This is a genomic window from Bradyrhizobium sp. USDA 4353 (assembly GCF_054063215.1).
The window spans coordinates 6,103,377-6,328,714 of the sequence record NZ_JBSSGB010000001.1; the positions used below are offsets into that span (position 1 = coordinate 6,103,377).

General features: G+C 66.2%; 209 protein-coding genes, 1 tRNA gene and 7 pseudogenes (1 of these 217 only partly in view). 98 read left to right on the forward strand and 119 right to left on the reverse strand.

Annotation, left to right across the window (positions count from 1 at the left end):
• Window positions 1–252 carry the final stretch of a DNA-processing protein DprA gene (dprA, locus tag ACVILH_RS27740; protein ID WP_456717091.1) on the forward strand. It extends 867 nt beyond the left edge of the window, so 252 of the gene's 1,119 nt are visible here — the last part of the coding sequence; the start codon falls outside the window, past its left edge; its stop codon occupies window positions 250–252.
• A gap of 3 nt (window positions 253–255) precedes the next feature.
• On the opposite strand, the gene ACVILH_RS27745 is transcribed toward dprA, so the two are convergent.
• Window positions 256–654, reverse strand: a complete 399-nt coding sequence (locus ACVILH_RS27745; protein ID WP_456715720.1) for a winged helix-turn-helix transcriptional regulator — start codon at window positions 652–654, stop codon at window positions 256–258.
• A 97-nt stretch (window positions 655–751) separates the two neighbouring features.
• On the opposite strand from ACVILH_RS27745, the gene ACVILH_RS27750 reads away from it, so the two are divergent.
• Window positions 752–1,360, forward strand: a complete 609-nt coding sequence (locus ACVILH_RS27750; RefSeq protein WP_456715721.1) for an FMN-dependent NADH-azoreductase — start codon at window positions 752–754, stop codon at window positions 1,358–1,360.
• Between the two features lie 264 nt (window positions 1,361–1,624).
• Here the strand turns inward: ACVILH_RS27750 and ACVILH_RS27755 are convergent, their stop codons facing one another.
• Window positions 1,625–1,789: a hypothetical protein gene (locus tag ACVILH_RS27755; RefSeq protein ID WP_006611232.1), complete on the reverse strand. Its 165-nt coding sequence runs from the start codon at window positions 1,787–1,789 to the stop codon at window positions 1,625–1,627.
• A gap of 269 nt (window positions 1,790–2,058) precedes the next feature.
• Between ACVILH_RS27755 and topA the strand changes: the two genes are divergently transcribed.
• From topA to ACVILH_RS27790, 7 genes are all read left to right on the forward strand, one after another.
• Window positions 2,059–4,818, forward strand: a complete 2,760-nt coding sequence (topA, locus tag ACVILH_RS27760) for a type I DNA topoisomerase (RefSeq protein ID WP_456715722.1) — start codon at window positions 2,059–2,061, stop codon at window positions 4,816–4,818.
• Window positions 4,819–4,822: 4 nt separating this feature from the next.
• The gene (gene rnr, locus ACVILH_RS27765; RefSeq protein ID WP_456715723.1) at window positions 4,823–7,213 is read left to right on the forward strand and encodes a ribonuclease R; all 2,391 of its coding nucleotides are present in this window, start codon (window positions 4,823–4,825) and stop codon (window positions 7,211–7,213) included.
• Window positions 7,210–7,665: a DUF983 domain-containing protein gene (locus ACVILH_RS27770; RefSeq protein ID WP_456715724.1), complete on the forward strand. Its 456-nt coding sequence runs from the start codon at window positions 7,210–7,212 to the stop codon at window positions 7,663–7,665. The genes rnr and ACVILH_RS27770 overlap by 4 nt, the downstream gene beginning before the upstream one ends.
• A gap of 40 nt (window positions 7,666–7,705) precedes the next feature.
• Window positions 7,706–8,464: an NUDIX hydrolase gene (locus tag ACVILH_RS27775; protein ID WP_456715725.1), complete on the forward strand. Its 759-nt coding sequence runs from the start codon at window positions 7,706–7,708 to the stop codon at window positions 8,462–8,464.
• Between the two features lie 408 nt (window positions 8,465–8,872).
• Window positions 8,873–10,198: an LLM class flavin-dependent oxidoreductase gene (locus ACVILH_RS27780; RefSeq protein ID WP_456715726.1), complete on the forward strand. Its 1,326-nt coding sequence runs from the start codon at window positions 8,873–8,875 to the stop codon at window positions 10,196–10,198.
• Between the two features lie 118 nt (window positions 10,199–10,316).
• Window positions 10,317–10,484, forward strand: coding sequence for a 50S ribosomal protein L33 (gene rpmG, locus ACVILH_RS27785; protein WP_006611239.1), 168 nt, complete (start codon window positions 10,317–10,319; stop codon window positions 10,482–10,484).
• Between the two features lie 220 nt (window positions 10,485–10,704).
• Window positions 10,705–12,057: a protoglobin domain-containing protein gene (locus ACVILH_RS27790; protein ID WP_456715727.1), complete on the forward strand. Its 1,353-nt coding sequence runs from the start codon at window positions 10,705–10,707 to the stop codon at window positions 12,055–12,057.
• Window positions 12,058–12,074: 17 nt separating this feature from the next.
• Here the strand turns inward: ACVILH_RS27790 and ACVILH_RS27795 are convergent, their stop codons facing one another.
• Complete coding sequence (locus ACVILH_RS27795; protein WP_456715728.1) at window positions 12,075–12,305, reverse strand: hypothetical protein; 231 nt, start codon at window positions 12,303–12,305, stop codon at window positions 12,075–12,077.
• Between the two features lie 184 nt (window positions 12,306–12,489).
• Here ACVILH_RS27795 and ACVILH_RS27800 point away from each other — a divergent pair, with 184 nt between their 5' ends.
• The gene (locus ACVILH_RS27800; RefSeq protein ID WP_456715729.1) at window positions 12,490–13,479 is read left to right on the forward strand and encodes a sensor histidine kinase; all 990 of its coding nucleotides are present in this window, start codon (window positions 12,490–12,492) and stop codon (window positions 13,477–13,479) included.
• Window positions 13,480–13,485: 6 nt separating this feature from the next.
• Window positions 13,486–13,893, forward strand: coding sequence for a hypothetical protein (locus ACVILH_RS27805; protein WP_456715730.1), 408 nt, complete (start codon window positions 13,486–13,488; stop codon window positions 13,891–13,893).
• Between the two features lie 255 nt (window positions 13,894–14,148).
• Here the strand turns inward: ACVILH_RS27805 and ACVILH_RS27810 are convergent, their stop codons facing one another.
• The 5 genes from ACVILH_RS27810 to ACVILH_RS27830 form a co-directional block, all read right to left on the reverse strand.
• Window positions 14,149–14,550 (reverse strand): DUF1127 domain-containing protein, encoded by a 402-nt coding sequence (locus ACVILH_RS27810; protein ID WP_456715731.1) that lies wholly within the window; start codon window positions 14,548–14,550, stop codon window positions 14,149–14,151.
• A 462-nt stretch (window positions 14,551–15,012) separates the two neighbouring features.
• Window positions 15,013–15,420: a DUF1127 domain-containing protein gene (locus tag ACVILH_RS27815; RefSeq protein ID WP_456715732.1), complete on the reverse strand. Its 408-nt coding sequence runs from the start codon at window positions 15,418–15,420 to the stop codon at window positions 15,013–15,015.
• 386 nt (window positions 15,421–15,806) lie between these two features.
• Entirely contained in the window at window positions 15,807–16,415 is a 609-nt protein-coding gene (locus tag ACVILH_RS27820) for an ATP-binding protein (RefSeq protein WP_456715733.1), read from the reverse strand.
• A gap of 866 nt (window positions 16,416–17,281) precedes the next feature.
• Window positions 17,282–18,703, reverse strand: a complete 1,422-nt coding sequence (locus ACVILH_RS27825) for a PleD family two-component system response regulator (RefSeq protein ID WP_456715734.1) — start codon at window positions 18,701–18,703, stop codon at window positions 17,282–17,284.
• Window positions 18,704–18,715: 12 nt separating this feature from the next.
• Window positions 18,716–19,081, reverse strand: coding sequence for a response regulator (locus ACVILH_RS27830; RefSeq protein ID WP_006611250.1), 366 nt, complete (start codon window positions 19,079–19,081; stop codon window positions 18,716–18,718).
• A gap of 218 nt (window positions 19,082–19,299) precedes the next feature.
• Here ACVILH_RS27830 and ACVILH_RS27835 point away from each other — a divergent pair, with 218 nt between their 5' ends.
• The gene (locus ACVILH_RS27835) at window positions 19,300–19,599 is read left to right on the forward strand and encodes a DUF3572 domain-containing protein (RefSeq protein WP_456715735.1); all 300 of its coding nucleotides are present in this window, start codon (window positions 19,300–19,302) and stop codon (window positions 19,597–19,599) included.
• A gap of 2 nt (window positions 19,600–19,601) precedes the next feature.
• A complete protein-coding gene (locus ACVILH_RS27840; protein WP_456717092.1) occupies window positions 19,602–20,903 on the forward strand; it encodes a DNA polymerase IV in 1,302 nt (433 codons plus the stop codon).
• Window positions 20,904–20,911: 8 nt separating this feature from the next.
• On the opposite strand, the gene ACVILH_RS27845 is transcribed toward ACVILH_RS27840, so the two are convergent.
• Window positions 20,912–21,769, reverse strand: a complete 858-nt coding sequence (locus ACVILH_RS27845) for a cell envelope integrity EipB family protein (protein WP_456715736.1) — start codon at window positions 21,767–21,769, stop codon at window positions 20,912–20,914.
• A gap of 205 nt (window positions 21,770–21,974) precedes the next feature.
• Between ACVILH_RS27845 and ACVILH_RS27850 the strand changes: the two genes are divergently transcribed.
• From ACVILH_RS27850 to ACVILH_RS27865, 4 genes and pseudogenes are all read left to right on the forward strand, one after another.
• Window positions 21,975–22,442: a RidA family protein gene (locus ACVILH_RS27850; protein WP_456715737.1), complete on the forward strand. Its 468-nt coding sequence runs from the start codon at window positions 21,975–21,977 to the stop codon at window positions 22,440–22,442.
• Between the two features lie 75 nt (window positions 22,443–22,517).
• Window positions 22,518–23,272: pseudogene (locus ACVILH_RS27855) on the forward strand (glycerophosphodiester phosphodiesterase).
• 101 nt (window positions 23,273–23,373) lie between these two features.
• Entirely contained in the window at window positions 23,374–24,582 is a 1,209-nt protein-coding gene (locus ACVILH_RS27860; protein WP_456715738.1) for a GNAT family N-acetyltransferase, read from the forward strand.
• Between the two features lie 60 nt (window positions 24,583–24,642).
• Entirely contained in the window at window positions 24,643–25,068 is a 426-nt protein-coding gene (locus ACVILH_RS27865) for an HIT family protein (RefSeq protein WP_456715739.1), read from the forward strand.
• 7 nt (window positions 25,069–25,075) lie between these two features.
• Here ACVILH_RS27865 and nadC read toward each other — a convergent pair whose 3' ends face one another.
• From nadC to ACVILH_RS27910, 9 genes are all read right to left on the reverse strand, one after another.
• Complete coding sequence (gene nadC / locus ACVILH_RS27870) at window positions 25,076–25,924, reverse strand: carboxylating nicotinate-nucleotide diphosphorylase (protein ID WP_456715740.1); 849 nt, start codon at window positions 25,922–25,924, stop codon at window positions 25,076–25,078.
• Window positions 25,921–27,474: an L-aspartate oxidase gene (locus ACVILH_RS27875; protein ID WP_456715741.1), complete on the reverse strand. Its 1,554-nt coding sequence runs from the start codon at window positions 27,472–27,474 to the stop codon at window positions 25,921–25,923. The genes nadC and ACVILH_RS27875 overlap by 4 nt, the downstream gene beginning before the upstream one ends.
• On the reverse strand, window positions 27,471–28,457 hold the full coding sequence (nadA, locus tag ACVILH_RS27880) for a quinolinate synthase NadA (RefSeq protein ID WP_456715742.1): 987 nt from the start codon (window positions 28,455–28,457) through the stop codon (window positions 27,471–27,473). The genes ACVILH_RS27875 and nadA overlap by 4 nt, the downstream gene beginning before the upstream one ends.
• Before the next feature lie 68 nt (window positions 28,458–28,525).
• On the reverse strand, window positions 28,526–29,473 hold the full coding sequence (locus ACVILH_RS27885; protein ID WP_456715743.1) for an NUDIX hydrolase: 948 nt from the start codon (window positions 29,471–29,473) through the stop codon (window positions 28,526–28,528).
• 77 nt (window positions 29,474–29,550) lie between these two features.
• A complete protein-coding gene (locus ACVILH_RS27890; RefSeq protein ID WP_456715744.1) occupies window positions 29,551–29,985 on the reverse strand; it encodes a hypothetical protein in 435 nt (144 codons plus the stop codon).
• Complete coding sequence (tsaA, locus tag ACVILH_RS27895) at window positions 29,986–30,462, reverse strand: tRNA (N6-threonylcarbamoyladenosine(37)-N6)-methyltransferase TrmO (RefSeq protein ID WP_456715745.1); 477 nt, start codon at window positions 30,460–30,462, stop codon at window positions 29,986–29,988.
• 67 nt (window positions 30,463–30,529) lie between these two features.
• Window positions 30,530–30,874 (reverse strand): AzlD domain-containing protein, encoded by a 345-nt coding sequence (locus ACVILH_RS27900; protein ID WP_456715746.1) that lies wholly within the window; start codon window positions 30,872–30,874, stop codon window positions 30,530–30,532.
• Window positions 30,871–31,617: an AzlC family ABC transporter permease gene (locus ACVILH_RS27905; RefSeq protein ID WP_456715747.1), complete on the reverse strand. Its 747-nt coding sequence runs from the start codon at window positions 31,615–31,617 to the stop codon at window positions 30,871–30,873. The genes ACVILH_RS27900 and ACVILH_RS27905 overlap by 4 nt, the downstream gene beginning before the upstream one ends.
• A 102-nt stretch (window positions 31,618–31,719) precedes the next feature.
• Window positions 31,720–32,688 carry a transglycosylase SLT domain-containing protein gene (locus ACVILH_RS27910; RefSeq protein WP_456715748.1) on the reverse strand — a complete coding sequence of 323 codons (969 nt, stop codon included), beginning with the start codon at window positions 32,686–32,688 and terminating at the stop codon, window positions 31,720–31,722.
• 147 nt (window positions 32,689–32,835) lie between these two features.
• Here ACVILH_RS27910 and ACVILH_RS27915 point away from each other — a divergent pair, with 147 nt between their 5' ends.
• Complete coding sequence (locus ACVILH_RS27915) at window positions 32,836–33,771, forward strand: glycine reductase (RefSeq protein ID WP_456715749.1); 936 nt, start codon at window positions 32,836–32,838, stop codon at window positions 33,769–33,771.
• Between the two features lie 61 nt (window positions 33,772–33,832).
• On the opposite strand, the gene ACVILH_RS27920 is transcribed toward ACVILH_RS27915, so the two are convergent.
• Window positions 33,833–34,474 carry a hypothetical protein gene (locus ACVILH_RS27920; protein ID WP_456715750.1) on the reverse strand — a complete coding sequence of 214 codons (642 nt, stop codon included), beginning with the start codon at window positions 34,472–34,474 and terminating at the stop codon, window positions 33,833–33,835.
• On the reverse strand, window positions 34,471–35,484 hold the full coding sequence (locus ACVILH_RS27925; RefSeq protein ID WP_456715751.1) for a carbon-nitrogen hydrolase family protein: 1,014 nt from the start codon (window positions 35,482–35,484) through the stop codon (window positions 34,471–34,473). The genes ACVILH_RS27920 and ACVILH_RS27925 overlap by 4 nt, the downstream gene beginning before the upstream one ends.
• Before the next feature lie 196 nt (window positions 35,485–35,680).
• Between ACVILH_RS27925 and ACVILH_RS27930 the strand changes: the two genes are divergently transcribed.
• The 7 genes from ACVILH_RS27930 to ACVILH_RS27960 all read left to right on the forward strand — a co-directional run bounded on the left by ACVILH_RS27930 (window position 35,681) and on the right by ACVILH_RS27960 (window position 40,251).
• Window positions 35,681–36,637 carry an AraC-like ligand-binding domain-containing protein gene (locus ACVILH_RS27930; protein ID WP_456715752.1) on the forward strand — a complete coding sequence of 319 codons (957 nt, stop codon included), beginning with the start codon at window positions 35,681–35,683 and terminating at the stop codon, window positions 36,635–36,637.
• Between the two features lie 47 nt (window positions 36,638–36,684).
• The gene (locus tag ACVILH_RS27935) at window positions 36,685–36,846 is read left to right on the forward strand and encodes a hypothetical protein (protein WP_456715753.1); all 162 of its coding nucleotides are present in this window, start codon (window positions 36,685–36,687) and stop codon (window positions 36,844–36,846) included.
• Between the two features lie 22 nt (window positions 36,847–36,868).
• Window positions 36,869–37,207: a c-type cytochrome gene (locus ACVILH_RS27940; RefSeq protein WP_456715754.1), complete on the forward strand. Its 339-nt coding sequence runs from the start codon at window positions 36,869–36,871 to the stop codon at window positions 37,205–37,207.
• Window positions 37,208–37,306: 99 nt separating this feature from the next.
• A complete protein-coding gene (locus ACVILH_RS27945; RefSeq protein ID WP_456715755.1) occupies window positions 37,307–38,731 on the forward strand; it encodes an MFS transporter in 1,425 nt (474 codons plus the stop codon).
• A 23-nt stretch (window positions 38,732–38,754) separates the two neighbouring features.
• Window positions 38,755–39,501 (forward strand): sulfite exporter TauE/SafE family protein, encoded by a 747-nt coding sequence (locus ACVILH_RS27950; RefSeq protein WP_456715756.1) that lies wholly within the window; start codon window positions 38,755–38,757, stop codon window positions 39,499–39,501.
• Window positions 39,502–39,637: 136 nt separating this feature from the next.
• Window positions 39,638–39,934 carry a type II toxin-antitoxin system RelE/ParE family toxin gene (locus ACVILH_RS27955; protein WP_316217842.1) on the forward strand — a complete coding sequence of 99 codons (297 nt, stop codon included), beginning with the start codon at window positions 39,638–39,640 and terminating at the stop codon, window positions 39,932–39,934.
• A gap of 8 nt (window positions 39,935–39,942) precedes the next feature.
• Window positions 39,943–40,251, forward strand: a complete 309-nt coding sequence (locus ACVILH_RS27960; protein ID WP_456715757.1) for a HigA family addiction module antitoxin — start codon at window positions 39,943–39,945, stop codon at window positions 40,249–40,251.
• Between the two features lie 185 nt (window positions 40,252–40,436).
• Here ACVILH_RS27960 and clpA read toward each other — a convergent pair whose 3' ends face one another.
• Both clpA and clpS read right to left on the reverse strand, forming a co-directional pair.
• The gene (clpA, locus tag ACVILH_RS27965) at window positions 40,437–42,827 is read right to left on the reverse strand and encodes an ATP-dependent Clp protease ATP-binding subunit ClpA (protein WP_456715758.1); all 2,391 of its coding nucleotides are present in this window, start codon (window positions 42,825–42,827) and stop codon (window positions 40,437–40,439) included.
• A 331-nt stretch (window positions 42,828–43,158) separates the two neighbouring features.
• Complete coding sequence (clpS, locus tag ACVILH_RS27970; RefSeq protein WP_008960690.1) at window positions 43,159–43,491, reverse strand: ATP-dependent Clp protease adapter ClpS; 333 nt, start codon at window positions 43,489–43,491, stop codon at window positions 43,159–43,161.
• 456 nt (window positions 43,492–43,947) lie between these two features.
• Between clpS and ACVILH_RS27975 the strand changes: the two genes are divergently transcribed.
• Window positions 43,948–45,720 carry a pilus assembly protein TadG-related protein gene (locus tag ACVILH_RS27975; protein ID WP_456715759.1) on the forward strand — a complete coding sequence of 591 codons (1,773 nt, stop codon included), beginning with the start codon at window positions 43,948–43,950 and terminating at the stop codon, window positions 45,718–45,720.
• A gap of 89 nt (window positions 45,721–45,809) precedes the next feature.
• Here the strand turns inward: ACVILH_RS27975 and ACVILH_RS27980 are convergent, their stop codons facing one another.
• A complete protein-coding gene (locus tag ACVILH_RS27980; protein ID WP_456715760.1) occupies window positions 45,810–46,151 on the reverse strand; it encodes a phasin family protein in 342 nt (113 codons plus the stop codon).
• Between the two features lie 440 nt (window positions 46,152–46,591).
• On the opposite strand from ACVILH_RS27980, the gene ACVILH_RS27985 reads away from it, so the two are divergent.
• Entirely contained in the window at window positions 46,592–48,343 is a 1,752-nt protein-coding gene (locus tag ACVILH_RS27985) for a serine hydrolase (protein WP_456715761.1), read from the forward strand.
• A 231-nt stretch (window positions 48,344–48,574) separates the two neighbouring features.
• On the opposite strand, the gene ACVILH_RS27990 is transcribed toward ACVILH_RS27985, so the two are convergent.
• From ACVILH_RS27990 to ACVILH_RS28005, 4 genes are all read right to left on the reverse strand, one after another.
• Window positions 48,575–49,306, reverse strand: coding sequence for a DnaJ domain-containing protein (locus ACVILH_RS27990; protein WP_456715762.1), 732 nt, complete (start codon window positions 49,304–49,306; stop codon window positions 48,575–48,577).
• An 87-nt stretch (window positions 49,307–49,393) separates the two neighbouring features.
• Window positions 49,394–50,152: a VWA domain-containing protein gene (locus ACVILH_RS27995; RefSeq protein ID WP_456715763.1), complete on the reverse strand. Its 759-nt coding sequence runs from the start codon at window positions 50,150–50,152 to the stop codon at window positions 49,394–49,396.
• Window positions 50,153–50,275: 123 nt separating this feature from the next.
• Window positions 50,276–51,163 carry an alpha/beta fold hydrolase gene (locus tag ACVILH_RS28000; RefSeq protein WP_456715764.1) on the reverse strand — a complete coding sequence of 296 codons (888 nt, stop codon included), beginning with the start codon at window positions 51,161–51,163 and terminating at the stop codon, window positions 50,276–50,278.
• 459 nt (window positions 51,164–51,622) lie between these two features.
• Complete coding sequence (locus tag ACVILH_RS28005) at window positions 51,623–52,546, reverse strand: division plane positioning ATPase MipZ (RefSeq protein WP_456715765.1); 924 nt, start codon at window positions 52,544–52,546, stop codon at window positions 51,623–51,625.
• Window positions 52,547–52,808: 262 nt separating this feature from the next.
• Here ACVILH_RS28005 and panC point away from each other — a divergent pair, with 262 nt between their 5' ends.
• Window positions 52,809–53,660 carry a pantoate--beta-alanine ligase gene (panC, locus tag ACVILH_RS28010; RefSeq protein WP_456715766.1) on the forward strand — a complete coding sequence of 284 codons (852 nt, stop codon included), beginning with the start codon at window positions 52,809–52,811 and terminating at the stop codon, window positions 53,658–53,660.
• Between the two features lie 327 nt (window positions 53,661–53,987).
• Here the strand turns inward: panC and ACVILH_RS28015 are convergent, their stop codons facing one another.
• The 8 genes from ACVILH_RS28015 to mgtE form a co-directional block, all read right to left on the reverse strand.
• Window positions 53,988–54,428: a DUF1489 family protein gene (locus ACVILH_RS28015; protein ID WP_456715767.1), complete on the reverse strand. Its 441-nt coding sequence runs from the start codon at window positions 54,426–54,428 to the stop codon at window positions 53,988–53,990.
• Between the two features lie 23 nt (window positions 54,429–54,451).
• Window positions 54,452–55,387 carry a hypothetical protein gene (locus ACVILH_RS28020; RefSeq protein WP_456717093.1) on the reverse strand — a complete coding sequence of 312 codons (936 nt, stop codon included), beginning with the start codon at window positions 55,385–55,387 and terminating at the stop codon, window positions 54,452–54,454.
• Between the two features lie 382 nt (window positions 55,388–55,769).
• Window positions 55,770–55,961 (reverse strand): hypothetical protein, encoded by a 192-nt coding sequence (locus tag ACVILH_RS28025; RefSeq protein WP_006609003.1) that lies wholly within the window; start codon window positions 55,959–55,961, stop codon window positions 55,770–55,772.
• A gap of 192 nt (window positions 55,962–56,153) precedes the next feature.
• Window positions 56,154–56,813, reverse strand: a complete 660-nt coding sequence (locus ACVILH_RS28030; protein ID WP_456715768.1) for a glutathione S-transferase family protein — start codon at window positions 56,811–56,813, stop codon at window positions 56,154–56,156.
• Window positions 56,814–56,936: 123 nt separating this feature from the next.
• Window positions 56,937–57,827: a hypothetical protein gene (locus ACVILH_RS28035; protein WP_456715769.1), complete on the reverse strand. Its 891-nt coding sequence runs from the start codon at window positions 57,825–57,827 to the stop codon at window positions 56,937–56,939.
• Between the two features lie 144 nt (window positions 57,828–57,971).
• Window positions 57,972–58,790, reverse strand: coding sequence for an aldo/keto reductase (locus tag ACVILH_RS28040; protein ID WP_456715770.1), 819 nt, complete (start codon window positions 58,788–58,790; stop codon window positions 57,972–57,974).
• A 75-nt stretch (window positions 58,791–58,865) separates the two neighbouring features.
• Window positions 58,866–59,159 (reverse strand): helix-turn-helix domain-containing protein, encoded by a 294-nt coding sequence (locus ACVILH_RS28045; RefSeq protein WP_456715771.1) that lies wholly within the window; start codon window positions 59,157–59,159, stop codon window positions 58,866–58,868.
• An 81-nt stretch (window positions 59,160–59,240) separates the two neighbouring features.
• The gene (gene mgtE / locus ACVILH_RS28050) at window positions 59,241–60,659 is read right to left on the reverse strand and encodes a magnesium transporter (protein ID WP_456715772.1); all 1,419 of its coding nucleotides are present in this window, start codon (window positions 60,657–60,659) and stop codon (window positions 59,241–59,243) included.
• A 109-nt stretch (window positions 60,660–60,768) separates the two neighbouring features.
• Between mgtE and ACVILH_RS28055 the strand changes: the two genes are divergently transcribed.
• Window positions 60,769–61,623 carry a polysaccharide deacetylase family protein gene (locus tag ACVILH_RS28055; protein ID WP_456715773.1) on the forward strand — a complete coding sequence of 285 codons (855 nt, stop codon included), beginning with the start codon at window positions 60,769–60,771 and terminating at the stop codon, window positions 61,621–61,623.
• A gap of 234 nt (window positions 61,624–61,857) precedes the next feature.
• A complete protein-coding gene (locus tag ACVILH_RS28060; RefSeq protein ID WP_456715774.1) occupies window positions 61,858–63,042 on the forward strand; it encodes a polysaccharide deacetylase family protein in 1,185 nt (394 codons plus the stop codon).
• 62 nt (window positions 63,043–63,104) lie between these two features.
• Here the strand turns inward: ACVILH_RS28060 and ACVILH_RS28065 are convergent, their stop codons facing one another.
• From ACVILH_RS28065 to ACVILH_RS28080, 4 genes are all read right to left on the reverse strand, one after another.
• Window positions 63,105–63,479 (reverse strand): hypothetical protein, encoded by a 375-nt coding sequence (locus tag ACVILH_RS28065; protein ID WP_456715775.1) that lies wholly within the window; start codon window positions 63,477–63,479, stop codon window positions 63,105–63,107.
• Window positions 63,480–63,702: 223 nt separating this feature from the next.
• Window positions 63,703–64,941: an NAD(P)/FAD-dependent oxidoreductase gene (locus ACVILH_RS28070; RefSeq protein ID WP_456715776.1), complete on the reverse strand. Its 1,239-nt coding sequence runs from the start codon at window positions 64,939–64,941 to the stop codon at window positions 63,703–63,705.
• 15 nt (window positions 64,942–64,956) lie between these two features.
• Entirely contained in the window at window positions 64,957–65,307 is a 351-nt protein-coding gene (locus ACVILH_RS28075) for a RidA family protein (protein ID WP_456715777.1), read from the reverse strand.
• A 38-nt stretch (window positions 65,308–65,345) separates the two neighbouring features.
• Window positions 65,346–66,842, reverse strand: coding sequence for an amidase (locus ACVILH_RS28080; RefSeq protein ID WP_456715778.1), 1,497 nt, complete (start codon window positions 66,840–66,842; stop codon window positions 65,346–65,348).
• A gap of 209 nt (window positions 66,843–67,051) precedes the next feature.
• On the opposite strand from ACVILH_RS28080, the gene ACVILH_RS28085 reads away from it, so the two are divergent.
• The 3 genes from ACVILH_RS28085 (at window position 67,052) to ACVILH_RS28095 (ending at window position 68,734) form a co-directional block, all read left to right on the forward strand.
• Entirely contained in the window at window positions 67,052–67,720 is a 669-nt protein-coding gene (locus tag ACVILH_RS28085) for a helix-turn-helix domain-containing protein (protein WP_456715779.1), read from the forward strand.
• Between the two features lie 80 nt (window positions 67,721–67,800).
• The gene (locus tag ACVILH_RS28090; protein WP_456715780.1) at window positions 67,801–68,160 is read left to right on the forward strand and encodes a hypothetical protein; all 360 of its coding nucleotides are present in this window, start codon (window positions 67,801–67,803) and stop codon (window positions 68,158–68,160) included.
• A 1-nt stretch (window position 68,161) separates the two neighbouring features.
• Window positions 68,162–68,734, forward strand: a complete 573-nt coding sequence (locus tag ACVILH_RS28095; RefSeq protein ID WP_456715781.1) for a type II toxin-antitoxin system VapC family toxin — start codon at window positions 68,162–68,164, stop codon at window positions 68,732–68,734.
• A gap of 84 nt (window positions 68,735–68,818) precedes the next feature.
• Here ACVILH_RS28095 and ACVILH_RS28100 read toward each other — a convergent pair whose 3' ends face one another.
• Together ACVILH_RS28100 and ACVILH_RS28105 are read right to left on the reverse strand one after the other, a co-directional pair.
• Complete coding sequence (locus ACVILH_RS28100) at window positions 68,819–69,097, reverse strand: hypothetical protein (protein ID WP_456715782.1); 279 nt, start codon at window positions 69,095–69,097, stop codon at window positions 68,819–68,821.
• Window positions 69,091–69,780, reverse strand: coding sequence for an NAD-dependent epimerase/dehydratase family protein (locus ACVILH_RS28105; RefSeq protein ID WP_456715783.1), 690 nt, complete (start codon window positions 69,778–69,780; stop codon window positions 69,091–69,093). Before ACVILH_RS28105 ends, ACVILH_RS28100 begins: the two co-directional genes overlap by 7 nt.
• Window positions 69,781–69,868: 88 nt before the next feature.
• Between ACVILH_RS28105 and ACVILH_RS28110 the strand changes: the two genes are divergently transcribed.
• Window positions 69,869–70,774 (forward strand): LysR family transcriptional regulator, encoded by a 906-nt coding sequence (locus ACVILH_RS28110; protein WP_456715784.1) that lies wholly within the window; start codon window positions 69,869–69,871, stop codon window positions 70,772–70,774.
• Between the two features lie 12 nt (window positions 70,775–70,786).
• Here the strand turns inward: ACVILH_RS28110 and ACVILH_RS28115 are convergent, their stop codons facing one another.
• Both ACVILH_RS28115 and ACVILH_RS28120 read right to left on the reverse strand, forming a co-directional pair.
• Complete coding sequence (locus ACVILH_RS28115) at window positions 70,787–71,383, reverse strand: hypothetical protein (protein ID WP_456715785.1); 597 nt, start codon at window positions 71,381–71,383, stop codon at window positions 70,787–70,789.
• 79 nt (window positions 71,384–71,462) lie between these two features.
• Complete coding sequence (locus tag ACVILH_RS28120) at window positions 71,463–71,807, reverse strand: Lin0512 family protein (RefSeq protein WP_456715786.1); 345 nt, start codon at window positions 71,805–71,807, stop codon at window positions 71,463–71,465.
• 237 nt (window positions 71,808–72,044) lie between these two features.
• Here ACVILH_RS28120 and ACVILH_RS28125 point away from each other — a divergent pair, with 237 nt between their 5' ends.
• Both ACVILH_RS28125 and eutC read left to right on the forward strand, forming a co-directional pair.
• A complete protein-coding gene (locus ACVILH_RS28125) occupies window positions 72,045–73,433 on the forward strand; it encodes an ethanolamine ammonia-lyase subunit EutB (protein WP_456715787.1) in 1,389 nt (462 codons plus the stop codon).
• Window positions 73,430–74,206 (forward strand): ethanolamine ammonia-lyase subunit EutC, encoded by a 777-nt coding sequence (gene eutC / locus ACVILH_RS28130; RefSeq protein ID WP_456715788.1) that lies wholly within the window; start codon window positions 73,430–73,432, stop codon window positions 74,204–74,206. Before ACVILH_RS28125 ends, eutC begins: the two co-directional genes overlap by 4 nt.
• Before the next feature lie 4 nt (window positions 74,207–74,210).
• On the opposite strand, the gene ACVILH_RS28135 is transcribed toward eutC, so the two are convergent.
• The 8 genes and pseudogenes from ACVILH_RS28135 to ACVILH_RS28170 form a co-directional block, all read right to left on the reverse strand.
• Window positions 74,211–74,930 (reverse strand): ABC transporter ATP-binding protein, encoded by a 720-nt coding sequence (locus tag ACVILH_RS28135; RefSeq protein WP_456715789.1) that lies wholly within the window; start codon window positions 74,928–74,930, stop codon window positions 74,211–74,213.
• On the reverse strand, window positions 74,923–75,678 hold the full coding sequence (locus ACVILH_RS28140) for an ABC transporter ATP-binding protein (RefSeq protein WP_456715790.1): 756 nt from the start codon (window positions 75,676–75,678) through the stop codon (window positions 74,923–74,925). Before ACVILH_RS28140 ends, ACVILH_RS28135 begins: the two co-directional genes overlap by 8 nt.
• Entirely contained in the window at window positions 75,675–76,676 is a 1,002-nt protein-coding gene (locus ACVILH_RS28145) for a branched-chain amino acid ABC transporter permease (RefSeq protein WP_456715791.1), read from the reverse strand. Before ACVILH_RS28145 ends, ACVILH_RS28140 begins: the two co-directional genes overlap by 4 nt.
• Window positions 76,676–77,548: a branched-chain amino acid ABC transporter permease gene (locus tag ACVILH_RS28150; protein ID WP_456715792.1), complete on the reverse strand. Its 873-nt coding sequence runs from the start codon at window positions 77,546–77,548 to the stop codon at window positions 76,676–76,678. The genes ACVILH_RS28145 and ACVILH_RS28150 overlap by 1 nt, the downstream gene beginning before the upstream one ends.
• A gap of 10 nt (window positions 77,549–77,558) precedes the next feature.
• Window positions 77,559–78,825: pseudogene (locus ACVILH_RS28155) on the reverse strand (ABC transporter substrate-binding protein).
• Window positions 78,826–78,849: 24 nt separating this feature from the next.
• Entirely contained in the window at window positions 78,850–81,225 is a 2,376-nt protein-coding gene (locus tag ACVILH_RS28160) for a xanthine dehydrogenase family protein molybdopterin-binding subunit (protein ID WP_456715793.1), read from the reverse strand.
• Window positions 81,222–81,755 (reverse strand): (2Fe-2S)-binding protein, encoded by a 534-nt coding sequence (locus ACVILH_RS28165; protein WP_456715794.1) that lies wholly within the window; start codon window positions 81,753–81,755, stop codon window positions 81,222–81,224. Before ACVILH_RS28165 ends, ACVILH_RS28160 begins: the two co-directional genes overlap by 4 nt.
• Window positions 81,752–82,612, reverse strand: coding sequence for an FAD binding domain-containing protein (locus ACVILH_RS28170; RefSeq protein WP_456715795.1), 861 nt, complete (start codon window positions 82,610–82,612; stop codon window positions 81,752–81,754). The genes ACVILH_RS28165 and ACVILH_RS28170 overlap by 4 nt, the downstream gene beginning before the upstream one ends.
• Before the next feature lie 261 nt (window positions 82,613–82,873).
• Here ACVILH_RS28170 and ACVILH_RS28175 point away from each other — a divergent pair, with 261 nt between their 5' ends.
• Complete coding sequence (locus tag ACVILH_RS28175) at window positions 82,874–83,518, forward strand: TetR/AcrR family transcriptional regulator (RefSeq protein ID WP_456717094.1); 645 nt, start codon at window positions 82,874–82,876, stop codon at window positions 83,516–83,518.
• Between the two features lie 788 nt (window positions 83,519–84,306).
• Here ACVILH_RS28175 and ccoG read toward each other — a convergent pair.
• The 14 genes from ccoG to ACVILH_RS28245 form a co-directional block, all read right to left on the reverse strand.
• Window positions 84,307–85,752, reverse strand: a complete 1,446-nt coding sequence (gene ccoG, locus ACVILH_RS28180) for a cytochrome c oxidase accessory protein CcoG (protein ID WP_456715796.1) — start codon at window positions 85,750–85,752, stop codon at window positions 84,307–84,309.
• 436 nt (window positions 85,753–86,188) lie between these two features.
• A complete protein-coding gene (gene dhaK, locus ACVILH_RS28185) occupies window positions 86,189–87,178 on the reverse strand; it encodes a dihydroxyacetone kinase subunit DhaK (RefSeq protein WP_456715797.1) in 990 nt (329 codons plus the stop codon).
• A complete protein-coding gene (locus ACVILH_RS28190) occupies window positions 87,175–87,627 on the reverse strand; it encodes a hypothetical protein (protein ID WP_456715798.1) in 453 nt (150 codons plus the stop codon). The genes dhaK and ACVILH_RS28190 overlap by 4 nt, the downstream gene beginning before the upstream one ends.
• The gene (ptsP, locus tag ACVILH_RS28195) at window positions 87,624–89,225 is read right to left on the reverse strand and encodes a phosphoenolpyruvate--protein phosphotransferase (RefSeq protein WP_456715799.1); all 1,602 of its coding nucleotides are present in this window, start codon (window positions 89,223–89,225) and stop codon (window positions 87,624–87,626) included. The genes ACVILH_RS28190 and ptsP overlap by 4 nt, the downstream gene beginning before the upstream one ends.
• A complete protein-coding gene (locus tag ACVILH_RS28200) occupies window positions 89,226–89,528 on the reverse strand; it encodes an HPr family phosphocarrier protein (RefSeq protein ID WP_456717095.1) in 303 nt (100 codons plus the stop codon).
• A 12-nt stretch (window positions 89,529–89,540) separates the two neighbouring features.
• Window positions 89,541–89,939 (reverse strand): dihydroxyacetone kinase phosphoryl donor subunit DhaM, encoded by a 399-nt coding sequence (dhaM, locus tag ACVILH_RS28205; RefSeq protein ID WP_456715800.1) that lies wholly within the window; start codon window positions 89,937–89,939, stop codon window positions 89,541–89,543.
• A 2-nt stretch (window positions 89,940–89,941) separates the two neighbouring features.
• The gene (gene dhaL / locus ACVILH_RS28210) at window positions 89,942–90,547 is read right to left on the reverse strand and encodes a dihydroxyacetone kinase subunit DhaL (RefSeq protein ID WP_456715801.1); all 606 of its coding nucleotides are present in this window, start codon (window positions 90,545–90,547) and stop codon (window positions 89,942–89,944) included.
• 2 nt (window positions 90,548–90,549) lie between these two features.
• Window positions 90,550–91,560: an ABC transporter ATP-binding protein gene (locus ACVILH_RS28215; RefSeq protein ID WP_456715802.1), complete on the reverse strand. Its 1,011-nt coding sequence runs from the start codon at window positions 91,558–91,560 to the stop codon at window positions 90,550–90,552.
• Window positions 91,553–92,662: an ABC transporter ATP-binding protein gene (locus ACVILH_RS28220; RefSeq protein WP_456715803.1), complete on the reverse strand. Its 1,110-nt coding sequence runs from the start codon at window positions 92,660–92,662 to the stop codon at window positions 91,553–91,555. The genes ACVILH_RS28215 and ACVILH_RS28220 overlap by 8 nt, the downstream gene beginning before the upstream one ends.
• 4 nt (window positions 92,663–92,666) lie before the next feature.
• Window positions 92,667–92,885 carry a hypothetical protein gene (locus tag ACVILH_RS28225; protein ID WP_456715804.1) on the reverse strand — a complete coding sequence of 73 codons (219 nt, stop codon included), beginning with the start codon at window positions 92,883–92,885 and terminating at the stop codon, window positions 92,667–92,669.
• Window positions 92,882–93,835, reverse strand: a complete 954-nt coding sequence (locus ACVILH_RS28230) for a carbohydrate ABC transporter permease (RefSeq protein ID WP_456715805.1) — start codon at window positions 93,833–93,835, stop codon at window positions 92,882–92,884. Before ACVILH_RS28230 ends, ACVILH_RS28225 begins: the two co-directional genes overlap by 4 nt.
• Window positions 93,832–94,794 (reverse strand): carbohydrate ABC transporter permease, encoded by a 963-nt coding sequence (locus ACVILH_RS28235; protein ID WP_456715806.1) that lies wholly within the window; start codon window positions 94,792–94,794, stop codon window positions 93,832–93,834. Before ACVILH_RS28235 ends, ACVILH_RS28230 begins: the two co-directional genes overlap by 4 nt.
• A gap of 227 nt (window positions 94,795–95,021) precedes the next feature.
• A complete protein-coding gene (locus tag ACVILH_RS28240) occupies window positions 95,022–96,353 on the reverse strand; it encodes an ABC transporter substrate-binding protein (protein ID WP_456715807.1) in 1,332 nt (443 codons plus the stop codon).
• Window positions 96,354–96,680: 327 nt separating this feature from the next.
• The gene (locus ACVILH_RS28245) at window positions 96,681–97,334 is read right to left on the reverse strand and encodes a 4'-phosphopantetheinyl transferase family protein (RefSeq protein WP_456715808.1); all 654 of its coding nucleotides are present in this window, start codon (window positions 97,332–97,334) and stop codon (window positions 96,681–96,683) included.
• Window positions 97,335–97,708: 374 nt separating this feature from the next.
• Between ACVILH_RS28245 and ACVILH_RS28250 the strand changes: the two genes are divergently transcribed.
• Genes ACVILH_RS28250 through ACVILH_RS28315 form a run of 14 tightly spaced genes read left to right on the forward strand, consistent with a single transcriptional unit; the run spans window position 97,709 to window position 130,297 of the window.
• Window positions 97,709–98,926, forward strand: coding sequence for an MFS transporter (locus ACVILH_RS28250; RefSeq protein ID WP_456715809.1), 1,218 nt, complete (start codon window positions 97,709–97,711; stop codon window positions 98,924–98,926).
• Entirely contained in the window at window positions 98,923–103,311 is a 4,389-nt protein-coding gene (locus ACVILH_RS28255; RefSeq protein WP_456715810.1) for a type I polyketide synthase, read from the forward strand. Before ACVILH_RS28250 ends, ACVILH_RS28255 begins: the two co-directional genes overlap by 4 nt.
• A complete protein-coding gene (locus tag ACVILH_RS28260) occupies window positions 103,308–106,613 on the forward strand; it encodes an amino acid adenylation domain-containing protein (RefSeq protein ID WP_456715811.1) in 3,306 nt (1,101 codons plus the stop codon). The genes ACVILH_RS28255 and ACVILH_RS28260 overlap by 4 nt, the downstream gene beginning before the upstream one ends.
• Window positions 106,610–111,124: an SDR family oxidoreductase gene (locus tag ACVILH_RS28265; RefSeq protein WP_456715812.1), complete on the forward strand. Its 4,515-nt coding sequence runs from the start codon at window positions 106,610–106,612 to the stop codon at window positions 111,122–111,124. Before ACVILH_RS28260 ends, ACVILH_RS28265 begins: the two co-directional genes overlap by 4 nt.
• Complete coding sequence (locus tag ACVILH_RS28270; RefSeq protein WP_456715813.1) at window positions 111,121–115,119, forward strand: non-ribosomal peptide synthetase; 3,999 nt, start codon at window positions 111,121–111,123, stop codon at window positions 115,117–115,119. The genes ACVILH_RS28265 and ACVILH_RS28270 overlap by 4 nt, the downstream gene beginning before the upstream one ends.
• Complete coding sequence (locus tag ACVILH_RS28275; RefSeq protein ID WP_456715814.1) at window positions 115,116–116,213, forward strand: patatin-like phospholipase family protein; 1,098 nt, start codon at window positions 115,116–115,118, stop codon at window positions 116,211–116,213. The genes ACVILH_RS28270 and ACVILH_RS28275 overlap by 4 nt, the downstream gene beginning before the upstream one ends.
• Entirely contained in the window at window positions 116,210–117,040 is an 831-nt protein-coding gene (locus tag ACVILH_RS28280; protein ID WP_456715815.1) for a thioesterase II family protein, read from the forward strand. Before ACVILH_RS28275 ends, ACVILH_RS28280 begins: the two co-directional genes overlap by 4 nt.
• Complete coding sequence (locus tag ACVILH_RS28285) at window positions 117,037–118,263, forward strand: ArsA family ATPase (protein ID WP_456715816.1); 1,227 nt, start codon at window positions 117,037–117,039, stop codon at window positions 118,261–118,263. Before ACVILH_RS28280 ends, ACVILH_RS28285 begins: the two co-directional genes overlap by 4 nt.
• A complete protein-coding gene (locus ACVILH_RS28290; RefSeq protein ID WP_456715817.1) occupies window positions 118,260–118,709 on the forward strand; it encodes a hypothetical protein in 450 nt (149 codons plus the stop codon). Before ACVILH_RS28285 ends, ACVILH_RS28290 begins: the two co-directional genes overlap by 4 nt.
• A gap of 13 nt (window positions 118,710–118,722) precedes the next feature.
• Window positions 118,723–119,007 carry a hypothetical protein gene (locus tag ACVILH_RS28295; RefSeq protein WP_456715818.1) on the forward strand — a complete coding sequence of 95 codons (285 nt, stop codon included), beginning with the start codon at window positions 118,723–118,725 and terminating at the stop codon, window positions 119,005–119,007.
• A gap of 15 nt (window positions 119,008–119,022) precedes the next feature.
• Window positions 119,023–120,849, forward strand: coding sequence for an amino acid adenylation domain-containing protein (locus tag ACVILH_RS28300; protein WP_456715819.1), 1,827 nt, complete (start codon window positions 119,023–119,025; stop codon window positions 120,847–120,849).
• Window positions 120,850–120,899: 50 nt separating this feature from the next.
• On the forward strand, window positions 120,900–128,528 hold the full coding sequence (locus ACVILH_RS28305) for an amino acid adenylation domain-containing protein (RefSeq protein ID WP_456717096.1): 7,629 nt from the start codon (window positions 120,900–120,902) through the stop codon (window positions 128,526–128,528).
• A complete protein-coding gene (locus tag ACVILH_RS28310; RefSeq protein WP_456715820.1) occupies window positions 128,525–129,400 on the forward strand; it encodes a class I SAM-dependent methyltransferase in 876 nt (291 codons plus the stop codon). Before ACVILH_RS28305 ends, ACVILH_RS28310 begins: the two co-directional genes overlap by 4 nt.
• A gap of 12 nt (window positions 129,401–129,412) precedes the next feature.
• Window positions 129,413–130,297 (forward strand): class I SAM-dependent methyltransferase, encoded by an 885-nt coding sequence (locus tag ACVILH_RS28315; protein ID WP_456715821.1) that lies wholly within the window; start codon window positions 129,413–129,415, stop codon window positions 130,295–130,297.
• Here the strand turns inward: ACVILH_RS28315 and ACVILH_RS28320 are convergent.
• The 4 genes from ACVILH_RS28320 to ACVILH_RS28335 form a co-directional block, all read right to left on the reverse strand.
• Window positions 130,288–131,193, reverse strand: coding sequence for a methionyl-tRNA formyltransferase (locus tag ACVILH_RS28320; RefSeq protein ID WP_456715822.1), 906 nt, complete (start codon window positions 131,191–131,193; stop codon window positions 130,288–130,290). The two genes, ACVILH_RS28315 and ACVILH_RS28320, sit on opposite strands and share 10 nt — an antisense overlap.
• Before the next feature lie 1,045 nt (window positions 131,194–132,238).
• Window positions 132,239–135,382: a multidrug efflux RND transporter permease subunit gene (locus tag ACVILH_RS28325; RefSeq protein ID WP_456715823.1), complete on the reverse strand. Its 3,144-nt coding sequence runs from the start codon at window positions 135,380–135,382 to the stop codon at window positions 132,239–132,241.
• Between the two features lie 30 nt (window positions 135,383–135,412).
• Window positions 135,413–136,588, reverse strand: a complete 1,176-nt coding sequence (locus ACVILH_RS28330; protein ID WP_456715824.1) for an efflux RND transporter periplasmic adaptor subunit — start codon at window positions 136,586–136,588, stop codon at window positions 135,413–135,415.
• 599 nt (window positions 136,589–137,187) lie between these two features.
• Complete coding sequence (locus tag ACVILH_RS28335; protein ID WP_456715825.1) at window positions 137,188–137,742, reverse strand: hypothetical protein; 555 nt, start codon at window positions 137,740–137,742, stop codon at window positions 137,188–137,190.
• A gap of 325 nt (window positions 137,743–138,067) precedes the next feature.
• On the opposite strand from ACVILH_RS28335, the gene ACVILH_RS28340 reads away from it, so the two are divergent.
• Together ACVILH_RS28340 and ACVILH_RS28345 are read left to right on the forward strand one after the other, a co-directional pair.
• Window positions 138,068–139,024: a dienelactone hydrolase family protein gene (locus ACVILH_RS28340; RefSeq protein ID WP_456715826.1), complete on the forward strand. Its 957-nt coding sequence runs from the start codon at window positions 138,068–138,070 to the stop codon at window positions 139,022–139,024.
• Window positions 139,025–139,124: 100 nt separating this feature from the next.
• The gene (locus ACVILH_RS28345) at window positions 139,125–139,610 is read left to right on the forward strand and encodes a hypothetical protein (protein ID WP_456715827.1); all 486 of its coding nucleotides are present in this window, start codon (window positions 139,125–139,127) and stop codon (window positions 139,608–139,610) included.
• A gap of 166 nt (window positions 139,611–139,776) precedes the next feature.
• Here the strand turns inward: ACVILH_RS28345 and blaOXA are convergent, their stop codons facing one another.
• The 4 genes from blaOXA to ACVILH_RS28365 all read right to left on the reverse strand — a co-directional run bounded on the left by blaOXA (window position 139,777) and on the right by ACVILH_RS28365 (window position 143,436).
• Window positions 139,777–140,595 (reverse strand): OXA-1091 family oxacillin-hydrolyzing class D beta-lactamase, encoded by an 819-nt coding sequence (blaOXA, locus tag ACVILH_RS28350; RefSeq protein WP_456715828.1) that lies wholly within the window; start codon window positions 140,593–140,595, stop codon window positions 139,777–139,779.
• Between the two features lie 80 nt (window positions 140,596–140,675).
• Complete coding sequence (locus tag ACVILH_RS28355; protein WP_434858723.1) at window positions 140,676–140,960, reverse strand: EscU/YscU/HrcU family type III secretion system export apparatus switch protein; 285 nt, start codon at window positions 140,958–140,960, stop codon at window positions 140,676–140,678.
• Window positions 140,957–142,591, reverse strand: a complete 1,635-nt coding sequence (fliK, locus tag ACVILH_RS28360; protein ID WP_456715829.1) for a flagellar hook-length control protein FliK — start codon at window positions 142,589–142,591, stop codon at window positions 140,957–140,959. Before fliK ends, ACVILH_RS28355 begins: the two co-directional genes overlap by 4 nt.
• 62 nt (window positions 142,592–142,653) lie before the next feature.
• On the reverse strand, window positions 142,654–143,436 hold the full coding sequence (locus ACVILH_RS28365; RefSeq protein ID WP_456715830.1) for an ATP12 family chaperone protein: 783 nt from the start codon (window positions 143,434–143,436) through the stop codon (window positions 142,654–142,656).
• A 90-nt stretch (window positions 143,437–143,526) separates the two neighbouring features.
• Between ACVILH_RS28365 and ACVILH_RS28370 the strand changes: the two genes are divergently transcribed.
• Complete coding sequence (locus tag ACVILH_RS28370) at window positions 143,527–143,967, forward strand: hypothetical protein (RefSeq protein WP_456715831.1); 441 nt, start codon at window positions 143,527–143,529, stop codon at window positions 143,965–143,967.
• A gap of 57 nt (window positions 143,968–144,024) precedes the next feature.
• Window positions 144,025–144,198 carry an RNA polymerase sigma factor region1.1 domain-containing protein gene (locus ACVILH_RS28375; RefSeq protein ID WP_456715832.1) on the forward strand — a complete coding sequence of 58 codons (174 nt, stop codon included), beginning with the start codon at window positions 144,025–144,027 and terminating at the stop codon, window positions 144,196–144,198.
• Window positions 144,199–144,208: 10 nt separating this feature from the next.
• Here ACVILH_RS28375 and ACVILH_RS28380 read toward each other — a convergent pair whose 3' ends face one another.
• Entirely contained in the window at window positions 144,209–145,606 is a 1,398-nt protein-coding gene (locus tag ACVILH_RS28380) for an RluA family pseudouridine synthase (RefSeq protein ID WP_456715833.1), read from the reverse strand.
• A 105-nt stretch (window positions 145,607–145,711) separates the two neighbouring features.
• Between ACVILH_RS28380 and ACVILH_RS28385 the strand changes: the two genes are divergently transcribed.
• Window positions 145,712–146,662: an alpha/beta hydrolase gene (locus tag ACVILH_RS28385; RefSeq protein ID WP_456715834.1), complete on the forward strand. Its 951-nt coding sequence runs from the start codon at window positions 145,712–145,714 to the stop codon at window positions 146,660–146,662.
• Between the two features lie 254 nt (window positions 146,663–146,916).
• Here the strand turns inward: ACVILH_RS28385 and ACVILH_RS28390 are convergent, their stop codons facing one another.
• From ACVILH_RS28390 to ACVILH_RS28400, 3 genes are read right to left on the reverse strand one after another with little or no spacing between them, the layout of a single operon-like run.
• Window positions 146,917–148,254, reverse strand: coding sequence for a replication-associated recombination protein A (locus tag ACVILH_RS28390; RefSeq protein WP_456715835.1), 1,338 nt, complete (start codon window positions 148,252–148,254; stop codon window positions 146,917–146,919).
• The gene (locus ACVILH_RS28395; protein ID WP_456715836.1) at window positions 148,251–149,645 is read right to left on the reverse strand and encodes a DegQ family serine endoprotease; all 1,395 of its coding nucleotides are present in this window, start codon (window positions 149,643–149,645) and stop codon (window positions 148,251–148,253) included. Before ACVILH_RS28395 ends, ACVILH_RS28390 begins: the two co-directional genes overlap by 4 nt.
• A gap of 60 nt (window positions 149,646–149,705) precedes the next feature.
• Window positions 149,706–150,083 (reverse strand): winged helix-turn-helix transcriptional regulator, encoded by a 378-nt coding sequence (locus ACVILH_RS28400; RefSeq protein WP_456715837.1) that lies wholly within the window; start codon window positions 150,081–150,083, stop codon window positions 149,706–149,708.
• 117 nt (window positions 150,084–150,200) lie between these two features.
• Here ACVILH_RS28400 and ACVILH_RS28405 point away from each other — a divergent pair, with 117 nt between their 5' ends.
• The 5 genes from ACVILH_RS28405 to ACVILH_RS28425 all read left to right on the forward strand — a co-directional run bounded on the left by ACVILH_RS28405 (window position 150,201) and on the right by ACVILH_RS28425 (window position 153,796).
• Entirely contained in the window at window positions 150,201–151,217 is a 1,017-nt protein-coding gene (locus tag ACVILH_RS28405) for a zinc-binding alcohol dehydrogenase family protein (RefSeq protein WP_456715838.1), read from the forward strand.
• Between the two features lie 595 nt (window positions 151,218–151,812).
• Window positions 151,813–152,136, forward strand: coding sequence for a hypothetical protein (locus tag ACVILH_RS28410; RefSeq protein WP_456715839.1), 324 nt, complete (start codon window positions 151,813–151,815; stop codon window positions 152,134–152,136).
• Window positions 152,137–152,206: 70 nt separating this feature from the next.
• Window positions 152,207–152,596, forward strand: a complete 390-nt coding sequence (locus tag ACVILH_RS28415; protein WP_456715840.1) for a GFA family protein — start codon at window positions 152,207–152,209, stop codon at window positions 152,594–152,596.
• 55 nt (window positions 152,597–152,651) lie between these two features.
• On the forward strand, window positions 152,652–153,332 hold the full coding sequence (locus ACVILH_RS28420; RefSeq protein ID WP_456715841.1) for a site-2 protease family protein: 681 nt from the start codon (window positions 152,652–152,654) through the stop codon (window positions 153,330–153,332).
• Between the two features lie 59 nt (window positions 153,333–153,391).
• The gene (locus ACVILH_RS28425) at window positions 153,392–153,796 is read left to right on the forward strand and encodes a hypothetical protein (RefSeq protein WP_456717097.1); all 405 of its coding nucleotides are present in this window, start codon (window positions 153,392–153,394) and stop codon (window positions 153,794–153,796) included.
• Between the two features lie 21 nt (window positions 153,797–153,817).
• Here ACVILH_RS28425 and ACVILH_RS28430 read toward each other — a convergent pair whose 3' ends face one another.
• The 7 genes from ACVILH_RS28430 to ACVILH_RS28460 all read right to left on the reverse strand — a co-directional run bounded on the left by ACVILH_RS28430 (window position 153,818) and on the right by ACVILH_RS28460 (window position 160,469).
• The gene (locus ACVILH_RS28430) at window positions 153,818–154,606 is read right to left on the reverse strand and encodes a TonB family protein (protein ID WP_456715842.1); all 789 of its coding nucleotides are present in this window, start codon (window positions 154,604–154,606) and stop codon (window positions 153,818–153,820) included.
• Between the two features lie 15 nt (window positions 154,607–154,621).
• On the reverse strand, window positions 154,622–155,101 hold the full coding sequence (gene exbD / locus ACVILH_RS28435; RefSeq protein ID WP_456715843.1) for a TonB system transport protein ExbD: 480 nt from the start codon (window positions 155,099–155,101) through the stop codon (window positions 154,622–154,624).
• A 6-nt stretch (window positions 155,102–155,107) separates the two neighbouring features.
• Window positions 155,108–156,049: a tonB-system energizer ExbB gene (gene exbB / locus ACVILH_RS28440; protein WP_456715844.1), complete on the reverse strand. Its 942-nt coding sequence runs from the start codon at window positions 156,047–156,049 to the stop codon at window positions 155,108–155,110.
• 19 nt (window positions 156,050–156,068) lie between these two features.
• Window positions 156,069–156,758 carry a Fe2+-dependent dioxygenase gene (locus tag ACVILH_RS28445; RefSeq protein ID WP_456715845.1) on the reverse strand — a complete coding sequence of 230 codons (690 nt, stop codon included), beginning with the start codon at window positions 156,756–156,758 and terminating at the stop codon, window positions 156,069–156,071.
• 2 nt (window positions 156,759–156,760) lie between these two features.
• Window positions 156,761–159,187, reverse strand: a complete 2,427-nt coding sequence (locus ACVILH_RS28450; protein WP_456715846.1) for a TonB-dependent receptor — start codon at window positions 159,185–159,187, stop codon at window positions 156,761–156,763.
• Between the two features lie 241 nt (window positions 159,188–159,428).
• Window positions 159,429–159,689 (reverse strand): hypothetical protein, encoded by a 261-nt coding sequence (locus ACVILH_RS28455; protein WP_456715847.1) that lies wholly within the window; start codon window positions 159,687–159,689, stop codon window positions 159,429–159,431.
• 300 nt (window positions 159,690–159,989) lie between these two features.
• Window positions 159,990–160,469: a MarR family winged helix-turn-helix transcriptional regulator gene (locus ACVILH_RS28460; protein ID WP_456715848.1), complete on the reverse strand. Its 480-nt coding sequence runs from the start codon at window positions 160,467–160,469 to the stop codon at window positions 159,990–159,992.
• A gap of 169 nt (window positions 160,470–160,638) precedes the next feature.
• Here ACVILH_RS28460 and ACVILH_RS28465 point away from each other — a divergent pair, with 169 nt between their 5' ends.
• From ACVILH_RS28465 to ACVILH_RS28490, 6 genes are all read left to right on the forward strand, one after another.
• On the forward strand, window positions 160,639–161,808 hold the full coding sequence (locus ACVILH_RS28465) for an efflux RND transporter periplasmic adaptor subunit (protein ID WP_456715849.1): 1,170 nt from the start codon (window positions 160,639–160,641) through the stop codon (window positions 161,806–161,808).
• A complete protein-coding gene (locus ACVILH_RS28470) occupies window positions 161,805–164,951 on the forward strand; it encodes an efflux RND transporter permease subunit (protein WP_456715850.1) in 3,147 nt (1,048 codons plus the stop codon). Before ACVILH_RS28465 ends, ACVILH_RS28470 begins: the two co-directional genes overlap by 4 nt.
• Before the next feature lie 182 nt (window positions 164,952–165,133).
• Window positions 165,134–165,207: transfer RNA gene (locus ACVILH_RS28475), tRNA-Gln, on the forward strand.
• A 173-nt stretch (window positions 165,208–165,380) separates the two neighbouring features.
• Window positions 165,381–167,624, forward strand: a complete 2,244-nt coding sequence (locus ACVILH_RS28480; protein ID WP_456715851.1) for an O-linked N-acetylglucosamine transferase, SPINDLY family protein — start codon at window positions 165,381–165,383, stop codon at window positions 167,622–167,624.
• A 76-nt stretch (window positions 167,625–167,700) separates the two neighbouring features.
• The gene (locus ACVILH_RS28485; protein ID WP_456715852.1) at window positions 167,701–167,856 is read left to right on the forward strand and encodes a hypothetical protein; all 156 of its coding nucleotides are present in this window, start codon (window positions 167,701–167,703) and stop codon (window positions 167,854–167,856) included.
• A gap of 133 nt (window positions 167,857–167,989) precedes the next feature.
• Window positions 167,990–168,439 carry an NUDIX hydrolase gene (locus ACVILH_RS28490; RefSeq protein WP_456715853.1) on the forward strand — a complete coding sequence of 150 codons (450 nt, stop codon included), beginning with the start codon at window positions 167,990–167,992 and terminating at the stop codon, window positions 168,437–168,439.
• Between the two features lie 15 nt (window positions 168,440–168,454).
• Here the strand turns inward: ACVILH_RS28490 and hpaD are convergent, their stop codons facing one another.
• Together hpaD and ACVILH_RS28500 are read right to left on the reverse strand one after the other, a co-directional pair.
• Window positions 168,455–169,372, reverse strand: a complete 918-nt coding sequence (hpaD, locus tag ACVILH_RS28495) for a 3,4-dihydroxyphenylacetate 2,3-dioxygenase (RefSeq protein ID WP_456715854.1) — start codon at window positions 169,370–169,372, stop codon at window positions 168,455–168,457.
• Window positions 169,373–169,543: 171 nt separating this feature from the next.
• A complete protein-coding gene (locus ACVILH_RS28500) occupies window positions 169,544–170,065 on the reverse strand; it encodes an Hsp20/alpha crystallin family protein (protein WP_456715855.1) in 522 nt (173 codons plus the stop codon).
• A gap of 447 nt (window positions 170,066–170,512) precedes the next feature.
• Between ACVILH_RS28500 and ACVILH_RS28505 the strand changes: the two genes are divergently transcribed.
• From ACVILH_RS28505 to ACVILH_RS28530, 6 genes and pseudogenes are all read left to right on the forward strand, one after another.
• Complete coding sequence (locus ACVILH_RS28505) at window positions 170,513–172,267, forward strand: ATP-binding protein (RefSeq protein WP_456715856.1); 1,755 nt, start codon at window positions 170,513–170,515, stop codon at window positions 172,265–172,267.
• A gap of 127 nt (window positions 172,268–172,394) precedes the next feature.
• A pseudogene (locus ACVILH_RS28510) lies at window positions 172,395–172,891 on the forward strand (MarR family winged helix-turn-helix transcriptional regulator).
• Window positions 172,888–174,924 carry an FUSC family protein gene (locus ACVILH_RS28515; RefSeq protein WP_456715857.1) on the forward strand — a complete coding sequence of 679 codons (2,037 nt, stop codon included), beginning with the start codon at window positions 172,888–172,890 and terminating at the stop codon, window positions 174,922–174,924. Before ACVILH_RS28510 ends, ACVILH_RS28515 begins: the two are co-directional and overlap by 4 nt.
• A complete protein-coding gene (locus ACVILH_RS28520) occupies window positions 174,921–175,130 on the forward strand; it encodes a DUF1656 domain-containing protein (protein WP_456715858.1) in 210 nt (69 codons plus the stop codon). The genes ACVILH_RS28515 and ACVILH_RS28520 overlap by 4 nt, the downstream gene beginning before the upstream one ends.
• The gene (locus tag ACVILH_RS28525) at window positions 175,127–175,993 is read left to right on the forward strand and encodes an efflux RND transporter periplasmic adaptor subunit (protein ID WP_456715859.1); all 867 of its coding nucleotides are present in this window, start codon (window positions 175,127–175,129) and stop codon (window positions 175,991–175,993) included. Before ACVILH_RS28520 ends, ACVILH_RS28525 begins: the two co-directional genes overlap by 4 nt.
• 71 nt (window positions 175,994–176,064) lie before the next feature.
• On the forward strand, window positions 176,065–176,661 hold the full coding sequence (locus tag ACVILH_RS28530) for a peroxidase-related enzyme (RefSeq protein ID WP_456715860.1): 597 nt from the start codon (window positions 176,065–176,067) through the stop codon (window positions 176,659–176,661).
• Window positions 176,662–176,678: 17 nt separating this feature from the next.
• Here the strand turns inward: ACVILH_RS28530 and ACVILH_RS28535 are convergent, their stop codons facing one another.
• On the reverse strand, window positions 176,679–177,302 hold the full coding sequence (locus ACVILH_RS28535; RefSeq protein WP_456715861.1) for a ParB-like protein: 624 nt from the start codon (window positions 177,300–177,302) through the stop codon (window positions 176,679–176,681).
• Window positions 177,303–177,501: 199 nt separating this feature from the next.
• Between ACVILH_RS28535 and ACVILH_RS28540 the strand changes: the two genes are divergently transcribed.
• From ACVILH_RS28540 to ACVILH_RS28570, 7 genes and pseudogenes are all read left to right on the forward strand, one after another.
• Window positions 177,502–177,864 (forward strand): hypothetical protein, encoded by a 363-nt coding sequence (locus ACVILH_RS28540; RefSeq protein WP_456715862.1) that lies wholly within the window; start codon window positions 177,502–177,504, stop codon window positions 177,862–177,864.
• Between the two features lie 207 nt (window positions 177,865–178,071).
• Window positions 178,072–178,353, forward strand: coding sequence for an acyl carrier protein (locus ACVILH_RS28545; protein ID WP_006609130.1), 282 nt, complete (start codon window positions 178,072–178,074; stop codon window positions 178,351–178,353).
• A gap of 9 nt (window positions 178,354–178,362) precedes the next feature.
• On the forward strand, window positions 178,363–178,833 hold the full coding sequence (locus tag ACVILH_RS28550; RefSeq protein WP_009028705.1) for a 3-hydroxyacyl-ACP dehydratase FabZ family protein: 471 nt from the start codon (window positions 178,363–178,365) through the stop codon (window positions 178,831–178,833).
• Window positions 178,830–180,036 (forward strand): annotated as a pseudogene (locus ACVILH_RS28555) (beta-ketoacyl-ACP synthase). The gene ACVILH_RS28550 and the pseudogene ACVILH_RS28555 overlap by 4 nt, the downstream one beginning before the upstream one ends.
• Window positions 180,037–180,072: 36 nt before the next feature.
• Window positions 180,073–181,347, forward strand: a complete 1,275-nt coding sequence (locus tag ACVILH_RS28560; RefSeq protein ID WP_434857619.1) for a beta-ketoacyl-ACP synthase — start codon at window positions 180,073–180,075, stop codon at window positions 181,345–181,347.
• A 16-nt stretch (window positions 181,348–181,363) separates the two neighbouring features.
• Window positions 181,364–182,296: a lipid A biosynthesis lauroyl acyltransferase gene (locus ACVILH_RS28565; protein ID WP_456715863.1), complete on the forward strand. Its 933-nt coding sequence runs from the start codon at window positions 181,364–181,366 to the stop codon at window positions 182,294–182,296.
• Window positions 182,297–182,457: 161 nt separating this feature from the next.
• Complete coding sequence (locus ACVILH_RS28570) at window positions 182,458–182,835, forward strand: VOC family protein (protein ID WP_456715864.1); 378 nt, start codon at window positions 182,458–182,460, stop codon at window positions 182,833–182,835.
• Between the two features lie 80 nt (window positions 182,836–182,915).
• Here ACVILH_RS28570 and ACVILH_RS28575 read toward each other — a convergent pair whose 3' ends face one another.
• The 15 genes from ACVILH_RS28575 to ACVILH_RS28645 form a co-directional block, all read right to left on the reverse strand.
• A complete protein-coding gene (locus tag ACVILH_RS28575) occupies window positions 182,916–183,272 on the reverse strand; it encodes a DUF5615 family PIN-like protein (RefSeq protein WP_456715865.1) in 357 nt (118 codons plus the stop codon).
• A 2-nt stretch (window positions 183,273–183,274) separates the two neighbouring features.
• Window positions 183,275–183,505, reverse strand: coding sequence for a DUF433 domain-containing protein (locus ACVILH_RS28580; protein ID WP_006609137.1), 231 nt, complete (start codon window positions 183,503–183,505; stop codon window positions 183,275–183,277).
• 60 nt (window positions 183,506–183,565) lie between these two features.
• On the reverse strand, window positions 183,566–184,666 hold the full coding sequence (locus ACVILH_RS28585) for a polyamine ABC transporter substrate-binding protein (protein ID WP_456715866.1): 1,101 nt from the start codon (window positions 184,664–184,666) through the stop codon (window positions 183,566–183,568).
• 12 nt (window positions 184,667–184,678) lie between these two features.
• A complete protein-coding gene (locus ACVILH_RS28590) occupies window positions 184,679–185,842 on the reverse strand; it encodes an aminotransferase (RefSeq protein ID WP_456715867.1) in 1,164 nt (387 codons plus the stop codon).
• Between the two features lie 9 nt (window positions 185,843–185,851).
• Window positions 185,852–186,181: a rhodanese-like domain-containing protein gene (locus ACVILH_RS28595; protein WP_456715868.1), complete on the reverse strand. Its 330-nt coding sequence runs from the start codon at window positions 186,179–186,181 to the stop codon at window positions 185,852–185,854.
• Window positions 186,182–186,302: 121 nt separating this feature from the next.
• Complete coding sequence (locus ACVILH_RS28600; RefSeq protein WP_456715869.1) at window positions 186,303–188,225, reverse strand: potassium transporter Kup; 1,923 nt, start codon at window positions 188,223–188,225, stop codon at window positions 186,303–186,305.
• 155 nt (window positions 188,226–188,380) lie between these two features.
• Window positions 188,381–190,279 (reverse strand): potassium transporter Kup, encoded by a 1,899-nt coding sequence (locus ACVILH_RS28605; protein ID WP_456715870.1) that lies wholly within the window; start codon window positions 190,277–190,279, stop codon window positions 188,381–188,383.
• A gap of 286 nt (window positions 190,280–190,565) precedes the next feature.
• Window positions 190,566–191,396: a flagellar motor protein MotB gene (locus ACVILH_RS28610; RefSeq protein WP_456715871.1), complete on the reverse strand. Its 831-nt coding sequence runs from the start codon at window positions 191,394–191,396 to the stop codon at window positions 190,566–190,568.
• A gap of 37 nt (window positions 191,397–191,433) precedes the next feature.
• Window positions 191,434–192,207, reverse strand: coding sequence for a motility protein A (locus tag ACVILH_RS28615; RefSeq protein ID WP_009028798.1), 774 nt, complete (start codon window positions 192,205–192,207; stop codon window positions 191,434–191,436).
• A 180-nt stretch (window positions 192,208–192,387) separates the two neighbouring features.
• The gene (locus ACVILH_RS28620; RefSeq protein WP_456715872.1) at window positions 192,388–192,750 is read right to left on the reverse strand and encodes an Hpt domain-containing protein; all 363 of its coding nucleotides are present in this window, start codon (window positions 192,748–192,750) and stop codon (window positions 192,388–192,390) included.
• On the reverse strand, window positions 192,747–194,942 hold the full coding sequence (locus ACVILH_RS28625) for an ATP-binding protein (protein ID WP_456715873.1): 2,196 nt from the start codon (window positions 194,940–194,942) through the stop codon (window positions 192,747–192,749). The genes ACVILH_RS28620 and ACVILH_RS28625 overlap by 4 nt, the downstream gene beginning before the upstream one ends.
• 287 nt (window positions 194,943–195,229) lie before the next feature.
• Window positions 195,230–195,940: an RraA family protein gene (locus ACVILH_RS28630; RefSeq protein WP_456715874.1), complete on the reverse strand. Its 711-nt coding sequence runs from the start codon at window positions 195,938–195,940 to the stop codon at window positions 195,230–195,232.
• A 108-nt stretch (window positions 195,941–196,048) separates the two neighbouring features.
• Window positions 196,049–196,933: a CDP-alcohol phosphatidyltransferase family protein gene (locus tag ACVILH_RS28635; RefSeq protein WP_456715875.1), complete on the reverse strand. Its 885-nt coding sequence runs from the start codon at window positions 196,931–196,933 to the stop codon at window positions 196,049–196,051.
• 87 nt (window positions 196,934–197,020) lie between these two features.
• Window positions 197,021–197,737: a phosphatidylserine decarboxylase gene (locus ACVILH_RS28640; protein ID WP_283806885.1), complete on the reverse strand. Its 717-nt coding sequence runs from the start codon at window positions 197,735–197,737 to the stop codon at window positions 197,021–197,023.
• Window positions 197,738–197,839: 102 nt separating this feature from the next.
• A complete protein-coding gene (locus ACVILH_RS28645) occupies window positions 197,840–199,783 on the reverse strand; it encodes an ABCB family ABC transporter ATP-binding protein/permease (RefSeq protein ID WP_456715876.1) in 1,944 nt (647 codons plus the stop codon).
• Between the two features lie 226 nt (window positions 199,784–200,009).
• On the opposite strand from ACVILH_RS28645, the gene ACVILH_RS28650 reads away from it, so the two are divergent.
• Entirely contained in the window at window positions 200,010–200,612 is a 603-nt protein-coding gene (locus ACVILH_RS28650; protein ID WP_456715877.1) for an LOG family protein, read from the forward strand.
• Window positions 200,613–200,615: 3 nt separating this feature from the next.
• Here ACVILH_RS28650 and ACVILH_RS28655 read toward each other — a convergent pair whose 3' ends face one another.
• The 6 genes and pseudogenes from ACVILH_RS28655 to ACVILH_RS28680 form a co-directional block, all read right to left on the reverse strand.
• Complete coding sequence (locus ACVILH_RS28655; RefSeq protein ID WP_456715878.1) at window positions 200,616–200,993, reverse strand: VOC family protein; 378 nt, start codon at window positions 200,991–200,993, stop codon at window positions 200,616–200,618.
• A 107-nt stretch (window positions 200,994–201,100) separates the two neighbouring features.
• The gene (cimA, locus tag ACVILH_RS28660; RefSeq protein ID WP_456715879.1) at window positions 201,101–202,699 is read right to left on the reverse strand and encodes a citramalate synthase; all 1,599 of its coding nucleotides are present in this window, start codon (window positions 202,697–202,699) and stop codon (window positions 201,101–201,103) included.
• Window positions 202,696–203,196, reverse strand: a complete 501-nt coding sequence (locus ACVILH_RS28665) for a GNAT family N-acetyltransferase (RefSeq protein WP_456715880.1) — start codon at window positions 203,194–203,196, stop codon at window positions 202,696–202,698. Before ACVILH_RS28665 ends, cimA begins: the two co-directional genes overlap by 4 nt.
• 114 nt (window positions 203,197–203,310) lie before the next feature.
• Window positions 203,311–203,481 (reverse strand): annotated as a pseudogene (locus tag ACVILH_RS28670) (CysS/YqeB C-terminal domain-containing protein); the annotation flags it as partial.
• 279 nt (window positions 203,482–203,760) lie between these two features.
• A pseudogene (gene cysS, locus ACVILH_RS28675) lies at window positions 203,761–204,915 on the reverse strand (cysteine--tRNA ligase); the annotation flags it as partial.
• 18 nt (window positions 204,916–204,933) lie between these two features.
• Window positions 204,934–205,251 carry a hypothetical protein gene (locus ACVILH_RS28680; RefSeq protein WP_456715881.1) on the reverse strand — a complete coding sequence of 106 codons (318 nt, stop codon included), beginning with the start codon at window positions 205,249–205,251 and terminating at the stop codon, window positions 204,934–204,936.
• A gap of 53 nt (window positions 205,252–205,304) precedes the next feature.
• Between ACVILH_RS28680 and ACVILH_RS28685 the strand changes: the two genes are divergently transcribed.
• On the forward strand, window positions 205,305–205,613 hold the full coding sequence (locus ACVILH_RS28685; protein ID WP_456715882.1) for a hypothetical protein: 309 nt from the start codon (window positions 205,305–205,307) through the stop codon (window positions 205,611–205,613).
• Window positions 205,614–205,766: 153 nt separating this feature from the next.
• Window positions 205,767–206,930 (forward strand): DUF2865 domain-containing protein, encoded by a 1,164-nt coding sequence (locus ACVILH_RS28690; protein WP_456715883.1) that lies wholly within the window; start codon window positions 205,767–205,769, stop codon window positions 206,928–206,930.
• 23 nt (window positions 206,931–206,953) lie between these two features.
• Here the strand turns inward: ACVILH_RS28690 and ACVILH_RS28695 are convergent, their stop codons facing one another.
• The 5 genes from ACVILH_RS28695 to ACVILH_RS28715 all read right to left on the reverse strand — a co-directional run bounded on the left by ACVILH_RS28695 (window position 206,954) and on the right by ACVILH_RS28715 (window position 211,572).
• Complete coding sequence (locus ACVILH_RS28695) at window positions 206,954–208,333, reverse strand: nitrilase-related carbon-nitrogen hydrolase (protein ID WP_456715884.1); 1,380 nt, start codon at window positions 208,331–208,333, stop codon at window positions 206,954–206,956.
• A gap of 12 nt (window positions 208,334–208,345) precedes the next feature.
• Window positions 208,346–208,699: a diacylglycerol kinase gene (locus ACVILH_RS28700; RefSeq protein ID WP_006609160.1), complete on the reverse strand. Its 354-nt coding sequence runs from the start codon at window positions 208,697–208,699 to the stop codon at window positions 208,346–208,348.
• On the reverse strand, window positions 208,699–210,087 hold the full coding sequence (locus ACVILH_RS28705) for a class II 3-deoxy-7-phosphoheptulonate synthase (protein WP_456715885.1): 1,389 nt from the start codon (window positions 210,085–210,087) through the stop codon (window positions 208,699–208,701). Before ACVILH_RS28705 ends, ACVILH_RS28700 begins: the two co-directional genes overlap by 1 nt.
• A 492-nt stretch (window positions 210,088–210,579) precedes the next feature.
• Entirely contained in the window at window positions 210,580–211,308 is a 729-nt protein-coding gene (locus ACVILH_RS28710; protein ID WP_456715886.1) for a sulfite exporter TauE/SafE family protein, read from the reverse strand.
• Window positions 211,309–211,347: 39 nt separating this feature from the next.
• Window positions 211,348–211,572 carry a hypothetical protein gene (locus ACVILH_RS28715; RefSeq protein WP_456715887.1) on the reverse strand — a complete coding sequence of 75 codons (225 nt, stop codon included), beginning with the start codon at window positions 211,570–211,572 and terminating at the stop codon, window positions 211,348–211,350.
• 217 nt (window positions 211,573–211,789) lie between these two features.
• Between ACVILH_RS28715 and ACVILH_RS28720 the strand changes: the two genes are divergently transcribed.
• From ACVILH_RS28720 to ACVILH_RS28760, 9 genes are all read left to right on the forward strand, one after another.
• The gene (locus tag ACVILH_RS28720) at window positions 211,790–212,980 is read left to right on the forward strand and encodes a jacalin-like lectin (RefSeq protein WP_456715888.1); all 1,191 of its coding nucleotides are present in this window, start codon (window positions 211,790–211,792) and stop codon (window positions 212,978–212,980) included.
• A gap of 138 nt (window positions 212,981–213,118) precedes the next feature.
• A complete protein-coding gene (locus tag ACVILH_RS28725; RefSeq protein WP_456717098.1) occupies window positions 213,119–213,502 on the forward strand; it encodes an RICIN domain-containing protein in 384 nt (127 codons plus the stop codon).
• Between the two features lie 182 nt (window positions 213,503–213,684).
• A complete protein-coding gene (locus ACVILH_RS28730) occupies window positions 213,685–214,008 on the forward strand; it encodes an ArsR/SmtB family transcription factor (RefSeq protein ID WP_456715889.1) in 324 nt (107 codons plus the stop codon).
• Entirely contained in the window at window positions 214,005–214,415 is a 411-nt protein-coding gene (locus ACVILH_RS28735) for an SRPBCC family protein (RefSeq protein WP_456715890.1), read from the forward strand. Before ACVILH_RS28730 ends, ACVILH_RS28735 begins: the two co-directional genes overlap by 4 nt.
• A gap of 40 nt (window positions 214,416–214,455) precedes the next feature.
• Window positions 214,456–214,671, forward strand: coding sequence for a hypothetical protein (locus ACVILH_RS28740; RefSeq protein ID WP_456715891.1), 216 nt, complete (start codon window positions 214,456–214,458; stop codon window positions 214,669–214,671).
• A 212-nt stretch (window positions 214,672–214,883) separates the two neighbouring features.
• Window positions 214,884–215,066, forward strand: a complete 183-nt coding sequence (locus ACVILH_RS28745) for a hypothetical protein (protein WP_456715892.1) — start codon at window positions 214,884–214,886, stop codon at window positions 215,064–215,066.
• Window positions 215,067–215,261: 195 nt separating this feature from the next.
• On the forward strand, window positions 215,262–215,765 hold the full coding sequence (locus ACVILH_RS28750) for a thermonuclease family protein (protein WP_456715893.1): 504 nt from the start codon (window positions 215,262–215,264) through the stop codon (window positions 215,763–215,765).
• Window positions 215,766–215,835: 70 nt separating this feature from the next.
• Entirely contained in the window at window positions 215,836–216,933 is a 1,098-nt protein-coding gene (locus ACVILH_RS28755) for a D-alanine--D-alanine ligase family protein (protein ID WP_456715894.1), read from the forward strand.
• Between the two features lie 144 nt (window positions 216,934–217,077).
• Window positions 217,078–217,293, forward strand: coding sequence for a hypothetical protein (locus ACVILH_RS28760; protein ID WP_456715895.1), 216 nt, complete (start codon window positions 217,078–217,080; stop codon window positions 217,291–217,293).
• 44 nt (window positions 217,294–217,337) lie between these two features.
• On the opposite strand, the gene ACVILH_RS28765 is transcribed toward ACVILH_RS28760, so the two are convergent.
• Window positions 217,338–217,859: a helix-turn-helix domain-containing protein gene (locus ACVILH_RS28765; protein ID WP_456715896.1), complete on the reverse strand. Its 522-nt coding sequence runs from the start codon at window positions 217,857–217,859 to the stop codon at window positions 217,338–217,340.
• Here ACVILH_RS28765 and ACVILH_RS28770 point away from each other — a divergent pair.
• Window positions 217,849–218,097, forward strand: a complete 249-nt coding sequence (locus ACVILH_RS28770; protein WP_456715897.1) for a hypothetical protein — start codon at window positions 217,849–217,851, stop codon at window positions 218,095–218,097. The two genes, ACVILH_RS28765 and ACVILH_RS28770, sit on opposite strands and share 11 nt — an antisense overlap.
• 66 nt (window positions 218,098–218,163) lie before the next feature.
• On the opposite strand, the gene ACVILH_RS28775 is transcribed toward ACVILH_RS28770, so the two are convergent.
• The 5 genes from ACVILH_RS28775 to ACVILH_RS28795 form a co-directional block, all read right to left on the reverse strand.
• Window positions 218,164–218,436, reverse strand: coding sequence for a hypothetical protein (locus ACVILH_RS28775; protein ID WP_456715898.1), 273 nt, complete (start codon window positions 218,434–218,436; stop codon window positions 218,164–218,166).
• A gap of 38 nt (window positions 218,437–218,474) precedes the next feature.
• Window positions 218,475–218,891, reverse strand: a complete 417-nt coding sequence (locus ACVILH_RS28780) for a thiol-disulfide oxidoreductase DCC family protein (protein ID WP_456717099.1) — start codon at window positions 218,889–218,891, stop codon at window positions 218,475–218,477.
• Between the two features lie 139 nt (window positions 218,892–219,030).
• Window positions 219,031–219,444, reverse strand: coding sequence for a GFA family protein (locus tag ACVILH_RS28785; RefSeq protein WP_456715899.1), 414 nt, complete (start codon window positions 219,442–219,444; stop codon window positions 219,031–219,033).
• Window positions 219,445–219,462: 18 nt separating this feature from the next.
• Window positions 219,463–219,942, reverse strand: coding sequence for an SRPBCC family protein (locus ACVILH_RS28790; RefSeq protein ID WP_456715900.1), 480 nt, complete (start codon window positions 219,940–219,942; stop codon window positions 219,463–219,465).
• Window positions 219,939–220,268, reverse strand: a complete 330-nt coding sequence (locus ACVILH_RS28795) for an ArsR/SmtB family transcription factor (protein ID WP_456715901.1) — start codon at window positions 220,266–220,268, stop codon at window positions 219,939–219,941. The genes ACVILH_RS28790 and ACVILH_RS28795 overlap by 4 nt, the downstream gene beginning before the upstream one ends.
• Window positions 220,269–221,146: 878 nt before the next feature.
• Here ACVILH_RS28795 and murI point away from each other — a divergent pair.
• From murI to rpsD, 5 genes and pseudogenes are all read left to right on the forward strand, one after another.
• The gene (gene murI / locus ACVILH_RS28800) at window positions 221,147–221,944 is read left to right on the forward strand and encodes a glutamate racemase (protein WP_456715902.1); all 798 of its coding nucleotides are present in this window, start codon (window positions 221,147–221,149) and stop codon (window positions 221,942–221,944) included.
• Window positions 221,945–221,956: 12 nt separating this feature from the next.
• Window positions 221,957–222,730: an HpcH/HpaI aldolase family protein gene (locus ACVILH_RS28805; protein WP_456715903.1), complete on the forward strand. Its 774-nt coding sequence runs from the start codon at window positions 221,957–221,959 to the stop codon at window positions 222,728–222,730.
• 60 nt (window positions 222,731–222,790) lie between these two features.
• Window positions 222,791–223,178, forward strand: a pseudogene (locus tag ACVILH_RS28810) (cupin domain-containing protein).
• Between the two features lie 386 nt (window positions 223,179–223,564).
• Window positions 223,565–224,377, forward strand: a complete 813-nt coding sequence (locus ACVILH_RS28815) for an acyltransferase (protein ID WP_456715904.1) — start codon at window positions 223,565–223,567, stop codon at window positions 224,375–224,377.
• 217 nt (window positions 224,378–224,594) lie between these two features.
• On the forward strand, window positions 224,595–225,212 hold the full coding sequence (gene rpsD, locus ACVILH_RS28820) for a 30S ribosomal protein S4 (protein ID WP_456715905.1): 618 nt from the start codon (window positions 224,595–224,597) through the stop codon (window positions 225,210–225,212).
• Window positions 225,213–225,338: the final 126 nt, after the last annotated feature.

Genomic DNA, 225,338 nt, shown 5'->3' on the forward strand with positions numbered 1-225,338 from the left:
GCCGTCGGCCCCATCCTGCAACGGCCGCTGCCCTTGTCGCTGCGCGAGCCCGATGAGGAGCTGTTCGCGCCCGATCCCGAGAGCCACGACCGCGCGCAGATCACGGCCCTGCTGGGCCCGACGCCGGTGTCGATCGACGACCTGATCCGGCTCAGCGGCCTGTCGCCCGCCGTGCTGCGCATGGTTCTGCTGGAGCTCGAGCTGGCCGGCCGGCTGGAACGTCACGGCGGCGGGATGGTGTCGCTCACCTGACGCTCAGCCGCCATCCTTGCGTGCGTCGAAGCGTGAGCGCGCCTGCTCGATCTGGTCCTGGTGCTCGATGGCCCAGTGCCCGAGCGCCTGCACCGGCTGCGACAAGCCGCGGCCGAGATCGGTCAGCTCATAGTCGACCCGCGGCGGGATGGTCGGAAACACCGTCCGCGTCACCAGCCCGTCGCGCTCGAGCCCGCGGAGCGTCAAGGTCAGCATGCGCTGGGAGATGCCGCCGACGAGGCGCTTCAGCTCGTTGAAGCGCTTCGGTCCGTCCTGCAGCATCATGATGACGAACACGCTCCATTTGTCGCCGACACGCGCCAGAATCGATGCGACGCCGCGGCAGTCATTGTGCTGCGGCTCCGGCGGAAGGTCAGGATCATCGCTGTCAGCAGGTGTCACGGATGTACCCGGGTTTCAAAAATGTGCGTTCTTGTGGGGTTACAGCACAGTCACTCATAGTGCGCCAGTTACAAACGAATACCGAGGTGACTGACCTATGACACAACTGCTCCATATCGACTCCAGCGTGCTCGGCCCCAACTCCGTCAGCCGTCAGGTGTCAGCCGCGATCGTCAATCGCTTGCGCGAGATCACGCCCAGTCTCGAAGTCACCTACCGGGATCTCGCAGCCACGCCGCTGTCGCATCTGTCCGGAGCGCACGTGGCGATTGCTCATGGCGTTCTTCCCTCCGACCCTGCCGTGCAGGCGGACGTTGCCGCCGGGCAAGCGGTGCTCGAAGAGTTTCTCAGCGCCGATATCATCGTGATCGGCGCACCGATGTACAACTTCTCTGTTCCGAGCCAGCTGAAGGCCTGGATCGATCGCATTCTGGTCCCGGGCAAGACATTTCGATATGGCGCCAATGGCCCCGAGGGCCTCGTCGGCGGTAAGCGCGTGATCGTCGCACTGTCACGCGGCGGCTTTTACGGCTCTGCACCAGCGGCGGCGCTCGAGCATCTCGAAACCTATCTGCGCGGTGTGCTCGGCTTCATCGGCGTGACGGCGCCCGAATTCGTTGCGGCCGACGGCATCATGGTCGGACCCGAGCAACGCGAGCAGGCGCTGGCAAATGCGCTGAAGACGGCAAGCGCTCTCGCGGCCTGAGATGCTTCGGCGACTGCAGCAAGAGCAGGCAGTCGCCGTTCGCACCGGTGGGGACGCGGCGAGGTGTCGCCGTCGCAGCGATCCTGGCTCCACGATCTTCGCGTCGCCAACGCGGCATGCGGATCGTACCTGGCGCGACCATGTTGAGGCGGATGCCGCCCGGTGACAGCTCGGACGCCAACGCGCCCGCCATCTGCTCTACTCAAGGGACTGGACGCCGCTGCCCCCCGAGGAGACGACCTTGGCGCCGCGTCGAGCCGCAATTCAGGACAGCTTGCGCCGGCTGCGCAGCCGCAGGTGCTCCTCGGCCTCGAGATTGGCCATGCGCAGGAGATAGTCGAGCATGTCGAGATTATGCCGCTGCGCGAGCTGCGACAGGCTCGCCGTGACCTCGGCAATCAGCGCCGCCGCGGCATCGGGATCCTCCATCGACTCTTCTATATCGGGGCCGCGTCTGTCCGCTTCCTTGACCAATCGACCTATCCCATGACGGGTATTTAAGGAAAAACATTGGAAAAAGAGCACGGTTCCAATGGCGCTCCCTACAACCTGATAGGTACTTCCCCAGTGGGACGCAATCGACTTTCAGCGCCCCCCGATTTGACAGGAACCCCCTCACCACCCATGTTCGGATCAACGGGCCGAGCGCGAATCCCGCGAAACCGGCTTCAGTCCCTCCACTAAGCTATTGGAAATACATGAATATCGTCATCGTGGAGTCGCCTGCCAAGGCCAAGACGATCAATAAGTATCTGGGCTCCTCCTATGAGGTTCTGGCCTCGTTCGGCCATGTCCGCGACCTCCCGGCGAAGAACGGCTCCGTCGATCCGGAAGAAAATTTCCGGATGATCTGGGAGGTGGACCCCAAGGCCGCCAGCCGACTCAACGACATCGCCAAGTCGCTCAAGGGCGCCGACCGCCTGATTCTCGCCACCGACCCTGATCGCGAGGGCGAGGCCATCTCCTGGCACGTGCTGGAGGTGATGAAGGAGAAGCGTGCGCTGAAGGATCAGAAGATCGAGCGCGTCGTGTTCAACGCCATCACCAAGCAGGCCGTCTCGGAGGCAATGAAAAATCCGCGCCAGATCGACGGCGCGCTGGTCGACGCCTATATGGCGCGCCGCGCCCTCGATTACCTCGTCGGCTTCACGCTCTCTCCCGTGCTGTGGCGCAAGCTGCCCGGCGCCCGCTCGGCCGGCCGCGTCCAGTCTGTGGCGCTGCGCCTCGTCTGCGACCGCGAGCTCGAGATCGAGAAGTTCGTGCCCCGTGAATACTGGTCGCTGATCGCCACCTTGGCGACGCCGCGCGGCGACACCTTCGAGGCGCGCCTCGTCGGCGCCGACGGCAAGAAGATCCAGCGGCTCGACATCGGCACTGGCGCCGAAGCCGAGGATTTCAAGAACGCGCTGAACGCGGCGAGCTATACGGTCGCGACCGTCGACGCCAAGCCGGCGCGGCGCAATCCGCAGGCCCCCTTCACCACCTCGACCCTGCAGCAGGAAGCCAGCCGCAAGCTCGGCTTCGCGCCGGCGCACACGATGCGCATCGCGCAGCGGCTCTATGAAGGCATCGACATCGGCGGCGAGACCACCGGACTCATTACTTATATGCGAACCGACGGCGTGCAGATCGCGCCCGAGGCGATCACCCAGGCGCGCAAGGTGATCGGCGAGATCTACGGCAACAAATACGTGCCGGACAGCCCGCGGCAGTACCAGACCAAGGCCAAGAACGCCCAGGAAGCGCACGAGGCGATCCGCCCGACCGACCTGTCGCGCAAGCCGGCCGAGCTGCGCAAGCGGCTCGATGACGATCAGGCCAAGCTCTACGAGCTGATCTGGACCCGCACCATCGCGAGCCAGATGGAATCCGCCGAGCTTGAGCGGACCACGGTGGACATCGTCGCCAAAGCGGGCGGCCGCACCCTGGAGCTGCGCGCCACCGGCCAGGTCATCAAGTTCGACGGCTTCCTCGCGCTCTACCAGGAAGGCCGCGACGACGAGGAGGACGAGGACAGCCGCCGCCTGCCGCAGATGAGCCAGGGCGAGGCGCTGAAGCGCCAGAACCTCGCGGTCACCCAGCACTTCACCGAGCCGCCGCCGCGCTTCTCGGAGGCGTCGCTGGTCAAGCGCATGGAGGAGCTCGGCATCGGCCGGCCCTCGACCTACGCCTCGATCCTCGATGTGCTCAAGGCGCGCGGCTATGTGAAGCTGGAGAAGAAGCGGCTGCACGGTGAGGACAAGGGCCGCGTCGTCATCGCCTTCCTGGAGAACTTCTTCCGCCGCTATGTCGAGTATGATTTCACGGCCGACCTGGAAGAGCAGCTCGACCGCATCTCCAACAACGAGATCGCCTGGCAACAGGTGCTGAAGGACTTCTGGACCGGCTTCATCGGCGCCGTCGACGACATCAAGGACCTGCGCGTGGCGCAGGTGCTCGACGCCCTCGACGAGATGCTGGGGCCGCACATCTATCCGCCGCGCGAGGATGGCGGCGACGTCCGGCAGTGCCCGACCTGCGGCACCGGCCGGCTCAATCTGAAGGCCGGCAAGTTCGGCGCCTTCGTCGGCTGCTCCAACTATCCGGAGTGCCGCTACACCCGCCCGCTCGCCGCCGACAGCGAGGCCGCGGCCGACCGCATGCTCGGCCAGGATCCGGACTCCGGCCTCGAGGTCGCCGTCAAGGCCGGCCGGTTCGGGCCGTACATCCAGCTCGGCGAGCAGAAGGACTATGCCGAAGGCGAGAAGCCGAAGCGCGCCGGCATCCCGAAGGGCACGCAGCCCTCCGACGTCGATCTCGATCTGGCGCTGAAGCTGTTGTCGCTGCCGCGCGAGATCGGCAAGCATCCGGAGACGGGTCTGCCGATCACTGCTGGGCTTGGCCGCTTCGGGCCGTTCGTCAAGCACGACAAGACCTATGCGAGCCTGGAAGCCGGCGACGAGGTGTTCGACATCGGCCTCAACCGCGCCGTCACCCTGATCGCCGAGAAGGTCGCCAAGGGCCCGAGCAAGCGCTTCGGCGCCGATCCCGGCAAGGCGCTGGGCGATCATCCCTCGCTGGGCCCGGTCGCCGTGAAGGCCGGCCGCTACGGCGCCTATGTCACCGCGGGCGGCGTCAACGCCACCATTCCCGGCGACAAGGAAAAGGACACGATCACGCTTGCCGAGGCGATCGCGCTGATCGACGAGCGCGCGGCCAAGGGAGGCAGTAAGGGCGGCGGCAAGGCCAAGGCTCCCAAGAAGGCTGCGAAGCCCAAGGCCGCGGCCAAGCCGAAGGCCGGCGGCGACGACGACACGCCCAAGCCGGCGAAGAAGGCCGTGGCGAAGAAGGCCGCGGCCAAGCCGAAATCAGAGTCCACCAGCAAGGCGCGTGCGCCGGTTGCGAAGGCCGCCAAGACATCGGCGAAGCCTGCGACCAAGGCCACGCCCAAGAAGAGCGCCGGCAAGGCCCGCGGATGAGAAAATGATCAAAAAGAGCGACATCGGCTTCCCTCCGCGGGAGGCCATCGTCGCCTTCATCCGCGCCAATCCGGGCAAGGTTGGCACCAAGGACATCGCCCGCGAGTTCGGCCTGAAGAACGCCGACCGCGCAGCACTCAAGGAGCTGCTGCGCGAGCTCATCGCTGACGGCACCGTCAAGAAGAGCGGCCGCAAGACAATCGTCGAGCCCGCGACGTTGCCGGCGACGCTCGTCGCCGACATCACCGGCCGCGACAGCGACGGCGAGCTGATCGCAAAGCCGGCCGAATGGGATGAGGCCGAGCAGTCCGAGCCGCCGCGCATCCGCATCTACGCCTCTCGCTTGGCCAAGCCAGGCGCCACCGCCGGCGTCGGCGATCGCGCCCTGCTCCGCGTCGAGCCGATCAACGATACCGACGGGATCGCCTATCGAGGCCGCGTATTGAAGGTGCTCGACCAGGCGCGCAACCGCGTGCTCGGCATCTTCAAGAGCAACCCAAATGGCAATGGCGGGCGCCTGATCCCGGTCGACAAGAAGCAGGCCGGACGCGAGCTGTCGATTGCGCCTGAAGATACCAAGGATGCCAAGGACGGCGATCTCATCAGCGTCGACCTGCTGCGCGGCCGCGGCTATGGCCTTCCCGCAGGCCGGGTGAAGGAACGCTACGGCTCGGTCGCGACCGAGAAGGCTATCAGCCTGATCGCGATCCATGCCCACGAGATCCCGATGGATTTCTCGTCCGCTGCTGTCGCGGAAGCCGAAGCCGCGCAGCCGGCCACCTTGAAGGGCCGCGAGGACTGGCGCGAGCTGCCGCTGGTCACGATCGATCCGCCCGACGCCAAGGACCACGACGACGCCGTCCATGCCGAGCCGGATCCCGATCCGAACAATGTCGGCGGCTTCATCCTCCACGTCGCGATCGCCGACGTCGCGTACTACGTGCGTCCGGGCTCGGCGCTCGATCGCGACGCGCTGATCCGCGGCAATTCGGTGTACTTCCCCGACCGCGTCGTGCCGATGCTGCCGGAGCGCATCTCCAACAATCTGTGCTCGCTGGTGCCGGGCGAGCCGCGCGGCGCGCTCGCCGTGCGCATGGTGATGGGCGCCGACGGCCGCAAGCGCTCGCACTCGTTCCACCGCGTACTGATGCGCTCGGCCGCAAAGCTGTCCTACGCGCAGGCGCAGGCCGCCATGGACGGCAAGCCGGATGACATCACCGGTCCCCTGCTCGAGCCGATCCTCAAGCCGCTCTACGCGGCCTATGAGGTCGCCAAGCGCGGCCGCGACGCGCGCGATCCGCTCGATCTCGATCTTCCCGAGCGCAAGATCCTGCTGAAGAAGGACGGCACCGTCGACCGCGTCGTCGTGCCGGAACGTCTCGACGCGCACAGGCTGATCGAGGAGTTCATGATCCTCGCCAACGTCGCCGCGGCCGAGGCGCTGGAGAAGAAGGCGCTGCCGCTGATCTACCGCGTGCATGACGAGCCGACGGTGGAGAAGGTGCATGCGCTGCAGGAGTTCCTGAAGACGCTCGACGTGCCCTTCGCCAAGTCGGGCGCGCTGCGGCCATCGCTGTTCAACCGCGTGCTGACCTTGGTCGCCGGCCAGGATTACGAGAAGCTCGTCAATGAGGTGGTGCTGCGCTCGCAGGCGCAGGCCGAGTACTCCTCAGAGAACTACGGGCATTTCGGCCTCAATTTGCGCCGCTACGCGCACTTCACCTCACCGATCCGCCGCTATGCCGACCTCGTCGTGCATCGCGGGCTGTTGCGTGCGCTCGGACTCGGCGACGGCGCCCTGCCCGACAGCGAGACGCCGGATCATCTCGCCGAAGTCGCAGCGCAGATCTCGGTGACCGAGCGGCGGGCGATGAAGGCCGAGCGCGAGACCGCCGACCGGCTGATCGCGCATCACCTCGCCGACCGCGTCGGCGCGACCTTCCAAGGCCGCATCTCCGGCGTCACCCGCGCCGGCCTCTTCATCAAGCTCGACGACACCGGCGCCGACGGCCTGGTTCCGATCCGAACCCTTGGCACGGAATATTTCGATTACGACGAGACGCGCCACGCGCTGATCGGCCAGCGCAGTGGTGCCATGCACCGGCTCGGTGACGTCGTCGACGTGCGTCTGGTAGAAGCTCAGCCCGTGGCCGGCGCGCTGCGCTTCGAGCTGCTGACGCAGGCCGACGTGCTGGTGTCGCGGCATCTGCGCGGCGCGGGGCCGAGGCGCAAGACTACCGTCGGAACCAACGCCAAGGCGACGGCCAAGGCAGCGAAGCGGGGCAAGTCCGAAGCGCGCACGAAGCATAAAGAGAAGAGCCGTAAGAAAAGCCAGAAGGCAGGGGCAAAACGCAAGCCCGGCACATCGAAGAAAGGCCAATCATGGACGCCATGAGCTCAACGCCCCGCGCATTGCCACAGGCTTTGCCCCAGACTTGGACGCGCGACACCGGCCTCGCCGAGAAGCGCGACGTCTGGACCGCAATGAAGCGCGGCCTGCGCGGCCGCTGCCCGCGCTGCGGCGAGGGCAAGCTGTTCCGCGCCTTCCTGAAGGTTGCAGACAATTGCGATCGCTGCGGCCAGGATTTTTCCGGCCACCGCGCTGACGACCTGCCGGCCTATCTCGTCATCGTCATCGTCGGCCACATCGTCGTGCCGCTGGCGCTGTCGGTGGAAACCAACTACGCGCCGCCGATCGCGCTGCAGCTCGCGGTGTATCTGCCGGTGACGCTGATCTCGTCGCTGGCCTTGATCCAGCCGGTCAAGGGCGCCGTCGTCGGCCTGCAATGGGCGCTGCGCATGCACGGCTTCGACGACGCCCCGGCCGAGGGCATTCCACCGGTGTGAGCAGACGACCGTTCAACGAACAAGAACAAGCGGGGAGGACATGAGCGAGACGGCACAGGCGACAGCAGCGCCGGCGGGCAAGCCCGCCGAGAAGGAAGCGGACCACCATCCCTACACCAAGCCCAGGGATGCCGCGACCTTGATCCTGGTCGATCGCAGCTATCAGGTGCCGAAGGTGCTGGTCGGCAAGCGCCACGACAAGGTCGTGTTCATGCCCGGCAAGTTCGTCTTCCCCGGCGGCCGCGTCGACAAGACCGATCACCGCATTCCAGTCGCCGCTCCCATGCCGGCCGAGCTCGAAGCCAATCTGTTCAAGGGCAAGCCGCAAACGACGCCGTCGCGCGCCAAGTCGCTCGCGGTCGCCGCGATCCGCGAGGCCTGCGAGGAAACGGGTCTCTGCCTAGGACGCAAGGTCGACGGCCCCACGCCGAAGCTCGACGGCCCCTGGGCTCCGTTCACTGAAGCCGGCCTGCTGCCAGATCCCTCCAGCCTGTTTCTGATCGCCCGCGCCATCACACCGCCCGGCCGCATCAAGCGCTTCGACACCCGCTTCTTCACCGCCGACGCCTCCGCCATCACCCACCGAGTCGAGGGCGTGATCCACGCTGACGCCGAGTTGGTGGAGCTGGTCTGGGTCGAGCTCGGCTCGAAGCCGCTGGCCGATCTGCACCCGATGACCAAGAACGTCCTCCACGAGCTCGACAAGCGCCTCGCTACCGGCCCGCTGCGCCACGACGCGCCCGTGCCGTTCTTCCACTTCTACGGCGGCAAGATGCAGAAGGACGTTCTGGGCGCGTAGCACCGACGCGGCGGCGCCATTCGCTCCACCCCGAATGATCGCCGACACCTTCCTCAGCTCGACCGCAGTGGCAATGAGATGGGCGGTCTCGCAACACCCACAGCCGTCGTCCCGGACAAGCTACGGCGCGCGTAGCGCGACGTAGCGCCGATCCGGGACCCATACTCTGCGGCGGATGTGATGCGCGAAAATGCCAACCACTAGCCTGCCCCGAACTCCTCCCTGGGGGTATGGGTCCCGGCGTTCGCCGGGACGACACCGTTGTTGCGGTCGGCTGCTCGGCCCTCAATGAAATGAGCGTGCTGCGCGCGCCCTTCAAAACGAAATCGTGTTCTGCGGCGGGTTGCTGACACGCGCCCACGAAGTTCCTATCTCCTCAAAGACAGCAACCATCCGCGGACGCCCCTCATGGCCCCTCGTCAACTCAAGCTCGGCGCGTTCATGCGCCCGGTCTCGATCCACACCGGCGCGTGGCGCTATCCGGGCGCTTGGCCGGACGCGAATTTCAATTTCGGCCATCTCAAGCAGCTGATCCGCAAGCTCGAGGCCGGAAAGTTCGACGCCTTCTTCATGGCCGATCATCTCGCCGTGCTGAACATGCCGATCAATGCGCTCAAGCGCAGCCACACGGTGACCTCGTTCGAGCCGTTCACGCTGCTGTCGGCGCTATCGGCCGTCACCGAGAACATCGGCCTGATCGCGACGGGATCGACGACCTTCGACGAGCCCTATCACGTCGCCCGCCGCTTCGCCTCGCTCGACCATCTCTCCGGCGGCCGCGCCGGCTGGAATATCGTGACAACGTCGAACCCCGACGCAGCTCTGAATTTCGGCCTCGACGATCACATGGAGCATGCCGAGCGCTACAAGCGCGCCCGCGAGTTCTATGACGTCGTCACCGGTCTCTGGGATTCCTTCGCCGACGATGCGTTCGTGCGCGATGTCGAGAGCGGGCTGTTCTTCGATCCCGACAAGATGCATGTGCTCGACCACAAGGGCAAATACCTGAAAGTGCGCGGCCCGCTGAACATCGCACGCCCGGTGCAGGGCTGGCCGGTGATCGTGCAGGCGGGCGCGTCGGAGGACGGCAAGCAGCTCGCGGCGGAGACGGCGGAAGCCGTGTTCACCGGCGGCGGCAGTCTTGCCGATGGCCAAAAACTCTATGCCGACATCAAGGGCCGGATGGAGAAGGTCGGCCGCAACCCCGAGCATCTGAAGATCCTGCCCGGCGCTTTCGTGGTGGTCGGCGACAGCGACGCGGAGGCCAAGGAGAAGCGCGCCCTCCTCGACAGCAAGGTGCATTACGACAGCGCCATCGCCTCGCTCTCCGTCATCCTCGGCACCGACGCCTCCGGCTTCGATCCGGACGGTCCCCTTCCCGAAATCCCCGAGACCAACGCCTCCAAGAGCGGCCGCCAGCGCCTGGTCGACGTCGCCGCCCGCGACGGGCTCACGGTGCGGCAGCTGGCGCAGCGGGTCGGTGGCTATGGTGGGCTCGCCTTCGTCGGCACGGCCAAAACCATCGCCGACCAGATGCAGGACTGGCTGGAAAGCCGCGCCTCGGACGGCTTCAACATCATGTTCCCGTTCCTGCCGGCCGGCCTCGACGATTTCGTCGACAAGGTGATTCCCGAGCTGCAGCGCCGCGGGATCTTCCGGACGGAGTACGAGGGCCCCACTTTGCGGGACAATCTCGGCCTGCCCCGGCCGAAAAACCGGTTCTTCGAGACCTAGGATCCCAGAATCTAGCCCGGCAACCTTGACTTTGGGGGCTGGCTGGGTAGGTTGCCGGCCAACGGCGCCCCCTCTTTGGCCGGCGTCCACCCCCGATTCCATTGCAGAGGTTCAAGACATGGCCAAAGCGGTCACCATCAAGGTCAAGCTCGTGTCGTCGGCCGACACCGGCTTCTATTACGTTGCCAAGAAGAATTCGCGCACCATGACCGACAAGATGGTCAAGAAGAAGTACGACCCGGTCGCGCGCAAGCACGTCGAATTCCGCGAAGCCAAGATCAAGTAAGAGCGCGGGACGATACGACTTCGACGGGGCCGTTTCGGCCCCGTTTTTTATTGTGCGCGCCTGTCCCCGCCTCAGCGCGACGGTAATATTCGACAGTCGGATGGAAATTCACGTTCCGCCGTAAGGAACCATCAACCAAACCCATGCAAATTCGGGCTGGAGAAGCGCCTGCGCGTCGGCGGGCGGCCTCCTCTGTTCACCCAGCTTACCGGGCCCCGCGATGACCGACTCCCAGACCCTGCAGTCACGTCTTGACTTCATCGGCATCGACCACGCGACCCGGGAGCATCTCCGCGAGCTGCGGCCGCTGATCGGCAAGGTGCTGCCCGGCCTGCTCGACCAGTTCTACGCCCATGTCGGCAAGGTGCCGTCGCTCGCCAAGATGTTCTCGAGCCAGGCGGCCATGCGGCACGCCCACAAGGCCCAGCTCGACCATTGGATGTCGCTGGCCACAGCCAAGTTCGACGACGACTACGTGAAATCGGTCACGCGGATCGGCCAGGCCCACAACCGGATGGGGCTGGAGCCGCGCTGGTACATCGCCGGCTATTCGCTGATCGTGACCGGCCTGCAGAAGGCGATCGAGACCGAGCTGCCGGACGGCTGGTTCGCAGGCCAGGCGGCGCGCGAGAAGAAGGCCGCCTTGCAGGCCGCGATCACCAAGGCTGCGATGATCGACATGGACCTCGCGATCTCGGTCTATCTCGACGCCGCCAAGACCGAGCAGCACACCGCCATGCAGCGCATGGCCGACGAGTTCGAAGCCACCGTCGGCCAGATCATCAACAAGGTGCATGCCGACGCGCGGACGCTGGAGGTCTCGGCCAACACGCTGAGCAAGACCGCCGAGCAGACCCAGCAGCTCTCGACCAGCGCCGCCTCGGCCTCCGGCCAGGTCTCCGCCAACGTGCAGTCGGTGGCCTCGGCCGCCCAGCAGATGACCTCCTCCGTCCACGAGATCGGCCGCCGCGTCACGGAGTCGACGACCATCGCCAAGGAAGCCGTGCGCCAGATCGAGCAGACTGACGTGGGCATTAGCGAGCTCTCCCGCACCGCCGAGCGCATCGGCGACGTCCTCAAGCTGATCACCTCGATCGCCGCCCAGACCAACCTGCTGGCGCTGAACGCCACCATCGAGGCGGCCCGCGCCGGCGACGCCGGGCGCGGCTTCGCGGTGGTCGCCTCCGAGGTCAAGGCGCTGGCCTCGCAGACCGCCAAGGCGACCGAGGAGATCGGCCAGCAGATCGAGGGCATCCAGAACGCGACGCAGTCGTCGGTGGCCTCGATCAAGCAGATCGGCGGCACCATCCAGCAGATCTCGGAGATCGCGGCGGGCATCGCCTCCGCCGTCGAGCAGCAGGGCGCCGCGACGGGCCAGATCTCGCGCAACGTCCAGGAGGTCGCCAGCGGCACCGCGCGCGTCGCCGGCAACATCGGCGACGTCAGCAGCGGCGCGAGCGCCACCGGCACCGCCTCCTCGCAAGTGCTGGCGTCAGCGCATTCGCTGTCGCGCGAGAGCCATCATCTCAAGGACGAGTTGGACAAGTTCCTGCGCAAGGTCCGCACCGCGTAAACCACGCGGCGGGCCGACTACATGCCGTGGCTCTGGAACACCGCCGAGCAACGCTTGCTGAGCTTCTGCCGGTTCTGTGTCAGGCAGTTCTGCACGCCGAAATCGTCGCCGAGCTGAGCGCGGCAGAAGCGCTTGGCGTCTCCGGCGCAGGCCTTCTGCTCCTGCGGCGTGCCCATATGGCCCTGGGCCAGCGCGAGCGACGGCAGAACGGACAGCGACACGGCAACCGCGAACATCAGCTTTGTCATTGGGGCTCCTCCTTGGGGCCCAGACAAACGTCCACAGCGCCGGGCGGTTCCGGGCCGCCCCCCGGCCTCCGAAACCGATATTGCGGCCGTTCTGGAGTTGTAACAAAGTACCTGACCTGACGGCCGGACCAACCAGCCGGTCGATGCGCTCGACCGTAATCGGCGTCTTGATGAGACGAGATCAATGAACCTCGAAGACCTCTATCGGCTTCTCCGCAGCAGCCATGTTCAGGCGCAGGGGATCGTGGATACGCTCGATGAGCCGCTGCTGGTTCTCGACGAGAGAGGCGTCGTCCTCGAGGCCAACCGCGCCTTTTTCGCCACCTTCCTGGTCGAGCGGGACGATACGATCGGGACGTCGCTGTCCAATCTCGGCAATGGCCAGTGGAACATCCCTGAGCTCAAGCGTCTCATCGCCGACATCATTCCGAAATCCGCTGCGGTGATCGACTACGAGGTGACGCACGACTTTCCGGTCATCGGCCGTCGCACCTTCCTGCTGACGGCCCGGCGCCTGATCAAGCCGGACAACAACAGCACGCATCTGTTGCTGGTGTTCTCCGACGTGACGCAGAGTAAGGCCAAAGAGCGCGAAACCTCCCTGCTGTTCTCCGAGCTGCGTCATCGCCTCATCAATCTGCTCGGTGTCGTCCAGGCCATCGCCAACCAGACCGAGACGAAGGGCCGGACGGCGGAGGACTACAAGAGCGCCTTCCTGGCGCGCTTCCAGGCGCTGGCCAAGGCTCAGGCGCTGATGGCCGGCGGAAGCGGATCGATCGACCTCGCCACGCTCCTGTCTCACATCCTGTCGTCCTTGAAAGCCGGACAGCTGCTGTTGTCGGGAGGGCCCGCGGTGACCGTCCCGGAAAAGCAGGTCGTCCCGCTGGCGATGATCGTCAGCGAGCTCGCCACCAATGCGTTGAAATACGGAGCGCTCGGCCAGGACGGCGGCACGGTCGACCTGAGCTGGCAGATCACCTCCGCTGCGCCGGACCGGCATGCGCTTCACGTCGTCTGGCGGGAAGCCTGCCCGTCCCCGGTCTCGCCGCCGGGCCGGACCGGCACGGGCACGCTGATCATCGAGGAGATCACGAAATTCAGCCTGCAAGGACAAGCGGAACTTAACTTCGACAGTGGCGCTTTACGAGCCGAGCTCGTTTTCCCACTGGCCTGAGCTGCGATGAACGGGAACGGCGATCAAGCCTTCGTTGCCATGGCTCGAGCCCGGCTCGTGCTGGTGGTCGAGGACGAATATTTCATCGCCATGGACCTCCAAGCGATTCTGACAGGCGCCGGCTACGATGTGTTGGGCCCCGCGAGCACGGCGACAGACGCGCTGAAACTGCTGGACGATGCCAGCCCGGCCGCCGCGGTTCTCGATGTTCATTTGGGAGATCATCGCGTGACCCCCGTCGCTCAGGCGCTGGCCGTCAGGCGCATCCCCTTCGTGCTGGCAAGCGCCTACTCCGCTCAGGACCTCGCCAACGAGCCTCTGCTCGCCACAGCGCCGAACGTGGGGAAGCCGACAGCGCCCGGCCCGCTTCTCGATGCGGTCGCGCGCATGGTCAGCACAGGCTTCCGCGGATAAGCGAACGCGCGCGATGTCGCGCCGTTGTAACTTCGTCGAGAGACCCACGATCCCACTCCGTCATGGCTTGAGCAGCGACGATGAAGAAGACGAGATGGCAGAGCCGTAGGGTGGGCAAAGCGAAGCGTGCCCACCGCGCGCGCCGGGATCATCCATGGTGGGCACGGCGCTTCGCGCCTTTGCCCACCCTCCGCGTCAAGCATCGCCAGGGCGGCTGATCCGCCCTCGCGACAACACATGCTGATCGATTTCGGACTACATCACCCCGTGCGACATCATGACATTCGCCATGTCGTATCTGAGGCGCTCGAGCGTACGGTGGGCTGCGAGATGGTCGAGGTCGCCTTGCGACAGCCCGATGTCGATCAGCTGCGCCTCGCTCAGGTCACGCAAATGGACTCTCATTCTCCTGCGCCGGCGGCTGTCCTGAAAGGCATGCCAAAAGCGTGCAATCCGTCTGAACAGCCAGGGAGCAGCCAAGCCCGGCGGCCCGGCCGCGTTCTTTTCCGACAGCGCATCGCGCAGCCCATTGGCGGATGCGCCTGGGCGCGGCGTCGCTGGCGCCGAATGCGCCGCGGTCTTCACCAATGTGAGGTGACGATCGCGCGTGGCGGCATTGTGCGCGATCTCGGCAGTGAGATGGGTCTGAGGTGGCATCGGTCGCTCCTGCTGCGTGATGCCGGCAGGGAGCGTGACCAAACAAAAGGCCCCGTCCGATGCCGGCGGGGCCTGGTGGAATGATCGTGTCGTCAAAATCCTAGCGCACGACTCCTCCCACGGCCCGGCTGCAGAGGGTCGTCGGTTTACGATTGGAGCGGCGCACGACGTTGATCATGCCTTGCAAGTACCACGACGATTGCGCCAGATCAAGACATGTAGTTCCTGCGCTCACAGATGAGCACCTATGCGCTCAGCTTGCCGAGTGCTTTTACGCTCGACCATTTTTCGAAAGAGCGCCGGTTCGAAGAGAAGCCGATCTCTCCTCCGTCATTGCGAGCGAAGCAATCCAGAGTGATGTGCGAGACCCTGGATTGCTTCGCTGGCGCTCGCAATGACGTCGCGGCGACCATCGCGCGCAATCGGCCAACCGCCCCCTGCATCGCGACGGTCTGCGACCCGCTACGCTCCCCTCCGCGAAACGAGCCCGACATATCGCGGGTCGTGCCTTAAGCTCTCGAGCGTTTGCAGCGCGGCGATGTGCTCGATCTCGGCACGGGTGATGCCGATGTCGGTGAGCTCGCGTTCGCTCAGCTCGGACAGGCTTGCCCGCACGTACTCCCGGCGTTGCCGCGCTTGGATGGCGCGCCAGCAACGGCCGATCAGGCGGATGATCAGCCAGGTCGGCGCGGCCGGCGGACCGGCCGCGTCTTTTTCCGACAACACCTCGCGCAAGGCTGCGGACGCTTCGGACTGCGCCGACGGCTGCACGCTGCTGATCGCGCCGGTGGCTGACGCGATCGAGAGATCGAGGTTGAGCCCTGACATGGGCCCGGCGTCGATCGGCGAATGGATCTGGTGAGGTGGCATGCTTCGCTCCTGCTGTGGTGCCGGCAGGGAGCAAAGGCCAAACGAAAAGGCCCCGTCCGATGCCGGCGGGGCCTGGTGAGAACATCGCGTCGTCGATCTCCTAGCGCGCGACTCCTTCCATGGCCCGGCCGAGGCCGGTCATGCGATCGAAGTTGACGATGCGGATCGATGTTCTCATGGGACGTGGATACCACCGATGTCGGATGAAATCAAGAGATGTTTCGCATGAACACGCATCTCTGACGCGAGTCCTTCGAACTGATGAGCTTGCGGAGCGTCGTAGGGCGGATTAGCGCTAGCGTAGTCTGCCGTCTCGCGGACGGAAGCGGCGGATTACGCTGCGCTGATCCGCCCTACGCAGTTGATCCGTTCTACGGCACTCGCGATCAGATTTTCAGCGTGATCTCGCTGTTGCCCCCGGTCCGCCGATCCGACAGCACTACCGTGACTCCGGCGGCGAACACGGGCAGCCTTCGTATGTGCTGCTCGATCCTGGTCAGATCGAATGCCACATTGGAGAACAGCTCCGCATTCGGACAGAACGTGATTTCCGTTCCACTCCTGGGTGTGCCAGCCACGATCTCGGCGTCTCCAACCATAGTCAACGGCGCCTCGCAACGGCCGCGGCGGAAGCCCATGCCATGCTCCTTGCCGTTACGCCAGATACGCAGGTGCAGCCTCTCCGACAGCGCATTGAGCACGCAAAGCCACGAGGGCCCAAACGCGTAGTCACGACGCGTCATGATGATCTCGATGACGGGGATGCCTTCCGATGGATGCAACTCGGTCGGTATGCCGCGGCCATTGTCGCGGATCGTCACCGAACCCTCGGCATTCAGAACAATGTCGAGCCGATCTCCGAATCCGGCGATGGCCTCGTCAAGGGCATCGTCGACCAGGACCTCGATGAGCCGGTGCAACCCCGTGCCGTCGCTCGTGTCGCCGACATACATTCCCGGACGTCGTTGGACGACATCGATGCCATCATCAGCCATGTGATCAAAAAACCATGTGATCCAGCCATTGCGATTGTCGTGAGCCGGATACTACCACTTTTTGCTTTCTTTTTTTCGGAAATCATGCTACACACCGCTCATCCCACCTCGCCATGAGGGGCGCATCGCGATCGTCACGAGCGTGAGGTGGGTTGCGGTGGGCGTGTCGGGGTGCAGCGTGGCTTGGCCGCGCGGACGAACATCCTGATGCGCACGGTGAAGCCGTGTGGTCCTGGCCTCCCGACGCTGAGGCCAAGCGGGCGCTGACGAAGCGCTCTCGTGACGGGGGCAAGAACGCCGGTCCCCGGGGAGAGCACGGAATAAGCCGTAAAGCCATCGCGCAGGGAGGGCCGGATGTCCGGTCCGTACCTGTGGTTCTGCCGCGTGCTTTTTTTTGCTGCACGCGGACCATGGGTGCGACCAGCACCCGGCCTTCCCTGCGCCCTCTGTTCTCGAAGAGGGTTTTGAATGGCACAGCTCGGGCGCGGAGGCGCGGCGAGGATGAAATGTCATGCGGGTGGGGGTGAGCAGCAGCTCAGAACTCGTGGTCGTTGCGTGCGCGCTTAGCGCCAGCTTCCGAGATGACGCAGGACTATCGCATTTGAAGAATGGGCCACGCTGCAGGAATGATGGCCGACTTGTTTACTCCGTCATGCCCGGGCTTGTCCCGGGCATCCACGTCTTCCGGAATGCGCCGAATGACGTGGATGGCCGGGACAGGCCCGGCCATGACGACGTGGAAACAGTCTGGCCAACACGCAAAGCGCTATAGTCGAAAGCCCAGCGGTATGACGAGTGGGAGCAGCTGTGACCGCTTCAATCAGCCCGTTAGCAGCAGCAATCAGCAGGCGGACCGCCCCTGCTCTCTATCGTCCCCTGCCCGCGGCCTGCGGCAAAAAGGGCGGCGGCTGATGCACCGGCGCGATCGCGACCGCGCGGTTGCGGCCTTCGTTCTTGGCGCGGTACAGCGCGACGTCGGCGCGCTTCATCACGTCGGCGATCGGCTCGCCCTTCTGCTCCAAGGTGGAAATGCCGATCGAGACCGTGACCTCGATGCGCTTCTCGCCCTTGTGCACGGCGAACGGCTCGTTGGCGACCGAGCGGCGCAGCCGCTCGGCGACCATGCCGGCGACATGCAGGTCGGTCTCGGGCATCACGATCACGAACTCCTCGCCGCCATAGCGGCAGGCGAGATCGATGCCGCGGATCGACTTGCGCACCCGCATCGCGAACTCGCGCAGCACGTCGTCGCCGGCGTCATGGCCGTAGCTGTCGTTGATCGACTTGAAGTAGTCGATGTCGAGCATCATCAGCGCCAGCGGCTTGCCGCGGCTCGCCGCCTGGTCTGCCAGGGTCGCCAGATGCGTTTCCATGTAGCGGCGGTTGTGCAGGCCGGTCAGCGCGTCGGTGATCGCCATCTCGATCGAGTTCTGGACGTTGTCGCGCAGATGATCGGTATAGCGCCGCTTGCGGATCTGGGTGCGGGCGCGCGCCAAGAGCTCGTTCTTGTCGACCGGGCGCAACAGGTAGTCGTTGACGCCGATCTCCAGGCCGCGCAGCAGCCGCGAATTGTTCTCGGCCTCCGCGATCGCGAGAATCGGCACGTGCCGCGTGCGCTCCAGCGAGCGCAGCTGGCTGCACAGCCGCAGGCCGTCGAAATCATTCAGGTCGAGCGAGACGATGACGAGGTCGTAATTGCCGTCGGCGGCGTTGAACACGGCCTCCGACGGATGGGTCTCGACGTCGACCGTGTGGTCGATCGCAAGCATCGGCCCGAGCCGCTCGTAGGACGACGGCCGGTCGTCGACCAGCAGCACCTTACCGCCCCTTCCGCTGTCGGCCACCGCATTGCGCTCGGGCGCCTGCACGCCGATCTCCAGCGAGGTCAGCGCGCGCATGCGCAGCTCGTCGGTCATCATCTTCAGCCGCGTCAGCGAGCGCACGCGCGCGATCAGCACGACGTCGGAGACCGGCTTGGTCAGGAAGTCATCGGCGCCGGCCTCGAGGCCACGCACGCGGTCGGCCGGGCTGTCGAGCGCCGTCACCATCACGACGGGAATGAAATGCGTCGCCGGATTGGACTTCAGCCGGCGGCAGACCTCGAAGCCGTCCATGTCCGGCATCATGACATCGAGCAGGATGATGTCGCATTCGGCGCGCTGGCAGATCTGCAGCGCCTCGGCGCCGTTCGAGGCGGTCAGCACGTCGAAATACTCAGCCGACAGCCGTGCCTCCAACAGCTTGACGTTGGCGGGGACGTCGTCGACCACAAGGATGCGCGCGGACACTGCAAAAACTCCTCAGCCGATAAAACGTCGCACGGTTTCTATGAATTTTCCGACCGAAATCGGCTTAGAAAGATAGGCTTCGCAGCCACCCTCGCGGATGCGCTCCTCGTCGCCCTTCATGGCAAAAGCCGTCACCGCGACCACCGGGATCGCGCGCAAATCCGGATCGTCCTTGATCCATTTGGTCACTTCCAGCCCCGAGACCTGCGGCAGCTGAATGTCCATCAGGATCAGGTCGGGCCGCGTCTTGCGAACGATGTCGAGCGCCTCCACGCCGCTGGAGGTGCCGGACGTCTGGTATCCGTGGGCCTCCAACAGATCGCGAAAGAGCTTCATGTTGAGCTCATTGTCCTCCACGATCAGGACGGTCTTGCCCATCCGCCCCTCCGAATCACTGACACCGGCATGTCCTCTGGCGGACGCCTGTCCACCGCTACTGATCTAATTCAAACTAGACCCAGATTCGTTCAAAGCCGTTAAGTCGGTATTCCATCTTTGCCCGAGATGGTTTCCACTTGCTTGAACCGGCTCCGAAGACTCGGGCATGTTGGCCCGCAAAGTAGAGACGACAAGTTAATGGAAAGGCAAATCTCCCGTTGAAAAAGCGTTCTCAAAATCCGCGCGAAGTGGCTGAAATCGTTGCTGTTCAGGCCCTTTCTTTCCTGGCCGGGGAACCCGAGCGCATCGGCCGATTCCTGGCCGAGACCGGGATTGGGCCGGAGACGCTGCGCTCCTCGGCGGCCGACCCGAATTTCCTGGCCAGCGTGCTCGATTTCGTGCTGCGCGACGATGAAACGGTAAAGGCTTTTGCCGCCCACTCCAAGTTACATCCCACCAATATCATGGCCGCGCGGCAGGTATTGGGCGACCGCCAGTGGGAGCGCGACGTGCCGTGACCATGCCCGCGCCAGAGGGTGCTTCGCGCGCGGCGGCCGGGCCGACCGGCTTCTGCCGCGATTGCCTGACGGACCTCGATGGCCGCGCGCGCCGCTGCACCGCCTGCGGCTCGCCACGGCTGGTCCGCCACCGCACCCTGCCGGCGCTGACGCTCGCCCATATCGACTGCGACGCCTTCTATGCGACGGTCGAGAAGCGCGACAATCCCGAGGTCGCCGACCGTCCGGTCATCATCGGCGGCGGCAAGCGCGGCGTGGTCTCGGCCGCCTGCTACATCGCCCGCACCTATGGCGTCAGGTCGGCGATGCCGATGTTCAAGGCGCTGGAGCTGTGCCCCTCCGCAGTGGTGATTCGCCCCGACATGGCGAAATATGTCCGGGTCGGCCGCGAGGTCCGCCAGGCGATGCAGGCGCTGACCCCGCTGGTCGAGCCGCTGTCGATCGACGAGGCGTTCCTCGATCTCGCCGGCACCGACCGGGTCCATGGCATGATCCCGGCGAAAGTGCTGGCGCGGTTCGCCCGCGATGTGGAGCGCGACATCGGCATCACCGTCTCGGTCGGTCTGTCCTGCAATAAGTTCCTGGCCAAGATCGCCTCCGATCTCGACAAGCCCCGCGGCTTCGCCGCGCTCGACCAGGACGAGGCCGTGACGTTGCTGGCCGACAAGCCGGTCGGCTTCATCTTCGGCGTCGGCCCCGCCACCCAGCAGCGGCTGGCAAGCCACGGATTTCGTCTGATCGCCGATTTGCAGCGCGCCGACGAGATCGAACTGATGAAGCAGTTCGGCGGCGACGGCCGAAGGCTGTGGCGGCTGGCGCGCGGCATCGACGACCGCAAGGTGGTGGCCGATCGCGGCGCCAAGACGATCTCCAGCGAGACCACCTTCGACACCGACATCCGTGACTACGCCACCCTGGAGAAGCTGCTGTGGCGCTTATCAGAGAAAGTGTCGGCGCGGCTGAAGGCGAGCCAGCTCGCCGGCTCGACCATCACCCTCAAGCTGAAGACCGCAGATTTCCGCCAGCGCACCCGCTCGCAATCGATCGCGGCCCCTACTCAGCTTGCCGGCAAGATCTTCGCGATCTGCAAGGAGATGCTGGCGCGCGAGACCGACGGCACGGCGTTCCGCCTCATGGGGGCCGGCGTCAGCGCGCTCCGCCCGGGCTCCGAGGCGTCAGACACAGACATGCTCGACCGCCGCTCGGCCTCGGCCGAGCGCGCGATGGATGCCCTACGCAAGAAGTTCGGCCAGGCCGCGGTCATCCGCGGCATCGCCTATGACGGGCCGGAGCAGATGGAATGACGCCCGCGTCAGTTGTTGCAGGCCTTCACGTCCTTGGTGTCCTTGACGTCGAACTTGCCGAGCGAGCCTGCGATGACGAAGTCGTTGTAGTCGAGCACGAGCGCGCGCGAAACGCCGTTCTCGTACAGCTCGAAGGACATCGCATAAACAGGCGTCTGCTCGCCCTCGGTGCGCTTGGCGTCGCGGTCGTAATAGCTGACGGTGACCGGCCAGCGCGTCAGCGCCTTCATCTCGCTGTTGTCGGTCGAGGCATCGGGCTTGGCGGCCGCCTTGTCGCCCGGCACGGCCGCGCCGATCACGGTCAGCGTGTTGTAGACCTTCTCGCCATTGTCGGAGCCGTCGTAGACGGACAATTCGAGCAGCGACTTGCCCTCGCGTGCCGCGGCGATGATGCGCTGGATCTGCTCGGTCGGAAACACGGTGGAGCCGTCGAGCGTAAAGGTCTTCGCCTCCGGCTGCTTCAGCTTGACGGTGATGTGGTCGCCGGTGCGCTCGGCCATGCCGTCGACCGGGCTGGAGGCCTGGTCGTTCATGCGCGAGTCGATCTTGAAGCGATAGCTCTTGCCGGCGCCGTCCTCCCAGGCCGTCGAGCGCAGGTCGCTCAGGGTCGTCTTGCCCTCCCCGAGATCGAGCTCGGAGACCTGGCGGAAGTCCGACGTGTAGCCGGTGCACGCATTGCCGGAGAAATTGTAGAGGATGCGGCCGCGGGCGCTGTTGACCGGGCTGGAGCCGCGCGACTTGAGCAGGCTCAGCTCATAGAGCGCCTGATGTGGCAGGAACGGCACCCCGGCTCCGGCTTGCGCCGGACCGAACGTGATCGCCGCGACAGCGAGCGCTCCCATCGACAGTCGAAACGAATGAGCCATGAGTTTTCCTCGGGGAACGTATCGTTAAAGCGTCACATTAGAGACCGCTGCATTACGTCGCAACTGCGGCTGGCTCACGGAAACGTGCGCTCCAGGCGGCGAATTCGCGCTCGCGCTGGCTGCTTGCATGTCACTGGCAACTGCGCCAAACAGGGCCGCGGTCCGGCACGGGACCGGCGCTCTCGCGACAGAATGGGGATTTCAGATGGCGGGTACGGTTGAACAGAACTTGGCGGCACAGGGCATCAATTTGCCGGCACCGAAGGCGCCGGTCGCCAATTATGTCCCGTTCGTGCGCACCGGCAACCTGCTGTTCGTCTCGGGCCAGGTCTGCCTGGGCGGCGACGGTAAGCTGATCGCGGCCGGCAAGCTCGGCTACAACGTTTCGCTTGAGGACGGCTATGCGGCCGCCAAGGGCTGCGGCGTCAATTTGCTGGCGCAGGTGAAGGCCGCCATCGGCGACCTGGACAAGGTCGTGCGCGTGGTCCGTCTTGGCGGGTTCGTCAACTCGGCGCCCGACTTCCTCGACGGACCGAAGGTGCTCAACGGCGCCTCCGACCTGATGGTCGCCGCCTTCGGCGACAAGGGCCGCCATGCCCGCACCACGGTCGGCGTGTCGTCGCTGCCGTCGGATGCGGCGGTGGAAGTCGAAGGCGTGTTCGAGGTTGAATGATCGAGCGCGCATGATCCGGAAAAGTGTGAAGCGGTTTTCCGGCGAGATCATGCGCCAGCAAAATGGACGGGGCGAATGCGCGCACCTGACTGGCTGACGGCTCGCCCCGTCGCCCATCGCGGCCTGCATGATGCGAGCCGCGGCATCATCGAGAACATGCCGGCCGCCGCGCGCGGCGCCGTCGCCGGCAATTTCGCCATCGAATGCGACATCCAGCTGTCGTCCGACGGCGAGGCGATGGTGCATCACGACTACGATCTGGGCCGGCTCACCGAAGGCTCCGGCCTGCTGATCGAGAAGACGGCGGCCGAGTTGAAGGCTGTCCGCTTCAAGCAGACCGATGAGCGGATGATGACGCTCAAGGACCTCTGTGACCTCATCGGCGGACGCGTGCCGCTGGTGGTCGAGCTCAAGAGCACGTTTCAGGGCGATCGCCGGCTGGTCCGGCGCATGGCGGAGGTATTGTCGGCCTATTCCGGCCCGGTGGTCGGGATGTGTCGTTCGATCCGGACCAGGTGCTGGCGCTGCGCGAGACCATGCCGACGCTGACCCGCGGCATCGTCGCCCAGCGCAGCTATGAGGACGGCTATTGGGCCAAGCTCACCCAGGCGCAGCGTGACAGCATGCTGCATCTCAAGCACGGCATGAGCACGCAGCCGCATTTCGTTGCCTATTGGGTGCAGCAGTTGCCTGCCCCCGCGCCCTGGATCGCACGCAACGTGTTCGGCTGCCCGCTGCTGACCTGGACCGTCCGTACCCCCGAGCAGCGCGCCACCGCCGCGCGATACGCGGATCAGATGATCTTCGAAGGGTTTACGCCGGAGACGTGAGGCCGGCCTTGAAGTCGGTGCTGCGATGCACGATCTTGGAAGCAAGGCAATCCGGACGCGTCCGCTGAGCGTTCCCTGCCGGTGTCTTTTGCAAGGGTTCGATGGCCTCACCTGAGATCACGCTCGAAGCCGTTCCGGGGATCTCCGAGATCCCGGCCGCCGCCTGGGACGCCTGCGCCAATCCCGCCGGCCGCCTCGCGCCCGGCTCATCCGCCGCCTGCGGCCCCTCCTTCAACCCGTTCGTCTCCCACGCCTTTTTATCTGCCTGCGAAGCCTCCGGCTCGGCGACGATCCGCACCGGCTGGGCGCCGCGGCATCTCGTGGCGAAGCTGGGCGACGAGGTCCTGGGCGTCGTGCCGTGCTATCTGAAGTCGCATTCACAGGGCGAGTACGTCTTCGACCGCGGCTGGGCCGACGCCTATGAGCGCGCCGGCGGGCGTTACTATCCGAAGCTCCAGGTCTCCATCCCGTTCACGCCGGCCACCGGGCCGCGGCTCTTGATCCGTCCCGACCAGGACAAGGACGTGATCGGCAATGCGCTGGCCCAGGGCTTGAAGGCGCTGTGCGGGATCAGCGAGGCCTCCTCGGTCCACGTGACCTTCGCTCGCCAAGCCGAATGGGAGATGCTCGCCGCGCAGGGCTTCCTGCAGCGCACCGACCAGCAGTTCCACTGGCACAATCAGGGTTTTTCCAGCTTCGACGATTTCCTGGCGACGATGAACTCGCGCCACCGCAAATCGATCAAGCGCGAGCGGCGCGATGCGCTGGCTCCCGGCATCACCATCCATTGGCTGACCGGCAAGGATATCACCGAAGATGCCTGGGACGCGTTCTTCGACTTCTACATGGACACCGGCTCGCGCAAATGGGGCCGGCCCTATCTCAACCGCAAGTTCTTCTCGCTGATCGGCGAGAGCATGGCCCAGGACGTGCTGCTGGTGATGGCCAAGCGCGACGGCCGCTGGATCGCCGGCGCCATCAACTTCATCGGCTCGGACACCTTGTTCGGCCGCAACTGGGGCGCCATCGAGCACCACCCGTTCCTGCATTTCGAGGTCTGCTACTACCAGGCGATCGATTTTGCGATCCAGCACAAGCTCGCCGTGGTCGAAGCGGGCGCGCAGGGCGAGCACAAGATCGTGCGCGGCTACCTGCCGCAGACCACCTACTCCGCTCACTACATCGCCGACCGCGGCCTGCGCCGCGCCATCGACGACTATCTCAAGCGCGAGCGCGCCTATGTCGAGCAGGCCGGCCGCGAGCTCGCCGAATCCGGCCCGTTCCGGAAAGGCATGGACGAGCAATCTTGACCGGCGGCACGGGCCAATGAGAGTAAGGCGAGCCAGAGGAACCGCTGAAGGAATTTGCCGATGACCGCCTACGATCCCAACAACCCGTTCGCAAAGATCCTGCGCGGCGAGTTTCCTAGCGTGAAGGTCTACGAGAACGACCACGTGCTGGCCTTCCTCGACATCATGCCCCGCGTCCCCGGCCATACGCTGGTGATCCCCAAGGCCCCGGCCCGCAACATCCTGGATATCACCGAGGAGGACTACCTCCACGTCGGACGCGCCGTGCGCACGATCGCCCGTGCCGCCAAGACCGCGTTCGCCGCCGACGGCATCACCGTGCAGCAGTTCAACGAGCACGCCGGCGGCCAGATGGTGTTCCACCTCCACGTCCACATCATGCCGCGCCACAACGGAGATTCCCTGCTCCCGCCGGCGAGCCGCAAGGAGGATCCGAAGGTGCTGGAGGAGAACGCCGCGAAGCTGATCGCGGCGCTCAAGGGCTGATCATGGCTCACGCATCGTCGAGCCCGATGTCCAGAGCGGCCGACGAATGCGTGATCCAGCCGACCGAGATCAGGTCGACACCCGCAGCGGCAATCGCGGGCGCAGTGTCGACATTGATCCGGCCCGAGGCCTCGGTGATGGCCTTGCCTCTGGCCATGCCGACGGCGCGCTCGAGCTCCGCGGGCGTCATGTTGTCGAGTAGCACCGCATCGACGCCGAGCGCCAGCGCCTCCTCGAGCTGCGCCAGATTGTCGACCTCCACCTCGATCTTCACGAGATGGCCGGCATGAGCCTTGGCCCTCGTGATCGCCGCCTCGATGCCGCCGGCAATAGCGATGTGGTTGTCCTTGATCAGCACGGCATCATCGAGCCCGAACCGATGATTGCCGCCACCCCCGGCGCGCACCGCATATTTCTCCAGCGCGCGCAGCCCTGGCGTCGTCTTGCGGGTACAGACGATCTGCGCCCGCGTGCCCTTCACCGCCGCGACCAGCGACGCCGTCGCGGTGGCGACGCCGCTGAGGTGGCAGAGGAAGTTGAGCGCTGTGCGCTCGCCGGTCAGCAGCGCTCGCGCCGGGCCGCTGATGGTGGCGATGAGGTCGCCAGGCGCGACGACGCTGCCATCGCCGCGGATGATCTCCATGCGGACCTCGGGCGAGACCGTCTGGAAGGCGCAGCGCGCGACCTCGAGCCCGGCGATCACGCCATGCTGGCGAGCCCGCAGCTTGAGAGACGCACGCTGCTCGGCGGGCACGATCGCGTCCGTGGTGATGTCACCGGCGCGGCCGAGATCTTCCAGCAGCGCCATGCGCACCAGCGGCTCATAGAGCAAGGGCGAGAGAGGATTGAGGGTCATGATACGACGCTCCTGAGAGAGGGACGCTCGGCCTCGGCAATCTCCTGCGCGGCGGCGACTGCCGAGGACAATGTGAAGCGGGACGGCTGCGCGATGGGCAGCGTGTCCGGACAATCGCTGCGGCAATGGCCGCCGCGGCTCTCCTCGCGCGCAAAGGCTGCGACCGTCATCATCAGGCCGACCAGGGCTGGATCGGCCGCGGCATCTGCTCCCAGCGCCAGCGGCAGCAGGCTGCGGATTGCGGCAGCCATGCGATCGCGGTCGCGCAACACGCCGAGCGCATCGGACAACAGCGGACGTACCGCTGCGGGATTGGATACGGCGGGGATTGCTGCGGCTTCTCCGGGCTTGGCTGCGCGCGGCAGCGTGCCGGCCACGCTCTCGGCCACCCATTGCGCGCAGACGATGGCTTCCATCAGCGAGTTGCTGGCGAGGCGGTTGGCGCCGTGCAGACCGGTGCGGCTGGCCTCGCCGCAGGCCCACAGGCCATCGACGGAGCTGCGGCCCATCGCATCAACCGCGATGCCGCCCATATGGTAGTGCACGGCCGGCCGCACAGGGATGGGATGGATCGCCGGATCGATTCCGGCCATGCGGCAGAACGCGCTGATCACCGGATAACGCGCGGCGAACGCCTGGCCCGGCTTCTCCCGCGCATCGAGGAACGTCCGGTGTCCGGCTGCGCGGTGACGCCACACCGCCCGCGCCACCACGTCGCGCGGCGCCAATTCCGCGCCCGGCTCGCCGGCCATGAAGCGCGTGCCGGTCTCGTCAATCAGCACCGCGCCGTCGCCGCGGATCGCCTCGGTCAGCAGCGGCAGCGGCCGCGACGGGCCGTCGAAGGCGGTGGGGTGAAACTGCACGAATTCGAGATCGGACAGCACGGCCCCTGCCCGCGCCGCCAGCGCCAGCCCCTGGCCGAAGCAACCGGAAGGGTTGGTGCTGTCGAGGAACAGGCCGCCGATGCCACCGGTCGCGATCACGACCCGCGTCGTGGCAAGCACGAGCGGCTCCTCGCCGCGGACCGCGAGCACGCCTTGGAGCATGTTTTCCTCGACGATCAGCTGGCGCGCCTCGACGCCTTCGAGCAGCGTCACCGAAGGACATCGCCTGACGGCTGCGATCAGCGCGCGCATGATCTCGCGCCCGGTGCCGTCGCCGGTCGCATGGACGATCCGCTTGCGGCTGTGTGCGGCCTCCAGGCCGAGACGCCAGCGACCTTGGGCGTCGCGGTCGAACGCCACGCCGAGTTGCGCAAGGCGAGCGACCGCCGCCGGCGCTGCGTCGATGATGCGGCGCGCCGCGGCTTCATCGCAAAGGCCCGCGCCTGCCGCGATCGTATCCGCCAGATGCAGCGCCGGATCATCGTCACGACCGACAGCGGCGGCGAGACCGCCCTGCGCCCACATGCTGGACGCTTCCGCGCCGAGCGGAGACTTCGACAGCAGCACGACCGGTTCTGGTGCGAGCGCAAGTGCTGTCATCAGACCAGCGGCACCGCCGCCGATGATCACGGGACGACCTGCGAGGTCAGACAGGTTGATACTCATCGCGCCAGCATCCTTTCCACCGAACGCCGCGCGCGCTCGGCCATCCCTGGATCGATCGTCACCTCATGCGTGTTGGTCTCGAGCGCATGACGGATGTTCTTCAAGGTGATCCGCTTCATGTGCGGGCACAGATTGCAGGGCCGGACGAACTCGATGTCCGGATACATCACCGCGACGTTGTCGCTCATCGAGCACTCCGTCAGCAGCACCACCCGCGCCGGCCGCTTCATGCCCACAAAATCAGACATCGCAGCGGTGGATCCGGCGAAGTCGGCTTCCGCCACCACCTCGGGCGGACACTCCGGATGCGCCAGTACGGTGACATCAGGATGATTGTCGCGCAGCGTGCGGACATCCTCGGCGCTGAAGCGCTCATGCACCTCGCAGTGGCCCTCCCAAGCCGTGATCCTCACCTTCGTCTGCGCCGCGACGTTGCGAGCCAGATACTCATCCGGCAGCATGATGACGTGATCCGTGCCGAGCGACTCCACGATCTCCAGTGCATTGCCCGAGGTGCAGCAGACATCGGACTCCGCCTTCACCGCGACGGACGTGTTGACATAGGCAACCACCGGCACGCCGGGATGGCGCGCGCGCATCAGCCGGACATCGTCAGCGGTGATGGATTCCGCGAGCGAGCAGCCTGCCTCCATGTCCGGGATCAACACCGTCTTCTCAGGATTGAGCAGCTTGGCGGTCTCCGCCATGAAGTGCACGCCGGCGAGCACGATCACCTCGGCATCGACCTTGGTCGCTTCGCGCGCCAGCAGCAGGCTGTCGCCGACGATGTCGGCGACGCCGTGGAAGATCTCGGGCGTCTGATAGTTGTGCGCGAGCACCACGGCATTGCGCCGACGCTTGAGCGCCAGGATGGCCTCCACATCTTCTTGGTAGACGGCCCATTCCGGCGGCGGGATCACCCGCCGCAGACGATCAGACAGCGCTTCATTCGGCGCGATTGCAGGCAGAACAAGCTCGGCCATTTATACTCTCCATGAGCATAAGATGGTTTATACTTATCCTGAGCATAAGTCGTGTCAAGGGCCGGAGATCACGAGCGCGAGAGCGGCAGCTTGGTTCCGACGACGGCCCGTTCGGCCAGAACGCCCTGGCGGAAGCGGAACAGCTTGGCCGGCCGCCCGATGGTGTCAGCGGCCATTGCGCCAGTCTCCTCAACGAGTTCCTGCTGCTCGATGAGACGGCGGAAGTTCTGCTTGTGGACCAGCCGGCCGGCCAGCGCCTCGACGCTGCGTTGCAGTTGCAGCAACGTGAATTCGTCCGGCAGCAGCTCGAACACGACCGGCCGGTATTTGATCTTGGCGCGCAGCCGGGCAATGCCGGTGGCGAGAATGCGCCGGTGATCGCCTGTCATGGCGCGGCCGGGGACGGCCGCCTCGCCGCCCTTCTCACGCACGCTCTCCGGGATCAGTGCGGCCTCGTACAGCAGTTCGTAGCGCTGCAGCGCCAGCTCTTCATTCCACTCGCGCCCGTCGAGGCCGAAGGTGATGGCGGCGCGCCGCCACCGCGTCTTCTGCAGCGCCGGCTCATCGGCGGACCGCGCCCACGCCTTCAGCTTCGGCGCGATGATCTTCGACAAGATGGCAGGATCACCATCGCGATGGTCCTCCCACGGAAAATAGTCGTACCACGACGACCATTGCGCATCCGCTCCTTTACGGCCCTCCTCCTCGCGCGTCAGTCCGAGATAGCTGATGGAGATGCGGTGCGGCGAGTCGGGGTCACCCGAGCGACCACGATCGGCGAAGGTGTAGAGCTGCTCGACATAGCCCAGGGGATGCCCGGTCTGCGCCTCCACCCAGGCGCGCAAGCCCGTTTGCAGCGAGCGGTGACCGAACTGAAACGGGCCGCTCGGCAGAGCCGCAGCGTGTTCGATGGTCATGATCCTCGGCTGCCCATCGGTCACCGCCACCAGCACGGCGACGAGGTCGGCGGTGATGGCATCCAGAGCCGTCACGGTCTTCTGCGGCCGCTTGCTCACATCTCAAATCCTGGTTGGCCGACCTGCCGGCTTGAGTAGCACGTCTGGCGGACGAAACGGTGCAGCATGAAATGGATCTAGCTATCTGACTTCACGGACTTCATCCTGCCCTCCGGCTCCCGGCGAAACGGCTCGGCGACGACCTGGTACTCGTCCTCGAAGATCACGTAGCCGGGTCGGTCGGTCCTGATCTGGCTCACCGAAACGCCGCTCCGGGCGAGAACGCGGCCGAGCTCGTGCATCTTCGCGACATGCTCGGCGGCCGTTGATTTGAGCCACGACACGCTAGCCGTACGCCTGCGGTAATATCCCTTCGACGTGGTACGGTTGAATCGACGCGGCACCGCAAGGTTCTCTTCAAGCCAGGCCAGCAGAGTCTGCAACTCGGAACGATCCTGCAACGAGGTATTGGGGTCGTCGCGAAGACGATAGGCCTCGCGGAAAATTCCTTCCGCCACGCCAGTATCGGGATGGGGCTCTCGCAACACAAAGCGCAGCAGATCATGCGCCAATCAGCTGACCTCGCTCGCACCCGGCGTGAACACGCAATGATCCGGCTTGAGGTCGATCAGCGGCGTCTCGTCGAGACAGTCGAGGCCACGCACCAGCACGGTGCTGCCCTCAAGCGCGACGAAGCGGACGGTGGAGACGCCAATCGGATTGGGGCGCACCGGCGAGCGCAGCGCGAAGGTGCCGCGCGTCTCGCCGTCATGGTGGCGCGGGCTCTGCCTGACGAGGTCGCGGCGCGCGCGGTTGAGCCAATACAGCACCTGGAGATGGCTGAAGCCGTCGATGCCCTGCAGCGCCGGCACCCAGGGCTCGAAGATTTCGAGCCGGCACACCGGGCCCTCGAAGCTGCCCTGCCGTGGCGTTTCCAGCCGCGAGGTCCAGGGCGTGCGGATGCGGCCGATGAAGGACAAAGCCGCGTCGCGTGGCTGTGGCGCGTCGATCGCGACTTCGCCCGGGCGGAGATCGGCATCAGTGGTCATCTCGAAATCCTCAGATCTCCCCGCAATCTAGCCGAACGCGGCGGCATCGCAATTGCGGTCGCGCAACTCAGCCGAGCCACCATTTGCCAGCCAGCATGACAGCCTCGCCACAGACGACGCCGGCGAAGATCGAGCGGCGGGTCGTCAAAAAGGCCGCCAGGCCGGCCGCGACGGCACCATAGCGCAGGCCCCAGGGGACGCTCGCGAGCGCACCGGGCGGCTGGACGACAATCTGTGCGATGACGCCGGCCAGGATCGCGGTCGCGACCGCCTTGACCCACATCAGCAGGTCCGAGCCTTCGTCGAGGCCGCTGCCGAACCACAGGCCCAGCAAGCGCCAGATTTGGTTGGGGATGACGCCCGCGACCAGCAGCACCACCAAGGCATGCCAATCGCCGATGAAGTCACTCATGCCGCCTCCCGCCGCTCGCGCCATTTGTGGACGGCGAAGGCAATCGTACCAGCGACGACGCCGCTGACCAGGATGTCGAGGCCGCTGTTGAGCTTCGCGGCTAACGGATAGAGCACGAGGCCGAGGCCGAGCGCGAGCACGTCGGCGAGCTCCTTGGCATTGCGCAAGGTGGAGAACAGGAACGCGAGCGGCGTCAGCAGCAGCACGGCGGCGCCGAAGGTCTGCGACAGGTTGGCGGCGAGCAGATAGCCGATGATCGTCGCGACCAGCGCCACCCCCATCAGGCCGCTGCCGAGACCGTGGACGAAGGCGATGCGGCGCTCGCGCGGCACATGCGGCAGGAAGCGATAGCATTCAACCCACAGCGTGACTGCGGTGAAATGCGCGATCAGCACCAGATGCCGCCGCTTGGTCGTCGGCTCGCGGATCAGCGGCAGCACCGCCACCACCATCGGAAACAGCCGGATCGCGCTCATCGTGACCGCGATGGCCGATTGCAGAATCGTCTGGCCGGAGCCGAGCGTCGACACCAGAATGATTTGCGCCGGCCCGGCCCACACCAGGACGGTCGAGAGGATCGCCCAGAGCATGCTGAAATGCGTATCGTGGGCGAGCGCGCCGATGCCGATGAAGGTGACGAACAGCACGACCGACAGAATGGTCGCCGACGTCGCCCGCAGCCCCCAGCCGAAGGCGCGCGCAGAACCATGCCATTGCGGCGAATCGAGCGGAGGAAGCGTCACGGGAGTCCCAGCGAAACGGATCGCGATAAGGCTTGCGAAACGGCCCGGCGTCAACCGCCACGGCACGCGCGCGGCTCTGCACATGATGCAAGTCGCCGGCCCTCAGGCGCGGTTGCGCAGCACGAAACAGGCACCGCCGGCGCCGCGGATGCGGTTGCACAGCGCGTCGGCCTCGCCGCGCGTGTCGGCGCCGATCCGCACCTGGTAGAAGGCGCGATTGCCGCGTGTGCGCATGACAGACGACAGCAGGCTCGGATCGCGATCGCCGATCACGGAGCCGAGCCCCTTGATCGCCCGCGCATACATCGACAGCGCCTTGTTGCGATCGAAGCCGGCCGCCAATTGCACGCCCCACGATTTCGCGGCGGACACAGCGACATGCTGCTCCAGCTGGGTGACGAACGGGTTGGGCGCGCGTTTCAGCAGCGCCATCAATTGATGACATGATGTCGGCCGCGCGCTCGGCGGCATCTTGCCGCCCTTGCCGGCGGTCGCCCACTCGTCGATCGACGTGCCCGTGATGGCCGAGACGTAGTTGCGCGTCTCCCACGGCATCTGGCCCTTGCCGGCGAGCCAGTTCTGCACGCGGCGCGGGCCGGCATTATAGGCCGCCGCAGCGAGCCCGAGATTGCCGAACTGATCGCGCAGCTCGGCGAGAAACTGCGCCGATTTCGGCAGCGCCTGCACCGGATCGAACGGATCGAGCAGCTCGCGCTCGCTCGCGGTGCCCGGCATGAACTGGGCGATGCCCTGCGCGCGCTGGCCGCTGCGCGTGACCGGTCCGACCGCATCGCTCTGGAAGCGGCTCTCCTGCCAGATCACACGGGCAAAGAATTCGAGCGGCAGGTCGTTGGACTTGGCGGCGGACTCGATCATCAGGCAGATCGCCTCGCGCGTGCCGCTCTCCTTCGGATCGGTTGACTTTGCCGCAGCGTCCTTGACCTCCTCCTGGGCCGGAGGCGCCCCGTCCACCAGCGGCCACACCGTCTCGCCTTCATTAGCGGCCACGCTCCCGATCGACGCGACCAGGAGACAGATAGCGACGCTGAGAGCCGGGATCGGGATATGCATGCAAACGATGAAAAACGGCCGGCGTGGCGGCCGGCGATCCAAATGCCGACAGACAAAGCTTGAGCGCCCTTTGGGTTCCAAAGTGCGGCGCCTTGACACGGACCGCTGCCCCGTTAGCAATCCACGACGGCTTCAGGAGAGCGACCGATGACAGGGCCTTCGGACGATCCACTCAGCTTCGCGCCGGTTGACGCAGCACCGCTGGCCTATATGGCGCGCACCCGCGACTATTACCTCGCCATCGGCTACGACACGCCGTATCGCTGGGCGCACTACACTTCAGCGCCATTCCAGCGGCTGCGCAAGCCGCTCGCGCAGTCGCGCGTCACGATCGTCACGACGGCCGCACCTTTCGATCCGGCCAAGGGCGATCAGGGTCCCGGCGCGCCCTATAATGGCGGCGCCAAGTTCTACTCCGTCTATGACGGGGATACGTCGGCGTCGCATGACCTGCGCATCTCGCACATCGCCTATGATCGGACGCACACGACGGCCACCGACTCCAACACCTGGTTTCCGCTGCCGCAGCTGATCCGGCTCGCCGGCGAGGGCCGCATCGGCGCGGTCGGGCCGCGCTTCTTGGGCGCGCCCACCAACCGCAGCCAGCGCGTCACCATCGAGACCGATGCGCCGGAGATTCTCGCGCGCTGCCGTGCTGACGAGATCGACGCTGTCGTGTTGGTGCCGAACTGCCCGGTGTGCCATCAGACCGTGAGCCTCGTCGCGCGGCATCTCGAAGCCAACGGCATCGCGACGATCGTGATGGGCTGCGCCAAGGACATTGTCGAGCACGCGGCGGCACCGCGCTTTCTGTTCTCGGACTTTCCGCTCGGCAATGCCGCCGGCAAGCCGCACGACCCGGCGTCGCAAGCGTTCACGCTGGAGCTCGCCCTCGACGTTCTCGAGAGCGCACCGGCTGCACGGACGACCGTGCAGTCGCCCTTGCAGTGGAGTGATGATCACGGCTGGAAGCGCGACTATAGCAATCCCGCGTTGCTCGCGCCCGAGGAGCTCGCGCGCCGGCGCGCCGAGTTCGATGCGCAGAAGGTGATCGCACGGGGCCTGCGCGGCAGCTCCAGCTGATGCTGTTGAACTGAGCGGGAACGAGACCTGAAGAAGCGAGCGAGCGCGGACGGCTGACGGCCTATTTTTCTTCGGGCTTCGGCTCGGGCCTTTGAAATTGAATATTGCACTTCTTGGCGATCGACGCCTGCTCGATGGCAACCATCTGGCCCTTCATGTTGGCCAACTCGGCGGCTGTCTGCTTATCGCCTCCAACGAGAAATGCCGCCGGCCAGAATATCACGACGGCAGCGGTGGTCGCGATCGTATCATTGGTCCGCTGCTTATCCTGCGCCCCGGAGAGAATGGCCGCACGCGATGACACGCTCTGCGCCTCCATCGCAAGCTGCTGGCAGTTATACGACTGAAAGATCATGGGAGACACATAGGTCGCGGTGATGTCGGCCGAGCTCGACGCACAGGCCCCAAGACACAGAGCACCCAGCAGAACACCCAGACGACTGAGATTACGCCACTCAACCAACATGATTCCCCCCCTTGCCCACGAATTCGTGAAGCAATCTGAGGGCGAGCGCAAGCTGTCGAGGCGATCACGGACAAGATTAGGCCTGAATATCTCGGATCCCCGATCGATTCGGTCGCGTTGTTGATCTGGGAGCAACAGGCTGCGGGTCGGTTCCTCGCCGATATCGCCGGTATGGTGCAGCAGCGCGTCCGCGTGGGCCGACGCGCGCTCTCCGCCTTTACGCAGGCAACCGGTCACCCTGCCGCCTGAGTCTCCGTCGGCGCAACGGTGTCGACCGGAAGCGCGAAACCCTCGACCCGGTTGAACGGCTTCTTGTTGAGCAGCAGCCGCGTGACGTCCGGCCGTGAATAGTGCCCTGCCGGATCGGCGGCGTTCTTGGCGATGCCGATCATGCCGAGATCGATCTCGGCGATCAGCAGCCCCTCCTGCTCCGGCGGCAGCTTCTCGACCAGCATCGAGCCGTCGGGGCCGAAGATCGCGGCATGGCCGCCGCCGACATGCAGCAGCGCGTGCTTGTCGGGCCGGTCGCACAGCTCGTCGATCATGGCCTGCGAGACCGTCGCGCACGGCGCCAGCACGAAGCACGAGCCCTCCACGGCATAGACCCGTGACGCCGCGTTGTTGACCTCGGCGCCGAGCGCCGGCGCGAACGGGTCGTAGAGCGAGAAGCTCGGCCAGGCCGCGACATGCACCTGCTCGTTCTGGGCATACATCGCATATTTCGACAGCGGCTGCAGATGCTCCCAGCAGCACAGCGCGCCGATGCGGCCGATGTCGGGACGCTCATGCACCGCGAGATCGCTGCCGTCGCCCTCGCCATAGACGGTGCGCTCGGCATGGGTCGGCCGCAGCTTGCGGCGCTTGGCGATGGTCTCGCCATCCGGACCGATCAGCCATTGCGCGATGTAGAGGCTGCCGCCGTCGCGCTCGGAAAGGCCGAGCACGGCCGTGAGCTTCGCCTTGCTGACGGCGGTGCGAAGCGCCTCCGCTTGCGGGCTGTCATAGGCGAGCGAATTGTCGAAATAGCGCTGCACGAAGCCGCGGCCGATGCACCAGGCCGGCGAGTCCATCCAGATGTGCCAGGGGTAGCCGGGGATGAAGACCTCCGGGAAGGCGATCAGCTTGGCGCCCTTGTCGGCGGCTTCCTCGATCAGCGCGATCGTCTTCTTGATCGAACCGTCCAGGTCCAACCAGGCCGGCGCCGCCTGCACCACCGCCACCTTGTATTTCGGATGTGCCAGTCCCATCGCGTGAGCTCCCCTGCTGCCGGATCGGCGGCGCGCGGCGCCGCATTCGCCTGCAGTATTGACCTCGGCCCGTATTCGCGCTCGTCTTGGGCGGAACGAAAACTCGACTGCGGCCGCTGAGGAATGCCCTGCCGGCCCGGAATTTGCTGCATTTCCGACGATCCACGCGAACACGGCTGCGGAGGGAGACGGAGCGATGCCGGTCCTGTTCACCACGGAAGGAAGCCCGGGTCACCGCCGGCTGGCGCTTTGGCAGGACATCGTCTGCGACGTCTATGTCGGTCTCGACTGCACGTCCGATCTCGGCAGCGCGTTTCGCGGCGCGGTCACGCACACGACCTTGGGGCCGGCGGTCTGCTCCGAGGTTGCGTCCGACCGGCAGCGCGTGCACCGGACGTCCCAGCGCATCGCCCGGGCAGATGCCGACTACGTGCTGGTCGCGCTCGGGCGCGAGGGGATCGGCGGCGTGACCCAGGACGGCCGGGACACCGTGATCCGCCCGGGCGAATTCGCGATCTATGACACCACGCGGCCCTATGAGCTGCAGTTCGACGCCGCGTTCCGGCAGACCGTGTTCAAGCTGCCGCGCGAGATGTTGCAGCGCCGGATCGGCGCGACCGAGGCCGTCACGGCGATCACCTTCGGCGCCGACAGCGCGCTGCAGCCGCTCGCCTACGACTTCATCATCAAGCTGTGCGAGCGCGCGGACCACATCGGAGCCGAGCATGCCGAGCGCCTGGCCGACCAGGCCGCAGACCTCGTCGCCATGACCCTGGCCGAGCGGCTTCGCACGCAGCCCCTGCCCGCCTCCAGCCATCGCGCGGCGCTGCTCTATCGCATCAAGGCGCATGTGCGCGCGCGACTTTCCAATGCCGATCTGTCGCTGCAGCAGGCCGCACGCGAGCTCGGCCTGTCCACCCGCTACGTCAACGACCTGTTCTCGGATGAAGAGACGTCGTTCCAGCGCTACGTGCTGGCCGAGCGCCTGAAGCAATGTCACCGCGACATCGGCTCGCCGGCGCTGGCGCATCGTCAGATCAGCGAGATTGCGTTTTCCTGGGGCTTCAACGATCTCTCGCATTTCGGCCGCGTGTTCCGCGAGCAGTTCGGCCTGTCGCCGCGCGAGTGGCGGCGCAGCGCGACGAAGCGCTAAGCTCGCCGCAGCGCGTCCGCGCCTGGGGCGGCCGCCAGGATGTTGCCATGCGCCGCTTTGCCATGAAGGCCCTGTACACGTTGCTCGCGCTGAACCGCGACGACGACGATCCGCCGCGCTGGGACCGGATCGTCCTGATCGCATCCACGCTCGTGACCATTGGCCTGGTCGCGCTTTACGCTTATGGGGAGGCGACCGGCCGCTGGTAGCCGGGAGCGGCTGAGAGTCGTCATGAGAATGCAAGCAGGATTAGGCTTGGTGTTGCTGTGCACCATGATCAATCCAAGCCATGCGCTGGACAGCGAGCAGAAGCGAGGAAAAGCGCTCTTGCAAAGCCTTTGCAGCCAATGCCATGCGATAGGTCCCACCGGCGCCAGCCCGCATCCCGACGCGCCCCCGTTCAGGACCTTCGGTGACAGCAAGCTCTATGACGAGGATTTTGCTCAGCGGCTACAGACCGGCCTCTCGACGATCCACAAGGACATGCCGAGCTTCCAGTTCGATCGGCCCGAGGCCGAGGCCGTGGTCAATTATCTCAAGGCGATCCAGGTCCGACCCAAGCGAAGCTGACGCCGGGGCTGCATTCGGCGACATGGAACGGGCATTGTGCGGCGCAGTTGCCCGTGCCCGTCCCTCAACCGCGGCCCGGCTGCGGCTGGAGCCCCTGCAATGACCTCAACAAGCACGATGATGCACGCCGACGGCCTGCCGCTGCCGCAGCGGAATTGGGCGATCGTCACGATCGCGCTCGGCATCGTGCTCGCGGTCGTCGATGGCGCGATCGCCAATGTGGCGCTGCCGACGATCGCGCGCGACCTCAACGCCAGCCCCGCCTTCTCGATCTGGATCGTCAACGGCTACCAGCTCGCGGTCACGATCTCTCTGCTGCCGTTGGCCTCACTCGGCGAGATCATCGGCTATCGCCGGGTCTATCTCGCCGGCCTCGTGCTGTTCACCGCTGCCTCGTTGTTCTGCGCGCTGGCTGACAACCTGCTGCTGCTGACGCTCGCGCGTATCCTGCAAGGCTTTGGCGCCGCCGGCATTCTCAGCGTGAATTCGGCGCTGGTGCGCTTCACCTATCCGCAAGCGCTGCTCGGCCGCGGCATCGGCATCAATGCGATGGTGGTCGCGGTGTCCGCGGCGGTGGGCCCGACGATCGCGGCCGGCATCCTCGCGGTCGGTAGCTGGCCGTGGCTGTTCGCGATCAACGTGCCGCTCGGCATCGTCACCTTCGTGTTCGGCTTCCGCTTCCTGCCGCAGACGCCCCGCGCGCCGCACATGTTCGACTGGCAGAGCGCGGCGCTGAGTGCGGTGACCTTCGGCTTCCTGATTGCCGCCGTCGACAGCCTCGGCCATGGCGAAGCACTTGTGACCTGCGCCATCGAGTTCGTGGTCGCCGTCATCGCCGGCATCTGGCTGGTCTATCGCCAGACCCACATGGCCTCGCCGCTGCTGCCGCTCGACCTGCTGCGCATTCCCGTGTTCGCGCTGTCGATAGCGACATCGATCTCGTCGTTCTGCGGCCAGATGCTCGCCTTCGTCGCAATCCCGTTCTATCTCGAAACGCATTTCGGCTATTCGCCGGTACAGATGGGCCTCCTGATCACGCCGTGGCCGATCGCGGTCGGCCTGACCGCGCCGATCGCTGGGCGGCTGGTGGAGCGCGTGCCAGCCGGCCTGCTCGGCGGCATCGGCCTCGTCATCTTTGCGGCCGGGCTGTGCGCGCTCGGGCTGCTGCCGCAACAGCCCTCGTCATGGGACGTCGTGTGGCGGATGGCGCTGGCGGGCTGCGGCTTCGGCCTGTTCCAGACCCCGAACAACCGCACCATGATCGCGGCCGCCCCGCGCGAGCGCGCCGGCGGCGCCAGCGGCATGCTCGGCACCGCGCGGCTGCTCGGCCAGACCACGGGCGCGGCGCTGGTCGCCATGTTCCTGGCGATTGATCCCTCGGGCGGTACGCGGCTGTCGCTCCTGACCGGCGTCGGCTTCGCGCTGGTCGGCGCCTTCCTCAGCATGCTCCGGCTGTCGCCGGCCGGCGCGCGCGGCGCCGAGCATGTCCGCATCCATGACGGCCAGCGGCTGAAGGGCGAGTAGCTGATTTGACGACGGACTGGACCATGCTCGCTTTGCTCGCGCTCGCCGCGTTCGGCTCGGGCATCGTCAATGCGCTCGCCGGCGGCGGCGCATTCCTGACCTTCCCAACTCTGCTCGCCGCCGGCATCCCGGCGATCGACGCCAATGCGTCGAGCACGGTTGCGCTCTGCCCCGGTCAGTTCGTCAGCGCCTTCGCCTCCCGTGACATCCTGCGAGACACCGAAGCGTCGTGGCGCCGCGACCTCGTGCGGCTGTCGATCATCAGCCTGGTCGGCGGCACGCTCGGAGCCGTGCTGCTGCTGGTGACGCCATCGGCAGCCTTCAGCCGGCTGGTCCCGTGGCTCCTGCTGTTCGCCACCGCCGTGTTCGCCTTCGGCATGCGCTTCACGCCGAAGGACGGCAAGCCGTGGCTCGGGCCGCTGACCATCCAGGCCGTGCAGTTCGTGATCGCCATCTATGGCGGCTATTTCGGCGGCGGCATCGGCATCCTCATGCTGGCCGCGCTGGTGTTCTACGGGATGCGCGACATCCGCGCCATGAACGGGCTGAAGATCTGGCTGGCCGCGCTGATGAACATCATGGCCTCGCTCATCTTCGCCTTCTCCGGCCGCGTGCATTGGGTGGAGACGCTGACCATGATGTGCACGGGCATGCTCGGCGGCTTCGTCGGCGCCCGCCTCGGCCAGATCATTCCGCCGGCCTATGTGCGCCGCTTCATCATCGCGGTCGGCTGCGGGCTCACAGTGTACTTCTTCATCAAGCCGGCCTGAGCACGAGATGCTCGTCAACCACCGGCCTGGCTGAGGATCGGGTGCACTCCCCCTTTAGTCACGTGCCCCGGCAGACATGCAGCTGCATTGCGGGGTGTGTCACGGGGTGGTACACTGCCTCAAACGGGGCGGCACGATGATCGTGAGCTTTCGGGATGATTGGCTGCACCGGTTCTTCGTCGACGACGTCAGGTCAAAGAAGATTCCGGCGGATCTGGAGGACCGGCTGTTCCGGAAGCTCCAGTTGATCGACGATGCCACCACCGACGGTGATTTGCGGTCACCGCCGAGCAATCACTTCGAGAAGCTGCGCGGCCATCTCGACGGATTCCATTGCATCCGCGTCAACAAGCGCTGGCGACTGGTGTTTCGCTGGCACGGCGGCCGCGGCGAGGCGACCGATCTCTATCTCGATGACCACAGCTACGAGTGAGCGCACCCATGCTGATGACCAAACGCAAGCCGGCGACGGTGGCTGAGATCCTGGTCGAGGAGTTCATGCAGCCGCTCGGGCTGACGCAGACCGCGCTGGCGGCAGCGATGGGTGTGCAGCGCAAGCATGTCAACGAGCTCTGCAACGGCAAGCGTAACGTCACCGCCGCCACAGCCCTCATCCTCTCCCGCGTATTCGGCAACAGCGCAGAGTTCTGGCTCAACATCCAGCGCCGCAGCGACCTGTGGAATGCCTTGCATTCGCCCCGTGACCGCAAGCGGATCGAACGCGCGAAGCCGCTCAATTCAGCGGCGTGAGCGACGGGTCGCTTGTCCAGACTGATTGGACAACCGAAGCCTACGAAACTTGGTGACACAGCCTGCGACGGAAAGTGCCTCGACCAGACTTTCCCGTCCAACAGCCGAGGCCTGACGGAGAGAGGCTCAAACACAAAAAGGCCGGCGCGAAGCCGGCCTTTTCAATCACTGACATGATCCAGGCCTCACGCCTTGACCAGCGGCCCCTTCGGCGCCGGGCCCTTCGGGCCGTTGCCGCCGGACTTCGGCTTGCGCTTGCGCGCCGCCGGCACTTCCGACTTCGGCGAGACCGGGCCGTCGACGAACTCGAAGCCGATCTTCTCGTCCACGCCCGACTCGTCCTTGACCAGCACGACGCGGACGTGACCGCCGCTCTTCAGCTTGCCGAACAGCACCTCGTCGGCCAGCGGCTTCTTGATGTGCTCCTGGATCACGCGGCCCATCGGGCGCGCACCCATCTGCTCGTCATAGCCGTGCTGGATCAGCCAGGCCTTGGCCGGTTCCGACAGCTCGATCGTGACGTCGCGGTCGGCCAGTTGGACCTCGAGCTGCAGCACGAACTTCTCGACGACCATGCCGATCACGTCGACCGGGAGATGGCCGAACGAGACGATGGCATCGAGGCGGTTGCGGAATTCCGGCGCGAACTGCCGGTTGATCGCCTCGTGGTCGTCGCCTTCCCGCTTGGAGCGGTGGAAGCCGAACGCCTGCTTGGCCAGATCAGCCGCGCCCGCATTCGTCGTCATGATCAGGATGACGTTGCGGAAATTGACCTGCTTGCCGTTGTGGTCGGTGAGCCGGCCATGATCCATGATCTGCAGCAGCACATTGTATAGATCCGGATGCGCCTTCTCGATCTCGTCCAGCAGCACCACGCAATGCGGATGCTGGTCGACGCCATCGGTCAGGAGGCCGCCCTGGTCGAAGCCGACATAGCCGGGAGGTGCGCCGATCAGACGCGACACGGTGTGCCGCTCCATGTACTCCGACATGTCGAAGCGCAGGAGTTCGACGCCCAAGGTCGCGGCCAACTGCTTGGCCACCTCGGTCTTGCCGACGCCGGTCGGGCCCGAGAACAGATAGCAGCCGATCGGCTTCTCCGGCTCGCGCAGGCCGGCCCGCGCCAGCTTGATGGAGGCCGACAGCGAGTCAATCGCCTTGTCCTGGCCGAACACGACGCGCTTCAGGGTCTGCTCGAGATGCTTGAGCACCTCGGCATCGTCCTTCGACACGCTCTTGGGCGGGATCCGCGCCATCGTGGCGATCGTGGTCTCGATCTCCTTGATGCCGATCGTCTTCTTGCGCTTGTTCTCGGCGAGCAGCATCTGCGCCGCGCCGGATTCGTCGATCACGTCGATCGCCTTGTCCGGCAGCTTGCGGTCGTGAATGTAGCGCGACGACAGCTGCACCGCGGCCTCGATGGCCTCGTTGGTGTATTTCAGGCGGTGATAGTCCTCGAAGTACGGCTTGAGGCCCTTCAGGATCGCGATCGCATCTTCCACCGACGGCTCGTTGACGTCGATCTTCTGGAACCGGCGCACCAGCGCGCGGTCCTTCTCGAAGTGCTGGCGATATTCCTTGTAGGTCGTCGAGCCCATGCAGCGGATCGAGCCCGAGGCCAGCGCCGGCTTGAGCAGGTTCGAGGCATCCATCGCCCCACCCGACGTCGCGCCCGCACCGATCACGGTGTGGATCTCGTCGATGAACAGGATCGCGTTCGGATGCGCCTCGAGCTCCTTCAACACCTGCTTGAGGCGCTCCTCGAAGTCGCCGCGATAGCGCGTGCCGGCGAGCAAGGTGCCCATGTCCAGCGAGAACACGGTCGCGGCCGACAGCACCTCGGGCACATCGCTGTCGACAATGCGCTTGGCGAGACCTTCGGCGATCGCGGTCTTGCCGACGCCGGCTTCACCGACGAACAGCGGGTTGTTCTTCTGCCTCCGGCACAGCACCTGGATGGCGCGGTTGATCTCGGAGTTACGGCCGATCACCGGATCGATCTTGCCGTCGCGGGCCTTCTTATTGAGATTGACGCAATAGGTTTCCAGCGCCTCGCCCTTTTTCTTGGAGTCCTCGTTGCCCTTGGTCTCGGTCTCCTCGTCGACGCCGCGAACCGGGCGCGCTTCGGAAACACCAGGGCGCTTGGCGATGCCGTGGCTGATGTAGTTCACGGCGTCGTAGCGCGTCATGTCCTGCTCTTGCAGGAAGTAGGCGGCGTGGCTTTCGCGCTCGGCGAAGATCGCGATCAGCACGTTGGCGCCGGTCACCTCTTCGCGGCCCGACGATTGAACGTGAATCACCGCGCGCTGGATCACGCGCTGGAAGCCGGCGGTCGGCTTGGCGTCGTCGCTGCCGTCCGTGACCAGATTTTCGAACTCGGTTTCGAGATAGTTGACGAGACTGCCGCGCAGCTTGTCGAGGTCGACGCTGCACGCGCGCATCACGGCCGCTGCATCGCTGTCATCGATCAAGGACAAAAGGAGATGTTCCAATGTCGCGTATTGATGATGACGCTCGTTGGCAATCGCCAGCGCACGATGCAGGGATTGTTCAAGGCTTTGAGAAAAAGTCGGCATGCGCGTCCTCTGTGGCCCCCTGCCATCATGATCGCCGCCGCCCGGTCAGGCAACAACAACCTTTGTCAAATATAGTTATAACCGAGTGCGACAAAAGACCGGCCGAGCGTCTCGATTACGGGTTCACCGGATCGTCAATGCAAAACCCGTTCCGATTGAGGCAAATCCGGCTGCGACAACCGAACGGCACCTGTCCGTCGAACCGCCGGCGAAGGTGAGGCGGCGGCCGTAATTCCCCGGGCGCATCGGCGCCCCTTTTCGGGCATGTTCCGTCATGCAGACCCCGGCGAGCGTGCGCCCTGCCCGTTTCGTGGCGCGCGAGAGCGCCGCGTTATTTCTTCTCCATCACACACTGCAGCGGGTGCTGGTGCTTGCGGGCGAAGTCCATCACCTGGGTCACCTTGGTCTCGGCGATCTCGTACGTGAAAACGCCGCACTCCCCGATGCCGTGATGATGCACGTGGAGCATGATCTTGGTCGCCGCCTCGACGTCCTTGTTGAAGAACTTCTCCAGGACGTGAACCACGAACTCCATCGGCGTGTAATCGTCGTTGAGGATCAGGACGCGATAGAGATTCGGGCGCTTGGTCTTCGGCTTGACCTTGGTGATCACGGACGTGACCGGGCCACCGGTGCCACCGGACTTGTTGTCGTTATTGCTCATCCTGGGCGCGGATCGGTTAAATCTGGAATTTGGCTGCGACATCTTGCACGCGTTAGATAATGCTGCGAGGCTCCCAAAAAAGGGTTTCTCGCACTGTCCCCTCCCGGGCCGCTTCCGCCACCCGGTCCTGCGTTCCAGATCGCCTGTCCCAGCCGACCGGTCCGGTCGGACCGACACCAGGAATATGGGTCAGCGGCCGGTTTGCCGCAAGCGCATCCGAGCAATGGACGGACGCTCCGGCAGGACCGATTCCCTGCCCCGGCGATGAGGCCGGAGGTTAAACAAACCGGTCGCATTTTACAAAGCCCATTCACCGGGCATTGACAGGGAACCGGCGCCGCCACCGGTTCGACAGCCATACTGCGGTATTGGCTCGGTTTTTCGAGCTTTCGATTTACCCACCCTTGACGAAGCGGCGCCGAAATGGCCCGCGAAAAATCATCATTGGTGAGCGACATGACTGCTGAGACCCTCGTCCGCTTCTGCCGCAAGACCGTGCGACGCTTCGTCCGCGACAGCAGCGGCAATATTGCCGTAACGTTCGCGATCGCGCTGCTGCCGATCCTGGCCTTCGTCGGCGCGGGCATCGACTACAGCCGGGTCAACGCCGCGAGATCGTCGATGCAGGCGGCGCTGGATTCGACCGCGCTGATGCTGTCGCGCGACCTGGCCCAGGGAACGATCAGCTCGGCCGACATTGCAACGAAGGCATCGGCCTATTTCAAGGCGCTGTACACCAGCGCGGACGCTAAGGGCATCTCGGTGAACGTGAGCTATACCGCCGCGACCACCACCACGGCGTCCAACATCCAGCTGACCGCCTCCGGCCAGATCGTCACCCAGTTCATGAAGCTCGCCGGCTTCCCGACCATGGACTTCAGCACCAAGGCGACGACGACCTGGGGCGACGTGAAGATGCGCGTCGCACTGGCGCTCGACAACACCGGATCGATGGCCTCCAGCAACAAGATGACCGCCCTGCAGAACGCGGTCGCCGGCAGCGGCGGGCTGATCGACCAGCTCAGCGCGCTGGCCAAGGCCCCGGGCGACGTCTACATCTCGGTCGTTCCCTTCGCCAAGGTCGTCAACGTCGGTGAGAGCAACTACTCGCAGAACTGGCTCGATTGGACCGACTGGCAAAATCCACCCACCGTTCAGCCCAATAACGGCTCCTATCAGGCCGCAATCCCCAACAGCAACTTCACCCAGGCGCAGTGGGACATGGTCGGGCCGGGATCCTCCTGCCCGTTCAAGTCGAGCAACGGCTTCTCCTATTTCGGCTGCGTCAGCGGCCCAACCACGGGCAGCGCCAGCGTCTCGACCATCCCGAAGACGGGCGACGCCAATGCGGGCCAGATCTGCCCGGGCTACGATTCAGCGTCGCACAGCTATTACAACGGGTGCTGGACGACGACCAAGACCTCGACCGTGGTCACCTATTGCACCGGCTCGAGTTGCAAGTGCAGTAACGGCGCCAATGAAAGCTGCACCTGCACGGGCACGTCAGGCACCAGCGGTTACATATGCAAGGTGAACACCTACACCAAGACATGGGTCGCCAACGCCAAGAGCACCTGGACGGGCTGCGTCGCCGACCGCACCCAGCCCAACGACGCGAATGCCGTCTCGCCCTCGACGTCGGACGTGACCACGCTATTCCCGGCCAACCAGCACATGGAGAACAACACCCAATATTGCAGCAGCAGCGCCTCCACCAAGCTCGCGCCGATCGTTCCGCTCAGCTACAATTGGAACTCGCTGAAGAGCGCGGTCAACGCGATGCAGCCGACCGGCGGCACCAACCAGGCCATCGGCCTCGCCTGGGCCGTGCAGTCGCTGATCCCAAACGGCGTGCTGGGCGCGCCGGCGGAAGCCGCGAGCACGACCTATAATCGCGTCATCATCCTGCTGTCGGACGGCCTCAACACGGAAGATCGCTGGCCGGAATACGGCAATGGCTCGAGCCAGGCCTCAGGCAACCCGATCGACGCGCGCCAGGCGCTGCTGTGCTCGAACCTGAAGAACACCAAGGATGCCAAGGGCAATCCGATGTACACGATCTACACCATCCAGGTGAACACCTCGTCGCCGGCCGATCCGACCTCGACCGTGCTGCAAAACTGCGCCAGCAGCCCCGACAAGTTCTACATGCTGACCAGCTCCAGCCAGATCGTGACCACCTTCAACTCGATCGGAACCGCGCTGTCGAAGCTGCGCGTCGCCAAATAGAGTACGGCACTCGCACCACCGATCGTCTCGGCCAACAAAAAAGCCCGGCGCGAGCCGGGCTTTCGACTGTCACCTCGCGGTGACCGCGATCAATGCGCGGCCGGCGGGGTGAACTTGGCGGCAAGGCCTTCGAGCGGCTTGAACGCCTGCTTGGCGAGATCGGAATACAGGCCGGCGATCTTTTGCGAATCGGCGACGAAGGTCTCGTAGGCGGATTTGGCGTACTCAGTCTGGACCTCGAGCACCTTGTCCAGCGACTTCACGCCGGAGAGCTTCTCGACGAACGACTTGGTGTCCTCGAAGGATTTCTTGGTGTAGTCGCCATAGGCGGTGGCGATCGCATGGAGGCCGTTCTGCACGGTCGTCGCGGAATTCACAACGGTCTCGAACTGCTCCTTGCCGTAGTTCTGGAAGTCTTCAACCTTAAACATATGGCATTCCTTTCCCTGACTTATCACCCTCAGGGAAGCCCCGGCTCCCTGACGCGGTCCCAACATAGTGCACCGCACAATAAGAAGCAATAATCTTGTGCAATGCACCATCGGGGGCATTAGGGCGCGCCAAAGTCTGATAATGCCTCAGACCGCTTCAAGTCGGACCAGTTCGACCGAAATCACAGGTATCGGCGCAAGGTTTCTTTAATCCTTTGGCAACTCGGCCGTCCTAACCTCTCCTGTGGTCCCGGCCAATGTCGGCCGAACCGTAAAGCTGTTCTAAAACAGCGTCTTAACAAAACCTCAGTTGGGGCCTTTCGATGCATCACCGCGTCGAGGCGCAAACTGGAGGTCCGACAGGCAAAGATCACGGGGCGGTTTTGGCACAATTTCGCCTCAACTCCCGGTGATCACGTCAGAAATTGGACGGGGATTTCATGCTTCGGAAAAACTTGGCTTCCTCGCGCCTGCTGCGGGTTGGCGTCTATGGGCTGCTCACCCTCACGGTGGCGGCAGTCGTCACGGTCGACAGCGCAGAAGCGCGCCGGCGTCATCGGCACCACCACGCGCGTCACTCTCCGCACAATGACGAGGGCAGCTACAGCCCGGCCTTCGCCTCGATCGTCGTCGACGGCAATTCGGGAACGACCCTGACCGCGACCAACCCGGACGCGCTGCGGCACCCCGCCTCGCTCACCAAGATCATGACACTCTATCTGCTGTTCGAGCGCCTCGAGTCCGGCAAGATGAAGCTCGACACCGAGCTGCCGGTGTCCGAGCATGCCTCCGAGCAGTCGCCGACCAAGCTCGGCCTGCGTCCCGGCCAGTCCATTCGCGTCGAGGACGCGATCAAGGGCCTGGTGACGCGCTCCGCCAACGACGCTGCGGTCGTGATTGCCGAGGCGATCGGCGGCGACGAGGACGATTTCGCCAAGATGATGACGCGCAAGGCGCGCTCGCTCGGCATGAGCCGCACCACCTATGTCAACGCCTCCGGCCTGCCGGCCGACGAGCAGATCACGACGGCGCGCGACCAGTCGATCCTCGGCCGCGCCATCCAGGATCGCTTCCCGCGCTACTATCGCTACTTCTCGACCGAGGTCTTCAATTATCGCGGCCAGTCGATCCGCAACCACAATCACCTGCTCGGCAGCGTGGAGGGCATCGACGGCATCAAGACCGGCTACACCCGCGCCTCCGGCTTCAACATCGTCACCTCGCTCCGCCGAGGCAACCGCCATCTGGTCGGCGTCGTGATGGGCGGCCGCAGCGGCGGCTCGCGCGACGCGATCATGCGCAATTTGCTGGCCGAGAACCTCGAGAAGGGCGCGACCAAGCGCACTGTGGCGGCGATCAGCGAGCGCGGCAATTCCGACGCCGGCGACGACCAGAGCACGGTGCAACTCGCCTCGGCCGCGCCGGAAACGCCGGCCCCGAGCCGCGCCGCGAAGCTGATGGCGACCCTCTCTGAAGCGACCGCGGCGCTGCCGCCGGCGGCACCGAAGGAGGCCAAGGTCGAGCCCGCGCCGATGACATCGGGCGTCATCCAGAATCAACCGATCTCGCTGGTCCCCGGCTCGACCGAGCCGATGAAGCCGGTCAAGGTCAGGACGGTTCAGGTCAAGGCCGGCGCCGTCAAGCTCGCCACGGCCGCTCCGCAGCCGGTTGCGCCGCCGCCCGCCCCGATCGCGCAGCGCATCGAGGCGATCGAGCCGGCGCCGCCGATCGCCCGCGCAGAAGTCGCCCGCCCCGAGATGCCGCCCCAGCCGCCGGGCCATGGCACCGGCAATGGCATCCTCGGCGTGCTCCCGGCGTCCAGCCTGCCGCCCGCCTCCTCTCAGGCGATGGCCTATGCGGCGCCCGCGGCTCAGCCGGCACCGCCACCCGTCCAGGTGGCTTCCGCCAGCCCCGCCGCGGAAACATCTGTGCGCGCCGCCGTGACGCGCAGCGGCTGGATCATCCAGGTCGGCGCGCTCGACAGCGAGGCCGAGGCGCAGAAGCGCATCGAGGCTGCGCGCAGTTCCGCGCAGGGCCTGCTGAGTAAGGCCGATCCGTTCACCGAGACGGTCTCGAAGGGCGACAAGACGCTGATCCGCGCCCGCTTCGCCGGTCTGGACCGCGATCAGGCCGAAGCGGTGTGCAAGAAGCTGAAGCGCGCCGATATCTCCTGCATGACCGTGCACAACTAACGCAGCGACAATCACTGCCATGAGGCCCGCGCGACACACGCGCGGGCCTTTTTCGTTGTGCGCGCGCGACCCGGCGGCGAGCGCGCCCGCGCAAACCACTCGTCAAGGAATTGCCGCTAGTACTTCTTCACCATGTCGAACGATCGCGCCTGACAGAGCCGAGAGCCGCTGATGTCGACGTGACTGTGATGGAAGCCGTTTCGATCTGTGGCGTTGGTGGCGTTGCCGGAGTTAGCCGTGATGCGTACGAAGCAGAGTGTCCTTGGCCTCGTTTACCCGGGCGGCGAGATACGTCGACCCCCCTTGGTCGGGATGCAGTTTCTTCATGAGCGCACGGTGGGCACGCCCGATCTCGTCACGCCCCGCGCCCGGCTTCAGGCCAAGGATCTGATAGGCCTCCTCTTCCGTCATTTTGGAGCTCGACGCCGCGCGGCGCTGCCCCCCTGCCGCATCGCCTTGCGCGTGCTGACGCCAGGCGGGAAACCGGCGGTCCAGATAAGTTTCAAGTAGCGCGACACTGTCGGCGTCGAGGCTTGGCATCATCGCCGCAAGCTGCGGCAGATCGAACTGATCGAGCGAACGCCCGGCATGCGGCCCGGCGACGAAGCGGCCCTGCACCTGGCCGCTGTCGTGGTCGAGCAGCATCTCGATGAATGGCGAGCGCACCCGCGAGTTCTGACCTGACGAGCGCGCTCCGCCGATCCCGAACATGCCGCTCCCGAACATGCCGCCGACATTCCCGAGGCCGCCCGGCGACCAGCCGAGCAGCCCCGCCCCGAAAAGGCCGATCGGAATGGCGACCACCAGCTCGCCGCGAAGGCCGGTGAAGGCGGCGATGGCGAGACAGCCGACACCGCCGGCCATCTTGATGGCGCGCGCCAGCACCGCCGGGTTCGCGGCCCGGAACATCTGCAGCAGAAGATACAGGGTGATGACGGCAACGGCGCCAGCGATGAGGGTCATGGGCAGAATATAGAGCCTGTCGGGACGAAATGCATGATCGCCACGGCGCTGTGTCTGCGAGCCCCGAGATCAGGACCCGCGCAAGCCTCATTTCATCTGGCCGAGCAGACGCGCCGCGCCGCCTTCGGACGCTGCGAGCCGCAACAGCGCCTCCCGGCCGCCGGCGGCATAGGCCGCCGCCGCGCGCAGGAGCTCGCGGAGCTGCGCCGCGGCGCCCGGATCGAAGCGGCACCACGCCCCGCCGGACAGCCGCGCCATCTCGCGAAACGCTCGCTCGGCTGCCGGATCGTTGCCTTCCTGGAACAGGAACAGCGGGACCTTCAACAGCCCAAGCTCGCCGGCCTTTGCGCAGAGCTCGTCGACGCCCTCCTCCATGGCGTCACCGACGAAGACGACCGCGCGGATGCCGGCGGAGATCGCATGGCGGCGTGCCTCGGCGAGGACCTTGCTGATCTGGGTCTTGCCGCCCCGGCAATCGATCTTGCCCATCAGGTGCGCCAGCTCGGCGCTGTCGGAGATCCAGCCGGTGGCGCGGCATTCGTTGAAGCCGCGATAGTAGACCAGCCTGATATCCAGGCTGCCCAGCGCGGCGGCCTCCCGAAACATGTCGGCCTGGAGCGCGCAGGCCATGTCCCAGGTCGGCTGGCGGCTCAAGGTCGCGTCGAGGGCAAACACCAGCCGCCCCCGCGTCCCCTGCACGGTCGGCGCCATGGCCTTCGCCTGCGTGACGAAGGCCGCAATGGCGTCGGCCGTCGAACGCTCTGCCTCTGGCAACCGCTGGCCGCTCGTGCTGGCGCCAGATGCGGAGACGGGACCGGAACGGGATCGGGAGGGGCTGTCGACCATGCACACACCTGCTCGGGATGAGCATGATGTGGGCGGGCCAAGCCGGGGCTGCAATGAGCGTCAGTACCACCAACGCGCGCGTGAGGCGTCAGCAGATGCGGGATCGGGAGATCCGTCCGGGTATCAGTGGGTCAGCGCCTTCGCCGGGCTTGCCGTCTTGCCAACCGGCGCATAGGGCGCGACAGGACCGGGGTCGAGCAGCGGCGCCTTGGTCTTGACCGGGCCGATGTCGCTGGAGCTGTCGCTATCGGCCAGGAACTTGTCCAGCATGGCCTGGATCGACGACTTCGCCTCGTCGGGGCCGGTGTCGCGCATGTCGTTGTGCTGGAAGTCCGTGTTCACCACCGTGATGCCGGTCTGCTCGCAGATCTCGTTATCCGGGATCACGCCAGGGTCGGTCTTGAACTGCGGATCCTTGGAGCGGAAGGACAGGATCTTGAACTTGCCGTCGGTCACGAACGGAACGCGCAGATTGTCGAGCGTGACGACCTTGCGGACATCGTCCGGGTACTGCTTGGCGAAATACATCGAGATGTCGCCGCCCATGGAATGGCCGACCATCGTCAGGTGGTCGTAATCGGCATTCGGCTGGATCTGGCGCATCTGCTCGACGGCGAAGCGGATGTTGGCGACGCCGCGCTGGATCTGCGGCAGGCGGCCGACATAGGGCTCGCCGACCTTGGTCACCATCGGGGGGTCGGTCGGCAGGTCGTGCTGGATGCTGACTGCCATGTAGCCGCGCGCGGCGAACACGTTGGCGACGAACGAATACTCGGTGAACTTGACGGTATTGCCGTGGTTGAGGATCGCGACCGGCAGCTTGATCATGCCGGCCTCGGCCTGCATCTCCTTGTCGCGACGGATGGCGACGGCGACCTCGACGAGGCGGTTGCCGCGCGAGGCATCATAGAACCGGATGGTCTCGTGGCGGATCGCCCATTTGCTGGCGGTGAAGTAGCCGACGGCCGCCAACACGCTGACGGACAACAGGACGGTTATTCCACGCTTCATGTTCGTCCCTCGGGAGCTACAATCGCAGGTAGTCAAAAACCTGTAAGACTCTCGTGACCCGTTCTGTTCAGTATATGTTACGATGCTGTGACAGGAAGGCTAAATGTTGTGTATCCATCGCCCGTTCGTTGTGCGGCGCACCTAGTTGCTGTGCAACATGAGCGCCCGCCTCCGCTCCCTTTGTGACGTGAACCCTGAACGTCAGGTTCAAATCAGTCGCGAATTTGACGGTAATCTAGCGAAAAATGGCGCTCCGGCGTTGACCTGAGACAATTCGAGCAAAAAACCGCCGGCCATGGCCGAGAGCCCTGCCCGAGCTTGCCATGGATCCAATTGGTAGCGAAGGCGTGGGGACGCGTTCAAGGCGCACAATGTCTCAGGCCGACCCGCCCCGGCAGGGGTCGCGTCGCCATCGTCATCAGCATGTAGCAGGGACTTAGTCCGGGAGCGCGATGAGGCTCAGGCGCTGATGATGTCGTGCAGGTCCAGCGGCTTGTCGACCTGGGCGAACCATTCGGCCCGGTTGGCGGCGCGGCGGCGGCCGCGCTCGTCGAGCGGCAGCTTGAGCTGGCGCAGCAGGCTGGTGACCTCCTCCCGCGCCGTGACATGGCCGAGATTGGGCCGCGTGCCGAGCGTCGCCTCGTCGATGTCATCGAGCGCGGTCAGGCCGCGCGGGAAGAACTCGCGATAGACGACGCGCTCGGCAAAGCCGTCGATGGCGCGGAAGCCGAGCCGCAGCGACAGGTCCTTCAGGCCCTCGGCGACCAGTTGCTTGTTGCGCGAGCCCAGCATGGACAGGCGGTTGCGCACCACGATCCAGTCGGTCATCGCGCCGTCGACCTGGCGGCGCTTGCGCCTGACGTCGCGCACCATCTCGGCATAGTGGCTCTCGCCGGTGACGGCATAGGTCGCGGGATCCACGGTTCCCAGCACGTCGAAATCGAGGAAGCTGTCGTTGATCGGGGTGACCAGCGTGTCGGCCATCGAATGCGCCAGGCGCATCAGATAGCTGTCATTGCCCGGCGTATCGATGACGATGAAATCGAACGCATGTTCGACCGCGGTCACCGCCTCCATGAACTGCTGGAATTCGGTGTTCTCGTTCTCGTCGATCTGCAGCGTCTGGCCGAGCTTGATGCAGTAATGGGTCGGCAGCTCCAGGCGCAGGCCGGTCCGGCGCGCCCAGGCGCTGCGGTTGTTGATGTAGTGGGTGAAGCTCTGCTGGCGGCAATCCAGATCGATGGTGGCGACGCGCTGGCCCGCCTTCAGAAGTGCCACGGCAATGTGCAGGGCGGTGGTCGACTTGCCCGACCCGCCCTTCTCGTTTCCAAGCACAACCACGTGGGCCGAGCCCGATTGTCCTTGGCTAGTCTGCACCAGCATGTTTTCGACCCCTTACGATCATCTTCGAGTCACGCTCGTCTGTGGTCAAGTGAAATGCAGCATCATCGTGAATCCACGGGGGGTCGCATCCTCCGCTACTACTTGACGTCAGCGTTTACCAACTCCGCATGTGATGCGCAGACGTGCTAACAGACGTATTCAAGTAAGCTGAGCGGCTTGCCGCCTCCTTGTTAAAGGCGGTCGCAGAAGCGTCAAGGCCGAACAGGAAAACTGCGTTTTTTCGCTGTGAGATCGAGCAAAAATGTCACGACCGCCGCGCGTCGCCCGCACCCTCTCCGTCCTCCGCCGCGAGCTCGACAGCTTGCGCACGCGAAAAGCCAGCATCGCGCTGGTGCCGACGATGGGCGCCTTGCACCACGGCCACATGTCGCTCGTCCGCCTGGCGCAGCGGCGCGCCGACAAGGTCGTCGTGTCGATCTTCGTCAACCCGACTCAGTTCGCTCCGACAGAGGATTTTGGCTCGTACCCGCGTACCTGGAAGGAGGATGTTGCAAAGCTCGCGGCCGAGCGCGTCGATCTGATCTGGCACCCCGACGCGAAGGCCATGTATCCGGACGGCTTCGCGACGCGGATCGTTCCCGAAGGCGCGGCCATCGCGGGCTTGGAGGACCGCTTCCGTCCGCACTTCTTCGGCGGCGTTGCGACCGTGGTGGCGAAGCTGTTCACGCAGTGCCGGCCCGACGTCGCTGTGTTCGGCGAGAAGGACTATCAGCAGCTCCGCGTCGTGTCGCAGATGGCGCGCGACCTCGATCTCGGCGTCCGCGTGGTCGGATCACGTACGGTGCGCGAACGCGACGGGCTCGCGATGTCCTCGCGCAATGTCTATCTCAGTGCAGACGAGCGCAATGTTGCCCCGACGCTGCACCGGGTGCTGAAGCAGACCGCGACACGGCTTCGCGCCGGCGACGACATGGAGCAGGCGGTTCGTGACGGCGCTGCGACAATCACCGAAGCCGGCTTCGCCCTGGACTATCTCGAGGTCCGCCACGCCGACACCTTGGCGCCGATCGGCGCGAAGGAGACGGGACCAAAGCGGGTTCTGGTGGCAGCCAAGCTCGGAACCACGCGACTGATCGACAACATCGCGGTGTGAGACTCGTGAGAGAAAGCGTCACGGCGTCCGAACCAGCACCACTCGGCTGACACCCTCCGCGCGGTGCCAATGACTGCGCCCTCTCCCCTTGCGGGAGAGGGCATGTACGGCATCTCGGCGGGCTCGCTCGGGTGAGGGGTATCTATCCACGCGTCGCGTTCGTGGAGAGATACCCCTCACCCAAGCGAACTTGTGGCACTGTCCTACATGCCCTCTCCCGCAAGGGGAGAGGGCACAGCAACTGGCGCCGCGGATGATGCTCTGCCCTGGGTCGAAGCGGACTAGCGCGTGGCGCGGCGCCCACGCGATGGCTCGGAACCCCGGCCCCTACAACAGCCCCAAATCCCGCAGCTCGCGCCGCAGCGGCTCGGGCATGGCTTCGACGCCGGCGGCGCTGGCTTTGCCGAGATCGGCGGGGGCGTCCTCTGGTGTCAGATAGCGCCAGCCCTGGAACGGCCGCATCGGCCGGGGCGACACCGCGATCACCTTCGGCTGCATGATGATGCGGCAGCGGCCGATGCCGTCGCCGTCGCGAAACGGCTCGATCCCTGTGATCTTCTCGCGCGCGGCGACCTCGCCGCGAATCACCCAGTACAGCGAGCCGCCGTCGAGGATGTCCTCGACCCGCTTCGGCGTCATACGCGTGACGTGGACGTGCTGCTGCGGCAGGCCCTTCTTCTTGGCCGCGAGCATGCGCTCGGCGATCCAGTCCTTGAGCTCTTTGACCGACTCGCAGCCGACGGCCAGCTTGATCAGATGCAGGGGCATGATGGCGGTTCGATCGACAGGCTCTATTCTTCCTTGGCGGCCGGCTCGGCGGCGTCAGGCGCGGCCTGCGGCGCGGCCGCTGCGGGCTTCGGCTTCGGCGCGGCCTTCTTGGCGGCCGGAGGCGCCTGGGCATGGCTGGCGGCGACGCTCGGCGGCGCGGCCGGAGGCGGTGCGAGCTGGGTCGGCGGCTGCGGCTTCGGCGCCGCCGCGGGCGCAGCCGAGCGCGTCGAGGCCGTCGGCTCCGGATTCATGATGCTGACCGGCGGGGTGTTGGCCGAGCTCGGAAACTCCGCATTGGTCGGCTTGCCGGTCGGGGTCGACGGGGCGAGGCCGGCGAACGTCCCCACCACCGGCTGTCCCGGCGCCGCCGGCTGCGCGTTCCATTGCGAGGCGTAGCGCGTCACAAGTCCCTCATAGGTCCGCCCCTCCATGTTGTTGACCAACTGCTGGCGGTCGCCGACGGTGCGGAACATGACGCAGTCGTTTGGCGTGCAGCGATCCCGCGTCAGCAGCACATAGGCCATCAGCCCGTAGCGATCGCGCTCCACCGCCCGCCGCAGCGCCAGCAATTCGGCCGTCATCACCTTGTTGGCGTTGGCGAGGTCGCCGACCTGCGACAGCCGGCTCAGCATGCCCGCGGCATAGCTCACGGCGGCAGCCGTCATGTCCGCCGAGCCGAACAGGCTCTTCTCGCAGTTCGACAGCACGAGATCGCCGGCGAGATCATCGACGCAGGCCAAGGCGGGCGACGACAGGCCGACCGAGGCCGTGGTCGCGGGATCGCCATTGCCGGCCCGCTGCGACGGATCCTGGCTGCGCATCATCGAGGCGACGGCGATGCCGACGGCCAGCAGCGTGATCACCGTCAGCGCGCCGTTGGCGACCGACTTCTCGGCGCGCAGCAGCGTGACCAGGACGATCAGCGCGAAGAAGCCTGCCGCGGCCACCGTGAGCCACATCGGGAACGACGGCGAGTTCAGGAGCTGGTCGAATGACGCGGGCCAGGACGAGTTCACCGTCGAATTCATGCGCGCTGATTCCTGACGCGGGCCAACCAAAACGGCCCCGATGGCGCCCCGACATGGGACGGCCGTGAAACGATCACCAAATTCAAACGATCACCCAAATCCGTCGCGGCCCCACCCCCGATAATAAGGCGATTCCATGCGCCGGTGGGCGCCGGATGGTGTGGAGCTACCCGCTATCCCCAGAGGGATTGCGCAGTCTTCGTAAGAGCTTCGGGCCGCGGCTTTCAGCCCCGTGACATCTGCCGGGTCTCTCCTCCCTAGATTGTCGCCCGCGTCCGCCGACGCGCGCGGCCTGACGTCCTCGGATCGAGCCTCAAGACAAGGCCAATTGGCTCTCTCTTGCAACCCGCTCAAAGGCTTCCGTCGAGCTTTTGATCCGGTACTGGCAATCATCCCCTTCCGTCGGAAGCTGCCGGATGATCTCGTAGGTACCGCTGGCCGCCGGTCGCGAGACATTGCTCGCGGTAAAATAGACTGTCGATCCGATGGGGAACTTGTGTTTCAACGCCCTCTCCTGCTCGCATGCCGGCAAGAGCCCTTAGGTCCCGCTGCCCGGGCCGGCGTGTCTTTATAGATAGCGCTCTATAGCACGACGCCGCCGGCCCTGGCCAGCGGCGTCGCAACATGGCAAACGCTGATATTGCGAGTTTCTTCAACGGGATGGCGCGTTAAACGGTACTCCTGGACTAACAGCGGGTCAGACCTTCTCGACCCGGTCGATGATCCAGTTCTCCGCCAGCCCGTCCTTCACCCAGGCCGCGAAGGCCGGCATCGCCATCATGGTCTCCATATAGGCCCTGGTGTCCGCCGCGACCGGAACCGCGAAGGTCTGGAACCGGGTCACCACTGGGGCGTACATGGCATCGGCTCCGCTGAAGCGGCCGAACAGGAACGGGCCTCCGGCGCCGTAACGGCCCCGGCAGTCGCGCCAGATGTCCTCGATGCGCGCAATGTTGGCCTTGGCGTCGGCGGAGAGCTCCACCGCTCGCACCGGGCGGTGCAGGTTCATCGGACACTCGCTGCGCAACGCCTGGAAGCCGGAATGCATCTCGGCAGAGACGGATCGCGCATGCGCGCGCGCGGCCGCATCGGCCGGCCACAGTCCGGCCTCGGGAAAGCGCTCGGCGAGATATTCGATGATCGCCAGTGAATCCCACACGGTGACCGCGCCGTCGATCAGGATCGGCACCTTGCCGGCCGGCGAATGCGCGACGATGCGGGCCTTGTCGGCGGGGTCATCGGTGTAGAGCGGGATCACGATCTCCTCGAAGGCGATGTCGGCGCCGCGCAGCGCCAGCCACGGCCGCATCGACCACGAGGAATAGTTCTTGTTGCCGATCACCAGCTTCAGGGTCATGTCGCACCGTCTCCGTGTTCAAGCCTCGCCGTCCGGCACGCATACAGGATGATCGACGGTTGCGTCGAGCGACGTCCTGCGAGCTCGTCATCCGAGCGCGGAGGGGTCTGATCGGGCGCGCGATCAGCGGCTGAAATCCTGCGGCGTGAACGACATCTCGATCACCTTCCACTCGTCGTATCGATCGGGCGGCAGCATCGTGTAAGGCTGGCAGGCGTTCAGCGCCTGGACTGCGCTCTCCTTGAGCTGCGCAGCCTTCAGCGGCGCAATGACCTCCCTCACCTCCGGCTCCGTGGCCAGCCTGCCGTCGGGGGTCATCGCGAAGCGCAACCTCACCAGGACACGATCATTGGGCGACATCGATGCCGCGAGATGCGCGCAGCTCCTGACCCGCTGACGGAGCGCCGCCTCCAGATTGGCCGCGAGATTCGTCGTTGCCAACGCTCCGGTGTCCTGACCGTCCTCGGGAGCGTTCGCCGCGGGCAGCGGCGACATGGGCGACAGGGGCGGCGGCAGACCGAGCATCACGCCGTATTTCACCGTGAGATCCGGCTCGGGTTGCACGTAGCGCGGTGCGGATGCAGGCGGCGCCGCCTTGGCAGCCGGCTTCGGATCTGATTTGGCCTCCGGCTTTGCTTCCGACTTGGCCGCCATCTTCGCCGGGGCTTTCGGCGACGGCGACGCTGAGGGCTGCGGCGGCTTTTGCGGCTCCTTGGCCTCCTGCTGCGGCGTCTGCGCGGGCTGCGGCGCCGGAGGTGGCGCGGCGGCCGCCGGCGAGGCGCTGGGAGCCGGCTGTGGCAGGGTCAGCTCGGGCGTCGGTGATGGCGACGGCGTGGCGACGGGCTCCGGCGCCTTCTTCTGCTCGTCGGCATCGACGATGTCGACCGCGACCTCGTCGCTCCGAGGCAGGTCGTAAGGCCTGACCGAGGTCGAGACCACGACCCCGCCGACCAGCAGGACATGCGCGAGCACGGACGCGGCGATGCCCCAACGGATGAACTGCCAACGTTCCATGTTGCTTCACGTCGCCCGCGCATGAGCGGATGCGTGCGCATTCGCTCCGATCATCGACAGGGTATGCGGCGCCACCGGCCGCGCGGCCCGCCGGCCGCCCTCCCCGTCATGTCGGGCTGTAGCATAAACCCGAAGGCTGCGCCCTCAATCCCATTTGGGCGCGAAGGCGAAGTTGGTCATCCGCCCTTCCGGGCTGCCCATCGCGAAGATGTCCGCCATCTCCTGCTCGGAGAGCTCGAAATCGAACAATTCGAGGTTCTCGGACAGCCGTTCGATCTTCGAGGTCCGCGGGATCGCCACGACATTCTGCTGCACCAGCCAGCGCAGGCAGATCTGCGCCGGGCTCTTGCCATGGTCGCGGCCGATCCGCGTCAGGGTGGGATCGTTCTTGATCTTGCCCTTGGCGATCGGGCTGTAGGCGACCACTGCCATGCCGTGCCGCGCGCAGGCCTCGCGGACCTTGGTCTGGTCGAGATAGGGATGATACTCGACCTGGTCGCACACCAGCGGCTCCGTCGACAGCGCCATCGCCTCGTCGAGCAGCGCGACCGTGAAATTCGACACGCCGATATGGCGCGCCAGGCCGAGCGTCTTGGCATGCGCCAGCGCGCCAAGCGTCTCGGCCAGCGGCACATGCGTATTCGGCCAGTGCAGCAGCAACAGGTCGACCTCGGAGACCCGCAGCCGGACCAGGCTCTCCTTGGTCGAGCGCTCCAGGTCATTCGGGGCGAAATGCGTCGTCCACACCTTGGTGGTCAGGAACACCTCGTTGCGGCGGACGCGCGAGGCGCGCAAGCCTTCGCCGACCTCGGTCTCGTTCTCGTAAACCTGGGCGGTGTCGATGTGCCGGTAGCCCAGCGTCAGCGCCTGCTCGACGATGCGGGCGCAGGTTCGCCCACGCAATTCCCAGGTCCCGAGACCCAGAGCGGGGATCCTTGCACCATTGGCCTCGATCGTCAGCATGGCCGTGCACTCCAGACGCGTGCAGGATTATGTAGGCACACAGAGGTGGTTGCCAACGCGCGACCGGTTTTTAGCTTAAGTCTTAGCTAAGGCCGCAAACACGGTATCGGGCGCATGGGCGATCACGGTCAGCAGCGCGCGCGCCGGGCCGCGCGGCATGCGCTTGCCCTGCTCCCAGTTGCGAATGGTCTCGACGGGCACGCCGAGCTTGGCGGCGAACTCCTGCTGCGTCAGTTGCACCCGCCGCCGGAGATCGCGCACCTCCAAGGGGCTTGCCGGCGTGGCCGTCGCAGGCGCGAGCGGAAACTCCCCGCCGTCGCGCAGCTCCACGATCCGTCCGTCCGCCTTCAGCCGCAAGCGTTGTTGCATGGTCCGACTCCATCTCGATGCGGAGTGTCGCCGAGCTGCGTTAAGGCCGGATTAACGATATAAGTCGTTCAGGCGGCGGGCTTATTTCAAGCCGAACCAGAGCGTCGCGATGCCCAGAAACGAGAAGAAACCGACGACGTCGGTCACGGTCGTGACGAAGGTTCCGGAGGCGACGGCCGGATCGGCGCGGACGCGCTCGAGCACCATCGGGATCAGGATGCCGCCGAGCGCGCCGGCGACGAGGTTGGAGACCATCGCCAGCCCAATCACGATGCCGAGGCCTGGCGTCTTGAACCAGGCCACCGCGGCAATGCCGGTGACGAGCGCGAAGGCGAGGCCGTTGACGAGCCCGACCGTGGCCTCGCGCATCACCACGCGCAGCGCATTGTTCGGCCCGAGCTCCCGCGTCGCCAGCGCCCGCACCGCAACCGTCATGGTCTGGGTGGCGGCATTGCCGCCCTGGCTCGCCACGATCGGCGCGAGCACCGCGAGCGCCACCATCTGCTGCAGCTGGCCCTCGAACAGGCCGAGAACCGAGGATGCGAGGAATGCGGTGGCGAGATTGATCAGCAGCCAGTTGAAGCGGCCCTTGGCGATGGTCCAGACGCTGTCGGACAGCTCCTCGTCGCCGGACACGCCGCCGAGCGCCTTGAAGTCCTCGTCGGCCTCCTCCTCGATCACGTCGACGACGTCGTCGATCGTGATCACGCCGACGACGCGGTTGTCGGCATCGACCACGGGAGCTGCGACCAGATTGTACTTGCCGAACAGCCGCGCCACCTCGGCGAGATCGTCGGTGACGGTGATGCGGCGGCGCTCCGCATCGATCAGCTCGGCCAGCGGCACCGGGCGGCGGGCGCGCAGCAGCGCGTCGAGCGAGACCGCGCCCTGCCAGTGCCGCGCCTCATCGACCGCATAGATCTCGTAGAAGCGCTCCGGCAGGTCCGGCGTCTCGCGCATGTAGTCGATCGCCTCGCCGACGGTCCATGCTGGCGGAACCGCGATGAACTCGGTCTGCATGCGCCGGCCGGCCGAGCCTTCGGGATAGTCGAGGCTGCGCTCGAGAACGTCGCGCTCCGATGGCGGCAGGCGCTCGAGGATCTCCTCCTTGTCCTCCTCGTCGAGGCTCTCCAGCAGCTCGACCGCGTCGTCGGATTCGAGCTCGCGCACGCCTTCGGCGACGGTGGCGGGCTCCAGCTCCTCGAGGATCTCCTCGCGGACGGCGTCATCGACCTCGTTCAATGCCGAAAAGTCGAAATCGGTTCCGGTCAGCTCGACCAGCCTGACGCGGTCCTCGGGCGCGAGAGCGGCGATCAGATCGCCGAGATCGGCCTCGTGCAGCTCGGCGACCTCCGCGCGCAGGAACGCCTCGTCCTCGGCCGCAATGGCGGCGGTGATCGCCGCGATGAACTCGGCGCGAATCTCGCCGGATTCGGTGCGCATCGCCGCGCGATCGGGTAGAGTTGCATCGGCAGGGGCAACGTCCAATGTGTCGTTCATGACGTGCCTCACGAGTTCTTATTCAGACAAATGGTCTGATTTGTGCTTTCACGCATTACATAATCGGCAACAGCGAGCGCAACGGGAAAAGATGTCTCAGGCGCGGTGGATGACGGGATGGGTAAACGCAGCCGGCGTGGTGGCCGCGCTGCTGGTGATGCACGGCGCCAGCGCCGAGCCCACGCCCTGTCCACGCGAGGGCACGCTCGGCACCTCGCGCGTGCTCAGCGTGAACCCCAAGAACTATCCCCGCGTCGGCCTGAAGAGCTTCCCCGATACCCTGCCGCTAGAAGACGGCGAGGTGGTGCTGACCTTCGACGACGGCCCGTCGCCGCCGATGACCAACAAGGTGCTCGCGGCGCTCGCGAGGGAATGCGTGCGCGCGACCTTCTTCCTGGTCGGCCAGCCTGCATCGGGCCGCGCCGAGCTGGTGCGGAAGATCGCAGCCGAAGGCCACACGGTCGGCCATCACACCTATACGCACGCGCATCTGGCGCACATCTCGCCGGAACAGGCCGTCGACGAGATCGATCGCGGCATTGCCGCCGATGAGAAGGCGCTCAACGGTGTCGAGACGACGACGCCCTCGACGCCGTTCTTCCGCTTCCCCTACTTCGAATCGACGCCGGCGACGCTGGACCTGCTGCAGTCGCGCGGCATCGCTGTCTTCGGCGCCGACTTCTGGGCGAGCGATTGGACGGCGATGTCGCCGGAGCAGACGTTGAAGCTGCTGGTCAAACGTTTGAACCTGGCGCGCAAGGGCATCATCCTGCTGCACGATCCGCAGCCGCGCACCGTGGCGATGCTGCCTGCGTTCCTGCGCTACCTGAAGGATCACGGCTATCGCGTGGTCCACATCGTGCCGGCGAAGTCGGAGACAGCGGCGGAACCGCACACCGACCAGCACAGCGGCGAGCAGCACAGCGGCAGTCCCTCGCCTGCCGAGCCGCACGGTGGTGGTTAATCCGCCGTTCAGCGCCACCGTTTACGCTTGACTGTCGCAGCGTCGGCGATTCCAGCCGATTGCAATCCGGCAACAGCTACCGGCAAACCGGAACTCAGGACGATGTGATGTCGCGACGGCTCAACATCCCTGCTATGTCTCGGTGGGAGCTTGCCAGCAGGGCTGCAACCTATCATGGACCATCCAGGAGCCGGGCCGAAGGACCCGGCCCGGTGAAGGGAATCGAGCAGCGTGATGCGTGATCGTAAGTCTGCTTGCGTTGGACGGCCAACATGGCGCGCAGTGCTGCTCGGCAGCGTTACCGGAATCGCCTTGAGTGCGGGATCGGCCGCGTCGGCAGCCGACTGCCCCGGCAATCCCAACGCGCTCGGCACCTCGCGCACCCTGGTCGTCGATCCGCGCGAGCATCCGCGCCTCGGCGCGATGCAGTACAAGGAGACGCTGCCTCTCAGGGATCATGAGGTGGTCATCACTTTCGACGACGGCCCCGTGCCGAAATACAGCAACCAGGTGCTGAAGATCCTCGCCGACCAGTGCGTCAAGGCGACGTTCTTCACCATCGGGCGCCAGGCGAAGGCCGATCCCGAAGGCGTGCGCAAGCTCGCCGCCGCCGGTCACACCATCGGCACGCACAGCCAGAACCATCCGCTGAGCATGAACCGGATGACACCCGAGCAGGTGCAGCCCGAGGTCGATCAGGGCATCGCCTGGACCAAGGCCGCGTTGACCGATCCGTCGGCGCTGTCGCCGTTCTTCCGCGTGCCCGGCCTGCTGCGCGGCGACGCCGTCGAGAGCTACGCGGCCTCGCTCGGCCTGCAGGTGTGGAGCGCGGATTTCCTCGCCGACGATTGGCGCAGCATCTCCGGCGCCAAGGTCCATGAGCTCGCGATGAAGCGGCTGGAGGCGCGCGGCAAGGGCATCCTGCTGCTGCACGACATCCAGGCGCGCACCGTGGCCGCGTTGCCGAAGATCCTGGCCGATCTCAAGGCGAAGAACTACAAGATCGTGCACGTGGTGGCGGCGACTCCGGACCGGCCGGCGACGCCGACGGATCCGCAGGACTGGCTGGTGCATCGTCCGTCGGACGACACGCCGGTCGCGCATTGGCCGGCGATCACCCCGGTCGATCTCGCGGGGGCCGACACGCATGTCCGCGCCAAGCTGGACGATTTCGGCAATCTGGATCTGCGGCCTGCGGCTGCGGCATCGGCCAGCTTGCCGAAGCCGGCGTGGCCGCGTCCGGTGGTGACGCCGCGCATCGCCAGCGTCCCGGCCTTGGCGGCGCCGTCGGCCGATTTGTTCGCGTGGCCGCCCGTCGCGCCGTTGACGGCTGGACGGCACCATCTCGCCCGCCTCGAAGCTCCCTCCGCCAAGCCGGCGGCGCGTCCGGTTCGGCTGGCCAGTCTGCGCAAGCGCTGAGCACGCATGAATAAAGCAGCCGTCGCGACGCAAGGCGTCGCGCGCGGGGCTGCAACCTCCGACTACTTCGTCACCAGCTTGCTGAAGCAGAGGATGACGGCGGCGGCCAGGAAGAACAGGTCCATGTAGGACATCTTCTCGCCATCACGCCGCAGCGAGCCGACCTCGTTCATGGTCTGCTTGTTGACGACCTGGCCGACCGGGCCGTCGCCCAGCATGCCGGACAATCGGCGAACGTCGGCCTCGAGCTTCTCGATGCGGCCGAAGAAATGGAACGAGCGCACCACGGTGTAAGAGCGCATCCCGGAATAGACCAGGATGATGAGCGCCAGAACCGCGCGGTTCTGGTAGTTCTCGATGTAGTTGAGGCTCATATACACCGCGCCGAGAAATACGAAATTCGACACGAAGCGGTAGGCCAGGCCCGCGAAATTCATCTGCTCCCCCACAGGATGTTCGGATCACCGGTGGACCACAGAACGTGCGACTAGCGCCTCGCCCCCGCGTTCTGCTCCAACCGAGATGACCGTAGGAGCGCGGGCTTGCGAATGTATGAAATGCGGATTTCTGCACCGCAGAACGGACGTCGTTGGTAAACAAGACGCTGCGTTGAGCCGCCGGCTGCAGCCTAAAATTGCGGGCTGCAGCCGCTCTCGCGGCTTACGCGCCGAAGCGCGCCGGCGCGCACGCCGCGACGTCGACGCTCGCCGCCTCGCCGCTCATCTGCTCGGCGAGGATGCGGCCGGTCGCCGGTCCCAAGGTGAAGCCCTGATGACCATGCCCAAAATGGAGCCACAGCCCCTTATGCCGCGCGGCCGGGCCGACGACCGGCAGCATGTCCGGCATGCACGGCCGGGTGCCGACCCACGGCTCTGGCTCGACCGGCTTGCCGAGGTCAATCAACTGGCGCGCCGCCGCTTCGGCCTTGCCGAGTTGGACCGGCGTCGGCTTCGCATCCGGTGACGACAGCTCGGCACCGGTGGTGATGCGCACGCCCCTCGCCATCGGGTTCATCAGGTAGCCGAACGCGGCATCGCGCAGCGGCAGGTCGAGCGGCGCGCCGCCTGAGTAGTGCCGGTGATAGCCGCGCTTGCGCACCATCGGGATATCGTAGCCGAAGCGCTTCAGGAACTCCGGCGACCACGGCCCAAGCGCGACCACGACGGCCTCCGCCTCGATGCGGCCCTCCTGCGTCGTCACCGCCCAGCCGCTGCCCTGTTGCGCAAGCGTGGTCGCGTCGCCGACCAGCAGCTTGCCGCCGCGCTTGACGAACAAGTCCGCGTAGGACGCGACCAAGCTGCCCGGATCGGACACCGTCCACGGCTCCTGCCAATGCAGGCCGCCGATGCCGGTGTCGGTGAGGCCGGGCTCGGCCTTGCCAAGCTCGGCAGACGTGAGCAGCTTGAACTTGACGCCATAGGCCTTGCCGACCGCCTTGGCCTCCTTGGCCTCCTTGTCGAACTGCGCCTGCGTCCGGTGCAGCACGCGGAAGCCGTCGCGGCGCACGAGATTGCCGGCGCCGGCGGCCGCGATCAGCGGCTCATGCTCGAGCGTTGCCCGTCCGATCAGCTGCGCATAGGTGCGCGTCAGCACGTCATGGCGCGCCGGAAACGAGTTCCACCAATATTGCAGCAGCGGCCGCACGTGATACGGCAGGCCGGCGAGCGTGTAGTGCACGTCGTTGGTGCGCGCCAGCGCGATGTCCAGCACGCCCGCGATGTCATAGGGCATCGCATACGGCCGGACGGCCTCGCTCTGGATGATGCCGGCATTGCCATAGCTCGTCTCGCGGCCGGGCTCGCGGCGGTCCACCAGCGCCACCGACCAGCCCCTGCTCTGCAGGTGCAGCGCCGTGCCGACGCCGACCATGCCGCCTCCGAGAATGATTGCGCTCCGCATCGTCATCACTCCCAATCAGGTCCGCGCCGCCGCGACGACGGTGACCTCTAGCCGAACATCCGCGATCATCTGCGCCTGCACCGTGGTGCGCACCGGCAGCGGATCCTTGAAATGCTTGCGATAGGCTTCGTTGTATTCGGCAAAGTCCGCCTTGTCGGCGAGATGCACCATGCAGGACACGATATCGTCGAGCGTCAGCCCCTCGCCCGCCAGCGTCTCCGAGATGTGCTTGAACACCAGGTCCGTCTGCGCGGTGATGCCCTCGGGAATGCTGCCGTCATCGGCGACCGGGACTTCGCCCGACAGGAACACCAGTCCGCCGGCGCGGCGCACCAGCGAGAACGGCCATGAGTTTGCGTCGGACATGATTAGCTCCGGAAGATGTTGATCATTTTAGGCCCGCCCTAGTCCCAGGCCATGAAGCCCGGCGTCTGCGCCAGCGGCGGCAACGCGGCGAGCTTCGCGAGATCGGGCTGCGGTCGGCGCAGCTCGGCATCACCGGCAAACGCCTGCTCCAGCGCCGCGGCCACGCCGAGCACGAGCGCATCGCCGCCGCGAGGGCCGACGATCTGCAAGCCGAACGGCAGCCCGTTCTCGTCAACGCCGAGCGGCAGGCTGAGTGCCGGATGGCCGGCGAGCGTCACCGCATAGGCCAGCGCCAGCCAATGGAAGTAGGACTTGGTCGGCACGCCGTCGATCTCCGCCGGATACAGCTCCGACCAGGGCCGCGGACTGAGCGTGATGGTCGGGCTGATCAGCAAATCGTGCTTTGCGAAGAAGCTCTGATAGGCGCGATAGATGCGGGTCTGGTTGGCGGCGGCGCGCGAAAAATCCTCGAGGCTGTAGGACAGCCCCTCCTCGACATTGGCGCGGACATTCGGCCCGATCATTTCGGGGCGCTCGCGATAATTCTTGCCGTGCTGGGTCAGGAACAGCGACGCGCGCAGCACCGCAAAGGTCTCGTCGGCGCCGCCGCAATCCGGGGTCGCTTCGTTGGCGTCGGCAAACAGCGGCGCGATGCGTGTCACGCGCGCGCGGAAGGCGCGGCGGATCAGTTGCTCGGTCGGCGCAAAGCCGAAATCCTCGGTGAAGGCGAGCTTGAGCTTGCGCAAATCGACCTGCGGCGGCACCGCCCAGCGCGCGGGCTGCCCGCGCACCGCCTCGCCCGGCAGCGTGTAGGCCAGCGGATCACGCGCGTCGTCGCTCGCCATCACCGATAGCATCAGCGCGGTATCGGCAACGTTGCGCGCCATCGGCCCGTCGGTCGACAGGCACGACCAGCCATGCGCACGCTTGTCGCTGGCGACGAGTCCATAGGACGGCCTCATGCCGACGATGCCGCAGAAGCCGGCCGGATTGCGCAAAGACCCGCCGGTGTCCGAGCCCGAGGCGAGCGGCGCCATGCCGCAGGCGAGCGCCGCGGCCGAGCCGCCGGAGGAGCCGGCCGCCGAGCGCAACGTATCGAACGGATTGCCGGTGGCGCCGAACACGGGATTGCGGGTGTTGCCGCCCGCAGCCCATTCCGGTGTGTTGGTCTTGCCGAAGATGATAGCGCCCGCCGCGCGCAGCCGCGCCACGGAGGCCTGGTCGGCCGCCGGCACGTTGTCGGCCAGGATCGGGCTGCCATAGGTCGAGCGCATCCCGGCGGTGTCCTGGGTGTCCTTGATCAGCACCGGCAGGCCGTGCAGCGGACCCTTGTCCTCGCCCTTGGCGAGCTCGGCCTCGGCGCGCTGGGCGGCCGCCCGGGCGCCGGTCTCATCAAGGGTCACCACGGCGTTGACCGCCGGGTTGACCGCCGCGATCCGCTCCAAGCAGGATTCGAGCAGCGCCACAGGCGATATCGCCTTTGATTTCAGCAGCTTGACCAGCTCGCCGGCCGTCTTGTCGCAAATCGAGTCCACAGGGCTTCTCTTTTCCGATCCGGAAAACTATTTAGCACATAAGAAACAGAATGCACGACTTGAAAACGCAATGTTCCACCGCGCGTCACGCATGGGCGTGAGCCCCGGTCCAGCCCATTGATTCATCAGCCAGTTTCGCGCGACATTCCCCGACTGCCGCCGCGCCCGCAGACAACCTGATCCGCTAACGGATTTTCCGGAGCCCTGAAGTGACCGACACCGTCGTCAGCGAGACCGCCGCCGAAGGCCCGCATTCCCAGCTCGGCCACTGCCTGAAGGCGGCCCGCCAGGCGCGCGGCCTGACCCTGAAGCAGGTGGCGGAGAAGACGGGCATGGCGCTGTCGACCCTGTCGAAGGTCGAGAACGGCCTGATGTCGCTGACCTACGACAAGCTGCTGCAGCTGACCTCAGGCCTGCAGATGGACATCGCCGAGCTGTTCAGCACGGCCGCGCCGCGCCCCGAGCCCGGTCGCGCCGTGACCGCCCGCCGCAGCATCAGCCGCGCCGGCCAGGGCCAGGTGGTCAACACCAAATTCTACACCTACACCTATCAATGCACCGACCTGATCGGCAAACGCATGGTGCCGATGATCACCGAGGTGCGCGCCCGCACATTGGAGGAGTTCGGCCCCCTGCTCCGCCACAGCGGCGAGGAATACTTTTTGGTCACCCGCGGCACCATCGCCGTCCACACCGAGTTCTACGCGCCCGAGATCCTGCACGAAGGCGATGGCATGTATCTCGACAGCACCATGGGCCACGCCTACCTCAACGCCGGCGACACGGAGTCCGCGCAGGGCGTCTGTTTGTGCACGAGCGAGCAGGCCGATCTGTTCGAGCAGCTGCACCGGATCGCGAAGAAGGATGCGGTGGAGTGAGGGCGTCGACAAATATTGAACCAAAGCGCCCGAGCGATTATGTTGAACAAGCTGGCTTTCGTTCAACAGGTTCAAATCCCATGGCCAAGATGAAAGTTCGGAAGTCGCCGGCTCGCCGGGGCAAGGCCAGGGCAAGCGATAAGACGCTGCCGGTCTCCGACAGTCAATCGTCAGCCAATCGGGTTGTTGCGGTCGAGACGCGGGTTGACGCTGTCATGCGGGCGGCAGAGCAGTCCGGGCTGCTGAAAGACAAAACCGGCCGCATTGGCGGACGTGTGAGTTCGGAGCTCGTCAGGCAGGCCAAACGTCAAACCGGGATCGAGGCAGATACGGATCTCATCGAGTTTGCGCTTGCGACGATTGCGTTAGAAGACAACTTCGCGACCGTCTTCAAAGAGACCCGTGGCACCGTCGACCCGAAGCTGAAGCTCGGCTTCTGAGGTGGTGGCATTCGACTTCGATGCGGCTCGGCGCTGGTCGCGCTTTGATCCGGGCAAGACGCTCGCCCGCCGTCGAGACGAGGAGCTGCCTTTTCTCAGTCCGGATCATATCGCTGGTCAGGGACTTCTGCTCGATACCTGCGTCTATATCGATCAGATGCAAGATCGATCTCCTGCAATACTGGACGAGTTGCTCGCGAATAGGCTGGTCAATCATTCGACCATCGCCGTGCAGGAGCTGATGTACACGGTGGGAGTCCTCAATCCCTCGGATCGGCGCACGAGGGCCGTGGTCGAAACTATCCGGAAACATATCAGGGCGATGCCGCCCCATCGCACATTCGTACCGGACAGCGATAACTTTGGACGCGCCGCGTTGCTGTCCGGCATTCTTTGCCGGATTCAGGGTCATGAAAGAGACGGCAAGCCGCGCGCCCTTCATGACTGCGTTCTGTTCCTGCAGGCGCAGAAGCTCGGCCTCGCTGTCCTCACCGCGAATACTGCTGACTTCGACGTACTCTTGCAGCTTGTCCCCGCCGCACGGGCGCTCTTCTATAAGCGACGCGTTCACTAGCACGGATCATTAGTAAACGTCGCCACCGCGTGACGCGCCGTCCGACGGGATCAGCAGCCACGCGCCGGTTGCGGATGTCAGATATCAATCAGAACTCAGCGCCGCCCTCACCGCCTCATCCAGCGGCGTATGCGGCTCCGGCCCGAGCAGTCCGACCAGCCCGCGGTTCTCCAACGCGAGGCCCTGCTTCCACAGCCAGCGCATCTCGATCGCCTCGCGCATGAAGCCGACGAAGGGTGCGGCGAGCCAGAGGATGATCCAGGGGAACGGCTTCACCGGCAGGTCGGGCCGGCCCGTGACGCGGCGAACGGCGTCGGTCATGTCGTGGCCGGTCGCATCGTAGTGGCCGGCGAAATTCAGCATCGTGTAGTTGGGCAGCTCGGGCTGATGTCGACGAGGCGCGCGAAGGTCTCGGCGAGATCGGGGACGTAGGCCCAGGCGTGGCCGATGCCCGGCCGTGTCAGGCGCTGCAGCGACGTCGCCGACATGCCGCCCTTGGCCAGCACCTGGGCAAACCACGAATTGGTCACGCCGGGGCCGAAGAAGTCGCCGGCCCTGATCGCGATCACGCGAACGCCGCGGTCGCGCGCGGCCTGCTCCAGCATCTCCTCCATCTCGAGCCGCACCTGGCCCTTGCGCGTGGTCGGCTGCCGCGGCGTCGTTTCAGTGACGACCGAAGGCGATGCTGATGAGTAGACGTAGACGTTGCCCGGAAACAGGATCGTCGCGCCGACGGCCTTTGCGGCCGCGATGGTGTTGGCGAGCATCGGCAGCGCATCCTCGCGCCAGCGCGCATAGCGCGGCGGATTGACACCGTGCATGATCAGGCTGGCGCCCTCGGCAGCCGCACGCACGGAGGCCGCATCGCGCGCATCGCCGTCGCGCCACTCGACCGGGAAGGCCAAGGACGGCCGCTCGGCCGGCCGCCGGCGCGTCAGCGCACGGATGGTGACGCCGCGCTGCGCCAGCGCCTTGGCAATGGCGCCGCCGATCGCGCCGGTCAGGCCGAGGATCAAAGCGGTTGGGGCGTTGGTGTCGTGGGACATGGGTCGATCTCCTGCTGTCCAGGCAATCTGGTCCGATGACCTCAAAACGGAAATTGCCAATCACTCTTGAGATGCTATACGTTTTCGTATGACAGAGCCTTCGGACTGGAGCCTCCTTCGCTCATTCCTCGCCGTCCTCAGGCGGGGCAGCCTCTCCGCGGCCGCGCGCGCAACCGGGCTGACGCAGCCGACCATCGGCCGCCACATCGACGAGCTCGAAGCCGGTCTCGGCGTCGCCCTGTTCACCCGCTCCCAGGCCGGACTGTTGCCGACCGCGGCAGCAGCGACGCTGCTGCCGCATGCCGAGACGATGGAGGCGGCGTTCGCGGCGCTGGTGCGCGCAGCCAGAACCGGCGGCGATGCAGGGCAGCCGCGCGGCGTGGTCAGGATCTCGGCGAGCGAGATCATCGGCACCTACGTGCTGCCGCCGATCCTCGCCGGCATCCGCAACCGCTTCCCACACATCGTCATCGAGCTCGCGCTCAACAACCGCACCGAAGATCTACTCAGGCGCGACGCCGACATCGCGGTGCGGATGATCCGGCCGAAGCAGGACGGCCTCGTCGCGCGCCGGCTCGGCCGCATCCCGCTCGGCCTCTACGCCCACCGTGACTACATCGCGCGCTTCGGTCTGCCGGATACGATCGAGGCGCTCAAGGCACATCACGTCATCGGCTTCGACCGCGACGATCATTCGGCGCGCTCGGTCGCCAGCGCACAGCTCCCGCTGTCGCGCGAGCTCTTCTCCTATCGCACCGATTCCGACGTCGCCCAGGTCACCGCGATCGAAGCCGGCCTCGGCATCGGCGGCATGCAGAGGGCGATGGCCCGCCGCAATCCGGCGCTGGTCCCGGTGCTCGCCGACCAGGTCGCCTTCGAGCTCGACTGCTGGCTCGCCGTGCACGAGGACCAGAAGAATTCCCCACCGATCCGCGCGCTGTTCGACGGTCTGGCGGAGGGACTGGCGCGGTGGGTCAGCGAGGGCAGCCGCTGACGGAGCAGAGCCTCATTCGGGATCTTGCTGCGGTCCCGGCAGATCGAGCGCCGAGCGCAAGCGGCCCTGCCCTCGCCGATACAAGGTGGCGTAGCTCGCGGCCGCCAACAGGTCGGGATAGGGCTCGAAGCCGTCGACGACCTTGTTGAAGGGGATCTGGCCGCAGCCCGGCACGTCGCATTTCGGCTTGCCCTTCGGGCAGGTGTTGTAATTGCAGAGCCGGCCGAGATAGCGATCGGTCCCGGGCTCGATCAGGAAGATCTCGACCTGGTGATTGGCGGTGCTTGGCCCGTGGCCGGCCTTGTAGGCATTGAGCAGCGCGGCATCCCGCGCGCGGCGGATCGCATCGAGCCGATGCTGCGACCTGATCCAGACCGCGAGGTCGAGATCCCCGCACTCATGCCAAACCTCGATGCCGGCGCGGCGATACTCGCGAAAGCGCGGCACCTCCTTCCACAGCGGCTTGGCGACCGAGCCGATCACCGCGACGGCCTCGATCTCCTCGAACGCGGCCAGCGCATCGGTGACGATGTCCGCGGCCCTGCGGAAGTCGTGCTGCTGACGCAGCAGGTACTCATTCTGCTGTTTGATCTCGGTGCGTGATACCATGGTTGTCCAAGTCGATCTTGCGAGGCGTCCGCGCTCGGCTTCTCCACAAGCTGACGGCTCGAGCGCATCATGGGCCGGCCTATTTGCCGTCGTCGAGATGCACGAGCACCGCGGCATTGGCGATGATGATCGCATCGCTCCCCGCCTCGGCGGGAATCTCCAGCCCGCCCTTCACCGCGGTGACCGTCACCGTGCCATAAGGCAATTCCTTGGCGACCGCCGCGGTGTCGACGGTCTCCGGATTCGGAACGGCAATGGTGACGTCGACCAGCATGTCCTGCGGCGTCTTGCCGACCATGCGGAAAAAGCCGAGGCTGGAATGGCGGATCGCATCCGACACCGCGCGCTTGGCAGCCTTGGTGGCGTCGCGGCCATGGACATCGACGCCCATGCCCATCTCGGTGATACAGCGAATGCGCGCCATGGCGGTGTTCCCTCGATTTGGATTGATCGGCGGGCGACCTTAGCCGAGCGCACGGCCGGCGCAACCCGGCTGACAACAGCTTCCGCAAGACGCAGAATGGTCATCGGCCCCGGGCATATATCGTGCATGATGATCTGAACAACGACGACAGAAGACCCTCGCGATGATGTCCGCCTTATTCACGCCGATGCTCCGTCCCCTCGATCCGGCCTCCGCCCATCATTGAGGAGAATGCCAATGGGTTTCTCACACACGCTGGCCGGCACGACCTATCGCTTCGACGATTTGAGAACGCTGCTCGCCAAGGCGACGCCGCTCCGCTCCGGCGACGTGCTCGCGGGGCTCGCCGCGCAGGATGCGGCCGAGCGAGTCGCGGCGCGGATGGCCCTCGCCGACCTGCCGCTGCGGCACTTCCTCAACGAGGCGGTCATTCCTTATGAGAGCGACGAGGTCACGCGGTTGATCGTCGACCAGCATGACAACGCCGCCTTCGCGCCTATCGCGAGTCTGACGGTCGGTGCGTTCCGCGAATGGCTCTTGTCGGATGCGACCGATGCGACGATGCTCGCCGCGGTCTCACCCGGGCTCACGCCGGAGATGGTCGCTGCCGTCTGCAAGATCATGCGGCTGCAAGACCTCGTGACGGTCTCAGCCAAATGCGAGGTCGTGACGCGCTTCCGCTGCACCATCGGCCTGCCCGGGCGGATGTCGACGCGGCTGCAGCCCAATCATCCGCTCGACGATCCCAAGGGCGTCGCGGCCTCGATTCTGGACGGGCTGATGTATGGCGTCGGCGATGCCACGATCGGCATCAATCCCGCGAGCGACGACGTCGACACTATGGTGCGGCTGCTCGACATGATCGAAGCTCTCCGCCTTGCCTCGAACGCGCCGATCCAGTCCTGCGTGCTTGCGCACGTCACGACCGCGCTCAAGGCAATCGAGCGCCGCGCGCCGGTCGACCTCGTGTTCCAGTCGCTCGCGGGCACCGAGGAGGCCAATCGCGGCTTCGGCATTACGCTTTCGCTACTCGACGAAGCCTACGCCGCCGCGCAAAGCCTTCAGCGCTGCCCTGAAGGCGGCAATGTAATGTATTTTGAGACGGGGCAAGGCAGCGAGCTGTCATCATCGGGCCATTGCGGCGTCGACCAGCAGACCCTTGAAGCCCGCTGCTACGCAGTGGCGCGGCGCTACCGGCCGCTGCTGGTCAACACCGTCGTCGGCTTCATCGGTCCAGAGTATCTCTACGACGGCAAGCAGATCATGCGCGCGGGGCTGGAGGATCATTTCTGCGGCAAGCTGCTGGGACTGCCGATGGGCTGCGACGCCTGCTACACCAACCACGCCGAGGCCGACCAGGACGACATGGACGCGCTGCTGACGCTGCTGGGCGTCGCCGGCTGCACCTATATCATGGGCGTGCCCGGCGCCGACGACATCATGCTGAACTATCAGAGCACCTCGTTCCATGACGCGCTGTATGTGCGGAAGGTGCTGGGCAAGCGGGCGGCGCCGGAGTTCGAGGCGTGGCTGGCGGCGACCGGCATCAGCGATCCCCAGGGCGAGCTGCGCTTCGAGCCGGCGCGGCTGATGCCTTCGCTGCCGCTGCTGGAGGCCGAGCGATGAGCGGCGCGGACGACACGAGGCTCGCAACCTCGTCAGCCGATGATTGGACCTGGCTGTCGCGCTACACCGAGGCGCGCATCGCGCTCGGCCGCTGCGGCCCGGGGCTGCCGACGTCGGCGCATCTCGCGTTCCAGGCTGCGCATGCCGAGGCGCGCGATGCGGTGCTCAAGCCGTTCAATGCCGAGCAGTTTGCGGCTGATGTCAGCGCGCGCGGTTGGCCGGCACTCGCCGTGCATAGCCGCGCCCCCGATCGCGCCATTTATCTGCAGCGCCCCGACGAAGGCCGCCTGCTCTCGCCGGAGTCCGAGGCGCTGCTGTCGGAGCCGCGCGCGCCGGCCGACATCACGTTGGTCGTGGCCGACGGCCTGAGCAGCCGCGCGGTGCAGGTCAACGCCCTGCCCGTGCTCGATGCACTGATGCCGCTGCTCGCAGCGACCGGCCGGCGGCTGTCGCCGGTGATCGTGGGGTCGCAAGGCCGCGTCGCGCTCGCGGATCACGTCGGCGAGCTGTTCGGCGCATCCGCCTCGATCATCCTGATCGGCGAGCGCCCGGGCCTCAGCGCCGCGGATTCCCTCGGGCTCTATCTCACCTGGATGCCGCGCCGCGGCCGCGTCGATTCCGAGCGCAACTGCATCTCCAACGTCCGTAACGGCGGACTTGCTCCGGCCGACGCGGCCAAGCAGGCCGCGGAGCTGCTGGAGCGTATGTTCCGGCATCAGGCCGCCGGCGTTAGCCTCGCCCGGCTGCCGCAACTGCCCGCGCCGGAGGAGTGATAGCTCACACCGCGCAATAGCGGTCCTGGATGTCCTTGTCGGCGAGCAGCGCGGCCGCACTGCTCTCATGCACGACCTCGCCCTGGTCGATGATGACGGCGCGATCAGCGAGCCGTAGCGCCCATTCGACGTTCTGCTCGACCAGCAGCAAGGTCTTGCCCTGGTCGCGCAGCCGCCTGAACAGCACGCCCATCTCCTCGACCAGCACCGGCATGATGCCTTCCGAGGGCTCGTCGAGCAGCACCATGCGCGGCCGCGCGATCAGGGCGCGCGCGATCGCCAGCATCTGCTGCTCGCCGCCGGACAGCGTCACGCCCTCCTGGTCGAGCCGCTCGCGCAGGCGCGGAAAGGTCTCGGCGATCTCCGCGATCGCCGCGCGCTCGTCGATGTCGGCCTTGGCCGCGACGAGCCCGAGCCGCAAATTCTCGCGCACCGACAAGCCCGGCACGATGCGCCGCTCCTCCGGCACATAGGCGAGCCCGAGATGAAAGCGGCGATGCGCCGGCAACGGCAGCAGATCGTGACCGGCGAAGCGTACGCGGCCCTCGGCCTTCGGCATCAGCCCCATCACCGCGCGCAAGGTCGTGGTCTTGCCGGCGCCGTTGCGCCCGACCAGGGCGACCACCTCGCCCTCGTTCACGCGCAGCGAGATGCCGTGCAGGACGTGGCTCGTGCCGTACCAGGCCTGGACACGATCGAGCTTGAGCAATGCGGTCTCAGCCATAGCCTTCACTCTGTCCCAGATAGACCCGGCGCACATCCGGATTGCTGCGGATGTCCTCTGGCTTGCCGTCGGCGAGCAGCCGGCCGTGATGCAGCACGATCACGCGCTGGCTCAGGCCGAGCACCATCTTCATCTTGTGTTCGACCAGCAGAACCGTGCGCTTCTCGGCCAGCCGCTCGAGCAGCGCCACCATCTCCTTGGTTTCTTCCGGCCCCATGCCGGCGGTCGGCTCGTCGAGCAGCAACAGCTCCGGCTCGGACACCAGCGCGATCGCGATCTCCAGCGCGCGCTGCTGGCCATGCGCGAGGTACTTCGCCTGCTCGGCGCGCTTGCCGATCAGGCCCACGGCCGTCAGCGCCGCATCGGCGCGCTCGCCGAGCTCGACGAGATCGGCCCGCCTGCGCCAGATGTCATAGCTCACGCGCATCGCCTGCGCGGCGACCCGGACGTTCTCGTGCACCGACAGGTCCGGAAAGATGTTGGTGATCTGGTACGAGCGCGAGATGCCCTGGTGCACGAAGCGGTGCTGCGGCAATCCGTTCAGCTCGCGCCCCTTGAACCTCAACGTACCCATGCTCGGCGACAGCGTGCCGGAGAGGATGTTGAAGAACGTGCTCTTGCCCGCGCCGTTCGGCCCGATGATCGAGGTCAGCTCGCCCTTGGCGAACGACACCGAGATGTCCTCCAGCGCCGTGAAGCCGCCGAAGCGGCGGCCGATGCCCTCGGCCTGCAGCAACGCGGTGCTCATCGGCGCTCCCTCGCGAACGGCAGGACATCGAGCAGCGTGCCCCAGATGCCCTTCGGCAGGAACAGCACGAACACGACGAAGATGGCGCCGACCACGATCTGCCAATGCGGCGTCCACAGCGACACGACATCCTCCAGGATCAGGAAGGTCGCCGCACCGATGAACGGCCCGAAGAAGCTGCGGGCGCCGCCGAGCAGCACCATCATCACGATCATACCGGAGGTCTGGTAGTGCAGGATATCCAGCGGGACGATCGACAGATGCAGCGCCGACATGCAGCCGCCGATCGCCGAGATCGCACCCGACAGCATGAACACGATCAGCTTGCAGCGCTCGACATCGTAGCCGCAGGCCCGCGCCCGCTGCTCGTTCTCGCGGATCGCCTCGATGACGGCGCCGAACGGCGAGTTGAGGATCCGCGACTGCACCCAGAGCGCCAGCGCCGCGAACGCCATCAGGACGTAGTATTTGTTGACCGGATCGAGGAAGTTGATCTGCCAGCCGAGCAGGTTGATGCGGTCGACGGTGAAGCCGCGCAGCCCGTTCTCGCCGCCGGTGAAGGACGAGGCCTGCAACGCGACGTAATAGACGAGCTGCGCCAACGCGAGCGTGACCATCGAGAAGTAGATGCCGCGGGTGCGCGTGGAGATCGTTCCGATCAGCGCAGCGAGCGCGGTGCTCGCCATGATCGCGAGCGGCACGGCGGCGAACCAGGGCAATCCCCAGCGGCCGATGGCAATGCCGGTCAGATACGCGCCGGTGCCGAAGAAGGCGGCGTGGCCGAACGACAGCAGCCCGGTGTAGCCGAACAGGAGATTGTAGCCCATCACCACGACGCCGTAGATCAGGACGTTGACGGCGAGCGCCTTCGACGGCAGCAGCCAGGGCAGCAAAGCAAGCGCTGCGAGCGAGACCAGCACGCGGTGATCGGACAGGATCGCGAACAGGCGCCGGCTGTGGGACGGCGAAGCGGCCTCGCCGGTCGACTCCACCGTCATCACGCCCTCCCCTTCAGGCCGAACAGGCCCTGCGGCCGGACCAGCAGCACGGCGGCCATCAGCGCGAACATCACGATGGTCGCCATCTCAGGCGCGAATAGCGCCACCATGCTGATGCAGATGCCGACCATCAGCCCGGCGACGACGGCGCCGACGATCGAGCCGAGGCCGCCGATCACCGTCACGACGAAGGCCTCCGCCAGCACCAGCGTTCCCATCTCCGGATTGACGCTGCGCATCGGCCCCGCCAGCACGCCGCCGAGTGCGGCAAGGCCGACGCCGAGGCCGAAGATCGCCAGCCACACCTTGCCGATGTCGACGCCGAGCACGCGCATGATCTGGGGATCGCGCGCACCGGCACGGACGATCAGGCCGACACGGGTCTTCTCCAGCATCAGCCACAGCACCAGCAGCACCACCGCCACCAGCGCTATCACGAACAGACGATATTTCGGGAAGAAGCCGACGCCGAGATCGACGACTCCGATCAGCTGCGACGGCGTCGGAAACGGAAGGCCGTCGCTGCCGAACACGATGCGCACGCCCTCGACCAGGATGTAGCTGAGACCGAAGGTGAGCAGCAGGGGATCATCGATCGACCGGCCATACAGGCGACGGACGAGGACGAACTCGATCAGCATGCCGAACGCGCCGACCAGCACGGGAGCGAGCAACAGCCCCCACCAGAAGCTGCCGGTCAGCGATGCCAGATACAGCCCGGCATAGGCGCCGATCATGAACAGCGCGCCATGCGCGAAATTGACCACGCCGAGCATGCCGAACACGATGGTGAGGCCGAGCGCCGTGATCACCAGCACCGCCCCCAGGGCGATGCCGGAAAACAGCTGCATGATGATCAGCGAGAGGTCCATGCTGGCAGGATCAGGTCGCGTGACCGAGCTCGCTGCAGCTCCGCAGCATCTCGTCGGCGCCGGGGTCATTGGCCACGATCGCGAACAGATCGTTCTCGCCAGCCATCGCCGACTTCTTCTTCGATTCCAGCACCAGCACCGACTGCACCGACTGATGGTCGCATTTGCGGTAGTGCTGCGGGCCCTTGGTCAGGTCGTATTGCAGGCCTTCCAGCGCCGCGACGACCTTGTCGGTCTCGGTGCCGCCGGCCGCCTGCATCGCCTGCAGCAGCGAGCCGACGCCGGAATAGCCGTAGGCGCCGTAGTCGGTCGGGATCGCACCGCCATTGGCCGCGCGGAACGCCCTGTTGAACTCAGCCGCGGTCTTGTTCTGGCTTTCGAGACCCCAACTAATAGTTGGCGCCGCCGACGACGCCCTCGAACACGTCGGGACCGACCGCGAGACGCTGATTGTGCAGGAGCACGGGCACCACGATCTTCATCTGCTGCTTGATGCCGAAATCGACCGCCTGCTTGATCGCGTTGGCCTGGTCGCGGCCGAAATTGCTGATGCACAGCACGTCCGGACGCATCGACATCAGGCGCGGCATGAACGTCGAATAATCGGCGGCGCCGAACGGATGCAGGATCTCGCCGACGCTCTCGGCGCCGATCGAGGCCTGGGCGCGCTTGAAGCCGCGCAGCATCTCATGGCCATAGGCATAGTCGGCGACGAGATGGGCAACCTTCATGCCCTTCTTGATCGTGTGCCGCGCCACGGCCGCCGTGGTCATGTGCGGATTCAGCGCCTCGTGGAAGGTGTATTTGCTGAAATCCTTGGCCTCGTTGATGGTGTCGGACTGGCTGATCGAGACGTAGATCACGCCGCGCGCGCGGGTCACCTCATTGACGGCGAGCTGAACGGCGCTGGACAGCGCGCCGACGACGGCATGCACCTTGTCCTTCTCGATCAGCTCCAGCGTCCGCGTCGCCGCCTCGCCGGCATTGAGCTTGTCGTCGCGCACCAGCAGCTCGACCTTGCGGCCGGCGATGCCGCCCTTGTCATTGACCAGCTTGACCGCGAGCTCGGCGCACTTGACCTGGTCGCGCGCCTCGGCCGCGAACGGACCGGTCAGCGGCGTCGGGAAGCCGATGCGGATGGTGTCGTCGGCGGCACGGCCAAGCCGCGGCATCGCCAGCGCGGCGATGCCCGCCGATAGGCCCATGACAGCGGTGCGGCGGGAAAGTCCTGCTGGTCGCGACTTGGTCTCGTAGGACTTGGTCTCGTAGACTGGCATGATGTCCTCCCTCATCTCGTTTTGTTAGTATCGATCGAGCGCCTTGAGCATGCGCGCGGGCGTGATCGGAATGGCATTGATGGACGCGCCGAACGGCGTCAGCGCGTCATTGACGGCATTGAGCACGCAGGCCGACGCCGCCGCCGTGCCGGCCTCGCCGCAGCCCTTCGCGCCCAGGATGGTGTCCGCCGTCGGCGTCTCCACGTGGTCGATGAGGATATCAGGCATCTCCATCGCCATCGGCACGAGATAATCCGCGAGCGAGCCGTTGAGCAGCTGGCCTGTGTCACCGTAGCGGCATTCCTCGAACAGCGCAGCTCCCAGCCCCTGCACGACGCCGCCGCGCAGCTGCTCGTCTACCAGCATCGGGTTGATGATGCGGCCGCAATCCTCGACGACATAGTGCTTCAGCAGCTTGACGAAGCCGGTGTCGACATCGACCTCGAGATAGCAGCCCTGGATGCCATTGGTGAAGGCAAAGGGATAGCCCTGCGGGGCGAAGTGGTGGCTGACGGTCAGTTGCGCCTGCGTGCCCGGCGGCAGCGTATCGGAGCGGAAATAGGCGATGCGCGCGATCTCGGCGACCGCGAGGCGCGGCTGCTGCGTCGCCTGGCTCACGACCTGCCCGTCGACGATGTCGAGCGCCACCGGCTGCTCCTGCAGGATCAGCCCGGCGATCTCCAGAATGTTCGCCTTGAGCTGCCGCGCGGCCTGCAGCGCGGTCTCGCCGCCGATGCCGGCGCCGCGGCAGGCCCAGGTCGCGCCGCCATGCGGCGTCACCTCGGTGTCGCCGGTCAGGATCTTGACGTGCTCCTGGGCGAGGCCGAGCTGATCGGCGACGATCTGGCTGATGATCGCCTCGGTGCCCTGCCCCTGCTCGGTCACGGAGATCGCGCAACGCACCTCGCCGGACGGCGTCAGGCTGAGCGTCGCGCCGTCCTGCGAGGAGATGCGCGCGCCGCCGACACCATAGAACGCCGGGCTCGGATTGGTGATCTCGACGAAGGTCGCGATGCCGATGCCGCGATGAATGCCACGTTGGCGCAGCTCCGCCTGCTCCGCGCGCAAACGATCATAGTCCATGATCTCGCGCAGCCGCGTGAGACAGGCTTGGTGCGACAGCGCCTCGAACCTGTAGCCGGTCGGCGATGCCGTCGGGTAGGCATCATCGGCGATCACGTTTGTCGCGCGCATCGCCAGCGGATCGAGGCCGACGCGTTCAGCCGCCACATCCACCATCCGCTCGGTGACCGCGCAGGCGATGGGATGGCCGACGGCGCGATACTGGCTGGTCTGCACCTTGTTCTGGAACACGACCTCCAGCGCCGCACGATAGGACTTGAAGTCGTAGGGCGCGCCGATCAGGCGGATGACCTGGTTGCCCTCGACCACGCTGGTGCGCGGATAGGTCGAGAACGCGCCGATCGCGGTGGCGTCGTGGACGTCCATGGCGAGGATCTTGCCCGCGGCGTCCACCGCCATGCGCGCCCGCACCTGGTGATCACGCGCGTGGATATCCGAAGCAAAGGACTCGATGCGATCGGCGACATATTTCACCGGGCGGCCGAGCAGCATCGACAGCCCGACCACCGCCATGTCCTCGTGATAGACATGCAGCTTCATGCCGAAGGAGCCGCCGATATCAGGCGCGATCACGCGCACGCGCGCTTCCGGGATGCCGTAATGGCGGGAGTAGAGATCCTGGAACTGATACGGCGTCTGCGTGGCGTGGTGCACCGTGAGCATGCCGCTGTCGGACTCGTAGTCCGCAATGATCGCACGCGGCTCCAGCGTGACCGGCGTATGCCGGCCGAAGCTGAACGTCTCCTCGATCACATGCGCGGCCGACGCAAAGGCGTCATCGACACCGCCGCTATCGAGCTGGGCGCGGAAGCAGATGTTGGAGCTCGCGGCAGGATTGACCCGCTCGGCACCCGGCTGACGCGCGGCATCGAGATCGACCACCACGGGCAGCTCCTTATAGTCGACCGAGATCAGCTCCAGCGCATCCTCGGCCAGCGCCCTGCTCTCGGCGACGACGGCGACGACCGCCTGGCCGGCCCAGACCACGCGCTCCAGCGGCAGCGGCCATTGCGGCTCGGACGTCATGCCCTTGAAATGATCGAGCGTTCCGGTCCAGGGCGTACAGATCTTGGCGAGGTCGGGACCGGTCGCGACCAGATGCACGCCGGCGAGCGCGCGCGCCGCCTCGGCGTCGATGCTGATGATCCGCGCATGCGCATGAGGACTACGCAGGAACGCCGCGTGCAGCATGCGCGGCAGGCGGATGTCGGTGACATAGCGCCCGCGCCCGGCGAGCAGCCGCTTGGCGTTCGGCCGTGGCACCGCGCGGCCGATATAGGAATTCGGACGATCCAGCGAGGTCAGCGGCGCACTCATGACGACGAGCCCTCCGGCTGCGACGCCTTGGTCGCGCGCGCCTCGGCCACCGCTTCGATGGCGTCGACGATCGCCTCGTAGCCGGTGCAACGGCAGAAATTGCCCGAGAGCGCATCGCGGATGATCTCTCGATCCGGCGTCGCGTGGTGGGTGAGCAGCTCATGCGCCGTGATCAACATGCCCGGCGTGCAGAAGCCGCATTGCAACGCGTTGCGCCGGTGAAACTCGGCTTGCAGGTCGGCAATCACGCCGCTTTCCGTGAGGCCTTCGATCGTGTCGATCCGTGCGCCTTCCGCCTGCACGGCAAACATCAGGCAGGCATGGACGGCGCGGCCGTCGAGCTGGACCAGGCAGGCCCCACACGCGCCCATCTCGCAGCCGGCATGGGTGCCGGTCAGCTCGAGCTGATTGCGCAGACAGTCGACCAGCGTATCACGCGGCGCGACATCGCACGCCGTCTTGCGGCCGTTGACGACCATGCGGACGCGCACGGTGTCGTCGGCGTCGTCGAGATCCCCAGCCATGCTCATGCTGCCTTCCCGAGGCGGCCGAGCAAGCGGCCGAGCAGCACCCGCGCCAGATGCAGCCGCATCGCGGCGGGCACGTCGTCGCTGTCATCAGGTGTAAGATCACGATCCAGCGCTACCTGGGCCGCGGCGATGCGATCGGCGTCGAGGCGCGCTCCTGCCAGCGCGGCCTCCGCGAATATCGCGCGCGTGGGCACATTGCCGACCGAGAACAACGCGATCCTGATGTCCGCGATCAGATCCTGCTCGATGGTCGCGATCATGCCGCACCCCACCAGCGCGTAATCCCCGCGGCGACGCGCCAGCTCGTCGAACGCAATGCGCTGATTGGCACGGAACAGCGGCACATGAACAGCAACCAGCAGCTCGCCGGGCGCGAGCGCCGTCTCGAACAGATCGATGAAGAACTGATCGGCGCCGACACGCCGCCGGCCGGCAGGACCGGCGATCTCCATCTCGGCGCCGAGCGCCAGGACCACGGCGGGAAATTCGGAGGCCGGATCAGCCAGCGCGACGCTGCCGCCCAGCGTGCCGCGATTGCGGATGGCGGGATGGGCGACATAAGGCGCGGCGGCGCGCAGCAGCGGTGCGAACTGCGCGATCAGCGGCTCGGTCAGCATCTGGCAATGCCGCGTCAGCGCGCCGATGCGCAGCCACTCGCCGTCGCGCCTCACGCCGTTGAGATCGTCGATGTGGTTGATGTCGATCAGCAGGCGCGGCGCTTGCAGACGCAGCGCGAGGGCCGGAACGAGGCTTTGCCCGCCGGCGATGAAGCGCGCCTCGTCGCCGTGGCGCGCAGCTGCGTCCAACGCCTCGTCGATCGTGCGTGCACGAAAATAGCTGAAAGCCCGCGCTTTCATCCGTTTCCTCGCCTCCAGGGCTCATCAGCCCGGACCGCCAGATTTGTGACCATCTGGTCTCAAAACAGTTGCACGAGGTTGCCGCCGCGGTCAACCAGAAACGAACGATTGGTCACAAAACTGCTTTCGGCTATCACAGACGCATTGCGGCGACCCAATCAGATCATGGCCAAGCCCCCAAAGACAGCCAACGCGACCAAGACGGCCAACCGCGCCCGCGCGTCGAAAGCGGACAACTTGCCGCAGCCCCGGCGCCGCAACATGCGCGCTGCCGATCGCGAGCGGCTGATCGTCGATGAAGCGATCCGCTTCTTCGCCGAGCGTGGCTTCGAAGGCCAGACAAGGGAGCTCGCCAAGCGCATGGGCATCGCGCATTCGGTGATCTATCGGCACTTTCCCTCCAAGGAAGCGCTGATCGAGCGCGTCTACCAGGAGGTCTATCTCAGCCGATGGTCGCAGGACTGGGGCCCGCTGATCCGCGACCGCAGCCAGCCGCTGCAGGCGCGCCTGACGAGCTTCTATCTCGACTACGTCGCGCGCGTGTTCGAGTACAATTGGGTGCGGATCTTCGTGTTCTCCGGCATGAAGTCGTTCGGCATCACCGGCCGCTATCTCGATCTCGTCCGCCGCGAGATCATCGAGCCCGCCGCGGTCGAGCTGCGTCACGAATTGAAGCTGCCGGATGCCGCGACCTGCCCGCTCGAAAGCCGCGAGACTGAAATGTTCTGGGGCCTGCACGGCCGCATCTTCTATCTCGCGATCCGGAAGTTCATCTACGAGACGCCGGTGCCGCCCGATCTGGAGCAGACCGTCCGCGACGCGATCCTGCTGTTCATGGACGGCGCCCGCGTGGCGCTTCCCCGCCTCCTCCAAGAGCGCAGCTCGCACATTGCGCCCGGCGTCTAGGGCCGGCGTCTAGGGCCGAAGGCTAGAACGACGGCCCTCTGTCGCGAGCCCCCCGGGAAACCGAGGTCATTCTGGCCCGACGGGCGACTCAGCCGGCGGTTGAGCCTGATCAGCGCTGCGGACAGCCCTGGCGGGCGTCGCGCCAGAAAAATTCTTCGCAAGCAGGATCAACATCCTGGCCGTCGCGACATACGGCGCGCGACATTTTTCGCTTTCGCTTTTGCCGAATTCATGATTGACTATCGCCGTCCCGCCTCGGCAAGAGGGGCGCATCGCGATCGTCACGACACGCGAGGTGGGATGCGGTGGCCGCGATCATGCTGCAGCGTGCTCAGTGCGCGCGGACGAACGGCTGATGGCGGACGTGAAGACGCGTGGTCCTGGCGCCCCGAGGCTGGCGCCAAGCTCTCTGGTGATGATGATCCGGAGAGCGACGGTGGCTAACAAGCCGGACACCGAGGAGAGCGCGACATAAGCGTGAAAACCATCGCGCGGGGAATGCCGGGACGTCTCGGCTGAACCTGTGGTGACTGCCGCCTGCTTTTTTTCTGCAGGCGGGCCATGGGTGCGGCCAGCGCCCGGCATTCCCCGCGCCCTCTTCTTGAATAGGGCGGAACGAGCTGGAACCACTCGGGCGCATCGCGTCGCGGGAGCGCTTCGTGACGTCTTGTTCTGCGATCCACGTTATTGCGCTGTTTGACTCCGTGAACATCCATAGATCGGCCTGACGCTAGTCAGGCTGGGACGCATAAGGCAACGGTTGAGGCCTTGCCCTTCGAGACGCTCGCCTATCGCGTCGGCGGCACGAAATGATCGTGCTTGCTCACCGACGTGCCCGTCGCCGGGTCCGTGATCCTGATCTCGATATCAGTCGGCGCGGCGGGCAGATCGGCGCCCTTGGCCTCGATCGAGACACGGATCTCGCGGGTCTGGTCCTGGCCCACATCGATCACCATGCGCCCATCGGCCTCGCGCGTCTCGCCGGCGACCGTCACCTTGGCGTTCGGCAGGCCTGCCACGTCGAGCACGAAGTCCCGTGCGCCGCGCTTGTTGAGGATGCGCACCGTGTAGTCATTGCGCACGCCGCCGTCGGACAGCTGTACGAACAGCGGATTACGCTCGTGCAGCACGTTGATGCCCATCGTGCCGCGCGTCGCCAGCGTATACAGCATGATGCCGCCGACGATCGCGATGAAGCTCGCATAGATGATCGTACGCGGCCGGATGATCCGGTAGATCTCCGGCTTGCCTTCCTTGCGTCTGGCCACGTTGATGTCAGTGTCGTAGCCAATCAGCCCGGCGGGCCGGCCGATCTGTTTCATCACCGAATCGCAGGCATCAATGCACAGGCTGCATTGGATGCAACCGAGCTGGATGCCGTTGCGGATGTCGACGCCGGTCGGGCAGACATTGACGCATTGGTGGCAGTCGACGCAGTCGCCGGCCGGCGCGCCCTGCAGCCGCGCCGCCTCCGCCTTCTTCACCGACATGCGCGGCTCGCCGCGGTCGCCCTTGTAGGTGACGTTCAGCGCCCACTCGTCGGTCAGCGCCGCCTGGATGCGCGGCCACGGGCACATGTAGATGCAGACCTGCTCGCGGGCATGACCGGCAAACATGTAGGTCGTGGCGGTCAGGATGCCGATCCAGAGATAGGCCGTGAACGGCGCCTGGAAAGTCGCGAGGTCCTTCACCAGGGTCGGTGCATCGTCGAAATAGAGCACCCAGGCGCCGCCGGTCCACCAGCCGATCATGATCCAGAGGACGTGCTTGGTCGCGACCTTTCGGATATGGGTGAAGGTCCAGCCCTTCTTGTCGCTCAGCATGCGCTCGCGCCGGTCGCCCTCGACCCAGCGCTCGACGGCGTAGAACAAATCGGTCCACACCGTCTGCGGACACAGATAGCCGCACCACAGCCGGCCGGCGACCGCGTTCATCAGGAACAGCGTCACAGCAGCGAGGATCAACAGGCCGGTGAAGTAGTAGACCTCCTGCGGCCACAGCTCGATGAAGAAGAAGTAGAAGCGGCGGTGCGGGAAATCGACCAGCACCGCCTGGTTGGGCATCCCTGGCCCGCGGTCCCAGCGCACGAACGGCAGCAGATAGTAGACGCCCAGCGTGATGCAGAGGATCGTCCATTTGATGCGGCGGAAACGGCCGTGCACGGCAGCCGGATAGACCTTGTCGCGCGCCTTGTAGAGCGGACCGACGATATAGGTTTCGTCCGAGTCAGCCATGATGTCCTCGCTTCATCGTCGTCTCGCCCCCACCTTGCCTCCTACTCAGGACGACGTGTTGCCGCTCCGGGAGCCCAGCGTCAAGGATCGCCGCCGGGCTAAGGCCGGTGAGCGAGGCCCGGATCAGGCTCTCGCCGACAGAAGCCTGAACAGGAAGCAGTCCGGGCGTGCAGTTCCGCCGAGCACGATGCTGCGCGGGACAGCGCCCCCCGTGAAGGTGAAAACAGTCTTGTCGACGTTCATGGCATGGCCTGCCCGGATTGCATTTGAGCGTGATCAAGCCGGTCCCGCGGGTCCAGGATACAATCCAGGCCTTGCTCGGGGACTGTGTCGGGTGACAGGGCCGTCGTCGAACGCGGCCAATCCGGCGCTCGTCGTCACGATATCCGCGAAGCCACCGCCGCTGGCGGCGATACTTTTCCGTTGCGTTCCTCCGTCAGCAGCCCCAGCGCAGCGCGGCGGTGTGCACCGGCGCGTCCCACAGCGCCAGCGTCGCATCGTCGAGCGCGGTGATGGTCAGCGAGCATCCGGCCATGTCGAGCGAGGTGACATAGGAGCCAACCAGCCCACGGGCAATTGCGAGACCACGGCCTTCAAGAATGCGCCGGGCGGAGTTGGCCATGAGGTAGAGCTCCATCGCGGGCGTGCCGCCGAAGCCGTTGACCAGCAGCAGGCAGGGCGTCCCGGGCTTGGCTGCGAGATCAGCCAGGATCGCGCCCATCATCTCCTCGGCGATCGCATCGGCGGAGGCGAGCTTGACGCGGCGCCGGCCGGGCTCGCCATGGATGCCGACGCCCATCTCCATCTCGTCCTCGCCGAGCGCGAAGGTCGGCTTTCCGGCCGCGGGCACGGTGCACGACGTCAATGCCACGCCCATCGAGCGCGTTCGCTTGTTCACGTCATCGCCAAGCAACTTGAGCGCATCGAGATCGCGCCCCTGCTCGGCCGCGGCGCCGAGAATCTTCTCGACCACCAGCGTGCCGGCGACGCCGCGGCGGCCGGTGGAATAGGTCGAAGTCTCCACCGCGACATCGTCATCGGTGATGACGGTGGCGACCTTGGTCTCCATCATTTCCGCGGCCATCGCGAAGTTCATGACGTCGCCTTCGTAATTCTTGACGATGAACAGCGAGCCGCCGCCGGTCTCCACCGCCTGCGCGGCCGCCAGCATCTGGTCGGGCGTCGGCGAGGTGAAGACCTGGCCCGGACAGGCGGCGTCCAGCATGCCCTGGCCGACGAAGCCGGCATGCAGCGGCTCATGGCCGGAGCCGCCGCCGGAGATCAACGCGACCTTGCCTTGTTTGAGGCTCCTGCGGCGGACGAACTTGTTGTCCTCGCCAAGGGCGACGATGTCGCCATGCACGGCGGCAAAGCCGTGCAGGCTCTCGGTCAGGACGTCGTCGACGGCGTTGATCAGCTTCTTCATGGCTTGCCTCCCGGTTCGGCATCGTCTTTGTTTTCATTGGCTGAGATCAGCGCCGTGATGCCGCGCGCGACGCCGGTGATGATGCGGTCGGCATGGGCGTTCAAAGCGTCGTCACCGAAATCCGGCAACTCCACGACGAGGCGCCGCATCGGCCGCTGCGTCTCGGCTTCTTCGAGGCGGCCGGGATGCGCGGCACGGTAGGCGGCGAGGAACGCCTGCTGCTCATGCGGCGAGAAATGGCAGATGTGAAAAATGGTTTCGAGATGCTGCAGCGGGATCGGCGTCGGATAGGCGGGACTGATGATCTGCGAGATGAAGCTGCGGTTCTTGCCGATCGCCTCCGCCAGCCGTTGCCGCGTGCCCGACGGGCGGCTGTCGATGACGGCACGCAGGATCGCCTTGTAGTCGGCGAGCGGATTCAGCGATCCCGTTGCATCCTGCTCGCTCATGCGTCCTCCGCAAGAGCCGCCAGATCGATCGTCCGGATTGCGGCCTTCACCTGCGGGAGCAGGCCCGGCGAGACCGACAGCACACGCACGCCTGCTTTCAAGAGAGCCGGGATGGCCCTGACATCGCCGGCGGCGTCACCACAGATCGAGACGTCGACGCCTTTCGAACGGCCGGCGCGCACAACATGGGCAATCATCGCCATCACCCCGGGATGCAGCACGTCGGCATAGTCTGCGACCTCGGCACCGTCCCGCGCGGCCGCTGTCGCATATTGGGTGAGATCGTTGGTACCGATCGAGAAGAAGTCGGCGGCCAAGTCGTGCGCGGCGAGCGCCGCAGCGGGCACTTCGACCATGATGCCGAAAGCCGGCTCAGCGAACGCGATGCTGCTGTCGCCGAGTTCAGCGAGAACCGCACGCAGATGCGCGCGCGCCTCCTCCAGTTCAGCTGCGTTCGTCACCATCGGCAGCATCACCTTCAACGGCCCCACCACGGCGGCGCGCGCCAGCGCTCGCAGCTGGACTCGGAAGATGTCGGGATGACGCAGCGAGAGACGAATGCCACGCAGGCCCAGGAATGGGTTGCTTTCTCCATCGACCGTATATCCGGGGATCGGCTTGTCGCCGCCAGCGTCGAGGGTGCGGATCGTCACCGGACGTCCATCCGCCCATCGCATGAGCTCGGCATAGGCCCGATATTGCGCCTCCTCGTCTTGGAGCAGATTGCCCGTCAAAAACTCCGTCCGCGCCAACCCCACGCCATCGCAGGCCGCAGCAGGCAGCGCCGTCATGTCGGCCGGACCGGAGATGTTGACGAGCACCGAGATCGCCGTGCCATCGCGCGTCAAGGCGGGTTCGAGCTGATGCGCGGTCGCATCGGCCCGCCGCCGCAGGAGAGCCGCGCTCTGCGAGCGCGCATTCTCGACCTGCTCCGCGCTTGGATCGACCTCGACGAGACCAGCACCGCCGTCGACGAGCAGCGAGCCGGAGAGTGTCTCCCACGCTGGACCGAGCCCAACGACCATCGGCACGCCCCGACCGCGCGCGAGCATCGCGACGTGACTGGTCGGGCTGCCCTCGCCAAGCGCGATGCCACCGCCCTTCGACCAATCAATCCCGAGAAAGGCCGATGGTGCGAGATCGCGCGCGACGATGATCGCTCCGTTCGGCATCGCGCCGTTGTCCTCGAGGCCGAACAGATGGCGGAGCACGCGATCCCTGATGTCGGCGAGATCGCTGGCGCGGGCGCGAAAATATTCGTCATCGGCCGCCTCATAGCCCACGATCTCCGCGGCCATCGCCGCGCGCCAGGCATCGTCGGCCGCAGCGCCGGTCTCGATCTCGGCATAGGCGGCTTCGGTCAGCGCATCGTCTTCGAGCAGCGCGAGCTGAAAGCCGATCAGCTCAGCGGCGTCGCCGTCGAGGCGCGTGATGAGATCGGCGACCGCCAGTCGCGCGCCCGCCACCGCCGCCGCCAACGCCGCGTGCTCCTCCGTGATCGAGCCCTTGAGCCGGCTGCCCCCTTCGAGCGCGCGCAGGATCACCGCCGGTCCGACGGCCACTCCTTCCGACGCTGCGCGACCTCGGCGTTCCACCATCTACTCCTCGTCGAACTTCCGATTGACGAGATCGGCCAGCGCGCGCACCGCCTCCTCGGCATCAGCGCCGTTCGCGCGCATGTACAGCGTCTCGCCCTTGGCCGCCTTGACGCGCATGATCTTCACCGGGCTCTTGGCATCGGTCCATGGACCATCGGCCGCAATCGCGATCTCGACTGTCGCAGCAAAGCGCTTGGCGAGCTGGGTGAGCTTGACCGAGGGGCGCGCGTGCAGCCCGACCTCGTTGGTCAACAGCGCATGCGCCCTGACGTCCTGCATGCCGATCTCTCCACCATCCGCCATCGTCATTCCCACTCAACCTGCCATCAGCTCTTCGGCGGTCGCGCGGACCGCATCGAGTGGCGAGCCGCCGGACGCCTCCGTCGCCGCCATCACCGCTCCTTCAACCAGCGGCGCATTGCAGATCACGATGCGCTCGCGCCGCTCTTCCGGCATCATCTCGACAGCCATCTCGCTGTTGGTCTCCGCACCGCCGAGATCGACCAGGATGGCGACGCCCGCGTCCGACCACGCCTTGTCGATCGCGCCCATGATGGCGCCGACATCGGTGCCGAGCCCGCCATCGGCGTTGCCGCCGACGGCGGCGAGCGGCACGCTGTCGCCGACCATCTGCCTGACCATGTCGGCCGCGCCCTCCGCCACCTTGGCGGAATGCGACACGATGACGATGCCGACGTTCTTCTGCTCACCCATGTTCAGGCCTCGTTGAATACACTGCAGATCGCCTGCACCAGCAGGCTGGACGAGCGCGCGCCGGGATCCATGTGCCCGATGGAGCGATCGCCGAGAAAAGAAGCGCGGCCCCGGATCGCCTTCATCGGCACGGTCGCGTCAGCGGCCTCGGCTGCGATCGCAGGCAGCCGCGTCGCAAGATCATCGCCGCCGGATGCGAATGCCGCCTGCACCGGAATCAGCACATCCAGCATCGTCTTCTGCCCGGCCTCGGATTTACCCCGCGCCTTGACGTCCTCGATGGCACGGCCGAGCGCCGCCGCGGCGTCGGCCGCAGTGGGCTCCGCCGGCAGCACCTTGCCGAGACCCATCGCCAGCGTGCCGTAAAGTGGACCGGAGGCGCCGCCGACCTTCATCACCAAGGCCATGCCGACCGCCTTCAGTGCGTCCGGCAACGGCTTGGCCGAGATATTGTCGGCATCAGCAAGCACCGCCTCGAAGCCGCGCTTCATGTTGAGGCCGTGATCACCATCGCCGATCGCGGAATCCAGCGCCGTCAGCTCCTCGGCATGGGCAATGACGGCATCAGCCATCGCCACGATCAGTCTGCGCTTGAATGCTTGGTCCATCTCTATCTCACCCGCTGACCCGCCCGGTCGAACAGCAGCGGCCGGGTGAACTCGATAGCGACGGAGTCGCCAACTTTCAATTCCGTGTCCGGCTCGACCAGGCTGACGATCTTCTGATCGTTCAGCGTGATGTGCAGGTGGTTCTGGTCGCCGAGATGCTCGATCCATTTCACCCGCGCCGCCGCGCCGCCATTGGCGCGACGCACGGTCATGTGCTCGGTCCGCGCGCCGATGGTCGCGACGTCGCCGGGCACGGCGAGATCCGGAAACAGCCCGCGCGGCAACAGATTGATGCCGGGACTGCCGAGGCGCGTGGCGACATAGGCGTTGGCCGGGTCCTCGTAGATCTCGCGAGGAGTTCCCACCTGCACCAGCCTGCCCTGGTCTATGACACCGATGCGGTTGGCCAGCGTCATCGCCTCGATCTGGTCGTGGGTGACATAGAGCATGGTGGCGCCGAGATCCTGCTGGATGCGCTTGAGCTCGATGCGCAGATCGGCGCGCAGCTTGGCATCGAGCGACGACAGCGGCTCGTCGAGCAGCGCAATTGCCGGCCGGCGCACCAGCGCGCGCCCGATCGCGACCCGCTGCATCTGGCCGCCCGACAATTGCGTGGCGCGGTTGCCGAGCTTGTCCTCGATCCGCAGCATCGCCGCGACATCGCCGACGATGCGCTTGATCTCGGCTTCCGGCGTCTTGCGCACGGGCGAGCGTAGCGGGAAGGCGAGATTGTCGTACACCGACAGATGCGGGTAGAGCGAGTATTGCTGGAACACGAAGGTCACGTCGCGCGCGGCCGGCGTCGCGTGCGTCTGGTCGACACCGCCGATGATCACCGAGCCACGGTCCGGCGTCTCGAGTCCAGCAACCAGCCGGAGCGTGGTGGTCTTGCCGGCGCCGGTCGGCCCGAGCAGCACGACGAGCTCGCCGTCGCGGATGGTCAGCGAGAGATCGCGCACGGCGGGCTTGCTGCCGAACGATTTGCTGACGGCATTGAGGCGCGTCTCAGCCATGGCGGCCTCCCCTCGCCGGCTGCTCGTAGAGCGCCGTGCGGATCGCGCGGCCGGTCGCGGCATTGAACAGCGAGAGACGGTCAGCCCGGAAGCTCAGTCCGACCGGCTCCGCGCGCTCGACGCGAACCGCTGCAGGGATGCGTGCCTTGACCATGCCGTGCGCTGTGGTGATGGAGACGATCTGGGTGGTGCCGAGATATTCGGCGCCGAACACCTCGCCGCGAAGGCCGCCCTCGGTCGTCAGCGTCACCTGCTCCGGACGGACGCCGAGCACCAGCGCGCTGCCATCGGCATCCTCACGCAGCACGGGCACGCCGATGTCAGCGCCATCGATGCGGACCGTCTCAGTGCCGGCAGAAAGCTTCGCGTCGAAGCGGATGAAGTTCATCGCAGGCGAGCCGATGAAGTCGGCGACGAACATCGAGGCCGGACGGTCATAAATCTCCTGCGGGGTGCCGAGCTGCTCGACTATACCGCGATTCATCACCGCGATCTTGTCGGCCATCGACATCGCCTCGAGCTGGTCGTGGGTCACGAACACCGTGGTGGCCTTGAGGCGATCATGCAGCGCGCGCAGCTCGCCGCACATGATGTGACGGAACTCGGCATCGAGCGCACCGAGCGGCTCGTCCATCAGGAACGCCTTGGGCTCGCGCACGATGGCGCGGCCGAGCGCGACGCGCTGGCGGTCGCCGCTGGACAATCCGCTGACGGGACGATCGATCAGGTGATCGATGCGCAGGATACGCGCGGCTTCCTCCACGCGACGCTTGATCTCGGCCTTCGGGACGCCCATCGACACCAGCGGAAAGGCGATGTTGTTGCGGACGTTCATGTGCGGATAGAGCGCGAACAGCTGGAACACCATGGCGATATCGCGCACCCTGGCGCGGCGGAACGTGACGTCCTCGCCGCCGAGGCTGATCGTGCCGGAGGTCGGCAGCTCCAGGCCTGCGATCATGCGCAACGTCGTGGTCTTGCCGCAGCCGGAGGGGCCGAGCAGGCAGAAGAACTCGCCATCGGCGATCGTGAAGCTGGTACCGCGCACGGCCGCGAAGCCGCCGAAGTGCTTCTCCAGGTTTTCGATCCGGATCTCGGCCACGGCGTCAGTCCGGGAACTTGGAGACGATGGTGAACATCACGACACCCGCAAGGGTTGTGACGAAGGAATAGGTGTAGAGCACCAGCGCGAAAGGCTGCAGCAGCATCAGCACGCCGGCCGCGATCAGGAGGGTTGCCACCGTCTCCATCGGGCCGCGGCGCAAGACCCGCGGCCAACGCGTGATGCCAGTGTCGAGGGGAAGGTTCTGGGTGGCTTCGCTCATTTGCGCACCGCTCCAAAGGTGATGCCGCGCAACAGATGCTTTCGCAGCACCACGGTGAACGCGACGATCGGAATCAGGAACAGCGTCGTTCCGGCCGCCACCGCCGGCCAGTCCTGGCCGCCTTCGCCGATGATGATCGGGATGAAGGGCGGCGCGGTCTGGGCGCTGCCGGAGGTCAGAAGCACCGCGAAGGCGTATTCGTTCCAGGCGAAGATCAGGCAGAAGATCGCGGTGGCGACGATGCCGGTGGTGGCCTGCGGCAGCACCACCTTGAAGAAGGCCTGCAGCCGCGTGTAGCCGTCGACCATCGCCGCCTCCTCATACTCGCGCGGGATCTCGTCCATGAATCCCTTGAGCAGCCAGACCGCAAGCGAGATGTTGACGGACGTATAGAGCAGGATCATGCCGAGCTTGGTGTCGGACAGGCCGAGCTCGCGGTACATCAGGTAGATCGGGATCGCGACCGCGATCGGCGGCATCATCCGGGTCGACAGGATGAAGAACAGCAGATCGTCCTTGAGCGGCACCTTGAAGCGCGAGAACGCATAGGCCGCGAGCGTGCCGAGCACGATCGACAGCGCCGTCGAGCCGAACGCGATCACCAGCGAGTTCACGTAGCGCGGGATGTAGTTCGAGGGACCGGCGATCACCATGTTGCGTTCGCGCGAGATGCGGTCGCACAGGCCCGTGGCCGGCGGCAGCTTGGCCATATACTCCGGCGCCTGCCGCGTCCGCGTCGTGAACAGGTTGCAGTAGCCCTCCAGCGTCGGCTCGGCGATGATCTTGGGCGGATAGGCGATCGCGTCCGACGGCGACTTGAAGCCGGTCATCACGATCCACAGCAGCGGCACGAGCGTGATCAGCGCGTAGCCGATCACGACGATCGCCGCGATCCGCTTCACCAGCGGCGACGGATCGACCACGGAATGGGCTGAGACGAGGCCGGTCATCGGCTTTTCACCCGGTTGAGCGCCTTGACGTAGATGTTGGCGAGGCCGAACACGGTAACGAACAGGATGATCGCGAACGCCGAGGAATAGCCGGTGCGCCATTTCTCGAACGCCTCGCGTTTCAGGGTGATCGAGGCGACCTCCGTCGTCGAGCCGGGTCCGCCACCGGTCAGCAGGTTGACCATGTCGAACATCTTGAAGTTCTCGATGCCCCGGAACAGCACCGCGAGCATGATGAAGGGCAGCGCCATCGGCAGCGTGATCGACCAGAACTGCCGCCACGGCGAGGCACGGTCGACCTCGGCCGCTTCATAGATGTAGTCTGGGATCGAGCGCAGGCCGGCGAGGCAGATCAGCATCACATAAGGCGTCCACATCCAGGTGTCGACGATCACGATGGCCCAGGGCGCCAGCGGCACCTGCGCCAGCATCTGGAACGAGGACGCTGGTGTACCGGTGAGAGCCGAGACGACGTAGTTGAAGAGCCCGGTCTGCGGCTGGTAGAGGAAGGTCCAGAAATTACCGACAACGGCCGGGGACAGCATCATCGGCAGCAGGATCAGGGTGGTCCACAGGCCGTGGCCGCGGAACTTCTTGTCGATGAGCCAGGCCAGGCCGAAGCCGAGAACCGTCTGGATCAGGATGCTCCAGAACACGAAGCGTGCCGTCACCGTCATCGCCGCCCAGACATCCGGATCGGTCAGGATCGACTGGTAGTTGGCGAGTCCGACATCGAGCACCGTCGCGTTGGGACGATTGGCGCGATAGTTGGTGAAGGAGAGCCGGATGGTCCAGATCAGCGGAAAGATGTTGATCGCCAGCAGCAGCAGCATCGTCGGCGTGATGAACAGCCAGGCGATGGCGCGCTCGGACAGGCCGCGCACGTGGCCGGCCACGACGGGCGGCGTCACCAAGGCGGCGCGGTCGACAAGGCCGCTCAATCCGGTTTGGTCGGTCATGCGAGGGACTGCTTCACAATGGCTGTTTGAGGGCGCTGCTCTATCCTCTCGTCATTCCGGGTCGCGCAAAGCGCGAGCCCGGAATCCATAGCCACAAGACGTTCTTTGGGGCGAGATCCGACGGACACATGTGCCTCACACCGCTTGCTGTGGGTATGGGTTCCGGGCTCGCGCTACGCGCGCCCCGGAACGACTCGTGGAGAGATCGGTACTGAGAAGTGCAATCGTCAGAGCTTGCCGTCCTCCTTGAACACCTTGGTCCAGTCGGCGATCAGCCCGTCGAGCGCGCCCTTGGCCGTGCCCTGGTCGGCGACGACGTAGTCATGCACGCGCTTCTGCATGGCGAGCAGCAGTTGCGCATAGGACGGCTCGGCCCAGAAATCGACCACCTGGTCCATCGCCACCAGGAAGTCGGCGGCGAACGGCGCGGTGGTCTTGAAGTTGGGGTCGTTGAGCACGCCCTTGTGGCAGCTATAGCCGCCGAGCGCCCACCACTTCTTCTGGGTGTCGAGCGAGGCGAACCACTTGATGTAGGCCAGCGCCTCGGCGCGGTTCGGCGAATAGGCCACCACCGAGATGCCCTGCCCGCCGAGCTGCGAGCCCTTTTCCTTCTGAGCCGGGTTGACGAAGAAGCCGATTTTGTCGCCGCCGACATTCGGATCCTTGTAGAGGCCTGGGAAGAACGCGAACCAGTTCATCTGCAGCGCGACCTGGCCGGACTTGAAGGCGTCGAGGCCCTCCTGCATGTAGCCGTTGGAATAGCCCGGTGGCGTGCAGCACTTGTAGAGCGCCTTGTAGAATTCGAGCCCCTTCACCGCGTCGTCGGAGTTGACGAAGCCCTGCATGTCATACGGCTTCTTCGGGTTCTGGTACTTGAAGCCGAACGGATACAGCGCATTGGTGACACCCATCGTGATGCCTTCCGAGCCGCGCTCGGTGAAGATCGCAGCGCCATAGACGGTCTTGCCGTCGATCACCCGCTTCTGGAAGAACTCGGCGATGTCCTTCAGCTCGGCTTGCGTCTTAGGGACCTCGAGTTCACGGCCGAATTTCTTCTTGAATTCCTCGCGGATCTCCGGCCGCGCGAACCAGTCCTTGCGGTAGGTCCAGCCGTTAGCGTCGCCCATCGCCGGCAGCGCCCAGTAGTTCGGCGTGCCCTTCGGCCATTCGGCATAGCCGGCGACGGTCGCCGGCATGAAGTCGGAGATCTTGATGCCTTCCTTGTCGAAGAACTCGTTGAGCTTGACGTATTGGCCGTTCTCGGCGGCGCCGCCGATCCACTGGGAATCGCCGATCATCAGGTCGCACAGCTTGCCCTTCGAGTTGAGCTCGTTGAGCATGCGGTCGGCGAAGTTCGGCCACGGCACGAACTCGAACTTCATGTTGACGCCGGTCTTGGCGGTGAAGTCCTTCGACAGTTCCACCAGCGCGTTGGCCGGGTCCCACGCAGCCCAGCACAGCGTGATGGTCTTTCCTTCGGCACGTGCCGGCGCGGATGCGCCGAGCACTGTCGCGGCGGCGACGGTCGCCGTCAGTGCAAATGTCTGCAGCAACTTCATCTGGCACTCCCTCCCTGTTGGCGCCGCCCGCTTTGTCGCGGATGACGGCGATCTATGCCCGCAGCTGAAAGCGCCGTCACAACGACAGCGCGAGCCGCAGACGTTTCCCCATGCCCTCGGATCAATCGCCCGAGTTAAGTATTTTGTTTAGTAAATTGGTGACAACTAAACATGTCAAGCCGCCTTCGGCACACTTTGCGACGCGTCATGTTTAGCGCCTGCGGTAACATGCTTGTCTGTCGAGACATTCCAGAATGCGGCGGCCGCAAAATTCTTGACGGCCCGGCCCTCATCTCTGCGCGCCCAACCTCAGGATGCGTGCAAGGATCAGCTCTGCGCGAGCTCGACGCCGCAGCCGACCCGATCATCATCGATCAGAAAGCGGCCGGACAAACAGGCCACCGCGGCCGGCCAAGCCGGCTTGAGAACGCGGACCATGTAGGTCCCCGACGTCCAGTCGATAGCCAGCTCGACATCCTGAAAGTCGAGAAAGCCCCGCGTGACCGGATACTGACATTTATAATAGGCTTCCTTGGCGCTGAAGATCAGGATCGGCAGCATCGGCCGGTGCGCCTCGGGCTGGGCGGCGGCCCATTTCCGCTCTGTGGGGGTCAGCACCAGATCCTGCATCGCCCGGTCGAGCTCGCGCCGATTCTCCACGTCGAGGCCGAGCGAGACAACGTCGCGGCTCCGCGCCACGACCACCGCACAGTAATTGTCGCAATGTGAGATGCTGCCGGTGTAGCCGGGCGGCCAGGTCGGCGCGCGGTCGGGTCCGGGAACGAGCGGGATGGGCGCGGCCCCGAGCGCCCCGAGCGCCCTGCGCGCCAATATCCGCGCGGTCGCGAATTCGGCCCGCCGCTTCGGCACGGCAGCCTGAATGAACGCGCGCTCCTCGGGAAACAGCCCGATCTCGGCCGGAGACAGAGCGGACGCCTCTACCGCAACCGGGCACTGAAACAGAGTCGCTATCGCCGTCATGAAGAAACTCTGCACTCCAGTACCAGCTCAGGAATCGCCTGCCGGTGGTTGATCGATCAGCGCCGATCTTACCTGAGACCAACTCAAATTCCCATCATCGTACACAAGCATGGTGCTGGCGCACCATCAGGCAGACCTGCGCCTCGGCGCACGACAGCTACACGCTAAATTAGTCGGTCGTTTCAATCGAACTACGACGACTCCGATTCAATTCGAAGTCTTGTAGTTGCCGTGGCTGTGCACAACGGCTCCGCGTCCTTGTTCGCCTTTGCACCAAATTATATGGTGCGACTTATGCGATAGTTCACAGGGACACCGCTTCTAATCGGATAGTCTGTTGTCATGATTCGGTGTGCGGCAACTCCGTCGGACAAATGAGCGAAGCTTCCAAGCTCGATACACGCTTCATTCCGACGCTGGCAGGTGCAGCCATCGTGATGTCGCAGCTATCAAATTTCGTTTTCGCTCCGGCTCTGCCGGAGATCGGTCGATACTTTGCGATTTCCGCTGGCCGTTCGCAGATGCTGATGAGCGTTTTCCTGACGGGCTATGCCTCGGTCCAGATCGTGGTGGGTCCCCTCGCCGATCGTTTCGGCCGCCGTCCGGTGCTGATCGGGGGGATCGCGCTGCTCGCAGTCGGCGCCGTGACCGCCGCGGTGGCGCAGTTCGTCGCCGGCGTGTTCGTCGGCATCTTTATTCTATCGGTCGGCGCCGGTGTCCTGCCGACGGTCGGCCAGGCAATGATCCGCGACAGCCGGGATGCCCAGGCGACATTGATGATCCTCGCGCGGCTTGGGACGGCGCTGGCGCTCGCCTCAGCGCTCACTCCCATCATCGGCACGTCCCTGGTTGGCACGCTCGGCTGGCGCGGGCTGTTCGCGGTGCTGGCCGCCGTCGTGCTCGCGCTCGGCCCGTTTGCCTTCGCCAGTCCGGAGACCCTCACCCCGCCGGTCGAACAGGACAAGGCCCGACCGCATCTGGTCGTTACGCTGGAGAGCTATCGCATCGCGCTCGGTCAGCGGCGGCTGGTGCTGTACGCCACCATGATCGGCTGCCTGACCGGCGCGCTGACCATCTTCTTCATCGGCGCGCCGTTCCTGTTCATGCACCGGCTGAAGGTGTCTGTCCATACCTACGGCATTCTGGCTTTCGTCGCCTTTCTGCCCTTCATCATCGGATCGATCGTGGTGCGGGAGTCGCTGCGGCGGCAATGGCTGTCGCTTCACGCCAACATCCTCATCGGCTGCGGCTTGGCGGTCGCAGGCGCGGCCATCGGCTGGCTCACCAGCGTGCTCGAGCCCTCGGTGACGCTGATCCTGGTCGCAGCCGGCACCTTCACCTTCGGTCTCGGCATGGCGGTGGTGGTCGGCCGGTCGGCGGCGCTCAGCGAGGCGACGCGCGACATCGCGACCTCCTCGGCGCTGGTCACCTTCCTGATGACGGTGCTGGCAGCAGCCATCTCGGCCACGGCCGGAATCATCGAAACCATCGAGCATGCACCGATCTTCAGCCTGATGCTCGCGAGTGCGCTGATCGGCTTCGCCGCCGCCTATGCCGGCAACTCCATCGCGCGTGCGGCTGCCGTCACATGACTTCGGCCCCCGTGCTCCCCGCCAGCATCGCAATCGTCGGCATGGCCGGGCGTTTCCCCGGCGCCGCCGACATCGCGGCATTCTGGTCGCTGCTGCGCGAGGGGCGCGATGGCGTACGCCGCTTCTCCCGCGACGAGTTGATTGCGGCCGGTCTCCCGGCATCGCTGGTCGACCATCCCGATTATGTCAGGGCCAAGGGCCTGATCGACGACGGCGACTGCTTCGATGCGGAGTTCTTCGGCATTGCGCCGCGCGAGGCCGCCTATCTCGATCCGCAGCATCGCTGGTTTCTGCAGAGCTGCTGGCACGCGCTCGAAGACGCCGGCTGCGATCCCGCGACGTTCAAGGGCTGGATCGGCGTCTTCGCCGGCGAGGCCGAGCAGAGCCATCAGGCCGCCCTGCTCGCGCGCACGCGCGGGGTCGTGGAAGCCGCGAAGTCGACACCAATCTTCTTCGGCAACAGCCCCGATTTCCTCGCCACCCGCGTGTCCTATAAGCTCGATCTGCGCGGGCCGAGCCTCACGGTGCAGACCGCCTGCTCGACCTCGCTGGTCGCGGTTCACCTGGCCTGCCAGTCGCTGCTGACGTTCGAGTCCGATCTCGCATTGGCCGGCGGCGTGTCGATCAGCACGCCCAATGCGGAGGGCTATACCTTCGCGCATGGTTCGGTGGAGTCGCCGGATGGCTGCTGCCGGCCGTTCGATGCCGACGCAGCCGGCACCCTGCCCTCGAACGGTGTCGGCGTCGTCGCGCTCAAGCGGATCGAGGATGCGCTCGACGCCGGCGATCGCATCTATGCGGTGATCCGCGGCACCGCGATCAACAATGATGGCGGCCGCAAGGTCGGCTTTACGGCACCCAGCATTCATGGGCAGGCTGATGTGCTGACGCTGGCGCGCAAGGTGGCCGGCGTCGATCCGGCCGAGATCGGCTTCATCGAGGCGCATGGCACCGGCACCGTGATGGGCGATCCGATCGAGATCGCCGCGCTCGCCGAGGCGTTCGGACCGCCCGAGCCGAGAGCGCCGCGCTGCTGGATCGGCTCGCTGAAGAGCAATGTCGGGCATCTCAAGGCCGCCGCAGGCGTCGCCGGCCTGATCAAGGCGTCGCTCGCGCTCCATCACCGGGAGATCCCGCCGACCCTGCACTATCGTAGCGCCAATCCCAAGCTGGAGCTGGGGCGCACGCGGTTCGCCATCAACGACCGTCTGCAGCCATGGACGTCGGACCGTGCCCGGCTTGCGGCCGTCAGCTCGTTCGGCATCGGCGGCACCAACGCGCATGCCGTGTTGCAGGAAGCGCCTGCGCCGGCGGCTCGCGAGGCGACCAACCAGCGTCCGCTGATCCTGTCGCTCTCGGCACCGGACGACGATGTTGCTGATGCGATGGTCCGCCGCCTCGGTGTCGCGCTGTCGGCGTCACAGCCGCCAGATCTCGCCGACGCCGCTTTCACGCTGCAGACGCGTCGGCGTCACTTCTCCAGGCGGCGGGTGATCGTGGCGACGACCACCAGCGAAGCTCGTGACATCTGCAATGGTCGTGGCGCGATGATCTCGAGCCGCGTCGGCGCCACGAAGCGGCCGCTGTGCTTCATGTGTCCCGGCCAGGGCGCGGAATTCATCGGCATGGGCAGCGCCCTTTTCCGCACCGAGCCGCGGTTCAAGGATGTCGTCGATCGTTGTGCCGCGACGATCCTGCGGCTGACCGGGACCGATATCCGGCAAGTGATCGAAAATGGCCGCCTGGACACGGCAGTCCTCGGCGACACCCGGTGGACCCAGCCGGCGCTGTTCGTGATCGAATATGCGCTCGGCCGCCTCCTGATGCATTGGGGGCTCGTCCCGGACTGCCTGATCGGTCACAGCATCGGCGAGCTGACCGCGGCCTGCCTCGCCGGCGTCATGTCGGAAGATGCCGCCCTGGCGCTGGTGGTCGCGCGCGGCGAAGCGATGCAGGCGAGCCCCGAGGGCGCGATGCTCGCGGTCACCCTGAGCGAGGCTGCCATCGGCGAGCTGGGCCCCGACCTGCGGCTCGCCGCCATCAATGCAGCGACGCAATGCGTGATCTCCGGCACGCCGGAAGCGATTGCGCAGCAGGACGCGCGCTGGAGAGCGATGGGCGTGCAGACGCGGAGACTACCGGCCAGCCGCGCCTTCCATTCGCACCTGCTGGAGCCCGCGCTCGACACGTTCAAGGTGACGCTCGCGCGGACGCCATTGGCTGCACCGCGTATTCCCATCGCCTCCAATGTCCATGGCGGGTGGCTCAGCAGCGGCGAGGCTTGCGATCCTGCCTACTGGATCCGCCAGGCGCTTTCACCCGTGCGCTTCCTCGATGGGTTAGCGTCGGTGCTGGCGCAGGGCCACCACATGCTGATTGAGGTTGGACCCGGACGAACCCTGGGCGGCTTCGCGCGTCGGCATGCCGCGCGCACGCCCGAGACCGAGATCGTGGCCGTGCTTCCGCAGCCGTCATCGTCCGGCATCGACGATGCACGCGCCACCTACACGGCGATCGCGGAGCTCTATGCGCAAGGCTGCGAGCTGGATTGGCAGGCCTTCAACGAGGGCCGGCGGCGACAGCCGGTGTCGCTGCCGCCCTATCCATTCCGCGCCACCCGCTACACCGTGGACATGATCGCGGATCTCGCATTGCCAGCACCTCTTGCCATCCAGCCATCTCCACAAAGCGAGACACTGTTCGTCCCCGCATGGGAACGCCGGCCGCGACGGATTCCGCGTGCGCTGAACGGAACGACCTGGATCGTTGGCGAGCGCGAGAGTGACCTCACCTGGACCATCGCTGCCGCCGTCGACCGCGCTGGGGGACGGCTGGTGCAAGTGTCGGCAGCGGCCGACAGGAACGCGTTGATCGCGCGCCTGCGTGCCGGGATGCCCGACCGCATCGTGCACCTTGCGCTGCTGCAAAATATCGGCGGCGATCCGCGCGAGCGCGGCTATCACTCGTTGCTCAGGGTCGGCGCTGCGCTGGCGGCAGCCAGTGTCGCTGCTCCGATCGACCTGATTGTTCTCGCGCGCGATGTCTTCGCCGTCGACAGCAGCGACCGCCCCGATCCCGATGTCGCCCTGATGCTCGGGCCGGCCATCGTGCTGGGTCAGGAGCAGCCGAACGTCACAGTGCGCATCGTCGATGTCGCCCGTGAGGTAAGAGACGCCGCTGTGGTCACCGCCTGCGCGTCACCAGGTGCCTCGATCTCTGCCTTGCGCGGCGATCGCATGCTGGAACGGAGCTTTCGTCCGTTCGGGGCTGTCGACCAGAGTGCCAGGCTCGACGGCCACTATCTCATCACCGGCGGTCTCGGCCGGCTCGGCCTGACCGTGGCGCGCGAGCTCGCCAGACGGCATGGCGCCCGCCTGTCGCTGCTCGGCCGCTCGGTGCCCGATGACATTGCTCGCCGGCTTGACGACGTGACGGCCCACGGCGGATCTGCGCAGGCGTTCTCGTGCGACGTCACAGACATCGACGCGCTCGCCAAGACGGTCGCGGCCGCCGAGGAGACGTTCGGGCCGCTCGACGGCATCATCCACATGGCCGCGGAGACTCGCGCCTTCGCATCCATTCCCGACACCGACGACGCCACGTCGCAGCACATGCTCGCGGCAAAAGTTGCAGGCGTGCAGGCGCTCGACAACGTGCTCGGCGAGCGCGAGCTGAGCGTGCGCATCCTGATGTCGTCGCTCGCGTCCCTGCTCGGCGGGCTCGGCTTCTCCTCCTACGCGGCCGCGAATGCCTGGCTCGACGCTTATGCGGAGCGCACCGGCCGCTGGGCCTCGCTGTGCTGGGACGCCTGGTCGGAAGGACTGGAGGCAGATGATGTTGCATCGGCGCGCTACGCGCTCACGACATCACAGGCGATGGAGGCCATCGAGCGCGCCGTTGCCGGAGGCTTGACCGGGCAGATCGTCGTCTGCGGCGGAGATCTCGACGAACGCCTGGCACGCTGGACCGCGGTCGCCGGACACGCGGCGACCACCAATGGCGCTGTCGTCGACGCTGCAACGGCTCGCGTCCACGGCATTCGCGACATCTTCGCCGAGGTGCTCGGGCGGGGCGACCTGCCCCGTGATGGCGACTTCTTCGATCTCGGCGGCGACTCGCTGCAGGCCATCCAGGTCGTGTCGCGCCTGCGGCTGCGCTTCGCACTGCCGGTCACGCCCGACCTGTTGTTTGCGCACACCACGCCGGTTCGGCTCGCAGCGGCGCTCGACCATCTCGCGGCCGCGCAGCCGCTCACCACGGCTACCCCTGCCGTCGATGTGGCTCGGCCCGTGAGCGAAGAGGCGCGCCGCATGGTCGAGGTGATGTCGGGCGATGAGGTCAATCGGCTACTCGAGCGGCTGCTTGCGGAGGGGCAACCGACATGACCTCGGCGCGGCTCGCTTCCGATCTGGCCAAGATGTCCACGGCTGAGCAGCGCGCGTTGCTGACCGAGCTGCTCAGCCGCCGCTCCGATCAGCCGAACAGCTATCCACCGTCATTTGCGCAGCAGCGGCTGTGGTTCCTCGACCGGCTCAATCCCGGCAGCCCGGCCTACAACATCCCCGGCGCCTTCGATCTGTCGGGCCCGCTCGACGTTGCCGCTCTGACGGAGGCGCTGAACGATCTCGTCGCGCGACACGCGCCGCTGCGCACCGTCTTTGCCGAGATCGACGGCAAGCCCGTGCAGACCGTGCTGCCCACGATGCGCGTTACGCTGCCGCTCGTCGATGCGGCGGATGAGGATGTCGTCCGGAGCCTGGTCGACGCTGAAGTCGCCATGCCGTTCGATCTGCGCGCGGCCGTGCTCCGAACCAGGCTGATCCGGCTGACGCCGCAGCGTCATGTCCTCGTCGTCGTGCTCCATCACATCTGCGCCGATGGCTGGTCGCTCGCGGTCTTCAATCGCAATCTCGCAGCCGCTTATGCAGCGCGCCGAAGTGGCCACGACCCCAACCTACCCCCGCTCGCGACCGACTATGCGAGCTTCAGCGTCGCGCAGCGAACCGCGCTCAGCGGCGCGCGGCTGCAGCATCTGCTCGACTTCTGGAAGTCCGCGCTTGCCGGCCTGCCCGCGCTCGACCTGCCGCTCGACCGGCCCAGGCCGGCGCTCGGGCGGCTGCGCGGCGATGCGATCGATGTCAGCCTCGAACCGGAGCTGATCGCGGCGGCCCGCGAGCTGGCGCGGCAGCAATCGACGACGCTCTATTGCGTGCTGCTCGCCGCATTCCGCGCCGTGCTCGGCCGGCTTGCTGCGCAGACTGATTTCGCGATCGCCACGCCCGTCGCCGGACGCACCGATCCCGCGCTGGAGAACCTGATCGGCTTCTTCGTCAATACGCTGGCGATCCGGCTCGATCTCGAGACAGCGCTGGATTTCAGCGATCTCGTCCGCCGCACGAGCGAGACGATGATCCAAGCCCAGGCGCATCAGGAGCTGCCGTTCGAGAAGCTGGTCGACGAGCTCAATCTGCCGCGCGACACCAGCCGCAATCCGCTGGTGCAGGTGCTGTTCGCGCTGCAGAATGCGCCGATGCTGCCGCTACAGCTCGACGGCCTGTCGACGGCGGCGTTCCCCTATCGGCTGCCGGCGGCGCGCTTCGATCTCGAGCTGCATCTATGGGACGGGCGGCAGAGCTGGACCGGCGCACGCGATGTCGACGCCGGGCTGACGGGCACATTGTTCTACAACAGCGAGCTGTTCGATCGCGCGACGATCACGGACCTGATCAGCATGCTGAAGGTCTGGCTCACGGCCGCGCTCGCGAAACCAGGCCGTCCGCTCACCAGCTATCCCCTGCTTGATGCGGCCGCACAGGCCGAAATCATCGCGGCTGGTGACGGCGGTCCGGCACCGCTCGTTGATCTACGCGCGCTGCTGGAAAAAGCGCGCGAGCGGTTTGGCGAACGCTGCGCCTTTCATGACGGCTGCGGTCCCGATCTCACCTATGATCAGCTCTATGAGCGTGCCGATCGCATCGGCTCGGCGCTCGCCGCACGAGGTCTTGCGGCCGGAGACGTGGTCGCGCTGGTGCTGCCCCGCGGCCGCGATCTCGTCGCCGCCATGCTGGCCTGCGCCCGCTTCGGCTTCCCATTTGCACCCGTTGATCCTGAGCTGCCGCCGATCCGCCTCGCACAACAGATCGGGCTCGCCGGTGCCGCGCTTGTCCTCTGCGCCAACGAACATGGAATCGACGCGGCGATCAGTGCACCGTCTACGACCGTCCCGAATTTGATAGATCGCGCGGGCCGCGACGCTGCGGCGCCGCATGACAGGCGCGACGACGCCACGCTCTACATCGTATTCACCTCGGGATCGACCGGCACGCCGAAGGGCATCCGCATGCCCGTGCGCGCCTTCGCCAACCTGATGACATCTCAGCTCGCCATCCGGCCGCAGCCGATGCGGACGCTGCTGGCCTCCGCGGTCGGCTTCGACGTTGGGATTCAGGAGGTGCTGTTCACGGTGCTGACGGGCGGCACGCTGGTCCCGGCGCCGGAAGCACAACGGCGCGATCCGCTGCAACTCGCCACGCTGATGGCACGAGAACAGATCGAGCGGGTTTTTCTCCCGTTCCCGCTGCTCGCGCTTCTGGCACGCGGCGCCGTCAGCTCCGGGCAGCGCCTCGTATCGCTGCGCGAGATCATCACCGCGGGTGAGCAGCCCCAGCTCACCGAAGAGGTCCGCGCATTCTTCATGGCGCATCCCGGCCTGCGGCTGATCAATCAGTACGGTCCCGCCGAGACCCATGTGGTGAGCGAGGACGTGCTCGACGGCGATCCCTCGCAATGGCCGATGCTGCCATCGGCCGGGCGCGCGCTCCCGGGCAATCGACTGTATGTCCTCGATCCGGAAGGCCGGCCGCAGCCCTACGGACTCGCAGGCGAGCTTTGCATCGCCGGCCTTCAGCTTGCCGATGGCTATCTCGGTGATGACGCCTACGCCGATCGCTTCGTGGCAGATCCGTTCGCCGCAGATGCCGGCGAGCGGATGTATCGCACGGGGGACCTCGTCAAGCTCAACCGCGACGGGCGTCTCGCCTTCCTGGGGCGTCGCGACAATCAGATCAAGATCCGGGGCTACCGCGTCGAGCCGGGCGAGATCGAGGTGGTGCTTGCCGCTCATCCCGGCGTTGCCGATTGCACCGTAATCGCCGAGGTCGATGCGGCCGGCCACCGCCAGCTTGTCGCCTACATCATCGCAAGCTCGCCCGGTCTCGCGCCCCATTCCCTGCGTGACTGGCTCCGGCCCCGCCTGCCCGACTACATGATGCCCGCCCGTTTCCTGCAGCTCGATGCGCTTCCCTTGTCCGCCAACGGCAAGGTCGATCGCGCCGCGCTGGCTGCTGTCGGGCGGCCGTTCGCATCGCCGACGCCGAACTATCTCGCGCCTTGCACTGAGACTGAACAGACGATCGCTGCGATCTGGGGCGCGGTGCTCCGCCGGGACGACATCGACGTCGACAGCACCTTCTTCGAGCTCGGCGGCAATTCCCTGCTGCTCGTGGAAGCCTACGACAAACTGATGAGCAGCTTCGCCGTGCCGCTCGCCATCGCCGACCTGTTCCAGTTTCCGACGGTGTCGGCGCTGGCGCGTCACATCGGCACGGCGGCGCAGCCGGCGGCCGTGAGCAGCGCGAGCGGGATTCGTGGGCGGGCGCGGCGCATGCGTAGTGAGGGCTTGCGATGACCGAGAGCTCCTCGACCCCGCACGAAGCCATCGCCGTGATCGGCATGGCCGGGCGTTTCCCCGGCGCTGATGATGTCGAGACATTCTGGCGCAATCTCCAGGAAGGCGTCGAAACCGTGCGCCCCTTGAGCGACGACGACCTTGCCAAGGCCGGTGTCCCCACCTCGCTCTCCGCCCGACCGGACTACGTGCGCGCGAAGGCTGTGCTCGATGACGCCGACTGTTTCGATCACGAGTTCTTCGGCTATTCGCCGCGCGAAGCCATGTTGATGGATCCGCAGCATCGGCTGCTGCTCGAGGTCGGCCACGCCGCGCTCGAAAGCGCGGGCTATCGCAAGGGCGGCATCGCCGGCTGGACCGGGGTGTTCGCCGGCGCCGCCCGCGCGGGCTACTGGCTGTCGAACCTCACCGACAATCCGCAAGCTGCCGAAGGCGACGATCAGATCTTCATCGGCAACGAGAAGGATTTTCTCGCGACCCGGCTGGCCTTCAAGCTCGACCTGCACGGACCGGCCGTCGACGTGCAGACGGGGTGCTCGACGTCGCTGGTCGCGGTCCACATGGCGTGCCGCGCTCTGCTGGCCTTCGAATGCGATGTCGCGCTGGCCGGCGGCGTCACCGTCAGCCTGCCGCTCACGGGCGGCTACCTGCATCAGGAAGGATCCGTGCTGGCCCGCGACGGCCATTGCCGCCCGTTCGATGCCGCGGGCGACGGCATCGTGCCCGGCAACGCCGCTGCGATGGTCGTGTTGAAGCGCCTGTCGGAAGCGGTTGCCGATGGCGACATGATCCATGCCGTGATCCGCGGCAGCGCCATCAACAATGATGGCGGGCGCAAGATGAGCTTCACCGCGCCGAGCGTCGAAGGCCAAGCCGAGGCGGTGCTGCTGGCGCAGCAGCTCGCGGGCATCACGGCCGACGAGATCGGACTGATCGAGGCGCATGGCACCGGCACGAGGCTCGGCGATCCGATCGAGGTCAGCGCACTCACGCAGGCGTTTCGCGAGACGACGCAGCGCAACGGCTTCTGTGCGCTGGGCAGCCTGAAGGGCAATGTCGGCCACCTCGATGCCGCGGCCGGCGTCGCCGGGCTGATCAAGGCCGTGTGCGCCGTGCGCGACGGCACCATCCCGCCGACCATCAACGTCAACACGCCGAACCCTGCGATCAACTTCGCCGGCAGTCCGTTCTATCTTGCCATCGAATCCAAGCCATGGCGGGACCCTGTGCGCCGCGCCGGCGTCAGCGCCTTCGGCATCGGCGGCACCAATGCCCATGTCATCGTCGAGAGCTTCACGCCGGCTCGCCCCGCGCAACGGGATGGAGACTGGCGCGTGCTGCCGTTCTCGACACGCGATGACGACGGTGTCGGCCGGCTGAGCACGGCGCTCGCTGACCGCCTTGCTGAAGGACAGATCGCGCTGGCGGACGCGGCCTACACGCAGCAGGTCGGCCGCACGGCTCACGACCAACGTGGCGCGATCGTCGCGCGCGACGCGGCCGAGGCGGCAGCGGCGTTGCGAGGCGACAGCGCCGGTCGCCGCGTGTCGGCACGGGCATTGATGCGGCCGAAATGCGCCTTCCTGTTTCCGGGCGGCGGTGTCGCCTATCCCGGCATGGCGCGCGGGCTGCTTGCGCAGGAGCCGGCGTTCCGCGAGGCGTTGCTCGAGGTCGCGGCGCATCTCGGCACGGCGGGGGTCGACGTGCTGCCGCTGATCCGCGATGCGTCCGACACGCCCGCCGATCGCAGCGCCCGGATCACCCTGCCCGCCACTTTCGCGGTCTCCTACGCGCTGGGCCGGCTGTGGCAGGCGCGCGGCGTCACGGCCGACATCATGCTGGGCCATAGTCTCGGCGAGTACGCCGCCGCGACGCTTGCCGGTGTGTTCACGCTGGCAGAAGCCGCACATATCGTGGCGTTGCGCTCGGCGCTCCAGGATGCGAATGCCGGCGGCGCGATGCTAGCCGTCATGGCGGCGAGCGACACGGTGATGGCCCTCGCAGGCCCAGAGGTCGATCTCGCCGCCATCAATGGCCCCGATCTGTGCACCGTCTCGGGGCCGCATGCCGCCATTGATCAGCTCGAACGCAAGCTCGACGCGCACGGCCTGCGCAGCCAGCGCCTCGTTCTGAACGTCGGCGGCCACTCCCGTGCGATCGATGCCGTCATGCCGGAGTTCAAGGCTGCCTTTACGGGCGTGCCGCAGCGTGCGCCATTATGCCCGATCATCTCGAGCCTGACCGGCGACTGGCTTCGCGCCGGCGAGCTGACACCCGACTACTGGGTCACGCATCTGCGCCACACCGTTCGCTTCGACCGCGCGCTCGCCACGCTGTTGCGCGAGCCCGATTTGGTGCTGATCGAATGCGGTCCGGGCGAGGCCTGCACCGTACTGGCCGCACAGCATCCCGCCTGTGACGCGAGCCATCATCGCGTGACCTCTGTGCGGAAGGCCGGCGTCGCCGATGACGACAAGGCCGTGCTGCTGACCGCCGCCGCGCAGCTCTGGTGCTCCGGCGTCGAGGTCGATCTCTCCGCGACTGCTGGTGTCGCCGACGGTGTTCGCGTGCCGCTGCCGACCTATCCGTTTCAGCGCAACCGGCTGTGGATCGACGCCCCGGCGCCCGGCAAGCGCCGCAGTGCTGCAACCGACAAGCCGATCGACGAATGGTTCTATCTGCCGGCGTGGCGGAGGGCGCTACCGCGGGTGCCGCGAACCGACGCCGCCACCGGCGCCGCGCTGGTGTTCGATGACGGCAGCGCGCTCGCGGCTGGCGTGATCGAAGGACTGCGCGCGGCCGGCCATGATCCGGTGTTGCGCGCGCGGCCCGGTGATGGCTTCGCCATCGACGAGCAGGATGTCTTCCATGTTCGCCCGGGATCAGCCGAGGATCTCGGCCTCTTGCTGATCGCGGCCGGCGCAGCGCCTGCGTTGGCCGTCCATCTCTGGAGTGCAGACGCCGACCGAAGCCCCGCCGGCGAGGTCGACCATGGCTTCATGTCCATCGTCGCACTGATGCAGGGCTGCGCCACAGCGGGATTTGCGCCGCCGGCCCGCACGCTGATCGCCACACGCCATGCGGTGCTGGTCGATCCCGCTGATGAGCTGATCCCGGCGCGCACGACGGTGCTCGGCGTGGCGCAGGTTCTGCCACAGGAATTTCCGGGCTGCGAAGCCTGCGTCATCGATCTCGATCCCTGCGCAACGCCCGAGGCTGCCATCGATGCCTTGCTGCGCGAAGCGGCGGCCGTGAGTGTCGAGCCGATCGTGGCGCTGCGCGGCCGCCGCCGCTGGCTCAAGGACTACACACCCGTCCAACTCAGTGCCGAGCAGCCTGCCGTCCGCGGCATTGCACGCGGTGATCTCGTGGTGATCACGGGCGGCCTCGGCCGCGTCGGCCGGCTGCTCGCCAGCCACCTGGCGCGGCAGTTCGGCGCCACGGTCGCACTGATCGTGCGGCCCGGCTTCCCGGACGAAAGCCGCTGGGACCTCGCCGATCCCAGCCAGACCGAGCGCATCGCCGCGCTCCGACAATGGCGCAGCGAAGACCTGCCGATCGAGGTCGTGCAGGCTGACGTCGCCGATCCCGTGGCCATGGCCCAGGCGATCGCGACGCTCGAGCGGAAGCATGGGCCGGTCGCCGGGATCATTCATGCGGCCGCCGTCACCAGCGGCACGGCGCTGATCAGCCCGATCCTCCAGCTGACGCCGGAGGACGCCGCGACGCAGTTCGCGCCGAAGCTCGCCGGGCTCGACGGCCTGGATGCCGCCGTCGCCGCCTGCGCGAGGCCGCCGCGCTTCGTGGTGCTGTTGTCCTCGAACGCCGCCATTCTCGGCGGTCTCGGCTTTGCCGCCTACTCCGCTGCCAACCAGGTGCTCGACGCGGCCGCGGCGCTCCGCAGCTGGCGCGGCGCCACCGACTGGATCAGCACCAACTGGGATCGTTGGCTCACGCGCGACGATGAGCTCGCGACAGGCGCCGGCACCAGCATGGATGCGTTCGCGATGCGGCCGTCGGAGAGCCTCGAGGCCATCATGCGCATCATCCTGCGGGGCGACGCCGAGCAGTTCGTCGTCACGCGCGGAGATCTCGCGCAGCGCCGCCAGATCTGGATTGCGCGCGAGGCAAGCGCCGAGACGACGCCCGCACTCCAGCCGCTGACCTCCCAGCGCCGGACCGCCTATCGCGCGCCCGAAGGCGAGATCGAGAGCGGGCTTGCCGCGCTGTGGAGCCAGTTGCTCGGCATCGACCGGATCGGCGCCGACGACAATTTCTTCGATCTCGGCGGCCATTCGCTGCGCGCCGTGCAGTTGCTCGCGCGCATCGCCGATCAGTTCGGCGTTCGGCTGTCTCTGAAGACGTTCTTCGCCGCGCCGACAGTGGCGGGCCTCGCCCGCAGCATCGGCCAGGCTCTGACTGAAAGCACGGACAAGGCGACCTTGAGCGCACTGCTCGACGGCCTGGATCAGCTCGCGGGCAAGAGCGTGCCGGAGGCGCTGGCCTCATGACGGCAGCAGCAGACATCGCCGAGCGGCTGCGGCAGCTCTCGCCATCGCAACGCGCCGCGCTGGACGCGCAGCTAGCAGCGGCGCGCGTGCCGCAGGTGAAGCACGCACCGATCGCGAAGGTGCTGCCCACCACGGGTGGCACGGCGCCGCTGACGTCAGCGCAGCGCCGGCTCTGGTTCCTGGATCGGTTGTCGCCGGGCGACTATGCCTACAACTCGCCGCTGCCGCTGCGGCTGAGCGGCCCCGTCGATACGGAGCGCCTCGAAGCCGCGCTGCGCGCGCTGATCGCGCGCCATGCCGTGCTGCGAACCTCGTTCGGCGAGCGCGACGGCGAGCCATACCAGTCGATCGCACCGAGCGTCGAATTCAGGCTTGGCCAGAGCGACCTGGCTCACCTTGCCCGCGACGCGCGGGACGAGCGGCTGAGCGCGGCCATTGTGCGGCATGCCCAGCATCGGTTCGACCTCACTCGCGCGCCGCTGATTGCGGCCGAACTGATCAAGCTCGGCGAGCGCGACCACGCGCTGCTGCTCAATCTCCACCATATCATCACCGATGGTTGGAGCATCGGCGTGCTGCTGCGCGACCTCGACGCGCTTTATCGCGGCGAGACGCTGCCGCCATTGGCGATCGATTATGCCGACCTCGCCTATCACGAAGCCGCCGACAACGAGCGGCTTTCCGACGAGCTGGAATGGTGGCGCGAGACTCTCGCAGACATGCCGGTGACCGAGCTTCCGACCGATCGGCCGCGACCGCCGCAGCAGAGCCACAGAGGCGACGCCGTCGCGGTCGCTATCCCGCCGCAGCATAGCCGCCTGATCGACGCGCTGGCGCGCCAGAACGGCACGTCCGCCTTTGCTGTGTTTCTCGCCGCGTTCACAGCTCTGCTCCATCGCTACACCGCCGAGCACGATCTCGCCATCGGCTCGGTCACGGCCAACCGCGCGCGCCCCGAGCTGGAGCCGTTGATCGGCTTCTTCGTCAACACGCTGGTGATGCGCCAGCGGCTCGATCCGGAGCGCAGCTTCGCCGATCTGGTCAAGCAGACGCATCGCACCGCGATGGCCGCGCTCGACCATGCGCTGACGCCGTTCGACCGGCTGGTCGAGACGCTCAACCCGCCGCGCGATCCCTCGCGCAATCCGCTGGTGCAGGTAGCACTATCGGTGCAGCCGGATTTCCCGGCCAAGGGCCGGCTCGGCGACAGCACAGTCGAGATCCTCTCGGCCGACTACAAGGCGACCCGCTTCGATCTCGAGCTGCATCTGTTTCCCGATGATGCCGGCGGCTGGCGCGGCGTGCTGACCTACGCCGCCGACGTGTTCTCACGCGTGAGCATGGAGGCGTTCGTCGCGCGCTTCCGGACGCTGCTCACGAGCGCCGTGACCCGTCCCGTGACCGCGATTGCCGACCTCGCCTTGATCACAGCCGCCGAGCGTGAAGCGCTGACGGCGCAGGCGACGGGCGCACCCGCACTGCCTTATGTGAGTCTGCCCGAACGCTTCGCCCGCCGCGCCGAAGCGCACCCGAGCCATCCGGCGCTGATCTGCCGCGGCGAGCAGATCAGCTACGGCGAACTCGCATCACGGGTCGACAGAGTCGCCGCCGCACTGACGGAGCTGACGCCGGGCGGCACAGTTGTCGCGGTACTCGGACCTTCGTCTCCGGCACTGATCATCGCGCTGCTCGCGATCTGGCGCAGCGGCCGCTGCTATCTGCCTTTGGCCCATGATCTGCCGCCGGCGCGGATCACCGAGCTGGTCGCCGATGCGCGGCCGGCCATGCTCCTGACCACCGATCCGGCGCAGCAGCCTCTTGCGACCGATGTTCCGCAGCCCTCCGTGACCGAGTTGCTCGCGAACGCCGTGCCACGAGCGTCGCCGCCGCCAGCCGCCGGACAACTCGCCTACCTCATCTACACCTCCGGTAGCACCGGACGTCCGAAGGGCGTGATGGTCGAGCATGGCGGCCTGTCCAATCTCGCCGACGCCCAAGCCGACGACATCATCCCGGACGGGACGGGCGCGCGGGTGCTGCAATTCGCCGCGATCAGCTTCGACGCCTTCATCTTCGAGGTCGTGATGGCGCTGGCGCATGGCGGCACTCTGCTGCTGTCCGACCACGGCGACACCGTCGACCGGCTCTCCGTCTCGGCCCGCATCCGCGCCGACCGGGCGACGCATGTCACGTTGCCGCCCAGCATGCTGCTACACCTGCGCCCCGCCGATCATCCCTCGCTGCGCAGCGTCGTGGTGGCCGGAGAAGCCTGCCCCGGCGGCCTCGGCGAATGGGCCGGCGCGACACGGCTGTTCAACGCCTATGGCCCGACCGAGACGACCGTCTGGAGCACGATCGAGCGGGTCAAAGGCGACGCGTCGCCGACGATCGGCCGCCCAATTCGCGGTCATCGTGTCGCCGTGGTCGATGCGAAGGGCGCTGCGCTGCCATGCGGCATCGCCGGCCAGATCGCGATCGGCGGCATCGGCCTTGCCCGCGGTTATTTCGGCGATGCCGAGCAGACGGCGGCGCGCTTCCGCACCGATCTGCGGCTCGCGCCGGGCGAGCGCTTCTATCTCACCGGCGATCGCGGCCGGCTACAGCACGACGGGCAGATCGCCTATCTCGGCCGGACCGATCAGCAGCTGAAGCTGCGCGGTCACCGCATCGAGCCCGCCGAGATCGAGGCTGCGCTTGGCCGGCACCCTGATGTCGCCGAGGCGACGGTGACGCTCCATGAGGCCAGCCTCGTCGCCTTCGTCGTCTCGCGCGGCTCCGCAACGCTCGAAGGCCCATCGTTGACAGCTTTCTTGCGCGAGCGTCTCCCGGCCTATCTCGTCCCGGATCGCATCGTCGTGGTGCCGGCGATGCCGCGGACGCGGCATGGCAAGCTCGATGTGGCGACGCTGCTGGCGGCGCCGGAGCTCGCGCCTGCCCCGCGCCGCTCCGCTCCAAGCGGCGCGATCGAGACGCAGGTGGCGGCCATCGTCGCCGACGTGCTCGGCCGCAATCTCGCAGAGGCCGCCGAGCTCGACCGCGACGCCGACTTCTTCACGCTCGGCGGCCACTCCTTGCTGCTGCTGACACTGAGGGACCGGCTTCATCGCGCCACCGGCCGCGAGCTGGCTTTAGCGACATTGTTCGCAGGATCGAGCATCGCGCAGATCGCCGCTGCGCTCGCCTCCGACCATGACGCGGCGGCTCTGCCAAGCCAGGTGCTGCCGTTCCGGCGCGAGGGCCGTGCGCCGCCGCTCTTCCTCGTGCATCCGGCGATCGGAACGTCGCTCGGCTATGGCGCGCTGGCCGAGGCGCTGCCGAAGGACTGGCCGGTGTTCGGCCTGGAGGCGCCGGCGGCCGCGCGAACGAGAGACCTTGCGCGGCTTGCTGCAAGCTATGTGGCGCTGGTCAAACGCGTCACGCCACAGGGTCCCTATCGCGTCGGCGGCTGGTCGCTCGGTGGCGCCATCGCCTTCGAGATGGCGCGGCAATTGGAGACGGCAGGTGAGCGGGTGCAGCTCGTGCTGATCGACGCCGGCCTGCCCTGGCGCAGCGGCAAGCTCAGCCCGGTCCGCGCCGCCGCATTGGTCGTGGGCCTCGGCCGCGAATTGCTGCGCAGCATGCCGCGATCGCGAGCCGACATCACCGATCTCGCGCGGCTGGCCGGCGATCGCAACACCAGCGTCAGCCGCGCGATGATCGGGCTCGCCCGCGAGCTGATCAGCCGCTGGCCGTGCTTCACCGCGCTCAGCCGGGCCTGGCTCGACTATCGGTCAGGCCCATACGGCGGAGCGACGCTGATCGTGCGCGCCAGCCTCGATGGCAGGATCGCTCCCGACGATCCGCTGGTGGCGACCGTCAGCGCTCATCTGGCGATCGCGCCGCGGATCGAAGTGGTGCGCGCGGCGCATCTGACCTTGCTGGGTCGCAAGTCCGTCGCAGCCCTTGCCGCAGCGATCACCAACGGTCTCGCCACGGGCGATGGAGTCCAGCCATGACACATCAGCGCATCCTCGCGATGGATGGCGGCATCAGCGGCTACATCACGGCCGAGGTGCTGCGCCGCACGGCCGACCGCATCGGGCGCAATGGCGGTCATTTCCTCGACAGTGCCGACATCATCGCCGGCACATCGGCCGGCGGCCTGAACGCCTTGTTCCTCGCCGCCCATGAGGATCCCGATCACGGCATCGAAGGCGCGCTGAGCTTCTGGGAGCATATCCTCGACACCACCTTCACCTTCAAGCCGACGCGTCTGGTCGCCGGCTTCGTCGGCGCCAAGGCGTTCGACGACCGCAGCCGGATGATCGATTTCCTGGTCAGCTATTTCGGCGCGGACACAAGGCTCGGCGATCTCAAGCGGCGCGTCATCGTGCCCGCCTTCCAGCTGCATCACGAGAACGCCAGCGAGCGGCAGCGGCAATGGCGTCCGCGGCTGTTCCACAACATCCCCGGCATCCTCGACTACTCGCCCGACGAGCGCGTCGTCGACGTCGCCCTGCGCACCAGCAACATCCCGGTGATCAGCCCGATCTTCGCCGGCATCGCCGGCGGCGACATCGGCTATCTCGACGGCGGGCTCGTTGCCAACAATCCGTCGATGTGCGCGGTCTCGGCGGTGTTCGAGCAGCGCCGCGCCGCCGGCGAGCCGATCGACATCGAAAGCATCAGCGTGCTCTCAGTCGGCTGCGGCCGCAAGCCGCTGTCGGTGAAGCCCGAGATCGTCAACGGCATCGCCGATTGGGGCTACGGCCAATGGCTATTGTCGCCGAAGGAGCCGATGCTGCTGGTGCGGCTCGCGATCCGCGGCGGCGGCGCCATCATCGAATATCAATGCGCGCAGCTGCTCGGCGCCAACTTCAAGCGGATCGATCCCTATTTCAACACGGCGCCGCACCCGTTCGATATCTCCGAGACACGCAAGGTCATCGACGAGGCGCTGGCTCATACCGATGTTGAGGCGGCGGTCGATGAGATCTGCCAATGGCTCCACATCCAAGGCTGGATCGGCGACATTCCGCCCGGCCCCGAAGGCCGGGACGTCTTCACCCCGATCATGCAACCCAGCGCAACCTTCGAGCCGGACGCATGATCGCGACGTCACCTGCATCAGGCACGAAGAGCGGCACCGGGCGCGCCTGGATCGGCGGCGATCCCGAGACGCCACGCCGGCTGCGGCTGTTCGCGCTGCCTTTCGCCGGCGGCAATGCCGCAAGCTTCGGTGAATGGCCGTCACGGCTGCCGGGCTGGATCGCGTTCTCGCCCGTGCACCTGCCGGGCCGCGAGCGTCGCATCATGGAGCCCGCGATCGACGACGCGCACGCGCTGATCTCGCAGCTCGTCCCAGCCATCACGCCTTGGCTCGACCGGCCCTACGCGCTGTTCGGCCACAGCATGGGTGCAATGCTCGCTTATGAGCTGACGCACGCCTTGCAGCAGCGCGGCCTGCCGATGCCCGAGCTGCTGATCGTCTCGGGACACGGCGCGCCCAATCTGCCGCGCCAGTTTCGCGACGTGTCCCATCTCGACGACGCCGCGTTCGTGGCGGCCGTCACCGAGCTCGGCGGCCTGCCGTCCATGCTGCTCGACGAGCCCGAGCTGCTGGCGCTGGTGCTGCCGGCGCTGCGGGCCGACTTCAGGCTGTGCGAAACCTATCGCTGGAGCCCGCGCCCGCCTTTGTCCTGTCCGATCCTGGCGATCGGCGGCCGCAGCGATCCGATCGCCGGGCTGCCCGAGCTTCAGAGCTGGCAGGCCATGACGTCGGCGCCTCTCGCCTGTGAGATGTTCGACGGCAATCACTTCTTCATCCATCACGCACTGCCGGCCGTCGTGGCGCTGATCGCCCGCGCCATTGCAGAGCGGCTGCGCGACATGTCGCCCCCGCGTGGTGTCACAGCATCGGAGTTGCGACCTTCATGACCGGGACTGAACCTTCGCGGGCCAAGCCGCGCATCATCATGGTCTCCGGCAAGGGCGGGGTCGGCAAGACCACCGTGGCTGCCGCGACCGCGGTGGCGCTCGCCGCCCGCGGCCGCAAGACCATCGTGATGTCGTTCGACCTCGCGCACAGCCTCGCCGACAGCTTCAACATGAGCGAGGAGCTGTTCAGCACCGCGCGCGGTCAGCCCGTGAAGGTCCGCGACAATCTCGACTTCCAGGAGATCGACGTCCAGGAGGAGATGCAGCGCAACTGGGGTGACGTCTACAAATACATCGCCTATCTCCTGATGGGCGGCGGGCTCGACGGCATCGTCGCCGAGGAGGCGGCGATCATGCCGGGCATGGAGGACATCATCGCCCTCCTCCACATCAACCAATATGCCCGCGAGGCCACTTATGACGTGATCGTGGTCGACTGCCCACCGACCAGCGAGTCCTTGCGCTTCGTCTCCATCATCGGCTCGATCGACTGGTATGTGCGCAAGCGGCTCAAGATCGACCGCCGGGTCGCCAGCGTGTTGCGGCCGATTGCCAAGAAGTTCGGCGGCGAGTCCATGATGCTGCCCGAGGACGGCTATTTCGCTGCGCTGCAGAGCCTGTTCGAGAAGCTCGAAGGCGTCGAGACGATGCTGCACGATCCGACCATCACCTCGCTCCGCCTGGTCACGGTGCCTGACCAGATGGTCGTCCGCGAGACCCAGCGTGCCTACATGTATTTCAACCTCTACGGGATCGCCATTGACATCGTCGTCGTGAACCGCATGCTACCCAAAGGCGACGGCTACTTCTCGCACTGGGTGGAGCGGCAGACCGCAATGATCGACACGGTGCATAGCTACTTCGACCCGGTGCCGATCGCGATTATCCCGTTCCAGCGGAGCGAGGTGGTCGGTGTCGAACGGCTGGAGGAGTTCGGCGCCCAGCTCTATGGCGAGGCCGACCCGGCCGAGGTTCGCATTTCGACGGCGCCGTTCGGCTTTGCCAAGATCTCCGACAACGAGCACAGGCTGTCGGTGCAGCTCCGGTTCGCACCAAAGGACAAGGTCGAGATCTCCCGCGACAACGAGGATCTCTTCATCCGGATCGGGACGTTCAAGCGCGTCATCCTGCTACCCCGCGCCCTGGTAGCAATGCAGACGGCGGGCGCAAAGATGAACGGCGATGCACTCGAAATCACATTCAGAAAGGATGCGCATTCATGATCAGCCGCGGAAGCTTCCCGTTCCTCAAGCGGGCGATGGACTCATCGCAATCGCTGACCGACGATCTGCGCGAGGTCGCGGACACGCATAATTCGGCGATGAGGATCTTACTTGAGCAGGCGCTGAAGGCGCAGGCCGAGCTCTACAAGGGCCAGCTCGCGGTGATCGAGAATCTGATCGGCAAGCTGCACAAGCCGTCGACGCCGCCGCCCGCGACGCATGCGCGCCCGGCAGCAACGGCCCCAGCAGCAGCGCCAGCCAGCACGCCGCACGCGACCACAGCCGCCAGCGTCAGCCCGGTTCATAGCAGCCGCGCCCAGGCGATCGCCACCGCCACCGCTGCAGCCACCGAATCGGCGACGCTGGCCCAGCAGATCAGGCCGACCACCGAGCTGCGCACCGCCATGCCGTCCCGCCCCACTCCCCTCCCCGCCAAGGATACCTGAAAGGACAAGACCGATGACCGAGGCCCATGACAAGGACGACGCGACCGTCGACGCCGCAACGCTCGGACTGAAAGCGATCGATCTGCAGCCGCTGCTCAACTACGCCCAGGCCGCCATCAACCAGGTGCTCGGGCCGCTATTGGCCGGACGCAACGAGAGCGTCCAGATCATGCGCAAGCACATCCTGCGCAGCGAGGCCGAGCTGCTGCGCGGCCTGCTCGCCGTGGTCGAGAAGGAAGAGCAGCGCGCTGACAGCGGCCCCAAGGAGCGCCGTCCGCAACGTGTTCCGGTCGATTAGGTCTTGGCTGGAATCATGAACGGGATCGGCTCGCGCATGATCGTCGACCCCGAGCTGTCGCTGGCCTGGCACGACCACCCGGAGCCGGAACGCGGCAGCATTGGCGATCTCGTCCGCAGCGCGGCCGCGCGCGCGCCCGATCTGCTGGCGCTGATCAGCGCCGCCGGCACCATGACCTATCGCGAGCTCATCGCACGTGCCGATCATGTTCGCGCCACCTTGATCGCCCGCGGCGCACAGCGCGGCGACTTGATCGCCGTGCTCGCAAGCCGTCACCTCGATCTGCCGGCGCTGCTGCTGGGCGTGCTCGATGCCGGCTGCGGCTATGTTCCGATCGCGCCGCATTATCCCAAAGCTTTCACCGACAGCGTGCTCGCGATGGCGCAGCCGGCCTCGATCATCACGGCCAGCGGCATGGCGCAGCAGCTCGGCTCGGAATGGCGCGATCGCGTGATCGTGCCCGGCGCCATTGTCAGCGGCGTGCCAGCGCCGCCGGCCGCTCGCGCCTCGGACACCGCCTATGTGATCTTCACGTCGGGCTCGACCGGTCGTCCCAAGGGCGTCGTCGTCCGCCATGAGAACGTTACCCGGCTGATGGTCTCGCCGAGCTACGCCACGATCGACAGCCGTAGCGTCGCACTGGCTTTATCTCCTCCAAGCTTCGATGCCGCCGTGTTCGATCTCTGGCCGTTCCTCGCAGCCGGCGCGCGCGTGGTGCTGCACCCGGATGCGCCGCCGACGCCCGACAGCATCGCCGAGCTGGTGCGCCGTCATGGCGTCACGACGGCCTTCATCACGACGGGCCTGTTCAACCGGATCGCCGAAGATCGTCCCGACGCGCTCGCCGGCGTCGAGGTCCTGACCGGCGGCGAACGCGGCAGCGCCGAGGCCGCCTGGCGGATTCTCGATGGCGGCGCGAGCGCCGTCGTGCACTGCTACGGGCCGACGGAGACGGCCGTGTTCACCACGACCGCGCGTTTCACCGCCGCCTCGCCTCCCAGCGAGCCGTTCTCGATCGGCGGCCCCGTTGCAGGAACGGCCTGCTACGTGCTCGATCCCGATCAGCACCCAGTCGCGTTCGGCACGGAAGGCGAACTATGGATCGGCGGCGAAGCCGTCGCGACCGGCTATCTCGGCGATGTCCAGCTCACCCGCGAGCGGTTCCGGCCCGATCCCTTCCGCCCCGGCGCGTTGATGTATCGAAGCGGCGACGGTGTCTGCATGCAGCGCGATGGATCGCTGGTTTTCCTTGAGCGTCTCGACGAGCAGCTCAAGATCAGGGGCCATCGCGTCGAGCCCGACGCCATCGCGCGCCATCTCGAAGCGATCGATGGCGTGCGCGGTGCGATCGTGCTCTCGGCCGAGCTGTCGCCGGGCGATGTCAGGCTCCATGCGTTCGTGACCACGAAGTCTCAGAGCGGCCCTGTCGAAGCCGAGCTGCGCTCGCAGTTGCAGGCCGCCCTGCCCGCCGCCCTGGTGCCGTCGCGGATCGTGATCGTGCCGTCGTTTCCGCTGTCGGCCAACGGCAAGATCGATCGCGACGCGCTGCTGTCGCATCTCCGAACGGACGCAAGCAGCGAAACAACATTCAACGATCCCGATGAGGCAGCGGTCGCGGCGCTGTTCACGTCCGTGCTGAAGCTTGCACCGGCGAGCACCGACGACGACTTCTTCGACCTCGGCGGCGATTCCTTGTTGGCGATGCGCCTGCTCGGGCAACTACGCGCGCAGCTCGGCTGGCACGGCACCTTGCAGGACCTCTATGCCGACGCCACGGTCCGTGGCATCGGCAGACGCGTGGCGGACGCTGCGGCCGGGCCGTTCGAGGCGGGCGTGTTGTGATCGCAGCCTCGCTTCTCGCCACCCTTCAGAGCCGCGGCATCATCCTGTTCGTGGACGGCGAGCAGTTGCGCTTTCACGCCCCCGCGGGCGCACTCACCACAGAGCTGCGCCAGGCCATCGCAGCCCACCGGGACGACATCATCGCTCATCTGCGCGATCCGTCGCGCCTCTCGGCTGCCGAGAAGCGGTTGTGGTTCGCCAGCCGCCTCGCGCCGGATGAGGCGCCCTACAATGTCTCGGCAGCCTATCGCATGACGGGCGGTCTCGACATCTCCGCCCTTGAAGCGGCCTTCGGCGATGTCGTCGCCGCGCATGCCGCCTTGCGGACCGGTTTTCATGACGTCGATGGCGAGCCTGTCCGTGTCATTGCCCCAGCCTGTCGATTTCAGATCACGCGCCTCGATCGCTCTGAGGTCGCCAACCATGAGCGCGAGTCCGTCGCGCGCGACCTCGCCTCCTGCCTCACGCGACAGCCGATCGCGCTGGACCAACCGCCGCTCATCAAAGCCACTCTGATCCGCTTCGCCGATGACGATCACGCCCTCGTTCACCTGATCCACCACATCGTCACCGACGGCTGGTCGCACGCCGTTTTCTGCCGCGATCTGGCTTCGGCCTATCGCGCGCACTTGAATGACCAGGCTTGGCAAGCCCCGCCACGTCCCGTCATGGCTCGCCCCGCGGTCACGGTCCGCCAGACCGCACCGGCGCGATTGCCGGACGCAAGCCCCGCGCCGGTACCGCATGACGCGATCCGCCCGAGCGGCCGGCGCTTCGACGGCCACACCCTGGCCACACGGCTTCCGTCGCAACTGCATGCGCGCTTGCGCGCATTCGCCCGCCAGCAGCGGACGAGCGTTGCGACCACGCTGCTGGCGGTGCAGATGCTGCTCGTCGCCCGTCTGTCGGCCAGCCCGACGCCAATCATTGCCGTGCCAGCCGCGGGCCGCCGCGATGCCGCGCTGGCGGAACAGATCGGCTTCCATATCGACACCCTGATCGTCACAGCCGATTGCAGTCGCGCGACGCAGTTTGTCGATCTGCTCGGCCAGGTTCATGACAATCTCGCTGCTGCGCTCGATGCCCCGCACGATGAAGCGACCAGCGGATCGTCGCTCTCCGCCCTGCTCGCCGATCCCGCGCTCACGAGCTTCGCCTATCAGGCCACGCCCGACACACCGCTCGCGCTTGACGGTGTCGACGTCAGCGTCATCGGCTTCGAGCGGGGCACCACGCGCTTCGATCTCGAACTTCACGTCTGGCCGCTTGCCGGCCACGCTACATCGGCGCTGCTGGAGCCCGCCCCAGACAGCGAGATCAAACTGACCGAGGCTGACGCAGCCGATCAGGATGGCCTGCGCCTGATGCTGACCGCGCGCAGCGATAGCTTTACGCGCGAAGGTGCGGCGCGCTGGCTGCGCTGCTATGTCCATTTGCTCGATGCCTGCCTGGCCGCACCCGACGCCCACGTTGCCGACCTGCCGCTGGACCCGCCGGCCGACCTGCTGGCTCAGCGACAGCTGCTGGAGCGACAACGTGCGCTGCCCGGCGGCGAGGTCGGTCTCGCCACGCGCTTCAGCGCGATTGCCGCTGCGCACAGTCAGCGCATAGCGATCGAAGGCGATGACGGCCGGGCGCTGAGCTATGCTGAACTCGAGAGAGCGAGCCGCGCCCTTGGTGAACGGCTGGTCGCCGCTGGTGTCGGTATCGGCGACATCGTTGGTATCTCGACCCAACGCTCGGTCGAAGGCATCGTGATGCTGCTCGCCGTCATCCGCGCCGGCGGCGCCTACCTGCCGCTCGATCCGGCGCTGCCGCCGGCGCGGCTCGAGCTGATGCTGCAGCAAGCCGGTGTTCGCCACATCGTCACGACAGCCGGGCTGCGCGACGTGTTCGAACGGGCGCAAGTCGAGGTCATCGTCGCAGACGATGATCCAGCCGGGCTTGCGGGCGCGTCGCTGCCCGGAACGGAGCTGATTGGCGCCGGCCACCCGGCCTATGTCAACTTCACCTCGGGCTCGACCGGCATGCCGAAGGCAATCCTGGTGCCGCAGGGTGCGGTCGCCAATCTGGTGCTCGACACCGACTACGCCGCGCTCACGCACGAGGATCGCATCGCCCAGGCCGCGCCGCTCTCGTTCGATGCCGCGACCTTCGAGATCTGGGGCGCGCTGCTCAATGGCGGCTGCGTTGTGCTGTTGGACAAACAAACCCTGCTCGATTCCGATGCGCTGGCGCGCGTCCTGAAGGCCCGCGCAATCTCCGTGATGTTCCTGACCACGGCTCTGTTCAATCAGATTGCCCAGTCGAAGCCCTCTGCATTTGCGCCGCTGCGCCGCGTGCTGTTCGGCGGCGAGGCGGTCAACGCCGATCATGTCCGCCGCGTGCTCGCGGCAGCTCCAGCCGGCCGGCTGCTCCACGTCTACGGGCCGACGGAAACCACGACCTTCGCCACCTTCCATCCGGTCGAGCAGCTCGCCAGTCGCGCGGCCACGGTGCCGATCGGACGCCCGCTGCCGGGCGTGATCTGCCGCATCCTTGATGCCGATCTCAAACCTGTCCCGGCCGGCATGCCCGGCGAGCTCTGCATCGGCGGCAACGGCCTCGCCAACGGCTACCTCGGCGACACCACTGCCACCGACGCACGCTTCGTAACCGCTGCCGACGGCGTCAGGCTCTATTGCAGCGGCGATCTCGTGCGGCTCGATCCTCAAAACAACATCGAGTTCGTCGGTCGGAGCGACAATCAGGTCAAGATCCGCGGCCACCGCATCGAGATCGAGGAGATCGAGCTGACGCTGGCGCGTCATCCGGCTGTGACTGACGCTGCTATCGTGGTGTGCGGCGACGATGAGCAGAAGTCTCTGGAAGCCTTCGTCACTCTCGACGATGAGGGCACCGAGCCGGTTTCCATCCTGCGCTGGCTGCGACAGCAGCTGCCGGACTACATGATCCCGTCGGGGATCACCCGGGTCGCACGCATGCCGGTCAGCGATCATGGTAAGATCGACCGCGCCGCGCTGCGTCTCATGACGTCGGCGACGCCGACGCTCCCATCGGATGCCGAGGCAGCAAGCGATCTCGAAGCTGAGATCATGGCGATCTGGTCGCAGCTCCTCGCCCGCCCCATCGGACGCGACAGCGACTTCTTCGAGCATGGCGGTCACTCGTTGCTCGCCACCCGCGTGATCTCGCAGCTTGCGCAACGGCGCGGACTCGCCGTGCCGCTGCGGCTTATCTTCGAGCAGCCGACGCCGCGCCTGCTCACAGCCGCGATCGCGCTGAGCGCACCATCGGCGCCGGTCCGTGAGGTCATCGCCGGCAAGGCCGCGCCTGGCGCCGCGCCGCTGTCCTTTGCACAGCAACGGCTCTGGTTTCTCGAACGTCTCGATCCGGGCACGGCCGGCTACAACGTGCCGATCGCCTATCGGCTCGAAGGACCGCTCGACATCGACGCACTTCAGACCGCGCTCGACCACATCATCATCCGGCACGAGCCGCTGCGTAGCCGGATCATGGAACGTGACGGGCAATCCGTGCAGGAGCCGCTGCCGCCGATGCGCTGTCCGCTGCGCCTGATCGATGTCAGTGATCGAGCGGCGGCTGGCGAGCAGGCGCGCATGCTGGTTGCGGAGGCGGCGCTCGAGGCTTTCGATCTGTCGCAGCCGCCGCTGCTGCGTGCGACGCTCGTCCGGACCACCCCCGACAGCGCCGTGCTGGCGCTGGTGATGCATCACATCGCCTGCGACGGCTGGTCGCTCACGGTGCTGGCGCGCGAGCTGTCGCTGCTGATGAGCGGCGCCACCTTGCGTCCGCTGCCGCTGCGCTATGCCGATTTCGCTACATGGCAGCGCGACTGGTTTTCCGGCACACGTGCACGCGAGCAGCTCGACGCATGGTCGGCCCGCCTCGCCGATCTGCCGGAGCTGCGCCTGCCGCTCGATCATCGCCGTCCGACCAGGCAGTCCTATCGAGGCGGCATCGTGCCGATCACGATCGACGCCTGGACGACAGCGCGCCTGAAGGCGCTATCGGAGCGCAGCAATGCGACGCCGTTCATGGTGCTGCTCGCGGTGTACGGGGCGGTCATCGGCCGCGCCGCCGCGCAGGAGGATTTTGCGGTGGCGAGTCCGATCGCCAATCGCCACCACCGCGAGACCGAGGACCTGATCGGCTTCTTCGTCAACACGCTGGCGCTGCGGCTCGACTTGTCGGGTGCGCCGTCGCTCGAAACGCTGATCGCGCGCGTACGCCATGTCGCGCTGGACGCCTATCAGCATCAGGACCTGCCGTTCGAGCAACTGGTGGAACGCTTGCATCCTGATCGCGACCCCGCCCGCAATCCGCTGGTCCAGGTCGCATTCGCGCTGCAGAACGCGACCGACGACCGTCTCGTTCTGCCCGGCATCGACGCCTCGCCGTTTCCAGTGGACATCCGCACCACGCGGTTCGACATCGAGACTCATCTGTTCGAACGCGACGGCGCCATCGAGGGTCTGCTGGTCTATGCGACCGATCTTCTCACGACAGTCACGGCAGGCCGTCTCGCAGCGCAGTTCACCGCGCTGCTGGCGGCCGCCCTCGACGAACCTACCGCAGCGCTGGAATCGCTCGCCGCGGCGTCGGCGTCCGATCTGCTGATCCAGCAGCAATCGCTGGAGCGATCGCGTGCGCTGCCCGGCGGCAAGACCGGTCTCGCAGCGCGCTTCGCCAGCGTCGCTGTGGCGCATCCTCAGCGCCTCGCGGTCGACGGCGATGATGGCCGGACGCTCAGCTATGCAGCGCTCGATGCGGCAAGCCGCGCGCTGGGCGAACGGCTCGTCGCCGCCGGCGTCGGGCCGGGTGACGTTGTCGGCGTCCTCAGCGAACGCTCGGCCGATGCGATCGTCATGCTGCTCGCGGTGATCCGCGCCGGCGGCGCCTATCTGCCGCTCGATCCGTCGCTGCCGCAGGCGCGGCTGGCGCTGATGCTGGAGCAGGCTCGCGTGCGCCACGCCGTGACAACGAACGACCACCGCGAAGTGTTTACGCGCCTCGATCATCCGCTCGGCGTCCTCGTTGCGGACGACTATGACCGGCATCCGCACGCTATGCTGCCTGCGCCGGAAATCATCCGCGCCGACAGCCCCGCTTATGTCAACTTCACCTCGGGCTCGACCGGCACGCCCAAGGCGATCCTGGTGCCGCAGGGCGCCGTCGCCAATCTCGTGCTGGAGACCGACTACGCCGCGCTGACGCCTGCGGATCGCATCGCCCAGGCCGCGCCGCTGTCCTTCGATGCCGCGACCTTCGAGATCTGGGGCGCGCTGCTCAATGGCGGCTGCATCGTGCTCGTCGACAAGCAGACCCTGCTTGATCCCGATGCACTGGCGCGCGAGCTGCGCCGCCGTGCCATTTCGGTGATGTTCCTCACCACGGCCCTGTTCAATCAGGTCGCCCAGTTGCAGCCTGCGGCCTTCGCATCGCTGCGGCTCGTGCTGTTCGGCGGCGAGGCCGTCAATGCGGACCATGTCCGCAACGTGCTCGCGGCCGGCCGGCCCGCCCGCCTGCTGCACGTCTACGGACCGACGGAGACCACGACCTTCGCAACGTTTCATCCGATCGCGCAGCTCGCCGAGCGTGCCGCCACCGTGCCGATCGGACGGCCGCTGCCCGGCGTGATCTGCCGCATTCTCGATGCCGATCTCAGGCCGGTCCCGGCCGGCATGCCCGGCGAGCTCTGCATCGGCGGCAACGGGCTTGCGCTCTGCTATCTCGGCGACACCGACGCGACCAACGCCCGCTTCGTCACGGCCGCCGACGGCACAAGACTCTATCGCAGCGGCGATCTCGTCCGGCTCGATGCCGGCAACAATATCGAGTTCGTCGGGCGACGCGACAATCAGGTCAAGATCCGCGGCCATCGCATCGAGATCGAGGAGATCGAGCTCGCGCTCACCCGCCATTCCTCCGTCGCGGAGGCGGCCGTGGTCGTGCGGACGACGGACGAGGACAAGTTCCTCGAAGCCTTCGTCACGCTCAAGCCGGAGGTTGCCGCCGCGCATCACCAGCAGCACGGCCAGGCGTTCGTGTCCGACTGGCGCGAGCTGTATGAGATCACCTACGCGCCTGCCGCCGATGCGGCCGATGCCGATCTCGCCGGCTGGCACGACAGCTACACCGGCCGGCCGATCGCGGTGGCCGAGATGCGCGAATGGCAGGCGCGGACGACCGAGGCGCTGCTCGCCCTGAAGCCGCGGCGCGTGCTGGAGATCGGCTGCGGCACCGGACTGCTGCTGCGCGGCCTCGCTGATGCCGTCGAATCCTACCAAGGCACCGACTTCTCGCCGCCGGCCGTCACCGGCACGCGCGAGCTCGCACGCCGCAGCGGCTGGAGCCACGTCACCATCGAGCAGCGCGAGGCCAATGATTTCGCCGGCCTGCCGCAACAGCATTTCGATCTCATCATCCTCAACTCCATCGTCCAGTACTTCCCGAGCCGGGACTATTTGCGCCGCGTGCTCGACGGCGCGTTCGCCTGCCTCGCGCCATCAGGGCGGATCTATCTCGGCGACGTCAGATCGCTGCCGCTGCAGCGCCTGTTCGCCGTCTCCGTCGAGGCCCATCAGCACGCGCTCGGCGGCCCCGCCATTCTCGCCGGCGCCGCCAACCGCACGCGCTTCGACAAGGAGCTGGTGCTCGATCCCGCCTTCTTCACCCGCATCGCCGCCGAGCATGGCGCGACGGTGCGGCTTGCCGCCAAGCGCGGCACGGCGGTCAATGAGCTGACCAAGTACCGCTACGAGGTGGTGCTCGAGACTGGCGCCGCTCAATCATCGCCTCCTGCCCTCACCATCCCCTGGACCACTTTCGACGCAGCCGATCCGATCGCTGCGATGCTCGACGCCGCGTGTATGCACGGCTCGCTCTGCATCACCGGCGTGCCCAACGGCCGCCTGACGGACGATCTCAAGCTGCTCGCCTCCATCGACCCCGACACGGTGCCGCCCGCCGCCGCCCCGCATCCTGAGCAGCTCGCGGAGGCCGCAGCCGCGGCAGGCCGCGCAATCGACTTCGCGCTGTCCGAGCGTGGCGGCGAGCTCGACCTGCTGCTGTATCCGCACGGCAGCCGCCGCCCCGTCTCTGCCTTGGAAGCGTCGCGCACGACGAGGCCGTGGGCCGAGCTGTCCAACGACCCGCTGCAGACCGCGCTCGGCCGCAGCATCGGCCCGGACTTGAAGCTCCATCTCGGCGCCCTGCTACCGGACTACATGATCCCCGGCCAGATCGCGGTGCTCGAGCGGATGCCGCTGGCGCGCACCGGCAAGATAGACCGTCGCGCGCTGCCGCCGATCGCGGCCGCCGCGGAGGTGAATGAAGCCGCCGCGCCGGCTGGAGACGCCGAGCATGCGATCCATGCGATCTGGCAGGATCTCCTGCAGCGCGAGCGCATCGACCGCACCACCAACTTCTTCGATGCCGGCGGCCACTCGCTGCTGCTGGTGCGCCTGCTCCATCGTATCAACAGCCATTTCGGCCGCGAGCTTGCGCTGATCGACCTGTTCCGCGCCACCACCATTGCCGACCAGGCCAGGCTCGCGACCGAGGACAAGCCGGCGATTGCCGCGACACCGGATGTCGAGGACCGCGCCGAGCGCCGCCGCCACGCCCTCGCCGACCGCCGGCGGAGCCTGCGATGAGCTCGCCCGATCCCATCCCGTCTCCCGGTCTCGGCGACCGTCTCGGCGTTGAGCCGGCGCAGATCAAGTCGCGGGTGATCGACTTCTATAACGGCCTCAACGCCTATCTGTCCGACGGTAGCCTCGACGGCTATGTGCAGTTCTTCAATTGGGGCTACCTGCCGGTCGAGGGCCGTCCCGATGATTGGAGCGGCAGCCTGCCGGCGGCGATGCTCGATCGTCATGCCGTGCGGCTGGTGCTCGAGCTGCTCGGGCCGATCGGCGTCGACGGCTGCGACGTGCTCGACGTCGGCTGCGGCCGCGGCGGCACACTGGCCACGCTTGCTACGCGCTTTGCGCCGAAGAGTCTCACCGGCGTCGATCTCAACCCGACGAGCATCGCGCATTGCCGCCAGGCTCACGCCGATCCGCGCCTGCGCTTCTTCCAGGGCGATGCGGAGGATCTCGCCTTTGGGGATGCCAGCTTCGATCTCGTCACCAATATCGAATCCTCCAACGCCTATCCGGACATCGACCGCTTCTACCGCGAGGTCAATCGCGTGCTGCGGTTGGGCGGCCATTTCGCCTATACTGACCTGTTGCAGCCCAGCCAGTTCGCGCATGCGCGTAACTTTCTCACCGCCAACGGCTTCGTCATCACCGCGGATCGCGACATCACCGCCAACGTGCTGGCCGCGCGGCGCGAGGCGGCGCAGGTGCAGATGCGCGCCTTCAACGCGGACACTGACGGCGCGGCCGACCCGACACGCGCCGCCCTGATGAGCTACTTCCTCGCCCCCGAAGGCTCCGAGTTCTTCGATCATATCGCGGACCGCCGCTTCGAATATCGCGCCTTGCGGCTGCGCAAGGTCGCCGACTGCGTCGAGCTGTAACGAGGGACGCCGATGTCGAACGACGATCTCTACGATCTGCCCGACAAGGCGACCGCGCCCGAGGCGTTCAAGTCGCGTATCCAGCGCTTTTACGGCTATTGGAACCGACGCGTCGACGGCCTGCCATTCGGCGAGGTCAGCCTGTTCATGAACTGGGGCTATCTGCCGTCCGGCCAGGACGAGGCGCGCCTGCAGCCACGGCCCGATGCCGTCAACGCGAGCTCCGTGCGGCTGATCCTCGAGCTGGTCGGCGACACCGATCTCGCCGGCCGCGACGTGCTCGATATCGGCTGCGGCCGCGGCGGCACCGTGCACACGCTGCTGAACTACTTCCATCCGCGCGAGGTCACCGGCCTCGACCTCACGCCGGAGAACATCGCCTTCTGCCGCCGCGCCGTCGATGCGCCGCGCAGCCGGTTCCTGGAGGGTGACGCCGAGCAGCTGCCTTTCGCAGACCAGAGCTTCGACGTCGTGACCAATGTCGAGAGCTCGCACTGCTATCCGCACATCGCCCGGTTTTATGCCGAGGTGGCGCGGGTGCTGCGGCCGGGCGGCGCGTTCCTCTACACCGACGTGTTCGACCGCGACGACGTGACGGCGCGCCGCGCCGAGCTGAGCGCCTGCGGGCTCGACGTGCTCAGGGACCGCGACATCACGCCGAATGTGATGCTGGCGCGCACCGCCGAAGGCGATGCCCAGCTCGCGGAGTTCGGCGCCGCGGCGCCTCTCGAGGCGGACGATGTCACCACACAATCCGATGCCCGCGTCCTCGACCTCATCATGGCTCGCCCCGGCTCGGAGATGCAGGTCGCGATGACCGAAGGCCGCCTCTCCTATCGCATCCTGCGCGCACGCAAGCGCTCGGTGCTGGCGAGCCGGCTGCGTCGTCAGCGCTGATCAGCCGTCAGATTCACACCGACCAGACTGGCTGACGACAGCGTCGGCGGCCGCGCATGCTCGGTGATGCGGACGAGTCCGTCCGCAGCGGCGACCAATAGCTCGTCGTCCGTGGCCGCGATCACCTGTCCAGCCGTCGGATCAGCGGCAGCGACGTCACTCGCTTCCGCCCGCCAGATCAACAACGGCGCGCTGTGCCCGGCAACGAAGCTGCGCGCGGGCTTGAACGGACTGAGCGCGCGCAGCCGCCGCAGCACGGCCGCGCGCGGCTCGTGCCAGCGCAGCACGTCATCATCAGGCTTGAGCTTGCCGAAATAGCGCCGCGGCCCCGTCCCCGGCGCTCCACGCTTGCCAGCGAGCACGGCGTGCACCGCGCTCTGATAGAAGCCGACCGCGCCGTCGCGCAGCCGCTCCTCGACCGCGTCGCGATAGGGCTCGTCGTCGATCGCAATCCGCCGGGTGCGGATGATCGGCCCATCGTCGAAGGCGGCGCTCATCAGATGCGCCGTCTGGATGATCGCGGGCCAGCCTTCGAGAATGGCGGCGAACACCGGCTCGAGGCCACGCGCGCCGGGGATCTCGCCGGGATGCAGGTTGAGCACGCCGAGCCGCGGCAGCGCCAGCACCTCCGCCGCGAAGCGCTCGGGATGCCCCCAGTTGACGAACAGATCGGCGTCGAGCCCTCGCAGCTTCGCAATCGTCGCGGGTTCGTTGATCGATGGACCGACATCCACGACCGGCAACCTCCGCGCGGCCGCACGGCGCTCCACGCCGCTGCCGAGCGTCCCGCGCGGCGGCACGATCGCGCAGACCGCGCAGCCATCGGCGATCAGCGCGTCGGCGAGCTCGAAGCTCGGCACCGAGCTGCCGAGAATGGCGATCCGTGCTGCGACCATCGAGGTCTGCTCTCCGCTCAGTCACTCCATACCGCGCAAGGCGCGAGTCGGCACGGCCCCATTACCATCGTCCACTTCACGGCTGTCAAACAGCGTTGCCGGCGCGGCGCACGAACGCCACCGATGATCGGCCTTCAAGCATCGAGAGACATGACATCGCGATCCCGCGGCGGATACGCCCGGGCCTTTGCGTTCGTTCGTCCTCTTCCTACCAAGAAGAGGCACAGGGAAGGTCGGGAGCCTGCCGCCCCCATGGCCCCCGTGCGGAGAAAAATGCACGGGGTAGGAACCACAGGTTCGGCTGGGGACGTCCCGGCCTTCCCTGCGCGATGGTTTGAGCGGATTATACGTGATCTCCCTGGGGACCGGCTTGATTGCCCCCATCGCGAACGGATCATCATCTCCGCCCGCTTGACCTCGGCACCGGGAGGCCAGGACCACACGATTTCACCGTCGCATCGCTCCGTTCGTCCGCCCGGTCGAAACCAGGCTGCGGAGCAACGCGCCCACCGCATCGCGGACCCGACGTTCGTGACGATCGCGAAACGTCCCTCTTGGCGGGCCCGGATGCGCGAGAATGTGGATGTGATTTGCCCGACGCCGCAAGTGATCAGTCCGCGACAAACTGGCACGACGGGCAGTTGGCGCATGATGGCGATGCGCGGATTGCTCGTCGGGCATATCGGAGCCGTTTCGAGGCCCAACTGCAAAATTGGTCCGTGTGCCGGCGCCCGCGCTCGGTGAAGCCTAACGGGAAGACCGGGCTAAAGCATCGTAGCGGAACTTGTCGCGACGAGTCTGCCACACACTGCGATTTGCGGTTATGGGTCCCGGCGTTCGCCGGGACGACGGTGATGATGACGCGAGAGCCGGGCTAAACACTCTGCTGCCGTCCCGGCCTTGAGCCGGGACCCATATGCACCGAAGCTGGACATGAAGCGAGCTGGGGTCAGCCCAGCTTCAACTATAGGCGGCGGCGCTTGGCTCCCGCCCTTCGCCGGGGAGACGCGCAGGAGCTGCGCGTCTCAGCGACAAGCCAACACCCTTAATGCGCCGCCGAAGGCGCCTCCTCGTTCGGCGACACGGCGGCTGCCGGCTTGTCGCGCGTGAAGAAGCGGACCACGACGACGAAGAACACCGGCACCCAGAACACGGCGAGGAAGGTCGCCGTGATCATGCCGCCGAGCACGCCGGTGCCGAGCGCCTGCTGGCTGGCGCCGCTCGCCCCGGTCGCGATCACCAGCGGCACGACGCCCAGGATGAAGGCGAGCGAGGTCATGATGATCGGCCGGAAGCGCAACTCGCAGGCCGTGACCGTCGCCTCGATCAGCGGCGTACCGCGGGCGCGCAGATCCTTGGCGAACTCGATGATGAGGATCGCGTTCTTCGCCGACAGGCCGATGATGGTGATGATGCCCACCGTGAAGTAGACATCGTTCGGCAGGCCGCGCAGCCAGGCCGCGGCGACCGAGCCGATCAGGCCGAGCGGCACCGCGAGCATGACGGCGAACGGGATCGCCCAGCTTTCGTAGAGCGCGGCCAGGCACAGGAACACGAACAGGATCGAGAGGCCGAGCAGGAACACGGCCTGCGATCCCGCGAGCTTCTCCTGCAGCGACTGCCCGGTCCAGGCATAGCCAAAACCCTTGGGCAAGGTGCCCATCAGCCGCTCCATCTCGGCGATCGCATCGCCCGAGGTGTAGCCGGGCTTCGGGTTGCCGGTGATGCGCACCGACGGATAGCCGTCGAAGCCAACGACCTGGGTCGGCCCGACCACCCATTCGATGCGCGCGAAGGATGAGAACGGAACCATCTCGCCGGCATTGTTGCGCACGCTGTACGACATCAGGTTCTCCGGCTTGATGCGCTTGTCCTCATTGGCCTGGACGATGACGCGCTGCATGCGGCCGAGATTCGGGAAGTCGTTGATGTAGTTCGAGCCGAGGCTGGTCGAGAGCGCGCCGTTGATCGCGGCGAAGGTGACGCCGAGCGCGGCCGCCTTGGCGCGGTCGACCTCGAGACGGACGAGCGGCGCCGGCGGCAGCCCCTCGACGCTGAGCTTGCTCAGCACCGGCGAGGCCGCAGCCGCCGCGAACAGCTGGTCCTTCGCCGCCATCAGCGCGTCATAGCCGCGCTGCGAGCGGTCCTGCAGGCGGAAGCTGAAGCCCGAGGTGTTGCCGAGATTGTCGATCGGCGGCGGCGCCAGCACCGAGACCTCGGCATCGCGTATCTTCGCAAGCTCCGGATTGAGACGCGCGATTAGCGCGTCCGCGCTCTCGTTGCGGCCACGCTCCGACCAGTCCTTCAAGGTGACGAAGGCCTGCGCCGTGTTCGAGCCCTGGCCGTAGAAGCTGAAGCCGGCGACGAACGACACCGTGTCGATGCCGGGCGTCTCGGCGAGCTTCTTCTCGACCGTCTTCACCACGTCGAGCGTGCGGTTGGTGCTGGCGTCGGCGGGCGTGAGCACGTCGACCATCACGAAGCCCTGGTCGTCGACCGGCAGGAAGCCACCGGGCAGCCGCCACAGCGAGTAGCCGAGCCCAGCCAGCAGCAGCACATAGATGATCATGAACCGGCCGCCGCGCGCCACCACCCAGCGCGTCGCTGCGCTATAGCGGCTCGTCACCCGGCCGAACCAGCGGTTGAACCAGCCGAAGAATCCGCGCTTGGCGTGGCCGTGGCCCTGCTCGATCGGCTTGAGCAAGGTCGCGCACAGCGCCGGCGTCAGCGACAGCGCGAGGAAGGCGGAGAAGCCGATCGACACCACCATCGCGGCGGAGAACTGCTGATACATGATGCCGACCGAGCCGGGGAAGAACGCCATCGGCACGAACACCGCCATCAGCACCAGGGTGATGCCGATCACCGCGCCGGTGATCTGCTCCATCGCCTTCACGGTCGCCTCGACAGGCGACAGCCCCTCCTCCGCCATGATGCGCTCGACGTTCTCGACGACCACGATGGCGTCGTCGACCAGGATGCCGATCGCCAGCACCATGCCGAACATCGTCAGCACGTTGATCGAGAAGCCGAGGCTGAGCAGCACCGCGCAGGTGCCGAGCAGCGCGATCGGCACCACGATGGTCGGGATCAGGGTGTAGCGGATGTTCTGCAGGAACAGGAACATCACCAGGAACACCAGCACCACCGCTTCGCCGAGCGTCATCAGCACCTTCTTCACCGAGGCGGCGATGACCGGCGTGATGTCGTAGGAGACCTCGTATTTGACGCCGGGCGGGAAGAAGCCCGCAAGCTCGGCCATGCGCGTCTTGACCGCCTTGGCGGTGGCGAGCGCGTTGCCCGTCGGGGCGAGCTGCACGGCGACCGCGGCCGCGGGCTTGCCGTCGAGCCAGGATGAGAACGCGTAGGTCAGGCCGCCGACCTCGATCTTGGCGACGTCCGAGAGCTTGACGTTGGAGCCGTTGAGATTGGCGCGCAGCACGATATTGCCGAACTCCTCCGGCGATTCGAGCTGCCCCTTCACCAGCACCATGTTCTGCGTGCGCTGGGTCGATGGCGACGGCGGCACGCCGAGAATGCCGGAGGCGACCTGCGAATTCTGCGCCGCGATGGCGGCGTCGACATCCTGCGGCGTCAGCCCCAGGCCGAACAGCTTGTCCGGATCGAGCCAGATCCGCATCGCGCGCTCGGTCGCGAACAGCCGCGCGCGGCCGACGCCAGGCAGACGGCGCAGCTCCGGCACCACGTAGCGGGTCGCGACGTCGCCGAGGCCGATCTCGTCGAGACTGCCGTCGGTCGAAGTCAGCGTGACGAATTGCAGGATGGCGCTCGAGGCCTCGAGGATGACGACGCCCTGCTTGCGCACGGCCTCCGGCAGGCGCGGCTCGATGCGCTTGATGCGGTTCTGCACGTCGACGGCGGCGAGCTCGATGTCGGTGCCCGGCTTGAACTGGGCGATGATCTCGACCTCGCCGGTCGTGTCGCTCGTCGACTCGTAGTTCAGGATGCCGGAGGCGCCGTTGAGCTCCTCCTCGATCAGGCGGGTGACGCTGTAATAGAGGTTCTCGGTCGAGGCGCCCGGATAGGACGTCGAGATCGAGATCGAGGGCGGCGCGATGATCGGGTATTGCGCGACAGGAAGAAACGGAATCGACAGGATGCCGCCGAGGCAGATGAAGATCGCCACGACCCAGGCAAAGATCGGACGTGCGATGAAGAAACGTGACATGAAAAGGGTCTCCGGGCCGTTGGGCCGCGCTCAGTTCGAAGCGGACGGCTTGTCGGACGCCTTCCACGGCACCGGCTTGACGGCGCTGCCTGGCCCGAACTTCTGGAAGCCGTCGGCGACGATGCGCCAGCCTGGCTTCAGCCCATCCTCGATCAGCATGCCGCCATTGAGCGGACGGCCGAGCCGCACCGGCTGCAGGTTCGCGCGGCCCTCGTCATTGACGACATAGACGGCGCTGCCGCCAGCGGTGGTCCGCTGCACGGCCTGGGCCGGCACGACGATGCCGTCGGCATCGATCGCCTCCTCGATCTGAACGCGGACATACATGCCCGGGAGCAGCTCGCCCTCCGGGTTCGGAAACTCGCCGCGCAGCGTCACCTTCGCGGTGCCGGGATCGACGCTGACGTCGGAGAACAGCAGCTTGCCCGGGTGCTTGTAGATCGAGCCGTCGTCGAACACCAGGCGCACGCGGGCGGCCTCCGGCGAGACGCTCTTGAGCCGGCCTTCGGCGAGGTCACGCCTGAGCTGATTGAGCTCGGCGACCGACTGCGTGAAGTCGGCATAGACGGGATCGAGCTGCTGAATCGTGGCGAGATGTGTCGTCTCGTTCGGATTGACCAGCGCGCCCTCAGTCACCAGCGCGCGGCCGATGCGGCCGGAGATCGGCGCACGCACCGTCGCCCAGTCGAGATTGAGCTGAGCCTGCGCCACGGCCGCCTTCTGCGCCGCGACGTCGGCCTGCGCCTGGCGCTCCGCGGCAACGGCGAGCTCATACTGCGACTGGGTCGTCGCCTCGCCCTTCAGCAGGCTCTTGAGGCGATCCTCCTGCCGGTCGGCCTGATAGAGCACGGCCTCGGCCTTGGCGAGCGCCGCGCGCGCCTTTTCGAGCTCGACCTCGAACGGCGCGGGATCAATCCGGTACAGCACGGCGCCAGCCTCGACCATGGCGCCCTGCTGGAAGCTGCGCTCGATCACGATGCCACTGACCCGCGGACGCACCTCGGCGATGCGCATCGACGTGATCCGACCCGGCAAATCCTTGGTCAAGGTCACGGGCGCCGATTCGATCTTGACCACGCCGACCTCGGGAGGATTGCCCGCATGCGGCGCAGCCGCGCCGCCCTGGTCACTGCAAGCCGCAAGCATCATCACCGAGACTGCGCAGATCGTCGCGCCTGCGGAACGCATCACCTTCTCTCTCAACATGAAGCCCATCTAATCACGTCGCCGGCGCGCATAACTTCCTGCCTGCCGGAGCGATCGGAGTCGAGAGCTCCATTGCCCTTGCCTTCAGGTCGCCGCTCACAAACTTGGCGCGCCGTATACCACGGTCGCGAGCTGACGAATTTTCGTGCGGCGGTTACATAGGCGACCTGATAGCTCCCGGCCAGCTTCTTTCCTCAATAAAACCGCAGCTGCGACAAATACGCCGCGCGGTGTTACCGCGAGGCCCGACCGCGCGCACTTTGTCGCGCCCTCCGATCCGGCGCTATCATTGGGAAATAACAGGCGAAGCGGAGATGATTGAACGACGGCATCTCCGCCATGGATCAATGACTTGCAGAGATGTCGCGAGGTTATCAGCCAGCTTGTCGCAGCGATCCGTTGTGCATCGACATTCAATGAAGCAGCTCACGGATCGGTAACGATACTGTTATCTGGTGCCATCACACCGACCGTGAGGCCGGCCACGCGACGTGATCGTACGCGAGAGCGACGGCTTGGTGACGGCTCTCTTGCTGCTGTCATCAGCGGGTCATCATGACCACCCGCTTGGCAGCGGCCTCGCATGGCGGTGCTCATCATCACTGCTCGTCCTCCGGACGCAGCGGTGTCCGGTGCCAGTCGAATTCGCCGAGCAAGCGCGACGCGGCGGCGTCGTATTCCTCGCGGTAGTGATGGGCGTGAGCGCCGAGCGGCTCGAGCGACGCTTCGCTGAAGCCCGACTTCAAAAGGGCGTCCCTCACCGGCGCGAGCGGCTCGCCTTCGGCGAACAGCAGATTGTGTCGGTCCCAGATCAGGGTCTGGCGGGATTGCGGTGAGTGAACCCAGAGATCGTGCCGGCCATCACAACAAAAGAAGGAGACGTATGTTCTCAGGATGTCGTCGAGCGCATCCCGGCTGAGCTCGGGACTCTGATAGCGCCCGGGCTCCGCTTCGCCCCGCGGCGTATGGAGAATGTAGAGCAGGAAAAATGGCGGCGGCAGCAACGCGGTCAGCCGATGCAGGAGATCGGCGTGGTCGTCCGGCACGCTGAGAACGATCCGCTCCGCGCCGGTCGACATCCTGCGCTGCTCGAACACAGCGGGCGACGATTGCGCGAGCTCGGCTCCGTCGACCAGCAGTGAGAGCTTCTTCATTCGATCGTAGTCCTCTTACCGCTTCACACCACGTCGTCGCCGGCTGACCTGCCGCAATGCACCACATGCAACTGACAGAGCGGGTTCTCCACCGCTCTCAGTCCCGCCTCATCGCTTCGCCGTTTGACAGCGTCGCGGGGTCTCGTTCTACTCGTGCCACACGCCGCGGAACAAGTGGCGAGACAGGAAGACGGTCATGGAGCGACGCGTCGGTGGTGCAGCAGCGATGGTTGCTGTGCGCGAACATCTCGGTCTCACAAGGGCAAGACGATGTGCGGCATGGTGTGCGCGACGCACGATCGCGGCGGCCACAGCGATGCTTGCGATGGCTGGTCTGGGACTTCCCGGCATCGCCACGGCACAGGGGATCACCAAGGACGTGCCGGCGCGGGTCGAGATGCATCCGATCGCCTCGCTCACGCTGTCCGACCGGCAGTTCCTCTCCGGAGACGATGGCGGCAAGCCGGTGACGGTGGTCGGCGAGCTGCGCGTCGCTCAGGGCAGCGGCCGTCTGCCGGTGGTCGTGCTGATGCATGGCTCGGGCGGCGTCGGCGCCAACATCGCTGCGTGGAGCAGAACCTTCAACGCAATGGGGATCTCGACCTTGGTGATCGACGGCTTCACCGGGCGCGGCATCACCGCCACCAGCACCAACCAGGCGCAGCTCGGCCGGCTCAATCTGATCATCGACATCTATCACGCGCTCGACGTGCTGGCGAAGCATCCGCGCGTCGATCCCGACCGCATCGCGCTGATGGGCTTTTCGCGCGGCGGACAGGCCGCGCTCTATGCCAGCCTCGAGCGCTTCCACAAGCGCTGGAACACGTCCGGGCTACAGTTCGCCGCCTACATCCCATTCTATCCGGACTGCTCCACGACGTATCGCGGCGACACCGATGTGGTGGCGCGGCCGATCCGGATCTTTCACGGCGGGCCGGACGACTACAACCCGGTGCGGACCTGCAAGGCGTTTGTCGAGCGGCTGAAGGCAGAGGGACGCGACGTCGAGCTGACCGAGTATCCGGATTCGCCGCATGGCTTCGATCTCGGCCTGCTCGGCGCCAACATGCTCGCGATCGCGCCGAAGGCGCAGACGGTGCGCAACTGCCGCATCATCGAAGGCGACAGCGGGCTCCTGATCAATGCCGACACGCAGCAGCCCTTCACCTATCAGGACGCCTGCGTCGAGCTCGATCCGCATGTCGGCGGCAATCCGGCGACCGCGGAAGCCGCGCGTCAGGCCGTGACGGACTTCCTGCGCATGCTGTTCAAGCTGTCGTGACCAAAAATAGAACGATTTGGATCAATTTTTGAGGTGACAGATCGAACGGATCCGGTCTTGCTGCGTTGTCGCTCGCTTTTCGACGATGAAACGGAGCCCGATGATGCGCGCCTCTCGCCTTGCGATCCCCACTCTGCTCACCGCCCTCGCACTGGGCGGAGCGGCCCATGCGGCGCCCGCCTCGCCGTTCCGGGGGCTTGAAGGCTCCTGGACCGGCGGCGGCGTCATCAACCTGTCCGACGGCAACCAGGAGCGGCTGCGCTGCCGCGCGGCCTATGACGTCGGCGGCGCCGGCGAGCAGATGCGGCTCAACATCCGCTGCGCCAGCGACAGCTACAACATCGACCTCTCCAGCGACGTCGCATATCGCGGCGGCGAGATCTCCGGCCAGTGGACCGAATCGAGCCACAACGCCTCGGGGACGATCGAGGGCCGCGCCGTCGGCAACCGCATCGAAGCCCAGGCGCGCGGCCAGACGTTCTCCGCCGGGCTGGCGCTGACGACCAGCGGCAAGCGGCAGACGGTGTCGATCCGGCCGGCGGGGACGGACATCAAGGGCGTCGACCTGGAGCTGGCACGGCGGTGATGAAAACGTAGGGTGGGCAAAGCACCGCCGTCAGGCGGCGCGTGCCCGCCGCGGCCGCGACTCGGGCGAGATGGTGGGCACGGCGCGAGACACCACCGCTCACAACTAACGACGTGCCCTGCGCCTTTGCCCACCCTACGGCAGCCCGCTTATGTGGCTGCTCGTTTCAGAGCGCCCCGATGTCCTGCAGGCACGCCTGCGTCAAGCTCATGCGGGCCTCGACGTGGCGCGGCTCCGGGCAATCCATATTGAGCGCGAACACGGTCGGCTGGTCGCCCTTGTCGACCCAGCCGACCATCCAGCCGAGCGAGCCCTGCTCTTTTCCAAGCAGTCCGGACTTGGCGTGGATCATGGCATCGCCGACTTTAGTGGTCGGAATGATGTCGCGCGTGAGGTCCTGGCTGCGTTTCGAGACCGGCAGCGCGCCGCGGCGGAGACGATCGATGAAGTCGACCTGCTCCACCGGATCGATGCGAAGCGCGCCCGTCAACCAGAACTGATCGATGCCGCCGCCGATGTCGTGATTGCCGTAGTCGAGCTCCTCCAGGAATGTCTGCATCCGCTCAGGTCCGATGCGGCGGGCGATCTCCTGATAGACCGGCACCGCGGACACGGCGATCGCGCTGCGCAGGGTGTGATCCTTGTTCCAGGCCTCGATCGATCTAGTGACGCCGTCCCACTTGAAGATGTCCTTGTCGGGATCGTCGACCACGCCCGTCTCCAGCGCGATCAGCGAGTTCGGGATCTTGAACGTCGAGGCCGGCAGCCTTGCCTCGTTGGAGCGGTCGGTGTCGCTGGCGATGATGAGATACTCCTCGACCTTGTAGGCGAGGAACGTGCCCTTGGTGCCGAGCTCGGCGAAGCGCTGCGCGAGACCGGCGCGGATCTCGTTGCGCGGCGGCGCCACATGGGCGAAGGCACGCGCGGGCAACAGGCTGGCGCCGGCCATCAGGCCCAGCGCGTGGCGGCGGCTGATCATGGGCATGTGTCTCTCCGTCAGTGCAGCGCCTCCCTATCACAGGGCGATGGCAACCGAAGCATGACGGAGATCACAAATGCTGGGGGCTAGCGCACGGGCCGCGACAGATTGAGCACAAACACCAGCACTTCGGCGACCGCCTTGTAGAGCTCCTCCGGGATCTCGTCGCCGAGCTCGACATTGGAGAGCGCGCCGGCCAGCACCTCGTTCTCCTCGATCGGGATGTCGTGCGCCTTGGCGACCTCGATGATCTTGGCGCCGATCGTGCCCTTGCCCTTGGCGACGACACGCGGCGCGCCGCCCTGGCCCTTCTCGTAATGCAGGGCGACGGCGAGCTGGGTCTTGTTGGCGGCCTTCACGTCGATGCTCATAGCGCGCGATCCAGGAAGTGGCCGGCCTTCGGCGGCATCACCGCGGGTGGCGCGCCGTCCTGCACGACGAGATCGCCGGGCGAGAGTTCGGCGCGGCTGAGCGCCTGACTGAGTTCGGAGAGACCGGCGCGCAGCCGCGCGGCGGTCGCGGGACGCTCTGCCCACATCCGCACCGAGGTGCGCTCGGCATTGAACGAGACCAGCGCATGCACCGGACCGGCAGGCTCGACATCGAGCGAGAAGCGCGCGCGCCAAACGCGCTTGGCGGCTTCGGCTGCTTGCGTGCCGCCGTCGCGCGAGATCTCGAATTGCGCCATCGCCGTGCCCTGCGGCGTGGCGAAGGGGATCTCGAAATTCCAGCGCGGCTGCGTCGGATCGTTGCGCGGGGCCGAGGCGTCGGGACGATCGGGCAGTGAAGCGACTTGCAGCAGGGTCTGGCGCGACAAAGCCTGATCGGTCTCGTCGAGCAAGCGGTGGACGATCGCCGGCAGCGGCGAGCCCTGATTGAGCGTCGGCGTCGCGACGTGCTGCGGCACCGGCGCGCCCCCCCGAAATGGCGGTGGCGGCGTGTTGGTGCGGACGACGACCTCGCCGCGAGCGTTGCGACCCGGAACCAGGCCGGCGGCGCGGGGGATCTGTTGCTGCGCCTCCTGCAGCACGGCCAGAACCGCGCCGGGGGTCAGCGACTGCGCCTTGGCGCCGGTCAGGCTCTCGATCAGCGCAGAGCCGGTGAAGCCGGCGGTGGCGTCCGGGCGTCCCATCGCTGAGGCCCAGGGCTGAGGCGGCAGCTCGATGTCGAGGTCAGGCACCAGCGACGGCGCGGCGTTCTGTTGCGCGGCGGCGGCGCGGCCGGCTTCCGACAGCACCGAGGCATAGGACGCGCCGGGCTGCGGCGTCGACGCGGTGGTGCCGGAATCAACCGTCTGCAGCACCGAGGCCAGCGTCTGGCGCAGCACGATCAAAGCCGCCTTCAGGTCCGAGGGTGCCGAGGCCGTGCTGCCCTTGGCGAGCGAGGTTTCGAGAAACAGGCCGGAGTTCTGGACGGCGGCCTGCACATCATCGGCTCTCAGCGCCGCTGTCAGCGGCGTCTGCTGCGCCAGCACCTGGGCGACGGCTGCGCGCAGCGCGGGCGTCAGGTTCGGCGAGTCGGCAACGGCCTGGAGATCGGCGAACAACTGGCCCTGGCTGCCCTGGCGGGTCGCGGCCTCTTCGCTCGCGATCGAGACGGCGAGCCGCTCCAGGCCGGTGAGCGGATCCGGCTGCGGCGCCACGGCCGGTGCGAGGCGGCCGGTGACGTCGACGACGGTGGCTGCTGGTGTCGGCGTGCCGCTGGTGCCGGAGGCGGTGCCCTGCCCGACGATCGCGAGTTGCAGGCCTTGCGCGGTCTGCGACACCGCGACCTGCACGCTCTGGCCGGCCTGCAGCGGCAGCTCGGTGGCGAGCTCCATCGACAGATTTCCGATCGCGACCTGGACCAGATTCTCCGCGAGCACCTGCTGCACCCTGGCGCTGATCAGCGCACCGGCCTGCAAGGTGGTGCCAGTTGGCGCAGTCGCCGTCGCGCCGGTCGCCGCGGTTCCCACGCTGCGGACGGCGCTCACTGATGGCGGCGGGGTGACACTCTGGACCATGCGCGTACTCGGGTTACGCGCGGCAGACTAGCGGCTCGCCCTAAACCCGGCGTTAACCGGCCTCAGATGGCGGCGTCGACCGCCCCGAGGATACGGACGGCGGCGAGGTAGTCGACCTCCCGGGCGGCGCGGCGGCTCATCGCCTCCTCGTCGGCGCCCCATTGCTCGATATTCCAGTCCTCGTCGACATTGGCTGCGGCCCAGACCTGGCCGGCATCGCGCACGCCATGCGCCAGCGCGAGCGCCAGCAGCGCCGAGCCGGTCACGGTGGTCACGACATGCGCCGCCGCCACCGCCCACGGGCCGGTCGGCAGCGCCTCGCGCGCGGCCTGCACGGCGGCGTCCGGCTGCGTCACGTGCATGATCCCTTCGGAGAGGATGAAATGCGCGCCGAGCGTATCGCGCGCCCAATCCAGCACCGGGTCCCAATGCTCGGCCTCGCGGGCGACCAATCCCTCGGGATGGCCGGCGCGGTAGAACAGCAGGTCGGACTGGAGGTATCTGGCCATATCAGCGCGCACGTCCTCGACGCGGTCGACCACGGATTGGACGACGCTGTTGGCAAATCGCGTCAGCGGCATCGTCGCGGGATCGATGGTCTCGCCCTGCGCGCCCCACTCCGCGGCCACCGCCTCCGCCAGCTCCTTCACGGGAACGACCACGACGCGGCCCGAGGGCGTGCGGATCGGCCGGCCGTCGAGCGTGACGTGATGGCCGCCATCGGCCTCGGCCGTGCCAGCCTCCTTGTAGAAGCGCTTGCGCTGCGGTGCGCGCATCGCCTGCCGCGCCGCCTCCTGCGGATCGGGCTTGCCCTGGCCGACCACCTCGTCAAACAGCTCACGCATCGGAATTCCGGCCCTCTCGCAGGGAAGATCACACAAGATCTGTTGTTTGCGCGGTAGATAAGGCCTGATCGACCGAAATGCGAGCCGCCGATGCGCCTCCTGCTCTCTGTCCTCCTCCTGCTCGGCAGCGCCGTCGCGGCCGTCGCCGGCTTCCGAACGCCGGAATCGCTGGTGCGCAACGTCTATGCATATTACGGCCAGGGAACGCCGGAGCTCTCCGCCGGCCTGCCGCGCACAACCGAGGCGGCGGCGCAGTTCTTCGACCCGAGCCTTGCGAAAGCCTGGACGGCGCCGCGGCGCGAGCCCTACGATTTCCTGGTGCAGAGCCCGCGCTGGAAGCTCGGCCCGGTCGCGATCTCGGTCTTGCGCAAGCAGTTCGACAAGACCTATGTGGCGGCCAGCTTCGACAACCAGGGCCGCCGCGTCACGCTGAACTTCATCGTGGTCAAAGGGCCGGACGGCTGGGTCATCTTCGACGTCGAAACCCCGCACGATTCGCTGCGGCTGTTCGTGGAGCAGTTCAGGAACTGAGCCAGAGCAGGATCGACTCTCCTCCCTTTAGGCAGAGGCCCATCCAAGGAGGTGACCATGACGGTGGCCGAGATCATTCGTCTCGCGATCGCGCTGAGCGAGCCCGACGGCGAGATCACGTTCGACGAACTGAACGGCCTATGCGGTCCGGACCGGCCGCCCGAGGACATCGAAGACGTGTTCTTGGCGCTTCATGACGCGGGCATTCAGCTCGTCGAGCAGAGGAGCTGAGTTTGCCCGCTCACTCCTCCGGCGCGTTCTCGATCGGGTCGAAGCGATCGTGCTCGAGGCCGAGCAGGTTCCAGGATTGCAGCATGTGCGGCGGCAGCGGCGCGGTGGCGTCGATGACGCCGCCGCGCGGATGCGGGATCACGATGCGGCGCGCGAGCAGATGCAGCCGGTTCTGCAGGCCGCCGGGCAGCGACCAGTTCTCGATGTTGAAGTACTTGGGATCGCCGACGATGGGGTGGCCGATATGGGCCATGTGCGCGCGCAGCTGATGGGTGCGCCCGGTCACCGGCTTCAGCGATACCCAAGCGAGCTTGTTGGCGGAGGCCTCGACCACCGCGTAGTAGGTCACCGCGTGGCTGGCGCCCTCGTCGCCATGGGCGGCGACGCGCATGATGGTGTCGTCCTCGCCCTCGTCCTTGGCGAGATAGGTCGAGATGCGGCCCTGCTTCGGCTTGGGCACACCGGCCACCAGCGCCCAATAGACCTTGCGCGCGGAGCGATGGCGGAAGGCACCGGTCAGATGCGTCGCCGCGAAGCGCGTCTTGGCGACCAGCAGACAGCCGGAGGTCTCGCGATCGATGCGGTGCACGAGCCGCGGCTTCTGGCCCTTGGCGTCACGCATCACCTCCAGCATCTGGTCGATGTGCCGCGTCATGCCTGAGCCGCCCTGCACCGCCAGTCCCGCCGGCTTGTTGAGGACGAGCACGTCGTCGTCCTCGTACAAGGTCATCGCCTTCAGACTTTCCAGCGTCTTGCGCTCGCCCTCCGTGAGACCGGCGCGCTCCTTCGGCGCGTCGAGCTTGAGCGGCGGAATGCGAACCGTCTGGCCCTCCTCCAGGCGGTCCTTGGAATCGGCGCGCTTGCCGTCGACACGCAGCTCGCCTTTGCGAACGATGCGCTGGATGTGGGAGAACGACAGGCCGGGAAAGCGCGCCTCGAGGAAGCGGTCGACGCGCATGTTGTTCTCGTCCGCCGTGACGACCACGGTCTGCACCTTCGTGGGCAGCACAGCCGTCTCCGGCTCGGCCTTCTTCGGCGGCGGCTCGGCAACCGGCTTGCGCTCGGCGCCGAAGCGCGCGGGCTGACCTGGAGCGGCGCGCTTGCCGCGCGGCTCGAACGTCTCGCGCCGATCCTCGCGCTCGCCGCGGGGGGCGCGGACGCGATCACCCTTGCCCCGCCCGAACTCGTTGCGCGGCGCGGCGTCGCGCTCGGCGGCAAAGCGCTCGCGGCGAGGACGCTCGCCCTCTGTCCGCTTCATCGGCTCACGCTTCGCCGACTCGCGCTTGGCGGGCGCGCCGGTGCTTCGCGCGGCCTCGGCCTTTGGTCGCGCGCTCTTGGGCCGCTCGCTCTTGCTGCGGTCGGTCGGGCGGTCGGATCGGGTCTGGGTTCGCTTGATGCGGCGGCTCATGGGTGGTGCCTATCGCAAAAGCCCCTGCCAGTCACGGCGAAATCACGGTAAATCGGCGCGGCAAGGCATACCTTGCGCGAATCGGACGTGATCGGAGCTGACCTGATGCTGCTGACGAGACTGGCTTTGACGATCCTGACGACCGCGCTGACGCTCGGTATCGCGCAGGCGCAGCAGAGCCCGATGCCCGACGACATCGCCTGGAAGCTGATCGAGATCGGCCGCGCCATCGACCCGCCGAAGACGGCGGCGATCTACGCGCCGCTCCAGGCGCGGGAACCCTACACTAGCGTCAAGGTCCAGCGCGACGTCCGCTATGGCACCGCCGAGCGTAACCTGCTCGACGTCTTCACGCCGGAGAGCGCGTCGGCTGCACCGCGCCCAATCCTGATCTTCGTGCATGGCGGCGCCTTCATCGGCGGCAACAAGCGCACCACGCCGGACAGCCCGTTCTACGACAACATCATGCTGTGGGCAGTGAAAAGCGGCTTCGTCGGCGTCAACATCACCTATCGCCTCGCGCCGAAATTCCCGTGGCCGGCCGGCATCGAGGATGTCGCCAGCGCCGTGCAATGGGTGGCGGCGCATGCCGCCGAGAATGGCGGCGATCCCGCGCGCATCTATCTCATGGGCCACTCCGCCGGCGCCGTGCATGTCGCGACCTATGTGGCGCATCCCGAATTCCACAAGGTCGGCGGCGGCGGACTGGCTGGCGCGATCATGGCCTCCGGCATCTACGACCTCACCGCGACCCCGCTTGGCGACCAGGAGATGGCCTATTTCGGCATCGATCCCTCGCGCTTCAAGGAGCGCTCGTCGCTGGCCGGATTGCAGGCGTCCAGCCTGCCGCTGCTGATCGCCTCCGCCGAAATGGACCCGCCGCGCTTCGTCGAGCAGTTCGACCTGCTGAAGCAGGCGGCGTGCAAACGGCCATCGGGTTGCGCCCGCGCGGTGATGCTGCCGCAGCACAGCCACATGTCGGAGGTGTATGCGATCAACACCGACGACGACCGCCTGACGCGGGAGATCGCGGAGTTCGTGCAGGCGGGGAAGTAGGACGCGGTGACCTAGGACTCGTCGGCGCTCATCGGCCGAAGTTTTTGAAGATTGAGTCCGAACTATCGCCTCGTGGATGCTGCGCTCCCTCTCCCCGTTCTTACGGGGAGAGGGGCGGGGTGAGGGGCAGACGCACGGGAAGTGTGCGTGGAAAGACCTGTACCCCCTCACCCGGATTGCATCTTTCGATGCAATCCGACCTCTCCCCGCAAGCGGGGCGAGGTGCACTGAGCAAGTCGCTTTATCCCGGCACCTCACTCCCCGCCCCGCTCCTTCCTGAGCTTCGCCCAGTAATCCAGCCGCTTGCGGATCTCGCGCTCGAAGCCACGCTCGGGGGGATCGTAGAAGTGCTGGCGGCCTAGGGCTTCGGGGAAGTAGTCCTGGCCTGAGAACGCATCCGGCGTGTCGTGGTCGTACTGATAGCCCGAGCCGTAGCCTTCGCTCTGCATCAGCTTCGTCGGGGCGTTGAGGATATGCTTCGGCGGAAGCAGTGAGCCGCCGTCCTTCGCCGCACGCTTGGCGGCGCTGAAGGCCTTGTAGGCGGCGTTGGATTTTGGCGCTGTCGCGACGTAGATCACAGCCTGCGCGATCGCGAGCTCGCCTTCGGGAGAGCCGAGAAAGTCATAGGCGTCCTTGGCGGCGTTGGCGATGACGAGCGCCTGGGGATCGGCGAGGCCGATGTCCTCCACGGCCATGCGCACGATCCGGCGCGCCAGGAACAGCGGGTCCTCGCCGGCGTCGAGCATGCGGGCGAAGTAGTACAACGCCGCATCCGGATCGGAGCCGCGCACCGATTTGTGCATGGCCGAGATCAAATTGTAGTGGCCGTCGGCGGACTTATCGTAGATCGGCGCGCGGCGCTGCAGGATGTCCTGCAATTGCACGGCGTTGAAGATCTCGCCCTTGCGCGCGGAGCGCCAGACCTCCTCCGCGAGCGTCAGAGAGGCGCGGCCGTCGCCGTCGGCCATGCGGATCAGCACATGGCGCGCCTCCTCGTCGAGCGGCAGCTTGCGGCCTTCGACTGCCTCGGCATGGCTGTAAAGCTTCTCGATCGCGGCCGCGTCGAGCGAATGAAACACCAGCACGCGGGAGCGCGACAGCAGAGCGGCGTTGAGCTCGAAGGACGGGTTCTCGGTGGTAGCGCCGACCAGCACGACGGTGCCGTCCTCCATGACAGGCAGGAAGGAATCCTGCTGTGCCCTGTTGAAGCGATGCACCTCGTCGACGAAGAGCAGCGTGCCTTGCCCGGTCTCGCGGCGCGCGCGCGCGGCATCGAACACCTTCTTCAGATCGGCGACGCCGGAGAACACCGCCGAGATCTGCTCGAAATGCAGCTCGGTGGCATCGGCGAGCAGCCGCGCCACCGTGGTCTTGCCGGTGCCGGGCGGGCCCCAGAAGATCAAGGAGCCCAGCGTGCGCGTCTCCAGCATGCGGGTCAGCGCGCCGTCGGGGCCCAAGATGTGATCCTGCCCGACCACATCGGACAGCTTGTGCGGGCGCAGCCGCTCGGGCAGCGGCCGCGGCGCGTCGTGCTCCATCCCCGCCGCGGCGAAGAGGCTCGGTCCGCCCTGCTGCGGCCGCTTCGGACTCATCCGCCGAGCGTGACGTTGATCTGCTGGCCGCCGCGCAGCACGGTGATGCGCCAGAGGCGCGCGGACTCGCGCGCGGCCTTGTCGAGGTCGGTGGTTCTGGCGATCTTCTGGTTGTTGACGGCCATGATCACGTCGCCCTTCTGGAAGCCGACATTGGCCGCCGTGGTGCCGTCGCCGGGCTCGAGAATGACGACGCCCTCGGTGTCGGCATCGAGATGCAGCTCGTCCGCGACCGCCGGCGAGATGTTGGCGACCTTGGCGCCCTGGAACGGCGAGCGGCCGTTGATCACGATCTCGTTGCGGCCGGTGTCCGGCGCCGTCTCCAGCGCGACCGCGACCTTCACCGGCTTGCCGCCGCGCTGCACCTCGATCTGCGCGGTGCCGCCGAGCGGACGGGTGGCGAAGCGGTAGTCGAAGGCATTGGGATCATCCACGGTCTGGCCGTCGATCGACACGATCAAATCCGACGATTTGATGCCGGCCCGCGCCGCCGGGCTGTTCGGCGTGACGCTCGCGACCAGCGCGCCGGTCGGCGAGCGCAGGCCGAGGCTTTCGGCGATCTCCGGCGTCACCGCCTGCAACCGCGCACCGAGCCACGGCCGCTTCACCGCCTTGCCGCCGCTCTTGGCCGAGGCCACGACGACGCGCACCATGTTGGCGGGGATCGCGAAGCCGATGCCCTGCGAGCCGCCGGACTTCGAATAGATCGCGGTGTTGATGCCGGCGAGCTTCCCGGTCATGTCGACCAGCGCGCCACCGGAATTGCCGGGATTGATCGCGGCGTCGGTCTGGATGAAGAACTGATAGTCGGTGATGCCGACCTGGGTGCGCGCCAGCGCCGAGACGATGCCGTGGGTCACGGTCTGGCCGACGCCAAAGGGATTGCCGATCGCCAGCACGACGTCGCCGACCAGGAGATCATCGGAGTTCGCGAGGTCGAGGGTTGCAAACTGCTCCTTGGTGCCCTTCAGCCTGAGCACCGCGAGATCGGTGCGGCTGTCCTTCAGCACGATCTCGGCCTCATATTCGCGCTTGTCCGCGAGCGACACCTTCACCTCGTCGGCGCCCTCGATGACGTGCACGTTCGTCACCACGAGACCGGAGGCGTCGATCATCACGCCGGAGCCCAGCGAGCGCTGCATCTGCTCCTGTGGGCCGCCCTGCAGGCCGAAGAAGCGGCGGAAGACGGGATCATCGAGGAAGGGGTTGCGGTTCTGCACCACCTTGGCGGCGTAGACGTTGACGACCGCAGGCTGCACGCGCTGCACGATCGGCGCATAGGACAGCCGCAGCTCGGCCTGGGATTGCGGCACGCGCCGCTCCTGCGCCGCGAGCGGAGATGCCGCCAGCAAGGCGAGCAGCAGGACCAGTGTGGAGCGAATCAACGTCATGCGAACAATCCTGGGAAAATGACCGCTTCGATATAGGCGGAACGGCCGGTGCGGCCAAGCTCAGGCGGCCTGATGCGGCGATTTGATGGTCTCTGCAACCGGCGCGCAGGACAGCCGTTCCTGGTGCCGCTCGCCCCAGGACCTGAGCACCTCGATCACCGGCCGCAGGCTCTCGCCGACCTCGGACAGGCTGTACTCCACCCGCGGCGGCACCTCGGCATAGACCTTGCGGACAACGAGCCCGTCCTCCTCCAGCGCGCGCAGCTGCTTGGTCAGCATGCGCTGCGTGACGCTCGGCATCAGCCGCTTGAGCTCGCCGAAGCGCTGGCTGCCGCCCTGCAGGTGGTAGAGGATGACGCCCTTCCACTTGCCGTCGATCAGGTCGAGCGTGGCCTCGACCGCGCAGCCGGGGCGGCGGGCGAAATTCTTCCGTTTCATGGTGGTTTGGCCCAATAGTATCCAAACGGGGACTAGTTCCCCGTTTTTACAGTACTTGTCGAAACGACGCCAGCACGACAAGTAGGCCCTATCGCAAGGCCAGCCAGGAGGTTGTTCATGAAGGCCGTCGGTTACCAGCAGTCGCTGCCCATCACCGAGGAGCGCGCGCTGTTCGATTTCGAAGCCGCCAAGCCCGAGCCGAAAGGGCGCGATATCCGCGTCGCGGTGAAGGCGATCTCGGTCAACCCCGTCGACGCCAAGGTGCGCAAGCGCGCCGCGCCGCCGGCCGGCGAGACCAAGATCCTCGGCTACGACGCCGTTGGCGTGGTCGAGGCCGTCGGCCCCGAGGTGACGTTGTTCAAGGCTGGCGACGAGGTGTTTTATGCCGGCTCGATCCTGCGCCAGGGCACCAATGCCGAATTCCATCTCGTCGACGAGCGCATCGTCGGACGCAAGCCCAAGAGCCTGTCGTTCGCGGAGGCTGCCGCCCTGCCCCTGACCTCGATCACCGCCTGGGAGCTGCTGTTCGACCGGCTCGGCGCCGTGCCCGGCAAGAGCCTCGACGACCGCACCTTGCTGATCACCGGGGGCGCCGGCGGCGTCGGCTCGATCCTGATCCAGCTCGCGCGCCGCCTGACCGGGCTGACCGTGCTCGCCACCGCGACGCGGCCCGAGTCGCGCGACTGGTGTCTTGCGCTCGGCGCCCACGCCGTGATCGATCATGCCAAGCCGATGAAGGAGCAGATCGACGCGCTCAAGCTGCCGCCGGTTGGCCTCGTCGCGAGCCTCACGCACAGCGACCAGCACTACAAGGCGATCGCCGAGCTCATGGCGCCGCAGGGCAAGTTCGGCCTGATCGACGATCCCGCAGAATTCTCGATCGCCGCCTTCAAGGGCAAGGCGATCTCGATCCACTGGGAGTCGATGTTCACGCGCTCGATGTTCACGACCCCCGACATCATCGCCCAGCACAATCTGCTCAACGACGTCTCCGACCTGATCGACAAGGGCGTCATCCGCACCACGCTCGGCGACAATTACGGCACCATCAACGCCGCCAACCTCAAGCGCGCCCATGCCCTGATCGAGAGCAACAAGGCCCGCGGCAAGATCGTGCTGGAGGGATGGGGCTGATAGCAGCGAGCGCGCTGCGCGATGCAGTGCCCTCTCCCCTTGCGGGAGAGGGCATCAACCGTCCTGTCCACGCGGTCGGTCGGGTGAGGGGTATCTCTCGGCAAACTGCGTACGCGGACAGATACCCCTCACCCAACCGCACTCGTCGCGCCTTCCTACATGCCCTCTCCCGCAAGGGGAGAGGGCACATTCATGAGCACCGCAGCCGCGGCTACACTCCTTCCGATCCACGCTATCAAACAGCCTCGCAGACATGCCTCATCATCCTCGCGACGTCACACATGTGACGACCGCGGTTTGCGCTCATCTCTCTCCGCATCGTCATGGCCGGGCTTGTCCCGGCCATCCACGTCGTCCGGCATGCTGAGAACGACGTAGATGCCCGGGACAAGCCCGGGCATGACGAAGTAACAAACGGGCAGGATCGTTCGGGCGAGACAGTCTCACCACTCGATGATCTCCGGCTGTGGACCTGCGAGCGCGGCCGGCCGGTCGTGATCAGCAAGATTCCCTGACAGCGCAGCGTCTTGGGGACTACTCGCCGTGCTATCGTCGAGTTGGCTTCACGATCAGCAAAGGTCCCGGCAGAGACATGATGGATAACCAAATCTCCTTCATCGCCGGCCCATATCGTTGCGTCGGCAGCCGAGTCGATCGGCACTGGGGGCACGCCCTGGAGCTGAGCCTCCATGACCGCGACAGCGGCGATGTCCTGTATGAAATCGTGTTTGCTTGCCAGCCGGCGTTCGACGGCTACGACGAGCTGCAGGCGCTGAGCACCGAGCAGCTCAGTGCACTCGCTCAGGCGCGATTGGAGAGCGGAACGCTGGACGAGTTGCTGACGCAAGCGCGCGCAGCAAAGCTAAGGCTGCTCGTTCGGTTCGAAGCGCCAGCTTCGTCGATGCATCCAGGGGCATGAGTAGGCTACAGTGCCGAAACCAACAAGCCGACCTCCTGTCGCTTTCACCCACCGCTTCGGAGCCCACCTCATGGTCCATCACGGCGGATGCTTCTGCGGCGCGGTGCGCTTCGAATGCCGGGGCGAACCGATCAACGTGCGCATCTGCCATTGCCGCAACTGCCAGAAGGCGATGGGCTCGCCTTACTTCGCCCGCGCGCTATTCTCGCATGAGGCGCTGACCATTCATGGCGAGACCGCTCGCTTCGCCTCCTCCGATGCGCTCGACCGGATGTTCTGTCCGCGCTGCGGGACGCGGCTGTTCTCCTGGCGGCACACGCGTCCCGTGGTCGGGGTGGCGCTGGCCTGCTTCGACGATCCCGATGCGTTCGCGCCGACCGAGCATATCTGGACCTCGGCCAAGATCGGCTGGGTCGAGATCAACGACGGCCTGCCGCAATTTCCGGAAAATCCCGCGTAGCATCGGGGAACCATCGTGCCTATGTAAGCCGTCACCGCCTTCCGGAACCCGCTCCTTGAACATCTCGCTCTACGGCATCTCCGTCTGGATCCTGCCGATCGTCATCGCCATCACCTTCCACGAGGCCGCCCACGCTTTCGTCGCCTGGCGGTTCGGTGACGACACGGCGCTGAAGCTCGGCCGCGTCAGCTTCAATCCGGTCAAGCATATCGATCCGTTCGGCACGATTCTGCTGCCCGGCATGCTGCTGCTGTCCGGATCGCCCTTCCTGTTCGGCTATGCCAAGCCGGTGCCGGTCAATTTCCGCAATCTGCAGCCGCTGCGGGCCGGCATGATCATGGTGGCGCTGGCGGGCCCGGCCACCAACATCGCGCTGGCGCTGGCCGCAGGGCTTGCGTTCCACGCCCTGCCCTTCGTCCCGGCCGGCGGCGCGCAGTGGGTTGCCCACAATCTGTACAATGCCTTGTCTTTCAACATCCTGCTCGCGGTCTTCAACATGCTCCCGATACCGCCGCTCGACGGCGGCCGGGTCGCCGTCGGCCTGCTGCCATCCGCCCTGGCGCGGCCGTTTGCCCGGCTCGAGCCCTATGGCATGCTGATCCTGATCGGATTTTTGATCCTGCTGCCCCTCGCAGGTTCCCAGTTCGGTCTTAATCTTGATTTTGTGTCGGGGCTGCTCCGCGCCACGACCGATTCTCTCAGGCAACTGCTTCTGTTATTGACGGGTAACGCATAAGTCTCTCGCATCCGGGACGGACAACGAGCTCCGAGGCACTCTTGGTCAAAGCCGCTGACATGATGATCGCGCGCCGCGCCGATACGCGCGCCCGTGCCGATTTCGCGACATGGAAGATGATCGCCAAGCTGAACGGCGCCTCCGGGCTGCCGCCGGCCGCGCAGGAGTTCCTGGCGAGCTACAAGACCCGGCTCGCCGACATGACGGAGCACGACGCCACCGAGGCCACCATCCGCGAGATGTACAAGGCCTATTATGCCGAGATGGGCGGCGGCGGCGCACCGCCCGAGGTGAAGCCGGTGAAGGCCGAGCCAGTCACCGACAACGTCACCGCCTTCCGCAAGCTGCCGCCGAAGCCGAAGGCCGCGCAAGGCGGCGCCACCGCGCCGCGCAAGCTGCCGGTGGCGCTGATCTTCGCGGCGCTCTGCGTGGTCTATGTCGGGATTCGGCTCTACTTGCAGTGAGGCCTTACCGACCCCACCCGCTCATTTCGGCGGGTTGAACTTGACCGGCAGGACGAAGGAGAACTCGTCCTCGGTGAGCCCGGCCGGAGGCTTCGGCACCGGATCCGAGCGGCGGACCATGTTGACCGCGGCCTGATCGAAGTCCGGATCGCCGGAGGTTTCCTTGACGTCCACCGAGACGATGCGGCCGAGCCGGTTGAGCACCAGCGCCAGCTTGAGCTGGGCGGCGACCTTCTTCCCGGACGGATACTTCTTGTGCAGCTCGAAATAGGCGCTGATCTTGCGGCCCCAATTGGCCGTCAGCCGCTCCACATCCTTGCCGATGCCGGCATTCGGCGCCTTGGTCTTCTCGGCTTCGGGCGCCTTCTCATCCAGAGCCTTGCGCGCACTGTCCTCGGACGCCTCCTGGGCCTCTGAGGCCTGGGTCTGGACAGTCGCGACCTTCTGCTCCTCGGTCGGCTTCTTCACGTCCGAGGTCGTGACCTCACGGTCGGCCTCTTCCGGCGTGGTCGGGACATCCTTGGGCAGATCGGTCTGCTCGACCTCCGCCTTCTGCTCCTGCATCTGCGGAGCAGCGGCCTGGGCCACCGAATCCTGCCCGACCGGCACCTCGTCATTATCGACCTTGGGCGAGCCCATCTCGATGTCGATGACTTCGGCGCCGGCCGCGCCGAGGCCGCCGGTCTCCTCGTCGTCCTTGAGATGCGTCAGCGCCAGCGCCGCGCCGCCGACATGCAGCAGCAGCGCGCCGAGGATGGCCAGCAACCAGAGGCGTCGCGAAGGGGCGTGACCGTGATCGAGGTCGCTCATGTCAGGCCGCGCTCCTCAAGGCTGCGCCGGCTGGGCCGCCGGCACAGCCGCAGGCCCCTGAACGGCCGCTGCGGGCGGCGCCTCCAGCGCAACGAGCTTGATCCTGGTGTAGCCGCCGACGCGCAGCAGCTCCAGCACGCCCATCAGCTCGCCATAGGGAACCAGCTTGTCGGCGCGCAGGAAGATCGGACGGTCCTTCGGCTGATCGGTCATGGAGTCGAGCTCGCGCACCAGATCGACACGCTTCACCAGGTTCTCCCCGATCGCGAGCGTGAGATCCGGCTTGATCGAGACATAGGTCGGCTTGTCCGGCTTCTTCTGCGGCGTCGCGCTGGACGACGGCAAGTCGATCGGCAGGTCGACGGTCGATAGCGGCGCGGCGACCATGAAGATGATCAGCAGCACCAGGATGACGTCGATGAACGGCGTCACGTTGATGTCGTGGGTCTCGTCGAAATCGTCGTCGAGATCGCCTTCGGAGAGCGAGACGGCCATCGCCTGCTACTCCGCCGCGCGCGCGTGGACGTTGATGTGGCTGCGATCGAGATCGCGCGACAGCAGCCGCCCCGTGGCGCCCGAGGCGCGGTTGACGAGCTCGAGATAGCCTTTCGTGACGCGCGAGAAATGATTGTAGATGATGACCGCGGGAATCGCGGCGGCGAGCCCAATCGCGGTCGCCAGCAGCGCTTCGGCGATGCCCGGCGCGACCACGGCGAGATTGGTGGTCTGCGATTTCGAGATGCCGATGAAGCTGTTCATGATGCCCCAGACGGTGCCGAACAGGCCGACGAAGGGCGAGATCGCGCCGACCGTGGCGAGCAGGCCCATGCCGACGCGCACACGCCGCGCCTCGGCGCGGACGATCTCGGTGAAGCTCGAGGCCGCGCGCTCCTTGATGCCCTCGTCGCTGTTCAGCCCGGCGGACAGACGCGCCTCAGAGATCGCGGCATGCAGCAGCGTCGACGCGACGTTCTTCGCGCTGTTGCCTTGCCCGAGCGCAAGCTGCGCCTCGGCGAGCGACTTCGCCGCCGTAAGCTTGCGCAGCGCAGCCACGAGACGCCGGCGCAGCACGGAGAACTCGATGCTCTTGGCAATCAAGATCGCCCAGCTCGCGACCGAGGCCAGCGCCAGCGCGATCATGACCGCTTTGACGATCATGTCGGCCTTGAGGAACATGCCCAGCGGCGACAGCTCGTCGAGACCGGTGGCAACCGCCTTGCCGGCGCGGGCAGCGCCGCCGTCTGCGCTCGCCGGAGCCGTCGAGATGGGCGCCGCCTGCCCTGCGGCCGGCTGGCTGGCCGCCGGCTGCGCTGAAACCTCTGTCGAGATCACTGGCGCGGACGGCGCCGACTGACCGACCTGCTGCGCGCCCGCAGGCGTGACGGCCGAAACGGTCAGAAATGACAGGACGATTGCAAACCTTGCGAGGAACGATGTCATCATATCTCGATATCTCGGCCCACTAAACCTCGGCCCATTGCCGGATCAGATTGTGATAGATGCCGGTCAGCTTGACCGCATCGGGATCGTCCCTCCCGAGGCGTTCCGCCAAGCTCTGGATCGCCGTGTCCAGATCGAAGATCATGCTCCGGACATGGGCATCCCGTATCATGCTCTGCATCCAGAAAAAAGAGGCGACCCGGGCGCCGCGCGTCACCGGCGTGACCATGTGAAGGCTCGATGACGGATACAGCACCGCATGCCCTGCGGGCAACTTGACTTCATGCGAGCCGTAGGTGTCCTCGATCACAAGCTCGCCACCGTCATAGGTGTCGGGCTCGGCGAGGAACAGCGTCATCGACAGGTCGGTGCGAATGCGAAGCCCTGTCAGCGGATCGCCGCGCACGGCATTATCGACATGGATGCCGAAATGGTCGCCTCGCGAGGCGGTGTAGCGATTGAACAGCGGCGGAAAGATCTGCAGCGGGATCGCCGCCGACAGGAAGCGCGGATTCTTCGTCAACGCACTGATGATGCGCTGGCCCAGCACCCGCGCCGCCTCGCCATCCGGCGGCAGTTGCTCGTTGCGCTTGACCATGGCCGACTGCGCCCCGGCCGTCGAGCGGCCGTCCTCCCACTCCGCCGCATCCATGATGCGACGGAAATCGGCGACCTCGTCTTTGGACAGCACGTCCGGGATGCAGATCAGCATGATCAGAACTTCGCAGTGGTCATGATGTAGAAGGCGCGGCCCGGGGCGACGGCCACGAACGGCACCGCGCTCCGATACAGCGTGTCGTAGTAAAGCTTGTTGGTCAGGTTCTGGGCGTAGAGCTTCATCGTCCAGTTCTTGTCGATCTTCTTCTCGACGAACGCATCGAACCGCCAGTAGCTCGGGAGCTCGTTGCCGGTGTTGGCCGCGAAGGTGCCGCCATAGACCTTGGAGCGGTACACCGCCTGGCCGCCGATCTCCCAGCCATTGTCGAGCTTGTACTTCGACAGCATGCTGAAGGACTGGTGCGCGATGTTGGCGAGCTGCAGGCCGATATTGGAGGGGATGCCGCTCTGCGTGACCTTGGACTGCATCAGCACCAGGCCGCCGAAGATGCTCCAGCGGTCGGTGAGCTTGCCTTCCGCCTCGATGTCGATGCCCTGGATGCGATAGGCCGCGCCCGAGGTGAGGATGCCGTTGACCGTCTCGCGCGCATTGTCCTTGGTGGTCTGGAACAGCGCACCGGACACCAGCAGGTGGCGATCGACCAGCTCCCATTTGGTGCCGAGCTCGGCCGCCTTGTTGCGCTCCGGCCCGAGCAGGACCGCGGTGTTGGCGGGAACGCCGCCGTAATCCGTCGCGGTGGCGTCGAGCTCGGAGCCGAACGGGTTGGCCGAGGTCGCATAGGCCGCGTAGATGCTGCCGATGGACATCGGCTTGTAAACGAGGCCGACATTGTAGTTGACGAGATCGGCGTTCATCTTGAGGTATTTCGGCGAGTTGGTCGACGAGCTCATGTTGTAGCCGTCGTAACGAACGCCGCCGTTGACGATGATGGTGTCCCGCCAGTTGGCGGTGTCCATCACGTAGACGCTGTTGGTGTTGACGCCGTAGCGCGTCGGATTGCCCGTCAGCGACGGCAATGTCGTGTACTGCCTGTAGGTGTACTGCGGTGAATAGAGATTGACGCCGGTGACCGCGGAGGTGCTCGTTGAGCCCGCCCCGAAGAGCTCCGCCGCCAGACCGGTGTAACGGTCGATCGAGATGTCCTCGTTCGAAAACTCCGTGCCGACCACCGCGGTGTGCTTCACGCCCCAGGTATCGAGCTTGAAGGTGGCGTCGTTCTGGTTGGCCCAGACGTCGACGGTCTGATAGCGGCTCTGCGTGCTCGCCGTCGTGGTCCAGAGCAGCGGATTCGGGCTGGTGGTGATCGGGTTCTGAGGCAGCGTGCCGATGTAGTTCAGCTCGGAATGCTCGCCGCGGAACTTGCTGGTGAGCGTGATCGCCTCGTTGACCTTGTACTCGGCGGCGGCGGTGCCGAAATCCTGCCGCGCGGCCTGGAAGTCGCGGTTGAGGAAGCCATACCAGGTGCCGCGCGGAATGCCGGCCGAGGTCACCGGCACGTTGCCCTGCTTGTAGTAGGGCACGCCGAAATCCGGATAACCCGAGAGGTCGGTATGGACGTAGTTGGTGGTGAACTTCAGGTCTTCGGTCGGCGTCCACTTGGTCGAAAGGAACGCGCCCCAGCGATCGTCGGTGACGAAGTTGCGGCCCGCGACGTTGGAGTCCTGGAACACGCCGCCGGAGCGCACCGAGACGGTCGGCGAGATCACCTGGTTGACGTCGAGGGTGACCCGCTTCTGCTGGTCGGTGCCGAACTCGGTGTCCATCCGCTTGAAGTTCGTATCGCCCGCCTGCTTGGTGACGATGTTGATGGCGCCGCCGGCGGTGCCGCGACCCGCATAGGACGAGGCCGGACCGCGCAGGATCTCGATCTGCTCGGTGAAGAAGTTCTCGCGGATCGACACCGCGGGATCGCGGATGCCGTCGATGAAGACGTCGTTGCGGGCATCGAAGCCGCGAATGAAGAAGCGGTCGCCGAACGCGTTGCCGCCTTCGCCCGAGCCCAGGGTGACGCCGGCGGTCGAGCGACCGATCTCCTTGAGCGCGGTGACGTGCTTGTCCTCCAGCACCTCCTTGCTCATCACGGTGATCGTCTTCGGCGTGTTCAGCAGCGGCTCGGGAAACTTGCCCGACGCCTGGACGCGGTTGACCTTGTAGGGCTCTGCCGCATCCGCATAGGGGTTGGCATCGGGCGCAGCGAGCCCGCCGGCGTTCGGGAACGCCACCGCGCCCTGTTGGGCGCCCTGCGTGCGGGCGGCGCGGCGCAGGGCATTGCGCGCGCGGACCTGCTCGGCGGTCGGCTTGGAGGATGAGGGCTTGGCGCGCGCGACCGGCGCATCGACATTGACCGGCGGCAGATCGGAGGCGGGTTGCGCCTCCACCGACGACACCGACGCCACCGCCATCAATCCGGCGACCGCCGATACTTTGGTGACGAAGGCCCCCTCGCCCCCGTCATTGAACTTTCCGGCAAACTTCATCGCTGCACCCTCGCGCAGCGAACGCGGTGCTCTCACCTGTCCCATTTGAATTTCACGCGCCCCAGATTTTTCTTAGTCGACATCGCTTCCGCGGATCATTCGCAGTGCGACGATGTCTGTTGGTATCGGGCGTGTTTCAGGGGGTCAATTTGAGGAGCCCTAATTTGGCCTTGAATAGTTCCAGATCAAAACAATTCTAAAAACGCTCAACTAATAACGATGCGGAACTTGAAATCGTTCTAAACAGCGCGATTGGGCTCGCGCTGTCCGCCATCCCCGGCGCCCGTCAGTTGGACGAGTCGACGGCGTCGTCGCTGCTCGGCGGCTTCATCAACGAGAACAGCTCGTCCACGGTCTGCACCGCGATTTTGCGCACGCGCTCGGAATCCTCGATGCCGGCGATCCGCACGCCGTTGACGACAGCCCTGATCTCATCGCGGAAATCGGTGAGAAAGCGCAAGGGATCGCGCTGCTCGTTGGCGACGCGCGCGATCAGGCCGGTGACGAGGATCTGGCACGCGAGCATCTTGCCGTTCAGTTCTTCCATCGAAAGCTTCCCATCTCGTTGTGTCGCACGGCGCGTCGTTGCCGCCACGGCCGACGCCGCCCTGCTCTGGTTGAAAACGCGCGCTCGCCCGACGGCTTCATCAGCCGCCAACATCTGCCGCTTCTAATCAGCTCCTATCCGGCGCGACAAGACGGCGACAATACGTCAACCGACGGCACGGGGTCATCGCGACTCGAAACAGGACGCCGGCGCGGCTGCTCGCCCCGACGGAGCAATTCCCCGCCCTTTCGCACACAGGATGCTTCGATCAAGCAACGCAACTCTGGATCGGAGGGATGCCTATCCGAGCGACCCCGGCGATTTGACCGCGATGCCGGTCTTGGCTTCGGACAGCGTCTTGATGCGCTCCTTCAGCTCGCGCAGCGTCGCGAGGCAAGAGGTCACCGCGGCGTCCGGGATGTCCTGCAGCACGTCGGTGGCCACCGCGTCACGCACCTCGTCGAGACTGTCGGCGAGCTCGCGGCCGGCCGCGGTGAGATAGAGTCGATTCGCGCGACGGTCCCTCGGATCGTGCCGGCGCTCCAGCAATCCCTGCTCGACCAGCCGGTCGAGCAGTCGCACCAGCGAGATCGGCTGCAGTTCCAGCACATCCGCAAGATCGACCTGCGACAACCCCTCCTGCGCGCGGAGCCGAAACAACACCACCCATTGCGCGCGCGTTGTGCCGCGCTGCTTGGCACGATGATCAATATAGTTGCGGAGAATGCGCGAGCTTTCGACAAGCTGCGCGATCAGCTGACGTCTGTCGTCCAGCGACATGGCCGTGACCTCCCGTGAAGTCTTGTGATCGCACTGCGAAGCTTGCCAATTGTTTAGGTTCGGCCGAGCTCTCGTGTGTTTACACATTAATTGCGTGCGTACTATATCTGGGCCGCTGGGAATGGCTTTAAAGACCCGTTATCCTGTCCGTTTCAGCATGTGGGCCAGCATGAAGACATCACGAACCATCACATGGATCCTGCTGCTCGCGGCCCTCGGCGGCGCCGGCTATTACGGCTGGCAGCGCACTCAGGACGCCGATGCTGCGAAGAAGACGGCTGCGCAGAAATCATCGCGGCCGCCGGCCGTGCGAGTATCGACGGTCCCCGTCGAGAAGACGGACTTCCCGGTCTTCCTCACCGGCCTCGGCACCGTGCAGGGCTTCAATACCGTCCAGGTCCGCACCCGCGTCGACGGCCAGATCGACAAGATCGCCTTTACCGAAGGCCAGCTCGTGAACGAGGGCGACCTCCTGGTCGAGATCGATCCGCGACCTTTCCAGGCCGCGCTCGATCAGGCCAAGGCCAAGAAGGCCCAGGATGAGGCCAATCTCAACAACGCCAACCTCGATCTGCAGCGCACCACCAAGCTCGGCGAGTTCGCGACCCGGCAGCAGCAGGACACCCAGCGCTCCACGGTCGCGCAGCTGACGGCGCAGATCGCCGCGGACGACGCCGCCATCGCCAATGCCCAGACTCAGCTCGGCTACACGCAGGTCAAGGCGCCGATCTCCGGCGTCGCCGGCCTGCGCCAGGTCGACATCGGCAACATCGTCAATTCCTCGAGCCAGACCGGCATCGTCTCGATCGCGCAGATCGAGCCGATCGCGGTGATCTTCACCGCGCCGGAGGAGCAGCTGCCCTACATCAACGAGGCGCAGAAGACCGCAGCCTTGAAGGTGATCGCGTTCACCACCGACGGCAAGAAACAGCTCGCCGAGGGCAAGCTGATGGTCGTGAACAACCAGGTCGACACGTCCAGTGGAACGATCCGGCTGAAGGCGGTGTTCGACAACAAGGACCATGTGCTGTGGCCGGGCCAGTCGGTCTCGACGCGGCTGCTGGTGCGGACGATCAAGGACGCCACAGTGGTTCCTGACGATGCGGTCCAGCATTCCACCAGCGGGCTCTATTCGTACACCGTGAGCCCCGACAACAAGGCCGAGCTGCGCAAGGTCAAGGTCGGCGCCTCGATCGATGGCCGCACGGTGATCGAAGAGGGTCTGACCCCCGGCCAGCAGGTGATCACGGGCGGTCAATTCAAGGTACAGCCGGGCTCCCTCGTGACCACCGCGGTCGCCAGCACGGAGCCGGCGGCAGCGAAGGTCCGGCAGGAATGAACGGCGGCGGCATCTCGGCACCCTTCATCAAATACCCCATCGGCACCTCGCTGCTGATGGCCGGCATCCTGTTCATCGGTCTGGTGGCCTATCCGCTGTTGCCGGTGGCGCCGCTGCCGCAGGTCGACTTCCCGACCATCCAGGTGACGGCCAACCTGCCCGGCGGCAGCCCGGAGACGATGGCGACCTCGGTCGCCCAGCCGCTGGAGCGGCAGTTCGCCCAGATCCCCGGCATCGCCCAGATGACCTCGACCAGCTACCTGGGCACCGCGGCGATCACCATCCAGTTCGACCTCAACCGCAACATCGACGGCGCCGCCAACGACGTCCAGGGCGCGATCAACGCCGCCTCCGGCCAGCTGCCGAAGAACCTGCCGTCGCCGCCGACCTATCGCAAGGTCAACCCGGCGGACTCCCCGATCCTGCTGCTGTCGGCGACCTCCGAGACCTTGCCGCTGACCTCGGTCAGCGACGCCGTCGACGCCGGCCTCGCGCAGCAGATCAGCCAGATCTCGGGCGTCGCCCAAGTCATCATCGGCGGCCAGCAGAAGCCGTCGATCCGCATCCAGATCGATCCGGCCAAGCTCGTCGCCAAGGGCCTGTCGATGGAGGACGTACGCAGCCAGATCGCGATCACCACGGTCGACGCCCCCAAGGGCAACATCGACGGCGAGCGGCGCGCCTACACGATCTACGCCAACGACCAGCTGACCGACGCCAAGGACTGGAACGACGTCATCATCGCCTACCGCAATGGCGGGCCGTTGCGCATCCGCGACATCGGCCAGGCCGTGTCGGCGGCCGAGGACGCCAAGCAGGCGGCGTGGGCGAACGGCACGCGCGGCGTGTTCCTGGTGATCTTCAAGCAGCCCGGCGCCAACGTCATCGAGACCGTCGACCGCATCAAGGGCCTGCTGCCGCGGCTGGTCGCGGCGATCCCGCCGGCGATCAAGATCGACGTCATCTCCGACCGCACCACCACCATCCGCGCCGCCGTCGAGGACGTCCAGTTCACGCTCATCCTCACCATCTTCCTCGTGGTGATGGTCATCTTCATCTTCCTGCGCAGCTTCTGGGCCACGGTGATCCCGACCATCACGGTGCCGCTGGCGCTGCTCGGGGCCTGCGCCATGATGTGGGGCGTCGGCTACACGCTCGACAATCTCTCGCTGATGGCGCTGACCATCGCAGTCGGCTTCGTGGTCGACGACGCCATCGTCATGCTCGAGAACATCTCGCGCTATGTCGAGGAAGGCGAGACGCCGATGGCCGCCGCCTACAAGGGCGCCAAGGAGATCGGCTTCACCATCGTCTCGATCTCGATCTCGCTGGTCGCCGTGCTGATCCCGCTGCTCCTGATGGGCGGCATCATCGGCCGCCTGTTCCGCGAGTTCGCGGTCGTGCTGGCGATGACCATCTTCGTCTCGATGTTCGTGTCGCTGACCCTGACGCCGATGATGGCCTCGCGCTTCCTGCGCAACGAGCACGCCACCCAGCACGGCAAGTTCTACCAGTGGAGCGAGGCAGCGTTCGACGCGATGCTGCGCGCCTATGAGAAGGGCCTCGACCTCGCGCTGCGCTGGCGCTTCGCCACCCTGATGGTGTTCTTCGCCACGCTCGGGCTGTCGGTCTATCTGTTCATCCTGATCCCCAAGGGCTTCTTCCCGCAGCAGGACGTCGGCCTGATCACGGCGACCTCGGAAGCCTCGCAGGACATCTCGTTCAAGGCGATGCAGTCGCGCCAGGAGGCGCTGGCCAAGATCGTGATGGCCGATCACGACGTCGCCAGCATCGCGATGAACATCGGCGGCTCCGGCCGCGCCGGCAACAACGGCAACATGTTCATCACCTTGAAGCCGCGTGAGGAGCGCGACGCCACCGCGCAGCAGATCATCGCCCGTCTCCGGCCGCAGCTCGAGAAGGTCGAGGGCGCCCGCCTCTACATGCAGGCGGCGCAGGACATCCGGCTCGGCGGCCGCCCGTCGCGCACCCAGTTCGAGTTCACCCTGCAGGATCCGAACCTGTCCGAGCTCAACGAATGGGCGCCGAAGATCCTGGAGAAGATGCGCTCACTGCCGGAGCTGCGCGACGTCGCGACCGACCAGCAGGCCGACGGCACCACCGTGCAGCTCGTCATCAACCGCGACACTGCCTCGCGCTACGGCATCTCGCCGCAACTGATCGACGACACGCTGTATGATGCCTTCGGCCAGCGCCAGGTCGCGCAATACTTCACCCAGCTCAACTCCTACCGCGTGATCCTGGAGATCCTCCCGGAGCTGCAGGGCAATTTGGATACGCTGAACAAGCTCTACGTGAAGTCGCCGACCACCGGCGACCAGGTGCCGCTCTCGACCTTCGCTAATTGGAGCACGGTGCCGGTGAAGCCGCTGTCGATCAGCCACCAGGGCCAGTTCCCGTCGATCACGATCAGCTTCAACCTCGCCCAGGGCATAGCGCTCGGCCAGGCCACCGACGCGGTCCAGCGCGCGATGGTCGAGATGGGCGCTCCGACGACCTTGAACTCGAGCTTCCAGGGCACCGCGCAGGCGTTCCAGCAGTCGCTCTCGACCGTGCCGCTCCTGATCCTCGCGGCGCTGGTCGTGGTCTATCTGATCCTCGGCATCCTCTATGAGAGCTACATCCACCCGATCACGATTCTCTCGACCCTGCCTTCGGCCGGCGTCGGCGCGCTCGCGATCCTGATGGCGTTCGGCTACGACTTCAGCCTGATTGCGCTGATCGGCGTCATCCTGCTGATCGGCATCGTGAAGAAGAACGGCATCATGATGGTCGACTTCGCCATCGCCGCCGAGCGCGACCAGCATCTGGCGCCCGAGCAGTCGATCAGGCAGGCCGCCCTGCTCCGCTTCCGTCCGATCATGATGACGACGATGGCAGCCCTGCTCGGCGGCGTGCCCCTGATGCTCGGCAACGGCACCGGCTCGGAGATCCGCCAGCCACTCGGCTACGCCATGGTCGGCGGCCTGATCGTCAGCCAGATGCTGACCTTGTTCACGACGCCGGTGATCTATCTCTATCTCGACAAGGTCAACAATGCCTTCGCCCGCTGGGGCCGCGCGCATATCGAGCACGAGCCAGAGACGGCAACCGCAGGGCCGGTCAAGGAAGCTGCGGAGTAATTCTTGCGGCCGCCGCAGGTGGCCGCAGCGAAATCAGGCTGGAAATCCGTCATCCAGCGGCTTGCCAAAGCCGCCGGCATGCGGTTAGAAGAGCGCCAGTCGCCGCCGCCGATTTGCGCGGCCCGGCTCGCATCACGGTGTCAGACAGTTCAACAAGCATTTGAAACTGCTCGGCATTCCGTTGGGGAATGGTGTAACGGTAGCACAACAGACTCTGACTCTGTTTGTCTTGGTTCGAATCCAGGTTCCCCAGCCAGCTTGACCTCGCCGCGACCGCCTGCAGCGTGACGCCTCCCTCTTCGTGATCTAGGCCGGCTCTCTCACGCGCCCCTTCGACGCGCCTCCCCCTCGTTAACCTCTGCTCATTGCGAATCGACGAGAACGGAACAACCATTCCGGGCAACGGAACGCTTCGGCGGAGGATTGCACGTGCAGAGCAGCGTCGGGTCGCGGGCCTTTCAGAACGCACGGCTTCAGAAGCGCGCCAAGAAGCAGGCGGATGCGCTGTTGCCCGCGGCCGTGAAGGCCTATCGCGAGGGCCGGCATCAGAAAGCGCAGGCGCTGTGCCAGCAGATCTTGCACGAGCTGCCGCAGCATTTCGGCGCCCTGCATCTGCTCGGCGTGTCCGAACGGGAGTGCGGCCGGTTCGATCAGGCCGTGCTGCTCCTGACGCGAGCGGTCGAGGTCGACCCGCGCGCGGCAGATGCCCAGTCCGATCTCGGCGTCGCGCTGTCCCGGCTCGGCCGGCACGAGGACGCCCGCGCCCGCTTCGAACGCGCCATCGCGCTCAAGCCGAGCTTCCCGGCCGCGCTCACCCATCTCGGCAATGCGCTGATGAGCCTGTTCCGTTTCGAGGAGGCGATCACGGCGCATGACCGCGCCATCGCGCTGAAGCCCGACTATGCCGAGGCCTACGCCAATCGCGGCATGACGCTACTGTTCACGAGCCGCCACGCCGAGGCCGGCCAGAACTTCGATCGCGCGCTGTCGCTGCAGCCCCGGTTGCTGTCCGCCCTGTTCGGCAAGGCCGTCGCCAGCACCTATCTGCGCGATTTCGAGACTGCACTGGCCGCGCTGAATACGGCGCTGGCGATCAATCCGAATGCGGGCGCCGTGATCGCCCAACGCGGGCGGGTGTATCAGGAGCTCGGCAAGTTCGAGCAGGCGGAGGCCGATTTCGACGCCGCGCTCGCGCGTGAGCCGCTTCTCGAAGCCGCGCTTTGCGGCAAGGCCACGGTGACACTCGCCAATGGCCATCTCGCGCAGGCGATCGCCGTCAGCAACAAGGTGCTGGCCCAGAACCCGAACTCGGAGCTCGCCTGGACCCTGCTCGGCGTCTGCGCTGCGGCGCAGGGCGACACCGCGACCGCCATCCAGCATTACGACCGCGCGCTCGCGATCAACCCGCATCATGAGGACGCGATCACCAAGAAGATCTTCGCGCTGGATTTCCTGCCCGACGTGACCGTGAAGCGCCTTCAGGCCGAGCGGAAATATTGGTGGGACGCGATCGGGTCGCGCTTGCCACTGCGGTCGCTCGGCGCACGGGATCTCGATCCGGACCGGAAGCTGGTCGTGGGCTATGTCTCGTCGGATTTCCGCGACCACTCGGCGGCCTTTGCCTTCATGCCCATCCTGCGCCACCACGATCGCGCGAAGTTCGAGATCCTCGCTTATTCCTGCTCGCCGATGCAGGACGCCAAGACCGAGCTGTGCCGAGCGCTGGTCGATCGCTGGGTCGACGCCTCGCTGTGGAGCGACGACAAGCTCGCCGATCAGATCCAGGCCGACAAGGTCGACATCCTCGTCGACCTCTCCGGGCATTCCGCCGGCCACCGGCTCACGCTGTTTGCGCGCAAGCCCGCCCCGATCCAGGTCTCCGCCGTCGGCAGCGTCACCGGGACGGGCCTGCCCGTCATGGATTATCTCCTGGCCGATCCGGTGGTGATTCCAGCCGCGGTCCGGCCGCTGTTTGCCGAGAAGATCTACGACCTGCCGTCGCTGATCACGATCGAACCGCCGCCTCCCATTCCCGCATCGCCGCTGCCGATGCTTCGGAACGGCCACGTCACCTTCGGCGCCTTCAATCGCATCGACAAGCTGTCGGACCCGACGCTCAGTCTCTGGTCGAAGCTGATGGCGGCAACCCCGGGATCGATCCTGGTCGTCAAGAACCACTCGATGGGCGATGCCCTGCTGCGCGACGGACTGATCGCGCGCTGCGTCGCTCACGGCATTGCCGCGGACCGCGTTCGTTGCGAGGGAAAGACGACGCGCGAGGCCCATCTTGCGATGTTCGCCGACATCGACATCTCGCTCGATCCGTTCCCGCAGAATGGCGGCATCTCGACCTGGGAGTCGCTGCAGATGGGCGTGCCCGTCGTCACCAAGCTCGGCAGCGGCCCCGCCGCTCGCGCCGGCGGAGCGATCGTCAAGGCGGTCGGCCTCGACGACTGGGTCGCCGACGATGACGACGCCTATCTCGCCATTGCGCTGAAATTCTGCTCCCGGCCCGCGGAGCTTGCCGCGCTGCGCGCCCGGCTGCCGGGCCTGGTCTCCCATTCAGCCGCCGGAGACAACGCGCTCTACACGCAGCAGGTCGAGCAGGGCTATCGCAAGTTCTGGCGGGACTACTGCGCGCAAGCCACGGCCAGCGCGGGCGATCGGAATTAACCCGCCATTCACCACGATGCGCACCCGCCCGGAACGATGCAATTTGCATCAAATTATCAGTTCAGGGAGACGGGACATGAGCAGACTGATGGATCTCGAAGACCAGATTGCGCGGGCCGAACGGCTGCAGCGGAGCATCACCGACACGCTGACGATCGAGCGTCTCAGGCAGTTCGCGGCCGAGTGCCGCCGCGAGGCCGAACGGCTGTCGCCTCACCGGCACGCGGCGTGAGGCGCGGCGCGCGTCTGGATGGTCGCCGGGTCCAGCCGATGCCGCATAGAAGGCATGTCGTCCGGCTGAACCCGTGCTCATCGCCGCGTGCACCTTGGCGCACCATCGTCCGTCGGAACGTCGAAAACCTCCCATGCGTGACCGCCCCTCTTCCCGCCTCCTCGTGGTCGATCCCGACGACCGGCTGCTGCTGTTCAAATTCGTGCATCTGGCCGGTGCGCTGAAGGGACAGCAGTTCTGGGCGACGCCGGGCGGCGGGCTTGATCCGGGCGAGAGCTATGAGGCCGCGGCATGCCGGGAGATGTTCGAGGAGACCGGCATCCGCATCGATCATCCCGGGCCTGAGATCGCGCAGCGGGCGCTGACCTTCACGCTGGTCGATGGCGAAGAGGTCAGCGCGGACGAGCGTTACTTCCTCATCAGGGTCGCGCAGGCCGAGCTCTCGTCGATGCATTGGACCGAGCTCGAGCGCGCGGCCATTGCCGCGCAACGCTGGTGGCAGAGGGACGAGCTGACGGCGACGCGCGAGACGGTCTATCCCGAGGACATCGTCGAGATGCTCACGCGCGCCGGCGTCTGGTAGAGCGAGCGCGTGCCGTCAGAGCCGCCCGCCGGCGAGCGCCGCGGCGCGCGGGCGGCCGACATCGTCGAGCGCCCTCGGCATCGGCGAGACCGGGAACACCGCGTTGATCTGGCCCGTTCCCGACGACGGGAAGAACGGCGTCACCACCTCGACGCCGCGGTCGTAATGGTTCCAGCCGAGCGCACCGAGCAGCATCGCGGTGTCGTGCATAAAGCCCTCGCCATGGCCCTTGCTGGCATATTCCGGCAGCATGTCGCAGAAGTCGGGCCACTCGCCCTGCTTCCACATCTGGATCACCTCGTGGTCGAGCCGCTCCAGGAACGGGCTGAACATCTTGTCGCGATATTCATCCGCGGTGCCGTTCTGCGCGAAGCGATGGCTGAGAGAGCCGGACGCGAAGAACGCGACCGTGCCGTCATAGTGATCCTCGACGGCGCGGCGGAACGCCCAGCCGAGCTTGGCGCTGTCGGCGAGATAATGCGAGGTGCACAGCGCCGACACCGACACCACCCTGAAGTGGCGGTCGGGGTTCATGTAGCGCATCGGCACCAGCGTGCCGTACTCCAGCGCCAGCGAGGTCGCATCATGCGCCATGGTCGCAATCCCATGCGCATTGGCGCCGTTGGCCAGGATATGGCCGAGCTCAGGATTGCCGTCGTATTCATACGTCATGTTGGCGATGAAGTGCGGCAGCTCGTTGGAGGTATAGAGCCCCTGGAAGTGCGGCGCGCAGTTGATGTGATAGCCGGCATTGACCAGCCAATGCGTGTCGAACACGACGATGGTGTCGACGCCGGCCTCGCGGCAGCGCCGGCCGATCTCGAGATGGCCGTCGATCGCCGACTGCCGCTTGCCCTTGGCCGGGCCATCGAGCTCGCTGAGATACATCGACGGCACATGCGTGATCTTCGCCGCCAGCGCGAGCTTGCCCATCCCTCGTCTCCCTTCCGGTCGTTCCGCCGGCCTGACAGCGCCGGCCGTTTGCTTGGGCGGCAGATTACCCCTCCAGCCAGACGAAAAAAAGGGCCGCAATCGCGGCCCTCCCTGAGCGTCCGAACCATCTGCCGTCCCGTGATCCTGGGACAGCGCGCGCGGCTGCGCGGCTCACGCCGCCTTGATATCGATGGTCTTGGCGGCCTTCTGCACCTCCGGCTTCTTCGGCAGGGTCACCTTCAGCACGCCCTGCTTGAACACCGCCTCGATCTTGTCGGTGTCGACGCCGTCCGGAATCTGGAAGGAGCGCTCGAACGAGCCGAAGCTGCGCTCGCGGACGTAATAGTCCTTCTTCTTCTCCTCTTTGTCCTCCTGCTTCTCGCCCTTGATCGACAGCACGCCGCTGGCGACCTTCACCTCGACATTCTTCTCGTCGAGTCCGGGCAGCTCCGCCGTCACCTCATAGGCGTTGTCGTGCTCGGCGACGTCGACCGCCGGCGCCACGGCAAACGATCTCGCGCGCGCCAGACCCGGGAGCTGGTCGAACAGCGACGGCGTTCGCCAGACGCCGCCGTGGAAGTCCTCGAACACGCGATCGATCTCGCGGCGCAGGTTCTCGAACGGCCGCCATCCCTGCAAGGACGGCGCATTCGCTTTCTCGGTGTTGACGGGCAGCTTGGTGGGTTCAGCCATGATGTCATCCTCCTGCTTCACGCGAGGATCGGCTCTTCAGCGGCATGGGTGGCCGGTGCACAGCGCGACACCGCCCGCATCCGCTCCCTCGCGCTTGACGGGAAAAATATACCGGGCGCACCGCCGTTCCAGATTGATCGCGATCAAATCGCCGCGCGCTCGCCTTCACCGCCGTCAGGTCGATCGGTCCGCGCGCAAAGCTGAAGCAGCCCTTAAAAATGGTAAACCGAACGTAAACCCGATCGGCTCGCGCGACGCTTTAGCAAAGGCTGCAGAAAGCGTTACGGCCCAATGCGTTACGCAGGTTTGAGGAACCGCGCTTCGAGCCGCGCTCATCGTCCTCCCACGCCGCGGAAGGCAGGCGGCGCGTTCATCATGATGAGCGGTTTAACAAATTGTCCAGTCAGAGCGGCGAAGGTGTCAGCGCAACAATTCACCACAGGTTTCATGACCGTGACATCCTTCGGACGCGTGATCTCGGTGCGAGGCTCCCAGGCCCGCGTCGGCATTCTGTCGACACAGCAGATGACCGTCTCCGACATCCGCGCCACAGTCGGCCGCTTCATCAGCATCCGCTGCCCCAGCGCCACGATCATCGCCATCATCACCGAGGTCACCAGCGAGGACCTCTCGCAGGCCAGCGAATACGTCGCGACGGCGTCTGTGGACCTGCTCGGCGAGATCCTCGGGCCCGCCGAGAAGCCGAAGTTCCAGCGCGGCGTCACCCATTATCCGACCATCGGCGACGCCGTGGACATGATCACCAGCCAGGAGCTGCGCACGATCTACACGCCGACCGCCGGCGACCACATCGATATCGGCGCGCTCCAGCAGGACACATCGGTGCGCGCCTGCGTCAATGTCGAGGAAATGCTCTCGAAGCACTTCGCGGTGCTCGGCTCGACCGGCGTCGGTAAATCCACCGGCGTGTCGCTGCTGCTCAACGAGATACTCAAAGCGCGCCCGAACCTGCGCATCTTCCTGCTCGACGTCCACAACGAATATGGCCGCTGCTTCGGCGAGAAGGCGCTGGTCCTCAATCCGCGCAATCTGAAGCTGCCGTTCTGGCTGTTCAATTTCGAGGAGATCGTCGACGTCCTGTTCGGCGGCCGTCCGGGCGTGCCCGAGGAGCTCGACATTCTCGCCGAGGTGATCCCGCTGGCAAAGGGCATCTACACCCAGTACCAGAACACGGACCGCATCGGCCTGAAGCGCATCGATCCGAAGATGGTCGGCTACACCGTCGATACGCCGGTGCCCTACCGCCTCGTCGACCTGATCAACCTGATCGACGAGCGCATGGGCAAGCTCGAGAACCGCTCCTCGCGCATCATCTATCACAAGCTGATCTCGCGCATCGAGACCGTGCGCAACGACCCGCGCTACGCCTTCATGTTCGACAACGCCAATGTCGGCGGCGACACCATGGCCGAGGTCATCAGCCATCTGTTCCGCCTGCCCGCCAATGGTCGTCCGATGACGGTGATGCAGCTCGCCGGATTCCCGGCCGAGGTCGTCGACTCCGTCGTGTCGGTGGTCTGCCGCATGGCGTTCGATTTCGGCCTGTGGAGCGATGGCGTCTCGCCGCTGCTGTTCGTCTGCGAGGAAGCGCACCGCTACGCCTCCGCCGACCGCTCGATCGGCTTCGGCCCGACCCGCAAGGCGATCTCGCGCATCGCCAAGGAAGGCCGCAAATACGGCGTCTATCTCGGCCTGATCACCCAGCGCCCGGCCGAGCTCGACGCCACCATCATCTCCCAGTGCAACACGCTGTTCACGATGCGCCTCGCCAACGAGCGCGACCAGTCGCTGCTGCGCTCCGCGGTGTCGGATGCCGCCGCCAACCTGCTCTCCTTCGTTCCTTCGCTTGGCACCCGCGAGGTGCTGGCGTTCGGTGAAGGCGTCGCGCTGCCGACGCGGCTGCGCTTCAAGGAGGTGCCGCCGCATCAGATGCCGCGCAGCGAGGCGACCATCGCCACGGTGCGCTCGGTCAATGCGGGGCACGACATGCATTTCGTCAGCGCAGTGCTGGAGCGCTGGCGCGGCGCCACCTCAAGCCGCGACGCTGCAAATGGCGACGGCGGCATGAGCGTGGGCAGCGATCGCGGCAGCCTGCCGAACTCGCTGGACGCCCCGATGCTGCAGCCGTCGATGGGCCTCGATCCCGACCGCTTCTCGCTGCTCAAGAAGCCGCTGCGCTAGCCTCCTCGAACCTCCAGGCTCGCATGCTGGCGGCCGGGTTCCCCGCCAAGCCAGCTTGGGAACTCGCGCTCAAAGTCGTGCGAGCCAATAGATTGCAAGCTACCAATTTTATTCCTATCTATTGCTCATGCCCCCCGTTCCCCCAAATTTCGCTGCGGAGATCGGCCTCCTCCTCGCCCGCGTCGCGCGGCTGTGGCGTCGCGAGGCGATCAGGCGCTGGCCGATCACGGCCTGTCCCAGGCGACCGCCCACCCGCTGCGGGCGCTCGCGAGGCACGGCACCGAGGACGGCAAGGGCATCCGCCAGGGTGCGCTCGCCGAGAACGTCGGCATCGAGGGCCCCTCGCTGGTCCGCCTGATCGACCTGCTCCAGGCCGAGAAGCTGGTCGAGCGCCGGGAGGATCCAAGCGACCGCCGCGCCAAGACGCTGCATCTCACCGCCAAGGGCGCAGCCAAGGCTGAGGAGATCGAAGGCGTGCTGCGGCATGTCCGCGAGGATCTGCTGAAAGGCATTCCGGCTGAGGACCTCGCGACCGCCTACGACGTTTTGCATCGCATCGAGCAGCGCATGACGCGACTGCACGAGGCCATTCCGCCCGATGCTGATCCCGCAGGCGAGCCATGAACAGATTTCCGCTGCGTGGCGCCGACCTCGCATTCTCGGTCAAGACGTTCGGCGCGGCCATGCTGGCGCTGCTGATCGCGCTGTGGATCGACCTGCCGCGGCCGTATTGGGCGATGGCCACCGTCTACATCACCTCCCAGCCGCTGGCCGGCGCAACGGCCTCGAAGGCGCTCTATCGCGTGCTGGGAACGCTGGCCGGCGCCGCGGCGGCGGTCGCGATCCTGCCGACCTTCGTCAATGCGCCCGAGCTGCTCAGCCTGGTCATCGCGCTGTGGACCGGCGCCTGCCTCTATGTCTCGCTGCTCGACCGCACCCCGCGCAGCTATCTGTTCATGCTGGCCGGCTACACGCTGGCGCTGATCGGCTTCCCCGCCGTGACCGATCCCGGAGGCATCTTCGATGTCGCGGTGGCGCGCGCGCAGGAGATCACGCTCGGCATCGTCTGTGCGACGCTGGTCTCCACCATCGTGCTTCCCCGCAGCGTCGCTCCCGCGGTCGCAGCCAAGGTGGAGCGCTGGCTCGGCGAGGCGCGCCGGCTGAGCCGCGACGTGCTGCTTGGCGGTGGCGGCAGCGAGGAGGATCGCGCGCACCGCCTGCGGCTGGCAGCGGAAGCGCTGGAGATCGACACGCTCGCCACGCACCTCGCCTTCGACCGCCAGGCCGACCACGACGCCGTCGAGGGCCTGCGATCCCTGCGGCTGCACATGCAGTTGCTGCTGCCGCTGCTCGGCTCGATCCACGACCGGCTGGCCGCGCTCCAAGGCCATGTCGGGCCCGAGCTGAACGCGCTGCTGCACCGGCTGGCCGATTGGGTGACCGCGGCTCGCGACCGCGAGCCGGCTGATCGCCTGCGCGCCGAGATCGCCGCGCTCCGGGCCTCGCTGGAGGGACACTCATCATGGGACCAGATCATGATCGCAAGCCTGCTGATCCGGCTGCGCGAGCTGGTCGACATTGCCGAGGACTGCCGGGCGCTGAACGCGGCGATCGCAACGAGCCAAGACACGGCCAATGTGCCGCTCGCCTTCCGCACCGAGCAGGGCATCGCGCCGGCGCGGCATCGCGACCACGCATTGGCGCTGTGGTCGGCGGCCGGCGTCGTCATCGCCATCCTGGTCTGCTGCGCGTTCTGGATCGCGACCGGCTGGGCGGACGGCGCCTCTGCGCCGATGATGGCCGCCGTCGCCTGCTCGTTCTTCGCCGCGCAGGACGACCCTGCCCCAAGCATCGTGCGTTTCGCTGCGTGGTCGCTGGTCGCCATCGTCATTGACGCCATCTACCTGTTTGCGATCATGCCGGCGATCTCGGATGTCGAGCTGCTGATCGCCGCGCTTGCGCCGGCCTTCCTCTTGTTCGGCGTGCTGATCGCCCGCCCGCAGACCACGCCGATCGGCATGGCGCTGGGCGCGAACGGCGCCACCTTGCTGGCGCTGCAATCGACCTACAGTGCCGACTTCCAGAGCTACGCCAATTCGTCGATCGCCTTCATGGTCGGCATGGTCGCAGCCGTCGTGCTGACGCGCCTGGTGCGCTCCGTGCGCGCCGAATGGATCGCGCAGCGGCTGTTGCGCACGAGCTGGGAGACCCTGGCGCTGACCGCCGAGCACCGCGGCCATCACGACCGCGCTGCCTTCGTCGGCCTGATGCTCGATCGCCTTGGACTGCTGGCGCAACGCTTTGCGGCCATCCCCGAGGATGACCGCCGCGAGCTCGACAGCCTGAGCCAGCTGCGCGTCGGTCTCAACATCATCGATCTCCGCCGCGCCCGTCATGGCCTGACGGCGGCAACGCTCGGCGCCATCGACACCATGCTCGATCGTCTCGCCGCCGCCTGTCGCAGCCGCGGCGCGGGCGCGATGCCGGCCGATCTGCTGGCCGCGATCGACGTCGCGCTGTTGAGGACGCTGGCCGAACCGGCGGCAGCAGCCAAGGAAGACGCGCTGATCGGGCTGGTCGGCATCCGCACCGGCCTGTTTCCGGACGCGCCGGCCTATCATGCGGACGCGGCAGGTCTGCGGAGTCTCGTGGCATGAGACACGACATCGACATCGCCGGCGTGCTGGTGCCCTCGCTGCTGCTGTGGCTGGTCCTGGCCTATGGCTGCATCGCGCTGCTTCGCGCCCTCCTACGTCGTTTCGGCGTCTACCGCCTGGTCTGGCACCCCGCTCTGTTCGACTTCGCGCTGTATGTCTGCGCGCTCGGGGGCATCGTCTATCTCGCTTCGGAGCTCCTGTCGTGAAAAGCACTTTCGCTCTGCTCGGCCGCGTGGCGGTCACCACCGCCGCCGTCGCAGCGGCCATCCTGGTCGGCAGCTACCTGTGGAGCTACTACATGAAGGCGCCCTGGACCCGCGACGGCCGCGTGCGCGCCGACATCGTCCAGATCGCCCCCGACGTCTCCGGCTTCGTGACCGAGGTGCTCGTGCGCGACAACCAGCCGGTGCATCAGGGCGACGTGATCTTCCGGATCGACCAGGCCCGCTTCAAGCTCGCGCTGCAGCAGGCCGACGCCGTGGTCGCCGGCCGCCTGGCGACGCTCAACGAGGCCAATGCCGATCTCAACCGCTACCGCTCGCTGACCACCGAGGCGGTGTCGCAGCAGCGCCAGGAGCAGGTGCTCGCCACCCAGCAGCAGGCGCAGGCGTCCTATGACCAGGCGCTGGCCGACCAGGCCGTCGCCAAGCTCAACCTGGAGCGCAGCGAGGTGCACGCGCCGGTCAACGGCATCATCACCAACATGGATCTGCGCCCCGGCACCTATGTCGGCGCCGGAAAAGGCGTGATGGCGCTGGTCGACACCGATACGCTGCATGTCGAGGGCTATTTCGAGGAGACCAAGCTGCCGCGCATCCGCGTCGGCGCGCCCGTGCGCATCCGCCTGATGGGCACCGGCGAGGTGCTGACTGGCCATGTCGAGAGCATCGCCGCAGGGATCGAGGACCGCGACCGCGCCGAGGGCGCGAGCCTGCTCGCCAATGTCAATCCGACCTTCAACTGGGTGCGGCTCGCGCAGCGCGTCCCCGTGCGGATTGCGCTCGATGACACGTCGCGGCGCAGCGAGCTGGTTGCGGGACGCTCCGCCACCGTGGAGGTGTTGAACTGAGCGCGGCCGTTGCGCCCCCTCGCCGATCGACTAAGGTTCGCTCGCCATATGCCATGCCGGACCCATCGCTCATGACCCAGCCCGCGACCCAGCCCACGATCAGCCGCTTTCCCGTTCCCGCGATCGATTCGCTGCCGGAGGACATCCGCACCCGCCTGCTGGGCGTGCAGGAGAAGAGCGGCTTCGTGCCGAACGTCTTTCTCACCTTGGCGCACCGGCCCGAGGAGTTCCGCGCCTTCTTCGCCTATCACGACGCGCTGATGGAGAAGGATGGCGGGCTGACCAAGGCGGAGCGCGAGATGATCGTGGTGGCCACCTCGAGCGCCAACCAGTGCCAGTATTGCGTGATCGCCCATGGCGCGATCCTGCGCATCCGCGCCAAGAATCCTCTGATCGCCGACCAGATCGCGATCAACTACCGCAAGGCGGATATCACGCCGCGGCAGCGCGCCATGCTCGACTTCGCGATGAAGGTCGCGCTGGAGGCGCAGACCGTCGGCGATGCCGATTTCAAGACGCTGGCGGAGCACGGCTTCAGCGATGACGACATCTGGGACATCGCCGCGATCGCCGCCTTCTTCGCGCTCTCCAACCGGATGGCCAATGTCACGGGCATGCGGCCCAATGACGAGTTCTATCTGATGGGCCGTCTGCCGAAGGCGAAGTAAGCCTGCAACAAAGCGGATCAATCGTCCGACGCCGGCCCGCACCAGCCGGGCAGGTACACCGCATCATGGCTCTTGGCGAACGCCAGCGCGTGCTCCATCGCGCCGGCAAAGTCGCTCTCCACCATCTTGCGCTTGACCTTGCGGCGGAGGAAGTCGGCCCACAGGAACTCGCTGAACGGCGTGGTGTCCTTGGCGAAGCCACCGGCGCGGCGCAGCTCGCCGGCGAGGCTACGGAAGGGATCGTCCTTCAGATCAGCGACGCTCTTCGGCAGGTCCTTGAAATGCCGCCGCTCGCCCTTGGCGTCGTAGGGATAGACCCAGCGCTTGTTGTCCATCACGTTCCAGAAGCCATCGGGATCGACCATCGAGAGATCGCCGATCACGGTGACCAGCACGTCCTTGACGCCCTCGTCGTGCAGCGCGCGCGCCAGATGATGGTGGTCGACCACGTAGTGCCGCTTGTCCGGTCCGAGCACGACCGGGATCATGTGCTTGCCGATGAGCTCGGCCTTCTTCTTGGCCTTGTGCTCGCGAAAGCGCTCCCGCTTCTCCTTCACCTCGCGCATGCCCACCGTCATCTGCGTCGGACGCAGCGACAGGATCGGAATCGGATGCAGCAGCGGCTCGCGGGTATTGGCCATGGATAAGGCTCCGGATCAAATGATCCGCATTATGCCACGTCTGCCGGCCCCTTGCAGCGCGCCTGCCGGCCTATCCCCGACCGGTTCCAGGCGGCCGCATCCACAGAGCGAGACACTTTGCTGATGCAGCTCAATCGTGGCAAAGTTTCTTTGTGAGAGGTTGTGCCCGCGTGCTAAGAACGAGCATTGGAGTCGAGGCATGAAGTCCCAGCGCCCCATCGCAGCGGAGGAAGAGCATCGTGTGGTGCCGTTCCGGCCCCGCAATGGCCCGGTGCGGCGCATGCCCGAGGGCGGCAGCCCGAGCGTGAATCCCCCTGTGCCGCTGCGGCGGCGCGAGCCGCTGTCCCTCGATCTCTCCCGCTACGAGCAGCCCCGCGAGGAGCCGGACGATTTCCGCCACCGCATCCTCGCCAACATCGCCGCGATCGCCTTCACCATCGCCCTGACCGCGATCGGCATCTGGCTGGCGATGAGCATCGCCGACCTGCGCAAGACCCAGGACTGCCTGCTGACCGGACGGCGCGACTGCGCCCGCATCATCACCGAGACCTACACGCCCTGACGGGTATGGTCGGCCTCCCCCACAGGGCATCACAATCCCGCCACAACCGCCCTGCCCGGCTCCATTGAACTCACGGCGGCGCTCCGATATACGGGCACACGACTCCCGGGCGGCGGGGGTATCAGGGCTCGCATCGGACGCCTTCGGGGCGCGGTGTCCCGCCGTCGCCACCTACCGGATTAGCTCCAAAATATCAAAGGCTTAGTGATGTCCTCAACATTCGATCAGGTCGCCACGATCATCGCTGAAACCTGCGACATCCCGCGCGACACGATCACGCCGGATAGCCACGCCATCGACGATCTGGGCATCGACAGCCTCGATTTCCTCGACATCGCGTTTGCGATCGACAAGGCGTTCGGCATCAAGCTGCCGCTCGAGAAGTGGACGCAGGAAGTCAACGACGGCAAGGCCAGCACCGAGCAGTATTTCGTGCTCAAGAACCTCTGCGCCCGCATCGACGAGCTGGTCGCCGCCAAGGGCGCCTGAGCGCCCGCCATGCAGATCGAATACTTCCTGCTGATCGACCGCATTCTCGACCTCAAGCTGGACGAGAAGACCATCACCGTCGAAGCCAAGGTTCCGACCGAAAGCACGATCTTCGAAGGGCACTTCCCGGGCTATCCGATCATGCCCGGCGTGCTGCTGATCGAGTCGATGGCGCAGACCTCCGGCTGGCTCTTGCTCGCGCTGATGAAGTTCGAGCGGATGCCGTTCCTTGCCGCCGTGAAGGAAGCCAAGATGCGCGGCTTCGTGCAGCCCGGCGAGGTGCTGACCGTCGAGGCCAACGTGCTGCATGAGGGCTCTGGCTACGCCATCACCGAGGCGCGCGTGAAGGTCGGCGGCAAGCTGCGCTCGAACGCGACGATCACGTTCAGCCACGTTCCCTTCCCCAATCCGGAGCTGCGCGGACATATGGATGCCGTCGCCGAGCGCGTCGGCTTTCCGCAACAGATCCTGCAGCGATGAGTGAGACGCCTTCCGTGACATCAGCCCCCGTCGAAGTCTGGATCACCGGCATCGGCCTTGCGACCTCGCTCGGCGAGGGCCTCGATGCGAACTGGGAGGCTCTCCAACGCCGGCCAGATCAATGTCGATGAGAAGGGTTTTGCGCCCTACATCGTGCATCCCTGGGCCAAGGTGAATCTGGAAGCGCAGATCCCCAAGAAGGAACAGCGCCAGATGGAGGGGTGGCAGCGCATCGGCACCTATGCCGCCGGGCTCGCGCTGGATTCGGCAGGCCTCAAGGGCAACAAGGACGTCCTCTCCCGGATGGACATGATCGTCGCCGCCGGCGGCGGCGAGCGCGACATCTCGGTCGACACCGCAATTCTCAACGCCGAGGCGGAAGGCAACTGCACGCCGGGCTTCCTCAACGACCGGCTGATGAGCGACCTGCGCCCGACGCTGTTCCTGGCTCAGCTCTCCAACCTTCTCGCCGGCAACATCGCGATCTCGCACGGCGTCTGCGGCACCTCGCGCACCTTCATGGGCGAAGAGGTCGCGGGCGTCGACGCGTTCAAGATCGCTCTGGCCCGCATCGCCGGTGGACAGAGCGACATCGCGCTGGTCGGCGGCTCGCATAATGGCGAGCGCAAGGATCTGCTCGTTCTCTACGAGTTCGGCGACTACAATCTGAAGAACGAGTTCAAGCCGGTGTGGGCACGCAAGGAGCATCCGGGCTTCGCGCTCGGCTCGGCCGGCGCGTTCCTGGTGCTGGAATCCAAGCCGCATGCCGAGGCCCGTGGCGCGAAGCCGCTGGCGCGGCTGAGCAAGGTGGTCGCCGATCGTGCCCGTCGCAAGGAGGCCGGCGCCGTCACCGGCACGCTCGACCGGCTGTGGTCGGCGCTCGACGTGCACGACGCACCGGGCGCGATCATCACCGGCGCGACCGGTGCCGAGCCCGTGACGTCGGAGGAGCGCGCGTTCCTCGACCATCACAAGGCCTTCGCGGTGCGCTCGAGCGGCACCCGCTTCGGCCACACGATGGAGGCGCATTTCGCGCTCGATCTTGCGCTCGCAGCGCTCTCGATCTCGCGCGGCGCGCTGTTCGCGCCTGGCGACACCTCGGGCGTCGAGAGCGAGATGAAGGAGGCTCCGACCCAGATCGTGGTGGTCGGCGCCGGCCATTACCGCGGCGAAGGCATGGCCTTGGTCGAAGCTGTCAAGTGAACGCGGCGCGCGGCTAACGACGCGACGGGGGACATCATGAGTGTACGCGACAAGTTTGGACGCCCCGTCGTGGTCGTGACGGGCATGGGCATCGTCACCTCGCTGGGTGCGGGCAAGTCCGACAATTGGACCAAGCTGGTGGCCGGCGAGTCCGGCATCCGCACCATCACGCGCTTCCCGATCGACGGGTTGAAGACGACGATGGCCGGCACGGTCGACTTCGTGCCGGTGGCGCCATTCACCTCCACCGGCCTCTCCGAGCGGCTCGGCCATATGGCTGTCGAGGAAGCCATTGCCCAGGCCGGCATCGGCTCCAAGGGCGACTTCCCGGGCCCGCTTTTTCTCGCGGTTGCCCCGGTCGAGATCGAGTGGCCGCAGCGGCTCGAGCTCGCGCATGAGGTCGGCGGCACGCAGTTCACCTATGACGACCTCCTGAAGGTGTGCGGCGGCGGCAAGTTCGTCAACTATCACCACCGCTTCCTGTTCGGCTCAGTGGCGGATTCGCTGTCCGATACGTTCGGCACCAAGGGCTCGCCGATCTCGCTGTCGACCGCCTGCGCCTCGGGCGCGACCGCGATCCAGCTCGGCGTCGAGGCCATCCGCCGCGGCGAGACCGACGTCGCGCTGTGCGCGGCCACCGAAGGCTCGGTGAATCCGGAAGGCCTGGTGCGCTTCTCGCTGCTGTCGGCGCTCTCGACGCAGAACGATCCGCCGCAGGCCGCCTCCAAGCCGTTCTCCAAGAACCGCGACGGTTTTGTCATGGCCGAGGGCGCCGGCGCGCTGGTGCTGGAGAGCTATGATGCGGCCGTCGCGCGTGGCGCGAAGATCCTCGGCGTCGTCGCCGGCTGCGGCGAGCTGACCGACTCGTTCCACCGCACCCGCTCCTCGCCGGACGGCAAGCCGATCATCGGCTGCATCCGCAAGGCGCTGGCCGATGCCGGCATGGCGCCGGAGCAGATCGACCACATCAACGCCCACGGCACCGCGACGCCCGAGAACGACAAGATGGAATATGTCGGCGTCTCCGCCGTGTTCGGCGAGCACACCGGCAAGATTCCGGTGTCGTCCAACAAGTCGATGGTCGGCCACACCATCTCGGCGGCTGGCGCGGTCGAGGCGATCATCTCGCTGCTCACGCTCGAGCATCAGCTGATCCCGCCGACCATCAATTACGACATTCCGGATCCCGCGATCCTGTTCGACGTCGTCGGCAACAAGGCCCGCGAGGCGCGCGTCACCGCCGTCATGTCGAACTCGTTCGGCTTTGGCGGCCAGAACGCCTCGCTGATCCTGACCCGCGAACCGGCCTGATCCGCCTGTCGCATCGATGAGTCTCATTCCCCTCCGGACCAAGCTCGTCCTCCGCCAGAAGGTGAAGTCGCTCGGGTCCTCGGCCGTCGGCGCGATGACGGTCGGCATGCTCAAGACCACACGCTATTTCGATCCGCAGAAGACGGCCGACCGCTTCGCGCGCATCGCGCAGTGGATCGGCCCGCGCTTGCGCGAGCAGCGGATCGGCCGCGATAATCTCACTCAGGCCTTCCCGGAGAAATCGCCCGAGGAGATCGAGCGGATTCTTGCGGGCGTCTGGGACAATCTCGGCCGCGTCGGCGCCGAGTTCGCCCATCTCGACAAGATCTGGGACTATGATGAGGAGCATCCCGAGCGCAGCCGCATCGAGCTGACGCCGCGGACGCATGAGCTGTTCCACCAGCTCCGCCTCGACGGCAAGCCGGCGCTGATCTTCGCGAGCCATCTCGCCAATTGGGAGATGCCGGCGCTCGCCGCGGTCGCCCATAAGCTCGACACCGCGATCCTCTATCGCCGCCCCAACATCGCCGCCGCCGACCGCATCATCCAGGAGATGCGCCAGGTGAAGATGGGCACGCTGATCCCGGCCGGGCGCGACGCGCCGCTGCGGCTGGGCCAGGCGCTGAAGAACGGCCAGCACGTCGCGATGCTGGTCGATCAGTACCTGACCGGCGGCGTCGAGGTGACGTTCTTCGGCCGCAAGACCCGCGCCAACCCGATGCTCGCGCGCCTGCTCCGCCAGGTCGAATGCCCCGTGCACGGCGTGCGCATCATCCGCCTGCCCGGCAACCGCTTCCGCGCCGAATTGTCCGAGGAAGTGAAGCCGGTGCGCGATGCGAATGGACAGATCGACATCCAGGGCATGACGCAGGCGGTCACCAACGTCGTCGAAGGCTGGGTGCGCGAATATCCGGAGCAGTGGCTCTGGCTGCACCGCCGCTGGCGGTAATCGCTTCGCGCGGTCAAATTCCACTGCAAGGAAGGCGTCCTATAGCATCGCCTTCCGTCAACAGGCGATCGGAAGAAAACTCTTACCTCACGTAGCGACGCTCGCTACCTTGGCGCCCTATCCGACACGCTGCTCGGAATCTCAAGGGAGGATAAGCGCTGATGTTTTCGCACATCATGATCGGCACCAACGACCTCGACAAGGCCAAGGCCTTCTACGACAAGCTGCTCGGCACGGTCGGCGTGCGCCCGGCCAAGGTCGACGGCCACCGCATCTTCTACATCACTCCGACCGGCGTTTTCTCGGTCTCCAAGCCGATCAACGGCCAGCCCGCTACGCCGGCCAATGGCGGCACCATCGGCTATGCCTGCAGTTCGACCGAACAAGTCGACGCCTGGCATGCGGCGGGCCTCGAAGCCGGCGGCACCACCTGCGAGGATCCGCCCGGCGTTCGCCAGGGCTCGACCGGCAAGCTGTATCTCGCGTACTTGCGCGATCTCGACGGCAACAAGCTCTGTGCGATGCACCGGCTGGCGTGAGGCAGGTTGAACAAGGATCGCTCGATCGCGAGCGATCCTCTTGCTTCCGGCACTTAAGGCCAATGTGGGCGCAAGCTTCGTCAGTTTGCAAGCGGTCGCATGCGAACGCGACCAGGCTCGATGACCGAGAAGTGGCCCGCCCAGTCGTCCCGCGAAAGAATCAAATCGGCAATGCGCTTGCCGGCATCTTGCGGCGGCGGCATAGGGATACGCAGCAGAATCACGCCGCAAGCGAGGGGCAGCGAGGCGCTTCTTGCCAGTTCGCCGAAATCCTTGTCGAAGGTCAGAAGTATCCGCTCTTCCAGAATGGCCTGCGACAGTACGCTCCTGTCGGTCGCTCCAGGCGAGATGAGGCTCACCCAGGCAATATCATGTCCTGCAGCCTCAATTGCTCTTACCGCTGCAGCAGGAAAGTTTTCGTTGGCCAGAAAGCGCATCTTCAGGCTGCGCTCGGAAAGACCCTCTCGGTCCCCACAATGTCTCGTGCATATGCGAGACATGCGATGACGTCATCGTGGGAGAGGCCGGGATAATTGGCGAGAATGTCCGCCTCTCCCCACCCGTCGGCCATCAAGCCGATCAGGAACTCAACCGAAAGACGCGTACCACGAACGACCGGCTTGCCAGACAGCACGTCGGGAGAAAGAGCGATACGTGGGTGCTCGGACATGATCAAAGCCTCTGCGCTTGACCAATACTACGTCATTTCTGCGCCAAGGCCAACTTGCGTTCAGCGCCCCGTCTTCACCTTCGTCCAGAGCCGGTTGATCAGGCGCTGCGTCGCCGGCTCGCGAGCGGTGATCACGAACAGCTTCTTCAGGGTCGCCTCATCCGGATAGATATTCTTATCGCCGAGAATCTTCGGGTCGATCAGCTTCTGGCTCGCCAGATTGCCGTTGGCGTAGGACAGGAAGTCCGAGTTTTTGGCCGCGATCTCCGGACGATAGAGATAGTTGATCAGCGCATACGCCTCGGGGACGTGCTGGGCATCGGCGGGAATGGCAAAATTGTCGAAGAACATCTGCGCGCCCTCCTTCGGGATCGCGTAGCCGATCTCGATGCCGTTCTTCGCCTCCTCGGCACGGCTGCGGGCCTGCATGATGTCGCCGGACCAGCCGACGACGAGGCAGATCTCGCCGGTGGCGAGCGCGCTCAGATATTCGGACGAGTGAAATTTGCGCACGGAGGATGCGACCTTGCCGACCACCTCGGCGGCCTTCTCGAGGTCCGCCTGCTTCGTCGAGTTCGGATCGAGGCCGAGATAGTTCAGTGCCGCTGGGAAGATGTCGTCGGCGGAGTCCAGCATGTGGACGCCGCAATCCTTGAACTTGGCGAGGTTCTCCGGCTTGAACACCATGTCCCAGCTGTCGATCCGCGCGCCCGGGCCTAAGATCTTCTCGATGGCCTTGACGTTGTAGCCGATCCCGGTCGTGCCCCACATGTAGTTGGCGGCGAACTGGTTGCCGGGATCGTAGATCGCGAGGCGCTCGGTCACGACCGGCCAGGCATTGGCGAGGTTCGGCAGCTTGGACTTGTCGAGCGGCTGGAAGATCCTGGCCTTGATCTGGCGCTGCAGGAAATACGCGGTCGGCACCACGACATCGTAGCCCGACTTGCCGGCGAGCAACCGCGTCTCCAAGGTCTCGTTGGCGTCGAAGGTGTCGTAGACGACCTTGATGCCCGTCTCCTTGGTGAAGTCCTCGAGGACACCGGGCGCCATGTAATTCGACCAATTGTAGAAGTTCACGACGCGCTCGTCAGCGCGGGCGGCCGCGACCGAAAGCGTCAGCGCGGCCAGAGCCAACACGATACGAATGCGGCCGCACGTCATGATGTCCGTCTCCTAGCGTCGGTGGATAGCGTCGGACAGGCGCTCCAGCGCCGTGTCGAGCGTCGCGTCCTTCTTGGCGAAGCAGAACCGCACGACCGAGGTCACCGCATCCTTCTCGTAGAACGCCGACACCGGAATCGCGGCCACCTTGTAGTCGTGGACGATGCGCCGGCAGAACTGCTCGTCGGTCTCGTTGAGGCCGAGCGGCGACAGGTCGACGGTCAGGAAGTACGTCCCCTGCGCCTTCAGCACGGGAAAGCCGAGGCGTTCGAGTCCGGCCGTGAGGCGGTCGCGGCTGCGCGACAGCTCCGCGCGCATGCTGACGAAATAGTCGTCGGACTTGCCGAGGCCGTAGGCCACGGCCATCTGCAGGTTCGGCGCGGTCGTGAAGGTCAGGAACTGATGCACCTTAGCGGCGACGCGCAAAAGCTGCGGCGCGGCGCAGACGAAGCCGATCTTCCACCCTGTCAGCGAGAAGATCTTACCCGCGGAGCCGACCTTGATGGTGCGGTCGCGCATGCCGGGGATGGTGATCAGCGGGATGTGCTCGCGGCCGTCGAACACCACGTGCTCCCAGACCTCGTCGCAGATCGCGACCGCATCGAACTCCTGGCAGAAGCGCGCTAGCAGCTCTAGGTCCTCGCGCGGATAGACCACGGCGGCCGGGTTCAGCGGATTGTTGAACAGCACCGCCTTGGTCTTCGGCGAGAACGCCGAGCGCAGCATCTCCTCCGATAGCCGCCAGTACGGCGGCTCCAGCCGCAGCAGCTTCGGGATGCCGCCAGCCTGACGGATGATCGGCAGATAGGAATCATAGACGGGTTGAAAGCAGATCACCTCGTCGCCGGGCTCGACCACCGACAGGATCGCCGAGGTCAGCGCCTCGGTGCCGCCGGAGGTGACCATCACCTCGCTCATTGGATCGAGATCGAGCCTGTGCCAGTGCTTGTAGTGTGCCGCGATCGCCTGGCGCAGCTCCGGCAGGCCCATCATCGACGGATACTGATTGTAGCCGTTCAGGACGGCATCGGCGGCGGCGCGGCGGATGTCCTCCGGGCCGGGATCGTCGGGAAAACCCTGCCCCAGATTGATGGCGTTGTTGTCACGCGCGAGCTGCGACATCTGCTCGAAGATGGTGACGGGCAGATCGGCGAAGACCTTGTTCTGCGAGATCATGATGCCGTGTCAGCCGCCGGTCTTGATCGGCAGGCCGGCCGCCTTCCAGCCGAGCATCCCGCCCTGCAGGTGCTTGTCATACGGCAGCCCTGCGGATTGCGCGGCTAGCGAGGCCGTCACCGAGCGCTTGCCGGAGCGGCAGGCGAACACGACGTCCTTGCCTTGGGGGTCCGGGATCAGCTTCGGGTCGAAGGCCGACAGGGGAACAACAATGCCGTCGGGGTAGGCTTCCGCAGCAACTTCGTTCGGCTCGCGGACGTCGACCAGAAGAATTCGCCCCTCGGCGATTCCCTTGGCCACGTCCTGCGGGGTCAAATCGTGCACAACAGCCACGCCCATCCTCCAAGCCTTCAACCTTCAAGCCTTCAGCGGAGCCGGACAGGGCCCCGAACCGGCGCCAAACTCGCCCCGGACGCCGGGAAAATCAAGCGCTTCGGCGACCCGTCGGAGGCCCTGCCCCTCAGATCGTGACCTGCGTTCCGACCTCGACCACGCGGCCGCTCGGGATCTGGAAATAGTCGGTGGCGTCGTTGGCCGAGCGGCTCATGGTGATGAACAGGTGATCCTGCCAGCGCGGCATGCCGGAATGCGCCGCAGGCTTCAGCGCACGGCGCGACAGGAAGAACGAGGTCGACATGATGTCGAACTGCCAGCCGAGCTTGCGCGCGATCGCCAGCGCCTTCGGCACGTTCGGCGATTCCATGAAGCCGAAGCGGAGCGTCACCTTCGAGAAGGTCGGGCTGATCTGCTCCAGCCGCACGCGCTCGGCAGGGTCGATGCGCGGGGTCGGCGCGGTCTCGATCGTGAGGATCACGTTCTTCTCGTGCAGCACCTTGTAGTGCTTGAGGCTGTGCATCAGCGCGGTCGGCGCGCTCAGCGGATCTGATGTCAGGAAGACGGCCGTGCCGGCCACCCGCTGCGGCGGCCGCTTCTCCAGCATCGTGACGAGATCGGCGAGCGGGAATTCCAGCTTGCGCGACTTGTCGAACAATAGCCGGCTGCCGCGCCGCCACGTATACATCAAGGTCATCACGAAGCCGCCGAGCGCCAGCGGCACCCAGCCGCCTTCGAGCACCTTCAGGAGGTTCGCCGACAGGAAGGTCAGGTCGAGGAACAGGAACGGCGCGATCAGCGCGCCGGCTGCGATCGGCGACCAGCGCCAGACCTTCCAGATCACGACGAAGCCCATCATCGCCGTCACCACCATCGTGCCGGTGACAGAGATGCCGTAGGCGGAGGCCAGCGCGCTGGAGGATTTGAACAGCAGCACCAGCAGCACCACCGAGACCAGCAGCAGCTTGTTGATGCGCGGGATGTAGATCTGGCCGGAATGCGCTTCCGAGGTGTGGCGGATCTCGAAGCGCGGCAACAGGCCGAGCTGGATCGCCTGCCGGGTCAGCGAATACGCTCCGGTGATCACGGCCTGGCTCGCGATCACGGTCGCGACGGTCGCCAGCGCCACCATCGGGATCAGCGCCCAATCCGGAAACATCAGGAAGAACGGGTTCTCGATCGCCTTGGCGTCGCCGATGACCAGGGCGCCCTGCCCCAGATAGTTCAGCGCAAGCGACGGCAGCACGACGAACAGCCAGGCGGTCTGGATCGGCCGCTTGCCGAAATGGCCGAGGTCGGCATAGAGCGCCTCGGCACCCGTCACCGCCAGGAACACGGCGCCGAGCGTGATGAAGCCGATGATGCCGTGATGCAGCATGAAGGTCACGGCATTGAGCGGATTGATCGCCCACAGCACCTCGGGATGGCGCAGGATCGGCGGAAACGCAGCGACCCCGATCACCAGGAACCAGATCAGCATGATCGGGCCGAAGAAGGCCGCGACCTTGGCCGTGCCGCGCACCTGGACGGCGAACAGCATGACCAGGATGACGATCGTCAGCGGCACCACATAGGGGTCGAACGCCGCCGTCACCAGCTTGATGCCTTCGATCGCCGACAAGACGGACAAGGCCGGCGTGATCACCGCATCGCCGTAGAACAGCGCGCCGGAGATGATGCCGAGCAGGACGATGACGCTGGCGCCGCGGGTCACGCCGCGCTGGGCCAGGGCCATGAGGGCCAGCGTGCCGCCCTCGCCGTGGTTGTCGGCGCGCAGCAGGATCACGACGTATTTGAGGGTGACGACGACGATCAGCGCCCACAGGATCAGCGAGACCACGCCCATGACGGCGTGAGGCGCCGCCTCGCCGCCGCTGCTGGCGGCCATCACGGCCTCGCGCAGCGCATAGAGCGGGCTGGTGCCGATGTCGCCATAGACGACGCCGATGCTCCCCAATGTCAGCGCAGTGAAGCTGGCCGTGGAGTGGGCATCGCCATGCCCGTTGGTCGCCGGCGTTTCCGCGGGCGTGGCTGCGATGTCGGCTGTCATGGGGTAGCCCCCTCGAGGACTGGTTGAATGCTTCACTGCACAAGATGGCAGAGCGCGCGGCTTATAGCTGTAGCGTTTCGGCTATGACCTGCAGATATTGCATATCAGCAGATCGAATTAACATATCTTAACCGATTCGGGGCCGTCGAGGCCTCTCAGATTGTTACCTGGGTACCTACTTCCACCACCCGACCCGTCGGAATCTGGAAGTAATCCGTCGCGTCATTGGCCGACCGGCTCAGCCCGATGAAAAGATGATCCTGCCAGGCCGGCATGCCCGACTGCGACGACGGCTTGAGCGAGCGGCGCGAGACGAAGAACGACGTCGACATGATGTCGAACTGCCAGCCGAGCTTGCGGGCCACGGCGAGCGCGCGCGGCACGTTGGGCGATTCCATGAAGCCGAAGCGCAGCCGGACCTTTGAGAACTTCTCGCTGATCTTCTCCATCCGCACCCGCTCCGCCACGTCGACTCGCGGCGTCTGCGCGGTCTCGATGGTCAGAATGACGTTGTGCTCGTGCAGCACCTTGTTGTGCTTGAGATTGTGCAGCAGCGCGGTCGGCACCGAGGTCGGATCGCTGGTCAGGAACACCGCCGTCCCCTTGACGATATGCGGCGGCCGCTTCTCCAGGCTGGAGACGAGATCGTCGAGCGGCACCTCGATCTTGCGGGTCTTGAGCATCAGGATTGCCGAGCCGCGCCGCCAGGTCCAGATCGTCACCACCATGGCCGCGCCGAACAGCAGCGGCACCCAGGCGCCCTCCAACAGCTTCAACAGATTGGCGGCGAAGAAGCTCATGTCGACGATCACGAAGGGCGCGATCACCGCCGCAGCGACTGCGGCGCGCAGGTTCCACAGCTTCCAGATCACGACGAAGCCCATGATGCCGTCGGCGACCATGGTGGTCGAAACGGCGATGCCGTAGGCGGAGGCGAGATTGCTCGACGTCCGAAACAGCAGGACCAGCAGCATCACGCCGATCAGCAACAGCCGGTTGACGCGCGGCAGATAGATCTGGCCGGCATGGCTCTCCGAGGTGTAGCGCACCTCGAAACGCGGCAAGAGGCCGAGTTGCACCGCCTGGCTCACCAGCGAATAGGCGCCGGTGATGACAGCCTGGCTTGCGATCACGGTCGCCGCGGTGGCGAGCACCACGAGCGGCAGCAGCAGGATCTCAGGCACCATGCGATAGAAGGAGTTCTCGAGCGCGCTCGGGTCGGACAGCACCAGCGCGCCCTGCCCGAAATAATTGATCAGCAGCGCCGGCAGCACGAAGAACAGCCACGCCGACTGGATCGGCTTGCGGCCGAAATGGCCGAGATCGGCATAGAGCGCCTCGCCGCCGGTGACCGCGAGGAAGACCGCGCCGAGCGTCACCAGACCGACGGTGCCGTGCGAGAGCAGGAAGTGGACCGCATAATAAGGGTTGATCGCGGCGAGCACGGACGGATCGTCACTGATGTGGACGATGCCCATCACCGCAAGGCATGCGAACCACGTGACCATGACGGGACCGAAGGCGGAGGCCACCCGCGCCGTCCCCTTGCTCTGCACCGCGAACAGCACGACCAGGATGATCACGGTGAGCGGCACGACATAGTGCTCGAGCGCCGGCGCGGCGAGCTTGAGTCCTTCGACCGCCGACAGCACCGAGATCGCCGGCGTGATCATCGAATCGCCGATGAACATCGAGGCTCCGATCACGCCGAGGGCCATCAGGAACATGCTGTGCCGGCCGAGCGCGCGCTGGCCCAGCGCCATCAGCGACAGGGTTCCGCCCTCGCCATTGTTGTCGGCGCGCAGCAGCAGCAGCACGTATTTGGCCGTGACCACGATGAACAGCGACCACAGGATCAGCGAGAGCACGCCGAGCACGATCATGCGCGACACCGGCTCGCCATGTGCGGCGCCATGCGCAGCCTCGCGGAAGGCGTAAAGGGGCGAGGTCCCGATATCGCCGAACACGACGCCGATGCTGCCGAGCGTCAGCCCCCAGAAGCCCGAGGTGGTCGCAGTGTCCTGTCCGTCGGTCGATGTAGCCGTGGCCGTCATGTCGCTTGGAACGCATCTTCCCGTTTGACCCGGCGCGGGTGAACGCTGACCGGTCTCAGGTCAAGTCTCTACCATAGCAGACCTTGGTTCCCGACCTCTCGGCGAACGGACTTGCACAGATCTCTCGTGCCGCGCCGCAGTATGTCTCGCAGGATGTTCCCGGCGGCGAAAGGTTTGCAGCAGCGGATGTCGGGTCGGCCGCCCGCAAATCAAGGGGTTGCCGGCGCCGTTGAATGCGCTTCGCAACGACTGTGCGGCAATATGAGGCGGCCGGAGGCGGTGCGGCTTAGGGCTTGAGGTCGGGCGGCAATGGCGGGTCTTCCCGCATCAGGGTGATCGTCACGCGGCGATTGGCGGCCAGCGACGGGTCATCGGGGAACAGCGGCTGGGTGTCCGCCTTGCCGGAGACCGCATAGATGTGGCTCGGCGGCAGCCCTTCCCGCTCCAGGATCTGGCGCACCGCGTTGGCGCGATCCGCCGACAGGTCGAACCCGCCATAGTCGCTGCGGGCCGGCACGAAGCCTGCGGCCGTATGCCCCGTGATCTGGACGCGCAGCGGCGTCGCCTTGAGCGGCGCGGCGAGCTTCTCGATCAGCCGGCGCGTGCGGTCATAGGGCACCTTCGAGCCGTCCGCAAACATCGAGCGGCCATCCTGATCGACGATCTCGAGGTTGAGCCCCTGCTTGGTCTCCTCGAACATGATGTGCTTGGAGATCTCGGTCATCTCCGGCATGTCCTGCAGCGCCTGACGCAGCGAGGCGGAGGCCAGCGCGAACTGCCGGTCGGTCTTCAGCTTGGCGCCGTTGGTGTGCTGCCGCTCCTCCTGCTCCGGGCTCGGATCGCGCGCCGTCTCTTCCGGTGAAATATGTGCGGCGTTCTTGAGCTTCGGCCGGGTCGGCAGGCCGTCGGATTCGACGATGCCGGAGTAGCGCGACTCGGTCTGCATGCCGAACGCATCGCGCATCGAGCCGGCGACGACCTTCAGCTTGTTGTTGTCCATGGTCGAGAACGCGACCAGCATGACGAAGAAGGCGAGCAATAGCCCCATCAGATCGGCGAAGGTCACGAACCAGCCGTGACCGCCGCCATGCGCATCGCCGCGTTTCTTCTTGGCCATCTTTCAAGTCCGCCCCTGATCCCCTGCCGCCAGCCGATCAGGCCGGCACCGGCTCGCCCTCGGCATGGCGGTGCTTCTCCGGCAGGTAGGCCAGCAGCATCTCGCGCACCAGAGCCGGGCTCTTGGAGTCGCGGATCATCAGGATGCCGTCGATGATCAGGGTGCGGTTGGTTTCCTCGTCGAGCAGCTTGCCGTGCAGCTTGTCGGCGATCGGCAGACAGATCAGGTTCGCGACGAGCGCGCCGTAGAGCGTCGCCAGCAGCGCGGTCGCCATGAACGGGCCGAGCTTGGACGGGTCGGTCATGTTGGCGAACATCTGCACCATGCCGATGAGCGTGCCGATCATGCCGAAGGCCGGAGCGCAGTCGCCGACGGCGCGATAGATCTTGCTGCCCTCGTCGAGATGCATCAGGAAATTGTCGCGGTCGCGCTCGAGATTGTCGCGGATGAATTCGAGGTCGTAGCCGTCGGCCACGTAGCGGATGCCCTTGGCCAGGAACGGCTCGTCGGTCTCGACCTTTTCGAGGCCGACCGGGCCCTGCTTGCGGGCGATCTCGGCGATGCGGGCGAGCTCGTCGACGAGCTCACGGGCCGACAGCCGGCTCATCGTGAACACGAACTTCATGCCGAGCGGCACGCCGTGGGCGATGGCACCGAGCGGGAAGCGGATCATGGTGGCTGCGGTCGATCCACCGAAGATGATGATCGCGGCGTGATCGCTGACGAACATGCCGAAATCACCGCCCAGCAGCATCATGACGGCGATGACGATCACGCCGACCACGAGCCCTGCGCCCGTCATGATATCCATGAGCTTACTCCACCCGCATACGCAAACAACCGGCCGTCCTGGACGGGCGCGGCGACCCTGCCCCACGCGCAACCAACACTAGATGCGCGCCATTAAGGACGGGTTACTGAATTTGGTAGTCATAATGAGACGTAAACAGAATGCAGCGAGCGCACGCGCATCTGCGCACGCAGGCCGGTCTCAAGCCGCGGCCGCGCCGGACTTGAGCAGGTTCGTCTCGGCGAAGCGGACCGCCTGCTCGAACGATTGCTGCATCTTGTTGACCATCTCCAGCATCTGCGCCGGCTCCATTGTCGCCGAGCCTAGCTCGAGCTCGCGCGACAGCCGCGACAGCGCCGCGAAGCCAAACGTGGCCGACGAGCTCTTGATGGAATGCGCCTCGCGCTTCAGCTCCATGCGATCCTCGAACTTGGCCGCGAGCTTGCCGAACTTGCCCGACGTATCGTCCAGGAAGGTCCGGAGCACCTCCAGCGCATCCTCCTCGCCGAGCTCCGAGATCAGGATCTGGTAGACGGATTCATCGAATTGCACCAGGTCGGTCATGCGACAAGCCTTTCCTTGTGTGTGGCAGCCGCGGCGCGAAGCAGAGCGGCGTTCAGTCGATCGCGCGTGACCGGCTTGGTCACGAAGTCGTTCATGCCGGCATCCGTGCACGCCAGATGATCCTGGCTGGTGGCGTTGGCCGTCAGAGCGATGATGTAGATGTCCTGGGCGGGCGGCGGCAGCGAGCGGATCATCCGCGTCGCCGTCAGCCCGTCCATCTCGGGCATCATCATGTCCATCAAGATCAGGTCGTAGCCCTGCTTCTGCACGGCGGCGACCGCCTGGGTGCCGTTCTCGACGAGGTCGTAGCCATGGCCGAGCTTGTCGAGCAGCTTCTTGATCACGAACTGATTGGTGAGATTGTCCTCGGCGACGAGGATCTTGAGCGGCTCGACGCTGGGCGGACGCTCCTCCGCCGGCGTCTCGCCGACCGGGACGATCGTGGCTTCCGGTGCGCTGACCTGCTCGACCTCGGGATGCGGCTGCGGCTGGACCTCGATCGAGAAGGTGAAGGTGCTGCCCTCACCGACCTTGCTCTGCACCTTGATGTCGCCGCCCATGCAGGTGACGAGGCGCTTGCAGATCGCAAGCCCGAGGCCGGTGCCGCCGAAGCGGCGCGAGATCGAGTTGTCGACCTGCGAGAACTGCTTGAACAGCCGGCCGACGGCCTCCGCCGGAATCCCGACGCCGGTATCGGCGACCGAGAACACCAGCGTCAGGTTCGGGCCGGCCAGGTTCTCCGCCCGCACGTCGATATGCACGCTGCCGGCTTCGGTGAACTTGAGCGCATTGCCGACGAGATTGAACAGCACCTGGCGCAGCCGCGCGGGATCGCCGACCACGTAGTTCGGCACCTCCGGCGCAATCGACGTCGTCAGTTGCAGGCCCTTCTCCTTGGCGCGCGACACCAGCAGCTCGGCGGTCGCCGTCACCGACCGGTGCAGGTCGAACTCGATGTGCTCGATCTCGAGCCGGTCGGCGTCGAGCTTGGAGAAGTCGAGGACGTCGTTGAGGAGCTGCAGCAGATAGTCGGCGGACTCGCGCAAGGTGGTGGCGATCTTGCGCTGCTCGGGCGCGAGATCTGCAGACAGCAGCAGGTCGGCGAGGCCGATGACGCCGTTCATCGGGGTGCGGATCTCGTGGCTCATCATGGCCAGGAATTCCGAGCGCGCCCGCGTGCCGGCCTCGGCGGCGTCGCGCGAGGCGGCGAGGCCCGCCTGGTAGCGTGCGATCAGGATGGTGATGATGCCGATGATCACCGTCAGCAGCGCGCCGACCAGGAGATCGCGATCGCGGTTGAGCTTGAACGCGGCGAAGATCTCGTCGGAGGCCTGACCGACGATGACCACCAGCGGCTGCCCCTTGATGCGCTGAAACGTATAGATGCGGTCAATGCCGTCGATCAGGCTCTTTGCGTTGTAAGAGCCGCTGCTCTTTTGCTGGACGGCCAGCATCACCGGGCTGCCGGCGAGCGAGGAGCCGACGCCGGCGGGACCGGCGGAGGCGCGCGCGCGCACGATGCCGTCGAGGCCGACCAGCGTGACATTGCCCTTCTTGCCGAGATCGACCGAATTGTAGAAGCTCGACAGATATTCGGGATCGAGCGAGACCACCACCACGCCGCCGAACGAGCCGTCCGGCATGATGATCCGACGGGTCAGCTGGATCGACCATTTGTTGGAGACGCGGCCGAAGATCGGCTTGCTGATGAAGAGAAAGTCATCCTGGCCGTCGGCATGGATGCGGAAATGCTCGCGGTCGCGCAGGTCGAGGCCGCGCATCTTCGGATCGATATTGCTAGACAGCATGATGCCGTCCTTGCCGATCACGACCACCTGGAACGAGAAGTCCGACAGAAACTGGCTGTTCTTCGCCCACAGCGACATGTCGAAGTTCTGCGGGTCCTTGGCATAGGAATCGCGGACATAGAGCAGCGTCTGATCCGCGGCGCGGATCGAGCGGATGATCTGCTCCTCGAAGGTGCGCGCGAGATTGGAGCCGTTCTTCAGCGCCGACTGCTCGGTCCGCGCATGCTCCTCCGTGATCGTGTAGAAGATGCCGGCCCATACCAGCGCGATCGCCGACAGGCCGATCACGGCGCTGCCGAAATGCCCGATCAGCCGCACGATTGTGTCGACCGCCCGGTCGAGCTGGCCGAACAACGGCATCGATTTGGATATCAGCCTGCGCATGTCTCTCGTCCTCGAGCGACATGCCTATCTGGACAGGCTAGCCATCAGGTAAAGCTTGATGGATAAAATCTTCTCAACGAGCGAGAGCTGCTTAACCTTCGGCCCGTCCGGCGCAATTACGGGTAATCAGTCACCACGTTCGCAGCGCCCCCGTAATGATCCGGATGAGATCGTCGCAGGACTTGCCGCGCCCCGGTCGCAACAACCCGGTCGCAACAATGCTAAGCTGATGAGCCGCATCCGCCCTTACGGCGCGGCTCATCAGGAGCGCTCTCGATCAGAAGCGCTCAGTGAATCTCAGCCGAGCGCGCCAGCGCGGCCTTGAGCTTCTCGAGCGAGAAATCGGCAGAGCGGGCGATCTCCAGGATCGGCGTCTCGCGGCGGCCGCACAGCTCGGCAGCTTCAGGCAGCCGGGCGGCGATGTCGGCGGGGATCACGATCGCGCCGTGACGGTCCGAATGGATCAGGTCGTCGGAGCGCACGGTCATGCCGGCGACCCGGACCTCGCCGCCGAAGCTCTCGGCATGCACCCAGGCATGCGACGGGCCGATCGAGCCGGCCAGCGCCTGGAAACCATCAGCCCATTGCGGGATGTCGCGGATGGAGCCGTCGGTGATGACGCCAAGACAGCCGAGCGCCTTGTGCACATTGCTCTGCACCTCACCCCAGAACGCGCCATAGCCGATATCGGGGCCGTCGATGTCCTGGATCACGACGATGCTCGGTCCATGGCCGGTGCCGACATATTCGTAATAATCGGTGCGGCGCCTCGCCTGCTCCTCGGCCGGCAAGCCGGACTTGACCACGGAGCGGATCGTCGCGGTGCGCGCATAGCCGACCATCGGCGGCAGGTCGGGAAACGGGCAGACCAGCGGCTTGGTCGTGTAGCCGATCAGGCGGCGCTCAGGCGCCACGATCTCCATCGCGTTGCAGATGGTCGGCGTGTCATAGCGCGCGAGCGCCTCGAGGACGGCGGGAGCGACGGCGGGACTTGTCACGGGCGTTTTCTCCGGATGATGCGGACGGATGTCATCGCCGTCCTTGCATCCGGTATAAACGAGGCTCCCCACGCGGCAAAGCTGCGGGCGGCGGTTGCCGCCCTGCGCTCAGTGCAGCCGCTCCTGCGGCCGTTGCTCCTGATCGGATGCCGCGGCGGGCGCAAATGCCGGCGCCGGGGATGACGGCGACTGCGGGGCTGCCGCAGTCCCGGCCAGCGTCGCGGCATGCCGCGACGCCTGCTGGCGGTACAGCCGCCAGCCGAACGGCAGGCTCACCATGTAGAGGATCGAGACCGCCGACAGGATATGCCAGGGATAGACCACGATCAGCGCAACGAAGAACACCACGGCGGCGAACACCGGCAGCACGAGCTCCGGCGACACCCGCATCCGCGTCGTCTTGCCGGAGAACACCGGCAGCCGCGACACCATCAGGAAGGCGATCAAGAGCGTGTAGAGCGCCGTCACCAGGGCCGGCGGCTTCGGCAGGTCGAGGAAGGCGAGATAGACCGGCAGCAGCACGGTGATGGCGCCGAGCGGCGCCGGCACGCCGGTGAAGAAATTGGCAGCAAAGGGCGGCTTGTTGGGATCGTCGATGCTGGCATTGAAGCGCGCCAGCCGCAGCCCGCCGCTGATGGCGTACATCATCGCGGCGATCCAGCCACCGTCGCGCAGCTCGTGCAGCTGCCAGAAATACAGGATGAGACCGGGCGCGACACCGAAATTGACGAAGTCGGCGAGGCTGTCGAGCTCGGCGCCGAACTTCGACTGGCCCTTGATCATGCGCGCAATGCGGCCGTCGATGCCGTCGAGGAAGGCGGCGAAGACGATGGCGCCGACCGCAAGCTCCATCCGCCCTTCGGTCGACAGCCGGATCGCGGTCAGGCCGGCGCAGATCGCCAGCAAGGTGATCATGTTCGGCACCAGCAGCCGCACCGGGATCGGGCGGAAGCGGCGACGGCGCAGGTCGGGAGAGGTCGGGTCGAAGCTCATGATCACACCGCAAAGTGGATGGTCCAAACCTTGTGCCGCGGCGCGGCCCAAGGTCCCGTTAATGAGTCACGCCGACCGGGCGGCGGTTCACTGGCTCCGGAAGCTCAGGCCGGGCACCGTGACGTCGAAATCGGCCAGGATGGTCTCGCCGGCGATGGCGGTCTGCCCTTCGGAGACCAGAACCTCGACGCCGTCGGGAAAATAGACGTCGAGCCGCGAGCCGAAGCGGATCAGGCCGAAGCGCTCACCTGCGCCCAAGGTCTGCCCCTCGCGCACGAACGACACGATCCGGCGCGCCACGAGGCCCGCGATCTGGACCACGCCGATCTTGCCGTGCGGCGTCGAGATCGCGAGCGAGTTGCGCTCATTGTCCTCGCTGGCCTTGTCGAGCTCGGCATTGAGGAAGGCGCCGGGACGGTAGGAGATCTTCTCGATCCGGCCGGCCACCGGGCTGCGGTTCACATGGACGTTAAACACGCTCATGAAGATCGAGACGCGCAGCAGCGGCCTGTCGCCGAGGCCGAGCTCGGCCGGCGGCAGCGCGCGGGTGATCATCGAGACGCGCCCGTCGGCCGGCGACACCACCAGCCCGTCCCGCTGCGGGGTGACGCGGATCGGATCGCGGAAGAACAGCGCGCACCAGACGGTGAGCAAGGTGCCGATCCAGCCGAGCGGCGTAAAGATCCAGAACAGGATCAGGCTGACCAGGGCGAAGGCGCCGATGAACGGATAGCCCTCGGGATGGATCGGCGGGATCTGGGCACGGATGGAATTGCTGATCGACATGGCCTGCTTCGTTGAGATGTCGTCCCTCTGACCTCAGAGCGGACCGCCGCCTTGACTAGGTCGCTGCGCGGCGAAGGTCAAAATGATTCCTTAACTGTGGATCAAGGCGGTTCGAAGGGCTCATTCGGCGGCGGTGGCCACGGGATCGCTGGCCAACGGCGGATTGCGGTTCGGCGCGGCCGCCTCGTCGCCGATCTGGGCCAGCTTTTCGCGGGCCTCCTCGGCCTCGCGCTGCCGGTTCCACATACCGGCATAGAGCCCGCCGCGGGCCAAGAGGTCGGCATGGGTGCCGCGCTCGGCAATGCGGCCGCGGTCGAGCACGATGATCTCGTCGGCGGCGACGATGGTCGACAGCCGGTGCGCTATCACCAGCGAGGTGCGGTTGCGCGACACGCCGTCCAGCGCCTCCTGGATCTCGTGCTCGGTATGGCTGTCGAGCGCCGAGGTGGCCTCGTCGAGCACCAGGATGGGCGGCCCCTTGAGGATGGTGCGGGCGATCGCGACGCGCTGCTTCTCGCCACCCGACAGCTTCAGGCCGCGCTCGCCGACCTGGGTCTCGTAGCCCTTCGGCGCCATCCGGATCAAGCCATCGATCTGCGCCAGCCGCGCCGCCTCCTCGACCGCGGCATCATCGGCATCCCAGCGGCCATAGCGGATGTTGTAGCGGATGGTGTCGTTGAACAGCACGGTGTCCTGCGGCACCATGCCGATCTGCGCCCGCAGCGACACCTGGGTGACGTCACGGATATCCTGGCCGTCGATCAGGATGCGGCCGCCGGAGACGTCATACAGCCGGAACAGCAGCCGGGAGATGGTCGACTTGCCGGCGCCGGACGGGCCGACGATCGCAACCGTCTTGCCGGCCGGCACCTCGAAGCTCAGCCCTTGCAGGATCGGCCGTTTCGGCTCATAGGCGAAGCGGACGTCCTCGAAGCGGACAGCGCCCGATGTCACCACCAGCGGCTTGGCCCCGGGCGCATCCTTGACCTCGGCATCCCGGGTCAGCACGCCGAACATCATCTCGATATCGATGATCGCCTGCTTGATCTCGCGATACACCATGCCCATGAAGTTCAGCGGCTGGTAGAGCTGGATCATCATGCTGTTGATCATGACGAAGTCGCCGACCGTGTTGCGCCCCTCGCGCACGCCCTGGGCGCACATCAGCATCGCCACCGTCAGGCCGATGGTGAAGATCACCGCCTGCCCCGCGTTCAGCACGGCCAGAGAGGTGTAGGTCTTCACGCTGGCGCGCTCGTAGCGCTCCATCGAGCGGTCGTAGCGCTCGGCCTCGCGCGCCTCGGCGCCGAAATATTTCACGGTCTCGTAGTTGAGCAGCGAGTCGATCGCCTTGGTGTTGGCGTCGGTGTCGGAATCGTTCATCCGGCGCCGGATCTCGATCCGCCACTCGGTCGCGATGTAGGTGTAATAAAGATAGGCGCCGACCATGGTCAGCGTGACCAGCACATAGCGCCAGTCGAACTGCCAGAGCAGCACGGCGGTCAGCAGCGACACCTCGACGATGGTCGGGATCAGCTGCAGGATCACCATGCGCACGATGGTCTCGATCGCATTGCGCCCGCGCTCGAGCACACGGGTCAGCCCGCCGGTCTTGCGCTCCAGATGGAAGCGCAGCGACAATTCGTGCATGTGGACGAAGGTGATGGTGGCGAGCTTGCGCACCGCATGCATGGCGACGCGGGCGAAGATACCGTCACGCCATTGCGTCAGCACGGCCATCAGCACGCGCATCGCGCCGTAGCTCGCGGTCATGACGATCGGCGAGGCCACCAGCCAGAACGCCCAATCGTCCGGCTTGATCGGCGCGGTATTGGCCCCGGTCAGCGCATCGGTCGCCCATTTGAAGGTGAAGGGCAGCACCAGGGTGGCGACCTTGGCGGCGAGCAGCAGCACCACCGACCACAGCACGCGCATCTTCAGGTCGGCGCGGTCGCTCGGCCAGATGAAGGGCCACAAATGCCGCAAGGTGCCGGCCAGCGTTCCCTGCTCGAGGGAGGCTTGCGGCTGGGCGGCGCCATGATGAGGAGACGAATCGGGAGGCATCAAACGATCTGGAACAGCGGGGGTGTTGGCCTGTTATGAGGCGGGGCAGCCCGCCCCATATAGAGTGTCCGACCGCCAGATGCACCCGCCCGTCGACGGAATCCGTTGCGGCGGCGCAGTAATTGCATAACTTGATTCAGATCGCCTGGATTGCCCGTAAAACTCCGCGAACCGCTCCATCCGCCCTCGTCTTGACGCCTTTCAGTTGCAGTGTCACACCCGTCCAATGACTGATATTCGCACCGTCTGTGTCTATTGCGGCTCCGGCCCCGGCACCAATCCCAGCTTCATCGAATCGGCGAAAGCACTCGGCAAGGCGCTCGCCGAGAACGGCGTCCGACTCGTCTATGGCGGCGGCTCCATCGGCATGATGGGCGCGGTCGCCAAGTCCGTGCTGGATCACGGCGGCGACGTCACCGGCATCATTCCGGACTTCCTGGTGAAGAAGGAAGTCATGATGCCGCTCAAGGATCTCATCGTCACGCCCGACATGCACGAGCGCAAGCGGCTGATGTTCGAGCACTCCGATGCATTCGTCGCGCTGCCCGGCGGCGTCGGCACGCTCGAGGAGCTGGTCGAACAATTGACCTGGAAGCAGCTCGGCCGCCACGCCAAGCCGGTGCTGATGGCCAACATCGACGGCTTCTGGGAGCCGCTGTTCGCCCTGCTCGCGCATATGCGCGAGACCGAGTTCATCCGCCCCGGCTTTCAGATCGAGCTGCTGAAGGCCGACCGCGCCGAGGACATCCTGCCGCGGCTGCGCGAGGCCGCCGCCCGCGTCGCCAAGGAAGAGACGCAGATGGCGCCGGAGATCGCCAAGCGGCTCTGAGCCCTATTCGCTCGGAAACGTCACGGCCTCGATCCGGTTGCCGTCGGGATCGAGCACGAAGGCCGCGTAATAGCGCACGCGATCGTGCGGCCGCAGTCCAGGTGCGCCGTCAGAGACGCCTCCCGCCTCTACCGCGGCGGCGTGAAACGCATCGACCTCGGCGATGGTCTTGGCACGGAAGCAGAGATGCGAGCCGGTGTCGGGCGAAATACGCGGCATTCCCGCTCGCAAGTTGATCCACAGCTCCGGATAAGTCTTGCCGAAGCCGATAGTCGCCGGCCGTTCGATCAGCCGGGTCATGCCGAGCGGCGCGAGCGCAAGCTCATAGAAGCGCGCACTGCGGACGAGGTCGCTGACGCCGACGGAGACGTGGTCGATCATGCGTGTGCCCTCCCTCCGTCATTGCGAGGAGCGAAGCGACGAAGCAATCCAGATCGTGGGCGGGACCCCGGATTGCTTCACTCCGCTCGCAATGACGGTCCCCTAACTCATCCCGCCGCGCCTGACTTCACCAGTTTATAGAACACCGAGTCCATCAGCGCCTGGAACGAGGCATCGATGATGTTCGGCGACACGCCGACCGTGGTCCAGCGCTCGCCTGTTTCATCCTCGCTCTCGATCAGCACGCGCGTCACCGCCTCGGTGCCGCCGTTGAGGATGCGCACGCGGTAGTCGATCAGCTTGAGGCCGTCGATGAAGCCCTGGTACTTGCCGAGATCCTTGCGCAAGGCAACGTCGAGCGCGTTGACCGGGCCGTTGCCTTCCGCCGCCGAGATCAGCCGCTCGCCAGCGACGTCGACCTTGACCACGGCCAGCGCCACCGTGACGCGCTCGCCGAGCGCATTGTAGCGCTGCTCGACATTGACGTCGAACTGCTCGACGCGAAAATACTCCGGCACGGAGCCGAGCGTGCGCCGCGCCAGCAACTCAAACGAGGCATTGGCGGACTCGTAGGCGTAACCCAGAGCCTCGCGCTCCTTCAGCTCCTCGACCAGCCGCGTCAGCTTCGGATCGCTCCTGCTGAACGGAATGCCGCCGCGCTCCAGCGCCGCGATGACATTGGAGCGGCCGGCCTGGTCGGAGACCAGAACCTTGCGATGATTGCCGACGCTCTCCGGCAACACGTGCTCATAGGTGTGCGGATCCTTCAGCACGGCCGAGGCATGGATGCCGGTCTTGGTGACGAAGGCGCTCTCGCCGACGTAAGGCGCGTGCCGGTTCGGCGCGCGGTTGAGCATGTCGTCAAGCGTGCGCGACACCTTCATCAGGCTGGCGAGCTGCTGATCGGAGACACCGATCTCGAAGCGCTCGGAGAACTCCGACTTCAGCTTGAGGGTCGGGATCAGCGAGCACAGATTGGCATTGCCGCAGCGCTCGCCGAGTCCGTTCAACGTGCCCTGGATCTGCCGCACGCCGGCGCGCACCGCAGCCAGCGAGTTCGCCACCGCCTGCTCGGTGTCGTTATGCGCGTGGATGCCGAGGTGACCGCCGGGCACATGCTTGATGACTTGGCCGACGATCGCCTCGATCTCGTGCGGCATGGTGCCGCCATTGGTATCGCACAGCACGATCCAGCGCGCGCCGGCCTCGTAGGCGGTGCGGGCGCAGGCAAGCGCGAACTCGGCATTCTCCTTGTAGCCGTCGAAGAAATGCTCGCAGTCGAGCATCACCTCGCGCCCTGCGGCCTTCGCCGCCGTCACGCTGTCACGGATCGAGGCGAGGTTCTCCTCATTGGTGGTCTCGAGCGCGACGCGCACCTGATAGGCCGAGGATTTGGCGACGAAGCAGATCGCGTCCGCCTTGGCCTCCAGCAGCGCCGCGACGCCCGGATCATTGGACACCGAGCGCCCGGCGCGCCGTGTCATGCCGAAGGCGGTGAAGCGGGCGTGGCCGAGCTTGGGCTTGTGCGCGAAGAACTCGGTGTCGAGCGGATTGGCGCCGGGATAGCCGCCCTCGACATAGTCGATGCCGAGATCGTCGAGCAGGCGTGCGATCACCTGCTTGTCGGCCAGGGTAAAGTCGACGCCGTTGGTCTGCGCGCCGTCGCGCAAGGTCGTGTCGAACAGATAGAGACGCTCCCTGCTCATGACTGCGCCCCTGCGCCGAGCGGCTTCTTCATCGTGGTGTTGGCGAGCCACTCGCCATTGATGGAAACGCTGTTGCGCTGCTGCGCGACGTAGCCGCGCTTCCGGAAGAAATCCACCGCGGTGTCGCTGGCATCGACCAGCAGCCCCGTGGTGCCGCGCGCGCCGGCGAGCTTCTCCAGCGCATCGCACAGCATCGCACCGACGCCCTGCCCCGCGACGCTCGGATGCACATAGAGCATGTCGATGTGATCATTGCCCTTCAGCGAGGCGAAGCCGACCGGCGAGCCCTGCACGGTCGCGATCAAGGTCAGCGTCGACGCCAGCTTCTTGCCGAAGCTCGCCTCGTCATCGGCCGCGGCGGCCCAGGCCTCCTGCTGCTCCTCGCTGTAATCATCGCCGGTGAGCTGCTGGATGCTTGCCGCGAAGATCGCGGCCAGCACCGGCGTATCGGTCGGGAGAAACGGCCGCAGCGCGGCCTTCGGCAGTGACTGTCCCATATCCTCACCAGATCCCATAGAGCTTCGTGACCAGCGCCACCGCGCCCGCGATCACCGCGAGCTTGAGCACGATGTAGTACAGCCAGTGCCGCGGAAACGGCGTGTCGGGCCTCTTCACCGCGCGATCTCCCAGGTCGTGACCGGCTTGCCGTCGGCACCCTTGCCGTCCTTGAGCACGACGCCCATCGCGGCCAGCTCGTCGCGAAGGCGATCGGATTCCTTGAAGTCCTTGCGCGCGCGGGCTTCGTTCCTGAGCGAAATTAAGTCTTCAATCTCACTCGATTCACTTTTTGAAGTCAGTACGGGATAGCCATCTGGCTTCAGTGTAACTTGGATCCCATACTTATCGAGAAAAGCTTCAACTCTCCGAACGCCGTCGTTTAGTCCGTTTGCGTACGAGATCTTCAGCTTCTCAATTTCAGATTTGTAGCGAACCAACACTGCACCGCTCGCTACGGCACCGTGTTGCAGAGCCCCCATTTTGCTCGGCGATAAAACCCCAAGAAAAAAGCAGCTCTCTATAAAATTTCGTACCGAAGCATGATCCTTTTTGGCTTCACTGAAGAGTTCACGAAGGCGAGCAACGGCGGCGGGCGTGTTTAGATCGTCAGAGAGAGCTTCAACTATGCCAACGTCCGGGCGAATCTGACCGCTCTCGTAGACTGCGGCCAGTTCTTGGAATTGGGAGTTCGTGACGAATCCGCTCCATTCGGACAGCTCGTTCCGTGCTTCTACCAAGCGGCTCGCCGTCCAGTTGATGGGCTGTCTGTAATGGGTCAGCAGCATTGCCAATCGGATAGCCTGACCAAAATTCTCCTGAAGCAAGTCTCGGATGGTGATGAAGTTGCCGAGGCTCTTCGACATCTTCTCGCCCTCGACCTGGAGGAAGCCATTGTGCATCCAGACGCTTGCCATGCGTGCTGTGTGGAAGGCGCAGCAACTCTGCGCGACCTCGTTTTCGTGATGCGGAAACACGAGATCTATACCGCCACCGTGAATATCGAACGTCTCGCCGAGATGCTTCCAGGACATTGCCGAGCACTCGATGTGCCAACCGGGACGGCCCTCGGTCTTGATGCCGGCCGGCGACGGCCAGGACGGCTCGCCGGGCTTTGACGGCTTCCACAGCACGAAGTCAGTCGCATCCTTCTTGTAAGGCGCGACATCAACACGGGCGCCGGCAATCATCTCATCGAGCGAGCGATTGGCGAGTGCGCCGTAGCGCGGTAGCACCTTGTTAGCGGCGTTCATCGCTGCCGGAGAGAACAGCACGTGGTCTTCCGCGACATAGGCGAAGCCGCCGGCCACGAGCTTTTCGATGATGGCGCGCATCTCGGCGATGTGCTCAGTTGCGCGCGGCTCGACATTCGGCCGAAGGCAACCCAGCGCATCGACATCCTCATGGAACTGCCGCTCGGTTAGTTCCGTGACCCGGCGAATGGCCTCATTGAGCGGCAACTCGGGAAAATCCCGCGCCGCGCGCGCGTTGATCTTGTCGTCCACATCCGTGATGTTGCGGACATAGGTCACATGCTCAGCGCCATAGACATGCCGCAGCAGCCGGAACAGCACGTCGAAGACGATCACCGGCCGCGCGTTGCCGATATGGGCGAAGTCGTAGACCGTCGGTCCGCAGACATACATGCGGACATTGTTGGGATCGAGCGGCACGAAGGGGCGCTTTTCCCGCGACGCGGTGTCGTACAAACGCAAGTCCATGGTCAGTCCCCGAATGCCTCAGTCCCGAATGCCTGTGCCCTCGTCCCGCCCTAGCGAGACGCAACGGGTGTCCTGCGCCAGATGACGGCCCCGATTAAGGGCGGCCACGGCCGAAATCACGCTGCCGACCTGCCGGCCGGGCGTCCTGATCATCTCTGTTGAGAAAGACGGCCTCAGCCAGCGAATCGCTAGCGCGTAATCTCGCGGCAAATGCAGCAGATGGCGAGGAAACCGTTCATGGGTTTCACCATGATCCAGCGGGGTGTTGCCGTCAAGAGCCGCAAAACGGCCGTTTTCGCCGCTCAAACGCTCCGGCCCTGCCTCAAGGTTAATCATTGTTAACCTTTTTGGCCTAACCATGGGTTGTTTCCTACAGCCACCGGTGCACCATGCGATTCTCCTCAGGCCTGCTCGCCTGCTGTGCTCTCCTCGCCGTCGCGACATCAGCCTCCGCCGAGAGCCGAATCTTCATCATTGCCAACGAGGCCGACGGCTACGGCGTCGACCAGTGCCTGGCCAAGGGCGACCGATGCGGCGCCTCCGCCGCCCGCTCCTACTGCCAATCACGCGATTTTGCGCAGGCCTCATCCTACCGCCGCGTCGACCCCGATGAAATCACGGGATCGGTGCCGAAAGCCGGCGGAAGCTGCGCTCATGGCGGCTGCAGCGACTACGTCGCCATCACCTGCCAGCGCTGAGGCATCAGGGAACGACTGTTCCCGCCACCGGGGCGCCCCGGAAACGACGTGACGATGCCCGACAAAGCGGCTATGGGATGCCCGCCGCTGCCGCGAATTTTCCGAATTCTGTGCTAGCTCCGCGGCAGCACCCATGGACCGGAATACCGCATCTTGATCGCATCCCTGTCTCCGCGCCTGCTGGCCTTTTCTGCGTTGCTCGGCCTCTCCCTGACCGGCTCGCATGCCCTGGCCCAGTCCAGCTCCGATTCCTATGCGCAGATGCCGCCGGGCCCTCCGGGTGCGCAGGCCGGCGTGAACCCGATCTGCCCGCGCCTCGAGGCGCAGCTCGCCACGATCGATCGCGGCGGTGGCGGCGATCCCGCGCGCGACGACCAGATCCGGCGCTATCAGGATGCGGCCGCCAAGCAGCAGGCGGAGCTCGATCGGGTAAGCCAGCAGGCCAAGCGCTCGGGCTGCGACAGCCCCGGCTTCTTCTCGATCTTCAACGGCCGCGCTGCCGAATGCCAGCCGATCAATAACCAGATCCAGCAGATGCGCTCGAACCTCGACCAGATCACCGGCAGCCTGGAGCGGCTGCGCGGCGGCGGATTCGGCGGCGAGCGCGACAACCAGCGCCGCTCGGTGCTGGCTGCGCTCGGCCAGAACAATTGCGGTCCGCAATACCAGCAATATGCAAACGCGAATCGCGGCGGCGGCAATGCCGGCGGCAACTTCCTGACCAGCCTGTTCGGCGGCGGCGGCGAGACCAACCCGGCCGCTTCGCTGCCCCCGCCGAGCGCCGATCTCGCCGCGCCGCAAGGCACCTATCGCACCGTCTGCGTGCGCACCTGCGACGGCGCCTATTTCCCGATCTCGTTCGCCACCGTTCCCGGCCGCTTCGCCGATGACGAGCGCGCCTGCAAGGCGCAGTGCCCCGCCGCCGAGGCGACGCTGTTCACCTATCGCAATCCCGGCGAGGACATGAACCAGGCGGTCTCGATCAACGGCCAGTCCTACAGCGCGTTGCCGAACGCGTTCAAATATCGCACCGAGTTCAACCCGAGCTGCTCGTGCAAGGCGCCGGGCCAGACCTGGGCCGAGGCGCTGAAGTCGATCGACGAGCGGGCCTCCGCCGCCGAGCAAGGCGACATCATCGTCACCGAGGAAAGCGCCAAGCGGATGCAGCAGCGCCAGACCGCCAAGCCGCCGGCGACTGCCGCCAAGAAGGGCGCGGCGCCGGCCGAGGCCGCAGCTCCGAACACGGCGACCGCCGACGGCGCCGCGGGCGACAAGCAGATCCGCACGGTCGGCCCGACCTTCATCCCGGCGCGCTAAGCCGCGTCGCCGGGGCGTCAGCCTCAATCGTCGCGCGCGTCAGTCGCCGCACGGGCGATGAGGTCCGGCGCGATGACCTCGCCTTGAAATCCTAGCGCGTCAGCAGGCTGCCAGCGGTTGCGCAGCGCTGCGAGGCGAATCAGCTGCTCCGGAGGGATATCACCGAGGGGCGTGAAGCCGCGGCCGATCTCGTCGCCGTGCGGCCTCAATGATTGCCCCGGAGCAAGGGCGAGCGCGCCGGAGAGACTCGCCAGTGCGTTCAGCAGCGTCGCGCGCAGCTGCGCCAGCAGCGCGCGATGCGGGCCGCTCGCAAGCTGTCCCGGCAGGATAGCCTCGAAGCCGGCGACAGCGGCCGCGATCGGCATCACCTCGGCGGCAACACCGAGCCGCGCCGCGGCCGCGATTGCCGCCTCCTGTGCCGGTGCCGCCGTGTCCGCCCCGGCCAGCACGACACCGCGCACCTTCGCCGATCCGAGCGCATCAACCGCAATCACCAATGACAGGGCGGTGTCGAGACTCGCGGTCAGCCCAAGCACGACTCCATTGAACCCGCTCTTGGCGACGTGGTCGCGCAGGCCGAGCACGCGCGCCGCGTAGTCGGCTTCGTCGCCCTCAATCAGCTTCGCGACGGGACCCTGGCCCTGCCAGCCGTCGGCTCCCCTGCTCCACGCCAGCGTGGTGACGTCTTCGATGAAGGCCGAGAGTTGTGCGGCGACGGAAAGGTCGGCGTTGAGCGCGAAAGACGCGCCGTCGAACACCTGGCCGACCTGCCCGCCGGTTTGATTGAGCCAGATGAGCGGCAGGTCGCTTTCGGTCACGCGGGCCACCGCAGCCGAGAGCCGCTGATCGCCGCCGCCGCGGACATAGCAAGCGGCCGCGGGGACCACGACCAACTCGGCGCCGGTCTCCGCCAGGGTCTCGACCACGTTCTCGTCGCCGGGCCTCTCGGGCCAGATGTCCTCGCCGATCGCGATGCCGATGCGCACACCGCGCACGCCGACCGGGCCGGCCGCGGGTCCGCGCGTGAACACCCGTTTCTGATCATCAGGCAGATTGATCTTGAAGCGCGTGGCGGCGACGCGGCCGCCATCGAGCAGCGCGACGGCGTTATACGGCTTGCCGTCCTCGACCCAGGGCGTGCCGATCAGCACAGCCGGTCCGCCATCCGCGGTCTCGCGTGCCAGCGCTTCGATCGCCGCGCGGCACGCTGACAGAAACGCGGCGTCCAGAATGGCCTGCTGCGGCGGCGCGCCGGCGAGGAACAGCTCCGGCAGCACCAGGAGATCGGCGCCATCGGCCGCCGCCTTGCTGCGCGCCTCGCGCACCTTCGCCGCATTGCCCACGACATCGCCGGCGACGGGATTGAGCTGGGCCAGCGTGATCCGGAAGCTGTCAGCGGCCATCGCTCAGCTCGGTCACAACAGCCCGAGCCGCTCGGCGATCGCGAACAGCCAGAAGCCGCCGGACATCAGCAGCGCGGCGCCCACAGCAGCAGAGCCGAGGTCCTTCACGCGGCCGATCTGCAGATCGTGCTCGGTGGTCAGGCGATCGGCGAGCTTCTCGATCGCGGTGTTGAGCAGCTCGACGACCAGCACCAGCATGACGGCGCAGACCAGCTCGACGCTGCGCATCGGCGTCGCGCCGATCACGTAAGCGAGCGGCAGCGCCAGGATCAGCGCGATCACCTCCTCGCGCACCGCCTGCTCGGAGCGGAGCGCGAAGGCCAGTCCATTGCGCGAGTTGAGCGTCGCGCGCCAGAGACGCAGCATCAGAAGCCCGCGACCGCCGGCATCGGGGACGACTTGCCGCCGCGCTGCTGCTTCAGCAGCTCGGCGATCAGGAACGCCATGTCGATCGACTGCTCGGCGTTCAGCCGGGGATCGCAGACCGTGTGATAGCGGTCGTTGAGATCCTCGTCGGTGATCGCGCGCGCGCCGCCGATGCATTCGGTGACATCCTTGCCGGTCATCTCCAGATGAATGCCGCCGGCATGGGTGCCCTCGGCGGCATGCACCGCGAAGAACGACCTGACCTCGGAGATGATGCGGTCGAACGGCCGTGTCTTGTAGCCGGAGTTCGAGGTGATGGTGTTGCCGTGCATCGGATCGCACGACCACACCACCTTGCGCCCTTCCCGCTGCACCGCGCGGATCAGCCCCGGCAGATGATCGCCGACCTTGTCGGCGCCGAAGCGGTTGATCAGGGTCAGCCGGCCCGGCTCGTTGTCGGGGTTGAGGATGTCGATCAGCTTGATCAGCTCGTCCGGCTTCAGCGACGGGCCGCATTTCAGGCCGATCGGATTCTTGATGCCGCGGAAATATTCGACATGGCCGTGGTCGAGCTGACGGGTGCGGTCGCCGATCCAGATGAAATGGCCGGAGGTCGCGTACCAGTCGCCGGTCGTCGAGTCGACGCGGGTGAAGGCCTGCTCATAGCCGAGCAGCAGCGCCTCGTGGCTGGTGTAGAAATCGGTGGCGCGCAGCTCCGGATGGCTCTCGAGATCGAGGCCGCAGGCGCGCATGAAGTTGAGCGCCTCGGAAATGCGGTCGGCGAGCTCCTTGTAGCGCCGCGACTGCGGGCTATCCTTGACGAAGCCCAGCATCCATTGGTGCACGCTGCCGAGATTGGCGAAGCCGCCGGTCGCGAAGGCGCGCAGCAGGTTCAAGGTCGCGGCCGACTGCCGGTAGGCGTCGAGCTGGCGCTGCGGATTGGGGATGCGCGCTTCGGCCGTGAAGGCGGTGTCGTTGACGATGTCGCCGCGATAGCTCGGCAGCTCCACGCCATTGATCTTCTCGGTCGGCGACGAGCGCGGCTTGGCGAACTGGCCGGCGATGCGGCCGACCTTCACCACCGGCACCGCACCGGCATAGGTCATCACCACGGCCATCTGCAGCAGCACGCGGAAGAAGTCGCGAATGTTGTTGGCGCCGTGCTCGGCAAAGCTCTCGGCGCAGTCGCCGCCCTGCAGCAGGAACGCCTCGCCGGCGGCGACCCGCGCCAGCGCCTTCTTCAGGTTGCGCGCCTCGCCGGCGAACACCAGCGGCGGAAAGGTCGACAGCTGCGCCTCGACCTCGGCCAGCGCCTTCTGGTCGGGATAGTCAGGCACCTGCTGCACCGGCTTGGACCGCCAGCTCTCCGGGCTCCAGCGCTCCGTCATGGCTCTCTACTCCCTCTCGACATCAGCGCGCTTTGTTCCCCAACAGCGGCGCGCCGCCTTATACACAGCCTGTCCTTGCACCGCCACTTGGAATTTGGATCGCCCGGCCAAGCCCTTGCAGTTGCGAAAGGATTCAAGCCGCAGTTCAACTGCGGACCGAGCGGCCCGCTCGGCCTTGCGTTGCTGCGCTCAGCGCCTCCGCAACCACCGCCGTCATCCCGGCGAACGCCGGGATCCATAACCACCGGCCGATGTCGCCACACGAGATGGCTGGGCTTGCGCAAAGCCAACGAGGGCCAACACGCATGGTCCGATCGCTCGGCGCATCCGGGCGATCTTCGTATCCCCGACGAACGATTGAAGGCCGCGGTCGAATTTGCGGATCCGGCTCCGGAGGATCGCAGCGGCCGAATGCGATGGGTCGTGGACTGCGCAACGAGATCGCGGCTCATTCACGTCGCAGAGCCGCAGCGCTCATCGTCCATCATCCGGTCACACCACCAGCAGCAGCCCCGACGCCAGCAGAATCCCCAGGATGATCTTCCTGAACAGCGCGTCGTTGACCTTGCGGAAGGCGAGGATGCCGAGCGCGGTGCCGGCGAGCAGCGCCGGGATGCTCAAGGCGAGATCGATGACCACCTTGGACGACAGATCCTGCCGGGCCAGCATCACCGCGAGCGAGGCGAGCTGGATGGCGGCGATGAAGGGCTGGACGAGGCCGCGCTGCTCGGTCTTCGGCAGGCCGTGCATCTCGCACCAGATCGTCGGCAACGCGCCGGGCATCGCGGTGAGGCCGCCGATGAGACCGCCGCCGAAACCGACGATCGCGGTGCGGCTGCGGCTCATCGGCTGCAGGCTGCCGAGCGCGGGCTTGAACAGCATGGTGCCGGCGTAGATCGCGATCGTCGCGCCGAACACCTGCTGAAACAGGCGCGCATCCGCGTTGTGCAAGAGCCACAGCGCGAGCGGTACGCCGAGCAGTCCGCCCACGATCAGCACGGCGCTGTCCCTCCAGCGGATGCTGCTGCGAAGCGCCCAGAGGTTTGTGGCCTGCACGCCGACGCTGCACGCCATCATCAGCGGCACGGCCTCCAGCGGTTGCAGGCTGTGCAGCAGGATCGCGCCGGCCACGGCGGAAAAGGCAAATCCGGCGAGGCCCGAGACGAAGGCGCCGAAGAAAACGGCGGCGCTGAGTAGCAAAAATGATCCGAACCCCGGCATGAAAACTCTCCGGTCTGATGAAATTGAAATGCGTGATGGTCAATCAATGTTCTGGAGCGTCGCAACCGGACTTACGCCGGCGCGGTCTGGCGTGTCCGCCCCTCGCAGAATCGCAATCGCGACGATGTGCAGGATCAGGAAGAAGGCGAGAATGAAGGCGCCGAGCCATTGCTTCGAAGCGAATGGCTTCGAAGCGAATGGCTTCGAAGTAAATAGCTTCGACGTGAACGGCTTGAGCCGCGGCGGAACCTGACGGGCCTGCATGTCCGTTGTCTCCAGCAAGTCGGATCGGATTGCTAGCAGCCCAGCGTCCCCTCAGCGTCCCCCGATGGGAGTATGGCGCGGCAGTCGTGACAACCTGCGCTGGCGCGCGTCCGCACGACACGTGCCGCGCAGAACATCCATCGATCCGTCATCACGGCGACACGCGGCAGATGCTATCGCGCCGCCGCTTTCAAACGAGATCGAGGGGGATCGACCCATGAGACTTCACCACATCGCCGGCGCGATCGCCGCCGGCTGCGCCGCTCTGCTGGCCAGCCCGCTGCATGCGGATAGCGGCAGCTTCACCACTTTGACCTACAACGTGGCGGAAACGCCGACGGCCTATAATGGCGGCAGCGACGCGCATTCGCGCGTGATCAGCTGCTATCTGCGCCAGTTCGGCATCGTCAACGTGCAGGAGGATTTTCTCTGGCACGCCGCGCTGTACGACACCTGCGACAACCACCCCTATCGCACGCCGACCTCCGGCACGGCCGGAATCGGCGACGGCCTCAACACGCTCAGCACCTATACGTTCGATGATCTCGACCGCGTGACCTGGACCAAGCGCGCCGATTCCGACGCGCTGACGCCGAAGGGATTCTCGCTGGTGCGCACGCGGCTGGCCGAGGGCGTCTATCTCGACTTCTACAACCTGCACGCCCAATCCGGCACGTCGGCCACCGATCTCACCTACAGCGAGTCCGACGTCGCCCAGATCCTGAGCTATATGGAGACCAATTCCGCCGGCAACGCCGTCATGGTGATGGGCGACACCAACACGCGCTACACCAGGGCCGGCCAGAACATGTGGGAGTTCCTGCATCACGGCTTCAGCGACGCCTGGGTCGAGACGGTGCGTGGCGGCAGCGTGCCGCCGATCGGCGATCCGCTGGTCTGCGGCGATACGCAGACGGCCCGGCCGGATTGCGAGATCGTCGACAAGGTGCTGTGGCGCAGCAACGGCTTCCTGAACCTGCAGGCGACTGGTTATGTCGACCGCCAGGATGCGCTGGATGCGAGCGGCGCGCAGCTGTCCGATCATCACCCCGTCGAGGTCGACTGGAGCTACGCGACGGCATCGAACCGCAAGCTCAGCGACCAGTTCGGCGGCCCGCACGGCACGAGCTACAACGATGTCTCCGCGCTGCCCGCCAATCCCGTGGTCAGCAAGCTGACCATCCGCACCGGCAACCGGGTCGATGCCGTCGAGCTGACGCTCTCGAACGGCTATGTCTACAGCCATGGCGGCAGCGGCGGCACGGCGCAGAGCCTGACGCTCGGCGGCGGCGAGTATCTCACCTCGGTCAATCTGTGCAGCGCGCAGTACCAGGGTCACACGCGCATCTTCTCGGTCGCGTTCGGCACCAGCGCGGGCCGCACCCTGTCGGGCGGCACGACGACGTAGAGCTGCACCAGCTACGCCGCCCCGAGCGGCTGGCAAATCGCCGGCTTCCATGGCCGCTCCGGCGACGGCATCGACAAGCTCGGCGTCGTCTACGCGCCGGTCTCCACCGGCGCGGCGCCGTCGCGCCAGCCGGTCCGCATCGTCAACCGCACATCGGCGCTGTGCATGGACGTCAGCGGCGGCACCATGGCCGACGGCACCGCCGTGATCCAGTGGAACTGCACCGGCGCCGCCAACCAGACCTGGAGCTACGACGATACGACCGGCATGATCCGCAGCATGCAGGACCCACACTACTGCCTGGACAACAACGGCACCTATGGCGACGGCGCGCAGCTGATTATCTGGACCTGCACCGGCAACAACAACCAGCGCTTCCGCTATGATGCGGCCGCCGGCACGATCGCGGTGCGCAGCTATCCGGTCGAGGTGATGAGCCAGAACGGCACCTCGCTCGGCAATCAGCTGCTGACCGCAACCGCCTCGGCCGCCGGATCGCAGCAGTGGACGTTGACGCCCTGATCCGCTCGCCACGACAAATGATCCGGACGGCGCTTCCGTCCGGATCACGCACGAGGCCGAGGGGCTAATCACCGCGCGGGGCCGAACAGTCGTTCCCAAAGGCTGGATCAGCAGGACCCTCCCTTGCCAATCCATCACCGTATGGTTATGGATAGACCCATAACCACCGAGTTATGGATTGAATGGCCCGCTCTCCCGACCTGCTGTTCCGTACGCTTGCCGATCCGACGCGGCGCGCGATCTTCGAGGGGCTGTGCCGTCATGGCGAGCAGACCGTCGGCGCGCTGACGGCCAAGGCCGGCGTGTCGCAGCCGGCGGTGTCGAAGCATCTCGGTCTGCTCAAGCAGGCGGGCCTGGTGCGCGAGCGGCATGAAGGCCGCCTGACGCATTATCGCGCGCAGCCGAAGGCGCTGGCGCCCCTGCTCGACTGGACCAGCCGCATGGCCGCGTTCTGGGAGAGCCGGTTCGACGAGCTGGAAACTCTGCTCAACAGGATGGATCAATGACCTCAGCCGCGCCGGAGACCCGCACCGTCATCGTCGAGCGCGAGTTCGCGCATCCGCCCGAAAAGCTCTGGCGCGCGCTGACGCAGCCGCATCTGATCGCGGAGTGGCTGATGGCCAACGACTTCGTGCCGGCGGTCGATCATCGCTTCAAGCTGAACGCCGATTGGGGCGTCGTCGACTGCCAGGTCATGGCCATCGAGCCGAACAGGACGCTGTCCTACAGCTGGGCGGCGCTCGGCCTCGACAGCGTCGTGACCTGGACGCTGACGCCGACCGCGACCGGAACACATCTGCGCATGGAGCAGACCGGCTTCGCCGCCGACCAGACCCGCGCCTATCAGGGCGCACGCTACGGCTGGCCGAAATTCTTCGAGCGCCTGGAGCAGACGCTGGCGCGGCTCGACTGAGCCGCAGCGGTCTGTGCCACATCATCATGGGGAGGAGCAGATGAACTGGAGCAACACGATCCGTCAAATTCATCGCTGGGTGTCGATCGCCTTCACGCTCGGCGTCATCGTCAACATCGTGGCGATGACGCAGACGCAGCCGGCGTTCTGGATCGGCCTGCTGGCCTTGATCCCGCTGATCGTGCTCCTGGGCACCGGGCTGTATCTGTTCGCGCGCCCCTATCTGGCGCCGAGAACGGTCCGGACCGGAAGCTGAGCCGACGCAATCGCTGAACGCTGCGGCTTCGGCTGCGCGGCGATGCTCGCTGTGCGCTGCGTGGCGAGTTGCTCGGCTCAGCGAACAGCAGAGTCATTCAGAGGTATTCGGATCGGGCCACGTACACGCCGATCGAAAAATCTCTGCGCGGCGCGGAACAATGTCGAGCCACCGTCGTTTCGAAACCTGCCGGCGCGGCAGGGAAGCGAAAGATGTCAGAGTTGATGACCCAGCCCGACAAGCTGCGGGCCGACGCGGCCGAATGCGCCGTCATCCGCGATCTCGCCACCGACCGCGACAAGCGCGAATTGTTCGCGCGCCTCGCCGAGCATCTGAGCAACCTCGCTGCGGACGTCGAGCGCGCCGCGCGCGCGAAGCAGTCGAGCATCAGCTGAGCGATCTCGGCACTGTTGCGTGGAACACGGCGGTCGCCTCCCCGTCGCGGGCCTCAAGCGCGTCAGCCACACAATCGCACGACTCGGCATCGCTATAAGGCAGGATGATCCGCGAGCGATTCGCGCCAGCCAACGCTCATCCCTTCTCTGCCACAGGTGCCGATCTTGCGATCCATCCCCCTTCGCCTCTGCTGCATGTTGCTTGCCGTCATGGCCACTCAGCCCGCGACTGCGGCTGATCTCATCGGCCGCGCCAGCATCGTCGATGGCGACACGCTGGATGTCCATGGCGAGCGCATCCGTCTGTGGGGCATCGATGCGCCGGAGAGCGCGCAGCTCTGCCGCGGCCGCGATCGCAAGCCCTATCGCTGCGGCGCGCTGGCCGCCAACACGCTCGATGCCTTTGCGCGCGGCAAGCTCATACGCTGTCGCCCGATCGAGGGGGATCGCTACGGCCGCATCGTCGCGCGCTGCGCTGCCGGCGGCGCCGATCTCGGCCAGTTCATGGTGTCGCGCGGTCTCGCGCTGGAAGAGCCGCAATATTCGCACGGCGCCTATGCGGCCGACCAGCTCGCCGCGCGCCGTGCCGGCCGCGGCATCTGGTCCGGCCGCTTCGTCGAGCCGCCGCTGTATCGCAGCTGCATGCATGCCGGCGGCACCACGCTGCTGTGCTCCGATGGCGAGATGCAATCGCGGTGAACGCGATTGCGACGGGTGGAGCTCTCGCTGTACGGTCACGCACCGCAAAGGCTGAAGCTGGTGACCAACGATGACCGACAAGAAGATCCGCGTGGCGATTCTGTTCGGGGGACGCTCGGCGGAGCATGACGTCTCCCGCGCCTCCGCCGCCAACATCTTCCGCTCGCTCGATGCGACCCGCTACGCCGTCACGCTGATCGGCATTACGCCGGACGGCCGCTGGATGCTCGCCGATGCAGCCAATGCTGCGACGAGCCCGGCGCTCACCGTATCAGCCGATGGACCGCAGATCGTGCTGCTGCCCGCCGGCCAGGGCCGTGCGCTGGTGCTCGGAGATGGCGTCCCCCAGGAGCTCACCTTCGACGTGATCTTCCCGGTGCTGCATGGCCCCAACGGCGAGGACGGCACCGTGCAGGGCGCGCTGGAGCTGGCCGATGTCGCCTATGTCGGCGGGCGCGTGATGGGATCGGCGGCGGCGATGGACAAGGACGTCGCCAAGCGGCTGCTGCGCGATGCCGGCCTGCCGATCGTGCCGTTCGTCACGATGACGGCTGCATCGCTCGTGAGCTACGAAGCAGCGGTCGCCGCCGTCGGCGCGTCCGAGCTGTTCGTCAAGCCGGCCAATCTCGGCTCCTCCGTCGGCATCTCCAAGGCGCGTAACGCGGATGAATTCGATGCCGCCTGCAAGCTTGCGCTGCGCTTCGACCGCAAGATTCTGATCGAGCGTTGCATCTCGCCGGTGCGCGAGATCGAATGCGCCGTGCTGGAGCATGCCGACGGCGCGGTCAAAGCCTCAGAGCTCGGCGAGATCGTGCCCGCCGGCAGCCACGGCTTCTACTCCTACGACGCCAAATACACCGACGCCTCCGGCGCCTCGCTGCACGTCCCGGCGCAGGTCGAGCCCGCCCTCGCCGCCCGCCTCCGCAAGATGGCGACACAGGTGTTCAGCGTGCTCTGCTGCGAGAGCCTCGCGCGCGTCGACTTCTTCGTCCGCGGCGAGGAGATCTATTTCAACGAGGTGAACACCCTGCCCGGCTTCACCAACATCAGCATGTACCCGAAGATGTGGGAAGCCACCGGCCTGCCCCAGCCGGAGCTGATAGACGAGCTGATTGCCCACGCGCTGGCGCGACACGCGCGGCTGCGGGAGCTGGCGTCGCAGCGGTGAGGACCTCGATCGGCATCGCATCATGACCCGCGCGACGGCACGGCGCGAAACACGACGGCGTCATGCCCATTTACGCCCGATCCGACATATGCCCGCCATACGCCGCGGCTACCAATCGAACGGACAGCCTTGACGAGGAGCACCATGGCCGACAACGACCTCGAAATCTTCCTGACCGCGCGCAATGTGCTGGTCGAACTGCGCCTGAATTTGGCCAAGGCCGTTGCGGCCGGCTACAAGAAGGGCGAGACGGAAACTGCGGTCAAGAGCCTCATCGAGGTCCAGCAAGCCATCGACGTGATCGACCACGCGAGCGAGGAGCTGGAGGAACTCGACGAAGCCGAGCACGACGAGGACTGAGGCGCCGGGCGCGGTCAGGCCGTGCCATGCGACGTCGACCTTCCTCAGGCAGGGTCGCCGTCGGTCTTCATCCGATCGTAGACGGCATCCACCACGAGCTCGGGATGCGTCTCGATCATATTCAGCAAGATGCGCGCAGGTGCATCGGGTTCGTTGCGGTGCTGCTCCCAGTTCTGCAGCGTGCGCTCGTCGAGCCCATAGAGCAGAGCGAACTCCGTCTGTGACAGCTGTTGCCGCTCACGGATCTGCTTGACATCGACGGCTCCGATGTGAGCGACGGAACAGTTCAAGCCGAATGACGTAAGCTCGCCGATCATCTGCTCGACATCGTCGGCCTTGACCTCGACGGCAACCCGTTCTCCGGACGCAAGCCGGTCGATGGCACCATGGGCGCGCTTGAGACTCAGTCCGAAACGGACCAGCGTTTTCGCCAGCTCGACTGGACGAGACAGATCAGTCGCCTCCAGGAGGATCCTGTGGGCGGGGAAACCGGATGGTCCGCGGTCTCCGGCCTTTGAAAAGGCCTGTCGTGCGAGTGCCTCCTTCAATGATAACTTGGTCGGCATCGGCCTCATCCAGCAGTTTGCGACCGATCGCATTCAATCCGCGACGGCCGAGCGCTCCCGGCGACAATCCGTCGATGTGAGCGCGACGGATATGGAGAACACGTCCCGTCAGAGTGACGCTGCCAAGGATCGATACAATTCCCAGGGGCGTGTGAAGCTCGACCAACATGACGTCGTGATCGACGTTGGTGACTTCGATGGTGACGTCTTCAGGATCAAACGTACGCGGATCGCGTAGGGATTTCAAGGAGAGTGAGGCGGTGACGATGATACCATCTCACGACGCTTCCAGCGTAAGGAAGCGTCAAGCCGTGCTCGCAACGAGATAGATCAGCACCGCTGCCCCGAGGCAGCGCCGCCAGGGATTGGCGCCGCGTGCGATCTCGTCGACGGCCCAGACGACCAGACTGGCCTTGACCAGGCACTCCAGATTGGCGCCCATCTGTCCCGGAGGATGCCAGACCCAGCCCACCACGCTGCCGACCAGCACGATCCACAGCGCCGGGTTCGGCATCTGCGCGATCGTGATCTCCCCGGTTGCGCGATTGCGGAAGAACCAGTTCAGGACTCGTGACATCGCACCACCAGCGTTCGTCGACCGGGCCGGACGCTGCGTCAGGCTGCGCCGTCCTTCTGCGTTTCAGCCGCAGCTTTGCTCGTCAGGATACGCCCGATGCTGCGGGAGATGAACGGACGAGCGCGAAGAAACAGCCGGTAGCCCAGCTCCAGGATGGTCAGCACGCCCGGCAGCGAGGCCACCCGCGCCGCCCAACGCCAGCGTGGCAGGCGGCGCCAGACCTCAACGAAGGCCGCGGCGCCCGAGAGCAGCCGCCCGTCGGCGGCGCGCACGTGAAACCGCGCCATCGCCTGCTGCTGGGTCAGTTCGTCCGGTGTCTCAGCATCGGCTTTGGAGACGTCGACGAAGCACAGCGCGCCGGCCTGATCGGTGCGGCTGTAGTAACCGATCTCCGCCCGGCAAAGCGGACAAGAGCCGTCGTAGTAGACGGTCGATCGTGCAGGCTCTGGCGCCATGCGAATCTCCAAGACATCGTCTCCGGTCCCGGAGCATAAACGCCCGCGCGAGCGCTTTGGGTCTGTGGTTCGGAGATTTCGGTGAGGGGGGTCCTCATCAGATAAGGGGACAGCCCGCACTGTCACCGCGGCGCCCCACTCACCGCGGCGGCATCTTGTCGAAGGTCGGCAACGCCGGGTCGAGGTGATCCCAGGCGTATCCGGCCGCAGTCCAGGACAGCAGTTGCGGCCGATAGCGGCTGGGATCGTCGAGGCTCGCCGGAGTCACGATGAACACGTCCGGCATCGCCGGAAACGTCATGTGCATCGACGAGCCGCAGGTCGGACAGAACGCGCGCCGCTTCACGGTGCCGCCGTCGCCGGTCGTCTCCCAGTGTGACACCTCGCCATCGACCTTCACCTCCGCCGCGACGAAGGTGAGGTGCGATTGATGCCCGGTGCCGCTGTCGCGCTGGCATTGCCGGCACTGGCAGTCCAGCATCACCGCGGGCTCACCCTTGATTTCGTAGCGCACCGCGCCGCAGGCGCAGCCGCCGGCATAGACGTTGGTCATGGTGGTTCTCCGTGTGCGTCAATGCGGCCGCTGCAGCGATGTCTCGTCCGTCACGAGTTGATCGAGCTTCTTGACCACCGTCTTCCAGCCCTCGCCCATCTTGCGATACGCGGTCTCGTTGGCCGGCAGCACGAAGCCGGAATGGACGAGGCGCAGGCGCGTGCCCTTGTCCGCTTTCGCAAGGCTGAAAGTGACCACGGTCTCCAACCGCGCGCCGTAGCCGACATTGCTCGCGTGGCCGCCTGTCCACGCATAGGACAGCCGCTCGTTCGGCACGACCTCCCGCACCTCGCAATGAATGGTGCCGTCCCATTCGCCGGCCGGCGTGGTCTGGAAGGTGAAGCGTGTGCCCACCACGGCCTCGAACCCCGTGGGCGCCATCAGCCAGCGGCCGATCAGGTCGCCATTGGTCAGCACCTTCCAGATGACCTCAGGCGCATGCGGAAAGACCTCCTCCACCACGATGGCGTGCGTGTCCGGCTTCACGTTTTGATTCATGGATCGATGTCCTTCAGCAGTTTCCTCAGATCGGCGAAGCGGTCGCGCCAGAACGCGCCGTAATGGTTCATCCAGTCGGCCAGCGGCGCCAGGCCGCGGGGGTCGGCGCGGTAGTAGACCTTGCGTCCCTCGGGCCGCTCGCAGACCAGGCCGGCCTGCTTCAGCGCTTTCAGATGCTGCGAGATGGCGCCCTGCGTGACGCTGCTGCCGCGGGTCAGTTCGACGACGGTGATCTCGTCCGCGTCGACGATGCGCTCGAACACGGCCCGGCGTGTGGGGTCGGCGAGCGCGCGCATGACGGACGTGACGGTTTCTGCCTCGATCATGCAGAAGAAATAGCGCTCGCTAATGAATTAGTCAATACTAATGTTTCCGGAAGTGGGATCGCGCCGAAGAGAACCTGCTCGGCGCGACGCAAAATCCGAATTTTTCCCTTCCGTTTTTCAGAAACACATGCTATGTTACGTCCCATCCCGCCTCACTTGAGGGGCGCATCGCGATCGTCACGAGCGTGGAGTGCGGGATGCGGTGGGCGTGTCGGGTTGCAGCGTGAGCGATCATGCCGACGAACGATCCGATGCGCACGGCGAAATCGTGTGGTCCTGGTCTCCCGGTGCTGAGACCAAGTCTGCGTCGCAAATTGGACGAGCGCGCAAGGCGACGGGGTCAAAAGCCGGTCCCCGGGGAGATCACGTATAAGCCGTAGAGCCATCGCGCGGGGAAGGCCGGATGATCCGGCCCGTACCTGTGGTGACTGCCGCCTGCTTTTTTGTTGCAGGCGGGCCATGGGTGCGACCGGCACCCGGCCTTCCCCGCGCCCTCATTGTCGAGAGGCGATGAGACGAGCAAGACTCGGACGCGACAGCGGGTGCGAGGATGAGATGCTGTGTCGACACACTCCCTCGTCGTCCCGGGCAAGCCGCGACGACGCGACAGCGGCGGCGCGGCGCCGACCCGGGACCCAGACTCCGCGGCGGTTGTATGAGGCACGCCGGAGCTGCCAGCCTTTGCACCAATATCCGCCGGTGGTTATGGATCCCGGCGTTCGCCGGGATGACACTGAATGTGTGGCAACGGCAGTGGCTCCCATTGGTAGGTTTGAACCTTCACCTCCGCCACCGGAACACACCGAGACGCCCTACTCCCGCCCAATCCCGCAGAAAAACCCACTGAACCGCCCTTCCCGATCCGGTACACTCGCCTCGTGACAAACCGCCCGACGATTCTCGTGTTCGACTCCGGCCTCGGCGGCCTCAGCGTGTTGCGCGAGGTGGTGCGGGCGCGGCCCGACGCGCACTACATCTATGTCGCCGACGACGCTTTCTTTCCTTACGGCCATCATAGCGAAGCGGCGCTGATCGCCCGCGTGGTGCCGCTGATGGGCGAGCTGATCACAGCGCACCGGCCCGACCTGATCGTGATCGCCTGCAACACCGCCTCGGTGCAAACCTTGGCGCCGCTGCGCGCGGCCTACACCACGCCCTTCGTCGGCACCGTGCCGGCGATCAAGCCGGCCTGCGCGCAGTCCAAGACCAAGCGCGTCTCCGTGCTCGGCACCAAAGCCACCGTGCAGCGCGAATACACCCACGCGCTGATCCGCGACTTCGCGCAGGGCTGCGCCGTGACGCTGGTCGGCTCGCCGGAGCTGGCCTCGCTCGCGGAAGCAGCGCTCAGCGGAACCGCCGTCAGCGATAACGCGATCGCAGCCGAGATAGCCCCCTGCTTCACCGGCGATGCCGATGCCCCCGGCGCCCGCACCGACACGGTGGTGCTCGCCTGCACCCATTATCCGCTGCTGCTCGACCGGCTGCAAAGGCTCGCGCCCTGGCCCGTCGCCTGGATCGACCCGGCGCCGGCGATCGCGCGCCGCGTGGTCGACCTGCTCGGCCCGCCCACGGCGAACGTCGATGACGCCGGAGCCACCATGCTCTTCACCTCGCAAAAGCCGCATCAACTCAGCCAGGCGCTCACGCCGTTTTTCGGCGGCCGCGTGCCGGCCTGACGGAGACGTCCGATGTCCGCGTCCCCCAAACCGCTGAACCGCCTGAAGCAGGCCTGGCGCGACAAGCGGCCGACCTTCGGCGCCATCGCGACGATCCCGAGCATCCAGACCGTGCGCATCATGGCGCAGCAGCTCGACTGGATCATCATCGACCTCGAGCACGGACCGATCGATCTCTCCAACGCGCATGCGATGATCACGGCGACCGCAGGCACGCCCTGCGTGCCGCTGGTGCGCATCGCCGCCAACGAGCCGCACCTCGCGAAGGCGCCGATGGACTTGGGCGCGCTCGGCATCAACTTCCCGATGATCTCGAGCCGCGCGGAGGCCGAGAAGGCGGTGCGCAGCGTGCGCTATCCGCCCCGCGGCGACCGGCTCTGGGGTCCGTTCCATGCACCGTTCCACTGGAACGTGTCGATGGCCGACTACATGGCGACCGCCGACGACGACATGATCTGCATGGTGACGATCGAGCATGTCGAGGCGGTCGAGCGCATCGACGAGATCATGGCAACGCCGGGCATCGACATCGCTGTGATCGGCCCCGGCGATCTCGCGACCTCGATCAACAAGCGCGGGCAACTCGATGATCCCCTGGTGAAATCGCTGATTGCCCGCGCGGAGGCCGGCATCCTCAAATCCGGCGTGCCGATCGGCGGCGCGGCGCGCTCGGCCGAGCAGGCCAATGCCATGATCGAGCGCGGCTACCTCGCGCTGGCGCTCGGCTTCGACTGGTCCTTGTTCCAGCGCGGGATTGCCGCCAGTTTTGAAGGGATCAAACGCTGAGCCCGTGCGGATGCCCGGACCTCACGTTCCGAACGAAAAACAACATTGGGGGAGAAGACCATGATGAAGAAGACGATTTTCGGCCTGTCGCTGGCCGTGCTCGGACTCGGCGCCGCGCTGGCGCAGCAGCCGGCGATCAAGCGGACCTTGCTGAACAAGACCGATTTTCCGGACGGACATACCATCGTGCAGGCACTCGCCGAGGTCCCCGGCCGGCGGCGCCGCGGGCCGCCATACCCACCCCGGCGTGGAGACGGCCTACATCCTGGAGGGCGAGGCCGAGCTGATCGTCGAGGGACAGCCCGACCGGCACCTGAAACCTGGCGACTCGTTCCAGATCCCGGCCGGCGTCGTTCATGACGCCAAGGTTCATGGCGACAAGGGCCTGAAGGTGCTCGGCGTCTACGTGGTCGACAAGACCAAGCCGCTGGCGTCGCCGGCGCCCTAGAGGGGGTCTTTCTGATGCTGCAGCGCGCAGCTTCGAGGTCAGCTCAGCTGTCACCCTCCCCTGGAGGGGGAGGGTCGCTCGCGCGCGAAGCGGGCGAGCGGGGTGGGGTGAAGCCGCGAAAACCGGTGCCAGTGGAGAGATCACCCCACCCCGGCTCACCTGCGCTTCGCGCATCTGAGCCGACCCTCCCCCTCCAGGGGAGGGTGAGACTGAGATCGCGGCGCCTGCCATCGTCGTCGTCGGGGCGTCGGCGATTTGGGATGACGCGTTTCCACGTCATCGCATCATGCTCTAGAGCCGCACTTCCCTGGCCCGGCCGGCGGTGGTAACAGCAGCCGCCGCCGGCGACGGGGCCAAGCAGAACGAGCGGGAGTGACGGGTTCAGGATGCGCGGACACACCAGGCCGATTTCGCTGCACCGCCGTCTGATCATCGATCTGATGCACGCCTCGCGTGACGTGCCGTTCGTGTCGCTGGAACGCACGCTCCAGCTCGGACCGCTGCTCGACGCCCGCGCTGCCGTCGATCGGCCGCCCGGCTTCGCGGCGCTGTTCGTGAAGGCGTTTGCGCTCATCGCGCGCGACGAGCCGGTGCTGCGCACGCTCTATGTCAGATGGCCGTGGCCCTGCTTCTACGAGCTGCCGCGCAGCGTCGCGACCGTGACCATCGCCCGGGTCGAACATGGCGAGGATTGCGTGCTGCCGCAGCGCGTGTCCGGGCCGGAGACCATGACCCTGGACGAGATCGACGCGGTGATCCGGCAGGGCAAGGAGGCGCCGGTCGAGGACGTCCCGATGTTCCGCAAGATCATGCGGGCGACCCGGTTACCCCTCCCGCTGCGGCGGTTCGCCTGGTGGGTCGGCCTCAGCTTCGGCCGGCAGCGCGCAAACTGGTTCGGCAATTTCTCGGTGACCAGCGTCGCCGCCTGCGGCGGCGGCCAGTTGCTGGCGCTGAGCCCGGGGCCGTTCATCGTCAATTATGACGTCGTCCGGCCCGACCAGACCATGCGCCTCCTGATCCGGTGGGATCACCGGGTGACCGACGGGGCCATGATCGCCAGGACCGCGCTCCGCCTCGAGCAGGTGCTGAACGGCGAGATCGCAGCCGAGCTGAGGGCTGGCCCGATTCCGGACCGCGCCGACCAGGCATGCGGGCCGAAACGGCCGAAAATCACCGCCCTCGGGGGGCCGCAGGGGTGATTTCCCGGCAAGATCGGCGGTTAAGGTTTGACAAGTCAGCGGTTTCTCCCTTAAGAACCGCCCTGCTCGCGGGCCGCTTTCGGCCCGCGTTGCGTTTCGCGACCCGTGGCTTCGTCCCCTCACGCTTTGGGGACCGGCCTGTCGGTGGACCGGGCTTCCCGGACACACAGGAGGGCGCGTTTCCTCAAACCCGAACGAAAGATTTTAAGAGGACGCGATGACTAAGCGCAGTGAGGCGAAGTACAAGATCGATCGCCGCATGGGCCAGAACATTTGGGGCCGCCCGAAGAGCCCCGTCAACCGCCGCGAATACGGCCCCGGCCAGCACGGCCAGCGCCGCAAGGGCAAGCTCTCCGACTTCGGCGTGCAGCTGCGCGCCAAGCAGAAGCTGAAGGGCTACTACGCCAACATCTCCGAGCGCCAGTTCCACGGCATCTATGTCGAGGCCGGCCGTCTCAAGGGCGACACCGGCGAGAACCTGATCGGCCTGCTCGAGCGCCGTCTCGACACCGTGGTGTTCCGCGCCAAGCTCGTCTCGACCATGTTCGCCGCGCGCCAGTTCATCAACCACGGCCACATCAAGGTGAACGGCCGCAAGGTCAACATCGCGAGCTACCAGGTGAAGCCGGGCGACGTGATCGAGGTCAAGGAAGCCTCCAAGCAGCTCGCCATCGTGCTGGAAGCCACCCAGCTCGCCGAGCGCGACGTGCCCGACTACATCGAGGCCGATCACTCCAAGATGACCGCGAAGTTCATCCGCATCCCGGCGCTGTCAGACGTACCGTTCGCGGTGCAGATGGAGCCGCATCTGATCGTCGAGTTCTACTCGCGCTGATCTTGACGGAGCGCCGCTCCGCCCACATCTGATAATCCGAAGGCCCTGGCATGCGCCGGGGCCTTTGTCTTTTGGGCCTCCGTTTTTGGATTTCGGATCATGCGAACCGATTCCCGAATGCCACAC

Excerpts from the sequence above, each read along its gene's own strand:
- panC (WP_456715766.1), top strand. The coding sequence starts at position 52,809 with ATGTCACGACCGCCGCGCGTCGCCCGCACCCTCTCCGTCCTCCGCCGC.
- ACVILH_RS28570 (WP_456715864.1), top strand. The coding sequence starts at position 182,458 with ATGTTTTCGCACATCATGATCGGCACCAACGACCTCGACAAGGCCAAG.
- ACVILH_RS28750 (WP_456715893.1), top strand. The coding sequence starts at position 215,262 with ATGTTGCTTGCCGTCATGGCCACTCAGCCCGCGACTGCGGCTGATCTC.
- ACVILH_RS27910 (WP_456715748.1), bottom strand. The coding sequence starts at position 32,688 with ATGCATATCCCGATCCCGGCTCTCAGCGTCGCTATCTGTCTCCTGGTC.
- ACVILH_RS28715 (WP_456715887.1), bottom strand. The coding sequence starts at position 211,572 with ATGCAGGCCCGTCAGGTTCCGCCGCGGCTCAAGCCGTTCACGTCGAAG.
- ACVILH_RS28110 (WP_456715784.1), top strand. The coding sequence starts at position 69,869 with ATGACAGAGCCTTCGGACTGGAGCCTCCTTCGCTCATTCCTCGCCGTC.
- ACVILH_RS28615 (WP_009028798.1), bottom strand. The coding sequence starts at position 192,207 with ATGGATATCATGACGGGCGCAGGGCTCGTGGTCGGCGTGATCGTCATC.
- ACVILH_RS28790 (WP_456715900.1), bottom strand. The coding sequence starts at position 219,942 with ATGAATCAAAACGTGAAGCCGGACACGCACGCCATCGTGGTGGAGGAG.
- blaOXA (WP_456715828.1), bottom strand. The coding sequence starts at position 140,595 with ATGCCCATGATCAGCCGCCGCCACGCGCTGGGCCTGATGGCCGGCGCC.
- ACVILH_RS28380 (WP_456715833.1), bottom strand. The coding sequence starts at position 145,606 with ATGAGCCGCCGCATCAAGCGAACCCAGACCCGATCCGACCGCCCGACC.
- ACVILH_RS28040 (WP_456715770.1), bottom strand. The coding sequence starts at position 58,790 with ATGCTGACGATCGAGGCCAATGGTGCAAGGATCCCCGCTCTGGGTCTC.
- clpA (WP_456715758.1), bottom strand. The coding sequence starts at position 42,827 with ATGCCGACTTTTTCTCAAAGCCTTGAACAATCCCTGCATCGTGCGCTG.
- ACVILH_RS28560 (WP_434857619.1), top strand. The coding sequence starts at position 180,073 with ATGAGTGTACGCGACAAGTTTGGACGCCCCGTCGTGGTCGTGACGGGC.
- ACVILH_RS28735 (WP_456715890.1), top strand. The coding sequence starts at position 214,005 with ATGACCTCAGCCGCGCCGGAGACCCGCACCGTCATCGTCGAGCGCGAG.
- ACVILH_RS28165 (WP_456715794.1), bottom strand. The coding sequence starts at position 81,755 with ATGAGCATGGCTGGGGATCTCGACGACGCCGACGACACCGTGCGCGTC.
- ACVILH_RS28685 (WP_456715882.1), top strand. The coding sequence starts at position 205,305 with ATGCGATTCTCCTCAGGCCTGCTCGCCTGCTGTGCTCTCCTCGCCGTC.
- ACVILH_RS27900 (WP_456715746.1), bottom strand. The coding sequence starts at position 30,874 with ATGAGTGACTTCATCGGCGATTGGCATGCCTTGGTGGTGCTGCTGGTC.
- ACVILH_RS28580 (WP_006609137.1), bottom strand. The coding sequence starts at position 183,505 with ATGTCCGAGCACCCACGTATCGCTCTTTCTCCCGACGTGCTGTCTGGC.
- ACVILH_RS27940 (WP_456715754.1), top strand. The coding sequence starts at position 36,869 with ATGAGAATGCAAGCAGGATTAGGCTTGGTGTTGCTGTGCACCATGATC.
- ACVILH_RS28805 (WP_456715903.1), top strand. The coding sequence starts at position 221,957 with ATGTCCGCGTCCCCCAAACCGCTGAACCGCCTGAAGCAGGCCTGGCGC.
- ACVILH_RS27960 (WP_456715757.1), top strand. The coding sequence starts at position 39,943 with ATGCTGATGACCAAACGCAAGCCGGCGACGGTGGCTGAGATCCTGGTC.
- ACVILH_RS28150 (WP_456715792.1), bottom strand. The coding sequence starts at position 77,548 with ATGGACCTCTCGCTGATCATCATGCAGCTGTTTTCCGGCATCGCCCTG.
- ACVILH_RS28505 (WP_456715856.1), top strand. The coding sequence starts at position 170,513 with ATGACCGTGACATCCTTCGGACGCGTGATCTCGGTGCGAGGCTCCCAG.
- ACVILH_RS28355 (WP_434858723.1), bottom strand. The coding sequence starts at position 140,960 with ATGAGCATCGACGTGAAGGCCGCCAACAAGACCCAGCTCGCCGTCGCC.
- ACVILH_RS28720 (WP_456715888.1), top strand. The coding sequence starts at position 211,790 with ATGAGACTTCACCACATCGCCGGCGCGATCGCCGCCGGCTGCGCCGCT.
- ACVILH_RS27990 (WP_456715762.1), bottom strand. The coding sequence starts at position 49,306 with ATGACCCTCATCGCTGGCGCCGTTGCCGTCATCACCCTGTATCTTCTG.
- nadA (WP_456715742.1), bottom strand. The coding sequence starts at position 28,457 with ATGGCCGAGCTTGTTCTGCCTGCAATCGCGCCGAATGAAGCGCTGTCT.
- ACVILH_RS28590 (WP_456715867.1), bottom strand. The coding sequence starts at position 185,842 with ATGATCTCGCAGAACAAGGTCTTCGCCGATCTGCCCGTCACCATCTTC.
- ACVILH_RS28235 (WP_456715806.1), bottom strand. The coding sequence starts at position 94,794 with ATGACCGACCAAACCGGATTGAGCGGCCTTGTCGACCGCGCCGCCTTG.
- ACVILH_RS27860 (WP_456715738.1), top strand. The coding sequence starts at position 23,374 with ATGGCCTCACCTGAGATCACGCTCGAAGCCGTTCCGGGGATCTCCGAG.
- ACVILH_RS28125 (WP_456715787.1), top strand. The coding sequence starts at position 72,045 with ATGGGTTTCTCACACACGCTGGCCGGCACGACCTATCGCTTCGACGAT.
- ACVILH_RS28460 (WP_456715848.1), bottom strand. The coding sequence starts at position 160,469 with ATGTCGCTGGACGACAGACGTCAGCTGATCGCGCAGCTTGTCGAAAGC.
- ACVILH_RS28625 (WP_456715873.1), bottom strand. The coding sequence starts at position 194,942 with ATGCGCAGGCTGATATCCAAATCGATGCCGTTGTTCGGCCAGCTCGAC.
- ACVILH_RS27840 (WP_456717092.1), top strand. The coding sequence starts at position 19,602 with ATGCCCGCGCCAGAGGGTGCTTCGCGCGCGGCGGCCGGGCCGACCGGC.
- ACVILH_RS28395 (WP_456715836.1), bottom strand. The coding sequence starts at position 149,645 with ATGACGTTGATTCGCTCCACACTGGTCCTGCTGCTCGCCTTGCTGGCG.
- ACVILH_RS28785 (WP_456715899.1), bottom strand. The coding sequence starts at position 219,444 with ATGACCAACGTCTATGCCGGCGGCTGCGCCTGCGGCGCGGTGCGCTAC.
- ACVILH_RS28740 (WP_456715891.1), top strand. The coding sequence starts at position 214,456 with ATGAACTGGAGCAACACGATCCGTCAAATTCATCGCTGGGTGTCGATC.
- ACVILH_RS28310 (WP_456715820.1), top strand. The coding sequence starts at position 128,525 with ATGAGCTCGCCCGATCCCATCCCGTCTCCCGGTCTCGGCGACCGTCTC.
- ACVILH_RS28425 (WP_456717097.1), top strand. The coding sequence starts at position 153,392 with ATGATGATCGCGCGCCGCGCCGATACGCGCGCCCGTGCCGATTTCGCG.
- ACVILH_RS28415 (WP_456715840.1), top strand. The coding sequence starts at position 152,207 with ATGGTCCATCACGGCGGATGCTTCTGCGGCGCGGTGCGCTTCGAATGC.
- ACVILH_RS28315 (WP_456715821.1), top strand. The coding sequence starts at position 129,413 with ATGTCGAACGACGATCTCTACGATCTGCCCGACAAGGCGACCGCGCCC.
- ACVILH_RS28090 (WP_456715780.1), top strand. The coding sequence starts at position 67,801 with ATGGCCAAGATGAAAGTTCGGAAGTCGCCGGCTCGCCGGGGCAAGGCC.
- ACVILH_RS28140 (WP_456715790.1), bottom strand. The coding sequence starts at position 75,678 with ATGAGCACCGCGTTGCTGCAGGCCGAGGGCATCGGCCGCCGCTTCGGC.
- ACVILH_RS28410 (WP_456715839.1), top strand. The coding sequence starts at position 151,813 with ATGGATAACCAAATCTCCTTCATCGCCGGCCCATATCGTTGCGTCGGC.
- ACVILH_RS27935 (WP_456715753.1), top strand. The coding sequence starts at position 36,685 with ATGCGCCGCTTTGCCATGAAGGCCCTGTACACGTTGCTCGCGCTGAAC.
- ptsP (WP_456715799.1), bottom strand. The coding sequence starts at position 89,225 with ATGGTGGAACGCCGAGGTCGCGCAGCGTCGGAAGGAGTGGCCGTCGGA.
- ACVILH_RS28120 (WP_456715786.1), bottom strand. The coding sequence starts at position 71,807 with ATGGCGCGCATTCGCTGTATCACCGAGATGGGCATGGGCGTCGATGTC.
- ACVILH_RS28000 (WP_456715764.1), bottom strand. The coding sequence starts at position 51,163 with ATGAAGCGTGGAATAACCGTCCTGTTGTCCGTCAGCGTGTTGGCGGCC.
- ACVILH_RS27780 (WP_456715726.1), top strand. The coding sequence starts at position 8,873 with ATGGCCCCTCGTCAACTCAAGCTCGGCGCGTTCATGCGCCCGGTCTCG.
- ACVILH_RS28795 (WP_456715901.1), bottom strand. The coding sequence starts at position 220,268 with ATGATCGAGGCAGAAACCGTCACGTCCGTCATGCGCGCGCTCGCCGAC.
- dhaM (WP_456715800.1), bottom strand. The coding sequence starts at position 89,939 with ATGGGTGAGCAGAAGAACGTCGGCATCGTCATCGTGTCGCATTCCGCC.
- ACVILH_RS28375 (WP_456715832.1), top strand. The coding sequence starts at position 144,025 with ATGACGGTGGCCGAGATCATTCGTCTCGCGATCGCGCTGAGCGAGCCC.
- ACVILH_RS28250 (WP_456715809.1), top strand. The coding sequence starts at position 97,709 with ATGAGCGAAGCTTCCAAGCTCGATACACGCTTCATTCCGACGCTGGCA.
- ACVILH_RS28290 (WP_456715817.1), top strand. The coding sequence starts at position 118,260 with ATGATCAGCCGCGGAAGCTTCCCGTTCCTCAAGCGGGCGATGGACTCA.
- ACVILH_RS27850 (WP_456715737.1), top strand. The coding sequence starts at position 21,975 with ATGGCGGGTACGGTTGAACAGAACTTGGCGGCACAGGGCATCAATTTG.
- ACVILH_RS28260 (WP_456715811.1), top strand. The coding sequence starts at position 103,308 with ATGACCTCGGCGCGGCTCGCTTCCGATCTGGCCAAGATGTCCACGGCT.
- ACVILH_RS28200 (WP_456717095.1), bottom strand. The coding sequence starts at position 89,528 with ATGGCGGATGGTGGAGAGATCGGCATGCAGGACGTCAGGGCGCATGCG.
- dhaK (WP_456715797.1), bottom strand. The coding sequence starts at position 87,178 with ATGAAGAAGCTGATCAACGCCGTCGACGACGTCCTGACCGAGAGCCTG.
- ACVILH_RS28815 (WP_456715904.1), top strand. The coding sequence starts at position 223,565 with ATGCGCGGACACACCAGGCCGATTTCGCTGCACCGCCGTCTGATCATC.
- ACVILH_RS28035 (WP_456715769.1), bottom strand. The coding sequence starts at position 57,827 with ATGGAACGTTGGCAGTTCATCCGTTGGGGCATCGCCGCGTCCGTGCTC.
- ACVILH_RS28745 (WP_456715892.1), top strand. The coding sequence starts at position 214,884 with ATGTCAGAGTTGATGACCCAGCCCGACAAGCTGCGGGCCGACGCGGCC.
- ACVILH_RS28300 (WP_456715819.1), top strand. The coding sequence starts at position 119,023 with ATGAACGGGATCGGCTCGCGCATGATCGTCGACCCCGAGCTGTCGCTG.
- ACVILH_RS28390 (WP_456715835.1), bottom strand. The coding sequence starts at position 148,254 with ATGAGTCCGAAGCGGCCGCAGCAGGGCGGACCGAGCCTCTTCGCCGCG.
- ACVILH_RS28045 (WP_456715771.1), bottom strand. The coding sequence starts at position 59,159 with ATGCAACAACGCTTGCGGCTGAAGGCGGACGGACGGATCGTGGAGCTG.
- ACVILH_RS28490 (WP_456715853.1), top strand. The coding sequence starts at position 167,990 with ATGCGTGACCGCCCCTCTTCCCGCCTCCTCGTGGTCGATCCCGACGAC.
- ACVILH_RS27770 (WP_456715724.1), top strand. The coding sequence starts at position 7,210 with ATGAGCTCAACGCCCCGCGCATTGCCACAGGCTTTGCCCCAGACTTGG.
- ACVILH_RS27975 (WP_456715759.1), top strand. The coding sequence starts at position 43,948 with ATGACTGCTGAGACCCTCGTCCGCTTCTGCCGCAAGACCGTGCGACGC.
- dhaL (WP_456715801.1), bottom strand. The coding sequence starts at position 90,547 with ATGGACCAAGCATTCAAGCGCAGACTGATCGTGGCGATGGCTGATGCC.
- ACVILH_RS28500 (WP_456715855.1), bottom strand. The coding sequence starts at position 170,065 with ATGGCTGAACCCACCAAGCTGCCCGTCAACACCGAGAAAGCGAATGCG.
- ACVILH_RS28585 (WP_456715866.1), bottom strand. The coding sequence starts at position 184,666 with ATGACGTGCGGCCGCATTCGTATCGTGTTGGCTCTGGCCGCGCTGACG.
- ACVILH_RS28240 (WP_456715807.1), bottom strand. The coding sequence starts at position 96,353 with ATGAAGTTGCTGCAGACATTTGCACTGACGGCGACCGTCGCCGCCGCG.
- ACVILH_RS28535 (WP_456715861.1), bottom strand. The coding sequence starts at position 177,302 with ATGGCCAATACCCGCGAGCCGCTGCTGCATCCGATTCCGATCCTGTCG.
- ACVILH_RS28265 (WP_456715812.1), top strand. The coding sequence starts at position 106,610 with ATGACCGAGAGCTCCTCGACCCCGCACGAAGCCATCGCCGTGATCGGC.
- ACVILH_RS28030 (WP_456715768.1), bottom strand. The coding sequence starts at position 56,813 with ATGACCCTGAAGCTGGTGATCGGCAACAAGAACTATTCCTCGTGGTCG.
- ACVILH_RS28280 (WP_456715815.1), top strand. The coding sequence starts at position 116,210 with ATGATCGCGACGTCACCTGCATCAGGCACGAAGAGCGGCACCGGGCGC.
- ACVILH_RS28105 (WP_456715783.1), bottom strand. The coding sequence starts at position 69,780 with ATGTCCCACGACACCAACGCCCCAACCGCTTTGATCCTCGGCCTGACC.
- ACVILH_RS28635 (WP_456715875.1), bottom strand. The coding sequence starts at position 196,933 with ATGAGCTTCGACCCGACCTCTCCCGACCTGCGCCGTCGCCGCTTCCGC.
- ACVILH_RS28400 (WP_456715837.1), bottom strand. The coding sequence starts at position 150,083 with ATGAAACGGAAGAATTTCGCCCGCCGCCCCGGCTGCGCGGTCGAGGCC.
- ACVILH_RS28015 (WP_456715767.1), bottom strand. The coding sequence starts at position 54,428 with ATGCCCCTGCATCTGATCAAGCTGGCCGTCGGCTGCGAGTCGGTCAAA.
- ACVILH_RS28065 (WP_456715775.1), bottom strand. The coding sequence starts at position 63,479 with ATGAATTTCGCGGGCCTGGCCTACCGCTTCGTGTCGAATTTCGTATTT.
- ACVILH_RS28680 (WP_456715881.1), bottom strand. The coding sequence starts at position 205,251 with ATGATTAACCTTGAGGCAGGGCCGGAGCGTTTGAGCGGCGAAAACGGC.
- ccoG (WP_456715796.1), bottom strand. The coding sequence starts at position 85,752 with ATGGCTGACTCGGACGAAACCTATATCGTCGGTCCGCTCTACAAGGCG.
- ACVILH_RS28655 (WP_456715878.1), bottom strand. The coding sequence starts at position 200,993 with ATGATCGACCACGTCTCCGTCGGCGTCAGCGACCTCGTCCGCAGTGCG.
- ACVILH_RS28075 (WP_456715777.1), bottom strand. The coding sequence starts at position 65,307 with ATGTCCGACGCAAACTCATGGCCGTTCTCGCTGGTGCGCCGCGCCGGC.
- ACVILH_RS27755 (WP_006611232.1), bottom strand. The coding sequence starts at position 1,789 with ATGGAGGATCCCGATGCCGCGGCGGCGCTGATTGCCGAGGTCACGGCG.
- ACVILH_RS27945 (WP_456715755.1), top strand. The coding sequence starts at position 37,307 with ATGACCTCAACAAGCACGATGATGCACGCCGACGGCCTGCCGCTGCCG.
- ACVILH_RS28650 (WP_456715877.1), top strand. The coding sequence starts at position 200,010 with ATGACTGATATTCGCACCGTCTGTGTCTATTGCGGCTCCGGCCCCGGC.
- ACVILH_RS28115 (WP_456715785.1), bottom strand. The coding sequence starts at position 71,383 with ATGGTATCACGCACCGAGATCAAACAGCAGAATGAGTACCTGCTGCGT.
- ACVILH_RS28335 (WP_456715825.1), bottom strand. The coding sequence starts at position 137,742 with ATGAAGAAGCTCTCACTGCTGGTCGACGGAGCCGAGCTCGCGCAATCG.
- ACVILH_RS27845 (WP_456715736.1), bottom strand. The coding sequence starts at position 21,769 with ATGGCTCATTCGTTTCGACTGTCGATGGGAGCGCTCGCTGTCGCGGCG.
- ACVILH_RS28005 (WP_456715765.1), bottom strand. The coding sequence starts at position 52,546 with ATGCTGGTGCAGACTAGCCAAGGACAATCGGGCTCGGCCCACGTGGTT.
- ACVILH_RS28270 (WP_456715813.1), top strand. The coding sequence starts at position 111,121 with ATGACGGCAGCAGCAGACATCGCCGAGCGGCTGCGGCAGCTCTCGCCA.
- ACVILH_RS28160 (WP_456715793.1), bottom strand. The coding sequence starts at position 81,225 with ATGAGTGCGCCGCTGACCTCGCTGGATCGTCCGAATTCCTATATCGGC.
- ACVILH_RS27775 (WP_456715725.1), top strand. The coding sequence starts at position 7,706 with ATGAGCGAGACGGCACAGGCGACAGCAGCGCCGGCGGGCAAGCCCGCC.
- hpaD (WP_456715854.1), bottom strand. The coding sequence starts at position 169,372 with ATGGGCAAGCTCGCGCTGGCGGCGAAGATCACGCATGTGCCGTCGATG.
- ACVILH_RS28365 (WP_456715830.1), bottom strand. The coding sequence starts at position 143,436 with ATGCGTGAGCTGTTTGACGAGGTGGTCGGCCAGGGCAAGCCCGATCCG.
- rpmG (WP_006611239.1), top strand. The coding sequence starts at position 10,317 with ATGGCCAAAGCGGTCACCATCAAGGTCAAGCTCGTGTCGTCGGCCGAC.
- ACVILH_RS28610 (WP_456715871.1), bottom strand. The coding sequence starts at position 191,396 with ATGGCCAAGAAGAAACGCGGCGATGCGCATGGCGGCGGTCACGGCTGG.
- clpS (WP_008960690.1), bottom strand. The coding sequence starts at position 43,491 with ATGAGCAATAACGACAACAAGTCCGGTGGCACCGGTGGCCCGGTCACG.
- ACVILH_RS28020 (WP_456717093.1), bottom strand. The coding sequence starts at position 55,387 with ATGTGGCTCACGGTGGCCGCGGCAGGCTTCTTCGCGCTGATCGTCCTG.
- ACVILH_RS27980 (WP_456715760.1), bottom strand. The coding sequence starts at position 46,151 with ATGTTTAAGGTTGAAGACTTCCAGAACTACGGCAAGGAGCAGTTCGAG.
- ACVILH_RS27995 (WP_456715763.1), bottom strand. The coding sequence starts at position 50,152 with ATGGTCGACAGCCCCTCCCGATCCCGTTCCGGTCCCGTCTCCGCATCT.
- ACVILH_RS27750 (WP_456715721.1), top strand. The coding sequence starts at position 752 with ATGACACAACTGCTCCATATCGACTCCAGCGTGCTCGGCCCCAACTCC.
- ACVILH_RS27790 (WP_456715727.1), top strand. The coding sequence starts at position 10,705 with ATGACCGACTCCCAGACCCTGCAGTCACGTCTTGACTTCATCGGCATC.
- ACVILH_RS28760 (WP_456715895.1), top strand. The coding sequence starts at position 217,078 with ATGGCCGACAACGACCTCGAAATCTTCCTGACCGCGCGCAATGTGCTG.
- ACVILH_RS27820 (WP_456715733.1), bottom strand. The coding sequence starts at position 16,415 with ATGGCTGATGATGGCATCGATGTCGTCCAACGACGTCCGGGAATGTAT.
- ACVILH_RS28700 (WP_006609160.1), bottom strand. The coding sequence starts at position 208,699 with ATGCTGCGTCTCTGGCGCGCGACGCTCAACTCGCGCAATGGACTGGCC.
- ACVILH_RS28710 (WP_456715886.1), bottom strand. The coding sequence starts at position 211,308 with ATGCCGGGGTTCGGATCATTTTTGCTACTCAGCGCCGCCGTTTTCTTC.
- ACVILH_RS28540 (WP_456715862.1), top strand. The coding sequence starts at position 177,502 with ATGAAGTCCCAGCGCCCCATCGCAGCGGAGGAAGAGCATCGTGTGGTG.
- ACVILH_RS28100 (WP_456715782.1), bottom strand. The coding sequence starts at position 69,097 with ATGCTGAATTTCGCCGGCCACTACGATGCGACCGGCCACGACATGACC.
- ACVILH_RS28565 (WP_456715863.1), top strand. The coding sequence starts at position 181,364 with ATGAGTCTCATTCCCCTCCGGACCAAGCTCGTCCTCCGCCAGAAGGTG.
- ACVILH_RS28345 (WP_456715827.1), top strand. The coding sequence starts at position 139,125 with ATGATGCGCGCCTCTCGCCTTGCGATCCCCACTCTGCTCACCGCCCTC.
- ACVILH_RS28515 (WP_456715857.1), top strand. The coding sequence starts at position 172,888 with ATGAACAGATTTCCGCTGCGTGGCGCCGACCTCGCATTCTCGGTCAAG.
- ACVILH_RS28550 (WP_009028705.1), top strand. The coding sequence starts at position 178,363 with ATGCAGATCGAATACTTCCTGCTGATCGACCGCATTCTCGACCTCAAG.
- ACVILH_RS28215 (WP_456715802.1), bottom strand. The coding sequence starts at position 91,560 with ATGGCTGAGACGCGCCTCAATGCCGTCAGCAAATCGTTCGGCAGCAAG.
- ACVILH_RS28135 (WP_456715789.1), bottom strand. The coding sequence starts at position 74,930 with ATGGCTGAGACCGCATTGCTCAAGCTCGATCGTGTCCAGGCCTGGTAC.
- ACVILH_RS28445 (WP_456715845.1), bottom strand. The coding sequence starts at position 156,758 with ATGCTGATCTGCATCCCGGACGTGCTGTCCAAAGACGAGGTCGCCGAT.
- ACVILH_RS28145 (WP_456715791.1), bottom strand. The coding sequence starts at position 76,676 with ATGACGGTGGAGTCGACCGGCGAGGCCGCTTCGCCGTCCCACAGCCGG.
- ACVILH_RS28520 (WP_456715858.1), top strand. The coding sequence starts at position 174,921 with ATGAGACACGACATCGACATCGCCGGCGTGCTGGTGCCCTCGCTGCTG.
- ACVILH_RS28575 (WP_456715865.1), bottom strand. The coding sequence starts at position 183,272 with ATGCGCTTTCTGGCCAACGAAAACTTTCCTGCTGCAGCGGTAAGAGCA.
- ACVILH_RS28665 (WP_456715880.1), bottom strand. The coding sequence starts at position 203,196 with ATGGGACAGTCACTGCCGAAGGCCGCGCTGCGGCCGTTTCTCCCGACC.
- ACVILH_RS28175 (WP_456717094.1), top strand. The coding sequence starts at position 82,874 with ATGCGCGCTGCCGATCGCGAGCGGCTGATCGTCGATGAAGCGATCCGC.
- ACVILH_RS28055 (WP_456715773.1), top strand. The coding sequence starts at position 60,769 with ATGACGGGATGGGTAAACGCAGCCGGCGTGGTGGCCGCGCTGCTGGTG.
- exbD (WP_456715843.1), bottom strand. The coding sequence starts at position 155,101 with ATGGCCGTCTCGCTCTCCGAAGGCGATCTCGACGACGATTTCGACGAG.
- ACVILH_RS28775 (WP_456715898.1), bottom strand. The coding sequence starts at position 218,436 with ATGTCACGAGTCCTGAACTGGTTCTTCCGCAATCGCGCAACCGGGGAG.
- ACVILH_RS28320 (WP_456715822.1), bottom strand. The coding sequence starts at position 131,193 with ATGGTCGCAGCACGGATCGCCATTCTCGGCAGCTCGGTGCCGAGCTTC.
- ACVILH_RS27805 (WP_456715730.1), top strand. The coding sequence starts at position 13,486 with ATGAACGGGAACGGCGATCAAGCCTTCGTTGCCATGGCTCGAGCCCGG.
- ACVILH_RS27815 (WP_456715732.1), bottom strand. The coding sequence starts at position 15,420 with ATGCCACCTCACCAGATCCATTCGCCGATCGACGCCGGGCCCATGTCA.
- ACVILH_RS28070 (WP_456715776.1), bottom strand. The coding sequence starts at position 64,941 with ATGCGGAGCGCAATCATTCTCGGAGGCGGCATGGTCGGCGTCGGCACG.
- ACVILH_RS27985 (WP_456715761.1), top strand. The coding sequence starts at position 46,592 with ATGCTTCGGAAAAACTTGGCTTCCTCGCGCCTGCTGCGGGTTGGCGTC.
- ACVILH_RS27800 (WP_456715729.1), top strand. The coding sequence starts at position 12,490 with ATGAACCTCGAAGACCTCTATCGGCTTCTCCGCAGCAGCCATGTTCAG.
- ACVILH_RS27810 (WP_456715731.1), bottom strand. The coding sequence starts at position 14,550 with ATGCCACCTCAGACCCATCTCACTGCCGAGATCGCGCACAATGCCGCC.
- nadC (WP_456715740.1), bottom strand. The coding sequence starts at position 25,924 with ATGACCCTCAATCCTCTCTCGCCCTTGCTCTATGAGCCGCTGGTGCGC.
- ACVILH_RS28295 (WP_456715818.1), top strand. The coding sequence starts at position 118,723 with ATGACCGAGGCCCATGACAAGGACGACGCGACCGTCGACGCCGCAACG.
- ACVILH_RS27915 (WP_456715749.1), top strand. The coding sequence starts at position 32,836 with ATGACAGGGCCTTCGGACGATCCACTCAGCTTCGCGCCGGTTGACGCA.
- ACVILH_RS28255 (WP_456715810.1), top strand. The coding sequence starts at position 98,923 with ATGACTTCGGCCCCCGTGCTCCCCGCCAGCATCGCAATCGTCGGCATG.
- ACVILH_RS27925 (WP_456715751.1), bottom strand. The coding sequence starts at position 35,484 with ATGGGACTGGCACATCCGAAATACAAGGTGGCGGTGGTGCAGGCGGCG.
- ACVILH_RS28330 (WP_456715824.1), bottom strand. The coding sequence starts at position 136,588 with ATGTTGAGAGAGAAGGTGATGCGTTCCGCAGGCGCGACGATCTGCGCA.
- ACVILH_RS28230 (WP_456715805.1), bottom strand. The coding sequence starts at position 93,835 with ATGACCGGCCTCGTCTCAGCCCATTCCGTGGTCGATCCGTCGCCGCTG.
- ACVILH_RS28340 (WP_456715826.1), top strand. The coding sequence starts at position 138,068 with ATGGCTGGTCTGGGACTTCCCGGCATCGCCACGGCACAGGGGATCACC.
- ACVILH_RS28450 (WP_456715846.1), bottom strand. The coding sequence starts at position 159,187 with ATGGGACAGGTGAGAGCACCGCGTTCGCTGCGCGAGGGTGCAGCGATG.
- cimA (WP_456715879.1), bottom strand. The coding sequence starts at position 202,699 with ATGAGCAGGGAGCGTCTCTATCTGTTCGACACGACCTTGCGCGACGGC.
- eutC (WP_456715788.1), top strand. The coding sequence starts at position 73,430 with ATGAGCGGCGCGGACGACACGAGGCTCGCAACCTCGTCAGCCGATGAT.
- ACVILH_RS28170 (WP_456715795.1), bottom strand. The coding sequence starts at position 82,612 with ATGAAAGCGCGGGCTTTCAGCTATTTTCGTGCACGCACGATCGACGAG.
- ACVILH_RS27930 (WP_456715752.1), top strand. The coding sequence starts at position 35,681 with ATGCCGGTCCTGTTCACCACGGAAGGAAGCCCGGGTCACCGCCGGCTG.
- ACVILH_RS28190 (WP_456715798.1), bottom strand. The coding sequence starts at position 87,627 with ATGAGCGAGCAGGATGCAACGGGATCGCTGAATCCGCTCGCCGACTAC.
- ACVILH_RS27830 (WP_006611250.1), bottom strand. The coding sequence starts at position 19,081 with ATGGGCAAGACCGTCCTGATCGTGGAGGACAATGAGCTCAACATGAAG.
- ACVILH_RS28620 (WP_456715872.1), bottom strand. The coding sequence starts at position 192,750 with ATGACCGACCTGGTGCAATTCGATGAATCCGTCTACCAGATCCTGATC.
- ACVILH_RS28595 (WP_456715868.1), bottom strand. The coding sequence starts at position 186,181 with ATGGGCGTGGCTGTTGTGCACGATTTGACCCCGCAGGACGTGGCCAAG.
- ACVILH_RS28405 (WP_456715838.1), top strand. The coding sequence starts at position 150,201 with ATGAAGGCCGTCGGTTACCAGCAGTCGCTGCCCATCACCGAGGAGCGC.
- ACVILH_RS28695 (WP_456715884.1), bottom strand. The coding sequence starts at position 208,333 with ATGGCCGCTGACAGCTTCCGGATCACGCTGGCCCAGCTCAATCCCGTC.
- rpsD (WP_456715905.1), top strand. The coding sequence starts at position 224,595 with ATGACTAAGCGCAGTGAGGCGAAGTACAAGATCGATCGCCGCATGGGC.
- ACVILH_RS28245 (WP_456715808.1), bottom strand. The coding sequence starts at position 97,334 with ATGACGGCGATAGCGACTCTGTTTCAGTGCCCGGTTGCGGTAGAGGCG.
- ACVILH_RS28275 (WP_456715814.1), top strand. The coding sequence starts at position 115,116 with ATGACACATCAGCGCATCCTCGCGATGGATGGCGGCATCAGCGGCTAC.
- ACVILH_RS28705 (WP_456715885.1), bottom strand. The coding sequence starts at position 210,087 with ATGACGGAGCGCTGGAGCCCGGAGAGCTGGCGGTCCAAGCCGGTGCAG.
- topA (WP_456715722.1), top strand. The coding sequence starts at position 2,059 with ATGAATATCGTCATCGTGGAGTCGCCTGCCAAGGCCAAGACGATCAAT.
- ACVILH_RS27950 (WP_456715756.1), top strand. The coding sequence starts at position 38,755 with ATGCTCGCTTTGCTCGCGCTCGCCGCGTTCGGCTCGGGCATCGTCAAT.
- ACVILH_RS28485 (WP_456715852.1), top strand. The coding sequence starts at position 167,701 with ATGAGCAGACTGATGGATCTCGAAGACCAGATTGCGCGGGCCGAACGG.
- ACVILH_RS28755 (WP_456715894.1), top strand. The coding sequence starts at position 215,836 with ATGACCGACAAGAAGATCCGCGTGGCGATTCTGTTCGGGGGACGCTCG.
- ACVILH_RS28370 (WP_456715831.1), top strand. The coding sequence starts at position 143,527 with ATGCGCCTCCTGCTCTCTGTCCTCCTCCTGCTCGGCAGCGCCGTCGCG.
- ACVILH_RS28645 (WP_456715876.1), bottom strand. The coding sequence starts at position 199,783 with ATGCCTCCCGATTCGTCTCCTCATCATGGCGCCGCCCAGCCGCAAGCC.
- ACVILH_RS28225 (WP_456715804.1), bottom strand. The coding sequence starts at position 92,885 with ATGAGCGAAGCCACCCAGAACCTTCCCCTCGACACTGGCATCACGCGT.
- ACVILH_RS28545 (WP_006609130.1), top strand. The coding sequence starts at position 178,072 with ATGTCCTCAACATTCGATCAGGTCGCCACGATCATCGCTGAAACCTGC.
- ACVILH_RS28465 (WP_456715849.1), top strand. The coding sequence starts at position 160,639 with ATGAAGACATCACGAACCATCACATGGATCCTGCTGCTCGCGGCCCTC.
- ACVILH_RS28325 (WP_456715823.1), bottom strand. The coding sequence starts at position 135,382 with ATGTCACGTTTCTTCATCGCACGTCCGATCTTTGCCTGGGTCGTGGCG.
- ACVILH_RS28385 (WP_456715834.1), top strand. The coding sequence starts at position 145,712 with ATGCTGCTGACGAGACTGGCTTTGACGATCCTGACGACCGCGCTGACG.
- ACVILH_RS28470 (WP_456715850.1), top strand. The coding sequence starts at position 161,805 with ATGAACGGCGGCGGCATCTCGGCACCCTTCATCAAATACCCCATCGGC.
- ACVILH_RS28780 (WP_456717099.1), bottom strand. The coding sequence starts at position 218,891 with ATGGCGCCAGAGCCTGCACGATCGACCGTCTACTACGACGGCTCTTGT.
- ACVILH_RS27865 (WP_456715739.1), top strand. The coding sequence starts at position 24,643 with ATGACCGCCTACGATCCCAACAACCCGTTCGCAAAGATCCTGCGCGGC.
- ACVILH_RS28060 (WP_456715774.1), top strand. The coding sequence starts at position 61,858 with ATGCGTGATCGTAAGTCTGCTTGCGTTGGACGGCCAACATGGCGCGCA.
- ACVILH_RS28600 (WP_456715869.1), bottom strand. The coding sequence starts at position 188,225 with ATGACAGCCGACATCGCAGCCACGCCCGCGGAAACGCCGGCGACCAAC.
- ACVILH_RS28285 (WP_456715816.1), top strand. The coding sequence starts at position 117,037 with ATGACCGGGACTGAACCTTCGCGGGCCAAGCCGCGCATCATCATGGTC.
- tsaA (WP_456715745.1), bottom strand. The coding sequence starts at position 30,462 with ATGACCACTGATGCCGATCTCCGCCCGGGCGAAGTCGCGATCGACGCG.
- ACVILH_RS28455 (WP_456715847.1), bottom strand. The coding sequence starts at position 159,689 with ATGGAAGAACTGAACGGCAAGATGCTCGCGTGCCAGATCCTCGTCACC.
- fliK (WP_456715829.1), bottom strand. The coding sequence starts at position 142,591 with ATGGTCCAGAGTGTCACCCCGCCGCCATCAGTGAGCGCCGTCCGCAGC.
- rnr (WP_456715723.1), top strand. The coding sequence starts at position 4,823 with ATGATCAAAAAGAGCGACATCGGCTTCCCTCCGCGGGAGGCCATCGTC.
- ACVILH_RS27795 (WP_456715728.1), bottom strand. The coding sequence starts at position 12,305 with ATGACAAAGCTGATGTTCGCGGTTGCCGTGTCGCTGTCCGTTCTGCCG.
- ACVILH_RS27955 (WP_316217842.1), top strand. The coding sequence starts at position 39,638 with ATGATCGTGAGCTTTCGGGATGATTGGCTGCACCGGTTCTTCGTCGAC.
- ACVILH_RS27875 (WP_456715741.1), bottom strand. The coding sequence starts at position 27,474 with ATGAGTATCAACCTGTCTGACCTCGCAGGTCGTCCCGTGATCATCGGC.
- ACVILH_RS28605 (WP_456715870.1), bottom strand. The coding sequence starts at position 190,279 with ATGACGGCCACGGCTACATCGACCGACGGACAGGACACTGCGACCACC.
- ACVILH_RS28530 (WP_456715860.1), top strand. The coding sequence starts at position 176,065 with ATGACCCAGCCCGCGACCCAGCCCACGATCAGCCGCTTTCCCGTTCCC.
- ACVILH_RS28765 (WP_456715896.1), bottom strand. The coding sequence starts at position 217,859 with ATGCCGACCAAGTTATCATTGAAGGAGGCACTCGCACGACAGGCCTTT.
- ACVILH_RS28430 (WP_456715842.1), bottom strand. The coding sequence starts at position 154,606 with ATGAGCGACCTCGATCACGGTCACGCCCCTTCGCGACGCCTCTGGTTG.
- ACVILH_RS28730 (WP_456715889.1), top strand. The coding sequence starts at position 213,685 with ATGGCCCGCTCTCCCGACCTGCTGTTCCGTACGCTTGCCGATCCGACG.
- exbB (WP_456715844.1), bottom strand. The coding sequence starts at position 156,049 with ATGATGACATCGTTCCTCGCAAGGTTTGCAATCGTCCTGTCATTTCTG.
- mgtE (WP_456715772.1), bottom strand. The coding sequence starts at position 60,659 with ATGAACGACACATTGGACGTTGCCCCTGCCGATGCAACTCTACCCGAT.